The sequence below is a fragment of the Candidatus Allofontibacter sp. genome (assembly GCF_040404065.1).
Taxonomy (GTDB): domain Bacteria; phylum Pseudomonadota; class Alphaproteobacteria; order Pelagibacterales; family Pelagibacteraceae; genus Fontibacterium.
In genome coordinates, this window is the sequence record NZ_JBBAJM010000001.1 from 285314 (window position 1) to 515999 (window position 230686).

A 230686-nucleotide genomic window follows, 5' to 3' on the forward strand; every position below is an offset into this window, starting at 1 on the left:
TTAAATATTCTTCATGTTTATACTCAGCCACCAAAAAAATCGAATAGAGGCTTGAAACTTGAAAAAACGCCGGTGCATTTAGAGGCTGAGAAAAATAATTTAAAAGTTCATCACCCAAGTTCATTAAAGAATGAAGGGGAGGTAGATTTTTTTAAAAATATAAATCCAGATTTAGTAATTGTTGTTGCTTACGGACAAATCATTCCTGAAAATTTTTTAAGTTTATCTAGAAAAGGTTTTATTAATATTCACGCTTCACTATTGCCACATTGGAGAGGTGCGGCACCTATTCAAAGAGCCATTATGAATGGAGATAAATTTACAGGTATTTCAATTATGAAAATTGAAAAAGGTTTAGATTCAGGACCTGTAATGTTGTCTGAAAAAATAGAAATTAATAATGAACTAAATTATGGCCTACTAAGCGAAAAATTATCAGGTTTAGGATCTAAATTAATAGTTAAAGCCATTGATCTTATAGAAAAAGATAAGGCTAAATTTTTAGAGCAAGACCATTCAAAAGCTACACATGCAAAAAAAATTACTCGAGCAGATGAAGAAATCAACTGGAATTATAATGCAGATAAAATTATTCAACAAATTAACGCACTAAACCCATCACCAGGAGCTTGTTTTAAATTTAACAATGAGAAGATTAAAATATGGAAAGCAGTAGCGGTAAAAGAAAAAGGAGCAACCGGAACAACAATTAATGATAATTTACTAATTGCTTGTAAGGATTCTGCGCTCCAAGTTTTAGAGATTCAAAGGCCAGGAAAGAAAGTTCAAAAAGCAAAGGAATTTTTATTAGGATTTAAAATTCCAAAAGCTTCAAAATTATTTTAATGCAAAGACTAAAATGTATAGCTGAATATGATGGAACTCATTTTGTGGGTTGGCAAAGACAAATTAATGGAAAATCAGTTCAAGAAACGATCGAAGATGCGATTGAGAAATTAGCTGAACAGAAGATAACAATTTTTGGTGCAGGAAGAACAGATGTAGGTGTTCATGCCGTTCATCAAGTTTTTCATTTTGATTTTGATAAAGATATTGATGCTAAAAAAATCACTGAAGCCTTAAATTTTCATTTAAAAAATAATTCTATTAGCATTTTAAAAACAGAATTTGTTCATAATGATTTTGATTCAAGAAGAGATGCAAAATTAAGAATTTATAAATATATAATTATTAATCGCGATTCACCTTTATCTATAGAAAAGGATAGGGCATGGCAAATAAAAACTCATTTAGACGAGAAGAATATGTATGATGCTGCGCAAATTTTAGTCGGGACTCATGATTTTACAACTTTTAGAGCAGCTTCTTGTGGAGCTAAATCTCCAATTAAAACTATGGAGAAAATAAATATTTTTAGAAAAGATGATTACATTTATAGTTATTTTGAATCACAATCCTTTTTGCAACACCAAGTTCGTTCTATGATGGGATGCATTAAGCTTGTAGGAGAAAATAAATGGTCAAAGAATGATTTGATTGATGCGCTAAATTCTAAAGATAGATCTAAATGCGCAGTACCTGCACCTGCTGCTGGATTATATTTAGATAACATTATTTATTAACTTAAACTTCTAATAAGGCTTTAACGTGATATTTTGCGCTTTCTTGAATGGCCGCAAGATTGTAACCACCCTCCAAGATTGAAACAATTTTATTATCGCAGATTTGTTTTGCAATTTTCATAATTTCTTTGGTTAACATATAATAATCTTTAGATTCTAAATTAATGTTAGCCAAAGGATCATTTTTGTGCGCGTCAAAACCCGCTGATAACAATATAAATTCAGGCTTAAACTCATTTAGTTTGGTGTAGATTTTTTTATAACTATCAAAAACCTCTTCTGAATTCGTTCCTGATTTTAGAGGAATATTTAAAATATTATTATATTTTCCAGTTTCATCTTCAGAACCTGTTCCTGGATAAAATGGGAATTGATGTGATGAAATATATAAAACTTTTTTTTCATTATAAAAAATATCCTGCGTTCCATTTCCATGATGAACATCAATATCAATGATTGCCACTTTGTTTAGTCTATATTTTTCTATTAAATAAGTTGCGCCCACAGCAACGTTATTAAATATGCAAAATCCCATAGCATGTTCTTTTTCCGCATGATGACCAGGAGGCCTGACAACACAAAAAGCATTATCAAATTCTTTATTCATTACTCCATCAATTGCATTAATAATTGATGCAACAGCATCATACGCAGCTTTTTTACTCCCCTTAGAGACAATCGTGTCTCCATCAAGAAAATCTAAACCTTCTTTTGGAAATGATTGATTAATTTTTTCAAAATATTTTTCTGAATGAGTAAGTTTAATATATTTTTCATCAAAAGAGCCTACGTTTTTCCAGATTAAGTTCTTAGATTGTATTTTTTTTAAACCATTTATAATTGATGGGATTCGTTCCGGACATTCTGGATGGCCAGGACCAGTGTCATGTTGAATGGAAGATTCGGCAGTGAATATGCAGGTTGTCACTTAAAGTAATTAACAAGAATATCTAAATATATGTTTTTTAATTTTTTTAAATCAGAAACTCTTGCCATTTCATCTACTTGATGGATAGTTTTTGCAATTAAACCAAACTCAATACAAGGAGTGATTTTTTTTATAAAACGAGCATCAGAGGTACCACCCGATGTTGATAACACCGGATTTATTCTTGTGCTTTTTTTTATAACATTTTTAATCATGTAAACAGTTTTATTAGGTTTTGTTAAAAAAGATTCCCCTGAAGCATGATATTTAATCTTGTAACTTGCTTTAGTTTTTTTAGTGATGGAAGAAAAAATTTTGTTTAATTTACTTTTAAGTGAACTTGATGTGTGCAAATTATTAAATCTTATATTAAAACAAGCTTTTGCTTCAGCAGGAATGACATTATCGGCAGTGTTATCGATTGTAATTTTTGTCACCTCAAGATTTGAAGGTTCAAAGTCTTGATTACCTCTATCTAGTTTTAATTTTTTTATTTTATTTAAGATTTCAATTATAATTGTAGAAGGGTTGTTAGAAGCGTGGGGATAAGCAACATGCCCTTGAGTCCCTATAATTGTTAAATGGCCGGTCATACTTCCTCTTCTTCCAATTTTAATCATTTCACCAAGTTTATTTTCATTAGTAGGCTCTCCCACTATGCAAAAATTAATTTTTTCTTTTTTTTGTATTAATTTTTCTATAACTTTTTTTGTTCCGTTAATTGCAATGGTTTCTTCATCGCCAGTTATTAAAAGACTGATTGATCCCTTTAGTTTTTTATTTTTCTTTAGAAATTCGCTAACGGCAGCAACAAAACAAGCAATTGCACCTTTCATGTCGCTAACACCTCGTCCAATTAATTTCTGATTTTTTATAACCCCACCAAAAGGATTAACAGTCCAAGATTTTAGATCTCCAACAGGAACAACATCTGTGTGCCCTGCAAAACAAAAGTTTGGAGAACTTTTACCAATTCTTGCATATAGATTTTTAATTTTTACAGTTCCCTTTTCTTGAAACTCCATGACCTGACATTTAAAACCTAATTTTTTTAGATTTTTTGCAACAATATTAATTGCGCCATCATCTTTAGGTGTAACACTTTGACATCTGACAAGGTCCTTTGCTAAAGCAACTTCACTGATAGTCTTTAGCATATCAATCTCTTAGTAGATCGTTTATTGAGGTTTTGCTTCTTGTTTTTTCATCAACGGTTTTTACAATTACCGCGCAATATAAACTTGGTTTAGTTTTATCTTCGTTTGCAAGTGATCCTGAAACCACAACTGAATAAGGAGGAACTTTTCCATAAATAATCTTATTTGTTTTTCTATCGATAATTTTTGTTGAAGCTCCAAGGTAAACACCCATAGAAATTACAGAACCTTCTCCAACGATAACTCCTTCAGCCACTTCTGATCTTGCTCCAATAAAACAATTATCTTCAACGATAACAGGATTTGCTTGCAGAGGTTCTAACACACCACCAATACCAACTCCTCCAGAGATATGACAATTTTTTCCAATTTGTGCACATGAGCCAATAGTTGACCAGGTATCAATCATTGTACCCTCATCAACATAAGCACCTACATTTATAAACGATGGCATCAACACAACATTTTTTGCTATGTATGCAGATTTTCTAATCGCTCCATTTGGTACCGCTCTAAATCCTGCATCAATATGTTTTTTTTCATCCCAAAGAGTTGTCTTGCCATCTACTTTGTCAAACCAAGTAGTGTAGGGACCTGAAAGAATTTTATTATCTTTAATTTTAAAACTTAAAAGAATTGCTTTTTTTATCCATTGATGAGTATGCCATTCATTATTTTTTTTTTCACATACTCGAATAGTTCCTGAATCAAGTTTTTCCAAAATTTCATTAATTGCTGTAATAATTACTTTATCAGAATTTTTATTAATATTACTTCTGTCTTCCCAGGCTTTTTCAATAATATTTTCTAGACTCATGTTTATTTAATTAACAAATTACACTGCTCAAGAAAATGATCTAATTCTTTTATTTTAAAGTGTACATGGTCTTCATCATGACCTTGTTTTGCCCATTTATCTTCATTTATCATCCAAGCCGTCTTCATACCAAGCTCGTGAGCCGGCTTTAAGTTTTTTGCTATGTCTTCAAAAAAAATACTTTGCTCAGGAATAATATTGTATTTTTTAATAAGTTTTTCATAGGGTGACCTTTCTGGCTTTGGAATAAAGTCCGCATCAATAATATCAAATATTGAAAAAAGGTTTTCATCTAGCTGTAGATTAGTAACAACATTCTTTGCGTGTTTTTTTGATCCGTTTGTAAATATAATTTTTTTTCCAGGTAAGTTTTTTATTTCTTTATTTAGTTTTTCATTTTTAGTTAGAGAATTGTAATCAATATTATGTACAAATTCTAAAAAATGATGAGGGTCAATATTGTGGTGTTTAATTAGACCATTTAAAGTTGTTCCATGTTTCTGGAAGTATTCATTTTTTATTTTAACAGCCTCTTCATTATCCACTTTTAAATGTTCAGTAATGAAACTAGTCATTAGCTTATCGATTTTTGGAAATAAGTTTGTAGAGGCGGGATAGAGAGTATTATCTAGATCAAAAATCCAAAATCTTACATTTTTTATTTGATCCATTATTTTACTATAAGTGTTCCGGCTCCAAGATTTGAGAATAATTCAAAAAGAACGGCATGAGATTTTCTGCCATCAATAATAACCACACCATTCACACCAGATTCAATTGCGCTAATGCATGTTTTTATTTTAGGAATCATTCCTCCGGTAATAGTGCCGTTATCAATAAGATCTAAGGCTTGTTTAATGGACAGTTCAGAAATTAAATTACCATTTTTATCATTCACTCCAGGAACGTCGGTCATTAAAAGTAATCGTTCCGCTTTAATTTGATTAGCAATAGTTCCGGCAGCTGTATCTGCATTAACATTATAAACCTGACCTTTGTTATCCATTCCCATAGGAGCAATAACAGGAATAATTTTTTGTTTAAAAAAATTATTTAATACTTGCGTGTCAATTTTTTTTGGATCTCCAACAAATCCTAATTGTTCATCGATAGGCTTATCAATATGAATAACATTATTTTTTCTAACCGTAACGGATTCAGCCTTTGCTCCGTAATTTATAATAGCATCTCTAAGATCAGGATTAATCTCATTTAACAAAACATCTTCTACAACTTTTATGACATTTTCATCGGTTACTCTTAAGCCAGAAATAAATTTACTTTCTAAGTTTTGTGCTTCTAATTTAGTTTTAATTTGAGGACCACCACCATGAATAACAGCAACATCAACATCTAATTTTCTTAAAATAGCTGCATCTTGAGCAAAAGCTTTAGATAAACTCTGGTCAGACATAACTTGTCCGCCGTATTTTAAAATTATTTTTTTATTTTTGTATTTATCAAAATAAACTGAAGCTTCCTGAATTAATGGACCAAGTTCTGGCCAAAAAGACTTTATATCCATCTAAGCTGTTTTTACGGTAGTTTGTTTCATAATGTACCATTGTTGAGCCATAGTCAGTACATTACTAACAGTCCAATACACTACTAATCCAGAAGGGAAAGTTGCAAGCATTACTGTAAGCACCAAAGGAAAGAATGCAAATATTTTTGCTTGAATTGGATCTGGAGGAGTAGGGTTTAACTTTTGTTGAAAGTACATAGTAATCCCCATCAGTATCGGCCACACTCCTATCATTAAGAAAGAAGGAGGATCCCAAGGAATAAGACCAAATAAATTAAAGATCGTTGTTGGATCAGCTGCTGATAAATCCTTAATCCAACCAAAAAATGGTGTGTGACGCATTTCAAGTGTGACGAAAAGCATTTTATAAACAGCAAAGAAGATTGGGATCTGTATTAATATTGGCAGACAACCAGACAAAGGATTAACTTTTTCTCTTTTATAAAGAGCCATTATTTCTTGCTGTGTTTTTTTAACATCATCTTTGTATAATTCTTTTAGTCTTAACATTTCTGGCTGTAGTATTTTCATTTTAGCCATGGATTTGAACGAATAGTTTGCAAGGGGGTAAAATACAATTCTTACCATCAGAGTTAATATAATGATCGCAACTCCGAAGTTTCCAACAGCTTTAAAAATATAATCAATAATGAAGAAGAAAGGTTTAGTAATAAAGTAGAACCAGCCCCAATCGATTGTCAAATCAAAGCGATCAATTTTTTCATTATCAGCGTAACTATCAATCGTATGAACTTCTTTTGCACCAACGAAAACTTTTAAAGTATTCGAGGCACTTTTTTGAGGATTAGCGATTGTTGGATCAGATATTATAAAATTTGTTTTATATAATTTGGAAAATGAATATTCTCCTTTAAAAGACTTACCGTTTTCAGGAATAATTGCAGTCATCCAATATTTATCCGTAATACCAAACCAACCGCTATTACCGCTAAAAGTTTTTTTATTTTTTTCTACATCAGCGTAAGTTTCTTCTTTTAAATTCTTATTAACGACACCAATTAAACCTTCATGAAGTATATAGAAATTTTCTGTATGTGGTTTTTCATTTCTTGTAATTTGAGAATAATGAAAAAGTTCGATTGCTTTGCCTTTGTCATTTCTTATGGTCTCTGTGATTTTAAATAAATATTTATTATCTATTTCAATTTTCTTTAAAAAAATAACACCTTCTCTATTGTTCCACTCAAGTGTTACAGGTGAATTTGGAGTAAGTTTTTTACCCTCTTTAATTTGCCAGACACTATTATTATCAGGAACTTTTACATCTGATTTTGCGCTAGCCCATCCAGATTCTACAAAATAACCATCTTTTGATTTTTTAGGATTAAGCACAACAATTTGCTTGCTGTTTTTATCAATGCTTTCTCTATAGTTTTTTAATGTAATATCATCAATCAGAGCGCCCTTTAAAGATATAGAACCAACTAAACTATTGTTTTCAACTTCAACTCTACCATTTTCTTTTAAAGCTTCATTTCTTGAAATAATTTTAACAGGAGATTCTTTTTCAAGTGAAGGAGTCTCAGATTTTGATAATTTTTTTTCAGTTTGTTTTTGATTTTGTTCATTAATTTTTTCTGGATTTTCAAAAAATAAAGACCAACCTAATAGTATTGAAGTCGATAAAACTATCGCGATAATTAAATTTTTATTTTCCATGATTTTTACTTTTGTTTATAACAGGATCATAACCAAAACCGCCGCCCAAAAACTTAATAGGATGACATCTTAAAATTCTAAGCGTTCCTTTAAAACAACCTTTAATAAAACCAAATCTTTTTAAGCTTTCTATAAAATATTCAGAACAGGTTGGGTCGTAATGACAGGCGTTGTGGAAAAAGGGAGATAATAAAAATTTATAAAGTCTAATTATTTTAGTTAAAATAAAAGAGAAAAAGTTATCTATGTTTTTTATCATTATTTTATAGAGCTAAATTTATATTCTAGTTCTTTTACAATTTTATTAAAATCAACATCATATATTTTTGATTTTGCAAAAACAGCATACTTATATTTATTGTTAAATGAATCAATCTCAGTAATTGCTTTGCGGGCAGCCATCTTTAGTCTTCTTCTAATTCTATTTCTTTTTACCGCATTTCCGAGCTTTTTGGCCGAAACAAAGCTCATATGCACTTTATTTTGAACAGAAGGATTATCTTGATGATTGTAGTAGATGGTAAATAAATCGGAACTTACTTTTTTTGCAGATAAGATTTTTTTAAACTCGTCATTGCCTCTAAGACTTTCAAATTTTAGAGTCTTGGGCATGACTTAAGCAGATACTGTTTTTCTACCCTTAAATCTTCTGCGTGCGATAACTTTTCGACCGCCTTTAGTTGCCATACGAGATCTAAAACCGTGTCTTCTTTTTCTTACTATTTTACTTGGCTGAAAGGTTCTTTTCATTGTGATAATTAGAATTTTCGCTATTTATAGGTAAATTGTTAAAACAAGTACAGTAAAAGTTTATATTTAATAAGTTTTAAAAATGACGCAATTATCGAAGCTTAAAATTATTTTAGGAATTGTTTATCTATTAATTGTTGCATTAGTGATATTTTTATTTTTTTACTATCATCTTTATTCTTACGTGAATGCAGATTTTATAAAAAATAATAGACAAGATATTTTTAGATTTAGGGACGCGCATATTTTTTCAATTTCAATAGCATTCTTTTTATTTTGTATAATTTGGGTATTTTTATTAGGGTTTGGCTCCCCACTTGCAATCATAGCCGGTTTTGTTTTTGGAACTATTCTTGGTTCAGCACTTTTTTTAATAGGGTGCACTATTGGCGCAACACTTCTATATATTTTTGCAAATAATTTTTTTCATGAATTAGTTCTAAATTATTTTGGATCTCGTTATAAAAAATTAGCGGAACATTTTAAGCGTAATGATTTTTCTTATTTATTATTCTTAAGATTAGTTCCGGGAATTCCTTTTCAAGCCACAAGTTTAATTCCTGTTTTATTTAATATGAAAATTAAAAATTATTTTTTTGCTACTATTTTAGGCATGACGCCCGGTGCTGTTATCGTTATAAGTTTAGTTTCAGGAATAGGTTTAAAAGTGGAGGAGGGGGCTGATTTTAATATCAACTTACTTTCGGATCCAAAGATTTCAATACCATTAGTTTGTCTTGCATTAATGGTTTTAGTTTTAAATTTTATGAAAAATAAATTCTTTAAGAGCAAAAATTGAAACAGTTTTTTAAAAATAGTTTTTCCGAAATTAAGGTTATTTGTATTCCTCTATACAAAATACTTATCCCATTTATTTTTATTATTAAAATTTTAGAAGAGATAGGCTTTGTAAAACTTATTTCTAATTTTTTTGAACCTGTAGTTCAACTTATGGGTCTTCCAGCTGAACTTGGAATAGTTTGGGTTACTGCAATCATTATTAATGTTTATGCTGGAATTGTTGTTTTTATTAATGTTGTTCCAACGTTAGATTTAACCGTAGCTCAAATCACAGTTCTGACATTAATTATTTTAATTGCACATAACATATTAGTTGAAAGTTCAGTTTCTAGAGCTGCAGGAGTTTCTTTTTTTTATGCAGCATTTCTTAGAATAGGAATGGCTTTTGTTGCAGGCGTTATTCTTTCTAAAATTTATTTAAATTTTGGATTTTTACAGGAGAAGTATAGTTTAGTTTTACAACAACAAGTCGTTCACAGTGATTATTATTCTTGGATTGTAGGACAACTTAAAAATTTAGCTTATATATTTTTAATTATTTGCACTTTAGTGGTTTCTTTAAATTTTTTAAAAGCGATTGGTGTTGAAAAATTAATAAGAAAGCTTCTTGAAAAACCATTAAAGTTTATGGGCATTAGTCCAAGTGCTATTAATATTATTATTGTTGGTCTTACGATTGGCATTCAATTTGGTGGCGGATTGCTCATCAGAGAGGCGAAATCAGGAGCAATTAATAAGCAGAGTATTCTTTTATCTCTGTCTTTATTAAACTTAGTTCATGCCGTTATAGAGGATACTATTTTAATGACTATTTTAGGGGGTCATATTTCTGGCATTTTATTTTTTAGAGTGATTTTTTCTTTGGTTGTTGTCTTAGGTATACTTTTTTTATACAAAAAATTTACATTACTGTTTAACAAGCTAGTATTTGTAAAAATTTAATAAGCGCCCGTAGTTCAATTGGATAGAATGCCAGACTACGAATCTGGAGGTTGGAAGTTCGACTCTTTCCGGGCGCGCCACTTTGATTGCATTTTATTCTTTGCTTCAGATAACTAAATTTGATAGAAAATACTCAAGATGAGAGTTAGCAGAAATTCAAGATTAATAATTCCTTACCTAGAAAGATTTTATGATTCAGCTTCATATTATTCTTATCCATTAATTAGATTTATCGCAGGCGCATTATTGGTACCTCACGGGTATAGTAAACTATTTGTAAATTTAAATGGCACAGTTGATTTTTTTAAAAGTGTTCAATTAGAGCCAGCTTACCCACTTGCAATTTATATTGGCAGTTTAGAATTTTTTGGAGGAATATTTCTAGCTATAGGTTTTTTAACTAGATTTGTTGCCATTCAATTAATTGGTCTTTTAGCTGTTGCGACTTTTTACATTCATTTCAATAATGGTTTTCTATGGGTCAAGGGTGGATTTGAATATCCGTTGTTTTGGTTAGTGGTAATGATTGCAATATTTTTTAAAGGCGGAGAGAGAGTTTCAATAGATGGTTCTTTGCCTAAAGAATTTTAATTCGTGTTTAGATATTTAAACAACCTTCCATTAAATAAAGCGGTAATTGTTTTTTTAGTTCTTATTGCTGCGATAATATTATTGATCAGTCTGTACGTTTAATTCTTCTTTTACCAAAAGATTAATAGTTTTTTTTGAATTTTTAATCTGCAAAGGTAAATTTCCTATGAATTCACCATCACATTGAATGGGTGTTTTTGATTTAGAGTTTATAAAGATATCATCACTTATAATTTTAATTACTTTATCTTTCTCTTCTAAATCCTCTTTTTTTAAAATTTTAATTAAATTTTTTAAAACATTAAATCTTGATAAATTAACAAATAAATAAGTAATAATTTTTTTATCAAAAATATCAGTGTCCTTTGTTAATTGAAAAGAACCTCCATAATGTTTAGCGTTAGTTATGATTACCCAGTTTGCTAAATAGACTTTATTGTTAACAAGAACTTTTAATTCATATTTCTTAAGCCAAATTAATTTTCCAATTGAAATAATAAAAAATAATGCTTTACCAAATAATTTTTTTAAAAATAAATTAGATTGAACTGTTTGAACAATTGATGCGTCAAAGCCAATTCCAGTCATTAAAAAAAATTTTCTATTATTTGCTTCTTGAATGTGAATTTTTTTAATTTTTCCAGACTTAATGATCTGAGCTATATTACTTGAACTTTTATTAATATTTGCTTCATAAGCCCCTATATTTGCTGTTCCAAGTGGTATGATTGCGAGTGGTTTCTTGTCATCCATTCCATTTATGACTTCATTTATTGTCCCATCTCCACCTGCTGCAACGATAACATCAAATTTGTTTATATTAACTTTGCAGAGCAGAGTGGCGTGCCCAACTCTTTCTGTTGCAAATGATTCAACATGATTTTCTTTTTTTAAAATTTTAACAATTCTATTAAGTAAAAATTTATTAAATAAACTTATTTTTGAATTATATATGATGCAGATTTTTTTCATGACACTACATGAGGTTATTATTCGATTGATTATAAAAAAAATATACTAAAATTTGGAAGATTGGTGAGTGCTTACATATTCGCTATTAGGGACACCTAGAGAGAACCTCACTAGATCAAATTAACTAAAGGATGCAAAGTACATAAGCACTCGGTTTAGTTGTGTATACTAATCATGTTACAAATTGATTAAAGAATTATGAAATTTTCATTTACCTTAAATAAATTTTTTGCTTAAATTCAATCATGAAAATATCGAAAAAAAACTTTAAAAAGTTAAAAAAATTTATCAAAGGACTGAATGAAGAAGTTGTAAGCCTTGATAAAGAAGTTTCTAAGCTTAAGTCAGAATTTAAGAAATTTAAGCCTCACACCCAGAAACAAAAAGTAGCGTCAATCACAGAAGCTCAAAATCAAACCCACTAAATTTAATGATCGGCTAACCTAATCTTTTTGGTTAGCCGACAGTTAAACCTTGAGAGTGATAAAAGTACGCTCCAAGCCCAGAAGTAAATACAATATCTCCATATAATCCATGTTCAATTGAAACTTTTATTAATGAATTATGTTTAGAATAGGATTCAGCCATTATTAAGCCACCAATAAAAGTAAAAAGAATTACAATTGGATTTAAATAAATAATATGAGCAAAACTAAATAGGAATGCGTTAACAAAAATTAAAACCTTCTTATTCTTAAATAAATTTCCATATCTTTTGAAAAAAAAGGACCTGTAAACAATTTCCTGAGGAAAGGCTGATAAAATTGGATAAAGAATCATTATTAATAACCATAGAAAAGAATGGGAGCGGGGAAGGTTTAAAAATTTAGAAGAATCAAAAAAATAAGAAAATATTAAAACTAATGAAGCAACAACTAAAAATTTATACAAAATAATTTTAAGGTATTTGTCGAACCTAAAATCTTTAAAGTTAATTATAGTAATTTTTTTATATTTTAAATAACAAACACAAATTATCGCAACTGCTGTCAGGGTTGAAAACATCGCGATATTAGATTTTGTCGGAATTAAAATTATTGGAATAATTATAAAAAATATAAAGATTTCTAAAGATTTTGTTATTTTTACCATCTGATAATTCTTTTATCAGAAAATTTTATTTGGTAAGCAAAAATTTCACTAAATATTAACAATAAATTCAATTTTAACAATTTTGTAACAATAACATGTTTTGTTCTTAATTAATGATTCGAAATAAAATAAAATGCTAAAAAAAGAGTCTTTTAAAAATAGAAGTGACAAAGTTTTTAATTATAAAAGTATTTGGATTTCAGATCTTCATTTAGGTACTAGGGGTTGTCAATCGGGACTCTTATTAGAATTTATAAGACATACCCAGTCAGAAAAACTTTATTTAGTTGGTGATATCGTTGATGGTTGGGCTTTAAAAAATACTTGGTATTGGCCACAATCTCATAATGATGTTGTTCAAAAAATCTTAAAAAAAGCCCGTCATGGAACACGTGTATTTTATTTATCTGGAAATCATGATGAAATTTTAAGAAAATTTATACCTATTAATTTTGGCGGTGTTGAAATTACTAATCAGGTCATTCACGAAACTATTGATAACAAAAAGTACTTAGTTGTTCATGGAGATCAATTTGATGGAATTATTCAATGCGCTAAATGGCTTGCAATACTAGGCTCTCTTACTTACGATTTTTTAATTTATTTTAATCGTTACATAAATTTTTTCAGAAATAAATTGGGTTATGAATATTGGTCACTTTCTAAATTCTTAAAATTTAAAGTTAAGAATGCTGTTAAATTTGTTAGTGAATTTGAAAAATTAGTAGGAAACTACGCTAAGCAACATAGAGTAGACGGTATTATTTGCGGGCATATTCATCATGCGAATATGCAACACATTGATAATATTCATTATATTAATGATGGAGATTGGGTTGAAAGTTGTACGGCTTTAGTCGAGCATTTTGATGGAAGATTAGAACTTATTCATTGGGCAGAAATGAGAAAAGAATTATTTACTAAAGATCAAGAAATAGAGTTGCTTAAAATTGCATCTTAATGAAAAATTATAGAATCCTTATTGTTACTGATGCTTGGCATCCACAGGTTAATGGTGTTGTAACAACCTTAAGCTATTTGGTAGAAGAGCTTAAAAAACAAAAACATGAAGTTTTTTTAATAACACCGAATGATTTTATTACAATTCCTTGTCCAACGTATCCTGAAATAAAATTATCAATAAATGTTTATCCTAAAATTTATAAAAAGATTAAAGAGATTAATGCGCATATAGTTCATTTAGCAACAGAAGGTCCGCTAGGGTTTTTTGCAAGAAGATATTGTATGAAAAATAATATAAAATTTACTTCTTCTTTACACACAAAATTTGCTGAATACGTAAATAAAAGAACACATATCCCAGTTAGTGTTGGGTATTCATTTTTGAGATATTTTCATAAACCTGCCAATAAAATTTTAGTTACAACTAAAAATATGGAGAATGAGCTAGCTAGTAGAAATTTTAAAAATCTAGTTGTATGGAGCAGGGGTGTAAATAAGAGTATTTTTGGCAAAGCAGAAAAAGCAAATGTTTCTCTTCCTTCGCCTATTTACATTTACGTTGGTAGAGTAGCTATTGAAAAGAATATTAAGGCTTTTTTAGATATACAAATTGAAGGTTCAAAAATTGTAGTTGGAGACGGGCCTCAATTTAATGAACTCAAAAAAAAATATAAAGAAGTTTTATTTACTGGAATGTTAAAGGAAAAAGAAGTTGCCTCCTATCTTGCAGCGAGTGATGTTTTTGTATTTCCAAGTAAAACAGATACCTTTGGAATTGTTATTATTGAGGCATTAGCGGCAGGTGTTCCCGTAGCAGCCTATCCGGTGACAGGTCCATTGGATATTTTACAAAACACCAAGGCTGACTGTTTAGATTGGGATTTAAAAGAATCTATGAAAAAAGCTTTAAGGGTTAAGAAAGAGGAATGCAAACAGATTGCAAAAAAATATACATGGGAGAATTGCGCAAAAGTATTTTTAGAAACGGCTAGTTTAAATTTACAATTTTAAGAGTTTCTGCCCTTAAGTTTTTTGCTATCTGATAATTTTCTAGTTTATGAAAAATTTGGCTATCTAACAATTCGCCACACTCAGCATCAAATTTTTTATAAGATTTATTAATCAATTCCCTAGCAAACAGTATGCGTCTTAATTTGTAGTTAATAATACCCGTAAGCTGAAATAAAAAACTATTTTGACCATGACAATAGATTGGCAAAATTTTACAATTAACTTTTCTTAAAATTGATCCAATTATAGGTTTCCATTCTTTTTCTACAGCTTTTTTAAAAAGTCTTTCAGAGGTTGCAACTTCTCCAGATGGAAAAATAATAACTAACCCTCCTTTATTTATAAATTCAACAGCATTATTTTTTGACTTTATATTAATTTTTGCAGCATCTTTGCTCATATCCAGTCTTAATGGAAAAAGATGATCCCTTATGTGGTCAACTGTAGTTAACTCTTCATTAATTAATATTCGGTAATCTTTTCGTAATTTTGCAACTTCAGAGCAGATAATTAATCCATCGAGTATTCCAAATGGATGATTAGATACAATGATGCAAGAACCTTGCTTTGGAATTCGTTCTGCATCTTTTAGAGCATGTTCTATCTTTAAAATTTCTAGGCTTCTTTTCCAAAAGTTATTACTTAATTCAGGATCAGAATAATTTTTTTTATAAAGCTGCTTAAGATAAGAAAATCCAAATACTTTTTCTACAGTAGCACGTAATAATAATTTGATCATATAAAATCAAAATATTATAAACTAAATTTCTTTAAATATTCAGGTTTAATCAAATTAAAAGGAAGATAAATAAATACATCAGTTGTTTTAAATATTTTATCTACAACTGCACCATCACCAATTTTAGCGCCTAATCTTAAATAAGCTTTAATAAGTGGAGGTAATCTTTTAATGATTGAAAGATCAGACATGCCCTCAGTTGGCACTAAATTCATTTGAGTTTTTTTTGAAAAAATTGCATCAACTCTTATATTTTCTGGCATTAAAAACTTTTGATATAAATACGAAAGTTCTTCTTTAATTACTTCTGGATTTTCTTCTAAAAAACTTGCCATTCCAAAAAGAACGTCATTTTTATTATGCTGAACATATTCATTAATCTTTGACCACATTAAATGTAAAACATTTTTTTTTCTAAACTGTTGAGATACACAGGATCTACTTAATTCTAATCCGTTCTGTGGTCTATCTTGAGATTTATACAATGTATTTAAATTAAATTCTTCAGATGAATAAAAACCACATTGTTGTAAGGCTACTTTTTGTTGAAGTAATCTATAAGTACCTACAATTTTAGTTTTACTAAATTTTGAAGCCTTAAATGTAACTATAATGTGATCACTATATTTATCAAATTTATCAGCATCTCTTTTAAAAGAACTTAAATTGAAAATTTTTTGACCATTTCTTTCATTGAAAAATATTTTATATCTAAGTCTTTGAGCTTTTCTAATTTCGCTTTTGCTATTCGCTAGATAACAATCAAATACAGGCTGAAAAAAATTACTTGTTGAGACAAAAAAATCTTTAGGTAAATATTTAGTTTTTAAATTATCTATAATTGCCATTGAGGCTTCAATTAGGTGATTTGTATGTAAGTAAAATGAAATTTATGTTTCATTTTTGTTACGTAGATTAATAGAATAAGTAATGATTTAATTGGCTATAATGAAACAATGCTGAAATTATTTATCTTTATAGGTCTTGTAACAAATATTGTTAGTTACTTATATTTTTCTTATCCCTTACCAATACTATTTATAAATATAGCTTTATTATTATTAGTTTATTTATTTAAAGAAATTAAGATTGAAGAAAGTTCTGATAAAAATAATTTAATTATTAATAATGATAGTCTATTAAACACAAACCTTAAAGAATTTTTTGTAAACCATTTACAAGAAATTGTAATTATAATTAATAAATTTAATATTATTACTTTTGCAAATAGCCAGGCTCTAAATTTTTTTGGTAACAAACTGTTAGGCCAAAATATTGGATCTGTATTAAGAATTCCAGATTTGTTAGATGCCATAGATCATAATAGACAAGATAAATTAATAAAAAAAATTGATTTAGAATTAAAATTTCCTACTTATAAATATTTAAAAGCAGATGTTATTTCTGCAGAACTAGAAAACGTAATTATAATTATGAGAGATTATACAGAAGTAAAAAAGTCTCAAGATCTTAGATCCGACTTCGTCGCAAACGTAAGTCATGAATTAAAAACTCCATTAACTTCCATAAAAGGATTTTTAGAAGTAATTGAAACTTCAGCTAAGGACGATCCTCAAATGCAAAAAAAATCTATTAAGATTATGCAAACCCAAGCTAATAAAATGCAAATTTTAATCGATGATCTTTTAATGCTAAACAGAATTGAACAACAAGAACATATTAAACTTAGAGATAGAGTAAGCATTAATGAAGTTTTAAAAGAAGTTATTTCAAATTATACCACGTTAGCTAATGAAAAAAATATTAATATAAAATTTATTAACTCTAAAAAAGATTTTATAGTTAAAGGTGATAAAGAAAAACTTATTGTTTTATTTAAGAATATTTTTGATAACGCAATTAAATACTCATTGCCCAATACAGAGATTAGTTTTGAAGTGAACTCTAAAAATGGAAAAGTGCTAATTGTGATACAGGATCAAGGAATAGGAATTCCTAAAAGAGATATTCTAAGAATAACCGAAAGATTTTATAGATCAGATAATGGAAAAAAATTAAAAATTGAAGGAACCGGTATTGGCTTATCTATTGTAAAACACATCATTAATCAGCATGAAGGAGAACTAAGAATCTCTAGTATGGAAGGCAAAGGATCCGAATTTATTATTGAATTGCAGGAATTCGAAAGTTCTTAAAAAATCCTCTTAATTTCTTAATTTTTTACTCTGAGTACAACCAAAAATTTAGTTTTTGTAACAAATCTTTAATAAAACTGTAACATAATACCTCATTAGTAAGCATAAAAATGCTCCATTAAATTAATTAAACCAAGGAAAAAAAATGAAAAAAACTAAGTTTATTTTATCATTTGTTTTAGCTTTGTTAATTTCTACAAACGCTTTTACAAAAGGTATTGAGATCACAGGTGCAGGAGCTTCTTTCCCAGCGCCTATTTATACAAAATGGGCCGAACAATATAAAGTAGCTTCAGGCGATAGCTTAAACTATGCTTCTATTGGTTCGGGAGGCGGAATCAAACAGATTAAAGAAAAAACAGTTGATTTTGGAGCTACAGACAATCCGTTAAAAGGTGATGAATTGGAAAAAGATGGAATGGTTCAATTCCCAGCAATCATCGGTGGAATAGTTGCAATATTAAATGTTGATGGTTTTAAACCAGGTGAATTAAAAATTGACGGTGAAACTTTAGCAAAAATATTTGCTGGAGAAATCGAAAATTGGAACGACAAGCAAATTGCTGCTTTAAATCCAGGAAAAAAATTACCTGATCAAGCTATTACAGTTGTAACTAGATCAGACAGTTCTGGAACAACAAAAATATTTACTGATTATCTTTCAGCAGCTAGCGCTTCTTGGAAAGAAAAAATTGGTTCAGGCGGAACAGTAAATTGGACAGCAAAATCTAATACTGGCGGGAAAGGTAACGAAGGTGTTGCTGCAAACGTAACTAGAATTAAAGGTGCAATTGGTTATGTTGAATATGCTTTCGCTAAACTTAATAAAATTACATATTTAAGCATGAAAAATCATGATGGAAAATATGTACAGCCAAGCCTTGAATCTTTCGGAGCGGCAGCAACCAATGCTAATTGGGCAAGCACGCCTGGAATGGGAATTACGCTTGTTAATCAAAAAGGTGAAAAATCTTGGCCGATTACAGGTGCATCTTTTATTTTGATGTACAAAGACTCAGCAAATAAAGAAAAATCAAGCGCTGCTTTGAAATTTTTTGAATGGTCGTTCAAAAATGGTGGTAAATCTGCAGCAGAGCTAGACTATGTTGCTCTTCCAGCAAGTCTTACTGACTACATTTCTAAAAACGTTTGGAGTCAAATTAAAAGATAAATTAGTTAATTACCAATTACCCCGGCCTATTAACCGGGGTAATTTGTTGATACAGTCTTCTTTATAATATTATAAAAATGCCCAAAACTGCTAAAACCAAAGTAGTTAAAATTCAAAAGATACAGGATTTTCTTTTTCATAAATTTACTCTTTTTTTTGCTGTTCTAGTATTAATATTTTTAGCAGGAATTATTTTATCTTTAATTATAAGTGCCTGGCCTACTTTTAAAGAATTTGGTTTTAAATTTTTTATTAGCACCGATTGGGATGTAGTAAATTCTAAATTTGGAATGGTTATTTCTATTTATGGTACTTTAATATCAGCCTTAATAGCCTTAATTATTGCAGTTCCTATAAGTTTTGGGATAGCTTTATTTTTAACAGAAATTTCTCCTAATTGGTTAAAAAGACCCCTGGGTACAGCTATTGAATTATTAGCCGCAGTACCTTCCATTATTTATGGAATGTTTGGTTTATTTATTTTTGCTCCTATTTTTGGAGATTATATCCAGCCAATTTTACAATCAGTATTTGGAAAAATTCCTATTATAGGAGCTTTATTTGTTGGGGCGCCTAATGGAATAGGAATGTTGTGTGCGGGAATTATTTTAGCATTCATGATCATACCTTTTATTGCGTCAGTGATGCGAGATGTATTTGAGATAGTTCCTTCAGTATTAAAAGAGTCGGCATATGGAATTGGATGTACAAAATGGGAAGTTGTTAGCAAAATTGTATTTCCTTATGCGAGAAATGGAGTTGTAGGTGGCGTGATGTTAGGCCTAGGAAGATCATTGGGAGAAACTATGGCTGTAACTTTTGTTATAGGGAATGCAAACAGAATTAATGCTTCCTTATTTGCACCAGGATCTTCAATAGCATCAACTTTAGCAAATCAATTTGGAGAAGCAGAGCCTGGGTTACATTATTCATCTCTTTTTGCTTTAGGACTTGCACTATTTATAATTACTTTTGTTGTTTTAGCTTTAGCAAAGTTCATGTTGTTTAGTATGGAGAAAAAAGAAGGGGTTAGAACTTAAAATGAATAATTCAATATATAAAAGCAGAAAAAGAAAAAATTTTATTGGTTTATTTTTATCAAATGCAGCGATGGTTATAGGTATTAGTGCTTTAGTTTGGATTTTGATTATACTTTTTTCTAAAGGCTTCTCTTCTTTGCTTAATTTAAATACTTTTATTAACAGTACGCCTGCTGCTGGATCTGCGGGCGGAGGTTTAGCAAATGCAATTGTAGGAAGTTTAATGATTGTTTCTTTAACAACTGTAATTAGTACACCGATCGGTATTTTAGCTGGAATTTATTTATCAGAATATGGCAATAAAAATTTTATTGCATCACTCACTCGTTTTGTTTCTGACATTATGCTTTCAGCCCCCTCTATAGTGATCGGTCTATTTGTGTATGCTATCTACGTTGCTAGAGTTAAGCATTTTTCAGGATATGCAGGATCATTAGCTCTGTCATTACTTGCCGTACCAGTTATTTTAAGAACTACTGAAAATATTTTACGTTTAGTGCCTACACAATTAAGAGAAGCAGCTTATGCCTTGGGAGCGCCAAAATGGAAAGTGTCTTTAAAAGTTGTTTTACGTTCAGCAAAAGCTGGCGTTATGACTGGTGTATTGCTTGCTATTGCAAGAATTAGCGGCGAAACTGCACCATTATTATTTACCGCTCTCAATAATCAATTTTTCTCATCAGACATGAATAAACCAATAGCTAATTTACCTGTGGTTATTTATCAGTTTGCTTTAAGCCCATATAAAAATTGGATAGATTTGGCCTGGGGTGGAGCTTTATTAATTACATTAACCGTTTTAATATTAAATATTATAGCAAGGGTTTTTTTAAAGGAGAAAACAGCATGATAAAAAATGCTATTGAAGTAAAAAAATTGAATTTTTATTACGGTAAATTTAAAGCTTTAAAAGATGTCAATTTAAATATTGAAGAAAAAAAAATTACAGCTTTTATAGGACCTTCAGGCTGTGGAAAATCAACTCTTCTTAGAACATTTAATCGAATGTACGATTTATATCCAGACCAACGTGCTGAGGGAGAAATTAATCTATACGGAGAAAATATTCTTAATCCAAAACTTGATTTAAATTTGTTAAGATCAAAAGTTGGAATGATTTTTCAAAAACCAACACCGTTTCCTATGTCTATATACAACAATATAGCGTTTGGAGTGCGTTTGTATGAAAATTTAAATAAAAAATCTATGGATGAACGTGTTGAATGGGCTTTAAAAAAAGCTGCATTATGGAATGAAGTGAAAGATATTTTAAATCAAAGTGGACTTTCTTTATCGGGAGGCCAGCAACAGCGCTTATGTATAGCTCGAGGCATTGCTGTTAAACCTACAGTTTTATTGCTGGACGAGCCGACCTCTGCATTAGATCCAGTTTCAACAAACAAAGTAGAAGAGTTAATAAATGAATTGAAGAAAGACTACACCATAGCAATTGTTACGCACAATATGCAACAAGCAGCGCGTATTTCTGATTTTACAGCTTTCATGTACCTAGGTGATTTAATGGAATTTAATAAAACAAAACAAATGTTTCTTAAGCCAGACCGTAAAGAAACGGAGGATTATATCACGGGCAGATTTGGGTAATTTTATGATGAATATAATTATATATAATTTTTTTTTTACAATAAGAACCAAAGCGTATAATAACAATTTAACTTGGAGGCTTAAATAAAATATGACTGAACACATTGTAACTTCATTTGAAGGGCAATTACAAAATTTACATAACACAATAATTAAAATGGGAGCTTTAGCGGAGAGTCAGTTCTCCAGCTCCATTACTGCTTTGCAAAAAAGCGATCAAGATTTAGTAGATAAAATTATTGGAAAAGATGACAGAGTTGATGAGTTTGAAAAAAAAATTGAGGCACAAGTAATCGACCTTATAGCTTTACGCCAACCTTTGGCCATTGATTTAAGAGAAACAGTTTCTGCGATGAAAATATCATCAGAACTTGAACGAATTGGTGATCTTTCAAAAAACATTGCAAAACGATCAAGAATTTTAAAATTAACGTTAGACCCTAAAATTGCAACAGATATAAAAAATTCTGCAGAATTTGTGCAAAAAAACTTAAAGCTTACAATGGACGCTTATGCAAAAAGATCAGCAGAAAGTGCTTTAGAAGTTTGGGGAAAAGATAAAGAAATAGATGACTCAATTAATTTGTTAATGGAAGAATTATTAAAATTTATGAAGTTAAATAAGAAAAATTTAGAAGATGGAACTCACCTTTTATTTATAGCAAAAAATATTGAACGAATTGGCGATCACGCAACTAATATTGCTGAGCATATTTATTTTTTAATTAAGGGAACACAAATTAAAGGACAAAGACCTAAAGGGCAGGATTCTATAGTTTCGGGCAAATAACTTAATGTCAGCAAATATAGTAACCGTTGAAGATGAGATACCATTAATCACTCTACTTAAATATAATTTAGAGAAAGAAGGATATAAAGTTAAGAACGCCGAGACCGGACAGGAAGCATTGCAACTAATTAAAAGTACATTGCCAGATCTTGTAGTTTTAGATTGGATGTTGCCAGATTTTTCAGGAATAGAAGTTTGTAAACAAATTAAGAGAGATAAAAAATTAAAAACAATACCAGTCTTGATGTTAACTGCAAAAAGTGAAGCAGAAGATAAAATTATAGGATTTGAAAATGGTGTTGATGATTATCTAACCAAACCTTTTAATAATAAAGAATTAATTTTAAGACTTAAATCTTTATTGAAAAGATCAAAACCTTCTTTGCTAGAAGATTTAGCAATATTTAAGGATTTAAAAATTGACCGTATTACAAGAAAAGTTTTTAGAGATGACAGGGAAATTAAACTAGGGCCAACAGAATATAAGTTATTGGATTTTTTAATCAAAAGTCCACAAAGAGTATATTCACGCGAACAGCTTCTAAATAATGTTTGGGGAGAAAGTATTAATGTTGAAACCAGAACTGTCGATGTTCACATTAGAAGATTAAGAAAAGCAATAAATATTGATAAAAAGAATGATCTAATTAGAACTGTTAGATCATCAGGTTATTCTTTAGATTCTTAAGCTAAGTCTATCGGTCTTTTAAAAAAAACTAATTTACCGCTACGTTCTTTAATTTTTTTCCATTTTTTTATAGAAAAAGTTATTTTTGCAATAGCGGAAGTACTAAATTTTTTGTCTTTAAATAGGAAATAATTTTTTTTTATAAGTTTATTAACTAAATTTTTACAAGTGGGCTCGTGATTAACAAGAAGAATACTTTTATAATTATTTTTAGTTTTTTTTATTATATTAAATATCTTATCTTCATTAGATAAATATAATTTTTTAGTAAAAATTTCTTTTTTTATTTTTATTTTTTTTTTTAATAATTTAAAAGTTTCCTTAGTTCTTTTAGAAGAAGAAACGTAAGCAAAATCAAATTTTATTTTTTTTATTTTTAGAAATTTAATTATAAATTTGATATCTTTTCTTCCTTTAGAAGACAGAGGCCTTTCAAAATCGCTAATATTATGGTCATTCCAGCTAGATTTGGAATGCCTCATGACATATAAATTTAACATTATTGTAATATATTAAGTCATAGATTTTTAGATAAACTCACATGCAAAGAAAAGAAAAAAAAATAAATAAGTACATTAATCGAGAAATATCTTGGTTAAAATTTAATTTGCGAGTTCTAGCAGAGGCTTCAAATTTAAAAAATCCTACACTAGAGCGTTTAAAATTTTTATCAATAGCAGCAAATAATTTAGATGAATTTTTCATGGTCAGAGTAGCTGGGATATATAATCAAATTAAAGATAAAGTTTCTTTTTTATCACACGACGGACTTACAAGTGAAAAACAACTTGAACGTATAATTATTAAAACCAAAAAATTATTATCAACTTCCAATGAAGCTTGGTCGAATTTAAAAGTTGATTTAAGCAAAGAAGGAATATTATTTGCGTCTTATCGTGATCTTAATAAGTCAGAAAAGGCTAGATTAAATAAAATTTTTAGAGAAAATATCTTTCCAGTATTAACTCCGTTAATCATAGATCCATCACATCCGTTTCCTTTTATTCCTAATAAAGGACATTTCTTAGTAATGCTTTTAAATAAAAGAAATAAAAGTAAAAAATTTTTTGCTACTATTTTAATTCCGCAGAATATTGAGCGTTTTATTAATATTAGCAATAGAGCTGATATAAAAAAATATTTAAGCATTGAACACATCATCAGTAATTACGTAAATTATTTATTCCCAGGCTATCATCTTAATAAATATACATCTGTTAGGATCATAAGGGACAGTGATATCGAGTTTGAAGAAGAAGCGGAAGATTTAATAATGTACTTAGAAAAAGCTTTAAAGAAAAGAAGAAAAGGTCGAATTGTTAAATTAGAAATAAGATCTAATGCAGATCCATTGTTGAAAAAATTTGTTTATAAAAAATTAGAAGTAACAGAGGATGAAGTATATGAGATGGATAGTTTTGTTGGAGTACATCAGATTGATCAAATTTATAATAAAAAAGATACAAATTTAGTATTTAAGTCATTTAGTCCAAGGCAAGTTGAAAGATTAAAACAGTTCAATGATGATTATTTTGCAACCATTAAAGCTAAAGATTTTATAGTTCACCACCCTTATGAAACTTTTGATTCTGTTATTCAGTTTTTAAATCAGGCCGCAGAAGATCCTAATGTAATTGCTATAAAACAAACTCTTTACAGAACAACTTCAGATTCACCAATTGTTAAAGCATTAGTATTGGCATCAGAAAAAGGAAAATCAGTTACTGCGGTAGTCGAGGTCAAAGCTAGATTTGATGAAGAAACTAATATTAGTTTAGCCTCCACTTTAGAAAAGGCAGGAGTACAGGTTGTTTATGGCTTCATAAAGCTAAAAACGCATGCAAAAGCAAGCTTAGTTGTAAGGAAAGAGAAAAATAAACTTATCAGTTATGTGCATCTTGGCACGGGTAATTATCATCCTGTAAATGCCAAAATATATACAGACTTGTCATTTTTTAGTTCGGATAAAATTATATGCGAAGATGTAGAGAAATTTTTTAATTACATAACAACTTATGCCGAACCTAAAAAGTTAAAAAAAATAATTCTTTCTCCATTATTTCTAAGAACAAAATTATATTCATTAATAGATAAAGAAATTGAAAATAAATCAAAAGGTAAACATGCCGAAATATGGCTAAAACTTAATTCTTTAGTTGATAAAGCGATGATTGATAAATTATATCAAGCATCTAATGCCGGTGTTAAGATTTGTTTATTTGTTAGAGGTATTTGTTGTCTTAAACCTGGAATTAAAGGACTTTCAGAAAATATTATTGTAAAAAGTATTGTGGGGAGATTTTTAGAACATTCAAGAATTTATTGTTTTGCAAATGGAGAAGTGATGCCATCAAGATCTAATCTTGTTTTCTTTAGTTCCGCAGATTTAATGACAAGAAATTTAGATAGAAGAGTAGAGTTATTTATACCAATAGAAAACCCTACGGTGCACGAGCAAGTATTAGACCAAATTATGCTTGCGAATTATAAGGATGCTGAAAATAGTTGGTTTCTAACATCTAGTGAAGATTATGAAAAAATTCAAGTTACAGAAGATGATAGTTTTTCTGCACATAGTTATTTTATGAAAAATCCAAGTTTATCTGGAAGAGGAAATTCTATTAACTTAACAATGCCAGAAAAATTAAGATTAGTTAAGTAATATCAATATGATCACAAAACAAAAAGATTTTATAAATAAAGAAGCCATCATTGATCTTGGATCTAACTCTATTCGAATGCTGATCTATGATAATATTTTAAACTCGCAAATACCGGTATTTAATGAAAAAGCTGTTTGTCAATTAGGTAAAAATTTAGACCGCACTGGTAAACTTGACCCCAAAGGATCAGAATTTGCTTTAAATGTTTTAAAAAGATTTAAACAGATACTTAGTAATTTAAAGGTTAAAAAATATAAAGCGATAGGCACAGCTGCTCTTAGAGAGGCAACTGACGCAAAAGAGTTTATTGCTAAAGCTCAAAGAATTATTAAAAAGAAAATTATAATTTTATCTGGAAATCAAGAAGCAGAAAATTCAGCCCTTGGAGTAATTATAGGTTTTCAAAAAGTAAATGGAGTTGTTGCCGATTTAGGAGGAGGGAGCTTAGAACTTGCCAGAGTTGAAAAAAATATTATTCATGAAAAAATATCTTTACCATTAGGAGTTTTAAGGTTGTTTAATCAACCCAAGAGAAACAAGAATAAGGTAAGAAAAATAATAAGTTTTTATTTAAATAAAATTGAATGGTTAAGAAAAAATAAAATCAAAAACCTTTATTTATGTGGTGGAACATGGAGAACCTTCATGAATGCTCACATGATTAAAACAAATTATCCTTTGCCTATCTTACATCAATATAAACTAACAGGTTTTGAAGCTTTAAAATTTGCAAATAAATTAAATAGCGTAAAAGCAATTAAGTCTGAGAAATTATTGTCAGCAACTAAATCTAGAAGTAATTACATTCCAATAGGTGGATATATATTGTCCAACCTTATAAAAATTTGTGATCCTGCCAATGTATTTATTTCACAATCCGGAGTTAGAGAAGGTTCGTTAATTGGAAAATCTCATTTAAAAGTTTTACAGAATAATTCTTTAAATAGATCTGTGCATTTTATATCTCATAAAAAAGCAGATTATGCAGCTAATTATATAAAATTATATAATTTTATTAAAAATCTTTTCTCAAGTAATGAAAAGCATTTTTCTCATAGGCTTTTGCTACCAGCTTGTTCATTAAGTAATTTTGATTGGGGTCTTGGAGTTTATCAAAGAGCTGAATTAGTTTTTCAAGAAGTTATCAATGCACCAATTTTAAAATTATCTCATAGTGATAGAATTAAACTTGGTCTAGTTTCATTTTGGAGACATTGTTCTACAAAATATTATCCTAATGTAGAGTTTGTAAAATTATTAACTAATGAAGAAATTATGGCTTGTAGACAGATTGGAGCGGCATTGAGATTGGCTTCTTCAGTTGGAGTTATTTCTAATATATTTTTTGATAAAATTAAAATTTACAAAAGCGGTAATAAAGATTTAATTTTAAAAGTTTCTAAAAAAGATACACAGGTAATTTCTAATCAAGTTCAAAAAAGACTGAAATCTTTGGCAGAAGAAATGAAATTAAAGTCTAAGATTGTTTATTCTAATTAAGCAGACTTGATTTTCTTTTCAAGAAACTCTGGAAGTTCTTCTGTTCCTTTTGTATTCTTATCTTCCTCTTCATCATTTTTCCATCCCTTAGGTTGATAAGCATGAAGAACGTGTAATTTACAATAAACTCTTTCTTCCATAGGATTTCTTCCACAGAAATAAAAATTCGCTTCATCTGGATGTCCTATAGGCCAACGACAAGTTTTTTCATTTAAATTTTCTAAGGCAGTCGGATTTTCAGGTTCAAAATCTTTTTCAATAACAATAGCTCTAAGACCACGAGGTTTTCTTAATCTTTTTAAAGGGACGCTATTTTTGTGATGAAATTTGTTTTCACTTTTTTGAATGTAAATATTTCTAGAATGAGATCTGCCAGCAAGTCCTAAACGGTGTGATTTTCCAATAACAGCATTTCTAGAAATGCTCTCGCCTAGCATTGCAGCTATTTGGCTCGCAGTATGACCTTCGTTCCAAAGTTTTTTTAATTGTTCAGTTTTTTCTGGTGTCCATCCCATAAGACGCTTTAAATACTATATGTAGTTTAACATGAAGTAAATTATACTATATGTGGTATAAAAAAATGTAGATAAATCAGTGATTTATTTAATTTATGTAAATCTATCCACATTTATTTATATATTTTAATAAATAGTTAAAAATATGAACGCGATTAAAGATTATAAAATTAGAATTCCAGTAGTGATTAACATCAACTGGATTGGTTTTTATACGCTTTATAAAAAAGAAATTTTAAGATTTTTAAATGTATGGATACAAACTGTATTTTCACCAGTTGTAACATTAGTTCTTTTTTTAGCAGTTTTTACAGTAGCTCTAGGCCTTAACAGAAATAACGTTTTAGGTCAGGAATATGGTGTTTTTATATTGCCTGGTTTAATCTGCATGCAGATATTACAAAATTCGTTTGCAAACACATCTTCTTCTTTAATGATTGCTAAAGTCCAAGGAAACATTGTTGATATATTGTTTCCTCCACTTAGCGCTATGGAGGTGACAGCGGCAATGCTTTTAGGAGCAATCACAAGAGGTTTAATTATTGGGTTTTTTTCTGTGCTAGTAGTTATTCCGTTTGCTCATGTTCCAGTTCATAATATTTTTATAATATTTCTATTTGCTTTGCTTGGATCTTCAATGCTTGCATGTTTAGGATTTATTACAGGGTTATGGGCTCAAAAATTCGATAATATGGCAACAGTTACAAACTTTATTATTATCCCGTTATCATTTTTATCAGGAACTTTTTATTCTATACAGAATCTACATTCGATCTTTTATTATATTAGCCACGCAAATCCTTTCTTTTATGCAATTGATGGATTTAGATATGGATTTTTAGGACAGGCCGATGGATCAATTGTTATTGGATTTTTTTATTTAACAATTATCAATTTAGCTTTGTGGTTTATATGTTATATCCTTTTTAAAAAAGGTTACAGAATTAAAAGCTAATTTTCATGAGTTCAATACTAGGCACATATAAGAGAAGAGAAGTTTCTTTTGCTGAAGGAAAAGGTGTTTATCTTACTTCAACAACGGGAGAAAAATATTTAGATTTTGTCTCTGGCATTGCTGTTAATTCTTTAGGACATTGTCATCCACATTTAGTTGAGGCGATAAAAAAACAATCAGAAAAATTATGGCACGTATCAAATGCCTTTACAATTCCTGAACAAGAAAAATTAGCAAAAAGATTAACCGATAATACTTTTGCTGATTTTGTTATGTTTGTAAATTCAGGAACAGAGGCAACAGAGGCGAGTATTAAAGTTGCAAGAAAATATTTTTTTGAAACAGGTCAGCCAGAAAGAAATAGGATTATTACTTTTGAAGGAGCTTTTCACGGCAGAACCCTAGCAGCTTTATTTGCCGCAAATAACAAAGAGCATACTCTTGGATTTGGTCCTAAAGTAGATGGTTTTGATCAAGTTCCATTTGGTGATCATGAGGCTTTAAAGAAAGCAATTACAAAAAATACAGCTGCCATTATGCTTGAAACTGTTCAAGGAGAAGGCGGAGTGAGAGTTGTTCCAGACTATTGTTTAAAACCTTTAAGAAAGCTTTGTGATGATAATGGAATTCTACTTATTTTAGATGAGGTTCAGTGTGGAATTGGAAGAACTGGAAAATTTTTTGCATTTGAATGGGCAAATATTGTTCCCGATATTGTTCCTATCGCAAAAGGAATTGGTGGAGGTTTTCCAATAGGAGCATGTTTGGTAAATAAGAAAGTTGCTGTGGGTATGAAGCCTGGAACTCATGGTAGCACATTTGGAGGAAATCCTTTAGCGATGAGCGTAGGCAATGCAGTATTGGATATAATTTTAGAAAAAGGTTTTTTAGAACACGTTCAAGAAGTCGGCAGTTATTTTGAAAAAAAATTAAAAGAAGTCCAAAAGCAATATGGCAATGTGATTGAACAGGTAAGAGGGATTGGTCTTTTAAGAGGGATTAAGCTAAAAGTAGACAATGGTAAGTTTTTAGATCATTTATTTCAAAATAAAATGCTAGCAGTAAAAGCTGGTGATAGCGTTGTAAGATTATTACCTGCGCTTATAGTTGAAAAAAAAGATATTGATGAAGCAATAAGAATAATTACAAAAACTTGTTCTGAATTTTAATTATGAAACATTTTTTAGATTTAAGTCTAATTGATAAAAGAGATTTGAGACAGATTGTCGAAAATTCTAAGACTAGAAAAAAAAATAGAAGTACCAAAGGCAAAGTCCTTGTAGATAAAGACAATCCTTTAGAAGGTAAAATGCTGCTTATGGTTTTTGAAAAACCATCTACAAGAACAAGATTGTCTTTTGATTTAGCAATGAGACAGCTTGGGGGTCAAACTATTGTTATTAACTCTGAGAATTTGCACGTTGGAATTGGAGGAGAAACTATAGAAGATACGGCAAGAATTTTTTCGGCCTTTTCAGATATTGTTATGCTTAGAACTTTTGAACATAGTACTTTGTTAAAATTTTCAGAGCTTCTTACAGTTCCTATTATCAATGGATTAACTAACGACAGTCATCCTTGTCAGATTTTAAGTGATGTAATGACCTTTGAAGAAATTAAAGGTTCAATTAAAGGAAAGAAAATTGCTTGGGTTGGTGATGGTAATAACGTTACCAATTCTTTGATGGAAGCTGCCGCTCAATTTGATTTTGAATTAAAGATTGCTTGTCCGAAAGATTATATGCCATCGAAAAAAGTTATTGCTTGGGCGAAAAAGAGAAAAGCAGATATTGAAATACTACATGATGCAAAAGACGCCGCAGATAATGCAGATTGTATTATGACGGATAAATGGATTTCTATGGGTGATAAAGGAAACTTAAGTAAAAAAAGAAAAGCATTTAAAAATTTTCAAGTGAATGAAAAATTAATGAAGATTGCAAAAAAAGATGCAATTTTTATGCATGACTTACCAGCGCAAAGAGGAGAAGAGGTTAGTGCTGGTGTTATTGATGGAAAACAATCAGTAGTGTGGCAGCAAGCTGAAAATAGACTGCACTGTCAAAAAGGTATTATTGAGTGGTGTTTAAAAGGTAAATGATTGAACGAGCGATTGTTCTAGCCGCTGGCTTTGGAAAAAGAGTTCTTCCACTTACAAATACTACTCCAAAACCATTATTAAAAATTAATAATGTTAGTTTACTTGAGAATACCTTAAATTTTTTAAAAAAATTTGGCGTTAAAAGCTTTGCTATTAACACTCATCACTTGGGAGACCAGATTATCTCTTTTGCTGAGAATAATAAAAATAAATACGATATTAAAATTTTTAAAGAAAAAGATATTCTTGGCACAGGTGGTGGAATTCGTAATGCGTTAGATTTTTTTCAAGATAAGCCTTTTATCTCTATTAATAGCGATACGATTTGGTCCGATGAGTATTTATCTCCATTAAAAAATTTATATAAAAACTTTACTCAACATAACGCTTGGTCCGGTCTTTTAATGATAAAAAAGGAGAATAGTTTTGATAAAACTTTAAGAGGCGATTTTACTATAAAATCTGAGCCTTTCTTATTTAGACAACCTGGAGATACTAATAATTTAATTTTTACAGGCTGCCAGATCATTAATCCTACTTTATTAAAGAGTAAAGTGAATGAAAACTTTTCCATTCAACCCGTTTGGGATGAAGCAATTGCTGATAAAAAAATGGTTGGAGAAGTGTCACCAAATATATTTTATCACGTGACTGATTTATCTATTTACGAGAAACTAAAAAAATTAGACCTTATTCGTTAATCGGAATAGGTTTTGCTCTTTTTTGATCAAGATAAGAACTGCTTAACACACTCATATCTTCTTTAAATTTAATATGAATTGGATTTCCAGTTGGAATTTCCAATTCAACAATTGCGCTATCACTTATATTAAATATTTTTTTACAAAGAGATCTTAAACTGTTGCCATGTGCTGATACGATTAAGTGCTTTTCTTTTTTTAAAACAGGTAAAATTTTACTATCGTAATAAGGAATAACCCTCTTAAAAGTATCTTTTAATGATTCAGTATCTGGAATTAAATCTTTATTAATATTTTTATAGATTGGATAATGCACGGGATGATCAGGATTACTCCTATCCATAGCTGGCGGAGGAATATCATAACTTCTTCTCCAAAGTTTTACTTGTTGCTCACCATGTTTTTTAGCAGTTTCTTCTTTATTAAGACCTTGAAGCGCTCCGTAATGCCTCTCGTTTAACTCCCAAGCCTTAATAATTGTTTTAATGCTCTGATCTAATTTTTTATTTATTTCATCTAAAGTTAGAATCGCTCTCTTTTGAAAAGAGGTAAAAGCAAAATTAAAATTAATATTAAGATCTTTAATTAATGATCCTGCTTGTTGAGCTTCCTCTATTCCTTTTTTTGTAAGATCAGAATCATACCAACCTGTAAATCTATTTTCTAAGTTCCATTGACTTTGACCATGTCTGACTAGAATTAAATTATACATTTTTTATTTTTTAAATTGTGATACTAAAAATTCATGAGTGATTATAAATTATTTTACATTACTTGTAAGAATAAAAAAGAAGCAGAAAAAATAGCCTCCGATCTTGTTAAAAAAAATCTAGCAGCCTGCGTAAATATTTTACCTGGTATAAAATCTTATTTTAAATGGAATAAAAAAATTAACACTGCAAAGGAGATAGTCCTCATCGGCAAAACAACAGCTAAAAATATGAATAAAATCATAATTCATGTAAAAAAAATTCATTCTTATGACTGCCCATGCATTATTTTTGTGAGTTTAAAAAATGGTAACAAAGATTTTTTGCGCTGGATTAAGAGTTCTGTTCAATAGACTTGTTTAAATTTTTTTTTATTTAAATTAAGTTTGTTTTAATGATTCGAAACAGACTTAAATTCTTATTATATTTATCTCTTTTATTTATTACTTCTTGCATTACTGCACCAAGAAATACCGCAGATACTTGTCAAATGTTTACTGACAATTATTTCTGGTACAAATTTGTAAAGAATTCAGAAAAAAAATGGGGAGCCCCTGTGGAATTGCAGATGGCAATTATTCAAAGAGAATCTGATTTTGATTGGCTGGCTTTGCCTGAGTGGGATAAATTATTTAAAGTTATTCCTTATAAAAGAAAATCGACAGCTTTTGGATATTCGCAAGCGGTTGATAAAACTTGGGAACAATTTCAACGTGAAACTAATCAGCAACTCGCGCTTAGAGTAAGCTTTAATGATTCAGTTGATTTTATTGGTTGGTATATAAATAAAACTCATCAATTATTAAAAATTCCAAAGAATGATTATTTTAAACAATATATTGCTTATCATGAAGGGTGGGGCAATTTTAAAAATTACAAGAATTCACCAAAGGTTATTCCGTACGCAAGATCAGTGGAAAGAGCGGCAAAAAAATACAAAGCCCAGCTTGAGCGATGCAAACATCAGTTAACTACTAATAAGTATTTTATTTATTAGAACTTTCTTTTAGCTGTCTTTCAAGTTCGATTTCAACGGCATCAACTCTTCCAGAATCTTTTCCAATCATTAAATACATTGCTGGAATAACGTATAGCGTAAATAAAGTTGAGAAGAGTATTCCCATAAATATGACTATTCCAACAGTCATTCTACTTGCTGCTCCAGCTCCTGTTGCGATGATTAGCGGTATCACTCCAACAATAGTTGCAATAGAAGTCATCAAGATTGGTCTTAATCTTACTTTGCAAGATTCAATAATCGCTTGCTCAATAGTTTTGCCTTCAGCGCGAAGTTGATTAGCAAATTCAACAATTAAAATTCCGTTCTTGGCGGCGAGTCCTATCAAGACAATTAATGCAATCTGACTGTAAATATTTATTGAACTTCCTATAATCCATAGACCAATAATTCCTCCTAAAATTGCAAGAGGGACAGTTAACATGATTGTTAATGGGTGTTTCCAGTTTTCAAATTGCGCAGCAAGAGATAAATAAGCTGTAAATAATGCAAGTATAAATATGAAATAAATGTCCGAGCTAGTATTTTTATATTCAAAGGATTCTCCTTTGTAATCCACTCTAGCTTCAGGTGGTAATTTTTGTTTTACTAATGTTTCTAAGTAATTAAGAGCTCGTTCAATTGTATAGTCCCCAACCATTCTAGCGCTTATCGTTACAGCTCTTTCTCTGTTGTATCTATTAAGAGATGTAAAAGTTGCGGCAGTTTCAAAAGAAGCAATTGTTGATAAAGACACAAGTTTACCAGAACCCGTTCTTAGATATATTTGTTTAAGATCAGAAGGTTTTACTCTATTTTTAAGATCTGCTTGTAGCATTACAGAGTAAGTTCTTCCGTTGTATAGATATTTTGTAACCTCTTTTGATCCATACATTGTTTGTAAGGTATTACCAATTTGGTTGATATTAATTCCAAGATCAGCAGCTTTTTCTTTATTAATTTTAAGAACTAATTGAGGAATTGTTAAATCCAAATCATCGTCCACGTTTACTAAATTTTTATTATTAGCTATTTCTTTTTTTAGAATTTCTTTCCATTCAATTAACTGTTCATAAGTATTTCCTTTTAAAACGAATTGAATTGGTTTATCCGCAGCTCCACCTCTCAAACTTTGTGGCATAATAGGAAATGCTTTAACTCCCGGAAACGTATTCAGTTGTTGAAATACTTCACCTAAATTTTTACCCGTAAAAGCTTTTCTTTTACCCCAGTCCTCAAGCAGGACTACAATAAAGCCAGAATTTACTTGTCCAGCCGAAGCACCAAAACCAGGTATTCTAGCAAGAACTTCTTTGTACTCACCTTTACCAAGTTTGCTTAAAAATAAACTTTCAATTTTTTCAGTTTTTTCTTTTGTGTATTCATAACCAGCTCCATCAGGCGCTTGAACGACTACATAAAAAACTCCTCTATCTTCTGGAGGAACTAATTCTTTAGGAGTTAATTTGAATAAAATTCCAATTATAATTAAAATCGAAACTAGAAAAATTATAACTTCTTTTTTTTTGTGTAATATTAAATTTAAAGTTTCAAAGTAAAAATTTGTAAATCTGTTTAGATATAAATCAAACTTTTCAACAAGCTTTGGTTTTTCATGAGATATTTTTAAATATTTAGACGCAAGCATAGGTGATAGTGTTAATGCCACAAAAGCCGATATCGCTACTGAAAAAGAAAGCGTTAATGCAAGTTCCGTGAATAATTTTCCAACAATTCCTTGAACGAATATTAGTGGCATAAAAACTGCAATTAAAACAACCGTAGTTGAAATAATTGCAAAAGAAACCTGACTTGCTCCTTTATAAGCCGCAACTAAAGAGGTCTCTCCTTGTTCCATCCTTCGATAGATATTTTCAAGCATCACAATAGCATCATCGACTACCAGACCAATCGCAACTACGAGTGCCATTAAGGTGAATAAATTAATACTAAAATTTGCAAATCGAATTGCAAGAAATGTTGATATTAACGAAACCGGAATTGCAAGGGTTGGGATGACAACTGCAGAAAGATTTCCTAAAAATAAATAAATAATTGCAACAACTAGAATTACAGAAATAAAAAGTGTTTTATAAACTTCATCAACTGCAGCCTTGATATATTCTGATCGGTCAAAAGCAACATCAAGCTCGAGACCCTCCGGAAGATTTTTTTTAACTTCCTGAAGTCTTTTTATTACTCCTTTAGCAACGTCAATAGTATTTGCATCCGATTGCTGATAAATTCCAATACCAACTACTGGATAACCATTACCTTTAAACATTGTTTCTATATTTAAGGCCCCAATTTCAACTCTTGCTACATCTTTTAATCTTACAACCGAACCATCTTTTTGAGTTTTAAGAACTAAATTTTTAAAATCGTTAACATTTTTATAATTCCTATCTAATTTTAATACTAAATCAGTATTTTTAGAATTTAATTTACCAGCTGGAAAATCTAAATTCTCTTTAAGTAAAACAGCTTCTACCTCTTGTTCGGTTATATCCCTAGAAGCAAGTGCTATAGGATTTAACCAAACTCTTATCGATAATTGTTTTTCACCGCTAAGAATAATCTGTCCAACGCCAGGCACACTTGAAAAATAACCTGTTAAATATCTGAGCGCATAATCACTCAATTCTATGTTTGATAAATTTTTGCTTCTTAATCTAAGCCAAATAGTTATTGTATTGCTCTCCGTAGTTTTGAATATAACTGGTAAACTTAAAGGCTGACCAGATGCATTCGTGGGTAAGCTGTTTGTTACTTTTGAAACAGCATCTCTCACATCGTTAGCCGCTTCGTCAACGTTTACACCAATCTCAAATTCCATTTTAATGGTTGATCTTCCATCAACGCTTGATGATGATATCGTTCTAATTCCCTGAGTTCCTCCAACGGTATCTTCAATAAGCTGAGTGATTTGTGAATCAACAATTTCGGCAGAAGCTCCAGTGTAGTCTGTTCTTACAGTTACAACTGAAGGGTCAATGTTAGGAAGTTCTCGAACTGGAATTTTACTAAAAACAACAAGGCCAAATATAATTAATACAATGGACATCACAGTTGCAAAAACTGGACGTTTTATTGAAATATCAGTTAGTAACATTTGTATTAGTTAACAACTTTAATTAAAGATTTATCCCTTATCTTTGAAATACCTTCTTTTACAATTTGATCACCAGAATTTAACCCAGAAATAATTTCTGCTTTACCAAAATTTCTTAAACCCACTTTAACCTCTGTAAGTGCAACTGATTTGTCGTCTATAATTTTATAAACAATAGTTTTATTTCCTTGTTGAACTATAGATTCTTCCGGAACTTCTAAAGCCTCTTTTTCGTTATAAATAATAGAAATATTTATTAACATCCCCGGCACAATTTTAAGTCCCGTATTTTTAATTCGAACCTGCGTTAATATAGATCTCGTAATAGGATCAACTCTTGAGCTTACGGTTTCTAAAATTCCAGTAAATTTTTCTTGTAAGTCATCTGTGCTTACTTCTACTCTTAAATTCCTTTTTAAAATGCTTGAATAGTTTTCAGGAATTTTAACATCAACTTTAACTGAATCTATATCATCCAAAGTTGCTATAATTGATTCATCGCTACCAAAGATACCAGGCGTTATTTCTCTAACACCTAATCTTCCTGTGAAAGGTGCAACAATTTTATCGTTCTTCAATTGAGCAATAAGCTGATTTTTTTGAACTATTAAATTTTTATCAAATTCTACTGAACTAATTAAATCTACTTTTTTAATTCTAATCGCAAAAGATTGATTAGCAATTGCTGTTCCAAAAGTGTCTATAGTTTCAAAAAACTTTGCAGTTTTAACTGAATACGTAGTAACTTCTGTTGGTCTTGTAACATTAATTTGTTTTTGTATGTAGCTGTTAAGAATTAATCTTCCCGCAACAACTGCAACAACTAATAGGACAATAATTCCTGTAATAATGATAATTTTTTTTTTGGCATTCATGAAAACGTCTTCATATCACGGTTTAATTAAAAAAAGAATTTTTATATTAATTGAATTTATTGAACTATTTCGTCTTTTTGTTGACTAGCCCATTCCGTCCAGGAGCCATCATAAATTGAGAATTTTTTACCACCAATAATATTAAATGCTTTTGCAATGATACAAGCTGTTACACCTGATCCACATGAAAAAACCGCATTTGAATTTTCATTGATATTAATTTTTTTAAATTTATTTCTTATATCTTGTTCTGGTAAAAAACATTTTGTAATCGGATCAATGCACTCAGGCCAAGGTACGTTGCAACTATTTGGAATAGATCCACTTTTAATTTCTGGTCTAGGCTCAGGATCAACACCTTCAAATCTACCTTTGCTTCTAGCGTCTATTAAATCAAATTTTTTATTATGAATGTTTTGTTGAACTTGTTTAATAGTAGTAAGTAAATTATCTATAGTTGAGCATTTAAAATTACTTTTAGAGATATTTTTTTTATCTCCGTTTTCTAATTTTTTATTCTCATTTTTCCATTTAATTAAACCTCCATCCAAAATTGAAACATTGCTGTGGTTAAAATGATTAAACATCCACCACACTCTTGGAGAGCTAAAAATACCAAGACTATCATATACAATTATATGATCTGAATTTTTAATACCAGTCTCTGAGCATAGTTTTTCAAATAAATCTTTAGGCGGAATGGTGTGTGGAAATTTTCCTAAAGGATCAGAAAATTTATCGATATCAAAAAAAATAGCATTAGGAATATGCTCTTTTAAAAACTCATCTTTTCCAATTCTTTTTGTATTTGGCATATGCCAAGAGCAATCCAAAATTTTAATATTATCTGTATAAAGATTTTTATCTAGCCAGTCCGTTGTTACTAATGACATTAATATTTTCCTAATTTTTTTAGATATTTTTGATGGTATTCTTCTGCTAAATAAAATTCATCTGCTTTAGTAATTTCAGTTACGATGCTGTTGTTAAATGTAGTTTTGTTCATCTCTTGCTTTGATTTTTCTGCTTCAACTTTTTGATTATTATCTAAGTAAAATATTGCTGAACGATATTGTTCACCAATATCAGGACCTTGTCTATTTAACGTGGTTGGATTGTGAGATTTCCAGAACACATCTAATAATTGTTTGTAGCTTATAATATTTTCATCAAAATATATTCTCACAGCTTCAGCATGACCTGTTTCTTCATAACAAACTTGTTCATAAGTTGGATTTTTAATTCTACCACCTGTATATCCAACTTCTGCTTTTGTAACACCTTTTGTCAGGTCAAATTTTTTTTCAACTCCCCAAAAACATCCAGCAGCAAAAATAGCAACACTCATAAAATTTTATATTAAAGTTATTTTTATATGTTATGAAAAGATTTAGGTAAAATATATTCATGCTATTGTCTAATAGAACAGGTTCATTTTACATGTTGTTAAGCGTTGCCTGTTTTTCTGCGATGGATATTTTTGTTAAATTAACAACTAAATATTATCCAATTGGTGAAGTTGCTTTTTTTAGAGGCTTGTTTGGCCTGATCCCTATTTTTTTTTTAATACCTAAAAAAAAAATATTTATTTTTTTTAAAACTGACAAACCAAAGTTACATTTTATTAGAGCCTTTTTTGGCACTTTTGCAATGGTTTCAACATTTATTGCAGTAAAACATATGCAGCTTGCAGACGTTGTTTCTATCGCGCAAGCAGCACCAGTTTTTGTAACTATATTTTCAATAATTTTTTTAAAAGAGATCGTTGGTTACAGAAGATGGTTTGCAGTTTTAGCAGGATTAACTGGCGTTCTTTTTATTACAAAGCCAGGGACTAGTTTATTCAATATTTATTCTATCTTCCCAATATTTTACTGCATTGGGTTTAGTATTGTTGCTGTTTCAATTAAAAAATTATCAAAGACAGAACCTGATTATCTTATAGCCTTTTATTTTACTGCTCTTTTAATAGTTGTTAGTTCATTTGCATTCTTTTTTGAAGCTTGGATTTTTCCAAACACTATAGATTTAATTTATTTAATTATGATTGGAATTTGCGGGTCTATAGCAAATTTATTCATGACAACAGCATATAGAAGAGCTGATGCATCATTAATAACTCCTCTTAAATATTTAAGCGTCTTATCAGCAATTATTTTTGGCTATTATATTTTTTCTGAAATTCCTTCAGTTACAACGGTTATAGGTGCAGTTATAATTGTTATTAGTTCTTTTATAATTTTTCGACGCGAACAAGTGAAAAAAATAAAAAATACCGTTTTATGAAAAAAAAACCACCACATTATTGGGATGATGCAAAAAAATTTTTATCTAAAAAAGATAAAAAATTAGCAAAGATTATTAGTAAATATGACGGACATTTGGTTACACGAGGAGATCCTTTTTATTCTTTATGCAGATCAATTATTGGACAGCAAATTTCTGTTAAAGCGGCCGATTCAGTGTGGTTAAAGTTTGGAAAAATTGTAAAAAAAATTACTCCAAAAAATGTTTTAAAACTACAAAAAAGACAATTGGCTTCTGCTGGTTTATCGCGTCAAAAAATTTTGTATCTGAAAATTATAGCGAAAGAATTTTTTGATAAAACTTTAGATATTAAAATATTAGAGCAAATGCCAGATGAGGACGCGATTAAGCATTTGGTTAGAATTAAAGGGATAGGAGTTTGGACGGCACAAATGTTTTTAATTTTTAATCTTAATCGATCTAATATTTTTCCATTCTCAGATATTGGATTAATTAAAGCAATTTCTGTGAATTATAGAAAAGAATATCCTTTAAAAAAGGAACAGTTAGATTTTTTTAAAAATAAGTGGCATCCTTATTCTACAGTTGCAACGTGGTATATGTGGAGAAGTATAGATCCTGTGCCTGTCGAATATTAAATACCCTCAACAATCATAAGATCCCTTAAAACTGTATTTTTTGCTATCGACCAAGCTTCTTGATAATCTTTAGATCTGTAACAATTTAATGCTGTATCATAATCTTTAAATTCCCAAATAACTGTTCTTATAAATTCCTTTCCTTCGAGAGTTATATATTTTCCACCTCGCACCAAAGGCTTCCCTCCAAAACTAGTAATAGCTTTCAAAGCTTTTTCCGCATAACTACCTAATTTTATTGCATCTTCAGCAGTTTTGTATTTAGCAATCCAATACCCTTTCATGTATTTCTCCCAATTTTAGTTTGATAAATTAATATATATTTTTTTTATTATATTAATATCAACTAATCGTTATTGAATTAGATTGATCCAAGGAATAAATTGACCAAACTTGAAATCATAAACAGAGTATTAAATTGCAAAATATTGAGAACAAACAACAGTTAATAGATTATTTTTTTCAAGGTTCCAAAACTAAAGATAGTTGGAGAATAGGAACCGAACATGAAAAATTTTTATTTGATGTAAAAACTAAAAAATCTATTCCTTATGAAGGAGAGGTTAGTATTCAAAAAATTTTTTCTGAACTCATTAAAAATGATTGGGTTCCAGTTAAAGAAGGAAAAAATATTTTAGGATTGGTAAAAGACAAAAAAAATATTACCTTAGAACCTGGTTTGCAGTTTGAGCTATCAGGTGATGCAGTTCAAAATATCCACCAAACTTGCAATGAAATTAATTCATATTTAAAAGAATTAAAAATTGTTTGCGCTAAATTAGGAATAGGATTGCTGGGTAATGGATTTGCACCAATTGCAAAATTAACCGATGTTTTTAAATCTCCCAAAAAAAGATATGAGATTATGAGAAAGTATATGCCCAATGTCGGAAGCAATGGGCTTGATATGATGCATAGAACTTGCGCTACGCAAGTTAACTTAGATTATTCAAATGAGATTGATTATAAAAAGAAATCAAAATTAATAGCTGCGATTACACCAGTTGCAGTTTCATTATTTTCTAATTCTCCATTTAAAGAAAATAAATTGAATGGTTATTTGTCTTATAGAACTCATATTTGGCAAGATACCGATAAAAACAGATCAGGCATTCCTGATTTTTTTTTAGATAATAGTAATAGCTTTGAACGTTATGTAGATTTCGCACTTAAAGTACCGATGTATTTCATTATTAAAGATGATGAATATATTGATTGCACAGGAGAAAGTTTTAATGATTTTCTTTCTGGAAAATTAAAAAATTATCCAAATAAAAAACCCACACTTCAAGACTGGGAAAATCATGTGTCGACTATTTTTACTGAATTAAGATTAAAAAAATATTTAGAAATTAGATCTGCAGATTCTTGTTCATCAGCAGGAATATGTTCAATACCTGCGTTTTGGACTGGACTGCTTTATGATGAGAGTGCTTTAGAGCAGACCTTGGAATATGTAAAAGACTGGAATTATGCAGATGTTTATAATGCATATTTAGAAGTTCCTAAAAAAGGCTTTGATACTGAAATCAAAAATAAAAAAATATTCGAACATGCTAAAAAAATAATAGATTTTTCAGCTTTAGGATTAAAGAATAGAAAACAAACGAATAACAAGGGTATGGATGAAAATATCTTTTTAAAAGATATTCATAATTTTATTAAAGATAAAAAATCACCAGCTCAATCTCTTGTAGAAAAGTACAATACTAGATGGAAACACGATATACTTAAGATCTTTGATGAAGAAGCATTTTAAAATAGCTGTTCAAATGGATCCTCTGGATTCTATTAATATTAAGACAGATAGTACCTATATTTTAGCTTTAGAAGCTCAAAAAAGAGGGCATCAGTTATTTCATTATTTACCTGAAAATTTAATTTATGAAAATGGAAAGTTATTTGCGTATGGGAATATTTTTAAATTATTTCCTAATAAAAAAAGATTTTTTACTGAAGGAAAGCTTCAAAAAGTTTTTCTAGAAAAGTATGATGTAATTTTAGTTAGGCAAGACCCCCCTTTTAATATGAACTATCTTACTGCAACTTACTTGCTTGAAACTATAGATAATAAAACTCTTATTTTAAACAATCCTAGATCAATCAGAGATAATCCTGAAAAACTATCAATGTTTAATTTTTCAAAAATTATTCCACCAACTCTTATTTCTAAAAACGTTGAACAGTGTTTTAATTTTCATAAAAAATATAAAAGAACAATTATTAAACCTCTCTATGGTAACGGGGGAGAAGGTATTTCCAAATTAGAAGGAGCTAATGTTAATTTAAAAGGAAAAATATTGAAGTTAATTAATAAATATAAAAAACCTATAGTAGTACAAAAATATTTAAGTGAAATTAAAGAAGGCGATAGAAGAATTATTTTAATTGATGGGGAATATGCAGGTTCAGTTGCAAGAATTCCTAAAAAGGGAAGTGTAACTGCTAATTTTCATACTGGTGGAAAAGCAAAAAAAGTAGGCTTGATTAGACAAGATAAAAAAATATGCAATATCTTAAAGCCTTATTTAAAAAAGAATAAATTATTTTTCACAGGGATTGATGTGATAGGAAATTATTTAACAGAAATAAATGTAACTTCACCAACCGGTATTCAGGAGATTAATAGATTAAATGGAGTTAGATTAGAAAAAATTTTTTGGGACAAGGTTGAAAAAAAATTAAGATAATATTTTGCAGATTTTTAAAACAAATCCATATTCCATTGCTATTTCTTTAAGGTAATCAAATCTTCCGCTCGCACCTCCATGACCAGCAGTCATATTCATATGAAGTAATAATAAATTATTATCTGTTCTATTTTCTCTTAATTTTGCAATCCATTTAGTCATTTCCCAATAAGTAACTCTAGGATCAGAAATGCCTCCTGTAATTAACATGTGAGGATAGTTTTGTTTTTTAACATTGTCATATGGTGAGTAACTTTTGACGTATTCAAAAGTTTTCTTATCATTTTTTATATCGCCCCATTCTGGAATTTCCGTTACCGTTAGTGGCAACTCTTCATCAAGCATAGTGTTACAAATATCGACAAAAGGTACTTGAGCAATAATTCCAAGAAATAAATCTGGTCTTTCATTTGAAATATAACCCATTAATAATCCACCAGCAGAACCTCCTTGTGCTATAATTTTTTTATGTGACGTATATTTGTCGTCACATAATTTTTCTGCACAACTTATAAAATCTAGAAAAGTATTTTTTTTATTTAAAAGTTTGCCATGTTCATACCACTCATAACCCTTTTCTTTACCGCCCCTTACATGGGCTATCGCATAGATAATTCCTCTATCAACTAAGGCTAATCTATTAGTAGAAAATCCACTTGGAATAGATATTCCATATGAACCATATCCATAAAGAAGTAGATAATTCTCTGAATTCAGTTGTGTTTCTTTTTTATATAAAATTGTAATTGGAATTTTTTCACCATCATGTGCAGTTGCAAATATTTTTTTACAAACATAATCGTCTTTATTATGTCCAGAAGGTATCTCTTGAATTTTTTTTAACTCTTGTTGTTTAGATTTACAATTATAATCAAAGACACTTTTAGGCGTTGTTGGAGATGAATAGGAGTATCTAAAAATGTCAGTTTCATATTCATAACCATGTTCTAAAGATAGATGATATGCCTCTTCATTAAAATTAATTTTATGCTCTTCTTTATTATTTAAATTTAATACAATAATATTTTCACAACCTTCTGTTCGTTCAAGTCTTATCAGCCAGTTTTTTAGTAAAATAAAATCAAGGATAAGATTGTTTTTATTATAAGGAATAAAATCTTGCCATTGCTGATAGGTATTTTCTTTACTTATCATTATTTTAAAATTTTTTGCTTTATCTATATTTGTGCTAATTAAGAAAAATTGATCATGATGATCTAGATCATATTCAATTTTTTTTTCCCTTTTTTTAAATAAAATTGGTTTTGCAGTGTTTGATGCTGTATTTAAAAAAAGATATTCTGAAGTCTCGTGGTCGGCAGTTCTGATAAATAAATACTTTTTTGTTTGTGAAAGGCTAATAGAACAAAAAAAGGCAGGATCTTTTTCTTCGTAAATTAAAACGTCAGATTCGAGATTTGATCCAACTTTATGTTTTAGAACTTTTGTTGGTCTGTGATTTTCGTCAAGGGAAACGTAAAAAATATATTGATTGTCTAAAGACCAGACGATGCTTCCAGTTGTATTTTTTATTGCTGAGCTTAATTGTTTTTTAGTTTTAATATCTTCAATAAATAATGAAAAATATTCAGAACCATTAATATCTATATTATAAGCTAAATATTTATGATCATGACTATGAGATACAGAGGAAATATTGAAATATGAATACTCTTTAGATTTTTTCTCGCAATCTAATATTATTTCTTCAAAATTATTTTCAATATTTTTTCTATAGTAAATTGGATATTCGCTATTTTTATTATATTTAAAAAAATAAAGAAATGTTTCGTCTTTTTTGGGTACAGAATTATCTTCATTTTTAATTTTTGCTTTTAATTCTTCAAATATTTTTTGCTCTAAATGTTTAACATCTTGAAGCTGATCTTCTTTAAATTTATTTTCACTTTCTAGATAATTTTTGATTTTTGAATCCAGTTTTTTTGGATCTAAGATTACTTCTTTCCAATTTTTTTGTTTAATCCAAGAATAGTCATCAATAAGATCTTGGTTATGAATTTTTATTTTATGTAAAATTTTATCTATTTTAGGTTCAGTATTTGGCATTAAATATTTTTGTAAATATATTGATAAAATTTTAACTTTGTATAAGCATGTATATCAATGCTTATTAAAGATTTCATAGAAATAATTAGGTACTTTTTTGTCAAAAATAAATTAATAGGATTTATTTTGTTATTTCCTATAATTGTTATAATTATAATTTTAATATCATGAATAAAAAAAAAATAATTATTTCCTTCCTTATTATTGCTAGCCTAATTTTTTTAATTTTAGATTTTTTAAGTTATAAAGTTAATAAAATCATCAAAGATGTATTAATTAATAAAGGCAAAGATGCTTTGTGTCAGCAGGTTTTGGTTGGAGATATTGACACAAGTATATTAGGCTCATCAATCAAGATTAGTAATATTGAAATTAGAAATTTAGAAGGATTTAAAAATAAAAATATTATTCAAATTAAAAATATTAATACAGATTTTGACTTAAAAAGTGTTTTTACGAATAATATTGTTGTTAATAGCATTAATATTGATGGAGCCAGTTTATATTATGAGCTTATCTTAGATAAAAAAGACATGAAAGATAACGTAAGCGCATTTAAAGCATGTCAAAAGCCTAGTGAAAAAAAAGTTGAAGATAAAGCACCAGCGAAACCAGAGCAGACCAATAAAAAAGATAATAAAACTTTTGTTGTTAAGCAGTTAGTTCTTAGCAACACTTCATTAAAAGTATCTTCAGAATTTTTAGATATCAGTAAAGATATTAATTTAAATAAAATGTCATTTAATAATGTTGGCAATGCAGAAACTGCAAATAAGTTCAAAGATGTATTAAAAATGATCTTTGATAATGTTTTGTTAAGTATTAATAATGAAATTATTCAGGGTGATTTAAAAGATAAAATTAAAAGCAAATTAAAAAATTTAAGAACTAAAATGTCCCCTGAGTCTTATAGAAAGTTAGAGAAAAGTTTTAGATAAACTCTTTTGCTTTTTTAAGTACCTGCTCTACAGTTATTTTATTCATAGCCATACTATTGTGGCCTACAGTTTTAAAATTTTCAGGAATAATTGGAAAAATATTTTTATTATAGTTTGCGTAAGATAAAGGCGTATCCCCAAACAACCCTATGCTTGGAAGGTTAAGACCAGCACTTAAATGCATAAATCCAGTATCATTACCAATATATAATTTACTAGAATTTATTATCGGCATTATTTCTTCAATGCTTAAACTACAAAGAGATTCTATTTTATTTTCAGTTAGGTTTTTTTTTATTTCATTTGCTATTGAATTTTCAATTACATTGTTGCCGCCCGCCAAATAAAATTTAATATTTTTATTATTAATCTTTTTAATTAGTGAAATATAATTTTCTGTAGGCCATTTTTTAGTAGGACCAGAAGATCCAATTCCAATAATAATTTGATTGTTATTTTTATTGCTAACAGGCCAAGAAATTATAGTTTGACTGGTTAAGCTGTTATTATTGAGCCATTTTTTATTTTTTTCTAAAGCATTTAAGTAAATATCTACATTTTTTTTGAAAACTCCGTAGGTATATATATTTTTAATTTTTGAAATTTTTGCAATCAAAAACCAAAATAAACTAAAATGCATAATGTAGATTTTTGAGAAATTATTTTTCTTTATGAAATTAATTAATTTAAAAAAATTGTTAATTTTGGATTTGTTAATTTTTAAATTTTCGTCTTCTAAATAAATAATTTCTTTTATTGATTTTTCGTATTTTAATATTTGTTTAGCAGCAGTTCTTTTTTTGGTAATTAAAGTAATTTCTAATTCTTTATTATTTTCATGTATTTGCTGGATGTAGGGTAGAAACATGCATAAATCACCAACGCCTGGTCTTGTTTGAATAATAAGAGCTTTATTCATTAGTGGTAGTGGATAAGTATTTGTTATTATTTATTTTAAATTGTTGTCATTTTATAGATAATATCTAAAAACTTCTTAACTAAAAAATAATGGAAAAAGCAGTTTATTCAGCAGTTTTGACTCCTTTTAATAAGGATTTAACTATAGATAAAAAATTATTTATTTCGCATTGTGAATTTTTATTAAAAAATAAAATTAATTTAGCGCCACTTGGAACAACAGGGGAGGCAAATTCAATTTCTATTTCAGAAAAGATTGATCTAATAAACACAATATCTAAAAGTGACATTCCTAAAGAAAAAATAATTATAGGAACAGGCAACACCTCTTTTGTTGATGCGGCTTTGCTTACTAAAACTGCATTAGAAAATAAAATATATTCGGTATTATTGCTTCCTCCGTTTTATTATAAAAATGTGTCAGATGAGGGAGTGTATCAATATTATAAAGAAATTATAAATGAAGTTAGTTCAAAAAATTTAAAAGTTTTCTTATATAACATTCCCCAAGTTAGTGGCGTCACTATTTCCGTAGATCTCATTATCAGACTTAAGAAAGAATTTTCAGATATTATTGCAGGAATAAAAGATAGCTCAGGTAATTTTGAAAATACTAAAAAATATAAAGAAGTAAAAAATTTTATTGTTTATCCAGGAAGCGAAAAATTTCTTTATGACGGACTTCATATTGGCTGTTCTGGATGTATTAGCGCAACTACAAATGTGAATATTGAAGCTGTAAAATTAATAGATAGTTTTAATACAACAGAAGGTGCACAGACTAATCAAAGAATAAAAACAGTCAGAGATGTATTTGAAAAATATCCTGTAATTGCAGCATTAAAAGCTACAAAAATCAAAGAAGATAATAACTGGTCTAATATTAGACCACCCTTAGTTGTTTTAAGTGATCAACAAAAATCTAATTTATTAAAAGATCTTAAGGACATAAATTTTTTATAGATAATTAATTGTCTATTATTTTTCCATTTTAATGTTAGTTATAATTTAATTGAGTTTGACATAATATTTTTATTTAAAAGCAATGAAAAAAAATAAAAAGAATAAAAAAAAATCACTCAAAAAAATAAAAAGAGTTTTTAAGAAGAAACCCGTCAAAAAAATTAAAAAGGTTATTAAAAAAAAACTTATAAAAAAAATAAATCGTCCCATAGTAAAAAAAAATAAAAAAAAATTTCCAAAAAAAATAGTAAAAAAATCAAAATCTTTTAAGCAGAATAAGAATTTAAAAAAGAAATCATTAAAATTAAAAAAAAATATTAAAAAAAAAATTAATTTTTCTAAGAAAAAAAATAGCAAAATAAAAAAACTTAAAACAAAAAAAATCTTAAGAAGAAAGACGCAAATAAAAATAAAAAAAAAGACATCGAAAATAAAAGTTAAAAAAATAAAGCTAAAAACAAAAAAACTTTCAAAATACAAAGTTGGTTTTTTTGATAAAATTGAGAATTACATAAAAGGTCAGTTTGCTAATTTTTTTGGTTTAAAGCCATATTTTCAAAGAAAAATTATCGCCTGGAAAGATAGTAGCGCGAAGAAATTAATAAAAATCAATCAGTTAAAAGCCACACAAATAAAACGTGAGATCGAGTTATTAAAAAAGAAGAATTTACGTGAATTAAATGAACTTAAGAAGCAAAAGTTCCAATTTCACAAACAGCTACTAAAAGAAAAAAATATAGAGCTTCGTCATTTAGAACGGGAACAAAAAGCTCTTGAAAGACGAATTATTATTGAACAAAAAAATCTGCAAAGAAGATTAGATCTGCAGCTTAAGGATCACAAAAGACAAGAAAAAGAAAAAATATATGAATTAAGAAATAAATTAAAACTTACTGAAGACCGACTAAGAATTTATAGAGAAAAATTACAAGAAATTAAACTTAAACGAAGTGAAGCAAAATTACTTGAATTAGAGGCTCATAAAAAAACAAGAGAAGAAGCTAGAGCTATATTAGAGGCTGAAAAAAAAGAAAATGAAATTAAAAAGCAAGTAGTTGAGAGATTAGAAAAGTATTCAAGAAATATGAAATCAATAGTATTTCAGGTCAATAAAAGATACTTAACAAGAAAAAGAGCGCCTCTAGCTTTCATAGATAATATAGCGGAAAACGGAGAATGTTTTATCAAAAATCAAGACACTCCAGATAATGACTATTTATTTTTATTGTACATTAAAGGTGAAAATGCTTCCGAACGTTTAGAAAATGAAATTAATTTGGAAGATAAAACTGAAGTTTCTGAGACTAAAGTTTTTAATCCAAAGAATGTATTTGAAGCTTCAGATTATATGATTGATCGTTTAGCTTTGTTATTTGAAAATGAAAGACGCGAACTAAAAAAAGCTAGCTAATCTCATTATAGTTAATCATTAATTTATGTTTATTAAAAAAAAATTCTCGAGAATGAGCAATGAAAGCAAAGGGTTTATCTTAGGCTTTATTGGAATATTAATCTTCTCAGTTACATCTGCAGTTACAAAGTTAGCTCTAGGAATTTCAAATGATCAATTGTCGCCGCAGTTTATTACTTTTGGTAGAGCTGCACTTGCTGGTAGTTTATCGCTTATTTATTTAATTATTTTTAAAAAAAAAATACCCAAAATAAAATATTTTATTAATTTTTCTATAATAGCCTTAGGAATATCAGTTGGTTTTCCATTATTTTTAGCTTTAGGGCTTGTTCATTCAACTTCTATACATTCAGGAGTAATCTTAGCGTTCTTGCCATTAGTAACAGCAATAATTGCTTCTTTTTATTTTAAACATAAAGCATCGATTGGATTTTGGATATGCGCTGTTGTTGGTTGTTTATTAATAGTTATTTACACTATTCTTCATGCCCAAAGCATCAAAGAGGCGACAACAGTTTCTTACTCTGATCTTTTATTTTTTATTGCAGTTATATCAGCTTCTGTTGGTTATAATGTTGGAGCTAAGCTTACTAAAATAATGAGTTCAATAGATGTTATCTCGTGGGTTTTAGCATCTGCTATGCCTTTCCATTTAATGTTGGCTATTTATTATTTTCCTAAAAATGAAATTCATATTAGTGCATGGTTAGGATTTCTTTATGCTTCTTTATTTTCTCAATGGATCGGCTTTTTTGCATGGTATAAAGGATTAGAAATGGGAGGAGCAGTTCGTGTTAGTCAAATACAGCTACTGATGCCTTTTCTAACTTTTGCCTTTTCTATTATTTTATTAGGAGAAACTTTAGATTTTTTATCTGTCATCTTTTCGCTTGCAATTATATCTTTGATTTATTTTTCAAGAAAGATGACCGTCGTTAAAGAATAATTAACTTATTTTAACGGCAACACTTCCAACACCTGGAATATTTCCATAAAAAGAATCTTTTCTTTTGACAGGAACAATTTGCGTTGTTGAACCTGTAGTTACCCAGAAATCAAAACTTAACATCATATTGTTTTTTTTAATTTCATTTAATAACCAAACTAAAGAGTTAATAGGATTTCCCATCACATTTTTAGTATTGCCTGGATATTTCTTTTTGTCTTTTTTATTTACTAAAATTGTTGAAAGATTTGTGATTTTTTTTAAGTTAAATTTTTTTAATTTTCCAGGAATAAAAGAAACATTCAAACCAAAGTCTGAAATCATACGACCCAAACAATCAATTGCTTTTAATTTTTGCCTAAAACCAACAATTTCTATAGCTGGAGCCATGCCAATTATAAAATTTTTAACATTAGACTTGGTAATTTTTTTATTAAAATTAAATAATTCATTTTTTATTTTAAAAGCAACTTCAAGTTCTGCTCCTAAAAGATTTTGTTGGAAAGGAGCTTTGCCATTATTTTTATAAGTAGTTTCTTCATACAAATAAGAGAAGAAAGGGCTAGAAGTTTTTAACTTTTTCCACACCGCTTTATTAGTGGCTCCTGCTTTAAAACCAATGGGATTCCATAGTAATTCCATTTCAGCATTTCTGCAGATTTCTGTTGCTGTATTTACGTTTTTGATAATAGAGGCTGGGATCTTGCTTATAAATTTTTTCCCAAATCTAGCATTCGAAAGTTTTTCAGAGATAATTTTAATATTTTTATTCATAACAGTGATATTATTTAGAATACTATTTTTGAATTGCAATATTTACAAGTAATAAAAATTAATGAAAAGAATAGGCATTCTAACAAGTGGTGGAGACTGCGGCGGATTGAACGCCGCATTACGATCAATATTTTATAGAGCAAAATCAAAATATAATATGGACGTCTTTGGTATTAAAGATGGAACTCTTGGTTTAATAAGAAGGCCAATTGATTTTGTTGAGTTAAATTATGAAATGTTTGGCGGGTCTTTATTTAGACAAGGTGGTACTTTTTTAGGAACAACCAACAAAGGAGATCCGTTTAATTTTTCTTCAGAGAATGGAAAGCTTTCCGATCAATCAGATACTATTATTGAAGGCTATCATCTTTTAAAATTAGACGGTTTAATAGTCATTGGTGGCGATGGCAGCTTAAAGATTTTAAAAAAAATAGCCGATAAAGGAAAATTAAATATTGTAGCTATACCTAAAACTATTGACAATGATGTTGGCTCTACCGAAACTTCCATTGGATTTAGTACGGCAGTTTCAATTGCAACTCAGGCACTCGATAATTTACAACCAACAGCAGCAAGTCATCATCGTATTATGATTTTAGAAGTTATGGGAAGAGATGCGGGTCATATTGCTTTGAATGCTGGAATTGCAGGTGGAGCGGATGTTATTTTAATTCCTGAACTTTCTTATTCTATTGACGAAATTATTACAAAAATAAATCAAATGAGAAAGCATAATATAAAATATTCACTTATTGTTGTTGCAGAATCTGTAAAAACAGAAAATGGAAAAGTACACATGGTTAAATTTTCAGATGGGCAAGAACGACTAGGTGGAATTGGAAATTATATTTCTCAAGAAATAATGAACAAAACAAAATTAGAGTGCAGAGTAACTACTTTAGGACATGTGCAAAGAGGAGCTATGCCAACTCCAAATGATAGAATTTTAGCTAGCGCTTTTGGTGTTGCAGCTGTTGATTTATTAGCTAAGAAAAAATTTAATCGTATGGTTGCTTGGAAGAATAGAACAGTTGTAGATGTGCCGATAGAAGAAGGAATTGATAATTATAAAGTTGTTGATCAGAATGAGTCTTTAGTAGACACGGCTTTAGCGCTTGGAATTTATATCGGCAATATTTAAAACTTCTTTAGAACAACGGGTGCTTGTTTCCCCATTAAATAATCAGGAAGTATCGTTGAAATTTTAGGGAAATAAGTAATAACGCCAAGATAAACCACTAAAATTGTCATCCAAGGAAGTGCCCCTCTTAATACCTGTACAAGGGTTTGGCCTGTAATGGCGGAGGTGACAAATAAATTCAAACCAACTGGTGGAGTGACCATTCCAATTTCCATATTAACAACAAGCATAATTCCAAGATGAATAGGATCAATTCCAAGCTTCATTGCAATTGGAAAAAATACTGGAGTTAAAATTAAAATAATTGCAGTAGGCTCCATAAAGTCACCTGCAATAATTAAAATAATATTCACTAATAATAAGAACATTAAAGGTGAAAGACCTGCATTTAATATTTGTTCTGTCATTAATTGAGGAATTCTTTCAGTTGTTAATACATGCGCAAATAACATGGCATTAGCAACAATGAACATTAACATTGTTGTAGATTTTGATGCATCAATGAAAACTTTCGGAAGATCTTTGATGGTAATATCTTTATAAATAAAAATAGAAACTAACATCGCGTAAAAAGCTGCAACTGCTGCCGCTTCAGTTGGTGTAAATACTCCACCATAAATTCCACCCATAATAATAAACAGCAGAATAAATCCCCAAATAGCATCCTTCGCACTTACAACCAATTCTTTGAAAGTTGCTCTTTTTAAAGCAGGAAGATCAACAATTCTTGCATAAATATAAACTGAAACCATTAAAATAAATGCAAGCAAAAGACCTGGAACTATTCCAGCTAAAAACATTCGTCCAACGGACTGTTCTGTAACCGCACAATAAACAACCATCACAATTGAAGGAGGAATTAAAATTCCAAGAGTTCCAGCATTACATATAACGCCAGATGCAAATCTAAGCGGATAGCCTGCCTTAGTCATAGCAACTATCATAATACTTCCAACAGCAACAACTGTTGCAGGGGAAGACCCTGAAACTGCAGCAAAAAAAGTACATGCAAGGATGGATGCGATTGCAAGACCACCACGCATATGCCCCACACAAGCAATTGAAAAACGAATTAGTCGTTTAGCTACACCACCAGTTGACATTAAAACTCCTCCTAAAATAAAGAAAGGAATTGCAAGTAAGGTAAAGTGTTCAGAAGTTTCGAAAATTTTTAATGCCATTGAAGCAATGGAGTCTCTTCCAAAAAATAAAATAGATAAAATACTAGAAAGCCCCAATGAAATAGAAATAGGCATTCCCATAAACAAGAATACAAAAAGAATTGTGAAAAGAAATATGGATGTCATTTATTTTCCACCTTTCTTTTTTACTATTTTTTTTGTGGTATTTTTAAATTTAATACTATCAATAACTTCTTTAGCTTCATTCATTAAACCAAGACCACGCTGTTCATTCTTAATGATACGAATAAGCATTCCGGAAAATCTAATAATTAAAAGTCCAAATCCAAAAATTAGAGCCATTTTCGGCACCCATGCAGGTAACCATTCAATGTCTTGTGAGCGAATGCCAACAGAATAGATTTTTTCAACATAAATATAGCTACCGAATAAAATGATCGCGCCATAAACAATGCAAAGAGTGCAAGAAATAATATTTACAAATTTGACAGTTTTTTTTGAAAATAAATTTATAACTGTATCAATCCCAATATGACCGCCAACTCTTACCCCCCAAGCAGCTCCCAAAATAATTAACCAGCCAAAAGACATAATGCTGTATTCAAGTGCCCAGGTAATATTAGATTTTAAAACATAACGCACAAACACGTTTGCAACGTTAATCAACGTCATCGAAACTAAAAGAAAAGCGATGAAGTTTTCTTCAAATTTTAAGAAAAAATTTCTCATAATATCCCCAGCCACACTATTTTTAAAATAATGCGGCTGAAAGATAAAGATAATTGTGAACTATTTTTTGTTACTATGTGACGCTGCAGCTTTAATTAAATCAGCACCAATATCTGCTTCAAATCGTTTATATACTGGTTCCATTGCTTTTTTCCATTCAGCAAGTTCAGTATCAGTTAATTTTGCAATTTTAGCGTGCTTAGGATTTGTTGCGCTTCCTGCAACGATAGCAGCTCTAGCATCATCATTTTTTTGTTTTGCAATTTGATTGTTTAGAATAGTTGCTTCATGCATTGCTTCTGACAAACCTTTTCTAATGTCAGCTGGCAATCCATCCCACCATTTTTCATTTACAACAACCATATAATCTAAAACACCATGATTAGTTTCAAGAATTAATTTTTGAACTTCATGAAATTTTTGAGAGTATGTATTAGAAAAAGAATTTTCTTGTCCATCTACAACTCCTGATTCCAAAGCTTGGTAAACTTCAGCGAACGCCATTTTTTGTCCGCTAGCACCAACAGACTTCATAATTTCTTCATATACGTCTGATGCTTGGATTCTAAATTTTAAACCTTTTACATCTTTTGGAAGTCTAAAATCTTTGTTAGTAGAAAAATGTCTCATACCGTTTGACCAGTAATCAATACCAATAAGACCTTTTCCTTTCATTGAAGTTAAAAGAGCTTTACCTTCTTTTGAATTTTCAAAAGCTAAAGCAGCATTTCCATCTTTAAAGATGAATGGTAAATCGAATACTTGGATTTTTTTTGTGTAACGATCAAATTTTGAAAGCGATGGCGCTATGATTTGAACGTCGTTAAGCAAAAGAGCTTCCATTTCTTTTCCATCACCAAATAATTGTGAGTTAGGAAATACTTGTACTTCTACTTTTCCAGGTAATTTTTTTTCAGCGATCTCTTTAAATTTTAAAGCCGCTTGACCTTTAGGTGTATTTTCTGCCACCACATGGCTAAACTTCACAACTAATGGAGCTGCATAAGCAGAAAATCCAAAAGTAGAAGCTGCCAAGATTGTTACAGCAGTTAATAGATTAGTTACTTTTTTTAACATTATTTTTCCTTTATTTTGTTAATTTTAAAAACACAATTTAAACAGAGACTAGTTTTAATAACAAGTAAAAAAGTTATAAAAAAAGAAGAGAATCTAGTAAAAGTTTATCGTTTTAAGAATATAAAATAATTTTATGGAAGTATTTAGTATCCCATCAGAAAAAGTTAAAAACTTTTTAGAAACAAATCCCAATAGCGTTGTTCTTGATGTAAGAACAGAAGAAGAGTGGAATGGCGTTGGAAAACCTGATGCGGAATCTTTAAATTCTAAAACATTTTTTATTTCTCTTTTATTAGGACTCGATAGAAAAAAAAATGAAAATTTTACTCAAGACTTTCTTCAGAAAAAAATTTCTAAAAAAGATAATATTTTAATTATTTGTAGATCAGGAGTGAGATCGATGGCTGCAGCAAAACTATTACAACAAGAAGGTTATAAAAATTTAGTTAATATTTCAGATGGCTTTGAAGGAAATCCAGCAACAGGAGATGGCTGGAAAAAATCTAATCTTCCTTGTAAGTAATTATTTTTTATTATTATACCAATTCCCACCACCTTCGTTTTTGATGGCGCCAATTGCTTCAACTGGTCTTGAATTTACCGTATATTCAGAATGATCGTTAGCATTTAAAGTTACTCTAATTTGATTAATAGGCTGAGTAAGCTTTTCATCATCGATGTGATACCATTCAGAATATAACCTAGTTTTTTTACCATTAATATAAATGTGAGCATGACCTTCACTCATTACATTTGCTGTGCCAATTTTTTCAGGAGTAAATTTAAAATTTTTAGTAATTAATTGTAAATTATAGCCAGAAGAAACATCTTTTGTAATTTTGATATCCACAGAAGGAAAGGGACTTTTGGCCTCAATGTTCTTGTGAATATGGTCATCAACTTTTTTGTCTTGAGATACACTTGGGTTGATGAGTAAAAAAAATGATATTAAAATAGTAACTATAAATTTCATGATAAAACTTTATTATTAGAATTATAACATTACTCTGTGACAAAATGACAAAAAGATACAGCGGAAAATCATCAAAAGACAGGAGTTTTAAAAAAAAACCTAAATTTAGTAAAAAAATAAAGTCTTTAATAAAGCGAAATAAAACTAGTCTCTAAAATTTACAAATTCTAACGGCTGACCAATATCAATTTCTCTGATTGCAGCGATTGCTTCTTGGAGGTCATCTCTTTTTTTTCCATCTGCTCGCAATTCTTCTCCTTGAATTTTTACTTGGATTTTAAGTTTTAAACTTTTAACTTGAGTAATAATTTTTTTAGCACTTTCTTGATCAATTCCTTCTTTTAAATCACTAATTTGTCTAACTGTTCCGCCAGTTGCAGTTTCTGAACTTTTAACTTTTAAAACCCTCGGATCAACTTTACGTCTAATAAGGTGTGTTTGTAGCAACTCATTTACCTGTTTAAGTTTTATATTATCAGGAGCAAGAGTAGTGATGACCTTATCTTTTCTTTCAATTGAAATATTAAGGCCTTTAAAATCATAACGGGTTCCAATTTCTCGTAAACAATTTGCAAGAGCATTATCAAATTCTTGATAATTAATTCTACTAACCACATCAAATGAAGGCATTGTTTATAATAGCAGATATTTTTTAATCTTGTAAGTATCTAATAATTCTTGCTTCGTTTTTTTCAGAATAATTATCGATAGTGTCTATAATTTTAAAACCTGCTCTATTTGCGTATTTTGCATCTAATTTTCTGCTGATAGTAATACCTTCTAATTCTTTTCCATTTTTAACAACGCCAAAAAAATATTTTCCTTTTTCAAATTCTATCAGATCATTATCTTCTGAAGTTTGTATAGCTTTTGATTTTAATAAATCAATAAGCGCTTGTAATGTTTTCATTATTTTATAATTCCGATTTTTTTTTCTCTTATAATAATAAACATTCCGCTTGCTATAATAACAAGGGTGCCAATCATCATAGTTATAGAAGGCATTTCGTCAAATATAGAATAACCTAAAATCATTCCCCAAATTATTATTGTATAACGAAAAGGAGATGTCGTTGAAATGTTGGTGGTTTTGATTGCGAGCACTGAAAAAAGATATCCAAGATTTACAAAAATAGCAGAGAGAAAAATACATAAAAATATTTCTATATTAATAGGCTGATAATTGAAAAACATTCCAAAACCAAAAAAAAATGTAACACTAAAAGAAGTTACAAGAACAACTTGTAAGCTATCAAATTTATGTAAAAATTTTCTAGTAAAGGTATCCCTTTGCGCAACAAATACTGCTGCAATAAGTGGATAAATAAATGCTAAGCCGAATTTTAAATTATGAGGCTGGATGACAATCATAACGCCAATAAACCCGCAAATAACAGCAGTCCATCTTCTCCAGCCAACTTTTTCTCCTAACAGAAAAGCTCCAGAAGCAGTGATTAAGATTGGCGATAAATTCATTAAAGAATAAAGTTCGCCAAACGGTAAATACATAAGACCAAGAAAGAAAAAAATTGCTGCAATGGATTCTAACAGACCTCGAAAATGCAATGACTTAGAAGTTATAATTTTAAGAGTTATTTTTTTATTATACCACAGGTAAAGGACAAGAATTGCCGTTGAACAAACTCCTCTAAAGAAAATAATTTCACCTAATATCGTAATGTCTTTATAGGTAAGTAAAATATATTTTATAAACGCATCATTAATTGAAAGAAAAATCATACACAACACCATGTATGAAATCCCTAAAAATGCTTCATTTTTACTATTAAATAACATCTATTTTTTAAATTTATCTTTCTATGTCTTTCCAGACAACTAATTCGATAGATTTAAAGACGAATTAATATAATAATTAAAAGCTATGGGAAAAAGTCAGGACAGCAAAAGAGAAAAAAAAAAGCCAAAAAGTACCGCTCCAAAAGAATCTAGATCAAAGAAGCAGTATTAATTTTTTATAAAAAATAAGCTTTTTTTTTAAGTAAATTCATTATAGGTAGTAGAAGAACCTATATGTGAGATTTCCATGCCCCAAGAAGCCATTTATTCTTCTAAACTAAAAACTGGACATGTATTTACAGAAGAAGAAACTAATTCATTAACTTCAAATATTAGAGAGAACAACTTTGTTTTTGTTCATGATTTCTTAGATAGGTATCACCCGGCCGATTTAGCTGATTTAGTTAAGACGTTACCCGATGAAATTCAAATAAAGCTATTTAGTCATAAATCAGCAGATTTAAATCCTGAAGTTGTTTTAGGATTATCCGATAATTTACAAAAAGAAATTTTAGAACAACTTTCACCGGATGCCATTTCTAATATTGTTAAAGAATTAGAATCTGATGATGCGTTTCAAATTATTGAAAACGTACCAGAGGAATCTAGAAATCAAATATTAATTAATCTTCCTCAAAAAGATCAGAATTTTTTTAGATTAGGATTGCAATACCCAAGAGATTCAGCCGCAAGAATTATGCAGCGAGAATTTGTTGCAGTAGACGTTAATTGGACTGTTGGACAAACCATTGATTATTTAAGAGATGCAACAGATCTTCCGGAGCAATTTTTTGAAATATTCATAGTTGACCAAGATCAAAAGCCATTAGGAACCATTTCTTCATCTAGAGTATTGAGAACAGATCGAAATATTAAGATGAAAGATATTGTGAATGAAAACAAAATATTAGTTCAGGCTGATCTTGATAAAGAAAAAGTAGGTAATATTTTTAGTCAGTATAATTTAATTTCAGCAGGAGTTATTGATAAAGATCAAAAGTTAGTTGGTGTGATCACCGGAGATGACATTGTAAACGTTATTAAAGAAGAAGCAGTTGAGGATGCTCTAAGATTAGGGGGTGTAGGTTCAGAGGAAGATATTACTGACAATCCTATCACAACATCTAAGAAACGTTTTTTATGGTTATTTATTAATTTACTAACTGCAGTTCTTGCTTCTTGGGTTATTGGAATTTTTGATCTTACAATTCAAAAAGTTGTTGCACTTGCAATTCTTATGCCAATCGTTGCCTCGCAAGGAGGAAATGCTGCTACACAAACTTTAGCAGTTACTATTCAACTTATCGCTTCACAGCAGCTGACTTTTAAAAATGTAGCAAAGATTATTAACAGAGAAATTGTAACCGGTCTTTTAAATGGAATTGTGTTTGCCTTTATTACAGGACTCTTTGTTTATTTTTGGTTTGGCGACATTAGAATTTCAGCGATTATAGGCGTCGCAATGATTATTAATTTAACAGCAGCAGGCCTAGCTGGAATTGGTATTCCAGTCTTTATGCATAAAATTAAAATTGACCCCGCAGTTTCGGCTGGAGTTTTTATAACAACTGTTACAGACTGTTGTGGCTATGCTTCTTTCCTTGGTATCGCCAGAATGTTTCTTTAATTATTACTGAACCCAATTATTAAATTTTAGTTCACTTTCAGTTTCAGATTTTTTTAGGTTATTAAATAAAAGATCCAAGGATGGACTTATATCTTTTACAATTGAGTATGGAGTATTGATAATAAACAAACCGCTACCTTGCATTCCTTTATTTGTTTTATCAGTTATCATTTCAATATGAGTAAGATTTTTAAATTTAAGTTCTAAAAAATTTTTAACAAAACCTTCTGATTTTTTATTTTTTAAAACAGGATACCAAACAATATAAATACCAAGAGGAAATTTTTTATAACATGAAGAAACTAATTTTGTGACTTTGTCATATTCGTCCTTAAGTTCATAAGAAGGATCAATAAGTATAACTGCTCTTTTTTCTTTCGGAGGAATTATTTTTATTAATTTTTGGTAACAGTCTTCTTTTTCAATTGTAATTCTTAAATCATCTTTAAAATTGTTATTAAGATTTAAAAATTCATTAGAATGCAATTCAAAAAAATGAAGTCTATCATTTTGTCTTAAACTTTGTGCCGCAAGCCAGCTTGATCCTGGGTATACTTCAATTTTAGAATTAGGATTTAGAATTTTTATTAAATCGAGATAATTTTTGAGAAAAATTTCATCATTTATAAGTTTAAATATTTTTGTTATACCCAAAAGATATTCTTTATTCTTTTGCATATAAGGATCAGAAATTAAATATTTTCCAGCTCCAGCATGAGCGTCAACAAATAAAAAGTTTTTATCTTTTTTCTTTAAATAATCTAAAACGTACAGAAGTATAAAATGCTTTATAACATCAGCAGCATTTCCTGCATGAAATCCATGCCTGTAGCTCAGCATATTAAATAAGTTTTTGTAATTTTTTTATAGTCTCAGCTAATTTTTTTTTTTTATAAGGCTTTGCTTTAGTAACCCAAACAGGAAGAGGCCAAGTACTATCTTTTTTATTTCTTGCAATAACATGAATGTGCAATTGCGGAATAATATTGCCAACTTTTTCAACATTTAAATTGTAAGCATTAAAACTTTTTTTCATTATTCTGCTGCAGTAATCGATCTCTGACATAAGTTTCATTTGATCTTTTTTATTTAGATCTAATATTTGTCTAGCACCTTTTCTTTTTGGGATAAGAATGATCCATGGAAACTTAGCGTTATCCATTAATCGAATAGTGCACAGGTCTAAATCAGCAATAGAATGAGTAGTTTTCAAAAATTTTTTGTGTAATTTAATCATTTAATTAAGTTAAATAGCTATTTTACGATGGATTTAAAGAAAATTAGTAAAAAGATTAAAAGCTTTGTTAAAGCAAGGGATTGGGATCAATTTCATTCTCCTAAAAATTTATCCATGGCATTATCTGTTGAAGCTTCAGAACTTGTAGAGATTTTTCAATGGCTAAAAGAAAGTGATTTAAAAAAAGTTGATAAACAAAAAGTAGCAGATGAAATTGCTGATATTTTTTTTTATTTAGTAAGAATTTCTCAAAAAATGAATATTGATATTGAAAAAAGTTTTTACACAAAGTTAAAGAAGAATGTTATAAAATACCCTGTATCTTTATCTAAGGGAAATAGTAAAAAAAGATGATAAAAGAATTTATAAAAGTTCTAATTTTTATTTTTTTATTCACAAATCATTCGGTTGCACAATTAGCATTATCAAAAGTTAAAATTGAAATTGGTTCAAAAACTTTAATCGCAGAAATTGCAGAAACAGACGAAGAGCAAGAAGAAGGATTAATGCATCGAGATACTTTAGGAAAAGATCAGGGAATGTTATTTTTGTTCGAAGAAGGATCGACTCCATGCTTTTGGATGAAAGATACAAAAATTCCTTTATCAATTGCTTTTATTAATAAAGACAACATGATTGTTAAAATAGAAGATATGCAACCTTTAACAGAAAAAGAACATTGTTCGGGAAGTCCCGTTGTTCTTGCCTTAGAAGTTAATCAAGGCTGGTTTAAAGATAACAATATTAAAGCAGGGGATAAAGTTTTAAGTATTAAAAGAATTAATTAACAATATTGTTATTTAATACTTTAAACATTATAAGAAATTATCTTGAAAGAATTTAAAGTTAAAGTTTACCCATCAAAAATAAATTTACCAAAAGAAGAACAACTTGCTTACAGAATAGCAAAAGTTGCAAATGATAATGCGCCACTCGATGAAAAAGCTGTCGACATGGTTATTAATAGAATTATTGATAACGCCTCTGTCGCAATAGCTTCCTTTTCAAGACAAGCCGTTGTAACTGCAAGAGAAATGGCATTAGCACATCCAAGAGCAAATGGTGCTACAGTTTTTGGAATTGATTCTAAAAAAAAATTTGATTGTGAATGGGCAGCATGGGCTAATGGCACTGCAGTTAGAGAGTTAGATTTTCACGATACTTTTTTAGCAGCAGATTACAGTCATCCAGGAGATAATATTCCAGCTATTTTAGCAGTCGCTCAACAAAAAGAATTAAATGGGATGGATTTAATTCGAGGAATTTTAACGGGTTATGAAATACAGGTCAATTTAGTAAAAGGAATTTGTCTACACGAACATAAAATTGATCATATCGCTCATTTAGGACCAAGTGTTGCAGCAGGATTAGGATCTTTATTAAAATTAGATACTGAAACTATTTATCAAGCTGTTCAACAAGCCTTACACACAACCATATCAACTCGACAATCTAGAAAAGGAGATATTTCTAGCTGGAAAGCATTTGCTCCTGCACATGCTGGAAAACTTGCTATAGAAGCGGTTGATCGCTGCATGAGAGGTGAAAGAGCTCCCAACCCAATTTACGAAGGAGAAGATAGTGTTATTGCTAGAATTTTATCAGGACCCGACGCTGAATATATCGTTCCGCTTTCAGATAGAGGCGAATCCAAAAAAGTAATTTTAGAAACTTATACAAAAGAACATTCAGCAGAATACCAAGCTCAAGCTTTAATAGATTTAGCGCGTGATATGAGAACAAAGATTAAAGATTTTTCTAAAATAAAGAGTATTGAAATTCACACATCTCATCATACGCATTACGTTATTGGCACAGGCGCTAATGATCCGCAAAAGATGGATCCAAATGCAAGCAGAGAAACATTAGATCATTCTATTATGTATATTTTTGCAGTCGCTCTAGAAGATGGAAAATGGCATCACGAAGATTCTTATACTCCGCAAAGAGCAAAGAAAGAAAGCACAGTTACGCTTTGGAAAAAAATAACAACATTTGAAGACAAAGAGTGGACTAAAAAATATCACGATAAAGATCCTAAAAAGAAATGTTTTGGAGGAAGAGTAATCATTAAGATGAATGACGGTAGTAAAATTGAAGATGAATTGGGAATTGCAGATGCAAATCCTTGGGGTAAACGTCCTTTTGAAAGAAAGAATTACATAGAAAAATTTAAAACTCTAACTAAAGGTATTATTTCAGAATCTGAGTCAGCAAGATTTTTGCAAGCTGTTCAGAATTTGAGAAATCTTAAAAACAAAGAGTTAGATCAATTAAATATTGAAGTTGTTGAAAAGATTCAAAGCGTTACTCGAAAAAAATCTGCAATATTTTAAATGAAAAAAATAATTTTTGTTTTTTTTATTTTATTATCAAAACCTCTTTTAGCTTCCGAACTGGTTACTTGTTTTACTCCAGATGAAAATTGTACTGATTTAATTGTAAAACAAATTAATCAAGCAAAGACATCTGTTTATGTTCAGGCATACGGCCTTACTAGCAAACCAATAATAGAAGCTATTGCTAATGCCAAATCTCGTGGCCTCGAAATTAAAATGATTCTTGATAAAGTGAATGAAACAAAACAGGGGGATGGAGCTAGATATTTAACCGCTAAAGATATTGAGATATTAATAGATAGCAAAGTTGCTATTGCTCACAATAAAGTGATGGTTATTGATGGGAAGAATATTATTACAGGCAGTTTTAATTTTACAAAATCAGCACAAGATAGAAACGCAGAAAATGTTTTAATTATTTTAGATGATCCAATAATTGCTAAAAAATATATTGCTAATTGGGAAAAACGAGCTGCAGTATCTAGAAATATTAAAGAATAAAATTTTATAATAATTTATTAATCTTTTTTCTATTATATTTTTTTTTATTTTTAATAACTCTTTTTTTAAATTTTGGAGTGCGTAATGCTTTGGCAACAGGGTTTCTCTTCATAATGAAATTGACAATTATAACAGATTCTCTATTAAACTAATTCTAACTAGATATTATCGTGAAAATAAATAAGAAATTTGAACCCTACATCTTTACTGTGATTATGGCTTTTGGCATGAGTTTTATGATGTCTTTTGTTATTTCACTAATGAATCTGGGATTTGTAGATAATTTTTTTTCAATTTGGATTAAATCTTGGGTGCCAGCCTTTTTCATTGCTCTTATCCCGGCTTTTTTTATGGGGAAAATTGCAAGGATTGTTCTAAATCGAGTTATTGATAGGTAGTTTTTTTTCTCTCACTCTCGGTTCTAAGTTGACCGCATGCTCCAAGAATATCTTGTCCTCTAGATCTTCGAATAGTTGAAACATAACCAGCATCTTGAATAATTTTAGAAAATTTTTCCATATCGTTTCTTTCTGTTGGTAAATAATTAACTCCAGGCCAAGGATTAAATTCAATTAAATTAACCTTACATGGGAATTGAGCCATAATTTTTGTAAGTTGTTTAGCGCAAGTTTCAGAATCATTAATTCCTCTTAGCATCACATACTCTAAGGTAATTTTTTCTTTAGTAATTTTAGCATAATCTTTACACTGCTTTATTAGATCTTTAATTTTAAATTTTTTATTAATAGGCATAATTAATTCACGTATCTCATCAGTGGGCGCATGTAGTGATAAAGCAAGATACGTTCCGATTTCTTTTGCAGCTAAACTAATTTTGTCAGCAATCCCAGCCGTTGAAACAGTAATTTTTTTCTTTCCATAATTAAGACCATCTTTGTCATTTAAAATTTCAACTGCAATTTTTACATTATCGTAATTATAAAAAGGTTCCCCCATTCCCATTAATACAATGTTGGTAATTTTTTTCTGTTCTTGCCAATCATTAAGCTGCTCTTTAGCAACCATCACTTGGTTAATTATTTCAGAAAAATTTAAATTTTTAACTAATCTCTGTGTTCCGGTATGACAAAATCTACAGTTAAGAGTGCAGCCTACCTGTGAAGAAATACATAAAGTACCTCTTGTTTTTTCAGGAATAAAAACACATTCGACTTCATTGGTGTCATGCAATTGAATAAGCCACTTAATCGTTCCATCGTTTGATTTTTGTGTTTTGATAATTTTTGGTTTTTGTAATGATATTAAACTGTTTAATTGGGAACGAAGTTCGATTGGAAAATTTGATAAATTATTAATCTCTATTAATCCTTTTTTATATATTGATTGCCATAATTGTTTTGCTCGCATCGATATTTTTTTCTCTTCTATATTGAGATCTTTAGATAAGAATTGTTTTAGATCTTGATAGTTGAAATCGAAAAAATTTTTTTGTTTTTTTTCTAAAGATAAACTCATGAAATAGATTTGTTGATGAATTTTTGTAAAATATTTAACTTAAATTTCTTTTATCAACTTAGTTTCCCCAATTTTAAAGACAACAGCATCCTTTTCATCATAACCAAAATTTCTAGCATTTTCTTTAAATTTTATAGGAGGTTCAAAAGGATCTTCTAAAGACATCACAATAGTTCCCCAGTGTGTACCGATAATTTTTCTAGCTCTTAAATTTCTGCCAATTTCAAGGGCTTCCTCAGGCGAAGCATGTGAGTACTTCATAATATCCTTAGGTTGGTAAGCACCAATATTTATAAAGGCGATATCTACAGCACCATATTCTCTGCCAATTTTTTTATAAACTTCACCCATTGCAGTGTCACAACAGAACAATAATTTTCTTCCACGATATTCTATTAAAAAACTTCCCCACAATGTTTTGTTGCGATCAAATAATTGACGTTTTGACCAATGAATTGCAGGTAGTAATGTAATTTTAACTCCGTCAAAATAAACATTTTTGTTCCAATCTAATTCTGTCACGTCCTTAAATCCAAACTCTTTATAAAAACTTCCAAGTTTTAAAGGAACAACAACTTTTGCTTTTTTAAATGGAAAATTCTTTGTCGTATCGGAATCTAAGTGATCATAATGATTGTGAGTTGTTAGAACCAAATCTATTTTTGGTAGCTTTGACAGAGGGATTCCTGGATCAACGTATCTTCTAGGACCCAGTTCTACTGGACCTGCGTTAGGAGAAAAGAAAGGATCTGTAATTATAGTTTTGTCACCAATTCTAATTAAAAAAGTTGCATGTCCAATCCATGTAATCGTATCTTCGTTTGTAAGAGCATTCAGCTGAGCAATAGCTTCTTCTTTTTTTATTACATGGTCTTTAGGAATATTTACTTTTATAGCCATTCTTTCTTTAGTGAATTTAATCCATGGAAAGTCATAATCTTCACGTTCAATACTTCCCTCAGGGTTTCTAAAAGTGCCATCAGGCAAGTGATGAAAAGGTCTGATATATTCTTCCTCACGTCTTGAATCCACGGAAGTTTGACTCCTGTTTTGAACTGAAGATGAGGTACAACTTGCAAGCACAATCAAGAATAGAGATAAAGTTTTATCTTTAATCGTTCTAAAAAAATTTCTTTTATTTTTAAAAGCGTTCATTAATTTTAATTTTTTAAATTAATTTTATGTTATTTTGATGTCAATTATATTACATAAATATTTTTAATGAAACCAATTGTTCCTTTTATATCAACTCTTCCCAAGCAGCAGATTAAGCATTGGATTAAAGCTTTATCTAAAAAGATGCCAAAGGAAAAAATTGTAAATTTTTCAGAAGTTAAAAAATCTGAGTATAAAAATATTAAACTTGCAATTGTTGCAAATCCAAAACCAGAAGACGTAAATAAACTTGACAAATTAGTGTGGATTCAGAGTATTTGGGCTGGCGTTGAAAGATTAGTCACCAGATTTGATGATGATCAAATTAAGATTGTTCGATTAATAGATCCGGAGATGAGTAGAACAATGTCAGAAGCTGTACTGTCTTGGGTTTTATACTTACATCGCGATATGCCTTTTTATAAAGCTCAACAAAATAAAAGTATTTGGAAAGAAAATATTTACATTAAGCCCTCACATAAAACTGTTGGCTTTTTAGGATTAGGACAATTAGGAAAATCATCAGTTTTAAAAATATTAAATAATGGATTTAATGTTTGCGGCTGGAGTAGGACAAAAAAAAATATAAAAAAAATTAAATGTTTTGCAGGTGAACAAGGTTTAAAAAAAATGTTAAAAATGACAGATATTTTAGTCTGTTTAATTCCCTTAACTAAAAAAACCAAATATTTACTAAACTATAAAAAATTATCTTATTTAAAAAAAGGAGCTTCAATTATTAATTTTGCAAGAGGCCCGATAATAAAAACTATCGATCTGGTGAAACATTTAAATTCAGGAAACATTAAACATGCTGTGCTTGATGTTTTTGAAAAGGAACCACTACCTAAAGAACATGTTTTGTGGAAGCACCCTAGAGTTACTCTTCTTCCCCATATTTCTGCTAATACAGATTATGAGACTGCAACTTTAATCGTTGCTAACAATATTAAAAATTATCGACGATTTGGAAAAATTCCAAAATTTATAGATTCGTTAAAAGGATATTAATTATATTTTTTTAAACTTTAAATATTGTGAATAGCAGGATTATCTAGGCACTTTTCTTTTAAGATGCAGGATATAAAAATAAAAGCTTGATCAATGTAATCAGTAATTAGAAAAAGATTTAAATCTTCTTTATCAATCATTTTTTTCTCATAAAAATAATTAAAATTAACTGCGCTGTTCCAATATTTTTTACCAATCAAAACAATAGGCATCGGCGTTTGAATTCGACCAGTTTGTTTTAATGTTAATACCTCACTTAATTCATCTAAGGTGCCATATCCACCTGGAAACATAATGGTTGCTTTTGCAAGAAAGGTTAAAAAAAATTTTCTCATAAAGAAATAATGAAACTGAAAACTTAAATCTGGAGTTATATATTCGTTATTTTTTTGCTCTACAGGTAACTTAATGCCAAAACCTATACTTTTGCCCTTAGCTTCTATAGCACCGCGATTTGCAGCTTCCATTATCCCAGGACCGCCTCCCGTTGAAACTACAAAACGATTATGCTCTTTTGAAAATTCTTCTGCCCACTTTGTAAATTTAAAAGATAAAGCTCTTGCTTGTTCATAGTATTCTGAATTCTCACGATCTACATCAGTTACATTATTACTTTTGTTATCTTTCGACATTGATCTTGCACTGCCAAAAAAAGTAATAGTGTCCATTATTTTGTGCTGACCGAGAATAGATTTAACTCTCTCGTATTCTGATAGAATTCTTATGGATCTTCCTTCTGGACTTTCTAAAAAAGTTTTATCATTAAATGCCGCTTGGAGATTTCGTTCCATTTAAAACTTAAGTTTTTGGTTATTGTATTTCTTTTCTAGCAATATCCAAAAACTCAGACATCTTTAGTCTAATTTCTTTATCCTGAATATTTTTTCCTTCTAAATCTTTTTTTATTTTTCTAAAAACGTCATCATCACCAGCTTCTTCAAAGTCAGCTTTAATGACTTCATTTATATAATTTTTTTGTAGCTCTTCATTAAACCCTAGGATTTGAGAAGCCCAATTAGCTAAAAGTTTATTTCGTTTCGAGTTAATCTTAAATTGAACTTCTTGTTCGTTTATAAATTTTCTTTCAAATCTTTTTTCTCTGTCGTCAAAATTTGTCATAATATTAACTATAAGCTTAATTTAAGACTGAATAAAGAGACAACTGTTTTTGCTATATTAATTTCACGAAATCTATTAAAAGTACGACAAACCAACAGTAAATTATAATGCCAATTATTATAGCTTTATTAGTCGTTATTATCGTACTTTTAATCTTACTTTATATTAAGAAAAAATAGCTCTAAATAATTTTAGATAAAATTATCTTTTAGATTTTTCTTCTCTTTTTCCTTTATTGGCTTCCCAATAAGCTTTTCGCTCTTCGGCAGTTAACGTACCATCTTTGTTAGCATCCATTTTATTAAATAACTCTTCTTGTTTTTTTAAAAATTCAGCTTTAGTGATGGGTCCTTTAGTTTCCCAATACTTACCATCGCTTTTTGAATTTTTTTCATCAGCTTGAGCAAGCGTGAACGTTCCTAAAAATATAGTTGTTAGGATTATTTTAGTAATCGTTTTCATAAGTTACCCTTTGTTTGTTTGATGTCATCTTAAATAGTTTTAAGTCTTATTTGTGTCTTCGAATAATAGACTTGTAAAAATATTCTAATTAATCAGCTTTTTTGAGGATTGCAGTCGTCAAATTATTATATAGATTATCATAAATCTAAACATAAAACGAAAATCATAAAAATGACAACATCTAGCAAACATCCAGAAACAATAGGCTTACATGGAGGGGATTATAGAAGCGATCCAGCAACAACTTCTGTCGCAGTGCCAATTTATCAAACTACAAGTTATCAATTTAATAATACAGATCATGCAGCAAATTTATTTGCGCTAAAAGAATTTGGAAACATTTACACAAGGATCATGAACCCAACAGTGGATGTTCTTGAAAAAAGAATGGCTGCACTAGAGGGCGGAGTTGCGGCACTTGCGGTTGGTTCAGGACAAGCAGCGTCAGCATTTTGTGTACAAAACTTATGTAAAGCAGGAGACAACATAGTTGCATCTACTGACTTGTATGGAGGAACGGTAAATTTATTTAAAAATACTTTAAAAGATCAAGGTATCGAAGTTCGTTTTGCAGATCCTATTGATCCAAAAAATTTCGAAAAATTAACAGATGATAAGACTAGAGGTTATTATGGAGAGACTTGTCCAAATCCTTATCTGAGAATTTTCCCAATCAAAGAAGTTGCTGACATCGGAAAAAAATTTGGAATACCCTTAATAATGGATAACACCGCAGCACCAATTATTTGTAAGCCTTTAGAACATGGTGCGGCAATTGTTATGCATTCTTTAACTAAATTTATTGGTGGTCATGGAAATTCTATTGGCGGAGTCATAATAGACGGTGGCAATTTTAATTGGACAGAGAATAAAAAAAGACAACCATTCTATAACGAACCTGATCCTTCTTACGGCGGAGCTGTTTGGGGAGAAGTTGTTCCTCAGTTAACAGGAGCGAACATTCCATTTATTATAAGAGCACGGGTTGTTTTATTAAGAGATTTAGGTGCGCCATTATCTCCATTTAATGCTTGGCAAATTATTCAAGGATTAGAAACGCTAGCATTAAGAATGAAACAACATTGTTCAAACGCTGAAAAAGTAGTTTCTTTTTTAACCAAACACAGCAAAGTTCAAAAAGTTATTTATCCAAGTCTTTACGAAGGCGAAGTTGGAAAGCGTGCAAAAAAATACTTAAATGGTGGTTTTGGAGCGTTATGCGGTGTTGAATTAAAAGGCGGAGTTGAAGCGGGTAAAAAATTTATTAACTCTTTAAAACTTTTATACCATGTTGCAAATATTGGCGATGCAAGAAGTCTTGCTATTCATCCGGCATCCACAACGCATTCACAGCTTTCTCCAGAAGAGCAGTTAAAAGCGGGAGTGACGCCAGGATATGTAAGATTATCCGTGGGGATTGAACACCCCGATGATATTTTGGCTGATATAACGCAAGCTTTGGAAAAAGTTTAGTTTTTTTTAAATATATTTAAATTCTAAACTGCGAACCTAAATAAAGCTGTCTTGCTTTTTTATTTTCGATAATTTCATTTGGAGATCCTTCAGCTATAAGTTCGCCGCTGTTAAGGATGTAGGCTCTATCTACTATATCAAGTGTTTCTTTAACGTTGTGGTCAGTAATAAAAATGCTAATTCCCTTTTTTTTTAAATGTTTAAGCATTTCCTTAAGCTCTATTATCGCAATTGGATCTAATGCTGCAAAAGGTTCATCAAGTAACAATACTTTAGGTGAAGTTGTTAAGCACCTTGCTATCTCAACTCTTCTTGCTTCACCTCCAGATAAACTTAAGGCAGAAGCAGTTCTAAGATGTGCAATTTTAAATTCATTTAACAAATGTTCTACCAATTCATCTTCTTTATCTTTATCTTTGATTGCAACTTCAGCAACAGCCCTAATATTTTCTTCAACAGTTAATCCTCTAAAAATAGATCTTGATTGTGGGAGATAACTAATTCCTTCTTTTGCACGTATATGAATAGGCAATTCGTTAATTACTTTATTATTAAATATAACTTTTCCTTGAGTTGGATTTAAAATTCCAAGCACAATAGAAAACATTGTTGTTTTTCCAGCACCATTTGGTCCAAGCAGAGCAACAATTTCTTGAGGGTCTACTCGTACACTTACATTTTTAAGAATAACTCTTTGCTTAATTATTTTTGTTAGATTTGTAATTTCTAATGTAGATGGTTTTTTATTAAAATAAAAATCATCGGATATAAGTTTAAATACATTTTTATTTTTCTTATTGGTAGGAGATTTTGTATTATTCTCTTCTAAAATTTCTTCAGGAACGATATTCTCTCTAGGTAATACAAAAGGTTCTTTATTTTTCATTGCTTAGAGTACCTGTCACTTGTTTCCCTTTTTCATCCATTATGACTTCGGCAGTTTTCTTGAATGTATCAATTATTATCTTATCAGCGCGAACTTGACTAGTACGTCGTTTCTTTGTTTTTGGATCAATTTCATTATAATCACCAACAACATTACCAGTTACAAGTATATTATTTGCTTTAACAATATACTCTGCTTTGTTGGCAGTCACCACTCCATCCTTTTGTGTAATTTTTACATTTTGTTCGTATAAAATATCGTTAGTCGCTTTATTAAATAAACCTGTCTTACTAGTAATTTTTAAAATACCTCCATCTTTTAACAAAAAATCACTATCAACTTCTTTCAAACTAATTAAGTCCTGATTATTTTTATCGATAGTCGCCAGTTTTGCTCTTACGTTATATTGTTTGCCACCAGAGTCAGTTCCAATGTAGCTAATATTTTCAAAAACATTACTCTCAGCTCCTTCAGTGGGCTTAATATTTTTGGATACTAGTCTTAGTCTAAAAGCTTCAATTGCCGGATAAACAAAATATACTAAAAATATTATTCCAACCCCAATAGCTACAATTGTAAGCTGTCTTTTTCTAATAGCGCTGAGGTTCATTAAACTCCAAAACTAATAAGAGAATGTATGTGAATTAGTCCGTAGTTATTATTTTTTCCTTTAACAATAAGAGAAGTAATCTTTTTCTTATTCATTATGTCTAAAGCGGATCCTGCAAGCGTATCTTCAGAAATCATTTGTGGATTTTTTGTCATTACCTCTTTTGCAGTTTTTTCCAAAAAATGTTTTTTATGAATAGAACGCCTAATATCTCCATCTGTTATAATTCCCGTAACTTTTTTAGATTTATTTATAACAAGCACGCAGCCATAAGTTTTTTTTGTAATTTGAATAACAGCCTCTTTTACTGAAGCATTCTCTTTAACAAAAGGAACTTCAGAATTTTTAATCATAATATCTTTAACATTCGTGAGTTGCTTTCCCAAAGCACCAGACGGATGATATACAGCAAATTTTTCTTTGCTAAATTTATTTAATTTCATCAAAGTGATTGCAACACTATCACCCCAAGCAAGTAGCATTGAAGTAGAACTTGTTGGCACCATATCAAGACCTGCCTCTTTTACTTTTGGTAGCACAATCTTAATTGTGCTTGCATTAATTAAAGTTGAATTTTCTTTTGAGGCAACACCAATAATTGGCATTTTAAGTTTATGTGCATAATTTAAAATATTTTTTAATTCATCTGTATTACCTGAGTAGGACATAATTAAAAAACAATCTTGTTTTGGATTGCATGCGCCAAGATCTCCATGTGCAGCTTCAGAGGGGTGCAAATAAATTGATGGAATTCCAACAGAACTTAATGTTGCAGAAATTTTTCTTATAATATGTCCGGATTTTCCCATGCCAACACAAATTACTTTGCCTTTGCATTTTTGAATAAGGTCAATCGCTTTAATAAAATTACTATTATAAGATCTGGATAATTTTTTTAGTGCGTTAATTTCTTGAAAAATAACTTCTTTTGCGAATTTTATTTTTTGATTTTGAATCATTTAATGTGCAAAAATATCTTGGTTATTCCATCCAGCAAGATCTAGTGTTACTCGATGTTTTAAAAATTTAAAACAGTGCTCTGCTAATTCCATTCTGTTTTCCCTAATTAGAATTTTATCAAGTTCCTCTTTTATTTTATGTAAATATAAAACATCAGAAGCCGCATAATTTATTTGTTGTTCAGTCAAAGTTTCAGCGCCCCAATCTGAACTTTGCATTTGTTTTGACAGATCAATGTTCAAAAGTTCTTTACACAAATCTTTAAGACCATGCTTGTCTGTATAGGTTCTTCCAATTTTAGATGCAATTTTTGAACAATATACATTGTTAGTATCTGCTTTTAGATAGTAGTTTAAAACTGCAAGATCAAATCTTGCAAATTGAAAGATTTTTTTAATTTTATCGTCTTCTAAAATTTTTTTTAAATTATCTGCTTGGAAGTTTTTTCTGTTAATTTGAATTAAATGAACTTCCTCATTGCCGGAAGATATTTGCACCAGACAAAGAGGATCTCTTTTGTAATCAAGGCCCATGGTCTCAGTATCAACAGCAACAATTTTACCTAGGTTTAAATTGCTTGGTAGGTCGTTTTTGTGAATTTTGACTTTCATAATATTGTTAAATAAAAGGTATTATCGTTATATTATGATTAAACAATGGCAGAAAAAAAGACAATAACAGTCTTCGGTGGCACAGGATTTGTGGGTCGAAATCTAATATCGAAACTTGCAAAAAAGGGTTTTAAAATAATAGTTCCAACGCGAAATCCATACCTGCATGGGTATTTAAAGCCTCTTGGAGAACCAGGGCAAATCCAAGTTACAAAATTTAATTTTTCAAATTTAGACAATTTGACTAATCTCGTTAAAGATTCAGAGTATGTAGTAAATTGCATTGGAATTTTATACGAAAATAAAAATCAAACATTTAATAATCTTCATCATTTATTTCCAAAATTTTTATCAAGTATTTTAAATAAAGAAATTACAAAACGATTTATTCATGTATCTGCACTTGGGGTAAATGAAGAATCTAATTCTTTTTATATTAAATCTAAATTGAATGGAGAAAGAGTCGTAACTAAAAACTTTGAGAATTCTGTAATATTAAGACCTAGTATTATTTTTGGCGTAGATGATAATTTTTTTAATTTATTCAATAAATTAATTAATTTATTACCGGTCATTCCACTGGTGGGAGGGCAAAGTAAGTTTCAACCATGTTATGTGGGAGATGTTACCGATTCAATTATGAATATAATTGATAATTATAAAATTAGTAATGGTATTTATGAATTAGGCGGTCCTAATGTTTATTCTTTTAAAGAGTTGATAGAAGTGTTGTTGAAACAGTTAGATAAAAAAAGATTAATTGTAGAACTTCCAGAATTCATCGCAACTATGCAAGCACGTATTATGCAGTTATTTCCAAAACCATTGCTTACTATTGACCAAATTGAGATATTAAAGTCAGATAACATTAGCACAGGAAATTTCTTATCTTTTAGCCAACTTAATATTCAACCGCATAGCATTGAAATGATTTTGCCTAATTATATTTTTAATAAAGTTAGAATTTAAAAGAAATAATAATAAAATAAAAATATTCCTAGAATTATTCTATAGTATACAAATAGATTTAGATTGGTTTTTTCAATAAAGTAAAAGAAAAATCTTATAGCTAAATAAGAAGTGATAAAAGAAGTCGCAAAAGAAAAGATTGCAATAATATTAAATTCAGAATCGTTGTGTTTTAATAAATCAAGAAATCCTATAAAAGCAGCGCCAGCTACAGTGGGTATTGAAATAAAAAAAGAGAATTTTGCAGCATCAACTCTATTATAGCCTAAAAATCTAGCTCCAGACAAAGTGGACCCAGATCTGCTCGATCCAGGAATTAAACCCATTATTTGCCATAAACCGATAATAAAAGCTTCTTTGAAGGTTAGATCTTTGTATAGTCTTTTTGTCTCAGTTTTTTTATCTGCAATAAATAAAACAATTGCAAATATAATTGAAGCAGTTGCGATTATTATTAAAACTGATTTGCTTTCATAATCTATTATTTTAAATTTATGCACAAAGTACCCAGCAATGATTGCTGGTATTGCGCCCACAACAATTTTACTCGACATAGTAATATTTTTAGAAATTTCAAAGATATCTTTGCGTAAATAAATTATAATTGCTGATAAAGCTCCAAGGTGCATTACAGTATTGATAATTAATTTTTTTTGAAAATGCATGAAATGCTCAGCAATAATTAAATGGGCGTTAGATGAAATTGGAAATAAATCTGCAATGCCTTGAATAATGCTTAAAATTATAATTTTTGTATTAGTGTCCATTATAGTAAGGAGCCTTATTTTAATTGCTTAAGTTAATAAATGTTAAAATTTTAGTTAAGTATTGTTTACAATTACTAATTGAAAAATAGAAAAAAACCTTAATTTTGCTTATTAATTAATAAAATAAGTAAATTGATTCACTATTACTGTCCTAATTTAGCTTTCAAAAATATAGGTTTTATGTGAATAGTATCTAAAAAAGACTAAATTTTAGATATTAGAGCTAATGTCAGAAAAAATGTTGAAATTTGTAACTACAAAAGGACAAACGCCAGAGAAAACGGGTGCGTCTCAGAGAGTAAAAAATTTTTCTGAAATTTACAAAAATTACATTCTTCCAAAAGCAGAAGAACAATCAAGCAGATGTTCTCAGTGTGGAGTTCCTTATTGTCAAATTCACTGTCCGCTTTCAAATAATATTCCCGATTGGTTAAAATTAACGGCAGAGGGAAGATTGGAAGAAGCTTATGAAATATCTTCGGCAACAAATAATATGCCAGAGGTTTGTGGAAGAATATGTCCACAAGACAGACTTTGCGAAGGCAATTGCGTAATTGAAAGAGCGGGTCATGGTACGGTTACAATTGGTTCAATTGAAAAATTTATTACCGATACTGCATTCGAACAAGGCTGGGTAAAACCAATTAAAATTAAAAAAAATTTAGAACAAAGCGTTGGCATTATAGGAGCTGGTCCAGCAGGACTTGCTGCTGCTGAACAACTTAGAAAAATTGGATACGAAATAACCGTTTATGACAAGTATGACAGGCCTGGCGGGCTGTTAATTTATGGAATTCCAAATTTTAAACTAGAAAAAGAAATTGTTCAAAGAAGAACAAAGCTCTTAAAAGATGGCGGCATTAAATATGAATTAAATTTTGTAGTTGGAAAAGATGCCACTTTATCTGAACTTAGAAAGAAACATGATATAATATTAATTGCAACAGGAGTTTACAAAGCAAGAGAAGTAGAAATTCCAGGATCTAATCTTAAGAATATTTATCCAGCAATGGAATTTTTAACTGCATCAAATAAAAAAGGATTAGGTGATAAAGTTAAAATGTTTGATGATGGATTTTTGAATACGGAAGGTAAAGATGTTGTTGTTATAGGGGGAGGAGATACAGCAATGGATTGTGTTAGAACTTCAATTAGACAAAATGCCAAATCAGTAAAATGTTTATATAGAAGAGATAAAAAAAATATGCCAGGTTCAGCAAGAGAAGTTGCTAATGCTGAAGAAGAAGGAGTAGATTTTCAATGGCTGACTAATCCAAAAGAATTTATTGGAAAGAATGGCGAAGTAAAAGAAGTTGTTCTTGATAAAATGAGATTAGGTGAAGCGGATGCAACAGGAAGACAGAAGCCAGAAATAATTCAAGGCTCAGAAATAAAAATTAAAGCTGATATTGTTATTAAGGCTTTAGGATTTGATCCTGAGAATATACCAGATTTATTTTCAGAGCCAAAATTAGAAGTTTCTAAATGGGGAACTATTAAAACAGATCTTAAAACAATGCAGACTAATTTAGATGGAGTTTTTGCGGCCGGGGATATTGTAAGAGGAGCATCCTTGGTTGTTTGGGCTATTAAAGACGGAAGAGATGCTGCGGAAGCAATGGATTTTTATTTAAGAAATAAAGTTCATAAGTCTTCAAAGAAAAAGGTTGCCTAAATTTATGAAAATTTTAGATAAAAATTTAGAAAAATTAATTAAAGCAGGAGCTTATAATAGAGAGGATGAACATGATGCTTGTGGCGTTGGTTTTGTTGCCTCTATTGATGGAAAACCTAGAAGAGAAGTTGTTGAAAATGGAATTGAGGCTTTAAAAGCAGTTTGGCATAGAGGTGCGGTAGATAAAGATGGAAAAACAGGAGACGGAGCCGGCATTCATGTTGAATTGGCAAAAGATTTTTTTGAAGAGCAAATAAAAATCACAGGACATCATACTCACAAAAATGATCAGCTTTGTGTGGGCATGATTTTTTTACCTAGAAACGATTATGGCGCACAAGAGGCTTGTAGAACTATTGTTGAACATGAATTATTATCTAATAATTTTTATATTTTTGGCTGGAGACATGTTCCGGTAAAAGCAAAGGTTCTTGGCATTAAAGCAAATGATACAAGACCTGAAATTGAGCAAATATTATTTTCGCCAATTAAAAAAACTGAATCAGAAGAATTAGAAAGAAATATATATATTGTAAGAAAAAAAATTGAGAACAGCATTACTCAATCGCAATTAAAAGATTTTTATATTTCATCTATTAGCTCAAGATCAATAATTTATAAAGGAATGTTTTTAGCTGAAAATTTATCAGATTTTTATCCGGACTTATTAGACAAAAGATTTATTTCTAGATTTTCAATTTTTCATCAAAGATATTCAACGAATACTTTTCCAAGTTGGGAACTTGCTCAGCCGTTTAGAATTTTAGCTCACAATGGAGAGATTAATACTTTAAAGGGAAATATAAACTGGATGAAGACACATGAACAAGGACTTCAGTCGGATCTTTATCCAAATATTGAAGACTTAAAACCAATTTTAAAATCAGGAAGCTCAGATACAGCTTGTCTTGATGCTGTATTTGAATTGTTGACAAGATCTGGAAGATTATTGCCGCTTGTAAAAATGATGTTGATGCCTGAAGCATGGTCCAAAAGAAGTAAAATTATTCCGCAGGCTTATAGAGATATGTATAACTATTTAAATTCTGTGATTGAACCATGGGACGGACCAGCTGCAATTGCTGCAACAGATGGAAATTGGATTTTAGCCGCAACTGATAGAAATGGTTTAAGGCCTTTGAGATATACAATTACAAAAGATAAGATTTTATTTGCAGGATCTGAAACTGGTATGGTTCCAGTTCAAGAAGAAAATATTATTTACAGAGGCAGAGTTGGACCAGGACAAATGATCGCTGTTAATCTTGATGAAGGTGTTTATTACAATGATAAAAAAATTAAAGATTTATTATCTAAAAATCCTATTTATAAAAAATTTAGTCAGAATTTAATCGAGATTAGTAAAAAGTTTAATAACTTAGAAGAATTCAATTCTTTTGAAGGAGATAAATTAAGACAAAAACAATACGCAGCAGGAATATCTATTGAAGATTTGGAAATGATTTTACATCCAATGGTCGAAGATCAAAAAGAGGCAGTTGGTTCTATGGGGGATGATACTCCAGCAGCCGTTTTATCAGATGTTTACAGGCCATTATCCCACTTTTTTAGACAAAATTTTAGCCAAGTAACCAACCCTCCAATCGACTCTTTGAGAGAAAATAGAGTTATGTCTTTAAATACAAGAATTGGAAATTTACAAAATATTTTAGGGGAGGATCTGTTTAATAAAAAAAGTTATCTTTTAGAAAGCCCAGTATTATCTAATGCTCAATTTAAAAAATTATTCGAAGTTTTAAATGAAAAATATAAGGAAATAGATTGCACATTCGAAGCTGGAGATGATGAGGCTGACTTAAAAAAAGAATTAAAAAGAATTCAAGTCGAAGGCGAACTTGCGGTAAGAGAAGGTATTAAACATATAATTTTAACTGATGAAAATATTTCAACAACAAGAATTGGAATACCAATTATTCTTGCAACGGGAGCCGTTCAAACTCATCTAGTTAATAATGGACTTAGAAAATTTACTTCTTTGAACGTAAAGTCTGCAGAATGTTTAGATGTTCATTATTTTGCAGTTTTAATTGGAGTTGGTGCAACAACGGTTAATCCTTATTTAGCACTGGATTGTATTTATCAAAGATATCAAAAAAAGATTTTTGGAAAATTAAATTTTTCAGAATGTGTTACCAACTACATCAAAGCTGTGAATGACGGCTTGTTAAAAGTTATGTCTAAACTTGGGATTTCTGTAATTAGTTCTTACAGAGGAGGATTAAATTTTAGTGGCTTAGGATTAAGTAGATCGTTAGTAGCAGAATATTTTCCTGGAATGTACTCAAAGATTTCTGGAATTGGAGTTTTAGGTATTGAAAAAATGATCAGAACTCAACATCAAAAAGCATTTAGAGGAAACGTTATTAGTTTACCGATTGGTGGATTTTATAAATTTAGAAAAGACGGGGAGCAGCATGCTAATCAAGCAATGACGATGCATATGTTGCAAACAGCGGTCGCAACCGATTCTTATGATTTGTATAAAAAATATTCAAAAATTATAAATGATCAACATCCTATTAATCTTAGAGACCTTTTAGATTTTAATTTAACTAAAAAACCAATTTCGATTGAAGAAGTTGAATCTATTACAAATATTAGAAAAAGATTTGGAAGCGGAAGTATGTCGTTAGGAGCGCTTTCGAAAGAAGCGCATGAAACTTTGGCAATTGCTATGAACAGGATTGGTGGTGCATCATGTAGCGGAGAAGGAGGAGAGGATGCAAAAAGAGCAATACCAAGAGAGAATGGAGACAATGCAAATTCAAGAGTTAAACAAATCGCTTCAGCTAGATTTGGTGTAACAGCAGAATATTTAAACAACTGCGATGAAATAGAAATTAAAGTATCGCAAGGTGCAAAGCCAGGAGAAGGAGGGCAGTTACCTGGTTTTAAAGTTACAGCTGAAATTGCAACACTAAGACATTCAACCCCTGGAGTTACCTTAATCTCTCCACCTCCTCATCATGATATTTATTCAATTGAGGATTTGTCGCAACTTATTTACGATTTAAAACAGATTAACCCTAAAGCAAAAATTGGGGTTAAGCTAGTTTCGTCAACAGGAATAGGCACTATTGCTGCAGGAGTTGCAAAAGCAAAAGCTGATGTGATTTTAATCAGCGGACATTCTGGAGGAACGGGAGCATCTCCATTAACGAGCGTTAAGTATGTCGGACTTCCTTGGGAAATTGGTTTAACGGAAGCTAATCAAATTTTAACTTTGAACGGTTTAAGACATGAAGTGATCCTGAGAACTGATGGGGGAATTAAAACTGGAAGAGATGTAGTAATGGCTGCCATGATGGGGGCTGACGATTTTGGAATAGCTACAACTTCATTAATAGCAATGGGCTGCATAATGGTTAGACAATGTCATTCCAATACATGCCCAGTTGGAATTTGCACTCAAGACGAAGAACTTATAAAAAAATTTACAGGAACACCTGAAAAGGTTGTTAATCTATTTTCATTCGTTGCCGAGGAAGTAAGAGAAATTTTAGCAAGTCTTGGTTTTAAATCTTTAAATGAGATTGTTGGAAGAACAGATTTATTAAAACAAGTAAGCAGAGGATCTTCCAACTTGGATGATTTAGATTTAAATCCTTTATTGGTTCAAGCAGATCCAGGCGAGAACCCAAGATACAGTTTAAAAAGAGAGAGAAAAGAAGTTCCAGATAGCTTGGATAAACAAATTATAAAAGATTCTTTATCTTTAATTGAAAAAGGTCAAAAATTTCAATTAAGTTATGCTGTAAAAAATACACATAGATCTGTCGGAACGAGATTAAGTTCAATTATTACAACACAATATAAGAATAAAAAATTATCCGAAGATCATATTTTAATTAAATTAAGAGGATCTGCTGGACAATCTTTAGGAGCTTTTGGGGTTTCTGGAATTAAATTAGAAGTAACAGGGGATGCAAATGATTATGTTGGAAAAGGATTATCAGGTGCAAAAATAATTATCAAGCCTGCATCAAATAGCGAAATACAAACTTCCAAAAATACAATTATTGGTAATACAGTGTTATATGGCGCAACATCTGGATTACTACTTGCTGCAGGACAAGCAGGAGAAAGATTTGCGGTTAGAAATTCAGGTGCCACAGCTGTTGTTGAAGGTTGCGGAACAAATGGTTGTGAATATATGACAGGTGGTAATGTTGTTATCTTAGGTGAAATTGGCGATAATTTTGCAGCAGGAATGACAGGTGGAATGGCATTTGTTTATGACCCTGAAAACAATTTTGAGAACTATGTAAATCCTGCCTCTGTTATCTGGCAAAGAATTGAGACGGATTATTGGAGTAAGTTTCTTTTAGATTTAATACAATTACATGCAAAAGAAACTCAATCAGCTTATTCAAAGAAAATTATTCAGCAGTGGAGTAATGAAAAGAGTAGTTTTTATCAAGTTTGCCCTAAAGAAATGTTAGATAAGTTAAAACACCCATTATCGAATAAGGCAGTTCATGAAAAAGCGGTTTAAATCAATCAATCTAGTTTGTTTTGGTTTCGGTTTAACAGCTCAGTACTTTGTGCGAGAGCTTTTAAAAAATAAATACAAAGTCAATTTAATAACAACTTCAAGATCTAAAGTTTTAAATAAAAAATTTGAGAATGTTGTTTATAAAAATTTTTATTTTGAGGATTATAAATTTGATAAAAAAATCACAAAATATATTTTATCAGCAACTCATATTTTAATATCAGTACCACCAAAAGACAGAAGAGACCTTGTTGTTGAAAATTTTTATGACGAGATTGTTTCAAGTAAAAAAATTAAATGGTTAGCGTATCTTTCATCCACAAGTGTTTATGGAAACCATAATAGCAAGTGGGTTAGTGAGAGTAGCAAATTATTAAGTAGAAACTACACAGGAATTAATAGAATTGTAGCTGAGAATAATTGGCTTAAACTACATAGGCATCAATCAATTCCAACAAGAATATTTAGGTTGTCCGGAATTTATTCTACAGAAAGAAATATTTTTCTAAGATTAGCTAATGGTCAAGTTCGATATGTTAAAAAAAATAATCATTTTTTTTCAAGAATTCATGTTGCTGACATAGCCCAGGTTTTATTTAAATCACTAACTTATTCAAAAGCAGGAGAGATTTATAATATTGCTGATAATAAGCCATGTCCTTATGAGCAGACTGTATTTTATGCCTGTAGTTTGATGGGCATTAAAACTTTAAAACCTCTTTCGTTTAATGATTTAAAAGAAGGTGAGATGAAAGATTTTTATAAAGATTCAAAAAAAGTTAGTAATAAAAAAATTAAAGAAGATTTAAAGGTAAAATTATATTTTCCAACATACAAAGAAGGTTTAAAAAATATTTTAAAGAATATTTTTAATAGCTAGATCCAATTTTTTAAGATCTGTAGCTCTTGATAAGCTATGCCCCCCATCTTCAATAATAGTTATTTTTATATTTTTACTTATTAAAGCTTTAGTTAATAAAAGTGAGTAATTCCAAGGTACAGAATTGTCATTAATTCCATGTATAAGTTCAATTGGGAAATTGCATTTAATTTTTTTATTTAAGACTAATAGTTTTTTTCCATCAAATATAAATTTTTTTGTTATAGGATAAAAATTATTATGACTGCTTTTTAATTTATAAATTCTATTTTGTATTATTTTTTGTTTTTCAAAAGTATTGAATTTTTTCCACATCAGTTCTTCAGTAAAATCAGGAGCAGGAGCAATACCAATAAAGGCCTTAATTCTTTTATGAAAGTATTTAATTAAGTGAATACCAACCCAAGCCCCCATGCTTGAGCCAATTAAAATTATTCTATTTTTTTTGGCTATTTTTTCTATGATTGCTTTTGAATCTTCTATCCAATTTTTAATACTAAAGTCTGTAAATTTTCCCGATGATTTACCATGACCGCTATATTCAAATAATAATAAATTTATTTTATTTTTTTTACTAAATTTTTGTAAGTGTTTTGCCTTTTTACTTTTAATATTTGACATAAGTCTATGAAGAAAAATAATTATAATTGGACTTTTTTTATTAATAAATTTGTAATGAATTTTTTGATTATTCTTTGTTAAAAAAAAATTTTGCTTTGGATTCTTCATTGTTAAAAGTATAGCATATTAATTTAATGGACAAAAAAATTCGTTTATTACAAGTTATTCCGAAATTAGATATAGGTGGAGCAGAAACAGGCTGTATAGATATTGCAAAATTTATAGCTAATCAAAACTATTATTCAGCAATTTTATGTTCTGGAGGTAAGCAAATTAAAAATATAGACCAATCAAAAATAAAAATTTTTATATTTCCAGTTCATAGCAAAAACCCTTTATTAATTTTATTTAATATATTTGTAATTTTATTTATCGTTTTATTTCATAAAATTAATATCATTCATGTTCGTAGTAGAGCGCCAGCCTGGTCTTGTTACTTTGCTAGCAAATTTTCCAATGTCTGTTTAATTTCTACTTTTCACGGAACTTATAATTTTAATAATTTTTTTAAAAAATTTTATAATTCAATTATGTTAAGAGGAAATGCTGTTATTGCTGGTTCAAAATTTATTTTTGATCATATTAAAAAAAATTATAACAGTTTTAAACAGCTATTTGTTGTTCCTAGAGGAATAGATATTAGTTATTTTGACCCAAAAAATTCAAATATTGAAGAATCAGATAAAGTTAGAAATCGTTGGAATGTATCTGTTAATAATTTTTTAATTTTACTTCCCGGCAGATTAACTTCCTGGAAAGGTCAAGCATTCTTTTTAAAAACTTTGTTACTTCTTAAAGAAGAGAATTTGCTACAGAATATTAACGCGGTTATACTTGGGGATGATCAAGGAAGAATTCAGTATAAACGAAGTTTATTAAAATTTATTAATGAACATAATTTGGAAAGTCAGGTTAAAATAATTTCTAATGAATCTTTTATGCCATCCGCTTATAACGCATGTGATTTAGTTTTGTCGGCTTCGGTTGAACCAGAAGCCTTTGGTAGAGTGGCAGTAGAAGCTCAAGCAATGGAAAAACCAATTCTTGCAAGCAATATTGGAGGTTCCGTTGAGACAGTAGTTGATGGTCAAACAGGTTGGTTATTTAAATCTAATAATGAAAAAGATTTAGCAAATTTTATTGTTAATATTTCTAAAAAAGACAAAAGCTCCTTAAAAGAATTTGGATCAAAAGGGCGAAAGAACGTTAGCGGCAATTACACAGTTGATCAGATGTGTTCTAAAACACTAGAAATTTATAAATCCTTAGTTTAATAAGAGGTATGCTTAACATTACACTTCTGGATGGAAAAAAACTTCAATTTCCAGGAAAAGTTAATGGGCATGAAATAGCAAAAACTATTAGCCCTTCGCTTGCAAAAAAAGCTTTAGTTATAAAAGTAAATGATAGTTTCAAAGATTTAAGCACGGTCATTGAAAAAGATTCTACTATCCAAATTATTACCCTGGAAGATGATTACGGACTAGAAGTAATAAGACATGATACTGCGCATGTACTTGCTATGGCAGTTCAAGAATTATTCAAAGATACTCAAGTTACTATCGGTCCAGTTATCGAAAATGGTTTTTATTATGATTTTTCTAGAAAAAAACCTTTTACTGATGAGGATTTATTAAAGATCGAAGAAAAAATGAGAGAAATTATTGATCGAGACGAAACCACAACAAGAGAAGTCTGGGATAGAGAAAAAGCTATAGAGCATTTTAAAAAAAAAGGTGAATTATATAAAGCTGAAATAATAAAAAGTATTCCAACTAAAGAAGAAATTTCAATTTATTTTCATGGTCAGTGGCATGATTTATGTAGAGGTCCGCATCTTTCTTCTACAGGTAAAATAGGAAAAGCATTTAAGCTAATGAAACTAGCAGGAGCTTATTGGCGAGGAGATTCAAAAAATGAAATGCTGCAAAGAATTTATGGAACATGCTGGAGAAATAAAAAAGAGTTAGATGAATATTTACATAGAATTGAAGAGACTGAAAAAAGAGATCATCGCAAACTTGGTAAAAGTATGAATTTATTTCATTTTCAAGAAGAAAGTCCCGGAGCTGTTTTTTGGCATGAAAGTGGTTGGCAGTTATTTCAGTCGTTAATTGATTTTATGCGACAAAAACAAAATGAAGCTGGTTATCGAGAAGTTAATACGCCTGATATTTTAGATAAAACATTATGGGAAAAATCTGGTCACTGGGAAAAATTTCAAGAACATATGTACACAACAACAACTCCGGATGAGAGAGTGTTCGCAATCAAGCCTATGAATTGTCCTGGTTGTGTTCAGATTTTTAATCAAGGATTAAAAAGTTACAGAGATTTACCTCTAAAATTATCAGAGTTTGGTAAAGTGCATCGTTACGAAAGTTCAGGATCTTTGCATGGACTAATGAGAGTTAGATCTTTTACTCAAGATGATGCTCATATTTTTTGCACAGAAAATCAAATTACAGAAGAATCATTAAAAGTTACCAAATTAATCTTAGATATTTATAAGGCGTTTGGTTTTGAAAATGTAATTTTAAAATATTCTGATCGTCCGGCAAAAAGAGTTGGAGATGATAAGCTTTGGGATAAAGCAGAAGCTGCATTACTAGAAGCTGTGAAAGCATCGAAATTAGATTATTCTATTAATAAAGGTGAAGGAGCATTTTATGGTCCTAAAATTGAATTTGTTTTAAGAGATACAATCGGTCGTGATTGGCAGTGTGGAACTTTGCAAGTAGATTTAAATTTACCTGGAAGATTAGGAGCTACTTATATTGACAAAGATGGAGTTAAAAAGAGTCCTGTTATGTTGCATCGAGCATTATTTGGATCACTTGAAAGATTTATAGGTATTTTAATCGAACATTATGCAGGCAAACTTCCGTTGTGGTTATCACCAAAACAAGTTGCTATACTTCCAATTTCTCAAGAATTTGATGATTATGCAAAAAAAGTATCAGCTGAACTTGATAAAAATAAAATAAGGAATATTATCGATCTTAAGAATGAAAAAATTAACTACAAAATTAGAGAACACTCTTTATCTAAGACTCCAGTTTTAATGATTTGTGGATCTAAAGAACAAGAGAGTGAATCAATTACACTTCGAAGACTTGGACAAGAAAAACAAGATACATTACCTTTAAAAGAAGCTGTGAGTTTATTAGTTAAAGAATCTTCAGCACCAAAAATCTAGGAGTATAGTTATTAATCAAAATTTTCAAAATAACAGAAGTAATTTTAGGTCCAACAGTTCTTCAAATCGCGGACCAAAAGTAAACGATAGAATTAGAGCAACCGATGTTCAGCTAATTGGAAGTGATGGTCAAAATATTGGAATCGTTTCTTTAAATGATGCGCTAATGACTGCAAAGGAGCAGGGTTTAGATTTAATTGAAATTGCTCCAAATGCAAAACCACCTGTTTGTAAAATAACTGATTTTGGGAAATATAAATATGAATTGCAAAAAAAAGCAAGCCAAGCAAAAAAGAAACAAAAAGTAGTAACTCTTAAAGAAATTAAAATGAGACCAGGAACGGATGTTCATGATTATAATTTTAAAATGAAAGCAACTGAGAAATTTTTAGCTAAAGGAGATAAAGTAAAATTTACAATTAAATTCAAAGGAAGAGAAATGCAGCATTTACAATTGGCCAAAGATCTAGCAGGTAGAATTGTGAGCGACTTAAAAATAACTGGCAAAGTTGAACAAGCTCCAAAAATGGAAGGCAAGCAAATGACTTTCATTATTCAGCCGCTAAAATAGCAGTTTCTTCACCTTCATACTTATTGTTTTTCATCTTTAATATTAGTATAAACCGCAGGTATTTATTTTATGTATAAGATTAAAACTAAGAGCTCAGCTAAAAAAAGATTTAGAATTACAGCAACAGGTAAAGTAAAAATGCCACAAGCGGGAAAGAGACACGGCATGATTAAAAGAAGTAATTCACAAATTCGAAAACAAAGAGGAATGGCAATTATGTCAAAGTCTGACGCGAAGATTGTTAAATCCTACATGCCAAACAGTTTAAGAGGTTAACTTATGTCACGAGTTAAACGAGGGGTAGCAAGTCACGCAAAACATAAAAAAGTTTTAAAAGCTGCTAAGGGTTTTTACGGAAGAAGAAAAAACACAATTAGAACTGCTAAACAATCAGTAGAAAAATCTTTACAATATTCGTACAGAGATAGAAGAACTAAAAAAAGAAATTTTAGGTCGCTTTGGATACAAAGAATTAATGCTGGCGTTAGAGAACAAGGTTTAACATATTCTAAATTTATTAGTGGTCTTATTAAATCAAAAATTTCTATTGATAGAAAAATTTTAGCAGATTTAGCCTACCAAAATCCAGAGGCTTTTAAATCCATCGTAAAAAAGGTACAGTCTAGCCTAAACTAGAAAAACTAGTTCCATAAATACTAGTAGATCACCATGGATGAAATTTTACATTTAGAAAAAGAATTTAAATCTAAAATAGATCAATCTGAGAATCTTCATAAAATTGAACAGGTAAAATCGGAAGCTTTCGGTAAAAACGGAAAGATAGGAGAACTTTTTAAAAAAATTACAACTCTTCAAGGAGAAGATAGAAAAAATTTTGCTTCAAATCTAAATAAATTAAAAGATAATATTAACAATCTTATTAATTCTAAAATAAATCTTTTTGAACAAACAGAGATTAATAAAAAATTATCAGAAGATAGAATCGATGTTACTTTACCAGGAAGACCCATCACTTTTGGGAAAATTCATCCAGTCACGCAAGTTATCGATGAAGTAACAGCTATTTTTGGAGAGATAGGATTTTCAGTAGCAGAAGGGCCTGATGTAGAAAATGAGTATAATAATTTTACAGCATTAAATACCCCACCCCACCATCCAGCAAGAGACATGCATGATACTTTTTATTTAGGTCAAAACAAAGAAATTTTGTTACGAACACATACTTCCCCAGTTCAAATAAGAACTATGTTGTCTGGAAAACCACCATTCAAAATTATTGCACCTGGAAGAACTTATAGATGCGATAGTGATCAAACGCACACTCCTATGTTTCATCAAGTCGAAGGTTTGCATATAGATAAAAATGTAAACATGGGACATCTAAAAGGAGTTCTTGATTATTTTATTAGAAAATTTTTTGAAGTAGATAAAATTAAGATGAGATTTAGACCTAGTCACTTTCCTTTTACTGAGCCATCAGCAGAAGTTGACATTGGCTATGAATTAAAAGATGGGAAAATTGTTATTGGTGAGGGGGATAAATGGCTTGAAATATTGGGCTGTGGAATGGTTCATCCTAATGTTTTAAAAAATTGCAAAGTAAATACTTCAATGTATCAGGGTTATGCTTTTGGCATCGGAATTGATAGATTGGCCATGCTTAAGTATGGAATAAATGATCTAAGATCTTTTTTTGAAACAGATGTTAGATGGCTAGAACATTATGGATTTGATCCATTAGATATACCTGCAAATTATAGAGGCTTTAGCAGATGAAAATAACTTCTTCTTGGTTAAAGGATCATCTAAAGACAAGCGCAAATATCGAAAAGATTGTTTCAACTTTAAATAATATAGGACTCGAAGTTGAAAGCGTTGGGGCAACAGATAAAAATAATTTCTTTTTAGTAGCAAAAATTATTAAAGCAGAAAAACATCCAAACGCAGATAAATTAAAATTATGTGATGTTGATATTGGATCTGGAAAAATACTAAAAGTTGTTTGTGGAGCTTCGAATGCTAGAGATGGTTTGTTGACTGTTTATGCTAAACCAGGAGCCATTATTCCTAAAAATCAACTTAAAATTAAAGTTACTAATATTAGAGGAGTCGACTCTTATGGAATGCTTTGTTCAGAATCTGAACTAGGATTATCTGATGAGAGCCAAGGAATTATTGAATTAGATTCAAAAAAATTTAAAGTCGGAAATAGTTATTTTAAAAATAATAGTGAACCAGCAATTGATATATCTATAACACCTAATAGATCTGACTGTTTAGGAGTAAGAGGCATTGCAAGAGATTTATCAACAGCAGGCCTTGGAAAATTAATTGAACTGCAGCAAACTAAATTAAAAACTAATATTAAAAATCCATTTAAAGTTATTATTCAATCTAATTCCGGATGTTCTTCATTTACTCATTGCTACATTGAAGGAATAAAAAATTCTGAAAGTCCAAAATGGTTAAAAGATAAATTAATTGCAGTCGGAATGAATCCTATCTCAGCAGTTGTTGATATTACAAATTACATTATGCTTGATTTAAATAGACCTCTACACGCGTATGACGCTGATAAAATAGAAAGAAAAGTTATTGTGCGTTCTTCAAAAAAAGGAGAAAAATTTTTAGCCTTAGATAATAATAATTATTCACTAGAAGATGGCGCATGTCTAATTACTAATGAGAAAGAAATTCTTGGTTTAGGAGGGGTGATTGGAGGAGAAAGCTCTTCAATTTCTTTAGATACAAAAAATATTTTTTTAGAATCGGCTTTATTTGATCCTGCTAAAATATCTAAAGCTGCAAAAAAATTAGGCATCAATTCTGATGCTAAGTTTAGATTTGAAAGAGGAGTTGATCCTAACACTATGGAATATGGTTTAAAACTTGCAGCCCAAATAATTAATAAGCTATGTGGTGGAAAAATAAGTAATTTAGTTGCTTCTGGAGAAGGCAATTTTAAAAATAAGCAAATTAAATTCAATTCTAAAAAATTTGAAAAAATAATAGGAAGTAAAATTTCAACAGCTGAAATTAATAAAATTTTAAATAATTTAGGTTTTAAATTTAAAGAAAGCAAAAATGTATATTCCATAATCGTCCCAACTTGGCGCCCAGATATTAATGAAGAAGTTGATATAGTTGAGGAGTTAATAAGAATAAGAGGGTATGATAAAATTCAACTTATCAATCCAGAAGTTGATAGTTCAAAAAATATTTTAACAGGAAAACAAAAATTGCAGCGATTTGCTCAAAGATCTATAGCGAACAAAGGTTTTATGGAGACAGTTACTTATTCTTTTACAAGCTCAAAAATTGATTCTTTATTTGATTTACATAATAAAAATTTATTAATTACCAACCCAATTTCTAATGATTTGAATGCTTTAAGATCTTCAATTTTTTCAAATCTTTTAATTCATGCAAAAAATAACATTCATAGAAATTTTGAAGATCAGAAAATTTTTGAATGTGGACCAGTATTTTTTGGTTCAAAACCTGGAGAACAAATAGTAGTTATTGGAGGAATTCAAATTGGAAAAATTTATAGAAAAAATTGGTTAGAAAAAGATAAAGACGTTGACGTGTTCGAGATTAAAGACATTGTTTATAAAACACTGATAGAGCTTGGAATTGATGAACAAGAACTGTCAATTATTCAAGAATCTGAATCATATTATCACCCAGGTAGGTCAGGAAAGTTTTTTTTAAGCTCAAATAAACAATCGCCACTTGCTAATTTTGGAGAAATTAATCCTAAAATTATTAAAGAACTAGATATAAAATATGGACCAGTTTTTGGTTTTCAAATTTTTTTAAATAATATTCCAGTTATTAATAAGCAAAATACAGAAAAGAAATTTAAATATTTAGTTTCTAATTTTCAAAAGATAGAAAGAGATTTTGCCTTTATTATTGATAAAAAATTTGAAGCAGAAAAAATTATTAATGCATTGTTTAATGTGGATAAAAAATTAATTAAAAAAATTAGAATATTCGACGTATTTCAAGGAGGAAATATTGAAAAAAATAAAAAATCAGTAGCATTAAACTTGGTAATTCAGTCACAAGATAAAACATTAAATGATAAAGAAATTGATGAGTTGAGTAATAAAATAATTCAAACCATGCAAAAATCTTTTGATGCAACATTAAGATCCTAAATGTCTGCACAAGAAAATATAAGAAATTTTGCAATTATTGCCCATATTGACCACGGTAAATCTACTTTCGCGGATAGATTAATTCAAAAATGCGGAGGCCTTACAGAACGTGAGATGACAACTCAAGTTTTGGATTCAATGGATTTAGAGAAAGAAAGGGGAATTACTATAAAAGCTCAAACAGTTAGATTGAATTATAAATCAAAAAAAGATGGTAAAAATTACATATTAAATATTATTGATACGCCAGGACATGTTGATTTTAGTTATGAAGTAAATAGGTCACTTGCTTCATGTGAAGGATCATTGCTTATTGTTGATAGTACTCAAGGCGTTGAAGCTCAAACTTTAGCTAATGTTTATCAGGCTATGGATAATCATCATGAGATTATAACAGTTTTAAATAAAATAGATTTACCAGCATCAGATGTTGAGAGAGTAAAAAAACAAATAGAAGATGTTATAGGAATTGACACATCGGACGCTCTAACTGCGTCCGGAAAAACAGGAGAAGGGGTAGATGAAATATTAGAAGCAATTGTTGAAAGACTTCCTGCTCCAAAAGGAAATAAAGATTTACCTTTAAAAGCATTGCTAGTTGATAGCTGGTACGACAGTTATTTGGGAGTGGTTATATTGGTTAGAATACTAGATGGAGCAATTAAAAAAGGAATGGAAATTTTATTGATGTCGACAAACACAAGACATCCAGTTGAAAGAGTCGGCGTGTTCACTCCTAAAGCAGAAAATAAAGAATATTTAGGTCCTGGAGAAATTGGTTTTATTGTTACGGGCATCAAAGATCTTTCGGATACTAAAATTGGAGATACGATAACGGATTATACTAATCCTATAAAAGATCCGTTACCAGGATTTAAACCAAGCAAGCCGGTTGTATTTTGCGGATTATTTCCAGTTGATAGCACAGAATACAATTTATTAAGAGATAGTCTTGCAAAATTAAAATTAAACGATTCTAGTTTCGTTTATGAGCCAGAAAATTCTGCTGCTTTAGGATTGGGTTTTAGATGTGGTTTTTTAGGACTTCTTCATCTTGAAATTATTGTACAAAGATTAGACCGCGAATATAATTTAAACTTAATTACCACAACACCAGGAGTTGTTTATAAAATTAATAAAATTGATGGAACGATTATGGATCTTCAAAATCCTGCTAGTATGCCAGAACCAAATTTTATTAAATCTATTAATGAACCATGGATTAACGCAACGATAATTCTTCCAGAAGAATATCTAGGTTCAATTATGAAATTATGTGAAGAAAAAAGAGGAAAACAAAAAAGTTTAAGTTATTCAGGAAATCGTGCGGTCTTGTCTTATGAGTTGCCATTAAATGAAGTTGTTTTTGATTTTTACGACAAGATAAAATCTATTTCCAGTGGCTATGCGAGTTTTGATTATGAGCTAAGCGATTATAGAGAGGGTGATCTAATTAAATTATCCATACTAGTAAATGATGAGATGGTTGATGCGTTATCTATGATTATTCATAAAGATTTTGCTTTAAGACAAGGAAGATTAATGTGCGAAAGATTAAAAGATTTAATACCAAGGCATCAATTTCAAATACCAATTCAAGCGGCCATTGGTGGAAAAATTATAGCAAGAGAAACAATATCTGGTTATAGAAAAGATGTTATTAGTAGAATTCATGGTGGTGGAGCAAGAGATAGAAAGAAAAAACTATTAGAAAAACAAAAAAAAGGAAAAGCCCGAATGAGACAGTTTGGAAGCGTTGATATTCCCCAAGAAGCTTTTATTGAAGTTCTTAAGATAAACAAAAATGAATAATTACTAAATTAATTTTTTTTAAGCAATCCATTCTCTATATTTGATTTGATTTTCTCTAAGAATTTTAGGATAGGTTTCGTCAATATCTACCTTCCTTAGATTGATTGTTTTTCTTCCGTAAACATCTGTTAAATTTTTAATTCTTTCTTTAATTATTTTTTCATCATTTAAATCTTTAATATTATAGTTTTTTGGTCCAAGGACATGATCTAATTCTTGGGTATTTATTGAAATTTTATTTGAAATTGTTTGACTATTCATTAAAAAAGAAAAATGCCATCCACCATTAAATTCAACATAACGTTTTATTTTTCTATCAAATCTCCACCAAGGATAATTTTTTACTCTAAATTGCCTTACAGTTTGAGCTGATGTAAAAAATTTATATTTACAACTTTTTGTACCGGGCCATTTATTTTTCCATTTCAAACCCTTATATAAATGAATATTAAATTTATAATAATACATATTCTGTAAGAATACCGTTGAGTCAAAATTAATAAATTTTTTGTTATCTAAATTAGGGATCTCATCAACATCAGAAATTAATATGATGTCATTAGGTTCTAAATTTTTCAATCCTAATTTGATTTGATTTCTTTGAAAGTTTTCATATACCCAGTTATCACCATGATGTTCTGGAAAATTTTTAATAAAAAAGTATTGAATTTTTGATTCATATTTCTTGAAATTTTTAATATCAAATAATTTTTTTTTCTCAGCCCCATTAAAAAATTTATTACCTTCTACTATTATAAATTTATCAACTTGATCATATAAGGTTGCTAATCTAATCTCTAGAACTTCGTTTTCTCCACAGAAACCAAAACAATCAAAAATTTTCATTATAAAAAATAAAGTATATTATTTAGTATATTTCAAAAATGAGATAAAGAAAAAGAAAAGGAGAGATGGCCGAGTGGTTGAAGGCGCCCGCTTGGAAAGCGTGTATACTGTTAAAGGTATCAAGGGTTCGAATCCCTTTCTCTCCGCCAAAATTAAGAAATTATTATAAAAATTTAAAAAATTTCTTGATGTAAAGAAAAATTAATTTATTAAATATATCTACATGAGCCCTACTGTAAATTTTGAAATTTTGAAAGCAATGCCAGTTACTAAGGCGCCTTTTCCTTATCTCGTCGTTCCAGGATTTGTAAAGAATGAAGCAATAGCGGACATAGAATCTGATTATCCAAAAGTTAGTGTTGCAGGAAGTCTCCCTTTAACCTCATTAAGTTACGGAGAAAATTTTAAACGTTTTATGAAAGATATAAGTAGTGAAGAAATGACTGCTATTATGACCGAAAAATTTGGTATTAATTTAACTAATAGGCCCACAACTATAACTGTGCGTGCCCGTTGTCGTGCTACAGACGGTAAAATTCACACTGATAGTAAAAGTAAGTTAATTACTGTTCTGATTTATATGAATGATAAGTGGGAAAAGCCAGGCGGGCGTTTACGTCTTTTACGTTCACCAGATAATCTTAATGATGCTTTTTTAGAAGTTCCTCCAGCCCAAGGAACATTGATCGCATTTCTTAACCAGTCAAACTCTTGGCACGGTCACGAAAGTTTTGAAGGTGAGCGTAGAGTTATACAATTAAATTGGGTGCGAGATAAAGGCGTTGTTTGGTATGAGCAATTACGTCATCGCGTTAGTGCATTCTTTAAACAGCTTAAGCATTAGACTTCAGTACCTAGAGAAGTTTTTCGAGTTAAGAATTAATTCGGTAGAATTCTTTTAATAGATTTATAATTCTTTGGTCTAAACCCATAGTGGGATTAATTTTATTTGTGACATATGCAACACCTATTCCCAATAATGGGTCGGCGAAACCTAGTGAGCCACCCCAGCCATTATGACCAAAAGATTCTTTGTTCTTTCCAAATAACCATCCACCTCGAAGTATCAAACCTACATTAGACCACCTAATTGGTAGCATTAAGCTTTGGTCAATTCTTCCAATACTTTCGGTTAGACATTTTTTAATCGATGTTTTGGATAATAAAATATTTCTTTCTAATATTAAATCATTGACAAAAACATCATAAATTTTGGCAATTGATTTAGCGTTTCCATGCCCATTCATGGAAGGGACCTCAGCAATTTGCCAATCTTTTTTATTATAGAAGCTTATTTCGTGCCCAGGGTTATTAAAGGCATTAAATTCAGATGTTATTTTACTTTCAGTTTGGTCTTGATAAAGAAAAGCAATATTTGATAATTGATTTTTTGGAGTTCCAATAAAAAAATCTAACTCTAGTTTCTTTGATAGAAATTCAGAGACTAATTCACCTAAACTTTTTTTTGTTATCTTTTTTATTATTTCACCGATTAAAAATCCATGTGTCTTTGCATGATAATAAGTTTTTTCTCCAGGTTTATGATCCGGCTCTTGATTTTCTAAAATAGATATTATTTTATTCCAATCCAAAAGATCTTGCTGTGTTATTTTTTTTTTAAATCTATAGAGACCAGATTGATGAGATAGAATATGTTTTAATTTAATTTCTTTTTTATTACTTTGTTTAAAAGTAGGCCAATAATAAGAAACAGGTTTTTCTAAATCTAAAATATTTTGGTCAATTAAAATTGAGACAATAATTTCATAAATGCCTTTTGTTACTGAAAATACATTTGCGATAGTATTTTCTTCCCATTTTTTATTATCTCTATTTTGAAAACCACCCCATAAATCTATTAAGGGTTTTCCTTCCTTATATATTGCAAATGATGCCCCAATTTCTTGATTGTTTAAGAAATAATCTTCAAATATTTTTTTAACAGAGTTATATTTTTCTTCACAGTAGCCATTTACCATTTTTAAAATGATAAATTGAAAGCAAAGTTTTTTCCAAGGCTAGCTTTAAGATCCTGACAAAATCTAGCAGCTTCTGCTCCATCTATTATTCTATGATCGTACGAAAGAGATACAGGCATCATTGCCCTTGGTATAAATTGTCCATCTATAAATATTTGTTTTGTTTCTGTTTTTCCAATTCCAATAATTGCTACTTCAGGATTATTTATAATTGGGGTAAAAAAACTTCCTCCAATCCCACCTAAGCTCGATATTGTCATTGATCCTCCAAAAAATTCTTTTTTATCTATTTTGAGTTCTTTGCTTAATTTGCCAATCTTTCTAAGCTCATTACTTAAGGTTAGAAGATCTTTTTGATCAACATTTCTAATCTTTGGAACCATTAAGCCATGCGGAGTATCAACTGCAATTCCAATATGGAAATATTTTTTATAGATAATGTTTTCATTTCTCGATTCTAATGAACAATTAAAATTAGGGTATTTTCTCATCGCATTCACTAATGCTTTCATAATAAAGGCAAGAGGAGTTATTGTGATTTTTTCTTTTGTATTAAGATTTATTAAATTTTTTCTAAAACTCTCCATATCTGTAACATCAACCTCATCAAATTGAGTTACGTGAGGAATTTCATTCCAAGCCTTAACTAAATGAGGTCCTGATAATCTTTTAATCCTTGGGATTTTTTGAATATCAATTTCTCCAAATTCTTCATGTTCAAATGGAAGTTTTTCTTCTTTTATCTCTACTTTTTTTATCACCTCTTCTTTTAAGATTCTTGTGTTAAGAGCGCCCTTGATAAATTGCTTAACATCCTCTTCAACAACCCTTCCTTTTCTTGCGCTTCCATCTACTAATCGAAGGTCAACGCCTAACTCTCTAGCAAACTTTTTTATTTTTGGACTTGCACTTTTTGTATAATTATTTTCATTTTTAACAGGAGCAATACGAACTGTTTGTGTTTCTGTATTTTGACTTGAAACTGGAGTATTTAAATTTTCATTAGATTTATTATTATTTTTTGTATTTTTTTCTTCAATTTTTTCATTAGAGGATAATTCAATTTGCCCTATTATGTCTCCCTGAGAAACTCTATCTCCAACTTTAACTTTTATATTTTTTATTTTTCCAGAAAATTGTGAGGGAACTTCAACGCTTGATTTATCGCTTTCTAAAGTAACAAGGCCATCATTTTTTTTTATGTTTTGTTCTGGTTTTGCCAAAATTTCTATAATTTCTACATTTTTAAAATCACCAATATTTGGAACAATTAGATCAGCGGTTTCGGACATTTTAACTATAATTTTGTTGGGATCGGCTTATTGGGATCAATTTTATATTTTTTCATTGCATCAGTGGCTACTTTTGAGGCAATTTTCTGTTCTTTGGCTAAAGTACTCAAAGTTGAAAATACAATAAATTCTTTATTTACTTCAAAGAATTTTCTTAAATTCTTTCTAGTGTCGCTTCTTCCAAAACCGTCAGTGCCCAAAGTTACATAAGTTCCTGGCACATAATTTCTAATTCCCTCAGATAAGGTTCTAATATAGTCAGTTGCGGCTATAAAAGGCCCCGTTCTTTTCTCAAAACATTTTTCTATATAAGTTTTTTCAGGTTTTTTATCTGGATGTAGTAAATTTTTTCTTTCAACTTCTATCGCATTTCTTCTAAGCTCAGTAAAACTTGTTACGCTCCAAACATCTGAATCAATTCCATAATCAGAACTTAATATTTCGGCCGCTTTAATAACTTCGTTTAAAATTGCTCCCGATCCTAGTAATTGAACTTTAGTTTTTCCTTTATTGTTTATTTCTTTAAAGAGATACATTCCCTTTAAGATATCTTCTTTTTTAATACTTTTCGGCATCGCTGGATGTTTATAATTCTCATTTAAAGTTGTTATATAATAATAAATACTTTCTTGTTTCTCATGCATTCTCTTTAATCCATCTTCAAAAATTGCAGCTAATTCAAATGCAAATGTTGGATCGTAACTTACACAATTTGGAATCATAGAGGCCATTACTAAACTATGGCCATCTTGATGTTGCAGACCTTCACCAGCCAATGTTGTTCTTCCAGATGTTGCTCCAATTAAAAATCCTCTACATCGAGAATCTCCTGCTGCCCAAGCAAAGTCGCCAATTCTTTGAAATCCAAACATTGAATAAAAAAGATAGATTGGAATCATTTCAATATTATGATTTGAGTAAGCAGTTCCTGCCGCTAACCAAGAAGACACAGCCCCAGCTTCTGTAATTCCTTCTTCTAAAACTTGTCCTTTTTTATCTTCGCGGTAAGAACTTAATTGTTCCGAATCTACAGGTTCGTATTTTTGACCTTCGTGAGCATAAATTCCAATTTTTTGAAAGAAGCCCTCCATTCCGAATGTTCTAGCTTCATCTGGAATAATAGGAACTAATCTTGATGAATATTCTTTGTCTCTTAAAATTTTAGTAAGCATATTAACAAGAGCCATAGTCGTTGATAGTTCTCTATCTCCTGAATCCACATAAGAGGATTCAAAAATTTCTGGAGCTGGAGCTTTTAAAGCTTTTGTTTCTGTTCTTCGCGAAGGAATAAAACCACCAAGTTCTCTTCTTTTTTCTTTGAGATATTGAATTTCTTCTGATTTCTCATCAGGTTTATAGAATTCTAAATTTTCAACCTGCTTATCTGTAATGGGAATATTAAATCTATCTCTTAAATAATGCATATCATTAACATCTAATTTTTTTTGTTGGTGGGTTGTATTAATGCTTTCTCCGCTTTTTCCCATTCCATAACCTTTAATAGTTTTTGCTATAATTACTGTAGGAGATCCTTTGTGATTTTGAGCCGCATGATAAGCAGCATAGACTTTGTGAGGATCGTGACCGCCTCTATTTAGTTTCCAAATATCATCATCGGTCATATTTGAAACTAACTCTCTTAATTCTGGATACTTTCCAAAGAAATGACTTCTAACATAAGCACCGCCTTTTGCTTTAAATGCCTGGTACTCTCCATCAACGCATTCCTCCATCCTTTTCATTAAAAGTCCTGTTTTGTCTTTTTCAAGAAGTGGATCCCAGTAAGATCCCCAAACAACTTTAATAACGTTCCATCCCGCTCCTCTGAATAATCCTTCCATTTCCTGAATTATTTTTCCATTACCTCTTACGGGTCCATCTAATCTTTGAAGATTGCAATTGATTACAAATATTAAATTATCTAATTTTTCTCTAGATGCTAATCCAATCGCTCCTGTTGATTCAGGTTCGTCCATTTCTCCATCGCCTAAAAAAGCCCAAACCTTTCTATTTTGATCTTCTATCAAAGATCTATTTTGTAAATATTTCATAAATCTTGCTTGATAAATTGCAGTGATAGGACCAAGACCCATAGAGACAGTTGGAAATTGCCAGTAGTTAGGCATTAACCATGGATGCGGATATGAGGATAATCCTCCACCATCAACTTCTTGTCTAAAATTTTCTAATTGTTTTTCTGTTAACCTTCCTTCCAAAAATGATCTAGCATAAATTCCAGGAGACGCATGACCTTGAAAATATATTAAATCGCCAAGAAATTTTTCATTTTGAGCTCTCCAAAAATGATTAAAACCAACGTCATATAAAGTTGCGGCAGAAGCAAAAGTTGCTATATGACCTCCAAGCTCAGGAAGTTTTTTGTTAGCCCGAACAACCATGCAGGCTGCATTCCACCTAATTAAGGATCTGATTTTATTTTCTATTACTTGATCACCCGGAGACTTTCGTTCCATTTCCCTGGGGATTGTATTGATGTAAGGTGTTTTTTGATTATATGGTAAATTAGAACCAGAAATATACGCTTGATTAATCAATTTACCCAAAAGATAATTAGCTCTTTTTGGACCATCTCTTTCAACAATACTGTTTAACGAATCAATCCATTCAGCGGTTTCTTGTGGATCCACATCGCCAACTGAATCTTGATCAGAAAAATAATTAGTAAATTTTTTATATTCAACTTTTGTTTCAAAAGATTGTTTATGTTCTTCTTTTTTAACCTCTTCTGTAAAATTTATTTTTTTTAAAACTTTTTCAGCTTCTTGAATGATTTTTTCTGTTTCAGGTAATATAGATTTATTATCTTTAGCTACAGGTGCACTTTTAATGTCGTCATTAGTTAACGTGGCTATTAATGATCCTTTTGAGACTTTATCTCCAACTTTAACTTTTAAATTTGAGATCTTTCCATCAAAAGGGGATGGAACTTCTACGCTAGATTTATCGCTTTCCAATGTAAGTATGGGATCATTCTTTTTAATTTGATCACCTTCTTTTACTAATACTTCTATGATTTCAACGTTCTTAAAATCCCCTATATCAGGAACCTTAATTTCTAAATTCATAGAGTTTATTATATTTAAATGTTTTTTATAAAACTATAAAAAGTTTGGCTTAAATATTGGATTATCAGAGTATTGGGAAGGTCAAATTTTGGTGCCCACAGCCGGAATCGAACTGGCCACCTCTTCCTTACCATGGAAGTGCTCTACCAACTAAGCTATGTGGGCTTATTTAATTTTTTAATTTGTAATTTATAGTTGTTTTTAAGTAAAACTTTTTAGTCTGAATAATTTTTATCAAAATTATCACTAAATCAGCTGAAAACATGCTTTATATCTTCAGAATCTTGACAACGGGCTATTATACCTATTAAACACGAGTCTCACTTTGAATAATAGTATTCAAATTGAACAACATAATAACGAAAGTAAATATAAAGTAAGATGAGTAGTATAAAAGGTAAAGTAAAGTGGTTTAACGGTAGCAAAGGCTACGGTTTTATAGAGAGAGACGACAAACAAAAAGACGTATTCGTTCATATGTCAGCTGTTAAAGATGCAGGTATCGATTATTTGGATGAAGGAGATGTTCTTACATTTGATATCGAAGATGGAAAAAAAGGTCCATCAGCTGTAAATTTAAAAAAAGTTTAAAATCTAGATTTTTTTGATGGAAGAGGCTCACCCATGGGTATTCATTATGATTACAAGTCTAAACGTGGAGAAAGAGCTATGCTTAAAGAAGCGAAGAGAAAAGAACGTCTTGCTTTAAAAAAAGCTAAAAGAGCCTCAACCATACCTGCAGCAAAAGAACCAGAACAAGAAATGCACGATATTAATAAGCCTATTACTTTGGATGATTTAACAAATCCAAATAAATAGTCCGCGTTTGAACTTGATGCTTAATAATCAAAAAGATTTAAAAAAAGAACGTCTTTCAGAAGCCCTTAGAGAGAATTTAAAAAAAAGGAAAGAATTTTTAAAAAAAATTAAAGAAAGAAAAGCATGAGTGTTTTATCTGATCATTGGATAAAAAAAATGTCCTTAGAAAAAAAAATGATAAGTCCTTTTGTTCAGAAACAACAAAGGAAAAATAAAATTTCTTACGGACTTTCTTCTTATGGTTATGACGCGAGAGTTTCTAATGAGTTTAAGATATTTACAAATATAGATTCAGCATTTGTAGATCCTAAAAAATTTTCAAAAAATAGTTTTGTTACAAGAAAAACTGATGTCTGTATAATACCTCCCAATTCATTTGCTCTAGCTAGAACCGTTGAATATTTTAAAATTCCAAGAGATGTTTTGGTAATTTGTCTTGGAAAAAGCACTTATGCAAGATGCGGAATTATTGTTAATGTTACCCCCTTAGAACCAGAGTGGGAAGGACATGTAACTCTTGAGTTTTCAAATACAACTACATTGCCTGCAAAAATTTACGCTAATGAAGGAGCTTGCCAGTTTGTTTTTTTAAAAGGTGATCAAGAACCAGAAACTTCATATGCTGATAAAAAGGGAAAATATATGAAGCAAAAAGGTGTCACTCTTCCGAAAATTTAAATATGCAAAAACTATTAATTAAGGGAGGAAAGAAACTCTCTGGTGAAGTAGTTATTTCAGGTTCTAAAAATGCAAGCCTTCCCATCGTTATATCTTCCTTGTTATTTGATGATTCAGTACAGTTTGAAAATGTTCCTAAAGTTAAAGATATCTATACTTTAGTTAATTTAATCAAGGTTTTAGGAAGAGAAGTCGAATTTGATGAAAATAAAGAAATATTAAAAATATCAAAAAAAAATAAAGATAAATATTTTGCTCCATATTCGATCATGAAAACCATGAGAGCTGGCGTTTTAGTTTTAGCTCCATTATTAGCAAAATTTGGAAAAGCTAGAGTTTCTTTGCCAGGAGGATGTTCCATAGGAGCAAGACCTGTGAATTTACATTTAGAAGCATTAAAAAAACTTGGTGCAAAAATTAATGTAAAGAACGGCTATATTGATGCGAGCGCACCCAAAGGTTTGTCAGGTGCCAACATTAGATTTCCTTCAATTTCAGTAGGAGCAACAGAGAGCATTATTATAGCAGCAGTCCTTGCTAAAGGAGTAACAAAAATTAGTAATGCTGCACTTGAGCCAGAAATTATAGATTTAATAAAATTTTTAAATAAATGTGGAGCAGAAATACAATATAATTCCAAAAGAAAAATTATTATAAAAGGAGTAAAATTTTTATGTCCAATAAGACATAAAATTATTCCAGACAGAATAGAAGCTGCAACTTATGCGATTGCGGCCCTTATAACTAATGGAAAGTTATTAATTAAAAATGTTAATAACGAACATTTAGAAAATATATTTAGCGTTTTAAGAAAAATAGGGGCCAATATTAAAACTTTTAAAGATTCTTTTATTATTTTTAGAAAGCATCAATTAAAACCATTTAAAATTATTACAAAACCTTATCCTGGATTTCCAACTGATATGCAGGCACAATTTATGGCTTTGGCTACTCAGATTAAAGGATCGTCAGTAATTAATGAAGAGATATTTGAAAATAGATTTCTTCACGTTTCAGAATTAATGAGAATGGGCGCTGATATTGAAATAAAAAAACAAAAAGCCATAATAAAAGGAATTAAAAATTTAAATGGCGCTGAAGTAATGGCTACAGATCTAAGGGCATCTGTAAGTTTAGTTTTGGCAGCATTATCTGCAAAAGGCACCACAACAATTAATAGGATTTATCATTTAGATAGAGGCTATAGTAAATTAGAAAAAAAACTTAATTTATGTGGCGCTAATGTTAGAAGAATAAATGATTAACGAAAATATTTCTAAGTTAAAATTATTGGCAGAAGATATTCAGGATTTGCATGTTTTTTCAGCTTATCTGCAAGACTCCGTAATTGTTGCAAACGATATAAAATTTTTACCAAAAACTAAAAAGCTGATTTGCGTATTTAATCGATTTATGTGGGAAGATGCTGAAAAAGGAATTTTTAGAAAAAATAAAAGGATACGTAGCGCTCTTGTTTTTGATAATGTTTTAAAAGTTAAATCAAAAGGAATTAATCCAAGAAAAAAGACTAAGATACTCGAGTTTCTAGCGATCAAAACGGAGATTAAAGATAATTATTTTGATATAAGATTAATTTTTTCTGGAGATAATATTTTATTAGTTAAAGCTGAAGAAATAGATTCGTCTTTAGAAGATTTTGGAAAAACCTGGGAAACCAGTTATAAACCAAGGCATAAGATTTAGTATGAAAGTTATAAAATTTAATAAAAATAGATTTTTAAAAGATTTAGATTTTATTTCTCGAAATAGAAAATCTAATTTTTCTAACAAAGCTAATATTGTAAAAAAAATTCTTAGTGATGTTAAAACTAAAGGAGACAATGCTGTTGTTTATTATCAAAAGAAATTTGACAGAAGCTCAGTTTCTAAAAAAAATATTATTTTAACAGATAAAGAAATTAATAAAGTTATAAAAGATTTAGATTCTTCAGTAAAAAGTTCTATCAAACTTGCATTTGAAAGAGTTAAAGACTTTCATAAAAGACAATCAATCAAGAGTTATAAATATTTTGACAAATATAAAAATGAATTAGCTTATAAAGTTTCTCCATTAAATAGAGTTGGAATATATATTCCAGGAGGAACGGCTAGTTATCCAAGCTCAGTTATTATGAACGCTGTTCCAGCGATTGTTGCTGGTGTAAAAAACATTACTTTATGTATGCCTACACCAAATAATAAAATTAATGCGGGTGTTGTTTATGCAGCTAAAATATGTGGAGTAAAAAAAATTTATAAAATAGGGGGCGCCCAAGCAATAGGAGCTTTTGCTTATGGAACAAATACCGTTACGAAAGTTGATAAAATTGTAGGACCTGGCAATATTTTTGTAACTACAGCTAAAAAAGAGGTTTTCGGTGAGGTAGGTATAGATATGGTCGCGGGACCTTCAGAGATTACAGTAGTTGCAAACGAGGATAACGATTCAACATTAACAGCTATAGATTTATTATCACAAGCTGAACACGATGAGTTATCCCAGACAATATTAGTAACAACAAATTTAAAATTTGGCCTAGAGGTTAAAAATAAAGTTTACAAATTTTTAGATGTTTTGCCTAGAAAGCAAATAGCCAAAAAAGCAATTAATGATAATAGCGCGATTATAGTTTGTAAAAACTTTAAAGAAGTTGTTAGCGCTGTAAACGATATAGCACCAGAGCACCTTGAGATTAAAACTAAAAATAATTCATTTTTGGCAAAACAAATTAAAAATGCTGGATCAATTTTTTTAGGAGAAAATTCACCAGAAGCCATAGGAGATTATTTAGCAGGACCAAATCATGTTTTGCCAACAGCTGGATCAGCAAGATTTGCTTCAGGGTTATCTGTTTATGATTTTTATAAAAAAACATCAGTTATTAAAATGAGTAAACAAGGTCTTGAAAAGATAGGAAGATCAGCTATACACCTAGCAAATTACGAGGGTTTATTTGCGCACTCTCAATCAATTAGAATTAGGATTAGTTAAATATGGCAAAAGAAGAAATGTTGGAATTCAAGGGATTGGTAACTGAGTTGTTACCCAATGCCATGTTTAGAGTGAAATTAGAAAATAATCATGAAGTATTGGCTCATACAGCTGGAAAAATGAGAAAGAACAGAATTAGAGTTTTAGCTGGAGATGAAGTTATGGTTGAAGTTACCCCATATGATTTAACTAAAGGCAGGATTATTTTTAGATTTAAATAATGAATGAAACAAAACATAGTTTTGTTTTAGCCTCTGCATCACCAAGAAGAATAGAGCTTCTTAATAATATAAAAATCTTTCCAAAAATAATTTATTCTACAGAGATTAATGAAGATATAAATAGTAAAGAAAATCCTAAAAATTATTGTATTAGAGTTGCAAAAAATAAGGCTCTTAAAGCTTTAGAAAAATATCCAGAAGAATTTGTTTTATCAGCTGACACTATAGTATTTTGTAGTAATAAAATTTTTTTAAAACCAAAAGACAAAGAAGAAGCTAAAAAATTTTTAACATTCTTTTCAGGACGAAAACACAATGTTTTGACATGTGTATGTTTGGCAAAAAAGAACTTAATTAAAGTTAAAAAGGTTACAACAAAAATTACTTTTAAAAGATTAACTAAGCAGGAGATCGAAGAATATTTATTAACAAATGAGTGGAAAGATAAAGCCGGAGCTTATGCCATACAAGGCTATGCTGAAAAATTTATTAAAAGAATTAATGGTTCGTATTCAAATGTAGTTGGTTTGCCTTTGTTTGAAACTTACAATTTGCTTAATTCACAAGGTTTAATTTAATATTTTAATTGATTAATAAATTGTTTTGTGAAAAAAACATGCCCAGTGGTCTGGTAGCTCAGTTGGTAGAGCAGAGCCCTGAAAAGGCTTGTGTCGCTGGTTCAATTCCAGCTCAGACCACCATTTTTTAATTGCAATTTCATTCTCAGATTGATAATCAACCTCTAATTGAAATGATTAAAAAATATATATCTACTCACAGACACCATCCTCATGCTGAGCATGCGCTTAGCTAATAGAATTATATATTTAAAAACAAAATAATATTATAAACAAAAAACATGCAGCTGTAGCTCAGTTGGTTAGAGCGCTGGTTTGTGGAACCAGATGTCGGTGGTTCGAATCCACCCAGCTGTACCAAATTAATGAATAAAAAAACTTTTAAACCTAGCAGTGAATTACCCGCAGGTTTTGTAGATAGACAAGAAGAAGAGTTATTAGCGAGAGATCTTTTAATATCTAATATTAAAAAGATCATGGCTAAATATGGCTTTCAATATCTTGAAACACCTAGTTTTGAGTTTACCGATAGTATTGGTAAATTTTTGCCTGACAAAGATAGACCATCGGAGGGAGTTTTTTCTTTTGAGGATGACAAAAAATGGCTTTCGTTACGATATGATTTAACAGCTCCACTAGCTAGATATGCAGCTAAAAACTTTAATAATTTACCAAGACCTTTTAAAAGGTATCAACTAGGAACAGTTTGGAGAAATGAAAAGCCAGGTCCTGGAAGATTTAGAGAATTTTTGCAATTTGATGCAGACTATATAGGAACAAGCAATTTATTTGCTGACGCAGAGTTGTGTTGTTTAATTTCAGAAATTTTAAGTACCTGCGGTTTAACAAAAAAAGAATTTATAATTAAAATATCTAATCGTAAATTAACAAAAGGATTATTAGAAAAGCTAAAAATCAACGATGAAAATAAACAATCAATAGTACTAAGAGCTATTGATAAGTTGGATAGAGTTGGATTAGAGGGTGTGCAATATCTTTTAGGAAAAGGCAGAAAAGATAAATCTGGAGATTTCACAAAAGGAGCCGAGTTAGATGAATCTCAAATTAAAGACATCATTAATTTTTTAAGCATTAAAGATCTTTCGGATAATAATTTTGAAAAAATAGAAAAGATAGCTGGAGATAACCAGACTATATTAGACGGAGTGAATGAGCTCATTTTAATAAAGAAATATTTTTCATTATTAAAATTCGATAATTTTAAATTTGATCCAACTGTTGTTAGGGGACTTGAATATTATACAGGTCCTATTTTTGAGGCTAATCTTACATTCGGCGTTACAAACAACAAAGGTGAGGTAATTGAATTTGGATCAATAGGAGGCGGAGGTAGATATGATGATCTTGTAAAACGTTTTAATAATCAAGATTGCCCTTCAACTGGTATTTCAGTTGGTCTTGATCGTTTAATTTATGCAATTCTTCAAAAAAATAAAATTAAAGCAGAAAAAGAAACGCCAGTTTTGATATGTGTTTTCGATGAAAAGTATATGGATTACTATGTAAAAATTTTAAATTTGTTAAGAACAAAAAATATTAGCGCTGAAATTTATTCAGGAAGCGCCAATATAAAATCACAATTAAAATATGCCGACAAACGAGGATGCAATTACGTTATTTTATGTGGCGAAGATGAGGTAAGCAAAAATTTAGTTACAATTAAAAATTTAGAAATAGGCAAACAAATGTCAGATTCTTTAAAAGACAGGGATGACTGGAGAGAATCTTCTAGCTCTCAAAAAACAGTAGCTTTAGATCAACTTTTAAATGAGATTAAATAATGAAACAGGGTTTAGAAAAAAAGCGATTAAAAGAGGATCTTTCTAAAAAAATATTAAGCAATTTTAAGAAAAACAAATTTATTTTTACAGATTTGGATCTGTTAATTGATACTAATTTATTAACCGAGCGATCAGGAGAGCAATTTAAAAAATTTACATTAACTTACAAAGATTTATTTGGAAAAGAAATTAGCTTGCGTCCTGATTTAACCGTTTCAACAGCATTAAAATATATTCAGGAAAAAAAGAATAAAGAAGAAAAGTATTGTTACTACGGAAGCGCTTATCGATTAGACAAAGAAGGAGATTTAAAAGTTTTTGATCAAATAGGTTGTGAAATTATTAATTCAAATAGTGATAAATCAGAAAATATTTTGATTAATTCCATATTAGAACCATTAAAAAAAATCAAGAAGCTAGAAGTTATTTTAGGTGACGTTGGATTATTTAAAGTTTTAGTAGAATCCTTAGAACTTCCGTCTAGATGGAAATTAAGATTAGTAAAAAATTTTTCTAGAAAAGAATATTTTGAGGATATGTTGAAAAGATTAGAAACAAATTATGATCTTGATCAAAAAGCAATTAAATTAGATACAAAAAGACTTCAAGATTTAGAAAAACTAGATCCAAATGAAATAATTGGTGGAAGGACAGTTTCTGAAATTATTAAACGTTTTAATAAAAAGATTAAAGATCCAAGGGATAGTTATAAAGGAAAAAAGAATGTTAATATTATTAGAGATTTTTTAAACATTAATACCTCAATTCAGAAGGCAGAAAGTGCAATATTATTTTTTTTCTCAAAAAATAAATTAAACAATTTATCTATTAAAAGTTATTTAAAAAAAATTAGCAGAATAAATAAAGAAATAGGAAAAAAATATTCTATTAATTTTAAAACAAATTTTGGAAGAAATACTGATTATTATACCGGCATAGTCTTTTTAGCCTGTGTAAAAAAGAACTCTAAAATTATCGAATTAGCAAGAGGTGGAGAGTATAATGGTCTGCTTAGAACTCTTGGTTATAAGAAAAATATATCAGCTATAGGTGGAGCAATTAATTTAAATGAATTAATAAATTTGTAAAATTATGTCTAAAATAAAAATAGGATTGCCAAGCAAAGGAAGATTAAAAGATGAATCTTTAGCTTTTTTAAAAAGCAAGAATCTAGAAGTGATGAATTCTTTTGGAGAAAGAAACTATTTCTTTAATATTAAAAATAACAGTGAAATAGATGGAGTTTTTTTACACGCTAGAGAAATAATCGAAAGAATTAATGACGGCACTTTAGATATTGGTATTTCAGGGCTAGATCTACTTAAGGAGTTGCCAGACGTTTATTCACAAAATGTAAAAATTTTTAAAAAACTTAATTTTGGTTTTGCTGATTTAGTAGTAGCTATACCAAAAGATTGGTTAGATGTTCAGAATATGGCTGACTTAGAAGAGGTAAGCTTTGAATTTAGAGAAAAGTACGGACGTCGAATGCGAGTTGCTACTAAATATCCAAATTTAACTGAATCTTTCTTTTTATCGAAAGGAGTAAGTCAGTTTCGAGTTGTTCCAAGTTTAGGAGCAACAGAGTCTTATCCATTCACTGGCTCTTCTGAATTGATTACGGACATAACCTCTACAGGCTCAACTTTAAAAGCTAATAATTTAAGAATTATAAATGATGGGACTATATTAAAAAGTTCTGCCTGTATTTTTGTTTCTAAAAAAATTGCGAATAGTAAGTTTTTGAATTTTTTAAAATAGTCAAAAAAAAACCCCAGATTTTTAGTCCGGGGTTTTGAATTTTTTTAGAAAGTTTACTTAGAAAGAATGGAATTACATTCCCATTCCGCCCATACCACCCATTCCGCCCATACCACCCATTCCTCCTGGCATTCCACCACTACCAGAATTAGAGTTTTTGTCGTCGGGTTTGTCTGCGATCATTGCTTCAGTTGTAATAAGTAGTCCTGCTATTGAAGATGCATCTTGAAGAGCCGTTCGAACAACTTTAGTTGGATCAATGATACCTTTTGCAAACATATCACAATACTCACCGCTTTGAGCATCGTAGCCTTGAGAAGATTTTTTTCCTTCTAAAAGTTTTCCAACAATTACTGAACCATCTACTCCAGCATTGCTTGTGATTTGTCTGATTGGGTATTGTAAAGCTTTTCTGATTATTTCAACGCCAGCTTTTTGATCGTCACCTTTTGGTTTTAAATTATTTAGAGCTTCAGAGGCATATAGTAATGCACATCCACCACCAACAACCACACCTTCTTGTACAGCTGCTCTAGTAGCGTTAAGCGCATCTTCCACTCTGTCTTTTCGCTCTTTAACTTCAACTTCTGTAGCGCCACCAACTTTAATAATAGCAACACCACCAGCAAGTTTAGCTAATCTTTCTTGTAATTTTTCTTTGTCATAATCAGAAGTAGTTTCTTCAATTTGTTTTCTAATTTGACCACATCTTGCTTCTATTTCTGATTTTTTTCCTGCACCATCAACGATAGTTGTGTTGTCTTTATCAATTCTAATTTTCTTACATTGACCAAGATCTTTCAACTTTACGTTTTCAAGTTTAATGCCAAGATCGTCAGATATAACCTGACCACCGGTTAATATGGCAATATCTTCTAGCATTGATTTTCTTCTATCACCAAAACCAGGAGCTTTAACGGCTACGACTTTTAAACCACCTCTTAATTTATTTACAACTAAAGTTGCAAGAGCTTCGCCCTCAACATCTTCAGCAATAATTAAAAATGGTCTGCTAGATTGCACAACCGATTCCAATAGAGGAACCATAGGCTGTAAGTTAGTTAATTTTTTTTCTGTGATAAAAATTAGTGGATCTTCTAATTCCGCAATCATTTTATCTGCATTAGTAATAAAGTAAGGAGATAGATAACCTCTATCAAATTGCATACCTTCAACTACATCAAGTTCCGTTGAAAGACCTTTTGCTTCTTCAACTGTGATAACACCTTCGTTACCAACTTTTTGCATCGCTTTTGCAATCATGTCTCCAATTTCTTTTTCACCATTTGCAGAAATAGTTCCAACTTGTGCAATTTCTTCACTAGTTTTTACTTTTTTTGAACTTTCTTTAATTCTTGTTATTACAGCTTCTACTGCTAAATCAATTCCTCTTTTTAAATCCATTGGATTCATTCCAGCAGCAACATATTTACAACCTTCTCTTGCGATTGCTTGTGCTAAAACAGTTGCGGTTGTAGTTCCGTCACCAGCTTCCTCATTAGTTTTGCTAGCAACTTCTTTAACCATTTGAGCTCCCATGTTTTCAAATTTATCTTCAAGCTCAATTTCTTTTGCAACGGTTACTCCATCTTTAGTTATTCTAGGAGCGCCGAATGATTTGTCTATAACTACATTTCTTCCTTTTGGTCCTAGTGTTACTTTTACAGCATTTGCAAGTATATCAACACCTCTTAGCATTGCGTTTCTTGCGTCTGTATCAAATCTTACAATCTTACCTGCCATTTTTTTTCTCCTTTTTTTATATTTAATTTATTTTTTCTTAGACATGATGCCCATGATGTCAGACTCTTTCATGATGCTATATTCCACGCCGTCAATTTTAACTTCTGTTCCTGACCATTTTCCAAATAGAACAAGGTCTCCAACTTTAACTTCCATTGGTAAAATTTTTCCGTCTTCAGTTTTTGCTCCAGGTCCAACAGCAATAACTTTTCCTTCAGAAGGTTTTTCTTTTGCTGAGTCTGGTATAATTATTCCACCTGCTGTTTTTTCTTCTCCATCCAAGGGCTGAACAAGAACGCGATCGTGTAAAGGTCTAAAGTTCATTAATTTAATTCTCCGTAAAATTAGTTGTTAGTTAAAATATAACTTCGTACAACAATGTACCTGACGCTATATGATGACTGATCTATTAAATTTCAAGGGGTGCATAGTACAATAAAATAGCTAAAACACTATATTTTATTAGTTTTTTTTAACCTAATTTATATGGAAGATCTAAAATTATACTTTATAAAGTACAGCTCTTATGAGCTTAAACAACGACTTAGCTAAAGATCAAAATCAAAAGACTAATTATAAGCCTAATGATCTAGAGGCATTCTGGATGCCTTTTACCGCTAATCAAGATTTTAAAGCAGACCCAAGAATAATTTCAAAATCTAAAGGTATGTACTATTACACTCCAAATGGAGATAAAATTTTAGATGCAGTCGCAGGTTTGTGGTGTTGTAACGCGGGGCACAACAGAGAAGAGATTGTAAAAGCAATTCAAGAGCAAGCCGCTGAGTTAGATTTCGTTCCTTCTTTTCAAGCGGGTCATTATAAAGCTTTTGAATTAAGTAATAAGTTAACAGATATTTCACCAGAAAATTTAAACCATGTTTTTTATAGTAACTCTGGTTCAGAGGCAGTTGAAACAGCTTTAAAAATTGCTTTAGCTTATTTTAGAGCAATTGGACAACCATCAAAAAGAATTTTAATAGGTCGTGAAAGAGGTTATCATGGAACAGGTTTTGGAGGATTGTCAGTAGGAGGTATAGTTAATAACAAAAAGCAATTTGAAAGATTTTTACCAGATGTTTATCATCTTCCTCACACACATAATCTTGAACATAATTCATATTCTAAAGGACAGCCAGCATGGGGAGCTCATTTAGCTGATGATTTATTAAAACAAATTGAAAAGCATGGCGCAGCTAATATTGCAGCAGTTATTGTTGAACCAGTTGCTGGTTCAACAGGAGTTTTAATTCCACCGGTCGGTTATTTAGAAAAATTAAGAAAGATTTGTACTGATAATGATATTATCTTAATATTTGATGAAGTGATCACTGGATTTGGAAGATTAGGAAAGTCATTTGCTGCAGATTTTTTTAATATTGAACCTGACTTAATGACTATAGCAAAAGGATTGACTAGTGGCACCGTACCAATGGCCGCAACTTTTGTTTCAGATAAAATTTACAAAACTTTTATGAATGGAGATCCTAAAACTATTGAATTTTTTCATGGATATACTTATTCAGCACACCCATTAGCGTGTGCCGCTGCAATTGCAACACTTGATTTATATAAGAAAGAAAATTTATTAGTTAGAGCATCAGAAATTGCAAAATACTGGGAAGATGCTTTACATTCGTTAAAAGGTACTAGGCATATAATTGATATAAGGAATCTTGGACTAATAGGAGCCGTAGAAGTAGAACCAATTTCAGGCAAACCATCAAGAAGAGCATACAATGTTCTTTGTGAAGCTTTTAAAGATCAAAAATTATTTGTAAGAGTGACGGGAGACATTATTGCATTATCCCCTTCTTTAATTATAAAAAAACAAGAAATAGATTTAATTGTAGAAAAATTAAAAAAGACAATTAATTCTACCCAATAATATTTAAATTTATGAATAATCCTGTTTTTTTAAGAGGGTTAAATAAAATTTATTCAAGTTTTAATATATTCTTCGTTGATCTTTGGGGTGTAATTCATAATGGTGTGCAATGCTATTCTGAGGCTCTAAAAGCATTAAAAAATATAAAAAAAAATAAGAAAATTATACTTATCTCAAATGCACCAAGGCCAAATTACGATGTTCAAAAATTTCTAAAAAAAATTAATTTTAGTAAAAGTTTTTATAATTTATTAATTACATCAGGCGATGTAACTCGCTCTTATTTGAAGAATAATTATAAAAATAAGTCATTTTATCATCTTGGACCAAAAAGAGACGAAAGTTTATTTAGTAATTTAAGTTTAAAAAAAACTTCATTAAATAAAGCGGATTTTGTGATTTGCACAGGTGTTAACAATAACAAAGACAGTATTAAAAAATATTATTCAATTTTAAAAAAAATAAATAATAGAAAATTAAAAATGATTTGTGCAAATCCAGATTTAATTGTTCATAGAGGAGATAATGTTGAGTATTGTGCAGGTTCTATTGCCAAGCTATATGAAAAAATGGGTGGTAAAGTTCAGTACTTTGGAAAACCTTATAAATATTTTTATGAGTATATTTTTAAGATTTTAAAAAAAAAATATAAAAAAAAAATTAAAAAAAATAAAATACTTGCGATAGGTGATAATTTAAATACTGATATTTTAGGCGCAAACAATCTCAATGTTAAGAATTTATTTATAGCAGGTGGTATTCATAAATCTGAATGGAATAATCATAGTATTAATCTTGCTAAATTTGTGTTCAATAAAAATTTTAAGATTAATTATTTTCAGAATGAACTGACTTGGTAGATGAAAATTTATAATAATACTAATTCTGTTAATAAAAAATTTTTAAATTCTTTTTTAGCAATAGGAAATTTTGATGGTATTCATCTTGGTCATCAAGCACTTCTAAAAAAAGCTTATAATTTTTCAAGAAAGTTTAAAAAAAGATTTGGAATTTTTACTTTTGACCCGTTACCAAAAGATTTTTTTAGTAAGACTGATAATAGAATTTTAAATACTAATGATAAAGTAGATTTTATAAAAAAATTTTGTAAAGATTTTATTATTAAGCAAGATTTTAATTATAATTTTTCTAAGATTAGCCATGAAAACTTTGTTAAAAATATTCTTTTTAATAAATTAAAAGTTTCCAATATATTTGTAGGTGAGGATTTTAAGTTTGGATTTAAAAGAAAAGGCAATATTTCTTTTTTAAAACGAGTTTCACGAAAATATAATTTTAAAATATTTGTAATTAACTTTAGAAAATTTAGAAATCAGAAGATTTCTTCATCTAAAATTAGAGACCTTATTCAATCCGGAAAAATTAGTTTAGTTAATAAAATGTTAGGCAGGCCATGGCTGGTTTCTGGAATGGTTATTAAAGGAAAAAAGATTGGAAGAAGAATAGGATTTCCAACGGCAAATATTAAAATTTTTAATCAAATTAAGCCATTATTTGGGGTTTATGCTGTGAAAATAATTTTTAATAAAGGAACTTATAACGGAATTGCAAATTATGGAGTAAGACCAACTTTTGGCAAATCTGATCCAGTTTTAGAGGTTAATATTTTTGGAAAAAATCATAATTTTTATAATAAGAATGTTAAAGTTTTATTTATTGATTTTATTAGAAAAGAGAAAAAATTTGAGAATAGTCAGATGTTAATTCGTCAAATTAAGAAAGATATTAAAATTGCTAAAATTAGTTTAAAAAAAAAATATGTCAGAAATTAAAATAAATCTGCCTGCAACCTCATTTCCCATGAAGGCTAATTTGCCTGCAAAAGAGCCAGAGATAATTAAATTATGGGAGCAAATTAATCTTTACCAAGAATTAAGATCTAATAGCAAAGGTCGAGAAAAATTTATTTTGCATGATGGCCCTCCCTATGCAAATGGACATATTCATATTGGAACAGCATTAAACAAAATTTTAAAAGATATTGTTGTAAGATTTAATCAGATGACTGGGAAAGATGCACCTTATGTTCCAGGATGGGACTGCCATGGCCTACCGATAGAATGGAAAGTAGAAGAAGAGTATAAAAAAAAGGGAAAAAATAAAGATGCAGTCCCAGTTAATGAATTTAGAAAAGAATGCAGAGAGTTTGCGGAACATTGGATCGATATTCAAAAGCAAGAATTTAGCAGATTAGGTGTTAATGGGGACTGGAAGAATTACTACACTACCATGAGTAAATCTTCCGAGGCTCAAATAACAAGAGAAATTAGTAAATTTATAGTTAATGGAGGATTGTACAGAGGGTTCAAACCAGTTTTATGGTCAGTAGTTGAGTCAACAGCATTAGCTGATGCAGAAGTTGAATATTATGATCATGTCTCAAATACAATTTATGCAAAATTTTTAATTAAATCTGGACCTGAAAAATTTATTAATAGCAGTGTAGTTATTTGGACGACAACTCCTTGGACTATTCCTTGTAACAGAGCTTTAGCTTTTAATAATAAAATTAATTACTCGCTTGTAAAAATTAATAATAATGAAAAAATTATTGTAGCAGAAAAATTATTAAACAAAGTTTTATCAGATTGTGCGATTAAGCAGTATGAAGTTATAGAAAATTTTTCAGGATTAGAATTAAAAAATATTATTTGTTACCATCCATTCAAAGACATCGGATATACTTTTGATGTTCCAATGCTTGATGCAGCTTTTGTAAATTTAGAGCAAGGCACAGGAATTGTTCATTGTGCACCAAGTCATGGACCAGATGATTATTATTTGTGTTTAAATAATAATATTCAAGCCTTCGATACAATTGATGACAAGGGACATTATACAAAAAATATTATTAAATTTACGGGAATTCATATTTTTAAAGCAGATGAAATAATTATTAATGAGTTGTCTAATTTATCCAAATTGTTAGGTAGGGATAAATTAAAGCATAGCTACCCGCATTCATGGAGATCTAAAGCACCATTAGTTCATAGAGCCACACCGCAATGGTTTATTTCTATGGAAACAAATGATCTTAGAAAAAAATCTATAACGGCAATTGGTAATACAAAATTTTATCCAGCCGTAGGACAAAATAGATTAAAATCAATGATCGAAACAAGACCTGATTGGTGCGTTTCTAGACAAAGAGTTTGGGGTGTGCCTTTACCAATATTTATTTCAAAAAAAACAGGAAAACCTTTAACTGATGAAAGAATATTAGAGAATATATCAAAAATATTCGAGGACGAAGGTAGCGATTCTTGGTTTGTAAGAAATCCACAAGATTTTTTAGGAAAAGATTATAACGCTGCAGATTATGAGCAAGTCAAAGATATCGTCGAGGTTTGGTTTGATAGTGGATCTACCCATAGTTATGTCTTGGACAAAAGACCCGAACTTTCTTGGCCAGCAAATCTTTATTTAGAAGGATCAGATCAACACAGAGGATGGTTCCACTCTTCTTTGCTAGAATCTTGTGGCACCAGAGGAATGGCTCCATTTCAGAGTATTTTATGTCATGGATTTGTTGTTGATGGAAAAGGTCAAAAAATGTCTAAATCTTTGGGAAATGTAGTTGCACCAGAAGAAGTAATTAAAAATTTTGGTGCAGACATACTTAGATTGTGGGTTGTTGCGTCAGATTATTCAGAAGATTTAAAAATTGATAAAGCGATTTTAAATCAACATGCTGAGTCTTACAGAAAAATTAGAAATACTCTTAGATTTCTTTTAGGCAATCTAAATGATAAATTATTAAATGATGATTTTTCTAAAATAGAATATTTAAAATTATCATCATTAGAAAAATATGTTTTAACTCAGATTTATGATTTAGATTTACGATTTAGAGATTATATAAAATCTTACAATTTTCATAAAATATATGTTGAGTTATTAAATTTTTGTACTTTAGATTTATCAGCTTTTTATTTTGATATAAAAAAAGATATTCTTTATTGTGATAGTCGGGATAGCAAAAGAAGAAATTACTGTTTAGAAGTATTAAATGTTCTTACTAATTTTTTACTCAAATGGTTCTCGCCAATTCTAGCGTTTACAGCAGAAGAGGCTTATCAGGTAATTCAAAATAAAGATTCTAAGAGTATTCATTTGCAAGATTTTCCAATTATACCTTTGGTTTGGAGTAATTCTGAGGTTAAAGATAAGTGGAGCGGAATAAAAAAAATAAAACAAGTTGTTAACGCAGCCATAGAAGATGTTAGAAATAAAAAAATTATTGGTTCTAGTTTAGAAGCTAATGTTTTTGTTTATTTAAAAGATGAATATTTAAATCTTATTAAAGAAGAAGACTTGAGTGAGATTTTTATATGTTCAGAAGCTAAGGCGTTAAATTACAACAATCTAAATGATCTTTTTTCTTTAAAAGATATTGAAGGCGTGGCTGTTAGAATATCTAAAGCTCAAGGAAAAAAATGTCCTCGTTGTTGGAAAATTTTAGAAAATCCATGCGATAGAGATATTTGTGGATTAAAAAATTGATATGCTGAGTAAAAAAAAATTATATTTATTTATCTCTATATTTATTTTATTTGCAATAGATAGAGTTTCAAAAATCTTAATTTTAAAAAATCTTTCAAACAATTCTTCTTCAGAAATTTATATTAATTCTTTTCTTAATTTTTCTTTAGCCTGGAACAATGGAATTGGTTTTGGAATATTACAGATAGAACATTTTTTTTTTTACATGATCATCTCAATAATAATAACTATGATTAATTTTGCTCTTATTTATTGGATGTTGGCTTCATCAAATTATTTAGAGTCAATTTTCGTATCTATAATTCTAGGAGGATCTCTCGGAAATTTATTTGATAGATATTATTATAATGCAGTCCCAGATTTTATAGATCTTCACTATGAGAGTTTTCACTGGTTTACTTTTAATATTGCTGATATTTTTATAACTATTGGAATTATTGGTTTAGTAATAATTGATCTTTTTAAAATAAAAAAGAAATGAAAAAAAAATTAAGTTTATTCATATTAATAGTCTTATTAAGTTCTTGTGAGAATGTAAGAAAAGGAATGGGAGTTCAAAAAGATGTTCCCGATGAATTCTTAATTGAAAAAAGAAGCCCACTAGTAATGCCTCCTAATTTTGATTTATTGCCCCCCGATTCTGTTACTGCTCTAGACAACAAACAAGATGTAAAAAAAGATGAGAAAGATAGTTTAAAAGAAATGTTTAATAAAAATTTAGAGAGCAAGGAAAAAGAAAAGAATATTGAATCTAATAAGAAAGAAATTAGTACTGGATCTTTAGAAAAAAGTATTCTTGATAAGGTTAGATAGTTTAATGAAAATTAACTTCTTTAATACCGTCAATAAAATTAGCGCGTCTCACAAAAAAAATATTAACACATGCTTTAATATTTTTAATGATTTAATTAAAAATAAAGAAAATTTTTTTTTAGATACTTTATCGGATAATTATCAAAAAAATATTCATTTAAAAAAATTAATTTTAAAAAAAAAATTAAATAAAAATATCCTAATTATAGGAATGGGCGGTTCTGTTCTTGGCTCAAAAATGATTTCTTCTTTCTTTGGTTTAGATAAAAATTATTTTTTTTTAGATAACTTAAATAAAGAATTAATTAACGACTTAATAAAAAAAGATTTAACTAAATTTTCAATTTTTGTCATATCAAAATCTGGAACAACTTTAGAAACTTTATCAAATTGTAATATTATTTTAGATAATTTTAAAAAGAAAAAGAAAGATATATCTAAAAATTTTATAATTATTTCCGAAAGAAATAATGAATTATTTAATTTTGCAAAAAAGAATGACCTCAATTTTTTTGAGCACAATATTAATTTAAGCGGTAGGTATTCTGTTTTATCCGAGACAGGTTTATTAATGTTTAATCTTGATTATAAAAAAATTATTCATGGAATTAATTTAGTTTTAAAGAAAGATTTAAAAGATTTTTTAATTAAAAATACAGCATCCTTGCTAGCTTTAGTTAAAGGGCCTAAAATAGATACTCATGTTTCGCTTATTTATTCAAAAGAATTATTAAATTACGGTTATTGGCATCAACAGTTATTAGCAGAAAGCATTGGAAAAAACGGTAGGGATTTTACTCCTATTATATCGGAGTGCCCGAAAGATCATCATAGTATTATGCAGCTTTATTTAGACGGAAAAAAAAATAAATTTTTTACATTTATTAAAATGATCAATAATAAAAATGATAATTCTATAAAAGACTATTTTAACCAAGGATTAAAAACGGGTAATACCATAAATAAGATTATAGATGCACAATTCAATGCAACAATTAATGTTTTTAAAAAAAAATTAATTCCATTTAGAGTTATTCTTGTTGATGCAAATAAACCCACAGAAAGCCTTATTTCTTTATTGACCTACTCTATGTTAGAAACCGCCATTTTGTGCAAAGCTTTAAATGTTAATCCCTTTAATCAACCTGCTGTGCAATTGATAAAAACAGAAACTTATTCTATTTTAAGTTAAATTTAATTTTGCAAAATAAATTTTTGAGACTCCATAAATTCTTTCCTCAATAATATTTAGCTCATCATTTACAATATTATTTTCAGAGTTTGTATGAATAACTAATATATTGTTCTTATTAATAATTTTTTTTAGATCATTTATTATATCGTCAATATTTTTGACCTTAAAAGGAGGATCTAAGAATATTAAATTAGGTTTAATTTTGTTAAATAAATTATTGTTCTTAATTAACAAAACATCCTCATTAATAGCAACGGCACTCTCACTTAGGATATTCAAAACATTAAGATTTTTTTTCAAAATTATAAATGCTTCTGAACTTTTTTCAAAAAAAAAAACTTTCTCCACCTCTCTTGATAAACATTCTAACCCAAAAGAGCCAGATCCAGAAAAAAGATCTAAAACTATAGAATTTTTAAATTGAAATTGAATTTTATTAGAATGCTGCAGTATATTAAAAATACTTTCTTTTACTCTATCTCTCAAAGGTCTTGTAATTAATTTACTAGGAAAAAGTATTTTTTTTCCTTTATATTTTCCTGATATGATCCTCATATAGTTCCATTTCTTTTTCTTCTGCTTTCTCTATTTTTCCAGGTAGTAATTTTTTAAGTTTAAAGGGTCCATATTCTAAGCGAATAAGTTTGTTAACTTTAAGATTGATAGCGGAACATAAATTTCTGATTTCATTATTTTTACCTTCTTGCATCTGGAATTCTAGCCAAGAATTTGCATTCCCTTCTTTTAAAAATTTATATTCAAAAGGAGCATACCGCACATTTTTTATTTTTATTCCTTTACTAATTTTATTAAGAGCATTTTCATCAATGTATCCATAAACTCTAACTTTATATTTTCTAATAAATTTATTTTTAGGTAATTCTAGATTTCTAATAATTTCACCATCGTCCGTTAATAACAAAAGTCCTTCAGAATTAATATCTAGCCTGCCAACAGTTTTTATTTTTTTTAGATTAAAAGGCAAAAGCTCATATATAATTGGCCTGTCATCCTGTTTATTTCTGGATGTAATGTAATTTATTGGTTTATAAAATTTCCATACTTCCATTTTTTTATAAAGATTAATTTTTTGATTATTTAATATTATTTCGTCTTGATCGTTTACAAAAGTAATAGGAGATTTAATAATTTCTTTATTAACAATAATTTTATTTTTTAAAATTAATTGCTCTATTTCTCGTCTTGAGCCATATCCTTTGGACGATAAAAATTTAGCTATTCTAGTTTTTTTTTGGTAATCATTATTCATAATGAATGGTCAGATTGATATTTATACTAATTTACTTTTAAAATTATCAAAAAAAGCTCTTAAGTTGGGAGAACTTCCGGTTAGCGCAATTGTTGTTAATCCAATTACAAAGAAAGTCATATCAGCTTGCATAAATCAGACTAAAAATAAGAAAAACCCTATTTTGCATGCCGAGATTAACGCTATTACAAAAGCTTTAAAATTATCAAATTTAGAAAGATTAGATAAATTTGATCTTTATTGTTCATTAGAACCCTGCGCTATGTGCACCTCTGCTATTTCTCTTTCTAGAATTAGAAGAGTCTATTTTTGTTTGGAGGACAAAAAATCTGGAGGTTTTATTAGCGGTCCTAAATTGATTTATTCTAAAAATTTACATCATAAACCCAAATTTTATTATGGTTTTAAAGAGACAGCTTTTTTAGCTTTAATGAAAAATTTTTTTAAAAAAAAACGTAATTAATTATTGATGGCTCTCCAGCCAATATCTTTTCTAAAGTATTTATCTTTCCAGTTAATTTTTTTTAACATTTTAATACATACGTTTCTTGCTGACCTAAGGTCTTTATTTAAAGCTGTAGAATTTAAAACTCTACCTCCAGAAGAATAAATTTTATTATTTTTTTTGAATGTAGCAGCATGGAATATATATTGATTATTATTAATCTTTATATTTTCTAAATTTTTTATTTCAGATATTTGATCTTTTTTATTTGGATATCCTTTTGATGACGCAACAATTGTCATTGCTTTTTTCTTGCTCCAATTAATAGCGATTTTATTTATTTGCTTGTTCTTACAAGCTAATATTATTTTTAATAAATCTGTTTTTAATCTCATCATTAATACTTGGCACTCAGGATCTCCTAATCGAATATTATATTCAATAAGTTTAGGTTGGTTATCTTTAATAATAAGACCAGCATATAAAACACCTACAAAGGGACATCCCATTTTTTTTAGTCCTTTTAATGTAGGTTCGATAATTTGTTTTTTTATTTTTTCTTCTACCTGTTCATTAATAATATTTGAAGGAGAATAAGCACCCATTCCTCCAGTATTAGGACCTGTGTCACCTTCACCTATTCTTTTGTGATCTTGAGCGGTTCCAAAGAATTTATAACTTTTGCCATCTGACAATATAAAATAACTAGCTTCTTCACCTGATAAAAATTCTTCAACAACAAATTTTTTTGAACTTTTAAATTTACCTTTATTAATTGCTTTACATTTTTGTAGAGCTGCTTTTTTATTCTTACAAATAAAAACCCCTTTTCCCGAGGCTAGTCCATCAGCTTTTATAACTATAGGAGTATTCATATTATCAATATATTTTTTAACTCCTTTCATACTATTAAAAGATTTATAATCTGCAGTAGGTATTTTATATTTTTTACAAAGTAATTTTGTAAAAGATTTAGATTTTTCTAGTCTCGAAGCAGCTTTAGATGGACCAAAAATAAAAAAACCCTTTTTTTCTAAGTAATCTTTAATTCCATTTACCAAAGGGACTTCAGGACCAACAAATACTATTTTTGTATTATTATTTTTTAAAAAATTTGAAATATCTTTAAAATTTAAAACATCAATATTAACATTTTGAGCTATTTTGCTAGTTCCAGCATTACCCGGAAAACAAAATATTTTATTTATTTTTTTTGATTGTCTAAGTTTAAAACAAACAGAATGTTCTCTTCCACCGCTTCCTATAACAGCTATGTTCATATAATAATATAGGTATATAAATTGATAATGAAAAATATTCCAGAATTTTCTGTCTCAGAAATAACATCTTTAACAAAAAATATTTTAGAGGAGAATTTCGAAAGAATTAGAGTCAGAGGTGAGGTTTCTAAAATAAAAGAAAGTAAGGGTCATCTTTATTTTTCATTAAAAGATGAAAACTTTCTATTGAATGCTATTTGCTGGTCGAGTTCGGTGCCATTTTTACAAATTTTTCCAGAAGAAGGAATGGAAGTAGTTGCTGAAGGAAAAATTACAACCTATGCGAAAAGTAGCATTTCTAGTTACCAAATTAAAGTTGATCAGATTGAACTACAAGGCGAAGGTGCAATACTAAAATTGATTGAGCAAAGAAAAAAAAAATTACAGGCTGAAGGTTATTTTAATGAAGAGCACAAAAAGCCCATACCATTTATTCCTGATAAAATTGGAATAATTACCTCCCCAACTGGAGCTGTAATAATGGATATTATTAATAGGGTAAAGCATAGGTATCCAACTCATCTTTTAATTTATCCAATTTCTGTTCAAGGAAATAAGTCGGCGGGGGAAATTGTTGAGGGAATAAATTTTTTTAACAAAAATATTGAAGTTAATACTATAATAATTGCACGAGGAGGAGGTGGAGCCGAAGATTTACTTTCATTTAACGATGAGAGTGTAGTTAAAGCCGCATTCTCTAGTAAAATACCAATCATATCAGCAATTGGCCATGAAACTGATTTTACTCTTTTGGATTTTGTCGCTGATTATAGAGCATCAACACCAACAGCTGCTGCTGAGAAAGCCGTTCCAGAAAAAAGTAATTTAATCGAAAAGATTCGGGGATTAAAGAAACAATTAATTTCTAATTTTAGTTTATTATTACAAGAAAAAGATAAATCTATTTACCAATTAGTAAAATTTTTAGATATTAAGAATTTAAAGAATTTTATCAAAGATAAGAAAGATAAAATTAAACTTATTGATAAATCTCTTTTAAATTTATTAAAAAATAAATTTAAATATTTAGATTTAAATTTAAATGGTGTTTTTTCTAGGTTAAGTAGTTTAGACACCAATAAAATTTTAAAAAGAGGTTTTTCAATTGTAAGGGATTTAAATAGTAATATTGTTTATAAAAAAAATAAAATTAACAAAAATGATGATGTTGTAATTGAATTATCGGATGGAAAAATAAAAGCTAAAATTACTTAAAAATATTTTATGAAAGAAGCAAAATTAAAATTTAAACCAGGAAATTTTGAAATTATTTCACAAGGAGATTATGTTACATGCAAAGTATCTGGGAAAAAAATAAACCTTTCCGAGCTTAGATATTGGAATGTCGAATTGCAAGAGCCTTACTTTTCTTATGTCGAAGCAACTGAAAGATTTAAAGAGTTAAACAAAAAATAGATGTATTTTTTAATTTTATTTTTTTTACTTTTTCCTTTTCAATTAGCAAATGCTTTTGAATTGAATAACGAAATAACTCAAGGCGCACTTATCGTTGGCAAAGAGCTACCTGACAGATCTATTTATGTTAATAAAAAACAAATAAAAATATCAAAAGATGGAATTTTTGTTTTTGGTATTAATTACAATCAAACAGGAAGTGTTGTTATTGATTCAATAGATCGAGATAACAAAATTACCTCTATGACTTATAAAATAAAAAAAAGACAGTACAAGATTCAGAAAATAGAAGGCCTAGATGAAAAAATGGTCACTCCTGATTATGAATCTTTAAAAATAATTAAAAAAGAAAATGAACTAATTAAAAATGCTCAATTAGTTAACTCAGATTTTACATTTTTTTATTCAGGCTTTAGCAAACCAGTAGATGGGCCAATTTCAGGAGTTTATGGAAGTCAAAGAATATTAAATGGGAAACCTCGCTCACCTCATTTTGGGATTGATTTTTCAGTTCCTAGAGGAACAGAGATTAAATCTCCAGCAGATGGATATGTAAGTCTTGCTGAGAAAGGTTTTTATTTTACAGGAGGAAGCATTGTTTTAGATCATGGACATGGTGTGTCTACAATTTATGCTCATTTAGACGAAATATTAGTAAAAAAAAACGAATTTATTAAAAAGGGTCAGGTAATCGGAAAAGTTGGCTCAACTGGAAGAGCAACAGGACCTCATTTGCATTTTGGAGTTAATTGGTTTGATACTAAAATTGATCCGCAGCTAATTTTAAAATAGTATTTTATTTCCATCTATCGTGTAACCAAAGCCAGTGAGCTGGATCTTTTTTAATGAATTCTTCAATTTTATGATTCATGTCTTTAGTTATGTTAAAAATATCTTTCTCGTAATTGTTTGTTTTATTTATTGATAATGGCTCTTCAACAAAAAACTCAAAGTTAGTATTTTTAATTCTTTTTATAAAAACGGGAACAAGCAAAGCATCATATTTAATTGCTAGTTGAGCTGGCATCGTAGTTGTTGTTGCGGGTTTATTGAAGAAAGGAATATGAATGCTTGAAGATAGTCTTTGATCCATTAGTAAAGCTAAAGGATTATTTGCTGATATGTGTTTAATCAATTTTTTAGTTCCTTTTGAACCTTTTTCTATTTGAATAGGAGCGATATATTTTTTTCTAATAAATTCCATAACCGGATTTAAAAAAATATTATTAAGAGGCCTATAAATAGCTCCGATATTAAAGCCTAATTCTTTTAAACATCTGCCCATTAATTCAAAATTTGCAAAGTGACCTGAGAAAAAAATGATTGGGTGTTTATTATTTTTTAATTTTTCAATATTTTTTGGGTCTATGAAAGTAATTTTATTTTTTTTTTCGTCAATAACACTAAATTTATTTAGATGAACATATTCACCAAATATTCTTCCTATATTTTTCCACATATTACTTATCAATATGTTAATTTCATTTTCAGAAATGTTTGGAAATGCAATTTGAATATTTTTTTTTGCTATTGTTTTGTTTCTAAATAAAGGACCAAAATATTTACCGATAAATTCACCTAAATTAGATGACAATTTTAAGCCAATAATTTTAAAAATTAGAAAAAAAAATATTACTAAAATGAATTCTATAAAATATCTAATAATTTTCATTAAAATAGTAGTCTAATTTCTTTTTCTAATAATTCTTTATTACTGAATAAAGTATTCAATTTAGTATAATAAATATTTTGTTTATATTTATTTTCAATCCTTACATAATCTTTTTCAGTAGTAATCAAATCGCATACATTATTTTTAGCTTCATTGAATAAAGTTTTGTAATTTTCTTCTGTAAATTGAAAGTGATCCGGATAAGTAATTTGTTTTCTAATTTTTATATTATTCTCTAATAAAATATCGAAAAAACTATCTGGATTTCCAATTCCTGAAAAAGCTATAAAATTTCTATTTTTTAAAGCATCAATATTTTCAATCTTATTTTCTGCATAGATAATATGCACATTATTATTGATTTTTTTTAATGTTTCCTCGATCTTTTCATTTTTTTTGCCTTTAATAATTATAAAATTAGCTCTTCGAACTGATGAAACAGGCTCTCTAAGTGGGCCAGAGGGTATTAAATTTTTATTTCCAAGCCAATTTTTTGAATCAAAACAAAGTATATTTATATTTTTTAATATTGATAAGTCTTGAAAGCCATCATCCATAATAACAGCATCGTATCCTAATTTTATAATATTATTTATAGCTTGTGATCTATCGTCAGCAATATATACGTGTCCAAATTTGTTTAATAGTAGAGGTTCGTCACCTATATTCGCTGAATTTTGATTTGGATAATTTAGTTTATTTAAATGAACATTCTCTTTATTCTTTCGACCGTAACCTTTTGTAAGAAAACAAACTTTTTTATAACGGCTTAATATTTTGAATATTTCAATTGCAGCAGATGTTTTCCCAGTTCCTCCAATATAAATATTTCCCACGCAGATTATAGGAATATTAAATTTATGTTGAACAGCAGTTATTTTTTTTATTAAGATTATAAAATAATAAATAATTGATAGCGGATACAATAGTATAGATAAAAAAGAATTTTTTTTTTTATCCCAAAATTTTGGCTTCATAAAATACATTGATTAACTAATTATATATTTATCTAATTCTTTAATTGTTGTTAAAAAAATTTCATTACCCATTTTAGTTATCTTGTCTTTAATATTTGTATTTTTATAATTATTAAATTTTTCATCTAATTGATTCGTAAGTTCTGACTCAGATTTAATTTTAAATGCAGCATTTTCTTTATTTAGGTAATTATATATCTCAGTAAAATTGTATATATAGGGTCCGTAAAAAATTATTGAATTGTTGTAAGCTACTTCAATAGGATTTTGTCCTCCATGATTTATTAACGATCCTCCAATAAAAACATATTTAGATAATTTTAAGAATTCTTGTGCAGAGCCATAAGAATTTACAATTACGATATCCGTATCATCTTTAAAATTAGATATAGAATCTGTTATTAAAAAATTTAACTTAAGTTTTTCAGTTAATGCTTTAATTTCCAAAACTCTATTGATATGCCTCGGAATGATTATAGTTAATAAATTAGGATATTTTTTTTTTAAATTAATATGTGAATTTATACATATTTCTTCTTCACCATTGTGAGTGCTAAGAGCGATAAATATTATTTTTTTAGATAAGGTTGGATTAGAAAAATCTTTAGAATTATATTCTTCAGAACGAGTTAATTTAAGATTTCCTATAAACTGTATATTGTTAGTCTTAAAATAATTAAAATAGCTTTGACTTTCCTCGCTTTGACAAAGAACTAGATTGAAACAATTTATTATATTTTTCATATTCGTTTTAAAAAATTTCCACCTATTAAAAGACTTTTTGGATAGTCTTGCATTTAGAAGAATTATTGGAATATTACTATCTCTAGCTTTGAAGATTTGATTAGGCCAGATTTCAGATTCAGTAAAAAAAATTACATCTGGTCTCCATTTAGAGAAGAATTTATTAATTATTTGAGGAGTATCAAAAGGTGCGAATTGGTGAATAATATTTGAGACATTGTTGTATTTTTTTTGAAACACATCATTTGATCCTATAGTAGAAGTAGTAACCAGAATTTGGGTATTTTTTTTTAAATAATGATCAATAATTGGAAATATACTTTTAAGTTCACCTATGCTCGAGCAATGAAACCAAATTAAAAATTTATCTGTTTTAAATTGAGAGGATATGCACAATTTTTCCTTATATCTTGTAGGGCTTTTTTTTTTTTTTAACAATCTTAAAAATAAATATAAGTATAAAAAATAATTTATTATAAAGGTTAAAAAAATATAAATCTTTTTCATAGGGTAAGATTTAATTTAAGGTCTGTTTATCGTATAAATTTTTGTAAACTGTAGAATTTTTGACTAATTCTGAATGATTCCCCTCATCAATAATTTTTCCTTTGTTTAATATATAAATTTTATCACAATTAATTATTGAAGAAAATTTATGACTAATTATTAATGTTGTTTTATTTTTAGTAAGATTATCTAGCGCATATCTAATTTTTTCTTCAGCTTCAGAATCCAAAGAAGAAGTTGCTTCATCAAGTAAAATTATGGGTGAGTTTTTTAAAATTGCTCTAGCTATTGAAATTCTTTGTTTTTGTCCACCTGATAATTTAACTCCATTTTCACCTACGATCGTATTGTAGCCATTTTTTAAAGAATTTATAAAATCATCTATAGCAGCAAATTTGGCAGCATTCTTGATCTCATCATCAGTCGCAAGAATGTTTGCATATGCAATATTATTTTTTATTGTATCATCAAAAAGAACCGTATCTTGACTCACAATAGAAATATTTTTTCTTAAAGAAGATAATCTAATCTTATTAATTTCTTGATTATCGATAAGGATACTTCCTTCTTTTAGATTATAAAATCTCGGTATTAAGTTTAAAATAGTTGTTTTTCCGGAGCCACTAGTTCCAATAATTGCAGTTTTAGAACTTCCGGCAATGCTAATATTTATTTTATCAATAACTTTTGATCCGTCTGGGTAGGTAAAGCTAACATCTTTAAATACTATCTCTCCAGAGGAAAGATTTAGTTCAGGAAGAGTAACATCATCTGATATTTGATCTTTTTGATCAATTAAATCGTATATTCTCTTCGCAGCAGAAACACCTTCTTGTATGCCAACATTAATTCCAGCTAGGGCTCTTACTGGCTGATAAGCAAGCATTAGTGCTGCTAAAAAAGAAACAAATTGACCCATAGTTATTGCTCCCTGCATGCTTCTATAACCAGCAAAAAAAACTACTGAAGCAATAGCAAATGCAGTAATCATTTCCATTGTAGGACCGGTTCCAAGGCGCACCTGTTCTACTTTTCTCATTTTCTTAAATCTATCTTCTATAAAATTAGATATTTTAATTTGTTCATCTTTTTCTCTTTGATAAATTTTTACAAGCCAAGATCCTCTGATAATTTCAGATAAAAATTTACTTAAATTTTCAGTAGCTTCAAAACTTAGGCTAGCTTTTTTTCCCATTTTTTTTCCAAATTTTCTCGAGAAAAAAGCGGCTATAGGAATAATAACCAAAGCTAAGATGCTTAATTGCCAATCATGGTAAAACATGAGAATTATTAACGCTAGTAAAGTTAATATTTCTTTTATTGAGCTTATAACTATTCCGGATATTACGTTAAACAAAACTTGGGTATCGTTTATAAAGTTAGAAATAAATTTACCAGAATGTTTTCCAACAATATAAGAAATATCAGAGGTTAATATTCTTTTAGCCATTAAAATTTGAATATTCTCTACAACTTTCATTCCTATTTTTATTGTTACAATTCTTACAGCAAATGTTGAAAGGCCTTTTAAAACAAAAACTATAATTATCGCTAAAGGAATCATATAGAGCATGGTCTTATTTTGGTTCAAAAATATTTCTTTTATAGCAGGATCCAATAACCACGCACTTGCAGCAGTTGTTACTGCTGAAATGATCATGAAAAATAGACAAATAAAAATTAGATTTAAATATTTTTTTATCTGAGTGTGAAAAATTCTATTAATAAGCTCATTGTTATTCATTAATTATTTTCCTCCAATAATTATATTATTAATTCTTATTGTTGGAGAATTTATTCTAGATTTGAATTCAAGATCATTAGCTAATATCATTTCTTTAAACATATTCTTGATATTTCCTGCGACAGTAATTTCGCTTATTGGATAAGTTATTTCTCCATTTTCTATCAAAAAACCAGAACCTCCTTTGCTAAAATCTCCTGTAACACTATTAAAGCCTGAGCCAAATAACTCTGTTATGCAAACACCTCTTTTTATATCTTTTATCAAATCTGTTTTTGTTACTTTCCCATTCTCAAAATAACAGTTGGTTGCACCGCCGCATCTGCCATTAGTTTTTTTTCTTAGCATTTTTCCAGAATAAGTATCTAAAAGAATTTCATTAAGCTTGCCTGCATTAATTAATCTTAATTTTTTGCAATTTACTCCTTCTGAGTCAAAATTTTTTGACCCTAGTCCTTTTTTTATTAGCGGATCATCAATTACATTAATATTTTCTTGAAACAAAATTTCTCCTATATCCCCTTTAATAAAACTTACTTTTCTAGCTAAATTGTGTCCAGAAATAGACGATAGTAAATGAGATAAAAAACTCGAGGATACTCTTGGTTCAAATACGGCTGGACCTGTAAAAGAATTTATTTTTTGGGGATTTAGTCTGGAGTGCGCTCTTTTCGCTGCTAATTTTCCAATACTTTTTGGTTCTGGAAGATCGTTAAAAAATCTTTTTGATGAATATTCATAATCTCTTTCCATGCTATCATTTTCTTTTGCCAGCACATCGCATGAAATATTAAAAACGGATGATTTTCGTCCTCCTGAAAAACCATTGGAGTTTTTTAATAAAAAATTTGATTTTACTTCTGAGAAAGAAACGCCATTTGAGTTAAATATTTTTTCTTGAACTAGTGCCTCATGCTCACATTCGGATACGTAATTTTTTTTGTTTTCATAAGGAATTATTGAATCATCGAATAAGTCTAGATTATTAGAATCTTTATCTAAAAATTGATCTTGGGGAAGACCACAGTATTGATCTTCAGGAGTATTTTTTGCCATCTCGTAGCATCTAACAATTGCTTTCTTAATATTATCTTTTGTTAAATTTGATGTAGAAATAGAAGACTTTTTTTGATTAATGTATGCAGTGAGGCCAATACTAATATCTTCAGACCTTGTAAATTCTTCAATTTTATTATTTCTTTGTAACATATCTTCCGAAATTGAATGACCCACAACCACCTCAGAGTTTGTTGTGCCAATTTTTTTTAATTCATCAATGCAATACTCGCCAAGATTATTTAAAAATGAACTGTCTTTAAGCATTATAAGTTTCTAAGAAAAATATTAAAAATATTAAAAGTCCAAAAAAATTATTACTGTTAAATACTTTTTGAATCTTTTCCCTATCATTAGAGTTGGTTTTTTTAATTAATAATACTTGATAAATTAAATGTGCAGATGAAGTTATTATTAAGATAAAATAAAGAAAAGATCTATCTGTTAAAGCACCTAAAGCAATTAATAAAATTATTAAAGAAATGTAGCAAAAAAAAAGGAAGTTCTTTATGTCGTGTTTAAATTTAATTGCTGTAGATTTGATCTTTATTTTTAAATCGTCGCGTCTATCTTGTAGTGCGTAAATTGTATCGTATCCTAAAGTCCAAAATATCGCCGCCACATATAAGATGATTGTTTCAATTTTTAAGTTTTCAAAGAACACTGACCAGGCAAGTAGCACTCCCCAATTAAATGTAAAACCAAGAAATAGTTGAGGCCAAAATGTTATTCTTTTCATAAAAGGATAAGTTAAAATTAATAATCCAGATGATAAACCTAATATTCTAGAAAAATTATTAAACTGAAACAATATTACGATTGCAGGAATTAAAAGTAGCAGAATAATAATCCAAGCAGTTTTTACACTTATTTTTTTAGAAGCTATTAAACGTTTTTTGGTTCTTTGAACTTTGCTATCTATATTTTTATCTACGATGTCATTATAAACGCAACCAGCACTTCTCATTACTATAGAGCCTATAAAAAATAAAATTAAGTACTTAATAAATAAATTATCATTTACAGTAAACCATTGGGTCATTGCCAAACTCCAAGCACATGGCCAGAATAATAAAAAGATTCCAATGGGTTTATTTAATCTTAATAATTCAGCAAATTGGTACATTTTGTAAAAATTGAGTAATTTAGTTACAATAACAGTTATGTCTTTAAAAGTAAGAATTTATTTGAATAAAAAGCTAGATCTAGATTTAGATTTAATTCTAGAAAAAGAAGATAGTCATTATTTAAAAAATGTGATGCGTTTAAGAGAAGGGGATAATGTTTTTTTATTTAATTCTCAAGATGGAGAATTCGAGGGAAGAATTATTAGCTCTGATAAAAATAATACAAAAGTTAAACTAGTAGCAAAGATTAAAAATACAGGAAAACAATCAAATATATCTCTAATATTTTCTTTAATTAAAAGTTCAAAGTTGAATTATTTAATTCAAAAATGCACAGAAGTAGGCGTTAAAGAATTTATTCCAGTTATCTCTGAAAAGTCAGTCGCTAAGAATTTAAACATAAAAAGAGTTGAAAAAATTATCAAAGAAACTTGCGAACAATCTAATCAGCTATTATTGCCAGTTATTCATGAAGTTGGAAAATTAGAAAAAAAATTACAATCTTTTGATAAGAATTCTGTAATTTTTTTTGCGGACACTAACTCTTCTAATAAAAAGATAGATGAAGTTTTAAAAGAAAATAAAAATAATAAATTTTACTTATTGATAGGTCCTGAAGGTGATTTTTCATTAAAAGAAAGGGACTTGCTAAGTAAAATGAGTAATTGTTTACCTATTTCATTAGGTCAAAATATTTTAAGATCGGAAACAGCTGCAGTTGCAGGTCTTGTTTTATTAAATTCTCAGATTAATTAATTTTTAGTTCCACCAACAGTGATGCTATCAATCAAGATAGTTGGTTGACCAACGCCAACAGGTACCCATTGTCCATTTTTTCCACAAGTGCCAACACCAGCATCTAGTTCCATGTCATTTCCAACCATCTTAACTTTTGTAAGAACGTCAGGACCATTGCCAATAAGAGTTGCTCCTTTTAAAGGTCTTCCAATTTTTCCATTTTTAATTTCATAAGCTTCAGTGCATGAAAAAACAAACTTACCATTTGTGATGTCTACTTGACCCCCTCCAAATGCAACAGCATAGATACCGTTATCAACTGATTTAATTATTTCTTCGGGATGGTACTTTCCAGAAAGCATATAAGTGTTTGTCATACGTGGCATTGGTATATGTTCAAAACTTTCTCTTCTACCATTTCCAGTTGGTTGAACATTCATCAATCTTGCGTTCAATCTGTCTTGTATATAATTTTTTAATATTCCTTTTTCTATTAATACAGTTTTATTTGTCGGTGTTCCTTCATCATCGATAGTTATAGAGCCTCTTCTATTTTCAATTGTTCCATCATCAACAACGGTTACTTGTTCATCAGCTATTTTTTGTCCCATTAAATTTGAGAATGCAGAAGTTTTTTTTCTATTAAAATCTCCTTCTAAACCATGTCCAATTGCTTCATGAAGAAGAATTCCAGGCCAACCAGGTCCTAACACTACTTTCATTTCTCCAGCCGGGGCATCAACACTTTCAAGATTAACTAATGCTTGTTTTAGAGCGATATCGCAAACTTTTTTCCAATTTAAATCAGTAATATATTCATCTAATATTTTTCTTCCGCCAGTGCCATAACTTCCTGTTTCTTTTCTTCCATTTTTTTCAACCATTACCGAAACATTAAATCGAACAAGAGGTCTTTTGTCGGAATAACTTTGATTGTCAGGTCTGATAATTTCTATTTGCTGATATTCAGAAAATATAGAGCTAGAAACTTGTTTAACGTGTGGATTTTTTGATCTTAAGTATTTGTCTATGTTATTTAATAGATCTATTTTTTCAGAAAAATTTTTTGCTTCTATAGGATTAACGTCAGCATACAGATGTTTGTTAGTTTTTTTAGGTCCAGAACTTAATTTTCCAGAAAAATTTTTGCTTGCATCTAAAATTATTTTTGCAGATTGTTTTAAAGATTCTTCTGTCAGTTCATTTGAATGTGAGTAGGTAGTAATATCGTTGTTAACAGATCTTAACCCATAACCTTTGCTAGAGTCGTAGCTTGTGTTTTTAATTTTACCATCATCCAATAATAACGACTCCGAAACTGTCGATTCCAGGAATAGTTCACCGTCATCACACTTAAAAAGAGTATCGTTGACTATTGTTTCTGCTGATTTTCTTGAAATTGAATTTTCCTGTGAAAAAAACTCATTTAAATCTGGGTTCATTTTTAGATAAATTGTCGCAAATTTTTTCTATATATTTGTGATAATAATATAGTTAAATAACTATATTTACATAGTATATCTTTAATTAATGACAAAAAATTTTTTAAACAAATTTTATTTATCTTTAGCGTTAGTCGCTACGACTAATACAGCATTTGCTCGAGAGAACTGGCAGTTTGGATATGAGGAATCCGTTACTTCTGTCATGGATGATATTATTCATCTTCATGACAAAATCATACTGCCAATTATTGTTGCAATATCTGCTTTTGTGCTTTTTTTGTTAATTTATAGTTTAATTAAATTTAGATCATCTAAAAACCCAATTCCTTCAAAAACTTCTCACAATACATTAATTGAAGTTTTGTGGACTTTAATACCCTGTATAATCTTGGTTGTTATAGCCGTTCCATCTTTCAGATTGTTATACAAACAGGATATTATTCCTAAGTCAGATGTTACTTTAAAAGTTACGGGTTATCAGTGGTACTGGGGATATGAATATCCTGATGAAAAAATATCTTTTGAAGCAAACATGGTTGAGACCAAAAATTTAAAACCAAATCAGCCAAGGCTTTTAGAGGCAGATAATTATGTAGTTCTTCCAGTGAATAAAGTTGTAAAAGTTTTAATAACAGCCAACGATGTTTTGCATGCTTGGGCTATGCCTTCTTTTGGGGTAAATAGAGAAGCAGTTCCAGGAAGAATTAACGAAACTTGGTTTAAGGCACAAAAAGAGGGAATTTATTATGGTCAGTGTTTAGAATTGTGCGGAACAAAACATGCTTTTATGCCTATTGTTGTAAAAATAGTTTCGGAAAAAGAATATAATGAATGGCTTAAAGTGGCAAAAGTAAAGTTTGCAAAATATCCTGAAAATAATATTTTTGCAGAAAATAATTTTACAGAAAAAACAATAAAATAAAAAACTATGCAAGATTCTCATTACCCTGGCTTTTGGAAAAGATGGTTTCTATCTACTAACCATAAAGATATAGGAACTTTATATTTAATTTTTGCAATTGTTGCAGGAATTGTCGGCACAGTTTTTTCAATTCTTATGAGAATAGAACTGATGTACCCAGGCGACGGCATACTTGGTGGAGATTATCATCTCTACAATGTTTTAGTTACTGGTCATGGTTTAATTATGATTTTTTTTATGGTTATGCCAGCAATGATAGGAGGCTTTGGAAATTGGTTTGTACCGCTTATGATAGGTGCTCCTGACATGGCTTTTCCTAGAATGAATAATATTTCCTTTTGGTTGTTGCCAGCAGCCTTTATTTTATTAATTTCTTCAATTTTTGTTGAAGGTCCTCCTGGAGGACTTGGAACTGGAGGAGGTTGGACAATATATCCACCGCTATCTTCAAAGGCTGGACAACCTGGTCCAGCAATGGATCTTGCAATACTAAGCCTTCATTTAGCTGGAGCCTCATCAATTCTTGGAGCTATTAATTTTATAACTACAATTTTCAATATGAGAGCGCCTGGAATGACAATGCACAAAATGCCTCTTTTTGCTTGGTCAATTTTAGTTACAGCTTTTTTATTATTACTTTCTTTACCGGTTTTAGCTGGAGCAATTACAATGTTATTAACTGACAGAAATTTTGGGACTGCTTTCTTTGAGCCAAAAGGAGGCGGGGATCCAATTTTATTTCAACATTTGTTTTGGTTCTTTGGTCACCCAGAAGTTTATATTATGATCCTTCCCGGATTTGGAATGATTAGTCATATAATTTCAACTTTTTCAAAAAAACCTATCTTTGGATATCTTGGAATGGCTTACGCGATGGTATCAATTGGTGTTGTAGGATTTGTAGTCTGGGCCCACCATATGTTTACGGTAGGCTTAGGTGTAGACACTAAAGCATATTTCGTATTCGCAACGTTGATCATTGCGGTTCCTACAGGAATAAAAGTCTTTTCATGGATTGCAACAATGTGGGGAGGTTCTATTACTGTAAGGACGCCGATGCTTTGGGCTATTGGATTTATTTTTTTATTTACTGTAGGTGGTGTGACGGGAGTTGTTTTAGCAAATGCCGGAGTAGACACATCTTTACACCATACATATTATGTTGTTGCTCACTTTCATTACGTACTTTCTTTAGGCGCAGTGTTTTCAATATTTGCAGGCTTCTATTATTGGTTTGGAAAAATGTCAGGATATGAGTATTCAGAATTTTTAGGAAAATTTCATTTTTGGACAACATTTATTGGAGTTAATTTAGTATTCTTCCCTCAGCATTTTTTAGGATTAGCAGGAATGCCAAGAAGATATGCTGACTATCCAGATGCTTATGCTGGATGGAATTTTGTTTCTTCGATTGGATCTTACATTTCCGGATTTGGAGTTATTATATTTTTAATTTTAGTAGCTCATGCGTTTATTAGAAAGAAAAGAGTTCCTAATAATCAGTGGGGCGAAGGTGCAACAACATTGGAATGGACTTTAAGTTCTCCTCCACCATTCCATCAGTTTAATGAGCTACCGAAAATTAAATAATTAAAAAAGTGTATAAAGCTACATTTGCTAATTATCAAAATAATAAAAATCTTTTAGTTTTAAAAAATTTTTATAATTTAATGAAGCCAAGAGTAATGTCTTTGGTTGTTTTCACTGCATTAGTTGGTCTTTTGATTTCTAATACAAAAGTAAATTTTTTAAGTTCTTCACTAGCACTTTTTTTTGTAGCTTTAGGTGCAGGAGCCGCAGGAGCTCTTAATATGTGGTACGACTCCGAAATTGATGCCGTAATGTCCCGCACTTGTTTAAGACCAATACCACTTGGGAAAATATCAAATAACCAAGCGTTATATTTTGGAATTTCTTTATCAGTAATATCTATTTGGGGACTTTATGTTTTTTCAAATATTCTATCTGCTATAATTTTAGCTATTACTATTGGTTTTTATATTTTTATTTACACAATTTGGCTTAAACGCAGAAGCGTTCAGAATATTGTAATAGGAGGAGCAGCAGGTGCTTTTCCGCCAGTAATAGGATGGTCTATTGCTAATAATAATTTGTCAATTGAGCCAATAGTATTGTTTTTAATTATATTTTTCTGGACCCCGTCTCATTTTTGGTCTTTGTCTTTATATAAATCCGAAGATTACAAAAAAGCGAAAATACCAATGCTACCAGTGGTTTCAGGAGTAAATTTTACAAAAAAAAATATTTTTGCATATGCGCTTATATTATTCCCTATAACTATACTTCCATTTTATTTTAAATTTGCTGGTTTTGTTTATTTAATACCAACTGTTTTCTTAGGATTATTTTATATTTTTTTAACATTCAAGTTGTTAAACGCTAATAATAAGAAAACTATAGGAATGCTATCTAAAAAAATATTTGGTTTTTCCATTTTATATCTATTCTTATTATTTGCTTTATTGCTGACAGAAAGTTTTATTAAATTTGTTAAATGAATAAAAAATATATTACTGTAATTATATTATTATTATTAGTTGTTTTTTTTTTTATTTTTACAATAATAAATGTAGGAAATGGTATCCTAGTTAGACCTCTATGAATTTTCAGGTAAATAAAAGAATAAAACCTTTTTATTTAGTTATTATCTTCTTTGTTATGCTTGGACTATCCTTTGCCTCCGTTCCACTTTATGAGTTATTCTGTAAGGCTACCGGCTTTGGAGGAACCACAAAAGTTTCTAAGCAAATTCCAAATGTTATTGTCAATCACGTTATTTTAACCAGATTTGATACTAACGTTGCAAAAGGATTATTTTGGGATTTTAAAACAGAAAAAACTAAAGAAAATATTAAACCGGGACAAGTTTCTATTGTGAAATTTAAAGTTAAAAATTTGGGAAATGAAACCTCAACAGCAGTAGCAACTTTTAACGTCATGCCAGATTCTGCTGGTCAGTATTTTAATAAAATTAGTTGTTTTTGTTTTGAACAACAAACTTTAAAACCAAAAGAAACAAAGGAGTTCGAAATGGCTTATTTTATTGATCCAAAGATAGTTGATGACTTGTCTGCTAAGGAAATTAAGGATATTACTTTATCTTATACTTTTTTTGATGTAGCTAACTTTAAAAAGGATAAAAACTAATGTCAGATGACCATAAAAAAGGGCACGACTACCACTTGGTTGATCCAAGTGTTTGGCCAATAACTTCTTCTTTTGCCGCTTTAGTTTTAGCCTTTGGTGCAGTTTATTATATGCACTCAAAATCTATTTGGCTTCTATTAATTGGATTAGGTTTGACTCTTTATTCAATGTTTATGTGGTTTAGAGATGTTGTTATTGAGGGTGAATATAAAGGTGATCATACACCAGTTGTTCAGATCGGTTTAAGATATGGAATGACATTATTTATAATGTCTGAAGTAATGTTCTTTGTTGCTTGGTTTTGGGCCTTCTTTGATGCAAGTTTATTTCCTTCACAGGTACTAGGATCGGTCTGGCCACCTAAAGGCATTAATGCTCTTGATCCTTGGCACATACCATTAGTTAATACATTAATTTTACTTTTATCTGGAACAACAGTTACTTGGGCGCATCATGCTCTTTTGGAAAATGACAGAAAAGGATTGTTAAGCGGTTTATTATTAACAGTTATATTAGGTTCTATTTTCACTTGTTTTCAAGCCTACGAATATATCCATGCAGATTTTAAATTAAGCACAGGGATTTATGGATCAACTTTTTACATGGCAACCGGCTTTCATGGCTTTCACGTTATTGTGGGAACAATCTTTTTAACAGTTTGCTATTTTAGAGCTAAAGCGGGACATTATAAGCCTGATCATCATTTTGGATTTGAAGCAGCTGCTTGGTATTGGCATTTCGTCGATGTGGTTTGGCTATTCTTATTTGCTTCAATATATATCTGGGGAAGTTAATAGATATTTTTTTTGAAAATAAAGTCATTAGACATTTTTTTTATATTTTTTGTTTTGGTTCTTTTTTCGTTAGGAACTTGGCAAATTATTAGACTTAATTACAAGAATAATTTATTAAAAAACTTAGAAAATAATTTAAGGAAAAATTCTATTAATTTTAATTTAGAAATTAATAAAGAATACACTAAAGTTATATTAAAAAAGAAATCATTAAAACCAGAAGTATTTTTATACCATCTAAATAAAGGAGAAATCAATTTTAAAGTTATAGTTGCTTACGAAGTTAACAATTCACTTGTAGTTTTAGTTGATAAAGGCTGGGTTAAAAAAGATAAAATTAATTTAATAAAAAAAAGTTTTTTTTACGAAGATGTTATTGAGGGGTATACACAAAAAATAAGAGAAAAAGGTATGTTTACACCAGACAATAATATCAAAGAAGATTTTATATACTTTGTTGACGTTGATCTTTTAAAGAGGATCTTAAATAAGAATATTTATCCATTATTAATTGTTCAAACTTCAAAAACAAATAAAGATATGGTTGCTAATAATTACGAAATTCAATTATCAAATAATCATTTGCAATATGCTATAACGTGGTATGGCTTAGGATTAGTAACTGTAATTTTTTTTTTATTTTATAGGAAAAAAGTTTAATGAAATATATTAGCACAAGAAATAACAAAAAAACTTATAGTTTTATAGATACTTTTTTAAACGGCCTTGCTCATGATGGAGGTCTTTATATTCCAAAAAATATACCACACCTTTCAAAATCGACTTTGCAAAAATTTTCTAAATTAAATTATAATGATTTAGCTTATGAGATTATTAAGATTTATACCGGTGACACTTTTTCAAAAACTGAATTAAAAAAAATTATTAAAAAATCTTATAAAAATTTCGACGGTAAAAATGTAATAAAATTTTCAAGGGTTAAAAATTTTAATTTGATAGAATTGTATCATGGACCGACGCTAGCCTTTAAAGATATTGCCATGCAGGTCATAGGCAATATGTACGAAGTTATTCTTAATAAAAATAAGAATAGAGTTAATTTAGTGACAGCAACCTCAGGGGATACGGGCGCCGCAGCAATCGATGCTGTCAAAAATAAAAAAAACATAAGAATTTTTGTTCTACATCCAAAAGGAAAAGTTTCTGTAACGCAAAGAAAACTAATGACGACAGTTAATGCCAAAAATGTTTTCAATATTGCAGTGCAAGGCTCATTTGATGACTGTCAAACATTAGTTAAATCAATGTTTAATGATTTGAACTTTAGAAGAACAATTAATATGTCAGGTGTTAACTCAATAAACTGGGCCAGAATTGTTGTTCAGATAGTTTATTATTTCTATTCCCATTTTCGTTTATCTGATAAAAAGAAAAAGAGTGTTTTTTCAGTTCCCACAGGAAACTTCGGGGATATTTATGCCGGGTATATAGCTTACAAAATGGGATTGCCCATATCTAAATTAATTATTGCAACGAACGAAAACGATCTTTTACATAAATTTCTTAAAAATGGAGTTTATAAACCATCAAAAGTTAAATTTAGTATTTCACCAAGTATGGATATACAAGTTGCGAGCAACTTTGAGAGACTTATCTCCTCTTATTATAAGAATAATTCTAAAAAAATATCAGCGTTTATGAATCAATTAAATAAAGCTGGCTTTTATAAAATAGAAAAAAAAATTTTAGAAAGAATAAAGAATATTTTTTATTCTAAATCCGTTAACGCTAAAGACACTACGGATCTTATTATGTCAGTTTATAATAATAATCATAAAATATTGGATCCTCATTCTTCAGTAGGCTTAAAAGCTTTAGAAGATTATTATTCCAATAATAATACCAAATCTGAAAATTTGTTTTGTTTAGAAACGGCTCACCCAGGTAAATTTAAAGAGACTATTTATAAAATTTTAAAAAGAAAACCTATAGTTCCTATAGGAATAAATCGAAGTCTTAAAAAAAAAGAATTCTACAAAGTGCTACCTAATAACTTAAATAAAATAAAAGATTATATTAAAACTAATCGTTTGCGATAGCAGCGTTTCTTGCAAGCAAGTCTACTCTATTGTTATATTTGTTAATGGAGTGTGCTTTCACCCAATGCCAATCAACTTCTTTTTCATTAATTATAGCATCTAATTTAATCCAGAGATCCTTATTTTTTACATCTTTCTTATTCGCGTTTTTCCAATTGTTTAATTTCCAATTATGAATCCATTTTTCAATCCCATCTTTTACATATTTAGAGTCGGTATAGATTTTTATTTTTTTATTTTGTATAATATTTTCCAAAGCATTTATAGCGGCTGTTAATTCCATTCTATTGTTGGTAGAATCTTTTTCCGATCCAAATATTTCCTCTTCTTTTTCATTCTGAATAATTACGGCGGCCCAACCACCTTTTCCTGGGTTACCTAAACAAGATCCGTCTGTATAAATAATTACTTCATTCATTAAATAAAATATTCGTTAAAACTTTTAATAGTTGAATGAAACTCTAATTTTTTAAAATATTCAAAAGGATCTTTAATTTTAACGTCCGCTTTATTATCGGTATTATAAAAGTCATATAGTCTAGTTAGAAAAAATCTCATCGCAGCGCCCATAGATAGGATAGGTAAGTATTTTTTTTCATCCACACTTAGTTTTCTTATTGAAGAATAGCCATCTATAAGATTTTTGGCCTTGGTCATATTAAATGTAGAGTTATTATCAAAGCAAATTGAGTTTAAGCAGATCGCTATTTCATATGCAAAAAAATCATTACAAGCAAAATAAAAATCTATAATTCCTGAAACTTTATTATTTGTAAAAAATATATTATCAGTAAAAAGATCGGCATGGATAATTCCAGTAGGTAAATTTTTGGGCCATTTTTCTTTTAGAAATTCCAAATAATTTTTAGTTTTTTCTATTATAGATTTTTCTAATTCTATCTTTTTTTGAATTGTTTTTTCTAGAATCTCACCCCAGTTTTCAATCGATAAATTATTCTTTCTTTTAATATCAAATTTTTTTGTTATTTCATGTAACTGTGCTGTTATTTTTCCTATTTCAAAACAGTCTTCGCTAGTGACCTTGTTTTTTGATTTTCCATCTAAAAAAGTTACTAATGCAGCATTTTTATTTTTAATTTTATTAATTTTTTGGTTATTTTTATTTGAAATTGGCTTGGGACAAGGAAAATTATATTCTGATAAACTAGATAATAATTCTATAAAGAAAGGTAGATCATTTTCATCTACTCTTTTTTCGTAGATAGTTAGGATATAATCTTGTTGAGATGTTTTAATAAGATAATTTGTGTTTTCTACACCTTCAATAATTCCTTGGTAACTCTTCAAGTCATCAATGTTATATTGTTCCAAAAACTCCTTAACTTCTTGATGTTCTAATTTAGTATAAACAGCCATTATTTAATAAGCATTGTAGGAAGTTTGAAAGAAACTTTTTCAACCGAAGTAACTACTTCTTCAAGTTTAATGTCAGTAATATTTTTAATTTCTTTAATTAAATTCTCAACTAATATTTCAGGAGCTGAGGCGCCAGAAGTGATGCCTATATTTCTACAGTTTCTAATTTTATCAACGGGTAGTTCTTGTTCAGAGTGTATTAGAATACTTTCTTTGCAACCGAATTTTTTTGCAACTTCTACTAACCTCTGTGAGTTGGAGGAACTCCTGCTGCCAACTACTAAAAATAAATCACATTTTTTTGCAATTTGTTTAACAGCTTCTTGTCGATTTGTTGTTGCATAACAAATATCACTTTTGATTGGATCTTTTATAGATGGATATTTTTTTTTTAATAGGTAAATAATTTCTAAAGTGTCATCTACTGAAAGAGTGGTTTGGGTAATATATGCGAATTTATTATTTTTAATTTTTGGAAAGTAACTTTCTATATCTTCTTTGCTCTCAATCAATGTAATATAATTATCATCTATTTGTCCCATAGTACCGATTACCTCAGGATGATTTTTGTGACCAATAAAAATAATATTAAATTCATTTTTTGCTAGAATTTCAGCCTCTCTATGGACTTTTGTTACTAGAGGACATGTCGCATCAATATAAATAATGTTATTTAACTTTGCTTCGTTAACAACTTTTTTGGGTACACCGTGAGCTGAAAATATAACAGGTCTAGATTTATCTTTGATTTCAGAAAGCTCTTCAATAAAGATTGCCCCTTGCGACTTTAAATTTTCAACTACAAACTGATTGTGAACTATTTCATGCCGTACATAAACTGGAGCACCAAACTTATTAATAGTTTTTTTTACAATTTCGACAGCTCTATCTACCCCAGCGCAAAATCCTCTAGGACTTGCTAAAAATACATTTACAGTTTTTTTTATATTTGTTTCCATTAAAATTTTAAATATTGAATTTAGTATTATATGAGGAAGTTTTATAGAGACCAAACCAATAAATATAAAAAATATCTATAAATCCACTGTTAATTAAACTTAATTTTTTGTTCATTGAAATAATCCAAGATACAATTTATGCTATACCGATATGCAAGAAAAGATTATTAAAAATCCAAAAAAAATTAATCTAGAAACAGGAAAAGATTATTATTGGTGTGCTTGCGGACTTTCTAAAGATGGCGTTTTTTGTGATGGATCTCATAAGAGCACAAATATACAGCCAATGAAATTTATAGTTGAAGAAAATAAATCTTACTTTTTATGTACTTGCAAAAAAACTAATAAGAAACCTTTTTGCGATGGTTCTCACTCTAGAGCTTAAGATAATTTAGCTTCTTTTAATTGGTCGAAAGTTTTTCCCAGATTTTTTTGATTAATTGTTTTTATTGTTTCACTATTTTCCTGACCTGAGATTATTTTTTTAACTGCTTCAATGGCAATCTTATTCGATATACTCTGCATATCTTTAATTGCTTTAATCTTCATTTGCTCTAATTTTTGTTCAAGTGATCTTTTTTTATTATCTATTAATTGTTCGAATTTTTTTTCAGATTCTTTAATGAAAATTTCAGTTTCTTTTTTTTCATTATTTATAATTTGATTACTTTCAGCATGAGCTTCTTCTATTTTATTCTTATATTTTTCTAATAGCTGTTCACTTTCTAACTTTAAATTTTTAGCATTGTCTATTTCAGACTTAATCTCATTTATTTTATTATCTAATAAATTACTAATTACTTGAGGGATTTTTTTATAAATAATTATTAGGCAAAAAATTATAAAAGATATTGCTACCCAGAATGTTGCGTCAAACATGCTGAGATTCCTTTTCTTTATTAGATATTTCTAAAATTACTGCATTTAGATTGCTAATATTAGGAGTCGTTCCAGTTATTTTTTCTATTAATTCTTTAGAAAAATCTCCAGCTATATTTTGAATATTATCTAATGCTTGCTTTTTAAAAGCATCTATTTCTTGCTCTGCTTTTCTCGTTTCGGAATTTAATATATCTTCAAATTCTTTTTTCTTCAAAGATACTTTTTCGTTAAAATCACTCTTTAAATTTGCTGAAATCTTTTTTGACTCATTTTTGGCTTCGACAATAATTAGATTGTATTCATTTTCTAATTTTTGAATTTGATTTTTGTGTATTTCAGCTTCTTTTAATAGCGACTTAATATAATCTGCTCTAGCATCTATTAATGAAAATATTTTTGGACTAAAAAATTTCTGAACTAAAAAATACAGTATTATAAAAATTCCAGTTAACCATAAGATTTGAGACAGCCAAAATTTAGGATTTAGTTGAGGCATTCCTTCACTAGCTGCTGCTATTTTATTAAAAAATAACAGATAAGTTATAATAGCTATACTTTTATTCTTCATTTTTTGAGAATTATTAAATTAACTTTAATAATTAAAATGCAAAAAGTATTAAAAGAGCAATAACTAGAGCGAATAATCCTATAGCTTCCGTAAGTGCAAATCCTAATAATAAAGTTGGGAATTGCTTTTGAGCTGCCGAAGGATTTCTTATAGCTGCCGACAAATAGCTTCCAAATATTGTTCCCATTCCAACTCCAACTCCAGCCAAAGCTATCGCCGCCAATCCAGCTCCTATCATTTTTGCTGCTTCTAGTTCCATTTTTTTCTCCTTTTTTTTGTTAGTTGTTAATTTTTTTATTAGTGATGCATATTTAAAGCATCATTTAAATAAATACACGATAAAACTGCAAAAACATACGCTTGTAAGAAGGCAACTAATATTTCTAAAGCTGTTAAAGCAACAGAAAAGCTTAAAGGTAGCCATCCTCCAACAATACCTAAGCTTACAACAAAACCACCAAAAACTTTCAGCATTGTGTGTCCAGCAAGCATATTTGCAAATAATCGAACTGATAAACTTATCGGTCTACTTAAAAAAGAAATAATTTCAATTGCAACTATAATGGGAAATAAAAAAATAGGCACTCCAGAAGGAGCAAAGATTTTTAGAAATCCGATACCGTTTTTTGCAAATCCAACTATTGTAACCCCAATAAAAATTACAACTGCAAGAAAAAATGTAATAATAATCTGACTCGTTACAGTAAAAGCATATGGCAATAAGCCAATCATGTTTAAAGTTAAAATAAATAAAAATATAGTTAGAATGAAAGGAAAATACGGTTTTGCTTTTGGTCCTGCAGTATCACTGATCATTTTAGTTATAAAATTAAAAACTATTTCATTGAGTAACTGAATTTTATCAGGAACAATATTAACTTTTCTTGTTCCTATCATAAAAAAAGTAATAATTAATATTGAACTAATCAACATAAATAGACTTGAATTTGTAAAGGATACGTCCACTCCACTAATGGAGAGAGAGGGTCCTATTCTATGGACCTCAAACTGATGCATTGGATTAGTTGCCATAAACTTAGCCTTTATTAATCATTTTTGCAGATCTCACAACATTAAATATTCCTGCGGCAACACCAACTATAAATAGAATTATTATAAAAATTGGCTTAGTTCCTAACCATTTGTCTAGGTAGTAACCAATAAAGGTTGCGACAAAAATTGCAGCAACAAGCTCTATACCAATCCTAAATGCCATTCCTATTATATTATTATTGTTTTGGGGTAGGCTAGATTTATATTTATTTTTAGTGAGTTCTATTTTTTTCTTTAGGTCGTCAAATTCTGACATTAATTATTTATGCTACTAATTCTTCTGCTTTTTCAAGATCTACAGCAACTAATTGGCTCACACCTCTCTCAGCCATTGTAACGCCATACAGTCTATTCATTCGCGACATTGTCAAAGCATGGTGGGTAATAACTATAAATTTTGTTTCAGTAATTTTTGTAAGTTCCTCTATAAGTGAGCAAAATCTTGTGACGTTTGCATCATCCAATGGAGCGTCTACCTCGTCTAAAATACAAATGGGTGCAGGATTAATTAAGAATACGGCAAATATTAAAGCCATAGCCGTAAGCGCTTGTTCACCACCCGATAATAAAGTTATTGATTGTAATTTTTTTCCAGGAGGACTCACTAAAAGTTCCAATCCAGCTTCTAAAGGATCGTCAGATTCTACAAGTTCAAGTCTAGCATTTCCACCGCCAAATAATTTTGTATATACGTCATTAAATTTTCTTCCGACTTTATCGTAAGCATCAATAAGTTTTTCTCTGCCTTTTTGATTTAGTTGATTAATACTAGATTTTAATTTTAATATTCCAGCAAGAAGATCTTTTCTATCTTCCATCATTTTAGTAATTTGGTTTTCTAGATTTTTAGTTTCATCGTCAGCTCTTAGGTTAACCGCTCCCATATTATCTCTTTCATCTTTAAGCTGTTTAAGTTTAGTTTCAATTTTATCTAAATTTGTTTTTTCGATAGATGCCTTATCTTCTTCGTTTAAAAGATCATCAATTGAGCATTTAAAATCTTCTCTAACTTTATTTTCTAATTCAATAACTTTTGATTTATGATTGTCTATAAGAGTTTCAAAACGAGCTTTTTTCTCTCTTCCAATAAGAACTTTTTCATTAATATCTGACAATAATTTATTTATTTCAGAAATTTTATTTTCTGCCGCTTCAATTTCAGAATTAATTTTATTTTTAGCTTCGTCAGTGTTTTTAATATTTTCTTGATAAAAACCTTTTTGTTCTCCGATCTCGGAGGGTCTGATTTGAATTTTTACAATTTCTTTCTCTAAGTTTTTTAATCTTGAGTTAAGATTTTCAGATTTAGTTCTAGAATTTTGTTCAAGATTACGCCAGTTATCAATTTCAGTATCAATACTTTTAATTCTCTCTTTTCGTTTAATAGAATCATTTTTAATTGTTTCGTATTTACTTAAGAATATTGCATACTTTTCTTGTAGCTCTTTAAGTAAAATTGTTTTTACGGTGAATTGTGAACGCATGTCCTCTTTATTAAAAGACGAAGCTCTTTCCAGATTTCTTTTTATTAAATTATCAAAATCATAAGTAATTTTTGACGTTTCAGAAAAACTAGTAAGAAGATTTTTTAAATTTTCTTTAACTTTATATGGTTCTATATTTTCAAAATTATTAATAGTGTCATTTAATATTTTTGATTGATTATTGATAAAATTTTTAACAGAACTTAAATAATTATTAATTTCACTTTTATTTTCTAATCCACCAATATTAGCAAATATTTTTTCAGAAATATTTTCTAGTTCTTTTTGTTCATAATTTAACTGTTCTGAGATTTTTTTAAAATCAGTGTTGCTTTGATTTTCTATTTCATAATAAGTTTTTTCGAATTCTAATATCTCACTTTTTTCTTCCGTTAATCTTTTAATGTTAGAACCTGCATTGTTAATATTAATATTTTCACTTTGTTGATCATCATTAGTATTTTTTAGATCAATTCTGAGCTTTTCAGCCTCTTCTTTGGTTCTTTGTTCTTGTTTAAATAATTCTTCATACTCAAGATTTAATCTCTGTAATTTACTTGTAATCTCGGCAAAATCATTTCTTAGAGGCTTAATTCTTTTGTTCTCAGAATCTAATAATTCACTGCTATAATTCTTTTCAATAGTGACAGCGCTAATATCATCATCAATTTCATTTAAAGCATCCTGACTTTCTTTTAGCTCTTTATTAATTTCTTGAATTTTTAAGTAAGATAGTAAGGCTTCGTGTTTTTTAATATCATTTGATATTGTTTTATATCTAGAAGCTTCTTCTGCTTGTTTTAGCAAATTCTTAAGTTGAGTTTCGATTTGCTTCATTATATCATCAGCTTTTTTAAGATTATTTTCTGCAGCTGTTAATCTTAGTTCGGCCTCATGTCTTCTTGCATGTAGACCGCCAATACCTGCGGCTTCTTCTAGAATTGCTCTTCTGTCAGTTGGTTTTACCGTAATTAACGAACCAACTTTTCCTTGGCTGACCATTGAAGGCGAGTGTGCCCCAGTTGAAAGATCTGCAAATAATATTTGAACATCTCTTGCTCGGACTTCTTTACCGTTAATGTAGTAGCTTGATCCTTTATCTTTTTCTATTCTTCTTTTTACTTCAATTTCGGGAGTATCCCTGTATTGGGGTACGTTTTCATTATTTTCCAAAAAAATATTTACTTCAGCAATATTTTTTGAAGGACGATCAGAGGTTCCTGAAAATATAACATCTTCCATTCCGCTACCTCTTAGACTTTTTGCTGAAGTTTCCCCCATGCACCATCTTAAAGATTCTACAATATTAGATTTTCCGCAACCGTTAGGACCTACAATTCCGGTAAGACCGTCTTCTATTAACAAATGAGTTCGGTCCGCAAAAGATTTAAAACCAACTATTTCTAGTTTTTTAAATTTCATTTCAGTATTTTAAGTATTTCTTTTGATAGGTCTTCAAAAGAGGCGTTTCCTTCATATTTTTTTTCATTAATAATAATAGTCGGCGTAGAATTGATGGAATATTTTTTTTGCCCCTCTAATCTGTCGTTTAGTATTTTATCTTCCAGTTTTTTATCCTTTAAACAGTTCGATAGTTTTTCATTAGATAAGTTAAACTTATTACCTATTAAAAATAAGTTATTATTAATTTGCTGTATTTTATCGCCAGCAGACCAAATGCTTTGATTTTTATAAATTTCATCAATTAATAAGATACTTGATTCTTTTGTTCCGCATCTAACAATTTTTGATGCATTTAATGCAGCAATATCAAGGGGAAAGTCTACAAAAGTAAATTTTATTAAATCCTTGCTTGCATATTCTTTTATTAATTTTGTGTACACCATTTTATGGAAATTTGCACAGTGGGGACATGTGTATGAGCTATAAATTTTAATTTTAACTTTAGCATTTTCATTACCAATAAATATTTCATCAGTATTTTGCGCATAAGAATAAGAATTTGTAAAAATTAAAAAAAATACAATTAAAATTTTTTTTAAATTATTTTTTAATAAAGTCATAAGTCTTTATTTATTCAAGTTTAGAAAAATTTCTTTAATCTTTTCGTTTTTGATTTCATTAATTTTTTTAATAATTTTTTCATCTAATAATATTTTTTTTTTTTTTATTTCTATAGAGTGGTTCTTGGATAAGATTTGAATTTTATTAATTGCATTAAAACCAAGATAACTGTTAACCCTTTCAATAATTTGATCTCTGGAATATTCAATTTCCATCATTACACTCTTGTTAACATTTATTGTAAGAATGTTTTCGTTATTAATTTTTTTTATTTTTAGAGGCGCAACATCTTTAAACATTTTTTCGCCAATAATATTTTTCCAATTTTTAATTATCTCAAAATGTAAGAAGCCTTCTTTTTTTAGTATTTTTTTGGCATTTTCTGGTAATAAACTTTGTAAAGGACGCAAACCCTGAGAGAACAATTTATTTGTAAATTTATTAGCGACCATGAAAAATCTTTTATCAAATAAAATTCTTGCTTGGTACGATAATCATCAAAGAGATTTGCCATGGCGAAGATATCGCGGGTTTAAGGATAGAATTTATAAAGTCATAGTTAGTGAATTTATGCTTCAGCAGACTCAAGTAAAAACAGTGATTCCTTTTTTTAACAGATTTATAAAAACTTTTCCTAATCTGAATAAATTATCAAAATCAAAATTGTCAAAGGTTTATAAGATGTGGCAGGGTCTAGGATATTATTCTAGAGCTAGAAATTTACTAATTACAGCTAAAATTATTCGATCGAAATATAAAGGAATAGTTCCGAATAATTTCGAGACCTTGAAAAGTTTTCCTGGAATAGGTGACTATACCGCTTCAGCAATTATGGCTATCGCATTTGATAAAGACTTTGTTGGAATAGACGGAAATGTTGAAAGATTTATCGCAAGATTATTTGGTTATAAAAAAAATAAAAAAAATTTTAAAGAAAATATTTTTTTAAAATTACAGGAAATTAGACCTAAAAAAAATTTTTCTAATTTTGCTCAAGCATTAATGGAGATGGGCGCTTTAATTTGCACTCCTAAAAATCCTAAATGTGATATCTGTCCTCTAAGCAGTAATTGCATTGCATTTAAAAAAAATAATTTTGATTATAAAATTTTAAAGAAAAATAAAATTAATATAAAAAAATATTATTTATTATTTTCTTTTAATAAAAACAAAATTTTATTTTTTAAAGATAAAAATAAATTATTAAAAGATTTTGTAAATTTACCTCTTATTGAATATAATAAAAAATTATTTGATAAGTCTTTTCAAGAAAAAAACTTTTCTTTTTCTGGTCAAGTAAGAATTTTTAATAAAAGTTACGTGCACAATATCTCAAATATTAAAATGCTAATTAAAATTGCTATCTTTAAAAAGATAAATAAAATAAATAATAATAAATTTTACTGGATAAGTTCTAATAAAATAGATAATTCACTGTTATCAAGTTTTTCTAAAAAATTTATATTCTTGATAAAAAATAAAATAATTTCTTATGTTTAAAAAAATTATTATTCTAGGAGGTGGAATTGCCGGTTTAACTTTGGCTAATTTTTTAAAAAAAAATAACTTTAATAATTTTATAGTATATGAAAAACTTGAGAACAATTTATCAAAATCTACTGGAATACAGCTATCTCCCAATGCAGTAAGAATTTTAGATTTTTTAGATTCAAAGTTTTATTTTGATAATAGTTTTCACAGAATGAATTATTTAAATATTCATTCTCAGCGTTATAAAAATTTTTTACCTGAATTTGAAAGCAAAATTAGTTTACAGAATATAATAAACGACAAAACCCCCTATCTAACTTGCGATAGAAATGTTTTATTAAAATTTTTAGAGAAATCTTTGTCTCCGAAAGATATTTTTTATAATAAGAAAGTTACTCAAATAATTAAAGATCATAATATTATCAGGGTCAAATTTAGCAATGGATCAGAGGATTATTGTGATTTGTTAATTTCTGCAGATGGAATATTTTCCAACTCCAGAACTGATAATAATATTATTAAAAATACAAACTTTTATGCATTTAGAGGCGTAATTAAAAACTTTTACTCTCAATATCCCACGGCAAATGATGCTATTAATTTATGGTTGGCCAATAACAAGCATTTAGTTACTTATTTTATAAACAATCAAAATGATTTGAGTTTTACTGGAGTTAATAAGTCTTTTGATAAAAAAAATATTGATGAGGAAAATGCGAATTATTCTAATATATTTCCAACAACTGAATTTAGGAATCTATTTTTTTCAGAGAATAAAGTTTTAAGAGAAATATTAGATAATGTTCAGGAAGTTTATCGTTGGCCAATATTTTCTTTAAAAAAGAGAGTTTTTTATAGAGATAATCAGATTTTTATCGGAGATTCTTCTCATGGGATGGTGCCTTTTCAAGCGCAAGGTGCAGCATTAGCTATAGAAGATGCTTATGTTTTATATGAGCAAATTATTAAGAATGTGACTAATAATTTAGGGGTATTTTATTTCAATAAACGTAATAGCAGGATTAGAAAGATAATTTTAAGATCACATTTGAATGTTTTTATATTTCACGGAAGTAATTTTTTAATTATCTTTCTTAGAGCTATATTTTTTAAGATTTTAGAAAAGAGTTTTTTATTAAAAAAATATATGTTTGGATGGATCTTTAACTATAATCCGAGAAGTTCTAGTTATTTTTTCTAATTTTTTCTCTTAGATGATCTAGTGGATATAATTTATTTTCCATTTTGATGTGCCAAAATGACCAACCATTACAGCTTTCTGTTCCTTGAGCTTTAGCGCCAACACTATGTATAGATCCAGAAATATCTTTGTATAAAATACTACCATCAGCCATAACATGAGCTTGGATTTTATTCTTTGCATCAAAAAGTTTTAATCCTGGCTCTATTATTCCGCTTTCAATTAAATAACCAAAAGGTATTCGTTTTTCATTTCTTTTATTTTCTATCGTTTTTAAGAAATCTTCATCAACTTTTTTTACTTTTTTTATTCTTGCTTCGGCAGTTTGGAAGTATTGTTTATTACTTTCTATCCCGCAATAATTTCTTCCAAGTTTTCTAGCAACAGCTCCAGTAGTGCCAGTACCAAAGAATGGATCTAATATAAAATCACCTTTTTTAGTTGATGATAAAATAATTCTATAAAGTAGGCTTTCAGGTTTTTGAGTTGAGTGCACTTTGTTACCTTCTTCATTTTTAATTCTCTCTCCTCCAGTACAAAGTGCAAGATCCCAATTCGATCTCATCTGTTTATCATCGTTAAAGCATTTTAATGATTTATAATTAAAAGTGTATTTAGAGTTTTTGTTTTTAGCAGCCCAGATTAATGTTTCATGCGCATTAGTAAATCTTGTGCCCTTGAAATTAGGCATAGGATTTTTTTTATTCCATATAATATCATTTAGAATCCAAAAATTCTTATCCTGTACTATTTTTCCTAATCTAAAAATATTGTGATAGGTACCTATCATCCATATCGTTCCATTGGGTTTTAGAACCCTTCTGCATTCGTTAATCCAAGAAATTGAAAACTCATCATATTGTTTTAAAGTGTCAAACTTATCCCAATCATCATCAACTGCTTTTACCTTTGAATGATCTGGTCTTTCTAGGTTGCTTTGTAATTGCAGATTGTAAGGCGGATCAGCAAAAATACAGTCAAAAGTTTCGTTAGGTATTTTTTTTAATTCTTTTAATGAATCTCCAAGAATGATGATGTCTCTATTTATTGTCATACAACTGTGGAGAGAAAATAATATTAGAAGACTCCCTCAGTCAACCTGTGTCTGTATATTGATTGTGCTCTATTTTTTAATTTATCAATAGGTTGTGTATAGGTGCGAAAGTTTTTCTATGATGCTCGGTAATTCCGAATATTTTAATCGCTTCTAAGTGTTTTTTAGTCCCGTAACCACAGTTATTTTCCCAATTATAATTTGGAAATTCTAAAGATAATTTTTCCATAAATAAATCTCTAGAAACCTTAGCTATAATGGATGCCGCGGCTATAGAAACGCATTTTTGATCACCCTTAATAATTGTTTTCATGTTTTTGTCCTTTTTAGGCGCAAAATTCCCATCAACAAGAATTATATGATCTTTAATATTCATTTTTTCTAGAGCTCTATTCATTGCAAGCAAAGAAGATTGCAAAATATTTAATTTTTCAATTTCTCTTACAGAAGATATTCCAATACTATATTCGCACTTCTTAATAAGCTCTTGAAATATTTCTAACCTTTTAGATTTGCTAAGTTTTTTTGAATCATTAATCCCAGAAGGAAAGTTTTTTTCATCTAATTTAATTGCCGCTGCAAAAACAGGTCCAGCTAAACATCCTCTTCCTACTTCATCTACTCCAATTATATTTTTACCAAATTTAAAATCATTTAATATGTTCATTAGTTTTTAAAAATCTCATTTTTGAATTTTTTTAAGTCTTCCCATGCTAATTTTTTATAATCAGGTGATTTTAGCAAGTGATCAGGAGTAAAAGTTGAAAATGTATTAAATTTATATTTATCAATAATAATCTCACCCCATTTTCCATGTAAATCTAATATTTTTTTATTAGAATTATTAAAAAGATTATAAACTACCTCACCTAATAATAAGATATATTTTGGTTTAATAATCTTTATATGTTTAAATAAAATATTTTTATAAAAATTAGATTTGTTTTTTATATTAATTTCCTTATCAAAATAAATATTAGATAAATAATATTCTTCTTTATCTAGTGATATTGCAGATAACATTTTAGTTAGAAGCTCTCCTTTAGCTTCAGAAAAAATTTCCTGATTCTTTATGTCATTTTCATCCGGGTAATCTCCCAAGATCATAATTGAAGAATTGGGATTTCCTTTAAAGAAGAATTGGTTATTTTTTTTTAAGACAAATTGATTGTTAATATCTTTGAATAATTCAATAATTAGCTGTTCTTTGTTAAGAGAGTTTTGTTTTGATTTAGTTAGATCGTTAGCAAAGAGGTTTATAAAATTTAAAGTTGAATAGTATTCTAGGAGGTTTATAGTTTTGTTGCTTAGATTTTTTTTAGTCATTTTTTATGAATAAAGCAGTTTTTTATATAGCGCTTTTATTATCTTTTATAACAAATTATTCAAATTTGAATGCTAACATACTAGACGGTAAAAAAAATTTAATTAAGAACTCTAATTATTTTTCTAATTATTTGTCTGGAAGCGTTTATCTTCAAAAAAATAATTCACAAAAAGCATATAACTTCCTGCAAAATATTGAGGATTTGGGATTTTATCATTCAGAATTTAATTTTAAATATGTTGAGACCTTAGTTAATAGTGGAAAATTGGATGAAGCTTATATTTTTATTAAAAAATTAGATAAATCTTACCAATCATTATATCCTTTTAATCTGGTTTTGTTTGTTCATGATTTTAAAAATAAAAAGTATTCGCATCTGAAAGATTATGTTCCGTTAGTAAGAAAAGATTTATCCGATCCGTTGTTATCAGAGCTTTATCAGGATCTTGATTTATGGCGAGAGTTCTCTAATAATAATGTCGGTAAATTTAGAGAAAAAATTAAGAAATCAAACTCTGATTTTAAGAATATTGAGTTAACTCAAAAAATTTTAATTAGTTTGTATTTAGACGACCAGCAGAATATTGAATCATATTTTAGAGAAATATCCAGTACAAAAGAATTAGCGAGATATAACTATTTTTACCTAGATTATTTTTTAGAAAAAAATAATAAAGAAAGAGTTAGTGAAATTATAAATAAAAATTTAGAAGTTGATTCTGAGAGTTTATTATTTAAACAGCTTTATATAGATTTTCATAATAATCAATTTCAAAAAATTAATCAGTTCTATAAAAGAAAAGATATAAATCATGGATTGGCAGAATTATTTTATTTATTTGCTAATTTTTATCAAAACTATGAGCAGGTTCAGATATCTAATTTTTATTTAAATATTAGTGAATATTTAAACCCTGACTTTTTGTCTAATAAAGTTTTAAAAATAGAAAACTTAATTATACTAGAGGATCTTTATCAGGCAGAGAAAGAAATTAAAATTATTGAAAAGTTAGGAAAAGAGTATTTTTGGTATGCAAATTTAACAAAATTGAAATTCTTTCCAAATTATAAATCAGAAAAACAAATTAATTTACTTGAGGATTATTTAAAGAACCAAAAATTATTTACTTCAGATAAATATTTTGAATTAGCAAATTTTTTAAGAAGTAATAGCGACTATTCTAAATCAATTCCGTTATATGAAAAATCTATTTTATCTAAGAAAGATAAGAAGGACACTGATTGGATTTATTATTATAATTTAGCTATCAGCCAAGAAAGATCAAAATCCTGGAATGAAGCGGAGAAAAATTTTTTAGAAGCGCTAAAAATTGCTCCAAAACAACCCGAGGTATTAAATTACTTGGCATACAGTTGGCTGGAAAGAGAAATAAATTTAGACAAAGCTAAAGAGATGTTAATTGAAGCTGTTAACTTAAGTAAGGGGCGTGGTTATATTTTAGACTCTCTGGGATGGGCGTATTTTTTATTAAATGATTTTGATAAATCCGAAGAAACTTTAAAAATTGCTTATGAAAAAGATCCAACGGAGGCCGTAATTTATGATCATTACGGTGATGTTCTCTGGGTAAATGGAAAAGAAATTCAGGCTAGATATGTTTGGCAAAATGCTGTTAAGCTTAAATACATTGAGAAAGATTTAAAGGAATCTATAAATAAAAAAATAATTTTTGGATTAGATGAAGGTTATAAACGCAAGTCTTAAAGCTTACGCTAAAGTTAATTTATATTTAAAAGTAATTAAGAAATTAAAAAATAAATATCATGAAATTGAAACATTATTTTGTTTCTGTGATATTTATGATCATATTTATGTATCTTCCAATGCAAAAAAAAATAAAACCACTTTTTCTGGAAGATTTTCTAAGGGCATAAATAATAATAATAATACAATATTAAAATTATTATCTATTATAAAAAAATATCCTAAGTTTTCTGATTATAAATTTAAAATAAAAATTATAAAAAATATACCTCACGGTTCAGGATTTGGAGGTGGCTCCAGTGATGTTGCTACATTGCTGACCTTTTTTAATAAAAGCCTTAAATTAAATTTAAAAAAAAATATCATTTCATCGATATGTAAAAAAATAGGCTCCGATGTAGAGCCGTCTCTAAATACAAATGTTAAGCTTCTTTATGGTGCTAATAATACAATCTTAGAATTTAAAAAAAAACCTAAATTTAATCTATTATTAATTTATCCAAACTATTCTAATTCTACAAAGCAAATTTATTTATTAAATAAGAATTTTTCTAATAAAAAAAATTTAGATATTAATTTCTTAAAAAATAATATTTTAAATCTAAATAATTTATTAAAGTTTATTAATTTTAAAGGTAATGATTTAGAACAAAGTGCATTTAAAAAAAAAAATAAGTCATTAAAAGTACTAACTTTTATTAAAAGATTAAAAGGTTGCAGAGTGGCAAGAATGACAGGTAGTGGGTCTGCCTGTTATGCAATTTTTGAAAACAACATGCAGTTAACTTCAGCTATATTTGCTTTGAAAAGACGTTATAAAAGTTATTGGATAAGGAAAGCAAAAATAATATAACCTTATTTCTAAAATAAAAATTGGGGCTTAGCCAAGCGGTAAGGCAGCGGGTTTTGATCCCGCCATCCCAGGTTCGAATCCTGGAGCCCCAGCCAAGCTAATAATAATTACTGTGATCAGAGAAGAAAAAAAATTAGATAATAAAAAAATATTTTTACTTGAAGAAGATGTTTTGGGACCAGGTAAATACGCTAGACCCAGTTTCAGATTAAGAGAAAATCTTATATGTAATCAAAAGTATTCAAAGATTTATTGCAAAGGACAGAAAATAATTGGCAGCATTAGATATTTTAATTGTAAGATTGAAAATAACGAAGGTTTAATGTTGGGACCATTGATTGTTGATCAAAAATTCAAAGGGAGGGGGATAGGAAAAGAACTAGTCAACCAAAGCATCAAATTAGTTAATGATAAAAAAATTAGCTTTATTATTTTAATTGGAGAACTTGAATACTACAGTCAATTTGGTTTTGAGATAAATTATAATATATATTTTTCACTAAATGTTCGAAAAGAAAAAATTTTATTAAAAACGCTATCAGATATGAGTAATAATTTATCTGGCAAGATTGAGTTGTATTAATTTTTTAATGAAAAAAACATTTTTATTTTCAAAAGAAAATAAAAAATTAATTTCTATTTTAAATCCAATTAGTTCAAAAACTCATACGCAGTTTGTTGGTGGTTGCGTTAGAAAAGCTTTGGAAGGTAACTTAACCACAGATATTGATTTGGCAACTATCTACAAACCTCAAGAAGTAAGAAAAATTTTATTAAAAAATAATTATAGAGTTTTAGATTTAGGAATTAAATATGGGTCTATTACGACTTTTTCTAAGAATTATAGATACGAGATTACATCTTTAAGAGAGGATATAAACCCTGACGGTAGACATACCAAAATTAAATATACAAGTAATTGGTTAAATGATTCTTTAAGAAGAGATTTTACAATTAATGCAATTTATTGTGACAACTTCGGAAATATTTTTGATCCATTAAATGGGATTAAGGATTTGAAAAGTAAAAAGGTTAAGTTTATTGGAGATGCCAATTTAAGGATTAAAGAAGACCAACTAAGAATTTTGAGATTTATAAGATTTTCATTGGAATATGATACTAAAATTAAAGATAAAAAAGTTTTAAGCATTCTAAATAAGAATATTAAATTTTTAAGATTAATTTCCCCAGAAAGATTATTTATAGAGCTAAAAAAAATTTTAGAGCTTAAGAACTTAGAGGGCATCAATAGAAAAGATTATTTTAAGAAGATTATTAGCAAGGTTTACCAGTTAAGATTTTTTGAAAGATTAAGCAAAATAAAACTTTTTAAACTCAAATTAAATTATCTTCAGTTACTATCCATTTTGCTGGTTGGACATGATAAACGGCATCTTTATTTTTCTAAGCAGTTTAGATTATCTAATAAAGAGAAGAATTACCTTAATTTTATTTCTATGCAATTTAAGTTGTTAAAAAATATACCCTACGACGATAAGATAATTAAACAGCAAATATATTTTTATAAAAAAGAATTAACTCTAGATTTTTTAAATTTCTTTTTTTCTGTAACAAAAAAAATTAGTTATAAAAATTTAAAAAAATATAAATTATTTATCAAAAAATTTATAGTTTCTGTTTTTCCTATATCAGGAGATTTTTTAATTCGTAGAGGATTTAAGCAAGGAAAAGATCTTGGTAAAAAATTAGAGTCTTTAAAGAATTCTTGGATTAACAATGATTTTAAATTAAATTTAGATAAAATCTAATTTTTACATTAGAAATATTTAACTTCAATAATTTCGTAATTTTTCTCACCAGCAGGTGTATTTACAACAATAAAATCACCAGTATGTTTTGAAACAAGTTCTAATGCGATTGGTGATTTATAAAATAACAAACCTTCTTTTGCATTAGCTTCATCTTTTCCAACAATTTTATATTTTTTTTTCTCATTATTTTCCATATCTACCAAAATAACTGTTGATCCAAATATTACTTTGTTGTCATTTTTTATTTTTGTAACATCCACAACATTAGCAGTTGCTATTGTTGTTTCGATTTCTTGAATTCTTCTTTCATTGTGTCCTTGCTCTTCTTTTGCTGCATGATATTCAGCATTTTCTTTTAAATCTCCATGAGCTCGTGCCTCTGAAATAGCACTAACAATTTTAGGCCTAGTAATAGAAATTCTTTCTTGTAATTCGGCTTTAATTTTTTCCAGACCTTGTGGAGTAATTGGTTCTTTTTCCATTTAGTTTTTTACCATTTTGCAAGTGGAGGAAGCGACATAAAAATTGCTTCAATGTTTCCATTAGTGTTTAAGCCAAATTTAGTACCTCGATCATACAATAAGTTAAACTCCACATATCGTCCTCTTTTAATTAATTGCTTCTCCTTATCTTTGTCATTCCATTTTAAAAACATTTTTTTTTTTATTATGTCTGAAGAAACTTTTAAGAAAGTTAAACCAACATTTTTTGTATAATTAAAATCTTTATTCCAGTTATTTGAATTAAGATAATCAAAAAATATCCCACCGTCGCCCCTAGGTTCCTTTCTATGAGGTAAATAAAAATAATTATCGCAATTTTTTTTATGATTCGAATAATATTTTTTATTATGTAAGTCACACATTTGTTTAATTTTTGAATGAAAATATTTTTTTTGTTTTACGTCTTTAATGCAGGGTGTCATATCCATGCCACCACCAAACCACGATTTAGAAGTTACTATAAATCTTGTATTAAAATGAAATGCTGGAACTTTGGGATTTTTCATATGAGCAACAATAGATATTCCAGAGGCCCAAAAATTAGAATTCTTTAGAGCACCAGGGATTTTTTTTTTAAATTCATTACTCAATTTTCCAGATACTGTTGATATATTTACCCCAACCTTTTCAAAAACAGAACCATTATTCATCAGAGAGAATATGCCACCACCTTTAGATTGTCCGCCCGCTTTCCATTTTGTTCTTTTAAATAAATTTTTTTTTTTAGATTTTTTATATTCAATATCTTCATATTCTTTACAAATAAAATCTCTTAAATCTTTAAACCAATTTCTAGCAATAATTTTTTTTTCTTTTAAACTGATATTCATAATCAAATATTATAATAATTATTTTGCCTGAGAGCCTCAGATAATACAATAGAAATAGAAGTTACAATATTTAAAGATCTTGTGTTTTTAGAGATTGGTATTTTTAGTCTTTCCCCAGCCGTTTTATGAACGGAATCTGGAAGACCAGCACTTTCTCTTCCAAATAATAGCGTGTCACCTTTTTTAAAATTAAAATTATAATAATTTTTTTTAGCTTTAGTTGTTAAGAGAATTATTCTTTTATTTTTTTTACTTTTAATAAAATTTTCGAATGAGTCATGTCGTATAATTTTACATTTTGTATAATAATCCATGTAAATATTTTTGAGTCTTTTTTCATCAAATTGAAACCCACAAGGCTCAATAATTTCTAAGGTTGTATTTAAACATGCGCACAATCTTATGGTTGCAGCGGTATTTTGAGGAATATCGGGCTGAAATAATGCAATACTAATCATATTAAAAACTTATTATTTATGCGTCATTCTGGCTATGGAAAAGAAAATAGTTTAGAAATAGTTAAACTAAATAATTATGTCAGAAAATAATAATAATTCAGATAAAAAAAATAGAAGAGATTTTTTAACAGTAGCCACAGCAACCGTTGGAGCCGTTGGAGTTGGCGCTGTAGTTTGGCCGGTTGTAAGCCAAATGAATCCAGATTCTTCAGTTAAGGCTTTGGCATCTATTGAAGTAGATTTATCAAAAATTAAAGAAGGGCAGGAGATAACTGTTTTATGGAGAGGCAAGCCTGTCTTTATTAAAAAAAGAACCAAAGAAGAGATTGCAACAGCAGAAAAGGTTGATCTTAAAGAATTAAAAGATCCTCAGGCTGATAGCAAAAGAGTTAAGAAGCCAGAGTGGTTAGTTTTAGTTGGAGTTTGCACACACTTAGGATGTGTTCCAATTTCAGGTAAAGGTGATTTTGGTGGCTGGTTTTGCCCATGTCATGGATCTCATTATGATAGCTCAGGAAGAATTAGAAAAGGTCCAGCACCAGCAAATTTAGAAGTCCCAACTTATGAATTTGTTGGAGATAATAAAATTAAACTGGGATAAAATTTATTATGAGCAATAAAGGTTTTAATTCTGATAATAACGAAATTAAACCCGTTCATACAAATAAAGTAGGAGGATCTCCTTTTAAAGGTGTTGTTGGCTGGATAGATAATCGCCTGCCAATTATTAGAATGTTCAAGTATGAGTATTTAGATTTTCAAGTTCCAAAAAATTTAAGTTACTTCTGGAGTCTTGGAGGAATTTTAATGATTTGTTTAATTTTTTTAATTGTCACAGGTTTAGTTCTTGGAATGCACTACAAGCCTTCAGCTGAAGATGCCTTTGTATCTGTTGAAAAAATAATGAGAGATGTAAATTATGGTTGGCTAATTAGGTATGCTCATATGAATTTTGCTTCCTTCTTCTTCATTGCTGTTTACATGCATATTTTTAGAGGGTTATATTATGGATCATATAAAGAGCCTCGACAATTAATGTGGCTTATTGGGATAATAATTTTCTTTCTGATGATGGCCACAGCTTTTCTTGGTTATACTTTGCCTTGGGGACAAATGAGTTATTGGGGAGCAACGGTGATTACAAATTTATTTTCGGCCGTACCTTTAGTTGGAAAGTTTATTGTAACTTGGTTGTGGGGTGATTATGCAGTAGGTGATGCAGCGTTAAATCGTTTTTATGTACTACATTGGCTCTTAGCCTTTGGCATCCTTGGAGTGGTAATTTTTCACGTCATTGCATTACATATTGTTGGCTCAAATAATCCATCAGGCATTGAACCAATCGATACAAGAGACACAGTAAGCTTTGCTCCGTTTACTACAAGCAAAGATCTTTTTGCAATGCTAGTTTTTTTATTAATTTTTGTTTTAGTAATGATGTTTGCGCCTAATTATTTAGGCCATCCTGACAATTACATTCCTGCAAATCCTTTAATAACTCCAGCTCATATTGTTCCTGAGTGGTATTTTTTACCGTTCTACGCAATCCTTCGAAGTATTCCTGACAAACTTTTAGGAGTTATTGCAATGGTAAGTAGCATTGCAGTTCTAGGTCTATTACCTTGGCTAGATCTAAGTAAAGTTAGATCTTCAGTTTTTAGGCCAATATGGAAACAATTTATTTTCTTATTTGTTTTGGATTTTTTTTTACTTATGTATTGTGGAGGAATGCCAGCAGAAGGCATTTATGTTTTATTAAGTAGAATAGGTACAGTTTATTGGTTCTTATTTTTTTTAGTTATAGCCCCGGTGGTTTCTTTAACAGAAATCAGTTTACCTATGCCTAATAGCATCCATGAATATGAGGATTGGAAGAAACAGGGAAAAATTAAAACATTTAAAATTTTTTAGTTCAAAATGAAATCTTCATTAAAATTGTTTCTATTTTTTATATTAATTATTTCTTACTCTTTAACTGTTTTTTCTTCTGAGAAAGAAGTGAAGCTTTTAAAGCCACATTGGTCATTTGATGGTATTTTTGGAAAATTCGATAGAGCATCTTTACAAAGAGGCTACCAAGTCTACGCAGAAGTTTGCGCTTCGTGTCATTCAATGAAACTTTTAAGCTATAGAAATTTGGCTGAAGAAGGGGGGCCTGAATTTACAGAAGAAGAAGTAAAAGCTTTGGCGTCTAAAATAGAAGTGTTAGACGGTCCAAATGATAGTGGAGATATGTTCAAAAGAGCTGGAAAGCCATCAGATAAATTTTCAATGCCGTTTGCAAATGAAAAAGCGGCTCGATCAGCAAATGGAGGTGCATACCCGCCAGATATGTCGGTTCTTATAAAAGCAAGAGCAGGTGGAGCAGATTATGTTTATTCTGTTCTGCTTGGGTATGACAAAACTCCAAAAGACATCAAACTTGAGGATGGCGTTTATTATAATAAATATATGCCAGGTAATAAAATTAAGATGCCAAAACCATTAAACAAAGATTCTGTAAAATACTCTGATGATACCGAAGCCACAGAAGAACAAATGGCAAAAGATGTTGTTACATTCTTAACTTGGGCAGCAGAACCTCATTTAGAAGCTAGAAATAGAATAGGATTTAAAACAACAATATATTTATTAATTTTGACAGTGCTTGTTTACTTAGTTAAACAAAAGGTGTGGTTACGTATTAAACCTAAAGTGTAACACATCTCCATCAGCAACTTCATATTCTTTTCCTTCAACTCTCAATTTTCCGTTATCACGAGCTCCAGACTCACCATTATACTGAATGTAGTCCACATAAGGGATAACTTCTGCTCTAATAAACCCCTTCTTAAAATCTGAATGAATTACTTCAGCGGCATCAGGAGCTTTGCATTTTTTTTCAATAGTCCATGCATGCGTTTCTTTAGGGCCTACAGTAAAATATGTGCTGAGGTTTAATATTTTGTATCCTGCTTTTATTATTTGATCTAAACCAGATTCCTGTATTCCTATTTCTTTCATAAATTGAGTTGCTTCAGAATCTTGTAATTCAGTAATTTGCTGTTCAATTTCTGCAGACACAATAACTACTGTGTCGTCTTTAAAAGTTTCTTTTACATTTTTAGAGTAAGAATTTCCTGTGCTTACGCTATTCTCGTCAACATTGCATACTAGAATTCTTGGTTTAGTAGATAATATGCCTAAATTTTTAATTAATTTTTTATAAAATTTCTTCTCTAAGTTTTCAGGTCTTATCCCTTTTTTTAAATTTTCATAAACATCTTCTAAGATTTCAAAAGTATCTTTATTTAATTCGTTATTTTTATTCTTCTTTTGTGAAAGTCTTTTTTCTACAGACTCAAGGTCTGATATCATCATCTCTGTTTCTACAGTTTCAAGATCTCTTATAGGGTCTACAGTTTTATTAACATTTTGAATTTCACTTGAATCAAAACATCTTAACATATGAATAACAGCATCTACTTCTCTTATGTTTGCTAGGAATTTATTTCCAAGTCCCTCACCCTTGGATGCTCCAGCTACAAGGCCAGCTATATCTACAAATGTTATATAAGTAGGAATAATTTTTTCAGATTTTGCAATTTTAGAAAGTTTGTATAATCTTTCATCAGGTACGGTTACTACGCCAACATTAGGTTCAATCGTGCAGAATGGAAAATTAGCAGCTTGCGCATTTTTAGATTTTGTTAGCGCATTAAATAATGTTGATTTACCGACATTAGGCAATCCTACAATTCCACATTTAAAACTCATACAGAACTACTGATTGCTCTTAATAGTAAACTCGTCTAGTTTTTTTTCTATAAGAAAGTTTATATTTTTAAAGATTTTCTTAATAACCTGATCAATTATTGTTTTTTCTTCTTCAGTGAAATCATTAAGAACATGTTTATCAACTAACTCTTTATCACCAGGATGGCCAATACCAATTCTAATTCTATTATAATCGGGCCCTATAGAGTCATCTATAGATTTGATTCCATTATGACCACCACTAGAACCACCTATTTTTGCTTTGATCTTTCCAATTTCAATATCCATGTCATCATGAAAAACAAAAATATTATTAGTCTTAATTCGATGATAGTCAGTTATTTCTCGAATACACATTCCTGAATTATTCATAAAGGTTAGAGGTTTTACTACTATTACTTTCTGATCTTGAACTTGACCGTTAGTTAATAGACCTTTGAATTTTGGTTTTTGTTTTGAAAGGCCAAAATTTTTATTTAAACAATCAATAAGTTTAAAACCTACATTATGTCTATTATTTGCATGTTTTGGATCTGGATTTCCTAACCCCGCAAATAATAACATTTAAATGTTATTTCTTTTTATCTGCAGGAGCAGCGGCAGGTTTTTTGCCGGCATCAGGAGATTTCGCAGCATCGCCACCAGCTTTCTTAGCGTCAGCAGCTGCTTTAGCATCGCCAGCGGCAGGAGCGGCTCCTTCAGCAGGAGCAGCAGCATCACCAGCGGCCGCAGCTTCTGTTCCAGCAGCAGCTGGTTCAGGCTCTTTAACAACTGTAGGAGCGGCTATAGTCGCTATAGTAAAATCTCGATCACTAATTATAGGTTTTGCACCCTCAGGTAATTTTACAGCGGATATGTGAATACTTTCATTCATTTCTCTATTAGTCAGATCAACGATGATTTCAGACGGTATATTTTCTGCAGCGCATCTTAATTCTATTTTTCTTCTTACAATGTTCAAAACACCGCCCATTTTTAATCCCGGGCAGTTTTCATTATTAATAAATTTTACAGGAATATTTACTGTTACTTTTGTTCCAGCTTTAATCTTTTGGAAGTCAATATGGATTGGTTCATTATTTAGTGGATGAAAATTAATGTCTTTCGGTAATACTTTGTATTTTGAACCGTTAATGTCTATTTCTATAACTGAACTCATAAAGTTCGATGCTTCTAGTAATTTTTTAACAGATATTTTTTTAACTGATAAAGGTAAGTTTTTTTCTTTATCACCATATAAAATTCCAGGAAGAAAACCTTCCAATCTTAACTTCTTAAGATCTCCTTTAGTATTAATTTTTCTTTCTGAGGCTTCGAGCTTTAAATTTTCCATATAACTAAGACCGCCTGTTTTATATTAACTTCAAAAAAAAAACAAGTTATAGTTATTTTATTTGAATAAGCTTGAAACTGAAGTTGATTGAGATATTCGCTTTATAGCTTCCGCAATTAATGGAGCAATACTAACAACCTCTATTTTGGAATTTCCCTTAATTTTTTTTGTATTATCAATAGTATTAGTGATGACAATCTTTTTCATCTTAGATCTTTTAATCCTATCAATAGCCGATCCGGTAAGAACTCCGTGAACAACGTAGCAATAAACTTCTTTTGCACCTTTTTCTATTAGCGCATCAGCGGCATTGCAGATTGTTCCACCACTATCAATTAAATCATCAATAATAATACAAGATTTATTTTTAACTTCTCCAATAACATTCATAACTTCTGATTGTCCTGGACCCTCTCTTCTTTTATCAATAATAGCTAAGCCAGCATCCAATCGCTTACCAAGTGCTCTTGCTCTTTCCACGCCTCCAACGTCTGGAGCAACACAAACTATATTTTTAGTGCTTATATTTTTTAGTATGTGTTTTACAAAAACAGGTGCAGCAAATAAATTATCAACTGGAATATCAAAGAAACCCTGAATCTGATTTGCATGAAGATCCATAGTTAAAACTCTATTAGCTCCAGCGTTAGTAATTAAGTTTGAAACTAATTTTGCACTAATAGGTGATCTTGGCACAACTTTTCTATCTTGTCTTGCGTAACCAAAATACGGAATTACAGCTGTTATATTTTTAGCAGAAGATCTTCTTAAGGAGTCGATGCATATTAACAACTCCATAATATTGTCGTTAGCAGGATAAGAAGTTGATTGTATTAAAAATACATCATTGCCTCTCATATTTTCTTTTATCTCAACATAGACTTCTGAATCCGCAAATCGCGTGATCATTCTTTCAGCGGGTTTAGTTTTTAAATATTTGCAGATTTCAGTGCTTAAGGAAATATTGCTGGTTCCAGATAAAATTTTCATGAGATGTTTTTATATAATTTTATAATTAGTTAATCAATTAATATCTGTAAATCACAGAAATACATCTTCCGTAATCTACTTCATTATTATGCACAGATCTTCTGTAGCTAAAAAAGTTTTTATAATTACTATAAGTGTCTTTATTAATATGCTCAATATTTCTATTGAGGACTCCTAACTTTAGAAATTTATTATTAACAAACATGCGAAGATTAAAATGAATTTTATTATTAAGAATTTTAAAATATTTTTTATAATTAGAATTTTTATTTTTAATTTCATTTACAAAATCTTTTTTAACCTCGTAACTTTTTTGTGATATGCAAGGGCCAACAGCTACGATCAAATCTGACAGTTTTGACCCTTTCTTTTTAAAAGCTTTAATTAGATTATCAATGATACCGGTATTAGCTCCTTTCCAACCTGAGTGAATAGCAGCTATAGTTTTATTTTTTTTATCAGCAACTAATATTGGAACGCAATCGGCGGTTAATATTCCAAAAGCAAATTTTGAGACAGTCGTTATAATTCCATCTGCTTTATATCTTTTTTTAATTAATAGATTATCAAAATCAATAACTTTATTACTATGATATTGTTTTAGCAGAACTAGATTGTTTAATTTGCAGCCAGTTTTTTTTGCTACAATTTTAATATTATTTTTAACAAGTATTTTTTGATCACTAGAGCCCAATCCGCAGTTTAAACTTTTATAAATTCCTTTAGAGACGCCATTTTTTCTTGAAAAAAAGAAACTTTTAATGCCAGGTATTTTATTTATTTTTTTTGAACAAAACATAACTAAATAAAACCAAGATTAAATTTACAATCTTTTTTTGCAAATGACAAAACATGAAAAGCATTGCCCATCTCTTTCGGATTGAGTAATTTATTTATACTTAAAATTAAATTTTTATTATTTAAAAGTCCGTTGTTTTTTATTACTTGATTTGCTCTTTCCATAATTCCCATTCTTTGCAAAAAGAAACTTTGCCTTACACTCCCAATATTTTTAATATTATTTTTATTAAAAATATTTTTTAAAATATTAAAATTAACGTCTGATGTAATATCGCAATTAGTGTAGTTTCTAAGCAAGTTGACAATTTTATGATTTTTTATTGCTCTAATTGTATCTTTTCCAATTGCGCTTGAGTAGCCATAGTCAAACATCAAAAAGATTCCTTTATTACTTTTCATAATCTTTGATATTGCGTTAACATAAAGATCAATATTTGTCGGGTATTCTATAACTTTACTTTTGTTAAGATTGTAAAAATTAGAGTACTTCTTAAGAGCTTTATTGTTAGTTTTTTTTGGATAGTAACTAATTTTTGAGTTTTTTTTATTTGAAAAAGAAACGCATTGCTCATACCAGTTTCCTTCTTTTTTTAAAAACTGCTTTATAGGAAAAGCATCAAAAAATTCATTTGCAATAATTACTGTTGGATATTTATTAATTTTATTAAGATTATTTATCCAGAAAATATTCTGAAGATTTCTTAAATTATTTTTTTGATCTTTTATTAATTTTTCACTTTTTTCGTGTAAATAAATTGTTATATCTGCATCAAAAGTTTTTATTTTTTTAATAGCATTAATAATTTGTTTAATCATATCCCCATTCCCAGGACCTAATTCTAGTATATTAATTTTTTTTGGTTTTTTTAGGTAAATCCAATAAGATACAAACCATACGGATAACATTTCAGAGAAAATACTTGATATAATTGGTGAGGTTATAAAATCTCCCTCACGGCCAAATATTTCTTTTTTTTGATAATAACCAAGATTTTTTTTGTATAATGCTAAATCAATAAAATCATCTAGTGGAATAAATTTCTTTTTATTAAAAGATTTTTCTATGTAATTCATTTTTAATTACTTTAAACGCAATGATTCCAAAAATTAAGAAGCATAAACTTATACAAGTGCCCAAAGATAAGTTAAAAATGACATAACCTATATGCTTGTCAGGCTCTCTAAATACTTCAGATGCGATTCTGAATATAGAATAAAAAATTAAAAAATAACAAGATAGCTCTCCGTTAAATAGTTTTTTTTTATATTTTAAGATTAAATTAAGTAATAAAAATAATAACAAACCTTCTAGAAAAGCCTCGTAAAGTTGAGACGGATGTCTTGGCTCCATATCTATTTTAGGAAAAACTACTCCATATTCAGAAAATGTTTTTTTCCCATATAGCTCTCCATTTATAAAGTTAGCAATTCTACCTAGAAATATTCCAAAAGGGGCAACGCAAGTGATAATGTCTGTTAAAACTAGTATTTTAATTTTACTTTTTTTTGCAAAAAAAATTGTTGCTATATAAACACCAATAGCTCCGCCGTGAAATGACATTCCTCCTTGCCATAAAAATAATACTTCGATGGGGTTATGCAAATAATAGTTAAAATTATAAAAAAGAATATAACCAGTTCTGCCACCTAAAATAATTCCTAAAATTACGTAAATTAAAAAATTATCAAAGTTCTTAATGTTAATATTTTCTTTATTCCAATAACTTTTTATTAGATGTTTTGCGTAATAAAATCCAAAAAATATACCAATAATATATGCTAAAGAGTACCAGCGCACTTCTAAGAAACCAAAATTAACAATAATGGGGTTTAGATTATGAATAAACATTTAATTAATATTAAAATTATTTATAACTATATCATTAGTAAAAATATATGAACAATTATAAAAAAGTTATTAATGATTTTGTAAATCTACTCCAAACAGGAGTACTTACTGCAAAAGATATTAAGCAAGAAGCGATTAATATTTTTAAATTTAAAATAGAAAATATTAAAAATCGTTTTAACATTTCGTCCACAGAAGAACTTGATGCATTAAAGATAAAGATTGATAAATTAAACTTAGAAATTAAAGAATTAAAAAATTTAATTAGGAAAAGATATAGATACTCGTAAACCCTTGCCTTTGGGGTTGTCTATTAATTTTACTGTTCCGCCATGAGAATTAACAATATCCTCAACAATCGAAAGTCCTAGTCCAACGTTACTCTCATTTATAGAACTTGATTTGTCTACTCTATAAAATGGTCTAAAAACATTTTCCTTATGTTCATCGGCTATTCCGGGTCCATCATCATCAATATTAATTTGAATACTTTTTTTCATATTTTTACATGTAATTAAAATATTTTTAGAATATTTTTGAGAGTTATTGATGATATTGGCAATGCATCTTCTAATAAGATTTTTTCTCCCAGAAAAAATGACTTGTTTCGGACTTTTTATTTTAATATTTTTTTTAAAACTTTTACTTATTAAAGATTGAATTAGTTTTATTATGTCAAATTTTTCAACAGGTTGAGAATATTGGTTTCTTGCAAAATCAAGATATTCATTAATCATCTTCTCCATTTCAGCGACTTCTTCTTTTAATGAATTTAATTTTTTATCTTTATTAAGCAGTTCAATTTGTAGCTTTAATCTTGTAAGAGGAGTTTTTAAGTCGTGACTAATACCGGACAGCATAGCTGTTCTTTGGCTAATATATTTTAAAATTCTTCTTTTCATTTTCTCGAATTCGAAAGAAGCCTGTCTGATTTCGAGAGCTCCAGATACTTTAAAATCACTATCGAATTGACCTTTTCCAAATCTTTCCGCAGCTTGAGACAACTGAATAATAGGCCTTACCTGATTGCGTAAAAATATTATTGAAATAATAAGAAATATTAGTGATGGTATAGTAATCCAAAGGGCAAAAATTCTTCCTGAGGTAGATCTTATTTTTGATTTAGGTATTAAAAATTCAATAATTTCATTTTCATTTAGAACCAAAACTTGAACAAAATCGCTATCAAATCTCACATTATGCCAGTAAGGCTTTTTTAATTTATCGGAGAATTCCTCTAAAACAATTTTGTCATATAAACTGTACCATTTTACAGTATTTTTCGAAGGTAATTTTTCTAATTCTTTTTTGAAGCTTATGGATATTCCGCTTTTTTCTTTATAGATTTTAATTAATTCGTTAATCTTTTTTTTGTTTTTAAACTCTGGGTAAACGACCAGAAATGTATTTATTTCTCCAATAGCTGATCTAACAAGTCCCTTATTCGTTTTGAACCAGATACTATCAAAAAAAACTATGCCAACAACAATTTGAATTAAAATTATTGGTGCTATTACAATGAGTAATGATCTAACAAGTAAAGTTCTAGGGAATATTCTTCTTAACATTTCAGTCTAGCCACAAAACATATCCTGTCCCACGTACTGTTTGAAGATACTTGGGATTTTTGGGATCTGGTTCAATTTTTTGTCTTAGTCTTGTTACCAGTACATCAATACTTCTCTCTTGTGTTAAATGTGTAATTTTTGATATTTCTTCTCGTGAAAATATTTTTCCAGCAGAACTAATCATATTTTCTAGCAAAGTTTTCTCACTAGCATTAATTTTTGTTATTTTTTTATCTTTTTGAATTTCCATTTTTTTAAGGTTAATATTTGCTTTTCCAATTTTAATAGGTGTTATTATGCTATTATTCTTTTTTATTCTTTTAATTATATTTTTGATTCTTAGTAGTAATTCTTTTGGTTCAAATGGTTTTGGTAAATAATCTTCCGCTCCAACTTCTAGACCTTTAATTCTGTCTTCACTTTCACCTTTTGCCGTGAGAAGAATAATTGGAAGATCAATCGTTTCTCTTATTTCTTTTGTGAGTTGCAATCCATCCTTTCCAGGCATCATAATATCGATAATTGCTAAATCGAATTTAACAATTTTTAGTTTTCCCTCAGCATCAGCAGCATCTATTGCGGTTGACACAAAAAAATTATTAATTTTTAAATATTGCTTTAATAACTCACGAATTTTATCGTCATCATCAACAATCAGTATATGTATTTTTGGATTATCCATTAATTATTTTTTTCATAATTGATTTAAAGTTGTAAACTTCATCAGAGGTTGAATTCTTTAAGGCATTCATAACTCTTTTCTTTTGTTTATTAAATATTTCACCACATAATTTTATTCCTTTATCGGTCAACACTAGCTCTCTTTGTCTTCCATCTTTTGTTCCTTTTTTTTGTAGAATAATGTTTTTCTTAATTAAATCTTGCAAAACTCTACTTAAACTTTGTTTTGTAATTTTTAATTTTCTCAAAATATCTGCAATACTGATATTGGGATTGCCTTCTATAATGCATAGCAATCTATGATGAGCTCTGCCAAAAGAATTTTTTTTTAGAACTTCATGTGGATCAGAATAGGAATCTATGTATGCTTGAAAAATAAGTTCTATAATTTCTTTTAAACTTTTTTCTCTTAAATATAAAAGATCTTTCATTTTAAAATTATATTCTACGTCAGTTTTATTGACATATCTACTTTACTTATTTACCAATACAATTTTAATTATTTATCAGTTAGCATTTTAATGGAACCAATTCCTTTCGACAAAAGATCTGGCAAAATTTGGTATAATGGAAAATTAGTTGAGTGGAAGGACGCCAACGTTCATATTTTGAATCATGGGCTGCATTATGCAAGCTGCGTTTTTGAAGGCGAAAGAGTTTATGGGGGTGAAATTTTTAAACTAAGAGAACATACCGACAGACTCGTTCATTCTGCAAAAAGAATGGGAATGACAATTCCTTATTCCGCAGATGAAATAGATAAAGCCAGTAAAGAAATTGTTTCTGTGCAAAATGTTACAAATGGTTATGTGAGACCCGTTGTTTGGAGGGGAAGTGAAATGATGGCCATTTCTGCACAAAAAAATAAAATTCATATGGCTATAGCAACATGGGAATGGGGATCGTATTTTGATCCGCAAATTAAGATCAAAGGAATAAAATTAGATATATCAAAGTGGGTAAAGCCTTCTCCTAACTCAATTCCTTGGGATACTAAAGCTTCAGGTCTATATATGATCTCAACATTGTCAAAACACGAAGCTGAGAAAAATGGTTATCATGATTCACTAATGATGGACTACCAAGGTAATATTGCTGAAGCTACAGGTGCAAATATTTTTTTTATTAATAGTTCAAAAAATGAAATTCACACTCCAATACCAGATTCATTTTTAGATGGAATAACTAGAAGAACCATCATTGATATCGCAAAAAAAATACAGGTTAAAGTTGTTGAAAGAAAAATTAAACCAAATGAAATGGAAGGGTTTGATTCTTGTTTTTTAACTGGAACTGCTGCAGAAGTGACGCCGGTTTCTCAGATTGGAGAATTTAAATTTAAGGTAGTAGAGCTTATTAGTAAACTTGATGATTATTATTTAAAGCTTGTTAATAGAAAAATTTAATCAATAAAGTCTATACCTTTTCGTAAATAGGCGTATCCAGTATACAGCGTAAGTATTGCTGACATCCAAAGCAGATATATCCCCAATTGAATACCGTAACCAAACAAAAGTTTATTACCACTTTCTCCTGCTAGTAAAACTGATATTGCAATCATTTGTATTACAGTTTTTCCTTTAGATAAATTTGTAACAGGAATATAAATTTGCGCTTTAGCTAGAAACTCTCTTAAACCTGATATTAAAATTTCTCTAGTAATTATAATAATAGCTGCAATTACAGAAAAATGTTTGATAGTTTGATTCATTATTAAAAGTGCAAGAGCTGTTGCAACCAAGACTTTGTCGGCTATTGGATCCAGTAATTCACCAAATTTTGATTGCTGCTTATATAGTCGTGCAAAAAAACCATCCAGATAATCAGTGAAGGCTGCCACAACAAATATAAAGCATGACAACCAATCACTCCATTCCCCAGGAAAATAAAAAATAACAACTAGTACTGGAGCGATAAGAATTCTGCCAATTGTTAAAATATTAGGAATTTTCATTTTTTGACATTAAGTTACTTTTGTTAAAAAAATTGTAAACTTTATTTGCCACTAAATCACTTATACCATGCACTTTTTTTATGTCTTCAATGCTAGCACTCTCCATTAATCTTGCAGAACCAAAGTGATTTAATAGTAATTTCTTTCTTTTTTTCCCAACTCCTTCAATCTTATCAAGAGCAGATTGGGTGAAGCTGTTTTTTCTATTAATTCTATGTGAAAAAATAGCAAATCTGTGAGCTTCATCGCGTAATCTTTGTAAAAAAAATAATAATACATTGTCATTAATTTTAATCTTTTTATTATTATAGTGAAAAGTCTCATCTCCCTGATTTCTTCTTTTACCTTTAGCAATTGCAATCATATTTAGATTAAAATGACCAAGTTCATCTAGAATTTTTCTTGCTACGTTATAATGACCTTTGCCACCATCAATTACAATCAAATCTGGTAACTCATTTTCGCGATTTGGTTTTATTTTTGAAAATCTTCTAGAGATAACTTCTTTAAGCATTCCATAATCATCCCCAGGGTTAATATCAGTTTTTGATATATTAAATTTTCTATATTTTCTCTTAACAAATCCATTTTTTGAAAAAACAACAAATGAACCAACGGCGTTGAGTCCTTGAATATGACTGTTGTCATAAATTTCAATTAGATTTGGATTAAAGCCTAAATTAAATTCTTTATTAATTAAGGATAAAAAATGATCATTATTTTCATTTTCTAATAATTTTTTCTCCAAGGCTAGCTGAGCATTTTTAATAGCTAATTTTATTGCAAGATTTTCTGTATTATTTTTTGCAGTCTTAATATTAATTTTTTTGTTATATTTTTTTTCTAAAGCAGTTTTGATTAGTTCTAAATCTTTAATTTTTTTGCTTAAAACAATTTCTTCTGGAGGGATTTTATTCTCATAAAATTGGGTTAAAAAAGAATAAATAATTTCGTCTAAATTATCATCTTTATCGTGTTTTGGAAAAAAGGCTTGGTTACCCCAATTTTGTTTTGATCTATAAAAAAATACTTCGATACAAGTGATATTATTTTTTTGAAAGGCAACAATAAGATCTGCATTATTAAAATTATTTTTATTAATTTGTTGAGATGATTGAATTTGAGTTAATGCTTTTATTCTATCTCTAATAATTGCTGCTTTTTCATAATTAAATTTTTTACTTTCAATTTCCATTTCTTTTGAAAGTTTTTTTTGTATAAGTGCAGATTTTCCGTTTAAAAAATTAACGCTATCCTCAACAAGTTTATTATAATCTTTTTGGTTAATCTCATTTGTGCATGGCGCGGAGCATCTTTTGATTTGATAAAGAATGCATGGTCTCTTTCTGTTGTTAAATATTGAATCATCGCACACTCTGATTAAAAAAACTTTTTGCAAAGTTTTTATTGTCCAGCTTGCTGAACCCGCGGACGCGAATGGACCAAAAAAAATATCATTCTTATTTTGTTTGCCTCTAAATTTTGTAATTTGAGGAAACGAATGTGATTTTGTTAGCTGAATATAAGGAAAGGATTTGTCATCTTTTAATAAAATATTATAACGAGGCTGGTTTTTTTTTATAAGATTAGCTTCAAGCAATAATGCTTCAGCTTCATTTTGAGTTGCAGTAAATTCTAAGTTTTTTGTACTTGAGATCATTCTTTCAGTTCTAATAGGCAAATGCGAAGAGGTGATATAGCTGTTTAATCTATTAGGTAGATTTTTTGCTTTTCCTACGTAAATTATAGTGTTTTTGTCGTCTAGCATTTTATAAACGCCGGGACCGTTAGAGAGAAATTGAATTTTACTTCTTATAATCTCTTTTCCTTGTTCAAGATTTTTCATGCTCACTTCTTGTTTTGAAGAATTCTATGCCAACAGATTCGGTATTTTTAATTATATCTAATTTTTCAATCTTAATTTTGATGTCTAAAATATTTTTATTTTTAAAGATTTCATTCATAAAATCATTTGCAAAAGATTCCAGAAAACTATATTTTTTTTTTAAAAGAAGATCTATTCTTTGAATTACTTCTTCATAGTTAATTACTGAGCTCAAGTTCCCGTCAATAACTTTTCTTTGACCACTAAGAATTTCAACATTAAATCTTAATTTTTGAGGCTTTAATTTCTCAAAAGAATGATAGCCAATAATGGCTTTGCAAACATAATTTTTAATAAAAATTATTTCTTTAGATTTGGATTTTTTTTTATTTTCAAATAGTTTTATGATATTTGTCTTATTTTTCATTTATTCGTTGACTCCGACAATATCTGGAGTTTTCCAATTAAGGCTTTGACCGCTATCTACTGCAATAACTTGCCCAGTAATTGTTTCACTGCTTGCTAAGAGATACGCGGTTTTACATATGTCTTCAATTTTGACATTCTTTCCAAGCAAGGTATTTTTTGACTGCTTGTTAAAATGCTTTTGGGTCTGTCTTTTATTTTTAAGGACGGGGCCTGGAGCAATAGCATTAACTCTAATTTTTGGAGCTAATTTCATGGCAGAAGTCTTTGTCAGGATGTGCAGTGCTGTTTTACTAATAGTGTAAGAAAAAAAATAAGGTGTCAGCTTAAATATTCTTTGATCAAGAATATTAATGATTGATTTGTTATTAGATAAATTTTTAATCTTTGAGAATTCTTTAATAAGAAGAGCGGGCGCAAGCAAATTAATTTTTATGTGATTATCCCAGCTTTTTTCATTAAAATTTAAAATATCATCATTGTTAAAAATAGAGGCGTTATTAATTATACAATCAATACTTCCTAATTTTTTTTTGGTCTCAATTATTATTTTTTTTATTTTTTTTGTATTTAAAAGGTTAGCCTGAATACAAGCGCATTTTACTCCATGCTCTTCTATTTCATTTTTAAGAGCAATAGCCTGCTTCTTTGATTTGTTAAAGTGTATAGCGATATTCCAGCCCATGTTCGCAAAATATAAACATAGCTCTCTACCAATTCTTTGAGACGATCCTGTGATTAAAATGCTTTTATTCATCTTACTTTTTTCTTTTTGCAATCATTCCAGCTTTACCTTGGGTTGATCTTCCAATTAATTCTTTTTGAACATTATTGTTATAAACTTTAATTTTACTACTCATATTAATTTCTAACTCTCTTTCTTGAAGTTTTCTTATTTCATCTCTTATTTTCGCTGCTTGTTCAAATTCTAGATTATCAGCTGCTTTTTTCATTTCTTTATCTAACATTTTTAGATGTTTTTTAAGGTTTCCACCAACAGGAATATCATTACTGAAAGTGACATAATCTTTTTCAAAAACACCTTCAAGAATATCATTAATTTTTGATTTTATGGATTGGGCAGTAATTTTATTTTTTTTATTATATTCAATTTGCTTATCTCTACGCCTGTTAGTTTCCCCAATGGCTTTTTTGATACTTTGAGTTTCTTTATCAGCATACAAAATAACTCTTCCATCAACATTTCTTGCAGCCCGACCAATTGTTTGTATTAAAGATCTCTCTGATCTTAAAAACCCTTCTTTATCAGCGTCTAAAATTGCAACAAGAGAACATTCGGGTATATCCAATCCTTCTCTTAGTAGATTAATTCCGACCAAAACATCAAATACTCCAAGTCTCAAATCTCTGATAATTTCTATTCTTTCTAGCGTATCAATGTCAGAATGCATGTAACGAACCTTAACTCCATTCTCATCAAGGTACTCAGTTAGATCCTCAGCCATTTTTTTAGTAAGTGTGGTAGCAAGTACTCTTTGATTATTTTTTGCAACATTAAGACATTCATTTAATAAATCATCAACTTGATTTTTAGCCGGTCTAATAAAAATTTGCGGATCTATAAGTCCCGTAGGTCTTATAATTTGTTCTGCAAAAACTCCTTTGCTTTGTTTTAATTCCCATTCGCTTGGAGTTGCTGAAACAAATATTGTTTGTGGCCTCATCATATCCCATTCTTCAAATTTTAATGGTCTATTATCCATGCAAGAAGGAAGTCTAAAACCATAATCAGATAAAGTTTTTTTTCTAGTATGATCGCCTTTGTACATTCCATTTAGTTGAGGAATAGTAACATGACTTTCATCGACAAATACCAAGCAGTTATCAGGTAGATATTCAAACAAAGTTGGTGGTGGTTCACCAGGATTTCTACCAGATAAAAATCTTGAATAATTTTCTATTCCAGCACAACTTCCGGTCGCTTCAATCATTTCAAGATCGTATCTAGTTCTTTCCTCTAAACGCTGTGCTTCTAAAAGTTTCTTTTCGCTTCTAAATTTTTCTAAAGTGACAACAAGTTCTTTTTTAATTTCTTTAATTGCCTTTTCTATTGTTGGCCTAGGAGTAATGTAATGACTATTTCCATATAATTTTATTAAATTAATTTCTTGTTTGTCAGCACCAGTTAATGGATCAAAAGATTTTATTTGGATTATTTTATTATTCTCAATTGTAATTCTCCAAGCTTCATCTTCATAATGAGAAGGAAAAACCTCTATATTTTCTCCACGAACTCTAAAAGTTCCCCTATAGAAATTCTGATCATTTCTTTTGTACTGTAGCTCAACAAGTCCTTTAATTATTTTATCTCTTTCATAACTTTCATTTTTTTTAAAAATTAAAGTCATTTTGCTATAAGAATCTACCGATCCTAGTCCGTAAATGCATGATACGCTTGAAACAATAATCACATCATCTCTTTCTAAAAGAGATCTGGTTGCTGAATGTCTCATCCTATCTATTTGCTCATTAATGGAAGCTTCTTTTTCTATATAAGTATCAGATCTTGGAACGTATGCTTCGGGAGTGTAGTAGTCATAATAAGAGACAAAATATTCAACCGCATTATTAGGAAAAAAGTTTTTCATTTCACCATATAATTGCGCAGCTAAAGTTTTATTTGGGGCAAGAATCAAGGCCGGTCGATTTAGTTCTTCAATGATTTTGGCCATTGTAAAAGTTTTTCCAGAACCTGTTACACCAAGCAAAACTTGATTTTTTTTGTTGTTTAATATTTCTGTTTTTAAAAAAGAAATAGCCTTTGGTTGATCACCAGCAGGAGTGTATTCAGTTATTAGTTGAAATTTTTTTCCACCCTCTAATTTTTTTGAAGAAAGTTCTTTCGTATTTGATTTTTCTAATATATTAGTACCCGAAAGATTTTGCATATTCCAAAATATAATTAATTTAGATGTCTATACTATCAACTTCTTTATCGAGAATAAAAGAATCTCCTACAATTGCAATTACTCAGAAAGCTAGACTGTTAAAAGAAAGTGGAAAGGAAGTAATAGCATTAGCATCAGGAGAACCGGATTTTGATACACCAAATAATATAAAAGAAGCCGCAATTAAAGCCATTAAAGAAGGTCAGACAAAATATACAGCTGTTGATGGAACCCCAGAGTTAAAAAAAGCCATAGTCAATAAATTCAAAAGAGAAAATAATTTAAGTTTTGATGTAGATAATATTACAGTTGGAACAGGTGGTAAGCAGGTAATTTATAATTGCATTCTTGCAACAATTAATTCCGGTGATGAAGTTATAATTCCAGCACCTTATTGGGTTTCATATCCTGACATGGTTCTATTAGCTGGAGGAACGCCAAAATTTGTAGAATGTGATGAGCAAAGCAATTTTAAAATTTCTGCTGATCAGCTTGATAAATTAATAACGAATAAAACAAAATGGTTTATTTTAAATTCCCCAGGCAATCCAACTGGGATGTGCTATTCCAGATCAGAATTAACTGAATTAGTTAAGGTTTTAAAAAAACATAAACATGTAAATATTTTAACAGATGATATTTACGAGCACATTCTTTACCAAGACAAAGGTGCAAACGATTCAAGATTTGTAAATATTTTAGAAATAGACGATTCTTTAAAAGACAGAACTTTAGTTGTAAATGGTGTAAGTAAAGCTTATGCAATGACAGGATGGAGAATTGGTTATGCTGCCGGTCCAAAAGAATTGATCAAAGCAATACAAAAAATTCAATCTCAATCTACAACCAATCCATCTTCTGTTAGCCAGGCAGCCGCAGTCGAGGCTTTGAATGGTGATCAAAGCTTTATTAATCCTAGAGCTTTAGAATTTAAAAAAAGAAGAGATTTTGTCGTTAATGCTTTAAATAATATTAAAGGATTAACCTGCGTTAATCCTGAAGGTGCATTCTATGTTTTTCCAAATTGTAAAAAATTAATGAATAAAAAAACATCTAGTGGAAAGATTATTAAAAATGACACGGATTTTGCAACTTACCTATTAGAAGAAACAGGAGTTGCTATTGTTCAGGGTTCAGCTTTTGGGTTAGAAGGTTATTTTAGAATTTCTTATGCAACTTCTATGCAGGTTTTAGAGAAAGCTGTAATAAAAATTAAAAGTTTTTGTGAAAGTTTAAAATAGTCTTAGTGATTAGATAGATATTTTTCGGCCTCAAGAGCAGCCATACATCCCATTCCGGCAGCGGTAACGGCTTGTCTGTAGATCTTATCTTTAACATCTCCTGCAGCAAATACTCCTGGTATATTAGTTTTTGTAGAATCAGGCTGAGTTATTAAGTAACCACTGCTATCCATATTAATTTGTCCTTTAAACAAAGCTGTTGCTGGATCATGTCCGATAGCAACAAAAAGCCCATGTGTTTGAAGCTCTGTGATTGCATTCGTTTTGATATTTTTCAATTTAACAGCAGTTACTCCTTTAGGATTCTCTGTTCCAATTATTTCCGAGACAACACTATCCCAAATCACATTAATTTTAGGATTAGAAAATAATTTTTTTTGTAATAATTTCTCTGCCTTTAATTCACTTTTTCTGTGAACTAGCGTTATTTTTTTTGCAAAATTTGTAAGGAATAAAGATTCCTCAACTGCTGAATTTCCACCACCCACTACAACAACATCTCTATTTTTATAGAAGAAGCCATCACAAGTTGCGCATGCAGAAACACCAAATCCTTTATATTTTTCTTCTGTATCTAAGTTTAGCCATCTGGCTTGAGCTCCTGTGGAAATAATAATGCTTTCAGCAAAGTAATGAGTTCCAGAATCTCCAATAAGTTCAAAAGGTTTTTTATTAAAATTAACTTTGGAAATATGATCTTCAATAAATTTTGTTCCAACTTTCAAAGCCTGTTCCTTCATTTGTTCCATTAGCCAAGGACCTTGTATTACATCTGAAAATCCAGGAAAATTTTCAACATCTGTAGTAATTGTTAACTGCCCGCCAGGTTGTGATCCTGCGATTAAAACTGGCTCAAGCATTGCTCTTGCGGCATATATCGCAGCGGTATATCCAGCAGGACCTGACCCAACGATTATTACTTTATTTACCTTATCGACATTCATTGTAGATTTTAATTAATAATACTTATAATTAATTATCATTTTAAACAATGAGATATTTTAAAGCATTATTATTGACAGATGGTAACCATGGTATGGTAAGCCAAGTACAAGGTTTAGCAAAAGCTTTGCAATTAGATTTTAATCATTGTTTTGTAAATTTAAAAAAACCGTGGAATTTTTTTCCTATAAATCTGGTTCCTGTTAATAAGTCTGTTATTGACGGTAAAATTCCAGATCAAATAGAGAATCAAGTACTAATTTCATGCGGAAAGAATGGTATTATTCCTTCTTTATTTTTAAAAAGAAATAATAAAAATCTATTTAATATTCACATTCAAAATCCCGGTGTGAATTTTTCAAATTTTGATTTAGTCGTTGCTCCGGAGCATGATAAAATAAATGGAAATAATGTATTAAATACATTTGGAGCTCTTCATTATATAGAAAAGAAAGAAATAGATAACAGCGCTAATTTTTTTTCAAAGTATAATTTATCCGAAAATAACAAGCTCGTTACTTTAGTTCTGGGTGGACCTAATAGATATTATGATTTTAATGAAATTGATCTTGGTAATATTTTTATATCTATAAAAAATAATTTTTTAAATAAAGATTTTAAATTAATTATTATTTCATCAAGAAGAACCCCTGATAATATTATTAATTTTGCTAAAAAGTTTTTTTTAAATTCGGTAACTATTATTGATTTTGTTAGCAAAGAAGCTTACTTGTCTGCTCTCAAGTTATCCAAAATAATCATTGTAACTTGCGATTCTATTTCAATGATTTCTGAGTGTGCAATCACACAAAAGCCAATATTTGTGGCTAAAATGAAAGCCAAATTAGGAAACGGCAAATTCGAATACTTTTTAAATAGTTTTAAAGAAAAAGGAATTATTAGATTTTTAGGTGAAAATATAGATTATTGGAGTTATCCTGTCTTAGATGAGGCAAATCGAATTGCGAAAATAATAAAAGAAAGGTTAAATTAACATTAATGAGTTTTTTAAAATCTTTTCAGGTCAATTCAGTTCATTCGAGCAATCCTTTTGATCATTGGGAATTAACAGAACCATTAACTAATGAACAAATAAAAGAAATTTGCGGAGCAAAAGTTCCCGATGTTAAAATTGATTTTGATGGTACTAGAGCTATAGACGGGGGTGCCGGAACATACAGATCTGGTGATCCTACCGGGGGCAAAGCAGGAAAGATAAGAGAATTTGTTACCAAGGATAATTATAAAGACTATCCACATTTAAAAAAATTTATTGATGAATTGTGCAAGATGGAGACTGCCAAATTTGTTGGTTCAAAAATTAAAAAAGATTTGAGCAAAGCATACGTTCGAGTCGAAATTATTGCTGATAGAGTTGGTTTTTGGCTTAAGCCTCATTGTGATATTAAAGAAAAATTAATGTCCTGCCTATTGTTTGCAAATCCAGATAATTATGAATCAGAAGAACTAGGTACTGATTTTTATGATAAAGATTTAAAATTAGTAAAAACTGTTCCATATAAAAATAATTATGGATATGCTTTCACAAGTGGACCCGATACTTGGCACGGATTAGAAAAAAAAACTATTAAAAGAGATAGAAGATGTCTCCAGGTAAATTATGTAACTTTCGAGACTGATTGGAAAGTTAATTAATTTATATCTTGTAAAGCAAGAACTTCAAATTTAGAATTTTTTAAAGATTTAATAGCCTCAGTTATCGCATTTGCTCCCGCTATAGTCGTGTAGTAAGGAGTTCCACTAGTAAGAGCCGCTCTTCTAAGAGAAAAAGAATCTTTTATAGATTGTTTTCCCTGAGATGTATTTATAACTAATGATATTTTTTTTTCGTTTAGAGAATCTTCTATATGAGGTTTTCCTTCTAATACTTTATTTATTTTTTTACAATCAACTCCCGATGAATTTAAAAAATCAGAAGTTCCAGATGTTCCAAGAATATTAAATCCTAAATTTTTAAGATCTTGTGCAATTTTGAGAATATGTTTTCTATCATCTTTTTTCACAGATAAAAAAGCAATTCCAGATTTTGGAATCTTATTTCCAGTTGCAAATTGACTTTTTGCAAAGGCAAGCCCAAATGATTTATCAATTCCCATAACCTCTCCAGTGGATTTCATTTCAGGTCCTAATAATGTGTCTACATTTGGAAATTTATTAAAAGGAAATACAGCTTCTTTAACTGAATACAATTTATGATTTTTTTTGTTTAAATTTAGATCTTTTAATTTTAAGCCAGACATTACTTTTGTTGCAATTTTTGCAACAGCAACTCCAATTGTTTTAGCCACAAATGGTACGGTTCTACTAGCTCTTGGATTTACCTCTAAAACATAAACTTGCTCACCTTTTACAGCAAATTGAATATTAAGTAGGCCTAAAACCTTTAAACCAAAAGCAATTTTCTTTGTCTGATTTGATATTTCATCAATGATGTTTTGTTTAAGTGAATAAGGCGGAATGCAACACGCAGAATCTCCAGAATGAATTCCAGCTTCTTCAATGTGCTCCATGATGCCTGCAATAAAAACATCTTTACCATCACAAATGGCATCAACATCAACTTCAATCGCATCATTAATAAATTTATCTATTAATACTGGTTCTTTTCCTGAAACTTTTACGGCTTCTTTTATGTATTTTTTGAGATGATCTTCGTCATACACAATTTCCATAGCTCTACCACCTAATACATAAGAAGGTCTAATTACAACTGGGAAATTTATTTCTTTCGCAATTTGAATTGCCTCAGACTCAGATCTTGCAAGACCACTCTCTGCTTGCAGAAGAGATTCTTTAATTACAAAATTTTTAAATTTTTCTCTATCTTCAGCAAGATCAATGGATTCAAGTTGTGTTCCTAATATTGGAATTTTATTTCCATCAATAAATTTTGCAAGTTTTAAAGGAGTTTGTCCTCCAAATTGAACTATGACACCAGCAAGAGAGCCGTTGCTTTTCTCTTTATTAATAATTTCGATTACATGTTCTTCAGTTAAAGGCTCAAAATATAATCTATCACTAGTATCATAATCAGTGGATACAGTTTCAGGATTGCAATTAATCATGATGGTTTCATAATTAATTTCTTTTAATGCGTAACTTGCCTGGCAACAGCAATAATCAAACTCCACCCCTTGTCCTATTCTATTCGGGCCGCTACCTAAAATAACAACTTTCTTTTTGTTTGTCGGTTCAGATTCGCACGCACTTGAGTCACTACTTCCATAAGTAGAATACATATAAGGAGTTTTAGACTCAAATTCTCCTGCGCATGTATCAATCTTTTTATATATAGGATGAATCTTAAATTTATTTCTAGCAGCTCTAACTTCTTTGCTCTTTAAATCTAAAATTTTTGCAATTTTTTTATCTGAAAATCCTATCGATTTAATATATTGAAGTTTTTGCTTATTATTTAAAACATCTTCAGTCTTAATTTGATTTTCTACAATTACTAATTCCTGGATTTGCTCTAAGAACCACTTATCAATTTTCGTCATCTCATATATTTCATCTAGCTTTAAATCCCTTCTAAAAGCTTCAGCTACATAAAGTATTTTGTTCGGAGTTCTTTCTATGAGTTTCTTTTTTAAGTCTTGAATATTTATTTCCTCATTCATGTCAAAACCATCAAACCCAATTTCTAACGAACCTAATGCTTTTTGAACGGACTCCTTAAAGTTTCCTCCAATAGACATTACTTCACCAACAGACTTCATGGCAGTTCCTAAAATTGCTTCGGTATTTTTAAATTTTTCAAATGCAAATCTTGGAATTTTAGTTACTACATAATCAATGGTTGGTTCGAAAGATGCAGGAGTTGTGCCCGTAATTTCATTTTTTAATTCATCTAAAGTGTAACCAACTGCAAGTTTGGCAGCCACTTTTGCTATTGGAAAACCAGTTGCTTTTGAAGCTAAGGCAGAAGATCTGGAAACTCTAGGATTCATTTCAATGATAATCATTCTTCCATTTTTTGGATTAATTGCGAATTGAACGTTAGAACCTCCAGTTTCAACTCCAATTTTTCTAATGCATTTAAAAGAGGCATCTCTCATAATTTGATATTCTTTATCAGTTAGAGTTAATGCCGGAGCGACCGTAATAGAATCTCCAGTATGAATTCCCATTGGATCCACATTTTCAATTGAACAGATAATTATGCAGTTATCATTCTTGTCTCTAACGACTTCCATTTCAAACTCTTTCCATCCTAATAAAGATTCTTCAATTAGAACTTCTTTTGTCGGAGAAAGATCAAGACCGTTTGCTATAATTTTAAAAAATTCTTCTTCTGTATGAGCAATTCCACCTCCAGAACCTCCAAGAGTAAATGAAGGTCTAATAATTGCAGGAAGGCCAATTAATTTTAAACTTTTTTTTGCATCCTCCATTGATCTGCAAATTATCGATTTTGCACATTCAAGACCGATGTCGGTCATATTTTTTTTAAATTTTTCTCTATCTTCAGCATTTTCTATGGCTTCAGAATTTGCACCTATTAATTCAATATTATATTTTTTTAATATACCTTCTTTCTTTAAGGCCATCGCAGCATTAAGTGCTGTTTGGCCACCCATAGTTGGTAATATTGCATCTGGTTTTTCTTTCTTTATGATTTCTTCTATAATTTCAGTGGTGATAGGCTCAATATAAGTTTTATCCGCAACGTCTGGGTCAGTCATAATAGTTGCTGGATTTGAATTGATTAAAATAATTCTATAACCATCAGCTCTTAGAGCTTTGCACGCTTGTGTTCCTGAATAATCAAATTCACACGCTTGCCCGATTATAATTGGCCCCGCACCAATAACTAAAATTGATTTTATGTCTTTTCTTTTAGGCATTAATTTTATTTTTTTCTATTAGGTTAATAAAATCTTTAAAAAGATAATTGCTATCATGTGGTCCAGGAGAAGATTCCGGATGATACTGCACAGAAAATACAGGTTTCGTTTTCGATTTTATGCCTTCAACGGAAGTATCAAAAAGAGAAATATGAGTAACCTCGACATCATTAGGAATGCTATCTTTGGTAACTTCAAAGCCATGATTTTGACTTGTGATTTCCACTTTATTATTTATTAAATTTTTAACTGGATGATTTGCGCCTCTATGCCCCTGGTGCATTCTTTTTGTTTTCGCACCTAAACTCAAAGCTAACAATTGATGCCCCAAACATATTCCAAACACAGGGGTATTTGAGGATATTATTTCTTGAATTATTTTAACCGCGTATTTTCCAGTAACATCAGGATCCCCAGGTCCATTAGATAAAAAAACACCATCTGGTTTTAAATTTAATATTTCTTTTGAAGAAGTTATTGATGGAACCACAGTTACTTTGCATCCTAATTCAGAAAAATTTCTTAAGATGTTTGTCTTAATCCCATAATCAATCGCAACAATATTGTATTTATTATTTTTTTGAATTTCATATCCTTTAGCATTCCATAATTTGTTACCAATCCACTGATATGAAGTTTTGCATGTAACTTCTCTTGTAAGATCTATATTTTCTAAACTTGGTAATTTTTTTGTAGTTTCTAATAATTGTTTAGAATTATATTTGCCATCTTTTTCAAAAGCGATTGTTGCTTTTTTTGCACCAAATTTTCTTATTTTCAAAGTAAGTTTTCTAGTATCAACGCCGTAGATTGCCGTGATTTTATTTTTTTTTAACCACTGATCTAAATTTTCTAGAGCTCTATAATTAGAGGAATGAGATACTTCAGCACTAAATATTGCACCCTTAACCCAAGTTTTATTACCCTCTAGATCTTCATTATTTGCTCCAACATTGCCAATGTGAGGGAAAGTAAAATTGATAATCTGACCAGAGTAAGAAGGGTCAGTTAGTATTTCTTGGTAACCAGTTATTGAAGTATTAAAACATATTTCACCAGAAGAAACTCCGTGAGAACCAATTCCAAATCCATGGAACTCTTCTCCATCTTCCAGAATTAAAATAGCATTAGTATTGATAGAATCTTTTATTTTGTATTTATTTTCTAAATTAGTTTCTTTAGACAAATACAACCCATGAGTTAACAGCTTTTAAGTTATTTAAAAGTTGGCGAACACTATGAAAAAGTTAATCACCAGTCAAGTTGCTAATATTTTCTTTTTAGCAGTTGGATTATAGAGTAATTTAAAAGTTATGAATTTATTAGATAGAGTAAATGCTAAATTAAAAGAATCAGCCCTTAGGCAAGATAAAGATAAAGTTCTTACATTAAGACTTATTGTCGCCGCATTAAAAGATAAAGAGATTGAAAAGAGAGGGACAGAAGATTCGTCGATTAAAGAGGAGGATGTTATTGCCGTTCTTAATAAAATGTTAAAGCAAAGAAGGGAATCGTTTGATATTTACAAAAAAGCTTCAAGAACTGATTTGTCCGATAAAGAGCAAAAGGAAATAGAAATTATCCAAGATTTTCTTCCTAAGCAATTGGATGATAACGAAACTAAAAAAGTTTGCGAAACCGCTGTTAAAGATTCTGGCGCAACTTCAATTAAAGACATGGGTAAAGCAATGGCAATTCTTAAATCTAAATATTCAGGTAGTATAGATTTTTCTAGAGCAGGAGCGTTACTAAAAGAAATATTAAGTAAATGAAGTTTCCAAAAGAGTATTTAGAAGAAATTAAACAAAGGGTAAAAGTATCCGATGTTGTAGGTGTTTCGGTTCAATTAAAGAGAAGAGGTAGAGAATTTGTTGGTCTTTCTCCGTTTACAAAGGAAAAAACACCTTCGTTTACCATTAATGATGAAAAAGGTTTTTATCATTGCTTTAGTTCCGGAGAGCATGGAAACATTTTTGATTTTTTAGTTAAAATAGAAAAATTAAATTTCGGCGATGCAGTTAGAAAATTGGCAGCAAAAGCGGGAATGCCAGTGTTTAAATTCACCAAAGAAAGCGTTGAAGTTGAGAATAAAAGAAAAAAATACGATGAAGTATTAACGCTTGCTTTACAACAATATCAGAAGAATCTTTCTGAGAATGAAACTATTAAAAAATATACTTTTAATCGAGGCCTGACAGCAGAAATAATATCTACATTTAAAATAGGATATTCAGGAGAATATGGTTTGAATACTTCTTTGTTTGGAAATTTTAATCAAAAAGAACTTATTGATAGTGGAATTTTTTTTCTTGATGAAAAAAATAAAAAACTTATAGATCGATTCAGGAATAGATTAATGTTTCCAATTTTTGATTATAGTAATAAGATTATTGGATTTGGGGGTAGGGCTTTAAGTCAGAACTATTTAGCAAAATATATTAATTCTCCAGAGACTGATTTTTTTAAAAAAGGTTTTAATTTATATAATTTAAACAATGCAAAAAATGAAAATAAGCAGAGCAGCATAATATTTGCTGTTGAAGGATATATGGACGCCATTAGTCTTTATCAGAGTGGTTTTAAAAATGTAGTTGCAACACTCGGTACCGCCATGACGGATTCACATTTAGGTTTGTTGTGGCGCTATTTTAACGATCCAGTCGTTTGTTTTGATGGCGATAGAAGCGGACAGAATGCTGCACAAAAAATTTCTGAGAAGTTAATTGTTCATATGAAACCAAATTACTCTTTATCATTTTTAATTTTACCAAATGGTTTTGACCCAGACTCTTTTGTGAGAAAAAATGGAAAGAATAATTTTGAAGCCTTGCTGGATCAAAAAATTGATATAGGCAATTTCATTTTCGAAAATAATTTGAAAGATTTAAAGTCTCAACAACCAGAGGAACGAGCTGGTTTTGAGAAAAAGTTAATGGAGTTATGCTCTTCAATTCAAGACGTTACTGTAAAAAAATATTATATTAGTTTTTTTAAGAATAGAATTTTTGAACAATTTTCGAATAGAAAAGTTACAAATCATAAACCTCTAAACAAAACTAAAGAACTTACTAGAAAAATTACAAGATATTCATCTTTTGAACTTAAAGAATTTTCTCTTATGTATTTATTTTTAAATAATCCTCAGATCTTAAAAGAAAGAATTGAAAAGTTATCTTTAATTAATTTTAATAATAAAAATTTAGAAGAATTAAAGAAAGCTTTAATAAAAATATTTAATAACATTGAGACTTTTAACGAATTTAATTTAGCAAAACATTTGGAACAGAATAATTTTGGTCAAATTATTAAAGATATTGAAGAATTTTCCTCAGTAAAAGAAATTTCAGAGAATTTAAGCGAAGAAAAGTTTGATGGTTTTTTAATAGATTTGATAGAGCAGGTGAATAATTTGAAGCTTGAAAGTAAATTAAAAGATGCCGAAGAATCGTTATCTAAAAATATGAACGAAGCTCAATATAATGAACTTTTATCATTAAAAGATCAGATTGGTGCATCAAAAAAAGTCTAGTAATTTTACGTCGTAGTAAATATATATACCTCTTCAATAAACAGATAATTAAAGTGAAAGCAGAAAAGCTTATTTCTAAATCATTTGAGAAACTACTCGAGCGCGGCAAAGCCCGAGGTTTTATTACCCATGAAGAATTAAAAAAATCTTTAGGAAAAAGAAATAGTACTCCAGAAAGTTTAGAAAAAGCAGTTTTAAATATTTTTGATAATTTAATAACGCTTGTAAAACAAAAATCTGATTTCAAAGTTAAAACTAAAGAAGAGGCCCCAAAAGCAGAAAAGACTTCTGAAAGAAGTGATGACCCAATTAGAATGTATCTTAGAGAGATGGGTGGCGTTGAGCTTCTATCTAGAGAAGGTGAAATTGCGATCGCAAAAAGAATTGAGTCAGGCAAATATGTAATGGTTTCTGCTTTAGCAGAAAGCCCATTAATGGCTAAAAAAATATTTGAATGGAAAGATAAATTAAACGCAAATGAAATGCTTGTTCGAGATATTATTGATCTTGATAGTAATTATTTAGAGGATGAGAATTTTACTAAAGCTTTAGCTACCAAAACTGCAGAAAAAGAAGAGAAAGCAGTTAAGGAACCTAAGTCAAAAAAAGATAAAGTAGAAGATCCAGACAATAAGACAGTAGAGGCAATCGAAGAAGACAATGATGAATATAATATCTCTTTAGCTGCATTAGAGATTGAGCTTAAGCCAAAAATTTTAAAGACTTTTGAAAAACTTGCTAAAAGTTATAAAAAATTAATTGCATATCAAAAAGAAAAATTAGAAACGGTTCTTGCAAGATCAAAATTTAGTCCAAGCAAAGAAAAGAATTATAAGACAATTAAAGAAGAAATTAGCCAAGATATTTTGCAACTGCAATTAAATCCTGTAACCCAAGAAGAACTAGTTCAACTTAATTACGTTGAAAATAAGAAATTAATTAATTTTGACGGAGAGCTTTTAAGACTTTCATCTAAACATGGAATTCCTAGAGAAGAATTTATTAAATTTTATGTTGGCAATGAAATTAATCCTAATTTTGAAAGTTTCTTAGGCGAAAATAAAAAATGGCACAATTTTTTTACTAAAGAGAAAAAAGAATATGAGAATATTAAAAGTAAATTAATTCAAATTAGCAAAGACATAGGTTTACCTGTTTCAGATTTCAAAATTTTAGTTAATAAAATTAAAAAAGGTGAAAGAGAATCTCGAATTGCTAAAAAAGAGATGATTGAAGCCAATCTGAGATTAGTTATATCGATAGCTAAAAAATATACCAACAGAGGATTGCAGTTCTTAGATTTAATTCAAGAAGGAAACATCGGCCTTATGAAAGCCGTTGATAAATTTGAATATAGAAGGGGTTATAAATTTTCTACCTATGCAACTTGGTGGATTAGACAAGCCATCACAAGATCTATTGCCGACCAAGCGAGAACTATCAGAATTCCAGTGCACATGATTGAAACTATTAACAAAATTGTAAGAACTTCTAGACAGATGTTGAGTGAATTTGGAAGAGAACCAACACCAGAAGAACTTTCAAAAAAATTAGCTATGCCTTTAGATAAGGTTAGAAAAGTATTGAAAATTGCTAAAGAACCCGTGTCTTTAGAAACACCAGTAGGAGATGAGGAGGACAGTAATTTGGGAGATTTTATCGAAGATAAAAATGCATTAATCCCAGTAGATGCTGCCATTCAAAGCGGACTTAGAAATACAACAACAAAAATTTTAGCTACATTAACTCCTAGAGAAGAGAGAGTTTTAAGAATGCGTTTTGGTATTGGAATGAATACCGATCACACGTTAGAAGAAGTTGGACAGCAATTTTCGGTAACTCGTGAAAGAATAAGACAAATAGAAGCTAAAGCTTTAAGAAAGCTAAAACATCCTAGTCGATCTAGACAATTAAAAAGCTTTTTTGATAGTTAGAATTTAGTTAATAAACTATATTTTTAGTATTATAACTTTTAAAAAGGGCCTGTAGCTCAGCTGGTTAGAGCCCCCCGCTCATAACGGGGTTGTCCGGGGTTCAAATCCCTGCGGGCCCACCAAATTAATTTATCTTTTGTTTATTAGCAGGATCTAAAAAGCCAAGAGGGTGTCCGTAACCAATAACGTGAACACCTTCTTCTTTTTGTTGTTGCTGAATTTTTTTGTGAAACTCTTTCATTTTTGTCCAGTGAATTCTAGGACGGTAATGATGCTCAGCGTGATAACCATTATTAAACCAAACAAGATTATATAACCAACTATAAGAACTTACACCCCATGCAATGGGTTTGTTAGGATTGCCATTAAAATGTTCGTAATAGCCATTTAGGTAAGACAGACAATGTCCAATATAATAAAAAGGCACCAAACAAAGTGTTGCTTTCCAGTTTATGAATAAACCTGCAATTACAAAAAGTACTGAAGTAAAGATTTCAAAAACACCAAAGTTAGCAGAGCCAACATTTTTCTTTGCTATTTCTTTATAAATTTCTGGAATGTTATCTCTGAAATATCCTTTTAAACAGTAAGACCAAACATTTTCAGGTTTTGCATCTTTTCCATGTTTGTATATAGAAATCCAATCATGAGTATTTCCATCTTTATCCGGAAGGTCGCTGTTGCCCAAGTGATGTTTATTATGAGTTATTTCATAAAATGTTTGAGAGAAAACCATTGTTAGCGACAAAATTAAACTAAAAATTTTATTTAAGATTTCTGATTTAAAATAGGTGTTGTGAATAAAATTATGAGATATTCCATTAATATTCCAAGAAATGCTAATCGCATAAATTGATGCTAGTAAAATAAATAGCGGCAAAGACAAATTGTCAAAAAAGACAATAAGACCCACAAGATAAAAAAGATGAAAAATTCCAAGTATTACTGGAATAGAATCCCAATAAGTATAAGCAAAAATCCATTTAGGCTTTTCTGATTCACTAAAATTAAATTTTTGAATGTTTTCTGGAGTGTTGTTTGTAGTTTCGTTCATTGTTTTAGTTTATCATTTTTACTCAATAAATAAATACCGAATAACAAAAATAAAGTTCCCACATAATGTTGTGGAGTGATAGGTTCATCAAAAATTAGCCAACTAGCGACAAGTACTGCGACAAAAGATACGCTGGTTAGAGGAAAAGCGATGCTAATCTTGGTATTTTTAAGAACTAAAATCCAGCAAAAAAAACCAGCTATATCAAACCCAATGGATGACCAAAACCAAAGAGAATGAGACATTTCTGTGAGCCAAATAGTCCCCAAAGTTTTTTGATCAAGAGACAAAGAAGTGAGTTTCATGCATATTTGCCCCAGCGTTGTAAAAATTGGAATGCCAGCCCATAATAAAGCAGTTTTAATCATGAGAGCGCACCTTTACTTCTAGTATTGGCCTAATCCATTTAAGAATTTTATAAACCCAAGAAGTCTGATGTTTAAAATAAATATAATTAGGAAGTAATTTACTACCTAAACTAAGTTTAGTCTCGTAAGCAGCCTGTCCCGTTTGATAAATTTTAATATTATGATTAATGCAATATTTAATCTGCTCTATCCAGCTTATAAAATATAAATTATATTTTCTTCCTACCTTATCTTTTGTACAAAGAAATTTATCAATTAAAGTATTTTGGTCACTTAACGAAAGATTAAAACCAATAATTTTTCCTTCTGCAGAATATATAGAAAAGATAGCTTTATTATTCATATATTTTAAAATTCCTTTAAAAAAATCTTCAGTCAATTCCCCAAATTGCAAGTCGCTTCTATTTTTAGTTTCATAATAAAAATTCATAATATTTTTTAAATCTTCCAAATTTTTAGCTATATCAATTGTAATTAAATTTTTTTTTAATTTACGTCGTAAATTTTTTCTATTATTGTAGCTTAAGGTACTAAGGTAATCATCAAAATTTTTAAATTTGATTTCATTAATAGCAGTCGGCAAGCCATTCATTGAAGTAAAGTTTAAAGATTGCATAATATCGTGCCATAAGTAATTTTCAATTTTTGGTACATCTTTTATACCAAGTAAGAGAATTTTTTTTTGACTGGCGTATTTTTCAAAAGCATCTAAGATTATTTTTAGAAATTTTTTTTTATCCTCGTCTGAAATGCCAGGATAAAAACCTAAATAATTAATTTCAGTTTCCACAGAACCAATGCATGCAAGCTTAAGGCTTAAGAAATTTGGAAATATTTTTTTTATAGCTAATAATATTTTTTTGAATACACCTTGGACTGTGCTATCCAAGCTATAGTCAGTAGTGAAAGCGCTAGTGGCCGCTAGTATTTTCTCTTGTTCGATGACAGCAATATAAAAGAAATTAAATCCTTTGATATTGGCTTTTTCAGTCGCAAGCAAATAATCGTAATCTTCAATTGTTTTTTTAAAACAATTGTTCCAATCTATTTTGTTAAAATCCTCTATTGAATTTTTAATTACAACTACTGGCACTAATTTAATATTTATTAAAAAAATCAATTGTCATTTGTGCAACTTTACCACGTTCTTTATCTATGTGAATCATATGATAACTATCTTCTAATAAGTGAATTTCTTTAGGAGCTTTAATTTTTTTAAATATGAATTCAGAATTTCGGTAATGGCTTAAATCGTCATTTCTTGCATGTAAAAGCAATGTTGGAGCTTTAATTCTTTCATATTTTTTCTCCATTTCAGCATTTAAGGCGTACATTTCTCTTAACATTAAATATGGAAATTTTTCATAAGTGTCTTTTAGAACATCAGATCTTAAGATTATTTTACGTAAACGATCATCCTTGATTCCATATGGAAATTTTTCTTTAAAACTCATGTATCTTAAAGGAGGCAATTGTCCAAAGTAGGGAAGAATAAAAGACAAAAAAGAATATCTGGGAACATTCCAACCGTCATATCTTATTGCAGCAGAATAAATAGCAGCGCCATCAACCATTTTTCCATGATCCGCAGCAAGATTTAAACCAAGCATACCGCCAACGCAAATTCCAGCCACATAAACTTTTTTAAATTTTTTACGTAGAGCTAAAAATGTTTTATCAACTGTTGCATACCAATCTTCCCATGTTGTTTTTAATAACTCTTCTTTGCCTTTTGCGTGACCTTCAAGTAGCGGACATACAACGGTAAATCCATTTTTATGCAATGATTTTCCTAAAAATTTCATTTCCAGAGGAACGCCTGTCAGACCATGAACCAGCAAGACTACTTTATTATTTTTTCCTTTATAATAAAAACCTTTTTTAGTTATTATATTTTCCAAATCGTTCATTTAATTAATTTGTTGTTACACTTCCTATAATTGCAACTCCCAAAGTTATAAATATTGTTCCTGTCCATTGAATGAAAGTGATATGTTCTTTTAATAAAAATCTAGCAGCAATTACTGTTCCGCAATAAGCTAAGCTAGTCATGGGAAAAACTATATTTAAGGGAGCCTGTTGCAAAACAAAAATCCATGCAATAACTTCAATCGCCCATAAAAAAAAACCAAACCATATAATTGGTTCTAAAAATATTTTTAATAAAAAATTATCTTTAATTTTTGAATTGCTTCCCATTTTGAAACATATTTCTCTTCCTATTTCGCAAGTGATTACAACTAGTACAAGAAGTAGCAAAAATAAGGTCATTTTTTTTAGAGATTAATCTCTTTAAAAAAATTTAACAATCTAATATTAGTGACCGCGTTGATATTATTAGTTAGTGAATTATCATTATTTATATTGTTTTGATCAATCATAATTTCTATACGTTTAATAAATCGAGTGTACAAATTTCCAGTATAATGAGGCGCTGAATAGTCGCCAGTGACGTCAGCTCCAATAATATTATATTTTTTTTTTAATAATTTTATGGTTTCGATTATATAGTCTAATTTAACTTGTCCCTGATCCCAATTAGTCACAGCATCATTAAATGTTAAGACATCTTTATCTATAGATATATATATTTTTGAAGTTTTTATCTGTTTGTTCATTGTCAACAATAAATCAGCAGGAGTAATATTTATTATATTTTTCCAATATATTTTTCGACCTTTTTGCTCATAGTTTTCTCCTCCTTTGTAATTGCCGAATACAAAAGATGGTTGGTGATTGTATGGGTAAAGAATAATTTTTCCCTCTCTCAAGGCTTTGAGATTAGCGCCTTTAAATTCAGGGAAATTTAAATCTTTACTATTTGCTCCGATAGTAATGACTTTATCAATTTTTCCTTCAGATAAGGATTTGGTGACCCATGACCCACAATGAATTCCATTAGAGAATTTTACCCAATCAGGATGATTATCAAAATGAATAACCGTTATTAATTCTTTTTGTTTTTCTAAAATAATTCTTAAAAGTAGATTTGTAATATGATGAAAATCACCAGAGCCAAAAAATGTTAATATGGGTTCACTACTTTCTTGTTCCCAATTTTTTTTTAAGAATTCGTAAAATCTATTTAATAGATCATTTTTTGCCCACAGCCTCAGATTAGAACCAAACGAGGTTGCATCAATTGAATTTGCTAAATATTTTTGTGATAAAGAGATGAAATCTTTTTGCTGTTTTAACGATTCATCAAGGTGGATAATATTAAGTTTCAAGAAACTTTATCTTTTTTTTGCTCTTCTAAGTAATTCATCTAATAAACGAATACCAAGATCAATCTCTTCATAGGTAATATCTAATGATGGAGCAAATGTGATTACATTTTTATAATATCCACCCACATCTAGAACAAGACCGTATTTTTTCCCATTCACTTGAATATTTCCTTTCATACCTTCATCAGAAATCCAATCCATCGTAGCTTTATCTGGCGTATAGCTATCTTCTTTACAAATCTCAGCTCGAAGAGCAAGACCGAGCCCATCCACCTCTCCAATAATTTTGTGCTTCTTTTTTAAAGTCTTTAAGCCATCTAAAAAATATTTACCTTTTTCAGTTACAGAGGTTTCATAATCTTCTTCTTCTAACATTTTCATAGTTTCAAGAGCAACAGCAGTGCCCATTGGATTGCTTGAGAATGTCGAGTGAGTAGACCCCGGAGGAAATATTGTGCTGTTAATCATTTCTTCCTTAGCCCAAATTCCAGAAAGAGGATTTAACCCGTTGGTAATAGCTTTTCCAAAAACCAATACATCCGGCTTTACCCCAAAATGTTCAATTGCCCACATTTTTCCAGTTCTAAATACTCCCATCTGAATTTCATCTACCACCATTAATATTCCATGATCGTCTAATACTTTCTTTAGTTCTTTAAAAAAGTTTTTTGGAGGGATGACGTAACCCCCTGTTCCAAGAATCGGCTCAACGTAAAAAGCAGCGTATTCGCATTGTCTAGTTTTTGGATCCCAAATACCATTGTACTCACTTTCAAAAAGTCTTGCGAATTTTTGAACACAATAAGAACCATACTCTTCTTTACTCATTCCTTTAAGCCCATAGCATTTTGAATATTTATTGCTGCAAGGACTAATGGGTTTTGAGAAATTTCTGCACGCACAACTTCTGAAATAATAAGGAAATTCAATAAATTGAGCGCGGTCACTAAAATGACCGTAACGTCTTCTATATCTGTAACTTGATGTAATTGAAGTCGCACCAAGAGTTCTACCGTGGTAGCCACCCTCGAAAGCAAACATTAAACTTTTCCCTTTGCTGAAATTGCGTACAAGTTTTAAGGAATCTTCTACAGCTTGAGAACCGCCCACATTAAAATGTACGCGACCTTTAGTCCCCCATTTTTTTTCCGCATCTTTTGCAATCATAGTTGCAAGTTCTACTTTTTCTCGATGAAGATATTGGGAAGCTACTTGCGGTAAAGTATCTAATTGATGATGTGCCGCATGACTTAATCTTGTATTTTTGTAACCAAAGTTTACCGCGGAGTACCACATCTGCAAATCTAAAAACGGCGTTTCTTTTTCATCATAAAGGTAAGATCCTTCGCAGTTAGAAAAAAATTTTGGATGCTTTGTATAGTGAACGGTATCACCAAAAGAACAGTAACGTTCTTCTAATTGTCGAAGTTCTTTTTCTGTTTTGATCTTTTTTAAGGGAGCTGCTCTTTTCGCAGATTTAATATTTTTTAACACTAAACTTAACTATTTAAATTTTTAAAAAAGATTTTTTCGTTTTCTAATTTTCTACTTACTATAATTTTTTTATCTCTCATTAAATCAATAATAATATTTTGTACGTCAGAAAAATCATAAAAAGGATAATTAGGTAAATTGTTTTTAATGCAGTGTGCAAGCAAACTTGACTTTGCAATAACCAAATCTACATGTTGTGAAACGCAAAAATCAGAGTGTCCATCACCTATATAAATAATTTTTTTATTACCCTTTTCTTGCTGAGCAACAGAGCATTTGCAAACCATGGAGCCGCTATCACACAATGATGATTTTTTTGGAAAATCTAACTCGTATTTTCCTTCTTTTTTAAAAATTAATTTATTAGATGAAAATTTTATAAAATCTAACTGATAATGTTTTAAGATATTTTTTATTATATAATCCACGCCGTCACTTGCGATGCTAACCTCGATGCCTACGTTTTTACAGAATTTAACAAACTTTATAAAATTTTTATCAATTTGAATGTGAGACAACCAATTATCAAGATCTGCCTTTTCAACATTAACTAAGGACATTTGCTTGCGCATACATTCGCCAGTTCCTATTTTTCCCTTAAGCCAATCAGCCTCTATATCCTGCCAAATAGGGTCCGCATAACGTTCCAATAGTTGATCGAACGTATCGTTCTTTGAAATAGTGCCGTCAAAGTCACAAATAACTTTGAATGGAATGTCAAATTTGCTCTTAATCATTAAAGTACATATTTAAACTAATTTATGCTTTTTGTATAAAAAAAATTTTAAAATATCAAAAAACCCTATAAAAGTTATGTTTTAAGTAAGTCTTAATTAGACTTATTAAATGCTTCTAATGAAGAAATTAACCCGGCAAAGCCTTTAGTGGCTATTATTGAGGCAAATTCTTCTTTTTGAGTCCTAGCCAAGCTTAATCCTTCAACTACCAAGTCTCTTGCTAAAAGTTTATTGTCTTTTAAGAAGATTCTCCAATCGACATTAATTTCATGAGCATCTTTTTTTGAAAAGATTTTAGTTTGTACAATAATATTATTTTCATTAATTTGTTTTGAAGCAGTTATTTTTAACTCCTGATCTGAGAAATCACTTAATTTTGAGGACATATTTTTAATAAAGTACTCTTTAAATAGTTTTTCAAAATTCACTTTTTCTTGTGCAGACACTTTATCTTTATAATCTCCAAGAGTGTAAACTGCTAGCGCATCTAAATCTAAATATCTTAGTGAAAGATCATTTAGTTTTTTTAATTTATCATTTTTATTTAAAGCTTTATCATTAAATATAATTTTTGCTTCGTTTGTTAATTTAAGAACAAAAGCTTCAGCATTACTTTCATTCGCCATAGAAATAGAACTGGTGTAACAAAGCATCAGTGCATAAAAAATAATTTTTTTTACAAAAGTCATAATAATTTCCTATCTAATTTTTTTCCATTCACCTTCCTCAGATCCATACTGAGAAGGAGAGCCTTTTATATTTCTTATTAAGTTTTCTCTTCTTTGTAAGTATAAACTTTTGTATGAAGCATATAGATCTAAAGAATTTTTTTCAAGATTTTCTGAACTTTTTATATTCTGTGATCTGTAGTTAATGATCTCTACACTTTTATCTGTCCAATAGACTGTGTCTCCAAGATTTTCACCTAATACTGTTTTATCTTTAACAGTTACCCAATAAAAATAATCGCCATAAACTCCAAGCACTTTTCCTATACCATCTCTAGGAGATGAAGGTCCTAGAAAAGGAATAACAGCATAACAACCGTGGCCAATCCCCCATACAGCCATTGTTTGTCCAAAGTCCTCTCTATTTGATCTTTCAATTCCAAGTGCAGTAGCAGGATCAAAAATACCCAAAATTCCAACTGTGGTATTTATTAAAAATCTTGAAGTTGTTGTAGCTGCATCGCTAAATTTTCCCTGTAAAATTTGATTGGGAACAGTAAGAGTAGCGTCTATGTTAAGAAGCGCATTATTAATTCCGCTTCTGATCTCAACGGGGAGCACCGTATAGGCCTCCGCTATAGGTTTAAAAAAATATTTATCAACCGTCATGTTAAACGAAAAAATAGATCTATTAATACTTTCGTTACAGTCTGGAATATCCTGAGCAGCAAGAGCGGCTTTTGAATTTAGAAACGTTAAAAAAACTATGACTATAAATGTTTTTTTCATTTTTATGCGCTTAGCTATATATGTATTCTAGAACATAATATAATTAATAATTTTAATAAATACTCAATTTTTCTGATATTTTTTGCTTATGAAAAAAATTAATTTTTTGCCATCTTCTAATTTTAAAATTTATGCCGGAAAAAGATCAGTTAAATCAATAGTGATTCACTACACAGGAATGATATCTTTACAATCAGCAATTGAGAGACTTTTGTCAAAAAAACATGAGGTTAGCAGTCATTATGTAATAGGCAGAAATGGAAAAATTCTACAATTAGTAAAAGATAATAATGTAGCTTGGCATGCTGGAGTTTCTAATTGGTTTAGTTTTAAAAACTTAAACAAAACCTCAATTGGAATTGAGCTTGAAAACAAAGGTCATGATTATGGGTATCAAAATTTTACGTCTAAACAAATCTTTGCGCTTATTAAAATTTTAAAAACTTTAAAAAAAAAATTCAAATTAAAAAATACAAATATTATTGGTCATTCAGATATTGCCCCTGATAGAAAAATTGATCCAGGAGAAAAATTTCCATGGAAAGAGCTTAGCATGCATAATTTGTCCATCTGGCATTCATTAGATGAAAAATTTATTAGTCATTTTAGACTTAAAAAAATTAAAAATTTTAGTAAAAAGAAAATATTAATAATGGCTAAAAAACTAGGTTATATAAGAGTTTTTCTAGGTTCCAGTATGGATAAAAACTTTATCAAGGCATTTCAAAGAAGATTTAGGCAGAAATTAGTGAATGGTATTTTTGATCAAGAATGCTATTTAATTTTAAATAATTTGCAAAGATTCATTTAATAGTTGAATTTTAAATTCTATTCAGTTAAAATTTAAATGTCAGTTAGTTGAATGGTAGCTTTGATTTTTTTCAAAGAGGAAAGTCTGGGCTCCACAAGATAACAGTGCCAGCTAATAGCTGGCGAGGGTGACCTCAGGGATAGTGCCACAGAAAATAAACCGCCTTATCAAGGCAAGGGTGAAAAGGTGTGGTAAGAGCACACCGGGTTTTTGGTAACAAAAACCGCATGGAAAACCCCACTGGGAGCAAGACCAAATAGAAGCAACATGGTTTAAATTTATTTAAACCTAGCCTAGTCTTGGGTGAGTTGTTTGGGTTGGTTGCTTGAGCCTGTTGGCGACAATAGGCCTAGATAAATTATCATTTTCAATGACAGAACCCAGCTTACAGACTAACTGACAAATAATTTTCTCTAAAATTTTTTTAATTTTCTGATAAAATATTTATGTTTTTAAAAGAACAAAATAAGAACATTAATAGTAGGATTATCAACACTAATTTAGTGTTTATCCATTGACTTACTATTATATACCATGCTATCCCATGATAACCCATAAATGAAAAATATTAATTACTTTATGAATAAATTTAATGGGAATTTTTTATTTAAAAAAATAAATGTTTATATCAACTTACGAAAACAAGTTAGACAAGAAAGGCAGAGTATCAGTGCCAGCTAGCTATAGATCTCATTTATCATCTTTAGGTTATAGCGGCGTTGTTTGTTATCCTTCGTTTACAAATGCGTCGATTGAATTTTGTCCTCAAAGCAGAATTGAAAAATTGAGTGACAGCATAGATCACCTTAGTCCATTCGAAGAAAACAGAGACGTGTTTGCAACTTCAATACTTGCAGATAGTTTTCAATTAAATTTTGACTCTGATGGAAGAGTTGTGCTTCCAAAAAAACTTTTAGATCACTCAGGAATTAAAGAAACAGTAGTTTTTGTTGGACAAGGAAAAACATTTCAAATGTGGGAACCTTCAAAGTTCTCAAAATTTAGAGACGAGGCAAGAAAAAAAGCTAAGACATTAAGATCAGATTTAAAATGGTCTTAATGAATATTAATTAATAAAAAAAGGAGAAACAAATGACAATAAAAATAAATGTACCTGAGTTAAGAGAATTAAAACCTAGAATAGTTGTTCTAGGAGTTGGTGGAGCAGGAGGCAACGCGATTAACAATATGATTGATTATGGAATTCAAGGAGTTGAGTTTGTAGCGGCAAATACTGACGCTCAAGCTTTGAAGCATAATAAAGCTGGATGCAAAATTCAACTTGGAACAAATTTAACGAGAGGACTTGGGGCCGGAGCAAAATCTGATATTGGACAAGCAGCAGCTGAAGAAACTTTGAACGAATTAATAAATCTTTTACAAGGTGCGAATATGGTTTTTATTACTGCAGGTATGGGTGGTGGAACAGGAACAGGAGCAGCTCCAGTAATTGCACGTGCAGCTAAAGATCTAAATTTATTAACTGTGGCTGTAGTAACAAAACCTTTTATTTTTGAAGGACCAGGTAGATTAAGAGTTGCTGAGAGAGGTTTAGAGGAATTAAAAAAATATGTTGATACTAGCATTATAATTCCCAACCAAAATTTATTTAAAGTTGCCAATGAGAAAACTACTTTTCCACAAGCATTTAAAATGGCTGATAATGTTTTGATGCAAGGTGTTAGAGGAGTAACTGATTTAATTGTTAACCCAGGTCTAATTAATTTAGATTTTGCTGATATCGAAACAGTAATGAAGGGTATGGGCAAAGCAATGATGGGAACTGGAGAGGCAGAAGGAGATAAGAGAGCAATCATGGCTGCTGAAGCAGCTTTATCTAATCCACTTATTGATGATTATTCATTAAAAGGAGCAAAAGGTCTTCTTATTAATATATCTGGTGGAAATGATATTACTTTATTTGAAGTAGATGAAGCGGCTAATAAAATTAGAGCTGAGGTTGATCCTTCCGCTGAAATTTTAGTCGGCTCAACTTTCGAAGAGTCTTTAGGTGGAAAAATGAGAGTGTCAATTGTTGCGACTGGTCTAGGTGGAGAAGCTGCCGTTAATAACAAGCCAGTAGTAAGTATGATGAGACATATTAACAATAGAAACAATGGATACAGCACTATTTATAATAGACCGCAGTCATCTTTTGTTTCAAATCATGTTACTCAAAGCGCTCCGCAAGCAATGACAAATGGAGCAACAGCTCTTGATATGTTTCAAGAAACTGCGCACGTTCCTGAAATAAATAATCAGGTATTAAATCATATTAATGTTCAAGAAGAGGCTCTAAGCTCTAATATAGCTCAGGAGCAAAAAGTTTCTTCGCAAGATTTAAGTGCATTAAATGAAAAAGAAAATACTCAAATAGTTGAGGAAGTCACATCTTTTCCAAAACTATTCTCTGAAGATGAAAATTTAAAAGATATTTCTAATAATAAAGAAACTTCTTCTCAGTTCTTTAGAGATTTAGGGCACGATCTTACAGACGATGAAAAATCAGATTTAGAAATACCTGCTTTTTTAAGACGTCAAACTAATTAGAGATTAATTAAAGATTAAACGTTTTCCTATGTCACTGGAATTTAAACATGTTCCAGTGATGTCGGAAGATGTTGATAGAGCTTTAACGCCCTACAAGCCTGGCATTTATATTGACTGCACATTTGGTGGTGGTGGGATTACTAGAAAAATATTATCTAAAAAAAATACAAAAGTTATTTCTATCGACCGAGATAACTTTGTTGAATCTTTTTCTAAGCAAATAAAAAAAGATCATAAAGATAGATTTGAATTTGTAATTGATAAATTCAGTAATTTAGAAAAAATTTTAAAAGAAAGACATTTAGAAAAAGTTCCAGTTGCAATTATTTTTGATTTAGGACTTTCTTCTTTCCAAATAGATAATCCGGACAGAGGCTTTTCTTATCGACATGATGGGTTATTAAAAATGACTATGGGAAAAAATAATATTAGCGCTCATGATATTGTAAATAAACTTGATCAAAAAGATTTAAGAAATATTTTTAGTTTATTTGGTGAAGAGAAGGATTCAGGATTAATTGCAAAGTTAATTGTACAAAAAAGAGAAGATAAAGAAATCAGTACCACGCTTGAGTTAGCAGAAATCGTTTTAAGAGCAAAAAGATATAAAAGTAGCAAATACACTAATATTGATTCTTGTGCGAAAATATTTCAAGCAATTAGAATGATTGTAAACCAAGAATTATCAGAGCTATATCTGGGTTTAATCGCAGCAATCAAAAATTTATCTATAGATGGAAAAATAATAGTTATTACTTTTCACTCTTTAGAAGACAAATTAGTTAAGAAAGTTTTTGATTTATTTTCGAATAAAATAAAAGGAACATCTCGTTATCTTCCAGAAAATAAGCAAAATGAAGATTTTAATATATTAACCGTTAAAGATAGAAAGCCAATCAATGCTTCTGTTGAAGAAATAAAAAATAATAATAGAGCAAGATCAGCAAAATTGAGATCTGCAATTAAAACACAAGACCGTTCATTTGAGTTTAAAAGAACATATTTAAATCTTGAAAAATACTTTCAATTAGAGGAGGCGATTCATGCGTAAAAATATATTCATTATTGTATCCGTTATCGTCTTTGGAACGATATCTGTTTCTTATATTAAAAATAAAACACGAGATCTCGAAAAAGAAATATTAAAACTAAAGCAAGAACAGGTAGAATTAAATGAAAAATTAAAAAACGAAAAATTAGAGAGCAATTATCTCTCTGGTCCTGAAAGAGTCAAAAAACTAGCTAAATTGCACTTACCGCAAGATTACATAGAAATGGATAAGACTAATTTTAGGTATTTAAATGAAAAATAAATTAAAAAATAACAATTCTCAAAAAAGTTTTTATTTTCAAAACTTTATCAATGATGAAAATAAAAACAACACTGGCAATAGTTATTCTTTATTTAACTCTAGAGCAAATATTATATTTAAAATTTTCTTTTTTGTATTTTTGGTAATTTTATTAAAACTATTATATTTGGGAATCAATAAAAGTAATGAAATTAGTTTTGATGATCTTATTACGTATAAAGATTATAATCAGAGAAGAGATATTATTGATAGATCTAGTCTGTTAATTGCGAAAAATATTGATGTTTATGATCTTGTTTTAAAAGTAGATAAGACGAATAATTTACCTCAACTTTTAGTTAAATTAAAATCTCAGTTTCCAAAACTAAATATAAATGAGATTCAAAAAGAGAGTGTTGAGAAAAAAAGATTAGTTCTGAAAAAAAAGTTAGATTTTGTTGAATATAAAAAAGCCATTATGATGGGTGAACCCGCAGTAGAATTAAGTAAAAGACAGGTAAGAATTTATCCTCAAAGAAGTTTATTCAGTCATATTCTTGGTCAGACCGATGACGACAACAAAGGAATATCGGGTATTGAAAATCAATTTAATAATCAAATTGTTAATGCAAAATTTTCTGACAGTTCATTTCAAATTACACTTGATACATTAATACAATCTCAAATTAGGGAATCTTTAGAGAACGCTATAACTGATTATTCAGCAAAAGGTGCGGCAGCACTTCTTATGAATGTAAATTCCGGTGAAATATTGTCCTTAGTTTCTTTGCCTGATTTTGACATTAATCATAGAACATTAATTAGTGATGAGAAATATTTAAACAAAATAACACTTGGTGTTTATGAACTAGGATCGTCCTTTAAGAGTTTAACAATAGCAAATGCTTTAGAGCTAAAGCTTATTGATGAAAATACTTTATTTAAAAATTTAGAGAAAGAAGTTTATAACTGTGGAACCGTACATCCTATTCATGAGCACGAGAAGAATTTAAAAAGAGATTTAACTACAACAGAAATTTTAGCTAAATCATCTAATATAGGAACTATTAAAATAGTAGAAAAAATTGGTATTGAAAATCATAAGAATTTTTTAACTAAAATGGGTATATTTGAAAAATCATCAATTGAAATACCAGAAAAAGGAAAATCTCTACAAATGAAGTGGGACAATTGTACTTTAGCAACAGCTTCATATGGGCATGGAATTAGTACCACGCCTATCCAGTTAGCATCCGCATATGCAACGTTAGTTAATGGTGGGTATAAAATTTATCCAACTTTAGTAAAACAAAATCAGACAATCAAAAGAGAAAGAATTATTAGCGAAGAAACAAGTAAGAAGATGGTTAAAATGTTAAGAAAAGTAGTAGATAAAGATGATCCTGTTCAAGGAACAGCCAGAAAAGCAGATATTAGCGGTTACTCAGTAATAGGAAAAACAGGAACTGCAGTTAAGTTGTCTAAGACATCCAATGGTTATTCCGGTGACGTTCTAACTGTATTTGTGTCAGCTTTTCCTGTGGAAAAACCAGAGTATTTGTTATTAGTTATGATAGATGAGCCTAAAGCCAGACCTAGTATGGGCTTTTTTAAATCTGATGCTGGATGGAATGCTGTTCCTACAGCAGGAAAAATTATAAAAAGAGTAGGCCCTATTTTGGCTACAAAAAATTATAATATAGCACTTAATGTTAAGTAAAAATCTTAAAATTATACAATATAAAAAAAGAGATTTTTGTTTAAATTCAAAAGAAGTAAAAAAGAATAATATTTTTTTTGCAGTCAAGGGTTCTAAGCAATCAGGAAATGTATACTCTTTAGAAGCGTTAGCAAAGGGGGCCTTCAAGATTGTTACTAGTAAGAATATAAAAAACAAAAATTATTTAGTTGTAAAAAATGTAAAAAATTTTTTAATAGAAGCTTGTGTAGCTAAATATAAAGAAAAACCAAATAATATTATTGCAGTTACGGGCACAAATGGAAAATCATCAGTTGCTAACTTTTATTTTCAAATATTAAGAAATCTTAAAATATCATCCGCTGCAATAGGCACACTTGGAATATTTTATAAAAATAAATTTAAGAAAACATATCTTACAACTCCAGATATCATTACAATTCATAAAGAATTAAATTTTTTAAAGAAAAATAAGATAGAAAATGTTTGCTTAGAGGCTTCTAGTCATGGACTTCATCAGAAGAGATTAGATAATATTAATTTTAAAGCAGCAATTTTTACAAACTTTACTCAAGATCATTTAGATTATCACAAAAGTTTAAAAAATTATTTAAATGCTAAACTTTACTTATTTAATTCTTTATTAAAGAAAAATTCTTTTGCTATAATTGACACTGACATTCGAGAATATTCTTTATTAAAAAAAATATGTAAAAAAAGAAATATAAAGATTTTATCATTTGGATCCAAGGGAAATACAATTAAGTTAATCTCCCATTCTTTTGTGGGGCATCAACAGTTAATAAAGATTAATTTTTTAAATAAAATATACGATATTAAAGTTAATCTTATAGGAGATTTTCAAATTAATAATTTATTTGCAGCAATGATTGGATCTTATTTATCTATTAAAAATTCAAATAAAATTGTTAAATCTTTATCAAAAATAAACTCTGCAAATGGAAGAATGCAGTATGTTGGTAGTAAAAAAAAATCAGCTGTTGTCGTTGATTACGCTCATACACCCGATGCTTTAAAAAAGAGTATTATGACATTAGCTAAACAGTTTAATAAAAAAGTTGATGTTGTGTTTGGATGTGGAGGTAATCGAGATAAGGGCAAAAGATATAAAATGGGAAAAATAGCAAATCTGTTTGCTTCTAAAATATATTTAACAAATGATAATCCTAGATTTGAAAAGCCAACTTCTATTATTAAACAGATTAAAAACGGATGTCCAAGATCAAAAGTCATATTAGATAGAAAAATAGCCATAAAAACAGCTATAAAGAATCTTAAAACTGAAAGTATTTTACTAATTGCGGGTAAGGGGCATGAAAATTATCAAATTATCAATAATCAAAAAATATATTTTTCTGATCAAAAAATATCTAAAATATTTTTAAAATAAAATGACTAAAAAACTTTATTCTGGAGAGGAAATAAACGCAGTTTTTAATACACATCTAGATAATAAATTATTTTTTAATAAAGTCTCAATAGACAGTAGGGAAATTTCAAACAAAGATATTTTTTTTGCAATTAAAGGAGAAAAAGATGATGGTCATAAATACGTTAAAAATGTTCTAAAAAATAAAAATAATTTAGCAATTGTTAGCAAAGGAATTAATAATAAAAAATTAATAAAAATTAAGAATACTTTAGAAGGTTTAAGAGATCTTGCAGCTTACGCAAGGCAAAGAACAGATGCTAAAATTATTGCTATTACAGGAAGCTGCGGAAAAACTTCATTAAAAAATTTATTGAATATTTCATTAGAGAAATTTGGAAAAACTCATTGCTCTCCAAAGTCTTACAATAATCATTTCGGCGTTCCTTATTCTTTGGCAAATCTAAGTTCCGATAACAAATATGGGATCTTTGAAATTGGCATGAGTGCAAAAGGAGAAATTGGTAATCTTGTTAGTTTGATAAAACCACATATTGCAATTATTACTAATATTGGTCCTGCACATTTAGAAAATTTTAATAATATTATGGGCATCTGTAAAGCAAAATCAGAAATTATGAATGGTATCTATCAAAAAGGAGTCATTATTTTAAACAAGGATGATAAGTTTTTTAATACTTTAGTGAAAATAGCAAATAAAAAAAAAATTAAAGTCTTAACTTTTGGTTTTTTAAAATCGGATGTTCAAATTAAAAAAAAATCTAAAAAAGTTTTTTTTAAAATTCATAATAAAATATTTAATTTTAAAATTAGAAATTTTAATAAATCTTACTTATATAATATCGCAGCAACATTATGTGTTCATTATTATTTAAATAACAATATAAGTTTTTTAAAAAATATTTTTAATAATTTTAAAATTCCAGAAGGCAGAGGAAATGAAAAATATATTAAAATAAAAAATAAAAAAATTCTTTTAATTAACGATAGTTATAATTCTAATCCATCCTCTCTTAATGAGGCTATTCATAATTTCTCATTGAGAAAGAAAAAAAATAATCAAAGAAAAGTTTTGGTTATGGGAGATATGTTGGAGCTTGGAATAAAATCAAAGTATTATCATGAACAGGCAGCAAAAATTTTAAATAAAACTAATATAGATAAGGTTCATTGTGTAGGCTCAATGATGAGATATGCTCATCAAAGGCTAAATCTTATGAAAAGAGGTTTATTGTTTAGAAATATTAGATCTTTTAAAGAAAACATTTTTAATCTTTTGGAGAATAATGATATTTTATTAGTCAAATCATCAAATCGAATTGGTTTGTTTAATTTTTTTAATAAATTTTAATAATGCTTTATTTTTTTTTTAAATCTTTTACTTCAGATGTTAGTGTTTTTAACGTTTTTAAGTACATTACTTTTAGAACGGGAATTTCAGTTATTACTTCATTAATATTTATCCTTTTACTAGGAGAAAATTTAATTTCTAAACTTAAGTTATTTCAGAAACATGGCCAGCCTATACGTGATGATGGTCCCTTGTCTCATATTATAAAAAAAACTGGAACTCCCACTATGGGCGGTCTTATAATTATTTTAAGTATTTTATTCTCAACGCTATTATGGGCAGATCTTACAAATAAATATGTTTTGATATTAATTTTTTGTTTATTAAGTTTTGGTACTATAGGTTTTTTTGATGACTATTTGAAAGTTGTTAAGAATAATTCAAAAGGAATTAGCGCTAAATTAAAATTATTTTTACAAGTTTTGAGTGGTATTATCGTTATATACTTAATAATTTTAAGTTCTGAATCGGAATTTAATTATAAGATTTATTTTCCATTATTTAAAAAATTCGTTTTGGATATAGGAATATTTTATTTTATATTTGGTCTAGCGGTTATTGTTGGTTCATCTAATGCTGTTAATTTAACAGATGGACTTGATGGGCTTGCAATTGTTCCAGTTATTCTTGTTGCCGTAACTTTTACTTTAATATCCTATCTTTCTGGCAATATAATCTTTTCAAAATATCTTCAGTTAGTTCATATAAAAAATGCAGGAGAGATCTGTATCTTTTTAGGCGCCATGATAGGAGCAGGGTTAGGATTTTTATGGTTTAATTCTCCTCCAGCTAAAGTTTTTATGGGTGACACGGGATCGCTTTCTTTAGGGGCTGCACTTGGAGCCATTGGAATTATTACTAAACATGAAATAGTTTTGGCAGTGGTTAGCGGATTATTCGTACTAGAATCTTTGTCAGTGATTATACAAGTTGCATCTTTTAAGTTAACAGGAAAAAGAGTTTTCCAAATGGCACCATTGCATCATCACTTTGAGAAAAAAGGTTGGAGTGAGTCTACGGTGGTGATCCGTTTTTGGATTATAGCGATTGTTTTTGCTTTAATAGGGTTAGCATCTCTTAAATTAAGATAATGCTTTCATTAGAACAGTGTAGCCAAAAAAAATTTTTAGTTTTTGGTCTTGGAATTAGCGGCAATGCAACTTTATCTCAGTTAAAAAAAAATAAAGCGATAGTAGAATGCTGGGATGACAGTCCTCAATTAAGAAGAAAAATTCAAAAACAATATAAGGTCAATAAAAATTGGTTTGAAAGTGATTATGATTTCGTAGTCATATCCCCAGGGGTTAATATTTATTTACATTCAAAAAAATCATTCTTTTTAAAGAATAAGAGCAAAATTATCACTGATTTAGATTTATTTCTTAGTTCTATCAAAGGTCAAAAAGTTGTCATGGTTACGGGTACAAATGGCAAGTCTACTATGTGTAAGTTAATTTATGATTTATTTAAAGATTCAAAGAAAAAAGTTTATATTGGGGGTAATTACGGAACCCCAGTTTTAAATTTACCTTATAAAAATAAAGCAGCAATCTTTGTGCTCGAGTTATCTTCTTATCAACTTGATTATTCTTCACGCTTATATAGTGACGTTTCTATTTTATTGAATGTTAGCCCGGACCATATTGAAAGACATAAGAATTTTAATAATTATATTTTGACCAAACTCAAAATTTTTAAAGGACTTTCAAAAAAGGGAGCAGGATTTTTAGATTTGAGTACGGATATTCAATCTAAGATATTAAATTTTTTTAAATCTCAAAAATATAGCAAGAACAATATTCAATTGATTAAAAAAAATATTAATTCAAAATCAAAAACAAATTCAATTAGTCCAAATTTAAGAGGAGCTCATTATAAAAATTTTTTATATATTGCTTTCAAGATTTCAAAGTTATTTAAAATTTCTAAAAAAAGTTATCTAAAAACAATCAAAAATTTTAAAGGACTTCCGCATAGACAAGAAATTGTCAAAGTAAAAAAAAATATAACCTTTATAAACGATTCTAAAGCAACAAATTTTTCGTCGACTTTAGTTGCATTGAAGAATTATAAAAATATTCATTGGATTCTTGGTGGACTTCCTAAAGCAAAAGATAAAATTAATATTTCTAGATTTAAAAGCGATATTTTAAAAACATATATTGTTGGCAAAAGTACAAAATTTTTTTTAAAAAAAATTAAAAATACATTAAAATATAGTATTAATTTTTCTATTAAGAAAGCTTTGCTTTCAGCATTGAATGAAGCAAAAAAATATCCAACTTCAAAACAAGTTATACTATTGAGTCCAGCAGCAGCTTCATTTGATCAGTATAAGAATTTTGAACATAGAGGGACAGATTTTATAAATTTGGTAAAAAGATATTCATGATTAATCTTGGCAGGACTAATACTGATAGATTTGCCCTATGGTGGAGAAATATTGATAAATTGCTTTTAATTTCAATTCTTTCATTAATATTCTTAGGAATATTTTTTGCTTACGCCTCTACTTCTAATATTGCTTCTGAAAAGATTTATAAAACAGATTATCTTTTGATTGTTAAACAAATCTTTTTTGCATCTATAAGCGTTCTAATTTTAGTTTCATTATCTTTATTAGATCCAAAGCAAATAGAAAAATATTGCATTTTAGGCTTTGTTATTGCTGCCTTTTTATTATTGTCGGTTTTAATTTTTGGAGTTGAGGTTAAAGGATCTAAAAGATGGATAAATCTAATTTTTTTTAGATTCCAGCCTGTAGAAATCTATAAACCCTTCTTTGTTTTATTATGTTCTTTAATTATCTCTAATTTGCAAATAGGAGATCTTAAATTAAGAATCTTCTACAGCTTTTGTGTACTATTCTTTTCTTTGTTGTTATTATTAAACCAACCTGATGTTGGTCAAAGTTTGTTAATTTCGTCGGTGTGGTTAATTCTAATATTTGTTTCTGGAATTAGTGTTGTCGCTCTTATCTCTATAGGATCAATTATTTTTTTTGGCATAGCCTCTGCAATTCTTTTGTTTAGTGAAAGATTTTCTTACATTTTTAAAAGATTAAAAACTTTCGTAGATCCTAGCAAAGGGGACAATCTTCAAACACAAAAAGCTTTAGATGCAATTAAACAGGGCGGATTTACAGGAAGAGGAATAGGAGAGGGAATATTAAAGGAGAAAGTTCCAGAAGCTCATACAGATTTTGTTTTGGCGGTTATTGGTGAGGAGTTTGGAATTTTAATGATATTAGTAATATTCTTAATAATAACTTTTATTTTTCTAAGAATTTTTTCACAACTTAATAATGAGAATAATCTTTTTAGAAAATTAGTATTAATAGGACTGTCTTCTCTAGTGTATTTGCAATCTATTATAAATTTGGGAGTTACTCTAAATATTTTGCCAAACAAAGGTATGACCTTTCCATTTATAAGTTACGGTGGATCATCAATGATTGGCTGTGGAATAATATTTGGAATATTACTTTGTTTTACTAAAAGAAAATTATCTTAATGAAAAAGATTTTAATTTGCACAGGAGGAACTGGAGGTCATATATTTCCAGCATTGTCGCTTGCTGAGCATTTAAAAAATAATTTTCAGGTGTATCTTATTACAGATTACAGAGCCAAAAGGTTCATAAATAATATTAACTTAAACAATGTACATTTTATTAATGTAAAAACTCCAACAGGTAAAAATAGTTTAGCATTAGTTTATTCAATATTTTTAATATTTTTTTCATTTATATATTCAATTTTTTTTATCTTAATTAAAAGACCAGATTTAATTATTGGCTCAGGAGGATATGCCTCATTTCCAATACTTTTAGCAGCAAGATTGCTTAATAAAAAATTTATTATTTACGAGACAAATTCTTTAGTGGGAAGAGTTAATAAATTTTTTTTAGAAAGCGCCACGAAAATATTCACTGGATATCCATTAAATAATTTAAATATTAATAATAAAAAAAATATTTTTGTTGGACAGTTAATTAGAAAACAAATTTATACCGCTAAAAATAGCGAAAAATTTATTAAGAGTAGTGATTTAAATTTTACGTTATTAGTGGTTGGAGGAAGTCAAGGAGCTGAAATTTTTAACAGAATATTACCACAATCATTAAATAGATTGTTTAATTTAAATCTTAAAATAAAAATTTTTCACCAAGTCGGAAACAAAGATCAAGAGCGTATGTTAGATCATTCTTATAAAAGCAATTCTAATGTTAAAATTTTTAATTTTGAACCTAATATTGAAAATTATATGATTCAATCAGACTTAGTTATTACTAGAGCTGGATCTTCGACGTTATCAGAGTTAGCTTTTTTACAAATACCATTTATAGCAGTCCCATTTAAAGACTCTTTGGATAATCATCAGTTTTATAATGCGGATTACTTCTTTAAGATGAATGCTTGCTGGTTAATTGAGCAGCAAGATCTAAATAGTGAAAAGTTATTTGATTTACTCAAAGAATTAATTCTTCACAAAGAAAAGTTACTTGAAAAAAAGAGCAAATTAAAAGAATTAAGCAGAACAAACGTTAACGAAATCTTTGAAAAAGAAATAAATAATATTTTACTATGACCTTTAAAATTGCTGCAAATGATCAGGTTCATTTTATTGGAATAGGTGGAATCGGTATGAGTGGGATTGCTGAAATTATGCATAATATCGGATTTAAGGTTCAAGGTAGCGACCCATCAAAAAATAATAAAAATATAAAAAGATTGCAAAAACTTGGATTAAAAATTTTTTTTAATCATTCAAAAAAAAATATAGGAAATTCTAAATTAGTCGTTTTCTCATCTGCAATTAGTAAAGACAATCAGGAATTAAAAGAGGCAAGAAGGAAGAAAATACCAGTAATTCAGAGAGTGGAGATGTTATCAGAGATTGTTAAATTAAAAAAAAATATAGTTATCAGTGGAGCTCACGGAAAAACAACCATCACGTCATTGATTTCAACGCTTTTATTCAAAGCCAAATTAGATCCAATGATTATTAATGGAGGCATATTAAACTCTATTAATTCAAATGCATTATTTGGAAAAGGGGATTGGGCTGTTGTTGAAGCAGACGAGTCTGATGGAAGTTTTTTGAAAATACCTATTACTTATTCGGTGGTAAGTAATATTGATAAGGAGCATTTAGATTATTATAAAAATTTTAATAATCTATATAAAAGTTTCGACACTTTTATAAATAAGACTCCTTTAATTGGTAAATCATTTGTTTGTACGGATGATAAGTTTTTAAAAAGAATTTTAGGTAATAAAAATAAATCTAATATTATTACTTATGGCTTTAATAAAGAAGCGGACCTTCGACCTCATAATGTAAAAAATTCAGGGAGAAGGATGTGTTTTGACGTATCTATAAAACTCAATAATAAGATCGAAAATATTAAAAATATAGAATTAAATTTATTAGGCATGCACAATGTTCTTAATGCCACTGCTGCAATTGGAGTGGCTAAAAGTTTGGGCATTAACAATAATATTATTAAAAAAACTCTAAAGAATTTTTCAGGAGTGCAAAGAAGGTTAACTAAAATAGTTAGTTTTCGAGGCAGTGAAATTTATGATGATTATGCTCATCACCCAACCGAAATTAATGCAGTGTTGAATGCTATTAAATCAGGTTTTAAAGGAAAAAAAATTGTAACCGTATTTCAACCACACAGGTATTCAAGAGTTGCTTCATTAAAGAAAGAATTTAGTAACTCATTTAAAAATAGTGATTTGGTTGTTTTATGTCCTATTTATGCAGCAAGTGAAAAACCAATAAAAAATATTAATCATTATGAATTGGCAAAACTTATAAAAAAGAATTCAAAAAAAGAAGTTTTATGCATAGAAAATAAGGATGATTTAGAAAAATTTATAAAACGTAATATTTATGGAAATGAAGTTATAGTTTGTATGGGGGCAGGTAGTATTAGTGCTTGGATTAGAGAAATCGCTGTTAATTTAAAAGATGAATATTAATTTTTATTCGCAATTAAAGAAAAATTTACAAGGAGAGTTGAGAGAAAATTTTGACTTATCTAAATCTAATTGGCTTGGGATTGGTGGTGAGGCTAAATTTTTTTTTAAACCAAAAGATCTAAAAGATTTACAAATTTTTTTAAGGAATAATAATCGACATTTTCCTATTATTGTTATTGGCTCGGGTTCAAATTTGTTAATCAGAGATAAAGGATTTAGTGGAATTGTAATTAAATTTGGAAAAGATTTTGATTATATAAAAGTTAATAATGAAATTATAAATTGTGGACCTTCAACACAAAAATCACTTTTAGCTGAGCATGCGGCAAATAATAATTTAACAGGCTTTGAATTTTTATACTGCATTCCAGGAACAGTAGCTGGAGGCGTTGTTATGAATTCTGGCTGCTATGGAGCCGATATGTCAAAAATAGTAACAAGCATTTCAGTTATTGATATGAATGGAGAGATCAAGATTATTAATAATAAAGATATTAATTTTGCTTATCGTAATAGTTCAATTACAAAAAACCAGATCATTACTAATGTTGAAATGAAAGGAGTGCGTTTAGATAAAAAAGAAGTATTAGAAAATATGGAAAATCTGCGAAATAAAAAAGATACTGAACAGCCCCAAAAAATAAAAACTGGAGGAAGCACGTTTAAGAATCCCAAAGACTCAAACAAAAAAGCTTGGCAATTAATAAAAGAGTCGGGCTGTGCTGATTTAAGGTTTGGCGATATTAAATTGTCTAATTTACATTGTAATTTTTTAGAAAATCTGGGTAAAGCAAGTTCAGAAGATGTAGAAAATTTAATTCACGATATAAAAGAAGAAGTTTTTAAAAAAACAAATATAAACTTAGAACTTGAATTAGAGGTTATAGGAGAAAAGTGAATAAAGAAAAAATAACAGTATTGATGGGCGGAATGTCCGCTGAAAGAGAAGTAAGTCTTGATAGTGGTAAGGCCTGCACAAAAGCTCTTAACGAACTCGGTTTTGATGTAACAAGCTTAGATGCAAAAGATGATTTTATTGAAAAGTTAATTAAGAATAGGCCAGATAAAGTTTTCAATGCTCTTCATGGAAAATTCGGAGAAGATGGTTCTATTCAGGGTTTGTTAGAACATTTAAAAATACCCTATACCCATTCTGGAATTTTATCCTCAGCTATTGCTATGGATAAATTAACATCCAAAAAAATATTTAAAGATGCAAAAATTAATACACCAGAATATTTGGTAGTAAAAAATTTAGAAGATTTTAAAAATTCAAAAATTGGGTACCCCTGTGTTATTAAACCTAATGACGAAGGATCAAGTGTAGGAGTGTATATTTTTAATGAATTAAAAAAATCGAATGAAGACACCATTATATCTTTGTTAAAAAAATATAATTTTTTAATTTTAGAAAAATATATTCCAGGAAGAGAAATACAGGTTGCAGTGATGGGATCAAAAGCTTTAGGGGCAATAGAGATTATTCCAACCAGATCTTTTTATGATTATGAGGCAAAATATTCATCTAGCGCCAAGACAAAACATATCATTCCTGTTTCAATGAATGAATTAGATTATAAAAAAATTTTAGATATGGCTTTAGAAGCTCATAATATTTTAGGCTGCAGAGGCGTCACTAGATCTGATTTTAGATATAATGAATCTGATAAAGTGAATAATATTTATATTCTTGAGGTTAACACTCAACCAGGCATGACTAATTTATCTTTAGTTCCAGAGATTGCTAATTATCATGGCATATCTTTTAATGAATTGGTTAAATGGATAATTAACGATGCCTCTATTAATAGATGACAAAAAAAAAGAGATATATTCTTCTCGCTTTATTAATTTTTCTTACAACATTTAATCCGGAGTTACCTTTACTAAAGCTTGGTTTTTTTATTATTAAAAAAGTTAACGTTTCTGGTTCAAAAAACACAGATATTGAAAAAACAAAAAAACAATTTAATTTTTTAGTTAATACTAGCATTCTAAGTATAGATAATAATAAAATGAACGAGATTATTTCACATAATGAATGGATTCATTTTATTAATATTAATAAAAAATTTCCTTCAGTAGTTAATATTAATATAGTTGAACATGAACTATTTTTAATTTGGAAAAAAGGAAATAATAATTTAATTATTACTAAGCAATTTACGTTAATAGAAAAATTTAATTTAACTAATTTTTCAAATCAAATACAAGCAAAAGGTAATTTAGACATTCAGGATCTCAAGAGTCTTTATAACGCATTAAACAACAATAATTTTGATTTATCTAATATTATTAGTTTTGATTTTATCAATTCTGAAAGATGGGATTTATTTTTGAAGGGTAATAAAAAAATTATGTTGGGTAGGTATGATTATAATCAGCAAATAAGCAATCTAAATAAGATATTGGTTCAGTTAAAAGATGAAAAATTTACTTATATTGATTTAAGACTTAAGAACAAAATATTTGTAAAATAAAGAATGATTCAAAAAGATGAGCTGATTGCATCTATAGATATAGGTTCTTCAAAAATTAAATGTCTAATTGCAAAAATTCAAAACAACAGAATTGAAATCGTTGGTAAATCAAGCGTTACATCAAAAGGAATTTCAAAAGGATTAGTTGCAAATTTTCATGAGGCTAATTTAGCTGTGCGTGAATGTTTAGAAATTGCTGAAAAACAAGCAGGAGTTTCTCTGAATAAAATTATCGTAAATGCAGAGTTCGAAAATATTTTTAGTAGTATATTAACAGAATACAAAAGTATTCATGGCGAGCCGATAGAGCATGAAAAAGATATTCAGGGCTTAATACATATCGCGGTAGATGAAATCTCAAAAAATAATAAAGACAAAGGGATTCTGCATGTGTTTTCTACAAATTATAAGATTGATAAAAAAGTTAATGTTGAAAATCCAGTTGGTTTTAAAGCAAATACTTTTTCAACAGATATTCATGCAATTTTAGCTGACCATTCTTCAATTGATAATCTTAAAAACATTATTAACTCGTGTGAATTATCAATAGAGAATTATATTTGCGGACCATATGCTTTAGGTTTGTCTTTTTTAACTGCGGAAGATTTAAAAGAAGATATTATTTGTATTGATTTTGGAAAAGATAAAACAAGTTTTTCTATATTTGAAAATTACTCTCTTTCTTATGTGGGCGTCATTCCTTTTGGATCCAATCATATATCCAAAGATTTAGCTAAAGTTTTGGATATTAAATTAGTAGTTGCTGATAGAATTAAAATTGAAAGTGGAGATTGCTTATTAAATGATACTATTAACGGTAAGATTGAATATTTACCAGTACATTTGTTTCCAGATGATGATTTTAGAAAAATTTCTAAAACAATGGTTAATACTATTATTAATTCTAGAGCTGAAGAGATTTTACAGTTAATTTACAAAAAAATTAAATCTTATAGTTTGATAGATATAAAAAGTAAAAAAATTTATCTTTCAGGCAGAGGATCAAATTTATTAGGATTTTTATCTATAGTAAGAAAATATTTTTCTCAAAGAACAGAATTAGTTTTGCAAAAAAAACATCAAGATCCAAATTTGATTAATAATCTTTCTCAGGATTTTTTAGTTTGCTATGGAATAATTAAAAATTATTTTTATGGATTTCCATCTGAAGCGTTACCAATTAAATTTAAAAATACAGGCTTTTTTTCAAGACTTTTATCTATTTTTCAAAAGTAGAAATCGTAACAAAAGGTGATTAGCTATTATTCTAAATCTTACTAAATATATATTTTATCAAAAATATGTATCAAAAGACTTTAAAGTCAAAAATCAATTTTAAAGGCATAAGTCTTCATAGCGGCTTAGTTTCTAATCTTGTTATTAAACCAGCAGCATCCAATTCAGGAATAAATTTTATTAGAGTTGATTATAAGGGCAAAGAAAAAACAATACCTGCTTATATCGACAATTCTTTACCAGCAAAACTTTGCACAACTATTTCAAACAAGCATGTCTCAATATCAACTATTGAGCATCTTATGTCTGCTTTGTCAGGTATGGGCATTGACAATGCAACTGTTGAAATTGACTCTCAGGAATTACCTATATTAGACGGAAGCTCAAAGGAATTTGCAATCGCTATACAAGAGGCAGGAACTACAATCCAGGGTGTTGAAAAAAAATATATTAAAATATTAAAAAAAATTATTGTTAAAGATAAAGATAAATTTATTTCAATTGAACCAACTAATAAAAATCAATTAGAAATTGATTATGAAATTAATTTTCATGACCGAGTCATAAAAAAACAGAGTAAAAAGATAGATTTAGAGAAAGATGGATTTATGCAAGTGTATGACTCAAGAACGTTTTGTTTGCAAAAAGATCTTGAAAATATATTTAAGATGGGTCTTGCTAAAGGAGGATCGTTAGAGAATGCAATTGTTGTCTCAGAAGATAAAGTTTTAAATCAGGATGGTCTTAGATACAAAGATGAATTTGTAAGACATAAGATTTTAGATTGCATAGGAGATTTGTACTTAGCGGGTTGCTCAATTATTGGTAAGGTTAATTGTTACCAAGGGGGACACGATATGACGCGTAAGTTATTAGAGGCTTTAATAAAAAATAAAAATGCATGGAGTTTAACTACACAAAATCTAAAAAAATTTTCCACAGTTAGTTCTTATTTACCAAATCAACTTGTAGTGAATCTGTAGTTTTAGTGGTAAAACATAATTAAAATAAATAATAAAAATTTTAATTTTAATGTTTAGACTAAAAAAAGAATTCAGTATTTTATTAATATTTTTATTTATTTTTAGCTGCTCCTCATCAGATAAGGCTCTGGTTGATCCCCCAAAACCAAAAGTTGAACTTTCAAAATTATATAATTTTGCAATGGAGGATTTTAAAAATAATAGACCTGAACCAGCCATTGATAAATTTAAAACAGTTGAAAAAGATTATTCCTACACAGAATGGGCTCCCAAATCTGTTCTAATGATAGCTTACATTTATTATGAAACTGGTCGATGCCCAGACGCGTATTATGCTATTGATCGTTATATTAAATATTATCCTAATAATCCCGAAAGAATTTACGCGGAGTACCTAAAAGGGATGTGTTATTTCGAAGAAGTAAGTGAATTTTCTAAAGATCAAGAAAAAACTTTGCAAGCAGTTAAGCAGTTTAATTTTATAATTAAAACATATCCAAAAACTGAATATGCAGAAGATGCTAAATTTAAATTAGATTTATTAAATGATTTATTAGCTGGAAAAGAAATGTATGTAGCAAGATATTATATGAATCAAAAGAAATGGGCCGCAGCTTTAAATAGATTAAAAACGATTGTAGATAAGTATCAAACAACAATTTATATTGAAGAAGCCCTTTATAGGATTATAGAAATCTATCATAAATTAGGACTGGAAGAAGATGCAAATAAAGCAGCATCAATCCTTGGTTATAATTTTAATTCAAGTGAATGGTATAAAAAAAGTTATTTATTAGTATCTACAAACCAAACTGTTTTGCCTAAAAAAGATAGATCTCTTTTAGATAGTTTTAAAAAAGTATTTAATTAAAAAAGTTTAATGAGCGGACTGTCTTTACAAGAGTACAAAGAAAAAATTGCTCTAATCAAAAAATTAAATAAGGCCTATTACCATAATGATAGTCCACTAATTTCAGATGCTGAATACGACGAGATTAAGAGAAGCATCTTAGAATTTGAGAAAAAAAATCCAGATCTTGTAGATAAAGATTCTCCTTCAAAGAAAATAGGTTTTGCACCTTCAGAAAAATTTTCTAAAGTTAAACATCTTGTACCAATGTTATCTCTGGATAATGCTTTTGAAAGAGAAGATGTGGAAGACTTTTTAAAAAAAATTAAAAATTATCTAAATTTTAAAGAAGATTCTAAAATAGAATTAACGGCAGAACCTAAAATTGATGGGATTTCGGCATCTTTAATTTATAAAAATAATAAAATTATTCGAGGACTTTCAAGAGGAGACGGTGAATTTGGAGAGGACATAACAGAAAATTTATTAACCATTAAGGATATTCCAACAGTATTAAAAGATGAAATTATAGAAGAAGAATTTGAAATTAGAGGAGAAGTTTACATTGGTAAAAAAGATTTTGAAAAATTGAAAGACGATTTTGCAAATCCAAGAAATGCCGCTGGAGGTTCGTTGAGACAAAAGGATTCAAATAAAACAGCTTTAATCCCATTAAAGTTTTTTGCACATAGCATCGGAAATATTGATGAAAAAAGATTTAAAACACATATGAACTTTTTAAGTTTTTGTAAGAAAATCGGTTTTAAAACAAATCCATTAACAAAGATTCTAAGTTCAGTTGATGAAATAATGAAAAGTTACAATCATATTGAAGAGATAAGGTCTTCATTGAATTATGATATTGATGGCATTGTCTACAAAGTAAATGACTTAAGTCTGCAAAAAAGACTTGGTAGCCTATCTTCTTCTCCTAGATGGGCGATTGCTCATAAGTTTTCTTCAGAAAAGGCCACAACTGTTATTAGGAAAATAGAAATCCAAGTTGGAAGAACAGGAGCGCTAACACCAGTTGCAAAATTAGATCCTGTTAATGTAGGAGGAGTTTTGGTTTCTAATGCTACATTACATAATGAAGATGAAATTATTAGAAAAGATATTAGGTTAAATGACACGGTTATTATTCAAAGGGCAGGCGATGTTATTCCTCAAGTTGTCGAAGTTATAAAATCTAAAAGAGATAAGAGTAGTAAAAAATTTATATTTCCGGACAAGTGTCTTTGTGGGAGACCTGCTGTGAAAGATTACAATGAAACCTCAAAAAAATTAGATTCCATTAAAAGATGTTCAGACACAGGTTTCAATTGTGAATTTATGGCAAGAGAAAAGCTTAAGCATTTTGTTTCAAAAGAAGCTCTTGATATCGAAGGTTTTGGAAAAAAAATAATAGAAGATTTTTGGTCTTTAAATTTCATTCGTTTACCGCAAGACATCTTTAGTCTTGATTATAAAAAAGTAGAAAAGTTAGAGGGCTGGGGCGAACTGTCAGTTAGTAATTTAAAAGTCGCAATTGAAAAAAGCAAAATAATTAGTCTTGCAAAATTTATATATAGCCTTGGTATAAGACATATCGGCCAAGAAAATGCTAAAAATTTAGCACGTTATTTTGTTTCAATAAAAAATTTTTTAAAATTGTGTGAGGCTAATCTTTTTATAAATGAGATTAGTAATTTAGATGAGATTGATGGTATTGGCGAAACGCAAGTTGAGTCTTTAAAAATATTTTTTAAAGATAAAAAAAATAATAAAATTGTTCACGAATTGAGTAAGATTTTAAATATTGAAGATTTTGTAGAGAAAAAAATTGATAGCTTTTTTTCTGGAAAAAATATTATGTTTACAGGTGGATTTTCTGCAATGAGCAGATCTGAGGCTAAATCATTATCAGAAACTTTAGGCGCAAAGATCTTAAGTTCTGTTACTAAGAAATTAGATTACTTAATTATAGGCTCATCTAAACCAACTAAAAATAAAGTTGATAAAGCAAAGGAACTGGGCGTTAAAATTATTGAAGAAAATGAATGGATGAAGCTATCTAAAAACAGCTGAACAAGCGTTCCTTAACATTGTTAATTCAGCATTATTCATAAAAGGTTTTAAAATATAATAAACTTTTTCATGATAGTTATTAATCCAATTTATCTCTTTTTTATTTAAAATTTTTTTATTAAAGCAATCTTTGTCAATAGGAACTATTGTTAAATCTAAAAATTTTAAATTATTATTGTTCATTTTTTCGCAATAAACTAAATTCTCAATTCTTATTCCAAATTTATTTTCTTTGTAAAATCCAGGCTCATTAGAAAGTATCATTCCTGGCAAAATCTTTTGATTATTTAAAGGCGAAAATCCTTGAGGTCCTTCGTGAACATTTAAAAAATAACCAACGCCATGACCAGTGCCATGAGAATAGTTATGACCCATTTTTAGTAAAGGAGCTCTAGCAACTTTATCTATATCTTTTCCAATAGTAGATTTTTTTATTTCATATGAAGACACCGCGATATGTCCTTTAAGAACAGTTGAATAGATTCGTTTTTGTATATTGGAAATTTTCCCAATAGCTATTGTTCTGGTAACATCTGTAGTTCCGTATAAATACTGACTACCAGAATCTAAAAGGTAAAAGTTGTTTCCCTTTATTACCTTGTTAGTTTTTTTATTGGCTCTGTAGTGAACAATGGCACCATTTTGAGCAAATGCTGAAATAGTATTAAAGCTTGGATATAAATAATCTTTGCTAAATTTTTTAAACTGCTCAAGTTTATTTTGAGCAGAAATTTCGGTAATTTTTTCTTTTTTGTAATTATTTTTTAACCAGAAAATAAATTTTGTTAAAGCAATACCATCAAATAAATGAGCAATTTTAGTATTGCTAATTTCTGTTTTGTTTTTTGTCGCTTTTAGTAAGTCGATAGGGTCATTGGTTTTTATAATCTCATTGGAAGAATTAATGTTTTTTTCATAGTCATAACTGCATGTCTTTTTATCTATTAAGATTTTTGATTTTTTAATCTGTTTTAAATAATCGAGAAAAAGATCTTCTTTTATAAATGTTATATTTTTTTTAATAAATTCCTTAATTTGAGGAGTGATCTTATTTAAGTTGGTAAAAAATATTATTTTTCCATTTCTTTCAATGATTAGTTTACCGTTTGTCAGTGGACTAGATATAGAGTCGCGTCCTCTAATATTTATTAACCAAGAAATATTCTCTACTGCAGTACAAAGTAAATAATCAATCTTATTTGATATAAGTAATTTTTTTAGTCTAATAATTTTATCTAAATAGTGTTCTCCATGAAATTTTTCTTCCAAAAGATAGAATTTTTTATCTTTAATTTTAGATTTATTTATCCATATTTTATCAATTAAATTATATTTAATCCCAATAAGTGAGATTTTATTATTTCCAATAATATTATTTAATGTGTTTGAGGTAAAAAGTTTTGGGTCAAATCCTAAAGAGATTTTTTTACTCAAGTTCTTAAAAACTTCTTGGGGTTTTATTTTTGATATTTCGCAAATTTTAAAACTTTTATTAACCTCAGCTTTTGCCTGCAAGGTATATCGACCATCTACAAATAAATAAGATTTTTTTTTTAAAATTATAGCAAGACCAGATGAGCCACTGAATCCAGATATAAATTTTAATCGATCTTTATTCTCAGGAACATGTTCTCCAAAATATTCATCATTTTTGGGAATTAAATAACCGTCACAGTTATTTTGTTTTAAAACTTTTCTTAATTGATTAATTTTCTTCATTAAATTTTTTTATAAATTTATCAATTATTTTTTTCTCTCCATATTTTTTAAAACTAATTATGAGTTTATCATCCTCAATATGAATAACTTTTCCATTGCCAAAATCTTCGTGAGTGACACTTTCGCCAACTTTAAAAATAGTATTGTTGTTACTATAAGTTATTTTATTAAAATTATTTTTAATTTTTTTTGCTTGCTGTAATCTATTCCATCCCGGACTTCTTGAAGGTTGGTCAAAATCAATCTCTTGATTAAAATCAAAATCTTCTTTTTTATATTCAGTAAAATGATTTTTCATATTTAATTTATCTTTTGGAAGTTCTTCGATAAATCGAGAGGGAAGTGTTGGCATCCAATCTATATCGCGATCTCTTTTTCCTCCATAAATTCTTCTGTTGTTCACAAAAGAGATAAATAACCTTTTCTTTGCTCTAGTGATTGCAACGTAAGCAAGTCTTCTCTCTTCTTCAATTGCCTGATGACCTTTTTCATCAATTGATTTTTGATGAGGAAATAGACCTTCTTCCCAGCCTGGCAAGAAGACAACATCAAACTCGAGTCCTTTAGCAGCATGCATAGTCATTAAGTTTACTTTCTCTCCATTCCAATCTTCATCTGTTGAGGTTTGTAATGAAATATTTTCAAGAAAGTCTTGAAGACTGGCGTAGTTTTTGATTGATAATATTAACTCTTTTAAGTTTTCAAGTTTACTATCTGCTTCAGGTGTTTTTTCATTCATTAGCATTTGAGAATATCCAGATTCATCTAGAATTCTTTCTGTAAGCTCATAATGAGTTAGTTCTTTTGTTAATTTTCTCCATAATTGAATATCACTAATAATTTTTTTTAAGCTTAAAACTGTTTTTCCCTTAGAGTTTTCTTGCTCACAATAAACAAGAGATGCCTGTTCTAAATTAATATCTTTTTCTTTAGCAATTTTATGGATTTCTTTTAAAGTTGCATCGCCAATAGCACGTTTAGGAGTATTAATTATTCTTTCAAAAGCCAGATCATCATTCTCTTGATAAACAATTCTAAGGTAACAGATTGCATCTTTAATTTCTGCGCGGTCATAAAATTTTAATCCCCCAATAACTCTGTAAGGTAGATTAATTTTTATAAAACGATCCTCGAATTCTCTTGTTTGAAACGAAGCTCTTACAAGTATAGATATTTGATTAAGTGAATATTCTTTAGATAAATTTTTTTCAATTTCGTCAGCTACTCTCACTGCCTCGTCATAACCATTATTATAGCAATTAACCTCAATCAAATCCCCATTGGAGTTTTCAGACCATAATTTTTTACCAAGTCGATCTTCATTGTTTGATATTAAAGATGAGGCTGTATCTAAAATATTTTGTGTGGATCGATAATTTTGTTCCAGTTTTATAACTTTCGTATGTGCATGAATTTTGTCAAAATTTAAAATGTTTTTTACTTCAGCACCGCGCCAACTGTAAATAGATTGGTCATCATCTCCTACGCAGCAGAGATTGTTATTTTTTTTAGATAAAAGATCTAACCATATATTTTGAATAAAATTTGTATCTTGGTATTCATCTACAAGAATATATTTAAAATTATTATGATAGAGTTCTAAAATTTCTGGCATAGTTTTAAATATTGTAACGCAATGCAAAATAAGATCTCCAAAATCAACGCAGTTCATGATCTTCAATCTTTGTTGGTAGATTTTATATATTTTTAGAGCTGTATCTTTAATGTAGTTTTCATTACTAATTTTTACTTCACTAGGAGTAAGACCTTTATTTTTCCAGTCATCTATAAAAGCAGCAACTAATTTAGGAGGAATTTTTTTTATATCGATATTTTCAGATTCAATTATATTTTTAATTAGTCTTAATTGATCAAGAGTGTCTAAAATAGTAAAATTTGATTTTAAACCAACAGCCTCAGCATGACGTCTTAAAATTTTATTGCTAATAGAGTGAAAAGTACCAAGCCAAGGCAGAGAAGAAGATTGAGCACTTAGAAGTTTTAATATTCTTTCTCGCATTTCATTTGCGGCCTTATTTGTAAATGTTACGCAAAGAATTTGTGTTGCCCAACATTTTTTTGTTTCAATAAGATGAACAACTCTAGTGGTTAAAACTTTAGTTTTTCCAGAGCCTGCACCAGCAAGAATTAGAAGAGGTCCATCACTATGAGTAACAGCTTCTTTTTGTTGATTATTAAGGTTTAATAAGTAATTTTGGTTCGTGGAATTCATAAAATCAAATAGATCAAGTAGTTAACATAATATAACAAAAATTAAATGATTCTTAGGAAATTACAGTCTTTAGAGTTTTTGAGGTCTTTAAAGTCCTTAAAGTCTTTTTATAATCACAAAATATACAGTGGTATAATGGTTGCAATAGCAGCTATAGTATTTTTAATTTTTTTGTCCCCCTATTTTATAGATTTAGAAAAATATAGATCTGAGATTGAAAGTCATATTCAAGAAAAATTTTTTATTAAAATAAAGATTAATGAAAAAATTTCTTATAAGCCCTTTTTAAGGCCTCATATTGAACTGTTTTCGGTGGATATTTTTGATGGCAATAAAAAAGAAGATGTCTATTTAGGAAATATATATAAAATTAATTTACGCATAAACATTTTTAATATTATTTTTAGAAAATTTAATATTAATGATATTGAAATTCGAGATGGTATTATTGAAGTTGACGGTAATTATTTTGATAATTTTTTTAAACATAATGATGCCATTAAAGATTTAAAAGTTATTAAAATTGATAATCTAGATTTTAAATATTCTTCAAGCAAAAACTCAGTTGAAATTAGTGACATTAACAGCGAAATAATTTTTGATCAAGGAAATATAAAAAAATTTGATTTAACAGGTAATTTATTCAATCTACCTATAGCAGCTAATTTTCAGGGCTCTAAAGATAAAGATAAAAGTATTGGAAAATTATTGGTTGAATCCCCAGATCTAAAATTTTATTTAGACGCTAATTTAAATAATATTAATTTTTTAAAAAATGAATTTATTGGAAATGGAAGAATTAGATTTGCAAATACTTTAAGTACCATTGGTTTGAATAATTTAACCTTGCAGTTTAATTTTGATTTAAAAGATGAGTTTGCAGAATTAAATAATATTCTAGTTAATTCTTTTCTTTATAAAGGAACCGGAAATGCAAAAATTTCTATAAAACCTAAACTTGCATTCGAAGGTGAATTTAATTTTATAGATACTAATTTTAAAAAATTATCTAACGGTGATTTAAAAGATAATTTAGTTCATCATAAATTATTTAATATTCATGATGATTTTTATGGAGTTTTTAAATTAAATTTTAAGAACATGGTAACTAACCATAATCTTTTCTCTGATGCTAATGCATTAGTTATTGTAGAAGGTGGCGATGTGAACGTTAAGGAGCTAAACTTAATTTCAAAATCTAATGATCAATTAAAAATAAACGGTCGTTTTATTACTCAAAATAGAGAAACTATATTCTTTTTTAATTCTCAGATTAACCTTAAAAATGTTAGAAGTTTTTATAAAAATACAAACGGCGCCAGGGAAAAAATAGCTCTTTTACCAAACGATACTCTTTACGCAAAAATGAGCGCTGATTTAAACATGAAAAAAGGAAGAATAGTTATTAATGAGATTGTTGGAGATAATAATAAAAAGTTTAGCAGAGTAAGTCTTAATACTATCCAAGAAGAGTTTAATTTACGTTTAAATAAAGATATTTTGAATATTTTAGACCCTAGAATCTATAGTTTCTTATTTTAATTTGGGTGAACCATTTTTTTTGGGTCCATTAATTGATTATATTCTTTTTCGTTAACTAGCCCACTTTTTAAAGCTTCTTGTTTTAAAGACGTTCCATTTTTATGAGCTCTCTTTGCAATCATAGAAGCATTGTCATAACCAATTTTAGGAGCAAGAGCGGTAACTAACATTAAAGAGTTATTTAATAATTCAGAAATTCTTTTTGTATCTGCTTTAATTCCTCTTAGACAATATTTCACGAAACAATCAATAGATTCGGATAGCAATTCAATAGACTGAATAATGCTATGACCAATTACAGGTTTAAAAACATTTAATTCAAAATGACCGTTAGAAGCAGCAATGGTAATTGTTGTATGATTACCCATCACTCTTGTGCACACCATAGTAACAGCTTCACACTGAGTTGGATTTACTTTACCCGGCATAATAGATGAACCGGGCTCATTCTCTGGAAGAATAAGTTCTGCATAACCAGCTCTAGGTCCAGAACCAAGAAATCTTATATCGTTTGCAATTTTCATTAGAGCAACAGCAAGAGTATTAAGTGTTCCAGATAGATTTACTATTGGCTCATGACTCGCAAGTGCTTCAAATTTATTAGGAGCAGTTTTAAATGGCAACTTAGTAATTTTTTTAATTTCAAATGCAATTTTTTTATCAAAACCTTTTTTGCTATTAATGCCAGTGCCAACAGCAGTACCTCCTTGAGCAAGAAAGTAAACTTCCTTTAAAGCAATCTCTATACGTTTGATGCAGTTTTTTATTTGAGTTTGATAGCCTGAAAATTCTTGTCCCAATGTTAAAGGAGTTGCGTCTTGAAGATGAGTCCTTCCAATTTTGACAATATTTTTAAACTTATTAACTTTTACTGCTAATTCTTTTTCTAATAATTTTAGAGAAGGCAGAAGTTTTTTATTTACCTCAATAGCAGTAGCCACATGAATAGCACTTGGGTAAGTGTCGTTTGTAGATTGAGATTTATTAACGTGATCATTTGGATGAACGGGTTTTTTTGAACCCATTTTCCCACCCAAAATTTCTATAGCACGATTGGAAATAACTTCATTCACATTCATATTCGTTTGCGTTCCGGAGCCTGTTTGCCAAACTTTTAGAGGAAAATGGTCGTTAAACTTTCCCTTAATTACTTCATCAGCAGCTCTGATAATTGCTTGGAAAACTTTTTTTTCTAAAGATTTGAATCTAAAATTAACAATAGCAGCGGCTTTTTTAATGACAGCAATTGCTCTTATTATTTCTAATGGGACTAATATTTCTCCAATTTTAAAGTACTTTAATGAACGTTCTGTTTGGGCACCCCAATACTTATCAGCTGGAACTTTGACTTTGCCAAAACTGTCTGATTCAATTCTTGATGCCATATGAGTATTATCTTATATCACTAATGATAATTTTTAATAGTTGCTAATCAATCAGACTTTATGAACGTTTTAATTATAGGCGCTACTTTTGGTATTGGCTATGAGCTTAGCAAAAAATACTTAGATCATTGCGATCATTTAATTTTATTAGGAAGAACACAAGAAAAATTACAAGATTTAAAATTAGAATTTAATTCAAGAAGGACAAAAGTTTCTACATTCTCTTTAGATGTTACTGAAAAAGAAAATTGTAAAAGAATTATTAGTGAAATTATTCAAGAATATAAAAAAATTGATCTTGTGGTTTATTGCTCTGGTTATTATGAGCCTCATGAAACTTTTGATATTAGATTAGAATTATTTGAAAAAACTTTTGCTGTTAATTTTTTTGGTATGATTAATTGTTTTTCAATTTTATTACCTCATTTCAAATCACAACAATCAGGACATCTTGCAGCAATAAGTTCAGTAGCTGGATTTGGGGGACTTCCAAACTCCTCTTCTTATGGACCTTCCAAAGCTGCAATGATTAATTATTTTGAGTCTATTAAAATTGATTGCGATAAAAATAATATTTCCTTAAGTATTATTAATCCTGGCTTTGTTAAATCTAGATTAACAGAGAAGAATGCATTTGATATGCCATTTATTATGGAAGCAGACAAAGCCGCTGAAATAATTTTTGAAGGTTTATTAGCTGAAAAATATGAGATTACTTTTCCAATTCAGATGAAAATTATATTTAAATTTTTGCAAATTTTACCAAGACCCATTTATTTTTTTCTAGTTAGAATATTAACTAAAAATATTTAAATGTTTTTCGAAAAACACGTTTTTTGTTGTATTAATAAAAGATCTGATTCAAATCCTAAAGGGTGTTGTAGTCTTAAGAATTCAGAAAATTTACAGACACAATTAAAAATTAAAATAAAAGATTTAAAGTTAAATAAAAAAATTAGAATTAATAAATCAGGCTGTCTAGATCGATGTGATCTTGGACCTGTGATGGTTATTTATCCAGAAGGAGTTTGGTACACATTTAAAAACTCAGAAGACATTGATGAGATTTTTAACACTCATTTATTAAATAATAAGATTGTAGAAAGATTAAAAATATAAAATTTTTACTTTAAAGCTGTCACGATATCTTTTTTTAAATCTGCAACTGTTTCTAAACCAATAGAAAGTCTTATTAAATTGTCCGTAATACCAAGTGCCAATCTTTCATTTTCACTTAAAACGCGGTGAGTAGTAGTAGTTGGATGAGTTACGATAGACTTTGTGTCTCCCAGGTTATTAGAGATATCAAATATTTTTAGTTTATTGATAAATTTAAAAGCATTTTTTTTATTTCCTTTAACTTTAAAACTTAAAATTGTTCCACCTAGCGATTGTTGTTTTCTAGCAAGAGAGTATTGAGAAAAATTTTTTAAGAAAGGATAAAAAACTTTTTCAATTTTAGAATGTTTGTGCAAAAACTGAGCAATTTCTAAAGCAGCATTAGACTGCGCCTCCACTCTTAGTTTAATAGTTTCTAAACCTTTTAATAAAACCCAAGCGTTAAATGGGCTGATAGAAGGGCCAGTGTGTCTTAGGAATGGTTTTAAAATACTTTCTTTAAACTTAGTTGAAGACAAGATTGCTCCACCCAAAACTCTTCCCTGGCCATCAATATGTTTTGTGCCTGAATAAACAATAATGTCAGCACCTAACAAAACAGGTTTTTGTAGAACAGGACTTGCAAAAATATTATCAATGATAGTTTTAATTTTATTTTTTTTTGCAATATTGCAAACTGCTTTAATGTCTATGAGTTCTAAAAGTGGATTAGAAGGTGTTTCAAAAAAGAATATCTTTGTATTTTTTTTAATAGCTTTTCTCCATTCATTTATATTTTTTCCATCAACGAATGTTACTTGAATTCCATAACGAGGTAGAATATTTTTTAAAATTTCCTTGCAAGAGCCGAATAAAGCAGAAGAAGATACAACATGGTCCCCCGCTTTTAACTGACACATTAATGAAAAAAAGACAGCAGCCATGCCGCTCGCTGTTGCAAAGCAATCTTCAGAACCATCTAACAAAGCTAATCTTTTTTCAAATATTTCAACAGTAGGATTTGAATAACGAGTGTACTGAAAACCTTTTTTTGTTCCTTTAAAAATTGCTTCCGCTTGTTCAGCGCTGTCGTAAACAAATCCTGAAGTTAGGAATAAAGCCTCCGAAGTCTCATTAAATTGACTTCTATTTAATCCCCCTCGGATTAAATTAGTGTTAGTTCCTAACTTATTTATTTTCATTTTTCAGTTCTTAATTCTTTCGCCGCCTGCACCATAGTCTCTAGTGCAGCAATTGTTTCAGGCCAGCCTCTTGTTTTAAGACCACAATCTGGATTAACCCAGATTCTTTTCTTATCAATTAATTTAGAAGCTTTTTGAATAAGTTCTTTCATTTCATTTTTATTAGGAACTCTAGGCGAGTGAATATCATAAACCCCAGGTCCTACTTCATTTGGATATTTGAACTTCTCAAATGTTTTTAATAACTCCATTCTAGATCTAGATGTTTCTATTGAGATAACATCGGCATCTAAAGCTGCAATTGCATCAATAATATCCTCAAATTCAGCGTAACACATATGAGTGTGTATTTGAGTTTCGTCTTTTACAACAGCCGCAGAAATTTGGAACGCTTTAACAGCCCAATCCAAATATTCTTTCCAGTTATTTTTCTTTATTGGCAAACCTTCTCTTAAAGCAGGTTCGTCAATTTGAATCATCTTAATGCC

The 230686-nt window shown here is 29.2% G+C and carries 235 protein-coding genes, 7 tRNA genes and 1 other RNA gene (2 of these 243 cut by a window edge); 132 read left to right on the forward strand and 111 right to left on the reverse strand.

What is annotated here, in order from left to right:
• On the forward strand, positions 1-846 hold the 3' portion of the coding sequence (gene fmt / locus AC8IG9_RS01525) for a methionyl-tRNA formyltransferase (protein WP_507425062.1). It extends 75 nt beyond the left edge of the window; only the last 846 of its 921 coding nucleotides appear in the window; its start codon lies beyond the left edge, outside the window; the stop codon is at positions 844-846.
• Positions 846-1583 carry a tRNA pseudouridine(38-40) synthase TruA gene (gene truA / locus AC8IG9_RS01530; protein ID WP_507425063.1) on the forward strand — a complete coding sequence of 246 codons (738 nt, stop codon included), beginning with the start codon at positions 846-848 and terminating at the stop codon, positions 1581-1583. The genes fmt and truA overlap by 1 nt, the downstream gene beginning before the upstream one ends.
• Before the next feature lies 1 nt (position 1584).
• On the opposite strand, the gene AC8IG9_RS01535 is transcribed toward truA, so the two are convergent.
• The 9 genes from AC8IG9_RS01535 to rpmH are packed head-to-tail and all read right to left on the reverse strand — an operon-like array spanning position 1585 to position 8440.
• Positions 1585-2511, reverse strand: coding sequence for a histone deacetylase family protein (locus AC8IG9_RS01535; RefSeq protein ID WP_507425064.1), 927 nt, complete (start codon positions 2509-2511; stop codon positions 1585-1587).
• The gene (gene dapE, locus AC8IG9_RS01540) at positions 2508-3668 is read right to left on the reverse strand and encodes a succinyl-diaminopimelate desuccinylase (RefSeq protein WP_507425065.1); all 1161 of its coding nucleotides are present in this window, start codon (positions 3666-3668) and stop codon (positions 2508-2510) included. The genes AC8IG9_RS01535 and dapE overlap by 4 nt, the downstream gene beginning before the upstream one ends.
• A 1-nt stretch (position 3669) precedes the next feature.
• Positions 3670-4485: a 2,3,4,5-tetrahydropyridine-2,6-dicarboxylate N-succinyltransferase gene (gene dapD, locus AC8IG9_RS01545; protein WP_507425066.1), complete on the reverse strand. Its 816-nt coding sequence runs from the start codon at positions 4483-4485 to the stop codon at positions 3670-3672.
• Positions 4486-4487: 2 nt separating this feature from the next.
• A complete protein-coding gene (locus AC8IG9_RS01550; RefSeq protein ID WP_507425067.1) occupies positions 4488-5156 on the reverse strand; it encodes a pyrimidine 5'-nucleotidase in 669 nt (222 codons plus the stop codon).
• On the reverse strand, positions 5156-6010 hold the full coding sequence (argB, locus tag AC8IG9_RS01555; protein ID WP_507425068.1) for an acetylglutamate kinase: 855 nt from the start codon (positions 6008-6010) through the stop codon (positions 5156-5158). Before argB ends, AC8IG9_RS01550 begins: the two co-directional genes overlap by 1 nt.
• Entirely contained in the window at positions 6011-7690 is a 1680-nt protein-coding gene (yidC, locus tag AC8IG9_RS01560) for a membrane protein insertase YidC (RefSeq protein ID WP_507425069.1), read from the reverse strand. It abuts the gene before it with no gap.
• The gene (gene yidD / locus AC8IG9_RS01565; RefSeq protein ID WP_507425070.1) at positions 7680-7949 is read right to left on the reverse strand and encodes a membrane protein insertion efficiency factor YidD; all 270 of its coding nucleotides are present in this window, start codon (positions 7947-7949) and stop codon (positions 7680-7682) included. The genes yidC and yidD overlap by 11 nt, the downstream gene beginning before the upstream one ends.
• Positions 7949-8302, reverse strand: a complete 354-nt coding sequence (gene rnpA / locus AC8IG9_RS01570; protein ID WP_507425071.1) for a ribonuclease P protein component — start codon at positions 8300-8302, stop codon at positions 7949-7951. The genes yidD and rnpA overlap by 1 nt, the downstream gene beginning before the upstream one ends.
• Positions 8303-8305: 3 nt before the next feature.
• Positions 8306-8440 (reverse strand): 50S ribosomal protein L34, encoded by a 135-nt coding sequence (rpmH, locus tag AC8IG9_RS01575; RefSeq protein WP_029016128.1) that lies wholly within the window; start codon positions 8438-8440, stop codon positions 8306-8308.
• 82 nt (positions 8441-8522) lie between these two features.
• Between rpmH and AC8IG9_RS01580 the strand changes: the two genes are divergently transcribed.
• From AC8IG9_RS01580 to AC8IG9_RS01595, 4 genes are all read left to right on the forward strand, one after another.
• Entirely contained in the window at positions 8523-9239 is a 717-nt protein-coding gene (locus AC8IG9_RS01580) for a TVP38/TMEM64 family protein (protein ID WP_507425072.1), read from the forward strand.
• Positions 9236-10183, forward strand: coding sequence for a nucleoside recognition domain-containing protein (locus tag AC8IG9_RS01585; protein ID WP_507425073.1), 948 nt, complete (start codon positions 9236-9238; stop codon positions 10181-10183). Before AC8IG9_RS01580 ends, AC8IG9_RS01585 begins: the two co-directional genes overlap by 4 nt.
• A 3-nt stretch (positions 10184-10186) precedes the next feature.
• Positions 10187-10263 (forward strand) — tRNA-Arg (locus AC8IG9_RS01590).
• Between the two features lie 58 nt (positions 10264-10321).
• On the forward strand, positions 10322-10774 hold the full coding sequence (locus AC8IG9_RS01595; RefSeq protein ID WP_507425074.1) for a DoxX family protein: 453 nt from the start codon (positions 10322-10324) through the stop codon (positions 10772-10774).
• A 78-nt stretch (positions 10775-10852) separates the two neighbouring features.
• On the opposite strand, the gene AC8IG9_RS01600 is transcribed toward AC8IG9_RS01595, so the two are convergent.
• Positions 10853-11746: a diacylglycerol/lipid kinase family protein gene (locus tag AC8IG9_RS01600; RefSeq protein ID WP_507425075.1), complete on the reverse strand. Its 894-nt coding sequence runs from the start codon at positions 11744-11746 to the stop codon at positions 10853-10855.
• 245 nt (positions 11747-11991) lie between these two features.
• Here AC8IG9_RS01600 and AC8IG9_RS01605 point away from each other — a divergent pair, with 245 nt between their 5' ends.
• Positions 11992-12171 (forward strand): hypothetical protein, encoded by a 180-nt coding sequence (locus AC8IG9_RS01605; RefSeq protein WP_507425076.1) that lies wholly within the window; start codon positions 11992-11994, stop codon positions 12169-12171.
• A 31-nt stretch (positions 12172-12202) separates the two neighbouring features.
• Here AC8IG9_RS01605 and AC8IG9_RS01610 read toward each other — a convergent pair whose 3' ends face one another.
• Positions 12203-12838, reverse strand: a complete 636-nt coding sequence (locus AC8IG9_RS01610) for a CPBP family intramembrane glutamic endopeptidase (RefSeq protein ID WP_507425077.1) — start codon at positions 12836-12838, stop codon at positions 12203-12205.
• Positions 12839-12971: 133 nt separating this feature from the next.
• Here AC8IG9_RS01610 and AC8IG9_RS01615 point away from each other — a divergent pair, with 133 nt between their 5' ends.
• Positions 12972-13799 (forward strand): UDP-2,3-diacylglucosamine diphosphatase, encoded by an 828-nt coding sequence (locus tag AC8IG9_RS01615; RefSeq protein ID WP_507425078.1) that lies wholly within the window; start codon positions 12972-12974, stop codon positions 13797-13799.
• Positions 13799-14812 carry a glycosyltransferase family 4 protein gene (locus AC8IG9_RS01620; RefSeq protein WP_507425079.1) on the forward strand — a complete coding sequence of 338 codons (1014 nt, stop codon included), beginning with the start codon at positions 13799-13801 and terminating at the stop codon, positions 14810-14812. The genes AC8IG9_RS01615 and AC8IG9_RS01620 overlap by 1 nt, the downstream gene beginning before the upstream one ends.
• Here the strand turns inward: AC8IG9_RS01620 and AC8IG9_RS01625 are convergent.
• The gene (locus tag AC8IG9_RS01625; protein WP_507425080.1) at positions 14790-15551 is read right to left on the reverse strand and encodes a 1-acyl-sn-glycerol-3-phosphate acyltransferase; all 762 of its coding nucleotides are present in this window, start codon (positions 15549-15551) and stop codon (positions 14790-14792) included. The two genes, AC8IG9_RS01620 and AC8IG9_RS01625, sit on opposite strands and share 23 nt — an antisense overlap.
• A gap of 14 nt (positions 15552-15565) precedes the next feature.
• Positions 15566-16399 (reverse strand): GNAT family N-acetyltransferase, encoded by an 834-nt coding sequence (locus tag AC8IG9_RS01630; protein ID WP_507425081.1) that lies wholly within the window; start codon positions 16397-16399, stop codon positions 15566-15568.
• Positions 16400-16507: 108 nt separating this feature from the next.
• Here AC8IG9_RS01630 and AC8IG9_RS01635 point away from each other — a divergent pair, with 108 nt between their 5' ends.
• The 7 genes from AC8IG9_RS01635 (at position 16508) to phoB (ending at position 23001) form a co-directional block, all read left to right on the forward strand.
• Complete coding sequence (locus AC8IG9_RS01635) at positions 16508-17707, forward strand: sensor histidine kinase (protein WP_507425082.1); 1200 nt, start codon at positions 16508-16510, stop codon at positions 17705-17707.
• Positions 17708-17852: 145 nt separating this feature from the next.
• Positions 17853-18878: a phosphate ABC transporter substrate-binding protein PstS gene (gene pstS, locus AC8IG9_RS01640; protein WP_507425083.1), complete on the forward strand. Its 1026-nt coding sequence runs from the start codon at positions 17853-17855 to the stop codon at positions 18876-18878.
• 77 nt (positions 18879-18955) lie between these two features.
• Positions 18956-19918 carry a phosphate ABC transporter permease subunit PstC gene (gene pstC / locus AC8IG9_RS01645; protein ID WP_507425084.1) on the forward strand — a complete coding sequence of 321 codons (963 nt, stop codon included), beginning with the start codon at positions 18956-18958 and terminating at the stop codon, positions 19916-19918.
• Position 19919: 1 nt separating this feature from the next.
• Positions 19920-20768 (forward strand): phosphate ABC transporter permease PstA, encoded by an 849-nt coding sequence (gene pstA, locus AC8IG9_RS01650; RefSeq protein WP_507425085.1) that lies wholly within the window; start codon positions 19920-19922, stop codon positions 20766-20768.
• Positions 20765-21523 (forward strand): phosphate ABC transporter ATP-binding protein PstB, encoded by a 759-nt coding sequence (gene pstB / locus AC8IG9_RS01655; protein ID WP_507425086.1) that lies wholly within the window; start codon positions 20765-20767, stop codon positions 21521-21523. The genes pstA and pstB overlap by 4 nt, the downstream gene beginning before the upstream one ends.
• A gap of 91 nt (positions 21524-21614) precedes the next feature.
• Positions 21615-22313: a phosphate signaling complex protein PhoU gene (gene phoU / locus AC8IG9_RS01660; protein ID WP_507425087.1), complete on the forward strand. Its 699-nt coding sequence runs from the start codon at positions 21615-21617 to the stop codon at positions 22311-22313.
• A 4-nt stretch (positions 22314-22317) separates the two neighbouring features.
• Positions 22318-23001, forward strand: a complete 684-nt coding sequence (gene phoB / locus AC8IG9_RS01665; protein ID WP_507425088.1) for a phosphate regulon transcriptional regulator PhoB — start codon at positions 22318-22320, stop codon at positions 22999-23001.
• Here the strand turns inward: phoB and AC8IG9_RS01670 are convergent.
• A complete protein-coding gene (locus AC8IG9_RS01670; protein WP_507425089.1) occupies positions 22998-23501 on the reverse strand; it encodes a SixA phosphatase family protein in 504 nt (167 codons plus the stop codon). The two genes, phoB and AC8IG9_RS01670, sit on opposite strands and share 4 nt — an antisense overlap.
• A 41-nt stretch (positions 23502-23542) precedes the next feature.
• Between AC8IG9_RS01670 and AC8IG9_RS01675 the strand changes: the two genes are divergently transcribed.
• A complete protein-coding gene (locus tag AC8IG9_RS01675) occupies positions 23543-25663 on the forward strand; it encodes an RNA degradosome polyphosphate kinase (protein WP_507425090.1) in 2121 nt (706 codons plus the stop codon).
• 7 nt (positions 25664-25670) lie between these two features.
• Entirely contained in the window at positions 25671-27164 is a 1494-nt protein-coding gene (locus AC8IG9_RS01680; protein WP_507425091.1) for a Ppx/GppA phosphatase family protein, read from the forward strand.
• On the opposite strand, the gene AC8IG9_RS01685 is transcribed toward AC8IG9_RS01680, so the two are convergent.
• On the reverse strand, positions 27161-27679 hold the full coding sequence (locus AC8IG9_RS01685; protein WP_507425092.1) for a GcrA family cell cycle regulator: 519 nt from the start codon (positions 27677-27679) through the stop codon (positions 27161-27163). The genes AC8IG9_RS01680 and AC8IG9_RS01685 overlap by 4 nt on opposite strands.
• 145 nt (positions 27680-27824) lie before the next feature.
• On the opposite strand from AC8IG9_RS01685, the gene AC8IG9_RS01690 reads away from it, so the two are divergent.
• From AC8IG9_RS01690 to AC8IG9_RS01705, 4 genes are read left to right on the forward strand one after another with little or no spacing between them, the layout of a single operon-like run.
• A complete protein-coding gene (locus tag AC8IG9_RS01690; protein WP_507425093.1) occupies positions 27825-28634 on the forward strand; it encodes an ABC transporter permease in 810 nt (269 codons plus the stop codon).
• A gap of 5 nt (positions 28635-28639) precedes the next feature.
• Positions 28640-29803, forward strand: a complete 1164-nt coding sequence (locus tag AC8IG9_RS01695) for an aspartate aminotransferase family protein (protein ID WP_507425094.1) — start codon at positions 28640-28642, stop codon at positions 29801-29803.
• Positions 29804-29805: 2 nt separating this feature from the next.
• Complete coding sequence (gene argF / locus AC8IG9_RS01700; protein ID WP_507425095.1) at positions 29806-30735, forward strand: ornithine carbamoyltransferase; 930 nt, start codon at positions 29806-29808, stop codon at positions 30733-30735.
• On the forward strand, positions 30732-31436 hold the full coding sequence (locus AC8IG9_RS01705; protein ID WP_507425096.1) for a nucleotidyltransferase family protein: 705 nt from the start codon (positions 30732-30734) through the stop codon (positions 31434-31436). Before argF ends, AC8IG9_RS01705 begins: the two co-directional genes overlap by 4 nt.
• On the opposite strand, the gene gpmA is transcribed toward AC8IG9_RS01705, so the two are convergent.
• Positions 31426-32148 (reverse strand): 2,3-diphosphoglycerate-dependent phosphoglycerate mutase, encoded by a 723-nt coding sequence (gene gpmA, locus AC8IG9_RS01710; protein ID WP_507425097.1) that lies wholly within the window; start codon positions 32146-32148, stop codon positions 31426-31428. The two genes, AC8IG9_RS01705 and gpmA, sit on opposite strands and share 11 nt — an antisense overlap.
• Positions 32149-32181: 33 nt before the next feature.
• On the opposite strand from gpmA, the gene cutA reads away from it, so the two are divergent.
• Together cutA and AC8IG9_RS01720 are read left to right on the forward strand one after the other, a co-directional pair.
• Positions 32182-32499, forward strand: a complete 318-nt coding sequence (cutA, locus tag AC8IG9_RS01715; protein ID WP_507425098.1) for a divalent-cation tolerance protein CutA — start codon at positions 32182-32184, stop codon at positions 32497-32499.
• Positions 32500-32540: 41 nt separating this feature from the next.
• Positions 32541-33143, forward strand: a complete 603-nt coding sequence (locus AC8IG9_RS01720) for a transglycosylase SLT domain-containing protein (protein WP_507425099.1) — start codon at positions 32541-32543, stop codon at positions 33141-33143.
• Here the strand turns inward: AC8IG9_RS01720 and AC8IG9_RS01725 are convergent.
• From AC8IG9_RS01725 to msrA, 4 genes are read right to left on the reverse strand one after another with little or no spacing between them, the layout of a single operon-like run.
• A complete protein-coding gene (locus tag AC8IG9_RS01725) occupies positions 33133-36255 on the reverse strand; it encodes an efflux RND transporter permease subunit (protein WP_507425100.1) in 3123 nt (1040 codons plus the stop codon). The two genes, AC8IG9_RS01720 and AC8IG9_RS01725, sit on opposite strands and share 11 nt — an antisense overlap.
• A gap of 5 nt (positions 36256-36260) precedes the next feature.
• A complete protein-coding gene (locus AC8IG9_RS01730; RefSeq protein ID WP_507425101.1) occupies positions 36261-37130 on the reverse strand; it encodes an efflux RND transporter periplasmic adaptor subunit in 870 nt (289 codons plus the stop codon).
• 56 nt (positions 37131-37186) lie between these two features.
• Positions 37187-38023 carry a rhodanese-like domain-containing protein gene (locus AC8IG9_RS01735; protein WP_507425102.1) on the reverse strand — a complete coding sequence of 279 codons (837 nt, stop codon included), beginning with the start codon at positions 38021-38023 and terminating at the stop codon, positions 37187-37189.
• Positions 38023-38478 (reverse strand): peptide-methionine (S)-S-oxide reductase MsrA, encoded by a 456-nt coding sequence (msrA, locus tag AC8IG9_RS01740; protein WP_507425103.1) that lies wholly within the window; start codon positions 38476-38478, stop codon positions 38023-38025. Before msrA ends, AC8IG9_RS01735 begins: the two co-directional genes overlap by 1 nt.
• Positions 38479-38537: 59 nt before the next feature.
• Here msrA and AC8IG9_RS01745 point away from each other — a divergent pair, with 59 nt between their 5' ends.
• Together AC8IG9_RS01745 and AC8IG9_RS01750 are read left to right on the forward strand one after the other, a co-directional pair.
• Entirely contained in the window at positions 38538-39416 is an 879-nt protein-coding gene (locus tag AC8IG9_RS01745; RefSeq protein WP_507425104.1) for a DMT family transporter, read from the forward strand.
• A complete protein-coding gene (locus tag AC8IG9_RS01750) occupies positions 39413-40036 on the forward strand; it encodes a DNA-3-methyladenine glycosylase family protein (protein WP_507425105.1) in 624 nt (207 codons plus the stop codon). The genes AC8IG9_RS01745 and AC8IG9_RS01750 overlap by 4 nt, the downstream gene beginning before the upstream one ends.
• Here AC8IG9_RS01750 and AC8IG9_RS01755 read toward each other — a convergent pair.
• A complete protein-coding gene (locus AC8IG9_RS01755) occupies positions 40033-40320 on the reverse strand; it encodes a DUF1330 domain-containing protein (RefSeq protein WP_507425106.1) in 288 nt (95 codons plus the stop codon). The genes AC8IG9_RS01750 and AC8IG9_RS01755 overlap by 4 nt on opposite strands.
• Before the next feature lie 134 nt (positions 40321-40454).
• Between AC8IG9_RS01755 and AC8IG9_RS01760 the strand changes: the two genes are divergently transcribed.
• Positions 40455-41795, forward strand: coding sequence for a glutamate--cysteine ligase (locus AC8IG9_RS01760; protein ID WP_507425107.1), 1341 nt, complete (start codon positions 40455-40457; stop codon positions 41793-41795).
• Complete coding sequence (gene gshB / locus AC8IG9_RS01765) at positions 41779-42726, forward strand: glutathione synthase (RefSeq protein WP_507425108.1); 948 nt, start codon at positions 41779-41781, stop codon at positions 42724-42726. Before AC8IG9_RS01760 ends, gshB begins: the two co-directional genes overlap by 17 nt.
• On the opposite strand, the gene AC8IG9_RS01770 is transcribed toward gshB, so the two are convergent.
• Positions 42718-44793 carry a S9 family peptidase gene (locus AC8IG9_RS01770; RefSeq protein ID WP_507425109.1) on the reverse strand — a complete coding sequence of 692 codons (2076 nt, stop codon included), beginning with the start codon at positions 44791-44793 and terminating at the stop codon, positions 42718-42720. The two genes, gshB and AC8IG9_RS01770, sit on opposite strands and share 9 nt — an antisense overlap.
• 167 nt (positions 44794-44960) lie before the next feature.
• Between AC8IG9_RS01770 and AC8IG9_RS01775 the strand changes: the two genes are divergently transcribed.
• Positions 44961-45731, forward strand: a complete 771-nt coding sequence (locus AC8IG9_RS01775) for a hypothetical protein (RefSeq protein ID WP_507425110.1) — start codon at positions 44961-44963, stop codon at positions 45729-45731.
• On the opposite strand, the gene AC8IG9_RS01780 is transcribed toward AC8IG9_RS01775, so the two are convergent.
• Positions 45724-46650 carry a glycosyltransferase family 9 protein gene (locus AC8IG9_RS01780; RefSeq protein ID WP_507425111.1) on the reverse strand — a complete coding sequence of 309 codons (927 nt, stop codon included), beginning with the start codon at positions 46648-46650 and terminating at the stop codon, positions 45724-45726. The genes AC8IG9_RS01775 and AC8IG9_RS01780 overlap by 8 nt on opposite strands.
• A gap of 89 nt (positions 46651-46739) precedes the next feature.
• Between AC8IG9_RS01780 and AC8IG9_RS01785 the strand changes: the two genes are divergently transcribed.
• The 3 genes from AC8IG9_RS01785 to AC8IG9_RS01795 all read left to right on the forward strand — a co-directional run bounded on the left by AC8IG9_RS01785 (position 46740) and on the right by AC8IG9_RS01795 (position 49969).
• The gene (locus tag AC8IG9_RS01785; protein ID WP_507425112.1) at positions 46740-47612 is read left to right on the forward strand and encodes a dihydrodipicolinate synthase family protein; all 873 of its coding nucleotides are present in this window, start codon (positions 46740-46742) and stop codon (positions 47610-47612) included.
• Between the two features lie 82 nt (positions 47613-47694).
• The gene (locus tag AC8IG9_RS01790; protein ID WP_507425113.1) at positions 47695-49023 is read left to right on the forward strand and encodes a hypothetical protein; all 1329 of its coding nucleotides are present in this window, start codon (positions 47695-47697) and stop codon (positions 49021-49023) included.
• A gap of 25 nt (positions 49024-49048) precedes the next feature.
• Entirely contained in the window at positions 49049-49969 is a 921-nt protein-coding gene (locus tag AC8IG9_RS01795) for a DMT family transporter (RefSeq protein WP_507425114.1), read from the forward strand.
• Here AC8IG9_RS01795 and AC8IG9_RS01800 read toward each other — a convergent pair whose 3' ends face one another.
• Positions 49970-50743: a 2-keto-4-pentenoate hydratase gene (locus tag AC8IG9_RS01800; protein ID WP_507425115.1), complete on the reverse strand. Its 774-nt coding sequence runs from the start codon at positions 50741-50743 to the stop codon at positions 49970-49972.
• Between the two features lie 61 nt (positions 50744-50804).
• Here AC8IG9_RS01800 and AC8IG9_RS01805 point away from each other — a divergent pair, with 61 nt between their 5' ends.
• Complete coding sequence (locus AC8IG9_RS01805) at positions 50805-51884, forward strand: ATP-dependent 6-phosphofructokinase (protein WP_507425116.1); 1080 nt, start codon at positions 50805-50807, stop codon at positions 51882-51884.
• Here the strand turns inward: AC8IG9_RS01805 and AC8IG9_RS01810 are convergent.
• From AC8IG9_RS01810 to AC8IG9_RS01820, 3 genes are read right to left on the reverse strand one after another with little or no spacing between them, the layout of a single operon-like run.
• Positions 51881-53191, reverse strand: a complete 1311-nt coding sequence (locus AC8IG9_RS01810; RefSeq protein WP_507425117.1) for a TRAP transporter large permease — start codon at positions 53189-53191, stop codon at positions 51881-51883. The genes AC8IG9_RS01805 and AC8IG9_RS01810 overlap by 4 nt on opposite strands.
• Positions 53192-53755: a TRAP transporter small permease gene (locus tag AC8IG9_RS01815; RefSeq protein ID WP_507425118.1), complete on the reverse strand. Its 564-nt coding sequence runs from the start codon at positions 53753-53755 to the stop codon at positions 53192-53194.
• Positions 53756-53815: 60 nt separating this feature from the next.
• Positions 53816-54832: a TRAP transporter substrate-binding protein gene (locus tag AC8IG9_RS01820; RefSeq protein ID WP_507425119.1), complete on the reverse strand. Its 1017-nt coding sequence runs from the start codon at positions 54830-54832 to the stop codon at positions 53816-53818.
• A gap of 133 nt (positions 54833-54965) precedes the next feature.
• Between AC8IG9_RS01820 and AC8IG9_RS01825 the strand changes: the two genes are divergently transcribed.
• Positions 54966-55355 carry a rhodanese-like domain-containing protein gene (locus AC8IG9_RS01825; protein WP_507425120.1) on the forward strand — a complete coding sequence of 130 codons (390 nt, stop codon included), beginning with the start codon at positions 54966-54968 and terminating at the stop codon, positions 55353-55355.
• Here the strand turns inward: AC8IG9_RS01825 and AC8IG9_RS01830 are convergent, their stop codons facing one another.
• The 4 genes from AC8IG9_RS01830 to AC8IG9_RS01845 all read right to left on the reverse strand — a co-directional run bounded on the left by AC8IG9_RS01830 (position 55356) and on the right by AC8IG9_RS01845 (position 57602).
• Positions 55356-55805 (reverse strand): hypothetical protein, encoded by a 450-nt coding sequence (locus AC8IG9_RS01830; RefSeq protein WP_507425121.1) that lies wholly within the window; start codon positions 55803-55805, stop codon positions 55356-55358. It abuts the gene before it with no gap.
• 144 nt (positions 55806-55949) lie between these two features.
• On the reverse strand, positions 55950-56435 hold the full coding sequence (locus tag AC8IG9_RS01835) for a YajQ family cyclic di-GMP-binding protein (RefSeq protein WP_017971773.1): 486 nt from the start codon (positions 56433-56435) through the stop codon (positions 55950-55952).
• A 22-nt stretch (positions 56436-56457) separates the two neighbouring features.
• Positions 56458-56715 carry a hypothetical protein gene (locus AC8IG9_RS01840; protein ID WP_507425122.1) on the reverse strand — a complete coding sequence of 86 codons (258 nt, stop codon included), beginning with the start codon at positions 56713-56715 and terminating at the stop codon, positions 56458-56460.
• Positions 56715-57602, reverse strand: a complete 888-nt coding sequence (locus AC8IG9_RS01845) for a DMT family transporter (RefSeq protein WP_507425123.1) — start codon at positions 57600-57602, stop codon at positions 56715-56717. Before AC8IG9_RS01845 ends, AC8IG9_RS01840 begins: the two co-directional genes overlap by 1 nt.
• Positions 57603-57849: 247 nt before the next feature.
• Here AC8IG9_RS01845 and mgtE point away from each other — a divergent pair, with 247 nt between their 5' ends.
• A complete protein-coding gene (gene mgtE, locus AC8IG9_RS01850; RefSeq protein WP_507425124.1) occupies positions 57850-59229 on the forward strand; it encodes a magnesium transporter in 1380 nt (459 codons plus the stop codon).
• Between the two features lie 3 nt (positions 59230-59232).
• On the opposite strand, the gene AC8IG9_RS01855 is transcribed toward mgtE, so the two are convergent.
• Positions 59233-60069 carry a 23S rRNA (adenine(2030)-N(6))-methyltransferase RlmJ gene (locus tag AC8IG9_RS01855; RefSeq protein ID WP_507425125.1) on the reverse strand — a complete coding sequence of 279 codons (837 nt, stop codon included), beginning with the start codon at positions 60067-60069 and terminating at the stop codon, positions 59233-59235.
• Between the two features lies 1 nt (position 60070).
• Positions 60071-60466 (reverse strand): HIT domain-containing protein, encoded by a 396-nt coding sequence (locus AC8IG9_RS01860; protein ID WP_507425126.1) that lies wholly within the window; start codon positions 60464-60466, stop codon positions 60071-60073.
• Positions 60467-60493: 27 nt separating this feature from the next.
• On the opposite strand from AC8IG9_RS01860, the gene AC8IG9_RS01865 reads away from it, so the two are divergent.
• The 5 genes from AC8IG9_RS01865 (at position 60494) to AC8IG9_RS01885 (ending at position 63704) form a co-directional block, all read left to right on the forward strand.
• A complete protein-coding gene (locus AC8IG9_RS01865) occupies positions 60494-60820 on the forward strand; it encodes a nucleotide pyrophosphohydrolase (RefSeq protein ID WP_507425127.1) in 327 nt (108 codons plus the stop codon).
• Positions 60817-61254 carry a DUF192 domain-containing protein gene (locus tag AC8IG9_RS01870; RefSeq protein WP_507425128.1) on the forward strand — a complete coding sequence of 146 codons (438 nt, stop codon included), beginning with the start codon at positions 60817-60819 and terminating at the stop codon, positions 61252-61254. Before AC8IG9_RS01865 ends, AC8IG9_RS01870 begins: the two co-directional genes overlap by 4 nt.
• A 42-nt stretch (positions 61255-61296) precedes the next feature.
• On the forward strand, positions 61297-62802 hold the full coding sequence (locus tag AC8IG9_RS01875; protein ID WP_507425129.1) for an MmgE/PrpD family protein: 1506 nt from the start codon (positions 61297-61299) through the stop codon (positions 62800-62802).
• The gene (locus AC8IG9_RS01880; protein ID WP_507425130.1) at positions 62803-63306 is read left to right on the forward strand and encodes a phospholipase D family nuclease; all 504 of its coding nucleotides are present in this window, start codon (positions 62803-62805) and stop codon (positions 63304-63306) included.
• A gap of 170 nt (positions 63307-63476) precedes the next feature.
• Positions 63477-63704: a DUF2798 domain-containing protein gene (locus tag AC8IG9_RS01885; RefSeq protein ID WP_507425131.1), complete on the forward strand. Its 228-nt coding sequence runs from the start codon at positions 63477-63479 to the stop codon at positions 63702-63704.
• Here AC8IG9_RS01885 and rlmN read toward each other — a convergent pair.
• Complete coding sequence (rlmN, locus tag AC8IG9_RS01890; protein ID WP_507425132.1) at positions 63691-64782, reverse strand: dual-specificity RNA methyltransferase RlmN; 1092 nt, start codon at positions 64780-64782, stop codon at positions 63691-63693. The genes AC8IG9_RS01885 and rlmN overlap by 14 nt on opposite strands.
• Before the next feature lie 39 nt (positions 64783-64821).
• On the reverse strand, positions 64822-65937 hold the full coding sequence (locus AC8IG9_RS01895) for an MBL fold metallo-hydrolase (protein WP_507425133.1): 1116 nt from the start codon (positions 65935-65937) through the stop codon (positions 64822-64824).
• A 66-nt stretch (positions 65938-66003) separates the two neighbouring features.
• Here AC8IG9_RS01895 and AC8IG9_RS01900 point away from each other — a divergent pair, with 66 nt between their 5' ends.
• The gene (locus tag AC8IG9_RS01900) at positions 66004-66948 is read left to right on the forward strand and encodes a 2-hydroxyacid dehydrogenase (protein ID WP_507425134.1); all 945 of its coding nucleotides are present in this window, start codon (positions 66004-66006) and stop codon (positions 66946-66948) included.
• 17 nt (positions 66949-66965) lie between these two features.
• Here the strand turns inward: AC8IG9_RS01900 and AC8IG9_RS01905 are convergent, their stop codons facing one another.
• From AC8IG9_RS01905 to AC8IG9_RS01915, 3 genes are all read right to left on the reverse strand, one after another.
• Positions 66966-67739, reverse strand: a complete 774-nt coding sequence (locus tag AC8IG9_RS01905) for an LOG family protein (RefSeq protein ID WP_507425135.1) — start codon at positions 67737-67739, stop codon at positions 66966-66968.
• 19 nt (positions 67740-67758) lie between these two features.
• Positions 67759-68067: a DUF1476 domain-containing protein gene (locus tag AC8IG9_RS01910; protein ID WP_507425136.1), complete on the reverse strand. Its 309-nt coding sequence runs from the start codon at positions 68065-68067 to the stop codon at positions 67759-67761.
• Between the two features lie 201 nt (positions 68068-68268).
• Positions 68269-68529, reverse strand: coding sequence for a hypothetical protein (locus AC8IG9_RS01915; protein WP_507425137.1), 261 nt, complete (start codon positions 68527-68529; stop codon positions 68269-68271).
• Positions 68530-68700: 171 nt separating this feature from the next.
• On the opposite strand from AC8IG9_RS01915, the gene AC8IG9_RS01920 reads away from it, so the two are divergent.
• Positions 68701-70002 (forward strand): O-acetylhomoserine aminocarboxypropyltransferase/cysteine synthase family protein, encoded by a 1302-nt coding sequence (locus AC8IG9_RS01920; RefSeq protein ID WP_507425138.1) that lies wholly within the window; start codon positions 68701-68703, stop codon positions 70000-70002.
• Positions 70003-70018: 16 nt separating this feature from the next.
• Here the strand turns inward: AC8IG9_RS01920 and lptB are convergent, their stop codons facing one another.
• Genes lptB through AC8IG9_RS01940 form a run of 4 tightly spaced genes read right to left on the reverse strand, consistent with a single transcriptional unit; the run spans position 70019 to position 73069 of the window.
• On the reverse strand, positions 70019-70888 hold the full coding sequence (gene lptB, locus AC8IG9_RS01925) for an LPS export ABC transporter ATP-binding protein (RefSeq protein ID WP_507425139.1): 870 nt from the start codon (positions 70886-70888) through the stop codon (positions 70019-70021).
• Positions 70878-71498 carry an LPS export ABC transporter periplasmic protein LptC gene (gene lptC / locus AC8IG9_RS01930; protein WP_507425140.1) on the reverse strand — a complete coding sequence of 207 codons (621 nt, stop codon included), beginning with the start codon at positions 71496-71498 and terminating at the stop codon, positions 70878-70880. The genes lptB and lptC overlap by 11 nt, the downstream gene beginning before the upstream one ends.
• Positions 71498-72457 (reverse strand): KpsF/GutQ family sugar-phosphate isomerase, encoded by a 960-nt coding sequence (locus AC8IG9_RS01935; protein WP_507425141.1) that lies wholly within the window; start codon positions 72455-72457, stop codon positions 71498-71500. Before AC8IG9_RS01935 ends, lptC begins: the two co-directional genes overlap by 1 nt.
• A complete protein-coding gene (locus tag AC8IG9_RS01940) occupies positions 72458-73069 on the reverse strand; it encodes a ribonuclease D (RefSeq protein WP_507425142.1) in 612 nt (203 codons plus the stop codon). It lies immediately after the preceding gene.
• Positions 73070-73114: 45 nt separating this feature from the next.
• On the opposite strand from AC8IG9_RS01940, the gene AC8IG9_RS01945 reads away from it, so the two are divergent.
• Positions 73115-74038 (forward strand): complex I NDUFA9 subunit family protein, encoded by a 924-nt coding sequence (locus AC8IG9_RS01945; RefSeq protein ID WP_507425143.1) that lies wholly within the window; start codon positions 73115-73117, stop codon positions 74036-74038.
• On the opposite strand, the gene AC8IG9_RS01950 is transcribed toward AC8IG9_RS01945, so the two are convergent.
• Positions 74035-74805 carry an undecaprenyl-diphosphate phosphatase gene (locus AC8IG9_RS01950; RefSeq protein WP_507425144.1) on the reverse strand — a complete coding sequence of 257 codons (771 nt, stop codon included), beginning with the start codon at positions 74803-74805 and terminating at the stop codon, positions 74035-74037. The genes AC8IG9_RS01945 and AC8IG9_RS01950 overlap by 4 nt on opposite strands.
• A gap of 226 nt (positions 74806-75031) precedes the next feature.
• Between AC8IG9_RS01950 and AC8IG9_RS01955 the strand changes: the two genes are divergently transcribed.
• From AC8IG9_RS01955 to AC8IG9_RS01965, 3 genes are read left to right on the forward strand one after another with little or no spacing between them, the layout of a single operon-like run.
• Positions 75032-76480, forward strand: a complete 1449-nt coding sequence (locus tag AC8IG9_RS01955) for an NAD(P)-dependent oxidoreductase (RefSeq protein WP_507425145.1) — start codon at positions 75032-75034, stop codon at positions 76478-76480.
• A gap of 4 nt (positions 76481-76484) precedes the next feature.
• Positions 76485-80996 (forward strand): glutamate synthase large subunit, encoded by a 4512-nt coding sequence (gene gltB / locus AC8IG9_RS01960; RefSeq protein WP_507425146.1) that lies wholly within the window; start codon positions 76485-76487, stop codon positions 80994-80996.
• Complete coding sequence (locus tag AC8IG9_RS01965) at positions 80980-81876, forward strand: Rossmann-fold NAD(P)-binding domain-containing protein (protein ID WP_507425147.1); 897 nt, start codon at positions 80980-80982, stop codon at positions 81874-81876. Before gltB ends, AC8IG9_RS01965 begins: the two co-directional genes overlap by 17 nt.
• Here the strand turns inward: AC8IG9_RS01965 and AC8IG9_RS01970 are convergent.
• Positions 81853-82605 carry an alpha/beta hydrolase gene (locus tag AC8IG9_RS01970; RefSeq protein ID WP_507425148.1) on the reverse strand — a complete coding sequence of 251 codons (753 nt, stop codon included), beginning with the start codon at positions 82603-82605 and terminating at the stop codon, positions 81853-81855. The genes AC8IG9_RS01965 and AC8IG9_RS01970 overlap by 24 nt on opposite strands.
• Positions 82606-82631: 26 nt before the next feature.
• On the opposite strand from AC8IG9_RS01970, the gene AC8IG9_RS01975 reads away from it, so the two are divergent.
• The 8 genes from AC8IG9_RS01975 to lepA all read left to right on the forward strand — a co-directional run bounded on the left by AC8IG9_RS01975 (position 82632) and on the right by lepA (position 92206).
• Positions 82632-83771 carry a glycosyltransferase gene (locus AC8IG9_RS01975; RefSeq protein ID WP_507425149.1) on the forward strand — a complete coding sequence of 380 codons (1140 nt, stop codon included), beginning with the start codon at positions 82632-82634 and terminating at the stop codon, positions 83769-83771.
• Between the two features lie 8 nt (positions 83772-83779).
• A complete protein-coding gene (gene thrS / locus AC8IG9_RS01980) occupies positions 83780-85696 on the forward strand; it encodes a threonine--tRNA ligase (protein ID WP_507425150.1) in 1917 nt (638 codons plus the stop codon).
• A 10-nt stretch (positions 85697-85706) separates the two neighbouring features.
• Positions 85707-86267 (forward strand): translation initiation factor IF-3, encoded by a 561-nt coding sequence (infC, locus tag AC8IG9_RS01985; protein ID WP_049798033.1) that lies wholly within the window; start codon positions 85707-85709, stop codon positions 86265-86267.
• A 69-nt stretch (positions 86268-86336) separates the two neighbouring features.
• A complete protein-coding gene (rpmI, locus tag AC8IG9_RS01990) occupies positions 86337-86543 on the forward strand; it encodes a 50S ribosomal protein L35 (RefSeq protein WP_507425151.1) in 207 nt (68 codons plus the stop codon).
• A gap of 3 nt (positions 86544-86546) precedes the next feature.
• Positions 86547-86903, forward strand: a complete 357-nt coding sequence (gene rplT, locus AC8IG9_RS01995; protein WP_507425152.1) for a 50S ribosomal protein L20 — start codon at positions 86547-86549, stop codon at positions 86901-86903.
• Positions 86904-86936: 33 nt separating this feature from the next.
• Positions 86937-88004, forward strand: coding sequence for a phenylalanine--tRNA ligase subunit alpha (gene pheS / locus AC8IG9_RS02000; protein ID WP_507425153.1), 1068 nt, complete (start codon positions 86937-86939; stop codon positions 88002-88004).
• Positions 88001-90394, forward strand: coding sequence for a phenylalanine--tRNA ligase subunit beta (gene pheT, locus AC8IG9_RS02005; protein ID WP_507425154.1), 2394 nt, complete (start codon positions 88001-88003; stop codon positions 90392-90394). The genes pheS and pheT overlap by 4 nt, the downstream gene beginning before the upstream one ends.
• On the forward strand, positions 90395-92206 hold the full coding sequence (gene lepA / locus AC8IG9_RS02010) for a translation elongation factor 4 (protein WP_507425155.1): 1812 nt from the start codon (positions 90395-90397) through the stop codon (positions 92204-92206). It begins immediately after the preceding gene.
• Positions 92207-92224: 18 nt separating this feature from the next.
• Here the strand turns inward: lepA and AC8IG9_RS02015 are convergent, their stop codons facing one another.
• Complete coding sequence (locus AC8IG9_RS02015) at positions 92225-93052, reverse strand: hypothetical protein (protein WP_507425156.1); 828 nt, start codon at positions 93050-93052, stop codon at positions 92225-92227.
• 59 nt (positions 93053-93111) lie between these two features.
• Here AC8IG9_RS02015 and AC8IG9_RS02020 point away from each other — a divergent pair.
• Positions 93112-93201: transfer RNA gene (locus tag AC8IG9_RS02020), tRNA-Ser, on the forward strand.
• A 74-nt stretch (positions 93202-93275) separates the two neighbouring features.
• Entirely contained in the window at positions 93276-93896 is a 621-nt protein-coding gene (locus tag AC8IG9_RS02025) for a 2OG-Fe(II) oxygenase (protein ID WP_507425157.1), read from the forward strand.
• 28 nt (positions 93897-93924) lie between these two features.
• Here the strand turns inward: AC8IG9_RS02025 and AC8IG9_RS02030 are convergent, their stop codons facing one another.
• The 4 genes from AC8IG9_RS02030 to AC8IG9_RS02045 all read right to left on the reverse strand — a co-directional run bounded on the left by AC8IG9_RS02030 (position 93925) and on the right by AC8IG9_RS02045 (position 99574).
• On the reverse strand, positions 93925-95031 hold the full coding sequence (locus tag AC8IG9_RS02030; protein WP_507425158.1) for a serine hydrolase domain-containing protein: 1107 nt from the start codon (positions 95029-95031) through the stop codon (positions 93925-93927).
• Positions 95032-95033: 2 nt separating this feature from the next.
• Positions 95034-96323, reverse strand: coding sequence for a 2-oxo acid dehydrogenase subunit E2 (locus AC8IG9_RS02035; protein WP_507425159.1), 1290 nt, complete (start codon positions 96321-96323; stop codon positions 95034-95036).
• Between the two features lie 5 nt (positions 96324-96328).
• Entirely contained in the window at positions 96329-99409 is a 3081-nt protein-coding gene (aceE, locus tag AC8IG9_RS02040) for a pyruvate dehydrogenase (acetyl-transferring), homodimeric type (RefSeq protein ID WP_507425160.1), read from the reverse strand.
• Positions 99410-99498: 89 nt separating this feature from the next.
• A tRNA-Thr gene (locus AC8IG9_RS02045) sits at positions 99499-99574 on the reverse strand.
• Between the two features lie 216 nt (positions 99575-99790).
• Between AC8IG9_RS02045 and AC8IG9_RS02050 the strand changes: the two genes are divergently transcribed.
• The 13 genes from AC8IG9_RS02050 to hisG all read left to right on the forward strand — a co-directional run bounded on the left by AC8IG9_RS02050 (position 99791) and on the right by hisG (position 108260).
• The gene (locus tag AC8IG9_RS02050; RefSeq protein ID WP_017943717.1) at positions 99791-100000 is read left to right on the forward strand and encodes a cold-shock protein; all 210 of its coding nucleotides are present in this window, start codon (positions 99791-99793) and stop codon (positions 99998-100000) included.
• A gap of 33 nt (positions 100001-100033) precedes the next feature.
• Positions 100034-100228 carry a hypothetical protein gene (locus tag AC8IG9_RS02055; protein ID WP_507425161.1) on the forward strand — a complete coding sequence of 65 codons (195 nt, stop codon included), beginning with the start codon at positions 100034-100036 and terminating at the stop codon, positions 100226-100228.
• 123 nt (positions 100229-100351) lie between these two features.
• Complete coding sequence (dcd, locus tag AC8IG9_RS02060; protein ID WP_507425162.1) at positions 100352-100906, forward strand: dCTP deaminase; 555 nt, start codon at positions 100352-100354, stop codon at positions 100904-100906.
• A gap of 2 nt (positions 100907-100908) precedes the next feature.
• The gene (gene murA, locus AC8IG9_RS02065) at positions 100909-102171 is read left to right on the forward strand and encodes a UDP-N-acetylglucosamine 1-carboxyvinyltransferase (RefSeq protein WP_507425163.1); all 1263 of its coding nucleotides are present in this window, start codon (positions 100909-100911) and stop codon (positions 102169-102171) included.
• A complete protein-coding gene (locus AC8IG9_RS02070) occupies positions 102164-102610 on the forward strand; it encodes a DUF2948 family protein (RefSeq protein WP_507425164.1) in 447 nt (148 codons plus the stop codon). The genes murA and AC8IG9_RS02070 overlap by 8 nt, the downstream gene beginning before the upstream one ends.
• A gap of 1 nt (position 102611) precedes the next feature.
• Positions 102612-103898 (forward strand): histidinol dehydrogenase, encoded by a 1287-nt coding sequence (hisD, locus tag AC8IG9_RS02075; protein WP_507425165.1) that lies wholly within the window; start codon positions 102612-102614, stop codon positions 103896-103898.
• A gap of 2 nt (positions 103899-103900) precedes the next feature.
• Positions 103901-104119, forward strand: coding sequence for a translation initiation factor IF-1 (gene infA / locus AC8IG9_RS02080; RefSeq protein ID WP_017943710.1), 219 nt, complete (start codon positions 103901-103903; stop codon positions 104117-104119).
• The gene (locus AC8IG9_RS02085; RefSeq protein WP_507425166.1) at positions 104119-104697 is read left to right on the forward strand and encodes a Maf family protein; all 579 of its coding nucleotides are present in this window, start codon (positions 104119-104121) and stop codon (positions 104695-104697) included. Before infA ends, AC8IG9_RS02085 begins: the two co-directional genes overlap by 1 nt.
• A 47-nt stretch (positions 104698-104744) precedes the next feature.
• A tRNA-Phe gene (locus AC8IG9_RS02090) sits at positions 104745-104820 on the forward strand.
• Between the two features lie 160 nt (positions 104821-104980).
• Positions 104981-105057, forward strand: a tRNA-His gene (locus AC8IG9_RS02095).
• Between the two features lie 5 nt (positions 105058-105062).
• The gene (gene hisS, locus AC8IG9_RS02100) at positions 105063-106499 is read left to right on the forward strand and encodes a histidine--tRNA ligase (RefSeq protein WP_507425167.1); all 1437 of its coding nucleotides are present in this window, start codon (positions 105063-105065) and stop codon (positions 106497-106499) included.
• Entirely contained in the window at positions 106499-107587 is a 1089-nt protein-coding gene (locus AC8IG9_RS02105) for an ATP phosphoribosyltransferase regulatory subunit (protein ID WP_507425168.1), read from the forward strand. Before hisS ends, AC8IG9_RS02105 begins: the two co-directional genes overlap by 1 nt.
• Before the next feature lie 4 nt (positions 107588-107591).
• The gene (gene hisG, locus AC8IG9_RS02110; RefSeq protein WP_507425169.1) at positions 107592-108260 is read left to right on the forward strand and encodes an ATP phosphoribosyltransferase; all 669 of its coding nucleotides are present in this window, start codon (positions 107592-107594) and stop codon (positions 108258-108260) included.
• 72 nt (positions 108261-108332) lie between these two features.
• On the opposite strand, the gene groL is transcribed toward hisG, so the two are convergent.
• Positions 108333-110003 carry a chaperonin GroEL gene (gene groL / locus AC8IG9_RS02115; RefSeq protein WP_507425170.1) on the reverse strand — a complete coding sequence of 557 codons (1671 nt, stop codon included), beginning with the start codon at positions 110001-110003 and terminating at the stop codon, positions 108333-108335.
• A 27-nt stretch (positions 110004-110030) separates the two neighbouring features.
• Complete coding sequence (gene groES / locus AC8IG9_RS02120; protein WP_507425171.1) at positions 110031-110327, reverse strand: co-chaperone GroES; 297 nt, start codon at positions 110325-110327, stop codon at positions 110031-110033.
• Between the two features lie 202 nt (positions 110328-110529).
• Between groES and aptA the strand changes: the two genes are divergently transcribed.
• From aptA to AC8IG9_RS02155, 7 genes are read left to right on the forward strand one after another with little or no spacing between them, the layout of a single operon-like run.
• The gene (aptA, locus tag AC8IG9_RS02125) at positions 110530-111891 is read left to right on the forward strand and encodes an omega-aminotransferase AptA (RefSeq protein WP_507425172.1); all 1362 of its coding nucleotides are present in this window, start codon (positions 110530-110532) and stop codon (positions 111889-111891) included.
• 11 nt (positions 111892-111902) lie between these two features.
• Positions 111903-112751 carry a TIGR01459 family HAD-type hydrolase gene (locus tag AC8IG9_RS02130; RefSeq protein WP_507425173.1) on the forward strand — a complete coding sequence of 283 codons (849 nt, stop codon included), beginning with the start codon at positions 111903-111905 and terminating at the stop codon, positions 112749-112751.
• Positions 112752-113684: a bifunctional riboflavin kinase/FAD synthetase gene (locus tag AC8IG9_RS02135; protein ID WP_507425174.1), complete on the forward strand. Its 933-nt coding sequence runs from the start codon at positions 112752-112754 to the stop codon at positions 113682-113684.
• Positions 113671-116415: an isoleucine--tRNA ligase gene (gene ileS, locus AC8IG9_RS02140; RefSeq protein WP_507425175.1), complete on the forward strand. Its 2745-nt coding sequence runs from the start codon at positions 113671-113673 to the stop codon at positions 116413-116415. Before AC8IG9_RS02135 ends, ileS begins: the two co-directional genes overlap by 14 nt.
• A gap of 1 nt (position 116416) precedes the next feature.
• Entirely contained in the window at positions 116417-116896 is a 480-nt protein-coding gene (gene lspA, locus AC8IG9_RS02145; RefSeq protein WP_507425176.1) for a signal peptidase II, read from the forward strand.
• Complete coding sequence (locus tag AC8IG9_RS02150; protein WP_507425177.1) at positions 116893-117228, forward strand: DUF3035 domain-containing protein; 336 nt, start codon at positions 116893-116895, stop codon at positions 117226-117228. The genes lspA and AC8IG9_RS02150 overlap by 4 nt, the downstream gene beginning before the upstream one ends.
• A gap of 4 nt (positions 117229-117232) precedes the next feature.
• Positions 117233-118420, forward strand: coding sequence for a phosphoglucose isomerase-related protein (locus AC8IG9_RS02155; protein WP_507425178.1), 1188 nt, complete (start codon positions 117233-117235; stop codon positions 118418-118420).
• On the opposite strand, the gene rsmD is transcribed toward AC8IG9_RS02155, so the two are convergent.
• Both rsmD and AC8IG9_RS02165 read right to left on the reverse strand, forming a co-directional pair.
• Positions 118412-118978 (reverse strand): 16S rRNA (guanine(966)-N(2))-methyltransferase RsmD, encoded by a 567-nt coding sequence (rsmD, locus tag AC8IG9_RS02160; RefSeq protein ID WP_507425179.1) that lies wholly within the window; start codon positions 118976-118978, stop codon positions 118412-118414. The genes AC8IG9_RS02155 and rsmD overlap by 9 nt on opposite strands.
• Positions 118953-119693: a pseudouridine synthase gene (locus tag AC8IG9_RS02165; RefSeq protein WP_507425180.1), complete on the reverse strand. Its 741-nt coding sequence runs from the start codon at positions 119691-119693 to the stop codon at positions 118953-118955. The genes rsmD and AC8IG9_RS02165 overlap by 26 nt, the downstream gene beginning before the upstream one ends.
• A 1-nt stretch (position 119694) precedes the next feature.
• On the opposite strand from AC8IG9_RS02165, the gene AC8IG9_RS02170 reads away from it, so the two are divergent.
• Positions 119695-120156 carry a nucleoside deaminase gene (locus tag AC8IG9_RS02170; RefSeq protein ID WP_507425181.1) on the forward strand — a complete coding sequence of 154 codons (462 nt, stop codon included), beginning with the start codon at positions 119695-119697 and terminating at the stop codon, positions 120154-120156.
• Here AC8IG9_RS02170 and purD read toward each other — a convergent pair.
• Positions 120153-121418 carry a phosphoribosylamine--glycine ligase gene (gene purD, locus AC8IG9_RS02175; RefSeq protein ID WP_507425182.1) on the reverse strand — a complete coding sequence of 422 codons (1266 nt, stop codon included), beginning with the start codon at positions 121416-121418 and terminating at the stop codon, positions 120153-120155. The two genes, AC8IG9_RS02170 and purD, sit on opposite strands and share 4 nt — an antisense overlap.
• A gap of 27 nt (positions 121419-121445) precedes the next feature.
• On the opposite strand from purD, the gene xseA reads away from it, so the two are divergent.
• From xseA to AC8IG9_RS02190, 3 genes are read left to right on the forward strand one after another with little or no spacing between them, the layout of a single operon-like run.
• Positions 121446-122633, forward strand: coding sequence for an exodeoxyribonuclease VII large subunit (xseA, locus tag AC8IG9_RS02180; RefSeq protein WP_507425183.1), 1188 nt, complete (start codon positions 121446-121448; stop codon positions 122631-122633).
• A gap of 9 nt (positions 122634-122642) precedes the next feature.
• Positions 122643-122834: a DUF2093 domain-containing protein gene (locus tag AC8IG9_RS02185; protein WP_507425184.1), complete on the forward strand. Its 192-nt coding sequence runs from the start codon at positions 122643-122645 to the stop codon at positions 122832-122834.
• Positions 122835-123626, forward strand: a complete 792-nt coding sequence (locus AC8IG9_RS02190; RefSeq protein ID WP_507425185.1) for a M23 family metallopeptidase — start codon at positions 122835-122837, stop codon at positions 123624-123626. It abuts the gene before it with no gap.
• Between the two features lie 4 nt (positions 123627-123630).
• Here the strand turns inward: AC8IG9_RS02190 and AC8IG9_RS02195 are convergent, their stop codons facing one another.
• Genes AC8IG9_RS02195 through ubiA form a run of 6 tightly spaced genes read right to left on the reverse strand, consistent with a single transcriptional unit; the run spans position 123631 to position 130660 of the window.
• Positions 123631-124506, reverse strand: a complete 876-nt coding sequence (locus AC8IG9_RS02195; RefSeq protein ID WP_507425186.1) for a lysophospholipid acyltransferase family protein — start codon at positions 124504-124506, stop codon at positions 123631-123633.
• A complete protein-coding gene (lpxK, locus tag AC8IG9_RS02200) occupies positions 124506-125483 on the reverse strand; it encodes a tetraacyldisaccharide 4'-kinase (RefSeq protein ID WP_507425187.1) in 978 nt (325 codons plus the stop codon). Before lpxK ends, AC8IG9_RS02195 begins: the two co-directional genes overlap by 1 nt.
• A 12-nt stretch (positions 125484-125495) precedes the next feature.
• Positions 125496-126734 carry a 3-deoxy-D-manno-octulosonic acid transferase gene (locus AC8IG9_RS02205; RefSeq protein WP_507425188.1) on the reverse strand — a complete coding sequence of 413 codons (1239 nt, stop codon included), beginning with the start codon at positions 126732-126734 and terminating at the stop codon, positions 125496-125498.
• A 10-nt stretch (positions 126735-126744) separates the two neighbouring features.
• Positions 126745-128478 (reverse strand): ABC transporter ATP-binding protein, encoded by a 1734-nt coding sequence (locus AC8IG9_RS02210; RefSeq protein WP_507425189.1) that lies wholly within the window; start codon positions 128476-128478, stop codon positions 126745-126747.
• Between the two features lie 3 nt (positions 128479-128481).
• Complete coding sequence (locus tag AC8IG9_RS02215; RefSeq protein ID WP_507425190.1) at positions 128482-129801, reverse strand: TldD/PmbA family protein; 1320 nt, start codon at positions 129799-129801, stop codon at positions 128482-128484.
• A complete protein-coding gene (gene ubiA, locus AC8IG9_RS02220; RefSeq protein ID WP_507425191.1) occupies positions 129794-130660 on the reverse strand; it encodes a 4-hydroxybenzoate octaprenyltransferase in 867 nt (288 codons plus the stop codon). Before ubiA ends, AC8IG9_RS02215 begins: the two co-directional genes overlap by 8 nt.
• A 37-nt stretch (positions 130661-130697) precedes the next feature.
• Here ubiA and AC8IG9_RS02225 point away from each other — a divergent pair, with 37 nt between their 5' ends.
• Complete coding sequence (locus tag AC8IG9_RS02225) at positions 130698-131417, forward strand: RsmE family RNA methyltransferase (RefSeq protein WP_507425192.1); 720 nt, start codon at positions 130698-130700, stop codon at positions 131415-131417.
• On the opposite strand, the gene tldD is transcribed toward AC8IG9_RS02225, so the two are convergent.
• Positions 131414-132841 carry a metalloprotease TldD gene (gene tldD / locus AC8IG9_RS02230; RefSeq protein WP_507425193.1) on the reverse strand — a complete coding sequence of 476 codons (1428 nt, stop codon included), beginning with the start codon at positions 132839-132841 and terminating at the stop codon, positions 131414-131416. The two genes, AC8IG9_RS02225 and tldD, sit on opposite strands and share 4 nt — an antisense overlap.
• An 88-nt stretch (positions 132842-132929) precedes the next feature.
• Between tldD and coxB the strand changes: the two genes are divergently transcribed.
• From coxB to thrC, 7 genes are all read left to right on the forward strand, one after another.
• Entirely contained in the window at positions 132930-133766 is an 837-nt protein-coding gene (coxB, locus tag AC8IG9_RS02235; RefSeq protein WP_507425194.1) for a cytochrome c oxidase subunit II, read from the forward strand.
• 6 nt (positions 133767-133772) lie between these two features.
• Entirely contained in the window at positions 133773-135356 is a 1584-nt protein-coding gene (gene ctaD, locus AC8IG9_RS02240) for a cytochrome c oxidase subunit I (RefSeq protein WP_507425195.1), read from the forward strand.
• A gap of 8 nt (positions 135357-135364) precedes the next feature.
• Positions 135365-136285, forward strand: a complete 921-nt coding sequence (locus AC8IG9_RS02245; RefSeq protein ID WP_507425196.1) for a heme o synthase — start codon at positions 135365-135367, stop codon at positions 136283-136285.
• A 100-nt stretch (positions 136286-136385) separates the two neighbouring features.
• Entirely contained in the window at positions 136386-136934 is a 549-nt protein-coding gene (locus tag AC8IG9_RS02250) for a cytochrome c oxidase assembly protein (RefSeq protein WP_507425197.1), read from the forward strand.
• Complete coding sequence (locus AC8IG9_RS02255) at positions 136934-137728, forward strand: cytochrome c oxidase subunit 3 (RefSeq protein ID WP_507425198.1); 795 nt, start codon at positions 136934-136936, stop codon at positions 137726-137728. The genes AC8IG9_RS02250 and AC8IG9_RS02255 overlap by 1 nt, the downstream gene beginning before the upstream one ends.
• Before the next feature lie 12 nt (positions 137729-137740).
• A complete protein-coding gene (locus AC8IG9_RS02260; protein WP_507425199.1) occupies positions 137741-138388 on the forward strand; it encodes an SURF1 family protein in 648 nt (215 codons plus the stop codon).
• Positions 138388-139788 (forward strand): threonine synthase, encoded by a 1401-nt coding sequence (gene thrC / locus AC8IG9_RS02265; protein WP_507425200.1) that lies wholly within the window; start codon positions 138388-138390, stop codon positions 139786-139788. The genes AC8IG9_RS02260 and thrC overlap by 1 nt, the downstream gene beginning before the upstream one ends.
• On the opposite strand, the gene rnhA is transcribed toward thrC, so the two are convergent.
• Genes rnhA through ispH form a run of 3 tightly spaced genes read right to left on the reverse strand, consistent with a single transcriptional unit; the run spans position 139772 to position 142124 of the window.
• Positions 139772-140206, reverse strand: coding sequence for a ribonuclease HI (gene rnhA / locus AC8IG9_RS02270; protein ID WP_507425201.1), 435 nt, complete (start codon positions 140204-140206; stop codon positions 139772-139774). The two genes, thrC and rnhA, sit on opposite strands and share 17 nt — an antisense overlap.
• On the reverse strand, positions 140206-141165 hold the full coding sequence (locus AC8IG9_RS02275; RefSeq protein WP_507425202.1) for a homoserine kinase: 960 nt from the start codon (positions 141163-141165) through the stop codon (positions 140206-140208). The genes rnhA and AC8IG9_RS02275 overlap by 1 nt, the downstream gene beginning before the upstream one ends.
• Positions 141165-142124 carry a 4-hydroxy-3-methylbut-2-enyl diphosphate reductase gene (gene ispH, locus AC8IG9_RS02280; RefSeq protein ID WP_507425203.1) on the reverse strand — a complete coding sequence of 320 codons (960 nt, stop codon included), beginning with the start codon at positions 142122-142124 and terminating at the stop codon, positions 141165-141167. Before ispH ends, AC8IG9_RS02275 begins: the two co-directional genes overlap by 1 nt.
• 151 nt (positions 142125-142275) lie before the next feature.
• Between ispH and AC8IG9_RS02285 the strand changes: the two genes are divergently transcribed.
• Positions 142276-142509 carry a CDGSH iron-sulfur domain-containing protein gene (locus AC8IG9_RS02285; RefSeq protein ID WP_507425204.1) on the forward strand — a complete coding sequence of 78 codons (234 nt, stop codon included), beginning with the start codon at positions 142276-142278 and terminating at the stop codon, positions 142507-142509.
• Here the strand turns inward: AC8IG9_RS02285 and AC8IG9_RS02290 are convergent.
• From AC8IG9_RS02290 to AC8IG9_RS02325, 8 genes are read right to left on the reverse strand one after another with little or no spacing between them, the layout of a single operon-like run.
• The gene (locus AC8IG9_RS02290) at positions 142506-143003 is read right to left on the reverse strand and encodes a F0F1 ATP synthase subunit B family protein (RefSeq protein ID WP_507425205.1); all 498 of its coding nucleotides are present in this window, start codon (positions 143001-143003) and stop codon (positions 142506-142508) included. The two genes, AC8IG9_RS02285 and AC8IG9_RS02290, sit on opposite strands and share 4 nt — an antisense overlap.
• Positions 142996-143574, reverse strand: a complete 579-nt coding sequence (locus tag AC8IG9_RS02295; protein WP_507425206.1) for a F0F1 ATP synthase subunit B — start codon at positions 143572-143574, stop codon at positions 142996-142998. Before AC8IG9_RS02295 ends, AC8IG9_RS02290 begins: the two co-directional genes overlap by 8 nt.
• 31 nt (positions 143575-143605) lie before the next feature.
• Positions 143606-143833 carry a F0F1 ATP synthase subunit C gene (locus AC8IG9_RS02300; protein ID WP_017971632.1) on the reverse strand — a complete coding sequence of 76 codons (228 nt, stop codon included), beginning with the start codon at positions 143831-143833 and terminating at the stop codon, positions 143606-143608.
• Positions 143834-143871: 38 nt separating this feature from the next.
• Positions 143872-144606: a F0F1 ATP synthase subunit A gene (locus tag AC8IG9_RS02305; protein ID WP_507425207.1), complete on the reverse strand. Its 735-nt coding sequence runs from the start codon at positions 144604-144606 to the stop codon at positions 143872-143874.
• Between the two features lie 4 nt (positions 144607-144610).
• Positions 144611-144883 carry an AtpZ/AtpI family protein gene (locus AC8IG9_RS02310; RefSeq protein ID WP_507425208.1) on the reverse strand — a complete coding sequence of 91 codons (273 nt, stop codon included), beginning with the start codon at positions 144881-144883 and terminating at the stop codon, positions 144611-144613.
• 7 nt (positions 144884-144890) lie between these two features.
• Complete coding sequence (locus AC8IG9_RS02315) at positions 144891-147533, reverse strand: chromosome segregation SMC family protein (RefSeq protein ID WP_507425209.1); 2643 nt, start codon at positions 147531-147533, stop codon at positions 144891-144893.
• The gene (locus AC8IG9_RS02320; RefSeq protein ID WP_507425210.1) at positions 147530-148135 is read right to left on the reverse strand and encodes a thioredoxin domain-containing protein; all 606 of its coding nucleotides are present in this window, start codon (positions 148133-148135) and stop codon (positions 147530-147532) included. Before AC8IG9_RS02320 ends, AC8IG9_RS02315 begins: the two co-directional genes overlap by 4 nt.
• A gap of 6 nt (positions 148136-148141) precedes the next feature.
• Complete coding sequence (locus AC8IG9_RS02325; protein ID WP_507425211.1) at positions 148142-148588, reverse strand: DciA family protein; 447 nt, start codon at positions 148586-148588, stop codon at positions 148142-148144.
• Between AC8IG9_RS02325 and AC8IG9_RS02330 the strand changes: the two genes are divergently transcribed.
• Together AC8IG9_RS02330 and AC8IG9_RS02335 are read left to right on the forward strand one after the other, a co-directional pair.
• Positions 148587-149636, forward strand: coding sequence for an A/G-specific adenine glycosylase (locus AC8IG9_RS02330; protein ID WP_507425212.1), 1050 nt, complete (start codon positions 148587-148589; stop codon positions 149634-149636). The genes AC8IG9_RS02325 and AC8IG9_RS02330 overlap by 2 nt on opposite strands.
• The gene (locus tag AC8IG9_RS02335; protein WP_507425213.1) at positions 149629-150828 is read left to right on the forward strand and encodes an FAD-dependent monooxygenase; all 1200 of its coding nucleotides are present in this window, start codon (positions 149629-149631) and stop codon (positions 150826-150828) included. Before AC8IG9_RS02330 ends, AC8IG9_RS02335 begins: the two co-directional genes overlap by 8 nt.
• Here AC8IG9_RS02335 and AC8IG9_RS02340 read toward each other — a convergent pair.
• From AC8IG9_RS02340 to AC8IG9_RS02350, 3 genes are all read right to left on the reverse strand, one after another.
• The gene (locus AC8IG9_RS02340; protein WP_507425214.1) at positions 150812-151882 is read right to left on the reverse strand and encodes a site-specific DNA-methyltransferase; all 1071 of its coding nucleotides are present in this window, start codon (positions 151880-151882) and stop codon (positions 150812-150814) included. The two genes, AC8IG9_RS02335 and AC8IG9_RS02340, sit on opposite strands and share 17 nt — an antisense overlap.
• A 76-nt stretch (positions 151883-151958) precedes the next feature.
• Positions 151959-152549 carry a ribonuclease HII gene (gene rnhB, locus AC8IG9_RS02345; RefSeq protein WP_507425215.1) on the reverse strand — a complete coding sequence of 197 codons (591 nt, stop codon included), beginning with the start codon at positions 152547-152549 and terminating at the stop codon, positions 151959-151961.
• On the reverse strand, positions 152549-153208 hold the full coding sequence (locus tag AC8IG9_RS02350) for a uracil-DNA glycosylase (protein ID WP_507425216.1): 660 nt from the start codon (positions 153206-153208) through the stop codon (positions 152549-152551). Before AC8IG9_RS02350 ends, rnhB begins: the two co-directional genes overlap by 1 nt.
• Positions 153209-153213: 5 nt before the next feature.
• On the opposite strand from AC8IG9_RS02350, the gene AC8IG9_RS02355 reads away from it, so the two are divergent.
• From AC8IG9_RS02355 to AC8IG9_RS02375, 5 genes are all read left to right on the forward strand, one after another.
• Complete coding sequence (locus AC8IG9_RS02355) at positions 153214-154935, forward strand: tetratricopeptide repeat protein (RefSeq protein WP_507425217.1); 1722 nt, start codon at positions 153214-153216, stop codon at positions 154933-154935.
• Positions 154910-155788 carry a GHMP family kinase ATP-binding protein gene (locus AC8IG9_RS02360; protein ID WP_507425218.1) on the forward strand — a complete coding sequence of 293 codons (879 nt, stop codon included), beginning with the start codon at positions 154910-154912 and terminating at the stop codon, positions 155786-155788. Before AC8IG9_RS02355 ends, AC8IG9_RS02360 begins: the two co-directional genes overlap by 26 nt.
• Positions 155789-155809: 21 nt before the next feature.
• Positions 155810-155883: transfer RNA gene (locus tag AC8IG9_RS02365), tRNA-Gln, on the forward strand.
• A 17-nt stretch (positions 155884-155900) separates the two neighbouring features.
• The gene (locus AC8IG9_RS02370; RefSeq protein ID WP_507425219.1) at positions 155901-156371 is read left to right on the forward strand and encodes a GNAT family N-acetyltransferase; all 471 of its coding nucleotides are present in this window, start codon (positions 155901-155903) and stop codon (positions 156369-156371) included.
• A gap of 7 nt (positions 156372-156378) precedes the next feature.
• The gene (locus tag AC8IG9_RS02375; protein ID WP_507425220.1) at positions 156379-157557 is read left to right on the forward strand and encodes a tRNA nucleotidyltransferase/poly(A) polymerase family protein; all 1179 of its coding nucleotides are present in this window, start codon (positions 156379-156381) and stop codon (positions 157555-157557) included.
• A gap of 8 nt (positions 157558-157565) precedes the next feature.
• On the opposite strand, the gene greA is transcribed toward AC8IG9_RS02375, so the two are convergent.
• Genes greA through AC8IG9_RS02390 form a run of 3 tightly spaced genes read right to left on the reverse strand, consistent with a single transcriptional unit; the run spans position 157566 to position 159351 of the window.
• A complete protein-coding gene (greA, locus tag AC8IG9_RS02380) occupies positions 157566-158042 on the reverse strand; it encodes a transcription elongation factor GreA (protein WP_507425221.1) in 477 nt (158 codons plus the stop codon).
• Positions 158043-158050: 8 nt separating this feature from the next.
• The gene (gene hemF, locus AC8IG9_RS02385; RefSeq protein WP_507425222.1) at positions 158051-158893 is read right to left on the reverse strand and encodes an oxygen-dependent coproporphyrinogen oxidase; all 843 of its coding nucleotides are present in this window, start codon (positions 158891-158893) and stop codon (positions 158051-158053) included.
• Between the two features lie 2 nt (positions 158894-158895).
• Complete coding sequence (locus AC8IG9_RS02390; RefSeq protein WP_507425223.1) at positions 158896-159351, reverse strand: tRNA (cytidine(34)-2'-O)-methyltransferase; 456 nt, start codon at positions 159349-159351, stop codon at positions 158896-158898.
• Positions 159352-159427: 76 nt separating this feature from the next.
• On the opposite strand from AC8IG9_RS02390, the gene petA reads away from it, so the two are divergent.
• From petA to AC8IG9_RS02405, 3 genes are read left to right on the forward strand one after another with little or no spacing between them, the layout of a single operon-like run.
• A complete protein-coding gene (gene petA, locus AC8IG9_RS02395; protein WP_507425224.1) occupies positions 159428-159952 on the forward strand; it encodes a ubiquinol-cytochrome c reductase iron-sulfur subunit in 525 nt (174 codons plus the stop codon).
• 8 nt (positions 159953-159960) lie between these two features.
• On the forward strand, positions 159961-161262 hold the full coding sequence (locus tag AC8IG9_RS02400) for a cytochrome b (protein WP_507425225.1): 1302 nt from the start codon (positions 159961-159963) through the stop codon (positions 161260-161262).
• A gap of 6 nt (positions 161263-161268) precedes the next feature.
• Positions 161269-162051, forward strand: coding sequence for a cytochrome c1 (locus AC8IG9_RS02405; RefSeq protein WP_507425226.1), 783 nt, complete (start codon positions 161269-161271; stop codon positions 162049-162051).
• Here the strand turns inward: AC8IG9_RS02405 and ychF are convergent.
• Genes ychF through lgt form a run of 7 tightly spaced genes read right to left on the reverse strand, consistent with a single transcriptional unit; the run spans position 162028 to position 168080 of the window.
• Positions 162028-163107 (reverse strand): redox-regulated ATPase YchF, encoded by a 1080-nt coding sequence (ychF, locus tag AC8IG9_RS02410; protein ID WP_507425227.1) that lies wholly within the window; start codon positions 163105-163107, stop codon positions 162028-162030. The two genes, AC8IG9_RS02405 and ychF, sit on opposite strands and share 24 nt — an antisense overlap.
• Before the next feature lie 6 nt (positions 163108-163113).
• Complete coding sequence (gene pth / locus AC8IG9_RS02415) at positions 163114-163671, reverse strand: aminoacyl-tRNA hydrolase (RefSeq protein ID WP_507425228.1); 558 nt, start codon at positions 163669-163671, stop codon at positions 163114-163116.
• Between the two features lie 7 nt (positions 163672-163678).
• Positions 163679-164440, reverse strand: a complete 762-nt coding sequence (locus tag AC8IG9_RS02420; protein ID WP_507425229.1) for a 50S ribosomal protein L25/general stress protein Ctc — start codon at positions 164438-164440, stop codon at positions 163679-163681.
• A 57-nt stretch (positions 164441-164497) separates the two neighbouring features.
• The gene (locus AC8IG9_RS02425; protein ID WP_507425230.1) at positions 164498-165430 is read right to left on the reverse strand and encodes a ribose-phosphate pyrophosphokinase; all 933 of its coding nucleotides are present in this window, start codon (positions 165428-165430) and stop codon (positions 164498-164500) included.
• Between the two features lie 37 nt (positions 165431-165467).
• Positions 165468-166229: a peptidoglycan editing factor PgeF gene (gene pgeF, locus AC8IG9_RS02430; protein WP_507425231.1), complete on the reverse strand. Its 762-nt coding sequence runs from the start codon at positions 166227-166229 to the stop codon at positions 165468-165470.
• A gap of 2 nt (positions 166230-166231) precedes the next feature.
• Complete coding sequence (locus tag AC8IG9_RS02435) at positions 166232-167305, reverse strand: SAM-dependent methyltransferase (RefSeq protein WP_507425232.1); 1074 nt, start codon at positions 167303-167305, stop codon at positions 166232-166234.
• A complete protein-coding gene (gene lgt / locus AC8IG9_RS02440; RefSeq protein WP_507425233.1) occupies positions 167280-168080 on the reverse strand; it encodes a prolipoprotein diacylglyceryl transferase in 801 nt (266 codons plus the stop codon). Before lgt ends, AC8IG9_RS02435 begins: the two co-directional genes overlap by 26 nt.
• Positions 168081-168127: 47 nt before the next feature.
• On the opposite strand from lgt, the gene AC8IG9_RS02445 reads away from it, so the two are divergent.
• Positions 168128-168370: a hypothetical protein gene (locus AC8IG9_RS02445; protein ID WP_507425234.1), complete on the forward strand. Its 243-nt coding sequence runs from the start codon at positions 168128-168130 to the stop codon at positions 168368-168370.
• On the opposite strand, the gene AC8IG9_RS02450 is transcribed toward AC8IG9_RS02445, so the two are convergent.
• Genes AC8IG9_RS02450 through AC8IG9_RS02460 form a run of 3 tightly spaced genes read right to left on the reverse strand, consistent with a single transcriptional unit; the run spans position 168341 to position 170760 of the window.
• The gene (locus AC8IG9_RS02450; protein WP_507425235.1) at positions 168341-169648 is read right to left on the reverse strand and encodes a sensor histidine kinase; all 1308 of its coding nucleotides are present in this window, start codon (positions 169646-169648) and stop codon (positions 168341-168343) included. The two genes, AC8IG9_RS02445 and AC8IG9_RS02450, sit on opposite strands and share 30 nt — an antisense overlap.
• 1 nt (position 169649) lies before the next feature.
• Positions 169650-170330: a response regulator gene (locus AC8IG9_RS02455; RefSeq protein ID WP_507425236.1), complete on the reverse strand. Its 681-nt coding sequence runs from the start codon at positions 170328-170330 to the stop codon at positions 169650-169652.
• The gene (locus tag AC8IG9_RS02460) at positions 170323-170760 is read right to left on the reverse strand and encodes a MarR family winged helix-turn-helix transcriptional regulator (RefSeq protein ID WP_507425237.1); all 438 of its coding nucleotides are present in this window, start codon (positions 170758-170760) and stop codon (positions 170323-170325) included. The genes AC8IG9_RS02455 and AC8IG9_RS02460 overlap by 8 nt, the downstream gene beginning before the upstream one ends.
• A 90-nt stretch (positions 170761-170850) precedes the next feature.
• On the opposite strand from AC8IG9_RS02460, the gene AC8IG9_RS02465 reads away from it, so the two are divergent.
• Positions 170851-171735 (forward strand): branched-chain amino acid aminotransferase, encoded by an 885-nt coding sequence (locus AC8IG9_RS02465; RefSeq protein ID WP_507425238.1) that lies wholly within the window; start codon positions 170851-170853, stop codon positions 171733-171735.
• On the opposite strand, the gene pgsA is transcribed toward AC8IG9_RS02465, so the two are convergent.
• From pgsA to uvrB, 5 genes are read right to left on the reverse strand one after another with little or no spacing between them, the layout of a single operon-like run.
• Positions 171732-172283, reverse strand: coding sequence for a CDP-diacylglycerol--glycerol-3-phosphate 3-phosphatidyltransferase (pgsA, locus tag AC8IG9_RS02470; protein ID WP_507425239.1), 552 nt, complete (start codon positions 172281-172283; stop codon positions 171732-171734). The genes AC8IG9_RS02465 and pgsA overlap by 4 nt on opposite strands.
• Positions 172270-174129 (reverse strand): excinuclease ABC subunit UvrC, encoded by a 1860-nt coding sequence (gene uvrC, locus AC8IG9_RS02475; RefSeq protein ID WP_507425240.1) that lies wholly within the window; start codon positions 174127-174129, stop codon positions 172270-172272. The genes pgsA and uvrC overlap by 14 nt, the downstream gene beginning before the upstream one ends.
• Positions 174116-174535 (reverse strand): dihydroneopterin aldolase, encoded by a 420-nt coding sequence (locus AC8IG9_RS02480; RefSeq protein WP_507425241.1) that lies wholly within the window; start codon positions 174533-174535, stop codon positions 174116-174118. Before AC8IG9_RS02480 ends, uvrC begins: the two co-directional genes overlap by 14 nt.
• A complete protein-coding gene (locus tag AC8IG9_RS02485; protein ID WP_507425242.1) occupies positions 174536-175291 on the reverse strand; it encodes an SDR family oxidoreductase in 756 nt (251 codons plus the stop codon).
• Position 175292: 1 nt separating this feature from the next.
• The gene (gene uvrB, locus AC8IG9_RS02490; RefSeq protein WP_507425243.1) at positions 175293-177443 is read right to left on the reverse strand and encodes an excinuclease ABC subunit UvrB; all 2151 of its coding nucleotides are present in this window, start codon (positions 177441-177443) and stop codon (positions 175293-175295) included.
• A 23-nt stretch (positions 177444-177466) separates the two neighbouring features.
• On the opposite strand from uvrB, the gene AC8IG9_RS02495 reads away from it, so the two are divergent.
• Positions 177467-178684 carry a pyridoxal phosphate-dependent aminotransferase gene (locus AC8IG9_RS02495; protein ID WP_507425244.1) on the forward strand — a complete coding sequence of 406 codons (1218 nt, stop codon included), beginning with the start codon at positions 177467-177469 and terminating at the stop codon, positions 178682-178684.
• A 2-nt stretch (positions 178685-178686) separates the two neighbouring features.
• On the opposite strand, the gene trxB is transcribed toward AC8IG9_RS02495, so the two are convergent.
• Positions 178687-179628 (reverse strand): thioredoxin-disulfide reductase, encoded by a 942-nt coding sequence (trxB, locus tag AC8IG9_RS02500; protein WP_507425245.1) that lies wholly within the window; start codon positions 179626-179628, stop codon positions 178687-178689.
• Positions 179629-179675: 47 nt separating this feature from the next.
• On the opposite strand from trxB, the gene AC8IG9_RS02505 reads away from it, so the two are divergent.
• Both AC8IG9_RS02505 and AC8IG9_RS02510 read left to right on the forward strand, forming a co-directional pair.
• Positions 179676-180620, forward strand: coding sequence for a mitochondrial fission ELM1 family protein (locus AC8IG9_RS02505; protein ID WP_507425246.1), 945 nt, complete (start codon positions 179676-179678; stop codon positions 180618-180620).
• Positions 180621-180625: 5 nt separating this feature from the next.
• Positions 180626-181282 carry a hypothetical protein gene (locus AC8IG9_RS02510; RefSeq protein WP_507425247.1) on the forward strand — a complete coding sequence of 219 codons (657 nt, stop codon included), beginning with the start codon at positions 180626-180628 and terminating at the stop codon, positions 181280-181282.
• Here the strand turns inward: AC8IG9_RS02510 and carB are convergent.
• Both carB and carA read right to left on the reverse strand, forming a co-directional pair.
• The gene (gene carB / locus AC8IG9_RS02515; protein WP_507425248.1) at positions 181279-184494 is read right to left on the reverse strand and encodes a carbamoyl-phosphate synthase large subunit; all 3216 of its coding nucleotides are present in this window, start codon (positions 184492-184494) and stop codon (positions 181279-181281) included. The two genes, AC8IG9_RS02510 and carB, sit on opposite strands and share 4 nt — an antisense overlap.
• Positions 184487-185680 carry a glutamine-hydrolyzing carbamoyl-phosphate synthase small subunit gene (gene carA / locus AC8IG9_RS02520; protein WP_507425249.1) on the reverse strand — a complete coding sequence of 398 codons (1194 nt, stop codon included), beginning with the start codon at positions 185678-185680 and terminating at the stop codon, positions 184487-184489. The genes carB and carA overlap by 8 nt, the downstream gene beginning before the upstream one ends.
• Before the next feature lie 127 nt (positions 185681-185807).
• Between carA and AC8IG9_RS02525 the strand changes: the two genes are divergently transcribed.
• The 4 genes from AC8IG9_RS02525 to AC8IG9_RS02540 all read left to right on the forward strand — a co-directional run bounded on the left by AC8IG9_RS02525 (position 185808) and on the right by AC8IG9_RS02540 (position 190079).
• Positions 185808-186266 carry a GatB/YqeY domain-containing protein gene (locus tag AC8IG9_RS02525; protein ID WP_507425250.1) on the forward strand — a complete coding sequence of 153 codons (459 nt, stop codon included), beginning with the start codon at positions 185808-185810 and terminating at the stop codon, positions 186264-186266.
• Positions 186263-188023: a DNA primase gene (gene dnaG, locus AC8IG9_RS02530; RefSeq protein ID WP_507425251.1), complete on the forward strand. Its 1761-nt coding sequence runs from the start codon at positions 186263-186265 to the stop codon at positions 188021-188023. The genes AC8IG9_RS02525 and dnaG overlap by 4 nt, the downstream gene beginning before the upstream one ends.
• A 53-nt stretch (positions 188024-188076) precedes the next feature.
• Complete coding sequence (gene rpoD / locus AC8IG9_RS02535) at positions 188077-189957, forward strand: RNA polymerase sigma factor RpoD (protein ID WP_507425252.1); 1881 nt, start codon at positions 188077-188079, stop codon at positions 189955-189957.
• Between the two features lie 45 nt (positions 189958-190002).
• Positions 190003-190079 (forward strand) — tRNA-Ile (locus AC8IG9_RS02540).
• A gap of 2 nt (positions 190080-190081) precedes the next feature.
• On the opposite strand, the gene AC8IG9_RS02545 is transcribed toward AC8IG9_RS02540, so the two are convergent.
• From AC8IG9_RS02545 to AC8IG9_RS02590, 10 genes are all read right to left on the reverse strand, one after another.
• The gene (locus AC8IG9_RS02545) at positions 190082-191011 is read right to left on the reverse strand and encodes a fatty acid desaturase family protein (RefSeq protein ID WP_507425253.1); all 930 of its coding nucleotides are present in this window, start codon (positions 191009-191011) and stop codon (positions 190082-190084) included.
• Entirely contained in the window at positions 191008-191316 is a 309-nt protein-coding gene (locus AC8IG9_RS02550; RefSeq protein ID WP_507425254.1) for an EamA family transporter, read from the reverse strand. The genes AC8IG9_RS02545 and AC8IG9_RS02550 overlap by 4 nt, the downstream gene beginning before the upstream one ends.
• Before the next feature lie 55 nt (positions 191317-191371).
• Entirely contained in the window at positions 191372-192472 is a 1101-nt protein-coding gene (locus AC8IG9_RS02555; RefSeq protein ID WP_507425255.1) for a GNAT family N-acetyltransferase, read from the reverse strand.
• Between the two features lie 4 nt (positions 192473-192476).
• Positions 192477-193289, reverse strand: coding sequence for an alpha/beta hydrolase (locus tag AC8IG9_RS02560; protein WP_507425256.1), 813 nt, complete (start codon positions 193287-193289; stop codon positions 192477-192479).
• A gap of 4 nt (positions 193290-193293) precedes the next feature.
• Positions 193294-193650: a DMT family transporter gene (locus tag AC8IG9_RS02565; protein ID WP_507425257.1), complete on the reverse strand. Its 357-nt coding sequence runs from the start codon at positions 193648-193650 to the stop codon at positions 193294-193296.
• Positions 193651-193655: 5 nt separating this feature from the next.
• The gene (locus AC8IG9_RS02570) at positions 193656-194609 is read right to left on the reverse strand and encodes an arginase (RefSeq protein ID WP_507425258.1); all 954 of its coding nucleotides are present in this window, start codon (positions 194607-194609) and stop codon (positions 193656-193658) included.
• A 6-nt stretch (positions 194610-194615) separates the two neighbouring features.
• Positions 194616-196103 (reverse strand): aspartate aminotransferase family protein, encoded by a 1488-nt coding sequence (locus tag AC8IG9_RS02575; RefSeq protein ID WP_507425259.1) that lies wholly within the window; start codon positions 196101-196103, stop codon positions 194616-194618.
• Between the two features lie 5 nt (positions 196104-196108).
• On the reverse strand, positions 196109-196840 hold the full coding sequence (locus AC8IG9_RS02580; protein WP_507425260.1) for an MtnX-like HAD-IB family phosphatase: 732 nt from the start codon (positions 196838-196840) through the stop codon (positions 196109-196111).
• Between the two features lie 92 nt (positions 196841-196932).
• Positions 196933-197529: an MlaC/ttg2D family ABC transporter substrate-binding protein gene (locus AC8IG9_RS02585; RefSeq protein ID WP_507425261.1), complete on the reverse strand. Its 597-nt coding sequence runs from the start codon at positions 197527-197529 to the stop codon at positions 196933-196935.
• Positions 197530-197538: 9 nt separating this feature from the next.
• Positions 197539-198297, reverse strand: a complete 759-nt coding sequence (locus tag AC8IG9_RS02590; protein WP_507425262.1) for an MlaA family lipoprotein — start codon at positions 198295-198297, stop codon at positions 197539-197541.
• Between the two features lie 88 nt (positions 198298-198385).
• On the opposite strand from AC8IG9_RS02590, the gene AC8IG9_RS02595 reads away from it, so the two are divergent.
• The 21 genes from AC8IG9_RS02595 to ligA all read left to right on the forward strand — a co-directional run bounded on the left by AC8IG9_RS02595 (position 198386) and on the right by ligA (position 221019).
• A complete protein-coding gene (locus AC8IG9_RS02595; RefSeq protein ID WP_507425263.1) occupies positions 198386-199108 on the forward strand; it encodes an N-acetylmuramoyl-L-alanine amidase in 723 nt (240 codons plus the stop codon).
• A 39-nt stretch (positions 199109-199147) separates the two neighbouring features.
• An RNA gene (gene rnpB, locus AC8IG9_RS02600) (RNase P RNA component class A) lies at positions 199148-199512 on the forward strand.
• A 215-nt stretch (positions 199513-199727) separates the two neighbouring features.
• A complete protein-coding gene (mraZ, locus tag AC8IG9_RS02605; protein WP_507425264.1) occupies positions 199728-200168 on the forward strand; it encodes a division/cell wall cluster transcriptional repressor MraZ in 441 nt (146 codons plus the stop codon).
• A gap of 32 nt (positions 200169-200200) precedes the next feature.
• On the forward strand, positions 200201-201658 hold the full coding sequence (ftsZ, locus tag AC8IG9_RS02610) for a cell division protein FtsZ (protein ID WP_507425265.1): 1458 nt from the start codon (positions 200201-200203) through the stop codon (positions 201656-201658).
• A 28-nt stretch (positions 201659-201686) separates the two neighbouring features.
• Positions 201687-202709, forward strand: a complete 1023-nt coding sequence (gene rsmH, locus AC8IG9_RS02615; protein WP_507425266.1) for a 16S rRNA (cytosine(1402)-N(4))-methyltransferase RsmH — start codon at positions 201687-201689, stop codon at positions 202707-202709.
• Positions 202702-202971, forward strand: coding sequence for a cell division protein FtsL (locus AC8IG9_RS02620; protein ID WP_507425267.1), 270 nt, complete (start codon positions 202702-202704; stop codon positions 202969-202971). Before rsmH ends, AC8IG9_RS02620 begins: the two co-directional genes overlap by 8 nt.
• Complete coding sequence (locus tag AC8IG9_RS02625) at positions 202961-204670, forward strand: peptidoglycan D,D-transpeptidase FtsI family protein (protein WP_507425268.1); 1710 nt, start codon at positions 202961-202963, stop codon at positions 204668-204670. Before AC8IG9_RS02620 ends, AC8IG9_RS02625 begins: the two co-directional genes overlap by 11 nt.
• Entirely contained in the window at positions 204660-206060 is a 1401-nt protein-coding gene (locus AC8IG9_RS02630; RefSeq protein ID WP_507425269.1) for a UDP-N-acetylmuramoyl-L-alanyl-D-glutamate--2,6-diaminopimelate ligase, read from the forward strand. The genes AC8IG9_RS02625 and AC8IG9_RS02630 overlap by 11 nt, the downstream gene beginning before the upstream one ends.
• Position 206061: 1 nt before the next feature.
• Positions 206062-207411: a UDP-N-acetylmuramoyl-tripeptide--D-alanyl-D-alanine ligase gene (locus AC8IG9_RS02635; protein WP_507425270.1), complete on the forward strand. Its 1350-nt coding sequence runs from the start codon at positions 206062-206064 to the stop codon at positions 207409-207411.
• A gap of 2 nt (positions 207412-207413) precedes the next feature.
• The gene (gene mraY / locus AC8IG9_RS02640; protein WP_507425271.1) at positions 207414-208502 is read left to right on the forward strand and encodes a phospho-N-acetylmuramoyl-pentapeptide-transferase; all 1089 of its coding nucleotides are present in this window, start codon (positions 207414-207416) and stop codon (positions 208500-208502) included.
• Positions 208502-209803: a UDP-N-acetylmuramoyl-L-alanine--D-glutamate ligase gene (gene murD, locus AC8IG9_RS02645; protein ID WP_507425272.1), complete on the forward strand. Its 1302-nt coding sequence runs from the start codon at positions 208502-208504 to the stop codon at positions 209801-209803. Before mraY ends, murD begins: the two co-directional genes overlap by 1 nt.
• Entirely contained in the window at positions 209800-210924 is a 1125-nt protein-coding gene (locus AC8IG9_RS02650; RefSeq protein WP_507425273.1) for an FtsW/RodA/SpoVE family cell cycle protein, read from the forward strand. Before murD ends, AC8IG9_RS02650 begins: the two co-directional genes overlap by 4 nt.
• The gene (locus tag AC8IG9_RS02655; protein ID WP_507425274.1) at positions 210924-212000 is read left to right on the forward strand and encodes a UDP-N-acetylglucosamine--N-acetylmuramyl-(pentapeptide) pyrophosphoryl-undecaprenol N-acetylglucosamine transferase; all 1077 of its coding nucleotides are present in this window, start codon (positions 210924-210926) and stop codon (positions 211998-212000) included. Before AC8IG9_RS02650 ends, AC8IG9_RS02655 begins: the two co-directional genes overlap by 1 nt.
• On the forward strand, positions 211997-213403 hold the full coding sequence (murC, locus tag AC8IG9_RS02660; RefSeq protein ID WP_507425275.1) for a UDP-N-acetylmuramate--L-alanine ligase: 1407 nt from the start codon (positions 211997-211999) through the stop codon (positions 213401-213403). Before AC8IG9_RS02655 ends, murC begins: the two co-directional genes overlap by 4 nt.
• A complete protein-coding gene (murB, locus tag AC8IG9_RS02665) occupies positions 213393-214301 on the forward strand; it encodes a UDP-N-acetylmuramate dehydrogenase (protein ID WP_507425276.1) in 909 nt (302 codons plus the stop codon). The genes murC and murB overlap by 11 nt, the downstream gene beginning before the upstream one ends.
• On the forward strand, positions 214298-215218 hold the full coding sequence (locus tag AC8IG9_RS02670) for a D-alanine--D-alanine ligase (protein WP_507425277.1): 921 nt from the start codon (positions 214298-214300) through the stop codon (positions 215216-215218). The genes murB and AC8IG9_RS02670 overlap by 4 nt, the downstream gene beginning before the upstream one ends.
• On the forward strand, positions 215215-215883 hold the full coding sequence (locus AC8IG9_RS02675; RefSeq protein ID WP_507425278.1) for a cell division protein FtsQ/DivIB: 669 nt from the start codon (positions 215215-215217) through the stop codon (positions 215881-215883). Before AC8IG9_RS02670 ends, AC8IG9_RS02675 begins: the two co-directional genes overlap by 4 nt.
• Positions 215884-215886: 3 nt before the next feature.
• A complete protein-coding gene (gene ftsA, locus AC8IG9_RS02680; RefSeq protein ID WP_507425279.1) occupies positions 215887-217119 on the forward strand; it encodes a cell division protein FtsA in 1233 nt (410 codons plus the stop codon).
• 65 nt (positions 217120-217184) lie between these two features.
• Positions 217185-218102 (forward strand): UDP-3-O-acyl-N-acetylglucosamine deacetylase, encoded by a 918-nt coding sequence (gene lpxC / locus AC8IG9_RS02685; RefSeq protein ID WP_507425280.1) that lies wholly within the window; start codon positions 217185-217187, stop codon positions 218100-218102.
• A 49-nt stretch (positions 218103-218151) separates the two neighbouring features.
• Positions 218152-218973: an outer membrane protein assembly factor BamD gene (locus tag AC8IG9_RS02690; protein WP_507425281.1), complete on the forward strand. Its 822-nt coding sequence runs from the start codon at positions 218152-218154 to the stop codon at positions 218971-218973.
• Between the two features lie 9 nt (positions 218974-218982).
• Complete coding sequence (gene ligA / locus AC8IG9_RS02695; RefSeq protein WP_507425282.1) at positions 218983-221019, forward strand: NAD-dependent DNA ligase LigA; 2037 nt, start codon at positions 218983-218985, stop codon at positions 221017-221019.
• Here ligA and AC8IG9_RS02700 read toward each other — a convergent pair.
• Together AC8IG9_RS02700 and AC8IG9_RS02705 are read right to left on the reverse strand one after the other, a co-directional pair.
• Complete coding sequence (locus AC8IG9_RS02700; protein WP_507425283.1) at positions 221002-222738, reverse strand: M24 family metallopeptidase; 1737 nt, start codon at positions 222736-222738, stop codon at positions 221002-221004. The two genes, ligA and AC8IG9_RS02700, sit on opposite strands and share 18 nt — an antisense overlap.
• Entirely contained in the window at positions 222725-224971 is a 2247-nt protein-coding gene (locus AC8IG9_RS02705) for an ATP-dependent helicase (protein ID WP_507425284.1), read from the reverse strand. Before AC8IG9_RS02705 ends, AC8IG9_RS02700 begins: the two co-directional genes overlap by 14 nt.
• 135 nt (positions 224972-225106) lie before the next feature.
• On the opposite strand from AC8IG9_RS02705, the gene AC8IG9_RS02710 reads away from it, so the two are divergent.
• Complete coding sequence (locus AC8IG9_RS02710) at positions 225107-226513, forward strand: AsmA family protein (RefSeq protein ID WP_507425285.1); 1407 nt, start codon at positions 225107-225109, stop codon at positions 226511-226513.
• Here the strand turns inward: AC8IG9_RS02710 and fumC are convergent.
• Positions 226510-227898, reverse strand: coding sequence for a class II fumarate hydratase (gene fumC / locus AC8IG9_RS02715; RefSeq protein ID WP_507425286.1), 1389 nt, complete (start codon positions 227896-227898; stop codon positions 226510-226512). The two genes, AC8IG9_RS02710 and fumC, sit on opposite strands and share 4 nt — an antisense overlap.
• A gap of 60 nt (positions 227899-227958) precedes the next feature.
• Here fumC and AC8IG9_RS02720 point away from each other — a divergent pair, with 60 nt between their 5' ends.
• A complete protein-coding gene (locus AC8IG9_RS02720; RefSeq protein ID WP_507425287.1) occupies positions 227959-228711 on the forward strand; it encodes an SDR family NAD(P)-dependent oxidoreductase in 753 nt (250 codons plus the stop codon).
• Positions 228712-229017: a (2Fe-2S) ferredoxin domain-containing protein gene (locus AC8IG9_RS02725; protein WP_507425288.1), complete on the forward strand. Its 306-nt coding sequence runs from the start codon at positions 228712-228714 to the stop codon at positions 229015-229017. It abuts the gene before it with no gap.
• Positions 229018-229022: 5 nt separating this feature from the next.
• Here the strand turns inward: AC8IG9_RS02725 and metZ are convergent, their stop codons facing one another.
• A complete protein-coding gene (metZ, locus tag AC8IG9_RS02730) occupies positions 229023-230198 on the reverse strand; it encodes an O-succinylhomoserine sulfhydrylase (protein ID WP_507425289.1) in 1176 nt (391 codons plus the stop codon).
• Positions 230195-230686, reverse strand: partial view of a 5-methyltetrahydropteroyltriglutamate--homocysteine S-methyltransferase gene (gene metE, locus AC8IG9_RS02735; protein ID WP_507425290.1) — the end only. Its footprint extends 1788 nt past the window's final position; 492 of the gene's 2280 nt are visible here — the last part of the coding sequence; its start codon lies beyond the right edge, outside the window; it ends in the stop codon at positions 230195-230197. Before metE ends, metZ begins: the two co-directional genes overlap by 4 nt.

Coding starts and splice junctions, on each gene's coding strand:
- gltB (WP_507425146.1), top strand. CDS start 76,485: ATGAAAATTTTAGATAAAAATTTAGAAAAATTAATTAAAGCAGGAGCT.
- AC8IG9_RS01955 (WP_507425145.1), top strand. CDS start 75,032: ATGTCAGAAAAAATGTTGAAATTTGTAACTACAAAAGGACAAACGCCA.
- AC8IG9_RS01805 (WP_507425116.1), top strand. CDS start 50,805: ATGAAAAGAATAGGCATTCTAACAAGTGGTGGAGACTGCGGCGGATTG.
- AC8IG9_RS02450 (WP_507425235.1), bottom strand. CDS start 169,648: ATGTTAAGAAGAATATTCCCTAGAACTTTACTTGTTAGATCATTACTC.
- AC8IG9_RS02215 (WP_507425190.1), bottom strand. CDS start 129,801: ATGCTTAAAGACAGTTCATTTTTAAATAATCTTGGCGAGTATTGCATT.
- mraY (WP_507425271.1), top strand. CDS start 207,414: ATGCTTTATTTTTTTTTTAAATCTTTTACTTCAGATGTTAGTGTTTTT.
- AC8IG9_RS01615 (WP_507425078.1), top strand. CDS start 12,972: ATGCTAAAAAAAGAGTCTTTTAAAAATAGAAGTGACAAAGTTTTTAAT.
- AC8IG9_RS02035 (WP_507425159.1), bottom strand. CDS start 96,323: ATGTCCGAAACCGCTGATCTAATTGTTCCAAATATTGGTGATTTTAAA.
- dnaG (WP_507425251.1), top strand. CDS start 186,263: ATGAAGTTTCCAAAAGAGTATTTAGAAGAAATTAAACAAAGGGTAAAA.
- AC8IG9_RS02495 (WP_507425244.1), top strand. CDS start 177,467: ATGTCTATACTATCAACTTCTTTATCGAGAATAAAAGAATCTCCTACA.
- ubiA (WP_507425191.1), bottom strand. CDS start 130,660: ATGTACCAATTTGCTGAATTATTAAGATTAAATAAACCCATTGGAATC.
- AC8IG9_RS01610 (WP_507425077.1), bottom strand. CDS start 12,838: ATGGTAAAAATAACAAAATCTTTAGAAATCTTTATATTTTTTATAATT.
- pstB (WP_507425086.1), top strand. CDS start 20,765: ATGATAAAAAATGCTATTGAAGTAAAAAAATTGAATTTTTATTACGGT.
- AC8IG9_RS01770 (WP_507425109.1), bottom strand. CDS start 44,793: ATGCCAAATACTGAACCTAAAATAGATAAAATTTTACATAAAATAAAA.
- tldD (WP_507425193.1), bottom strand. CDS start 132,841: ATGAACCCAGATTTAAATGAGTTTTTTTCACAGGAAAATTCAATTTCA.
- lpxC (WP_507425280.1), top strand. CDS start 217,185: ATGTATCAAAAGACTTTAAAGTCAAAAATCAATTTTAAAGGCATAAGT.
- AC8IG9_RS01830 (WP_507425121.1), bottom strand. CDS start 55,805: ATGAAATTTATAGTTACTATTTTAATATCATTTTTTTTACTCATCAAC.
- rnhA (WP_507425201.1), bottom strand. CDS start 140,206: ATGAATGAAGTAATTATTTATACAGACGGATCTTGTTTAGGTAACCCA.
- pheS (WP_507425153.1), top strand. CDS start 86,937: ATGGATGAAATTTTACATTTAGAAAAAGAATTTAAATCTAAAATAGAT.
- AC8IG9_RS02155 (WP_507425178.1), top strand. CDS start 117,233: ATGAAAATTAACTTCTTTAATACCGTCAATAAAATTAGCGCGTCTCAC.
- cutA (WP_507425098.1), top strand. CDS start 32,182: ATGAGTGATTATAAATTATTTTACATTACTTGTAAGAATAAAAAAGAA.
- AC8IG9_RS01860 (WP_507425126.1), bottom strand. CDS start 60,466: ATGATTAAATTACACAAAAAATTTTTGAAAACTACTCATTCTATTGCT.
- AC8IG9_RS02030 (WP_507425158.1), bottom strand. CDS start 95,031: ATGGTAAATGGCTACTGTGAAGAAAAATATAACTCTGTTAAAAAAATA.
- AC8IG9_RS01795 (WP_507425114.1), top strand. CDS start 49,049: ATGTTTATTAAAAAAAAATTCTCGAGAATGAGCAATGAAAGCAAAGGG.
- AC8IG9_RS02705 (WP_507425284.1), bottom strand. CDS start 224,971: ATGAATTCCACGAACCAAAATTACTTATTAAACCTTAATAATCAACAA.
- AC8IG9_RS02335 (WP_507425213.1), top strand. CDS start 149,629: ATGTTTAAAAAAATTATTATTCTAGGAGGTGGAATTGCCGGTTTAACT.
- AC8IG9_RS02350 (WP_507425216.1), bottom strand. CDS start 153,208: ATGACTAAAAAAAATCTAAGCAACAAAACTATAAACCTCCTAGAATAC.
- lspA (WP_507425176.1), top strand. CDS start 116,417: ATGCTGAGTAAAAAAAAATTATATTTATTTATCTCTATATTTATTTTA.
- AC8IG9_RS02285 (WP_507425204.1), top strand. CDS start 142,276: ATGCAAGAAAAGATTATTAAAAATCCAAAAAAAATTAATCTAGAAACA.
- AC8IG9_RS02480 (WP_507425241.1), bottom strand. CDS start 174,535: ATGAAAAATAAGACAAATATCATAAAACTATTTGAAAATAAAAAAAAA.
- AC8IG9_RS02190 (WP_507425185.1), top strand. CDS start 122,835: ATGTATTTTTTAATTTTATTTTTTTTACTTTTTCCTTTTCAATTAGCA.
- AC8IG9_RS02545 (WP_507425253.1), bottom strand. CDS start 191,011: ATGAACGAAACTACAAACAACACTCCAGAAAACATTCAAAAATTTAAT.
- mgtE (WP_507425124.1), top strand. CDS start 57,850: ATGCCCCAAGAAGCCATTTATTCTTCTAAACTAAAAACTGGACATGTA.
- AC8IG9_RS01880 (WP_507425130.1), top strand. CDS start 62,803: ATGAAAAAAATAATTTTTGTTTTTTTTATTTTATTATCAAAACCTCTT.
- AC8IG9_RS02210 (WP_507425189.1), bottom strand. CDS start 128,478: ATGAATAACAATGAGCTTATTAATAGAATTTTTCACACTCAGATAAAA.
- AC8IG9_RS01735 (WP_507425102.1), bottom strand. CDS start 38,023: ATGTCATTAGTAACAACGGACTGGCTAGATAAAAATCTTTATACAGAT.
- murD (WP_507425272.1), top strand. CDS start 208,502: ATGCTTTCATTAGAACAGTGTAGCCAAAAAAAATTTTTAGTTTTTGGT.
- AC8IG9_RS02105 (WP_507425168.1), top strand. CDS start 106,499: ATGAAACAGGGTTTAGAAAAAAAGCGATTAAAAGAGGATCTTTCTAAA.
- rpmI (WP_507425151.1), top strand. CDS start 86,337: ATGTATAAGATTAAAACTAAGAGCTCAGCTAAAAAAAGATTTAGAATT.
- ctaD (WP_507425195.1), top strand. CDS start 133,773: ATGCAAGATTCTCATTACCCTGGCTTTTGGAAAAGATGGTTTCTATCT.
- hisS (WP_507425167.1), top strand. CDS start 105,063: ATGAATAAAAAAACTTTTAAACCTAGCAGTGAATTACCCGCAGGTTTT.
- AC8IG9_RS01855 (WP_507425125.1), bottom strand. CDS start 60,069: ATGCTGAGCTACAGGCATGGATTTCATGCAGGAAATGCTGCTGATGTT.
- AC8IG9_RS02625 (WP_507425268.1), top strand. CDS start 202,961: ATGAAAAATAAATTAAAAAATAACAATTCTCAAAAAAGTTTTTATTTT.
- AC8IG9_RS02330 (WP_507425212.1), top strand. CDS start 148,587: ATGAAAAATCTTTTATCAAATAAAATTCTTGCTTGGTACGATAATCAT.
- AC8IG9_RS02505 (WP_507425246.1), top strand. CDS start 179,676: ATGAGATATTTTAAAGCATTATTATTGACAGATGGTAACCATGGTATG.
- groL (WP_507425170.1), bottom strand. CDS start 110,003: ATGGCAGGTAAGATTGTAAGATTTGATACAGACGCAAGAAACGCAATG.
- AC8IG9_RS01815 (WP_507425118.1), bottom strand. CDS start 53,755: ATGAGAAATTTTTTCTTAAAATTTGAAGAAAACTTCATCGCTTTTCTT.
- AC8IG9_RS01950 (WP_507425144.1), bottom strand. CDS start 74,805: ATGGACACTAATACAAAAATTATAATTTTAAGCATTATTCAAGGCATT.
- AC8IG9_RS01825 (WP_507425120.1), top strand. CDS start 54,966: ATGGAAGTATTTAGTATCCCATCAGAAAAAGTTAAAAACTTTTTAGAA.
- rlmN (WP_507425132.1), bottom strand. CDS start 64,782: ATGAGTTTATCTTTAGAAAAAAAACAAAAAAATTTTTTCGATTTCAAC.
- murB (WP_507425276.1), top strand. CDS start 213,393: ATGAATATTAATTTTTATTCGCAATTAAAGAAAAATTTACAAGGAGAG.
- infA (WP_017943710.1), top strand. CDS start 103,901: ATGGCAAAAGAAGAAATGTTGGAATTCAAGGGATTGGTAACTGAGTTG.
- AC8IG9_RS01970 (WP_507425148.1), bottom strand. CDS start 82,605: ATGAAGAATCCAAAGCAAAATTTTTTTTTAACAAAGAATAATCAAAAA.
- AC8IG9_RS02310 (WP_507425208.1), bottom strand. CDS start 144,883: ATGTCAGAATTTGACGACCTAAAGAAAAAAATAGAACTCACTAAAAAT.
- AC8IG9_RS02055 (WP_507425161.1), top strand. CDS start 100,034: ATGGGTATTCATTATGATTACAAGTCTAAACGTGGAGAAAGAGCTATG.
- groES (WP_507425171.1), bottom strand. CDS start 110,327: ATGAACTTTAGACCTTTACACGATCGCGTTCTTGTTCAGCCCTTGGAT.
- AC8IG9_RS01750 (WP_507425105.1), top strand. CDS start 39,413: ATGAAAAAAAAACCACCACATTATTGGGATGATGCAAAAAAATTTTTA.
- AC8IG9_RS02620 (WP_507425267.1), top strand. CDS start 202,702: ATGCGTAAAAATATATTCATTATTGTATCCGTTATCGTCTTTGGAACG.
- rnhB (WP_507425215.1), bottom strand. CDS start 152,549: ATGAACATATTAAATGATTTTAAATTTGGTAAAAATATAATTGGAGTA.
- AC8IG9_RS02375 (WP_507425220.1), top strand. CDS start 156,379: ATGAAAAAAACATTTTTATTTTCAAAAGAAAATAAAAAATTAATTTCT.
- AC8IG9_RS01820 (WP_507425119.1), bottom strand. CDS start 54,832: ATGTTAAAAAAAGTAACTAATCTATTAACTGCTGTAACAATCTTGGCA.
- AC8IG9_RS02185 (WP_507425184.1), top strand. CDS start 122,643: ATGAAAGAAGCAAAATTAAAATTTAAACCAGGAAATTTTGAAATTATT.
- coxB (WP_507425194.1), top strand. CDS start 132,930: ATGACAAAAAATTTTTTAAACAAATTTTATTTATCTTTAGCGTTAGTC.
- AC8IG9_RS02400 (WP_507425225.1), top strand. CDS start 159,961: ATGAGCAATAAAGGTTTTAATTCTGATAATAACGAAATTAAACCCGTT.
- AC8IG9_RS02675 (WP_507425278.1), top strand. CDS start 215,215: ATGACAAAAAAAAAGAGATATATTCTTCTCGCTTTATTAATTTTTCTT.
- ligA (WP_507425282.1), top strand. CDS start 218,983: ATGAGCGGACTGTCTTTACAAGAGTACAAAGAAAAAATTGCTCTAATC.
- dcd (WP_507425162.1), top strand. CDS start 100,352: ATGAGTGTTTTATCTGATCATTGGATAAAAAAAATGTCCTTAGAAAAA.
- pstA (WP_507425085.1), top strand. CDS start 19,920: ATGAATAATTCAATATATAAAAGCAGAAAAAGAAAAAATTTTATTGGT.
- AC8IG9_RS01680 (WP_507425091.1), top strand. CDS start 25,671: ATGATCACAAAACAAAAAGATTTTATAAATAAAGAAGCCATCATTGAT.
- AC8IG9_RS01900 (WP_507425134.1), top strand. CDS start 66,004: ATGAAACCAATTGTTCCTTTTATATCAACTCTTCCCAAGCAGCAGATT.
- AC8IG9_RS01625 (WP_507425080.1), bottom strand. CDS start 15,551: ATGATCAAATTATTATTACGTGCTACTGTAGAAAAAGTATTTGGATTT.
- AC8IG9_RS02550 (WP_507425254.1), bottom strand. CDS start 191,316: ATGAAACTCACTTCTTTGTCTCTTGATCAAAAAACTTTGGGGACTATT.
- AC8IG9_RS02170 (WP_507425181.1), top strand. CDS start 119,695: ATGAATGGTCAGATTGATATTTATACTAATTTACTTTTAAAATTATCA.
- rpmH (WP_029016128.1), bottom strand. CDS start 8,440: ATGAAAAGAACCTTTCAGCCAAGTAAAATAGTAAGAAAAAGAAGACAC.
- AC8IG9_RS01905 (WP_507425135.1), bottom strand. CDS start 67,739: ATGGAACGAAATCTCCAAGCGGCATTTAATGATAAAACTTTTTTAGAA.
- pheT (WP_507425154.1), top strand. CDS start 88,001: ATGAAAATAACTTCTTCTTGGTTAAAGGATCATCTAAAGACAAGCGCA.
- uvrC (WP_507425240.1), bottom strand. CDS start 174,129: ATGAAAAATCTTGAACAAGGAAAAGAGATTATAAGAAGTAAAATTCAA.
- AC8IG9_RS02250 (WP_507425197.1), top strand. CDS start 136,386: ATGAATTTTCAGGTAAATAAAAGAATAAAACCTTTTTATTTAGTTATT.
- rnpA (WP_507425071.1), bottom strand. CDS start 8,302: ATGCCCAAGACTCTAAAATTTGAAAGTCTTAGAGGCAATGACGAGTTT.
- ftsZ (WP_507425265.1), top strand. CDS start 200,201: ATGACAATAAAAATAAATGTACCTGAGTTAAGAGAATTAAAACCTAGA.
- AC8IG9_RS01810 (WP_507425117.1), bottom strand. CDS start 53,191: ATGACATCCATATTTCTTTTCACAATTCTTTTTGTATTCTTGTTTATG.
- AC8IG9_RS02025 (WP_507425157.1), top strand. CDS start 93,276: ATGAGCCCTACTGTAAATTTTGAAATTTTGAAAGCAATGCCAGTTACT.
- AC8IG9_RS02150 (WP_507425177.1), top strand. CDS start 116,893: ATGAAAAAAAAATTAAGTTTATTCATATTAATAGTCTTATTAAGTTCT.
- AC8IG9_RS01720 (WP_507425099.1), top strand. CDS start 32,541: ATGATTCGAAACAGACTTAAATTCTTATTATATTTATCTCTTTTATTT.
- hisG (WP_507425169.1), top strand. CDS start 107,592: ATGTCTAAAATAAAAATAGGATTGCCAAGCAAAGGAAGATTAAAAGAT.
- AC8IG9_RS02595 (WP_507425263.1), top strand. CDS start 198,386: ATGAAAAAAATTAATTTTTTGCCATCTTCTAATTTTAAAATTTATGCC.
- uvrB (WP_507425243.1), bottom strand. CDS start 177,443: ATGCAAAATCTTTCGGGTACTAATATATTAGAAAAATCAAATACGAAA.
- AC8IG9_RS01705 (WP_507425096.1), top strand. CDS start 30,732: ATGATTGAACGAGCGATTGTTCTAGCCGCTGGCTTTGGAAAAAGAGTT.
- AC8IG9_RS01690 (WP_507425093.1), top strand. CDS start 27,825: ATGAACGCGATTAAAGATTATAAAATTAGAATTCCAGTAGTGATTAAC.
- AC8IG9_RS02720 (WP_507425287.1), top strand. CDS start 227,959: ATGAACGTTTTAATTATAGGCGCTACTTTTGGTATTGGCTATGAGCTT.
- truA (WP_507425063.1), top strand. CDS start 846: ATGCAAAGACTAAAATGTATAGCTGAATATGATGGAACTCATTTTGTG.
- AC8IG9_RS01910 (WP_507425136.1), bottom strand. CDS start 68,067: ATGACAAATTTTGACGACAGAGAAAAAAGATTTGAAAGAAAATTTATA.
- AC8IG9_RS02205 (WP_507425188.1), bottom strand. CDS start 126,734: ATGAAAAAGATTTATATTTTTTTAACCTTTATAATAAATTATTTTTTA.
- AC8IG9_RS02135 (WP_507425174.1), top strand. CDS start 112,752: ATGAAAATTTATAATAATACTAATTCTGTTAATAAAAAATTTTTAAAT.
- lptC (WP_507425140.1), bottom strand. CDS start 71,498: ATGAACCTCAGCGCTATTAGAAAAAGACAGCTTACAATTGTAGCTATT.
- metZ (WP_507425289.1), bottom strand. CDS start 230,198: ATGAAAATAAATAAGTTAGGAACTAACACTAATTTAATCCGAGGGGGA.
- AC8IG9_RS01945 (WP_507425143.1), top strand. CDS start 73,115: ATGGCAGAAAAAAAGACAATAACAGTCTTCGGTGGCACAGGATTTGTG.
- AC8IG9_RS02635 (WP_507425270.1), top strand. CDS start 206,062: ATGACTAAAAAACTTTATTCTGGAGAGGAAATAAACGCAGTTTTTAAT.
- carB (WP_507425248.1), bottom strand. CDS start 184,494: ATGCCTAAAAGAAAAGACATAAAATCAATTTTAGTTATTGGTGCGGGG.
- mraZ (WP_507425264.1), top strand. CDS start 199,728: ATGTTTATATCAACTTACGAAAACAAGTTAGACAAGAAAGGCAGAGTA.
- AC8IG9_RS02425 (WP_507425230.1), bottom strand. CDS start 165,430: ATGAAAATTTTATCTGGAACCAGCAATATTTCCTTAAGCACTGAAATC.
- gpmA (WP_507425097.1), bottom strand. CDS start 32,148: ATGTATAATTTAATTCTAGTCAGACATGGTCAAAGTCAATGGAACTTA.
- AC8IG9_RS02445 (WP_507425234.1), top strand. CDS start 168,128: ATGAACAATTATAAAAAAGTTATTAATGATTTTGTAAATCTACTCCAA.
- AC8IG9_RS01865 (WP_507425127.1), top strand. CDS start 60,494: ATGGATTTAAAGAAAATTAGTAAAAAGATTAAAAGCTTTGTTAAAGCA.
- pth (WP_507425228.1), bottom strand. CDS start 163,671: ATGTTATTATTTGCGGGGTTAGGAAATCCAGATCCAAAACATGCAAAT.
- AC8IG9_RS02195 (WP_507425186.1), bottom strand. CDS start 124,506: ATGAAAATTATTAGATATTTTATAGAATTCATTTTAGTAATATTTTTT.
- AC8IG9_RS02710 (WP_507425285.1), top strand. CDS start 225,107: ATGGTTGCAATAGCAGCTATAGTATTTTTAATTTTTTTGTCCCCCTAT.
- AC8IG9_RS02015 (WP_507425156.1), bottom strand. CDS start 93,052: ATGAAAATTTTTGATTGTTTTGGTTTCTGTGGAGAAAACGAAGTTCTA.
- AC8IG9_RS01600 (WP_507425075.1), bottom strand. CDS start 11,746: ATGAAAAAAATCTGCATCATATATAATTCAAAAATAAGTTTATTTAAT.
- argF (WP_507425095.1), top strand. CDS start 29,806: ATGAAACATTTTTTAGATTTAAGTCTAATTGATAAAAGAGATTTGAGA.
- AC8IG9_RS02725 (WP_507425288.1), top strand. CDS start 228,712: ATGTTTTTCGAAAAACACGTTTTTTGTTGTATTAATAAAAGATCTGAT.
- petA (WP_507425224.1), top strand. CDS start 159,428: ATGTCAGAAAATAATAATAATTCAGATAAAAAAAATAGAAGAGATTTT.
- purD (WP_507425182.1), bottom strand. CDS start 121,418: ATGAACATAGCTGTTATAGGAAGCGGTGGAAGAGAACATTCTGTTTGT.
- AC8IG9_RS02700 (WP_507425283.1), bottom strand. CDS start 222,738: ATGAAGAAAATTAATCAATTAAGAAAAGTTTTAAAACAAAATAACTGT.
- thrS (WP_507425150.1), top strand. CDS start 83,780: ATGCTTAACATTACACTTCTGGATGGAAAAAAACTTCAATTTCCAGGA.
- AC8IG9_RS01620 (WP_507425079.1), top strand. CDS start 13,799: ATGAAAAATTATAGAATCCTTATTGTTACTGATGCTTGGCATCCACAG.
- dapD (WP_507425066.1), bottom strand. CDS start 4,485: ATGAGTCTAGAAAATATTATTGAAAAAGCCTGGGAAGACAGAAGTAAT.
- AC8IG9_RS01920 (WP_507425138.1), top strand. CDS start 68,701: ATGACAACATCTAGCAAACATCCAGAAACAATAGGCTTACATGGAGGG.
- AC8IG9_RS01785 (WP_507425112.1), top strand. CDS start 46,740: ATGGAAAAAGCAGTTTATTCAGCAGTTTTGACTCCTTTTAATAAGGAT.
- lepA (WP_507425155.1), top strand. CDS start 90,395: ATGTCTGCACAAGAAAATATAAGAAATTTTGCAATTATTGCCCATATT.
- AC8IG9_RS02355 (WP_507425217.1), top strand. CDS start 153,214: ATGAATAAAGCAGTTTTTTATATAGCGCTTTTATTATCTTTTATAACA.
- AC8IG9_RS01675 (WP_507425090.1), top strand. CDS start 23,543: ATGCAAAGAAAAGAAAAAAAAATAAATAAGTACATTAATCGAGAAATA.
- AC8IG9_RS01965 (WP_507425147.1), top strand. CDS start 80,980: ATGAAAAAGCGGTTTAAATCAATCAATCTAGTTTGTTTTGGTTTCGGT.
- AC8IG9_RS01595 (WP_507425074.1), top strand. CDS start 10,322: ATGAGAGTTAGCAGAAATTCAAGATTAATAATTCCTTACCTAGAAAGA.
- AC8IG9_RS02510 (WP_507425247.1), top strand. CDS start 180,626: ATGAGTTTTTTAAAATCTTTTCAGGTCAATTCAGTTCATTCGAGCAAT.
- xseA (WP_507425183.1), top strand. CDS start 121,446: ATGAAAAATATTCCAGAATTTTCTGTCTCAGAAATAACATCTTTAACA.
- rsmH (WP_507425266.1), top strand. CDS start 201,687: ATGTCACTGGAATTTAAACATGTTCCAGTGATGTCGGAAGATGTTGAT.
- msrA (WP_507425103.1), bottom strand. CDS start 38,478: ATGAGTGTTGCTATTTTTGCTGCTGGATGTTTTTGGGGAGTTGAAAAA.
- AC8IG9_RS02525 (WP_507425250.1), top strand. CDS start 185,808: ATGAATTTATTAGATAGAGTAAATGCTAAATTAAAAGAATCAGCCCTT.
- rplT (WP_507425152.1), top strand. CDS start 86,547: ATGTCACGAGTTAAACGAGGGGTAGCAAGTCACGCAAAACATAAAAAA.
- dapE (WP_507425065.1), bottom strand. CDS start 3,668: ATGCTAAAGACTATCAGTGAAGTTGCTTTAGCAAAGGACCTTGTCAGA.
- AC8IG9_RS02580 (WP_507425260.1), bottom strand. CDS start 196,840: ATGATTAAGAGCAAATTTGACATTCCATTCAAAGTTATTTGTGACTTT.
- ychF (WP_507425227.1), bottom strand. CDS start 163,107: ATGAGTTTTAAATGTGGAATTGTAGGATTGCCTAATGTCGGTAAATCA.
- AC8IG9_RS02130 (WP_507425173.1), top strand. CDS start 111,903: ATGAATAATCCTGTTTTTTTAAGAGGGTTAAATAAAATTTATTCAAGT.
- phoB (WP_507425088.1), top strand. CDS start 22,318: ATGTCAGCAAATATAGTAACCGTTGAAGATGAGATACCATTAATCACT.
- hisD (WP_507425165.1), top strand. CDS start 102,612: ATGAAAGTTATAAAATTTAATAAAAATAGATTTTTAAAAGATTTAGAT.
- greA (WP_507425221.1), bottom strand. CDS start 158,042: ATGGAAAAAGAACCAATTACTCCACAAGGTCTGGAAAAAATTAAAGCC.
- AC8IG9_RS02070 (WP_507425164.1), top strand. CDS start 102,164: ATGATTAACGAAAATATTTCTAAGTTAAAATTATTGGCAGAAGATATT.
- AC8IG9_RS01685 (WP_507425092.1), bottom strand. CDS start 27,679: ATGGGATGGACACCAGAAAAAACTGAACAATTAAAAAAACTTTGGAAC.
- AC8IG9_RS01605 (WP_507425076.1), top strand. CDS start 11,992: ATGAAAATATCGAAAAAAAACTTTAAAAAGTTAAAAAAATTTATCAAA.
- pgeF (WP_507425231.1), bottom strand. CDS start 166,229: ATGTTTTGTTCAAAAAAAATAAATAAAATACCTGGCATTAAAAGTTTC.
- murC (WP_507425275.1), top strand. CDS start 211,997: ATGACCTTTAAAATTGCTGCAAATGATCAGGTTCATTTTATTGGAATA.
- AC8IG9_RS02225 (WP_507425192.1), top strand. CDS start 130,698: ATGTCTTTAAAAGTAAGAATTTATTTGAATAAAAAGCTAGATCTAGAT.
- murA (WP_507425163.1), top strand. CDS start 100,909: ATGCAAAAACTATTAATTAAGGGAGGAAAGAAACTCTCTGGTGAAGTA.
- AC8IG9_RS01870 (WP_507425128.1), top strand. CDS start 60,817: ATGATAAAAGAATTTATAAAAGTTCTAATTTTTATTTTTTTATTCACA.
- AC8IG9_RS01755 (WP_507425106.1), bottom strand. CDS start 40,320: ATGAAAGGGTATTGGATTGCTAAATACAAAACTGCTGAAGATGCAATA.
- AC8IG9_RS01780 (WP_507425111.1), bottom strand. CDS start 46,650: ATGAATAAAGCTCTTATTATTCAAACAAGACCAGGCGTTGGTGATTTA.
- gshB (WP_507425108.1), top strand. CDS start 41,779: ATGAAGAAGCATTTTAAAATAGCTGTTCAAATGGATCCTCTGGATTCT.
- AC8IG9_RS01915 (WP_507425137.1), bottom strand. CDS start 68,529: ATGAAAACGATTACTAAAATAATCCTAACAACTATATTTTTAGGAACG.
- AC8IG9_RS02165 (WP_507425180.1), bottom strand. CDS start 119,693: ATGAATAATGATTACCAAAAAAAAACTAGAATAGCTAAATTTTTATCG.
- AC8IG9_RS02290 (WP_507425205.1), bottom strand. CDS start 143,003: ATGTTTGACGCAACATTCTGGGTAGCAATATCTTTTATAATTTTTTGC.
- AC8IG9_RS01845 (WP_507425123.1), bottom strand. CDS start 57,602: ATGTTATTTAATAGTAAAAATGAAGCATTTTTAGGGATTTCATACATG.
- AC8IG9_RS01635 (WP_507425082.1), top strand. CDS start 16,508: ATGCTGAAATTATTTATCTTTATAGGTCTTGTAACAAATATTGTTAGT.
- lptB (WP_507425139.1), bottom strand. CDS start 70,888: ATGAAAAATAAAGAACCTTTTGTATTACCTAGAGAGAATATCGTTCCT.
- AC8IG9_RS02585 (WP_507425261.1), bottom strand. CDS start 197,529: ATGACTTTTGTAAAAAAAATTATTTTTTATGCACTGATGCTTTGTTAC.
- AC8IG9_RS02340 (WP_507425214.1), bottom strand. CDS start 151,882: ATGACAATAAATAGAGACATCATCATTCTTGGAGATTCATTAAAAGAA.
- AC8IG9_RS02455 (WP_507425236.1), bottom strand. CDS start 170,330: ATGGATAATCCAAAAATACATATACTGATTGTTGATGATGACGATAAA.
- AC8IG9_RS02560 (WP_507425256.1), bottom strand. CDS start 193,289: ATGAACGATTTGGAAAATATAATAACTAAAAAAGGTTTTTATTATAAA.
- AC8IG9_RS01800 (WP_507425115.1), bottom strand. CDS start 50,743: ATGAATAAAAATATTAAAATTATCTCTGAAAAACTTTCGAATGCTAGA.
- AC8IG9_RS02565 (WP_507425257.1), bottom strand. CDS start 193,650: ATGACCTTATTTTTGCTACTTCTTGTACTAGTTGTAATCACTTGCGAA.
- AC8IG9_RS02315 (WP_507425209.1), bottom strand. CDS start 147,533: ATGAAATTTAAAAAACTAGAAATAGTTGGTTTTAAATCTTTTGCGGAC.
- pstS (WP_507425083.1), top strand. CDS start 17,853: ATGAAAAAAACTAAGTTTATTTTATCATTTGTTTTAGCTTTGTTAATT.
- AC8IG9_RS02255 (WP_507425198.1), top strand. CDS start 136,934: ATGTCAGATGACCATAAAAAAGGGCACGACTACCACTTGGTTGATCCA.
- AC8IG9_RS01580 (WP_507425072.1), top strand. CDS start 8,523: ATGACGCAATTATCGAAGCTTAAAATTATTTTAGGAATTGTTTATCTA.
- AC8IG9_RS01670 (WP_507425089.1), bottom strand. CDS start 23,501: ATGTTAAATTTATATGTCATGAGGCATTCCAAATCTAGCTGGAATGAC.
- AC8IG9_RS01730 (WP_507425101.1), bottom strand. CDS start 37,130: ATGAATGCCAAAAAAAAAATTATCATTATTACAGGAATTATTGTCCTA.
- pgsA (WP_507425239.1), bottom strand. CDS start 172,283: ATGAAAATTCCTAATATTTTAACAATTGGCAGAATTCTTATCGCTCCA.
- AC8IG9_RS02590 (WP_507425262.1), bottom strand. CDS start 198,297: ATGAAAAAAACATTTATAGTCATAGTTTTTTTAACGTTTCTAAATTCA.
- AC8IG9_RS01725 (WP_507425100.1), bottom strand. CDS start 36,255: ATGTTACTAACTGATATTTCAATAAAACGTCCAGTTTTTGCAACTGTG.
- trxB (WP_507425245.1), bottom strand. CDS start 179,628: ATGAATGTCGATAAGGTAAATAAAGTAATAATCGTTGGGTCAGGTCCT.
- AC8IG9_RS02630 (WP_507425269.1), top strand. CDS start 204,660: ATGTTAAGTAAAAATCTTAAAATTATACAATATAAAAAAAGAGATTTT.
- aceE (WP_507425160.1), bottom strand. CDS start 99,409: ATGAATTTAGAAATTAAGGTTCCTGATATAGGGGATTTTAAGAACGTT.
- ftsA (WP_507425279.1), top strand. CDS start 215,887: ATGATTCAAAAAGATGAGCTGATTGCATCTATAGATATAGGTTCTTCA.
- AC8IG9_RS01975 (WP_507425149.1), top strand. CDS start 82,632: ATGGACAAAAAAATTCGTTTATTACAAGTTATTCCGAAATTAGATATA.
- AC8IG9_RS02465 (WP_507425238.1), top strand. CDS start 170,851: ATGGAACCAATTCCTTTCGACAAAAGATCTGGCAAAATTTGGTATAAT.
- yidC (WP_507425069.1), bottom strand. CDS start 7,690: ATGGAAAATAAAAATTTAATTATCGCGATAGTTTTATCGACTTCAATA.
- AC8IG9_RS02460 (WP_507425237.1), bottom strand. CDS start 170,760: ATGAAAGATCTTTTATATTTAAGAGAAAAAAGTTTAAAAGAAATTATA.
- AC8IG9_RS01630 (WP_507425081.1), bottom strand. CDS start 16,399: ATGGCAATTATAGATAATTTAAAAACTAAATATTTACCTAAAGATTTT.
- AC8IG9_RS01895 (WP_507425133.1), bottom strand. CDS start 65,937: ATGAACGCTTTTAAAAATAAAAGAAATTTTTTTAGAACGATTAAAGAT.
- argB (WP_507425068.1), bottom strand. CDS start 6,010: ATGGATATAAAGTCTTTTTGGCCAGAACTTGGTCCATTAATTCAGGAA.
- AC8IG9_RS02485 (WP_507425242.1), bottom strand. CDS start 175,291: ATGAATAAAAGCATTTTAATCACAGGATCGTCTCAAAGAATTGGTAGA.
- lpxK (WP_507425187.1), bottom strand. CDS start 125,483: ATGAAGCCAAAATTTTGGGATAAAAAAAAAAATTCTTTTTTATCTATA.
- ispH (WP_507425203.1), bottom strand. CDS start 142,124: ATGGAAACAAATATAAAAAAAACTGTAAATGTATTTTTAGCAAGTCCT.
- AC8IG9_RS01840 (WP_507425122.1), bottom strand. CDS start 56,715: ATGAAAACATTACAAGCGCTTATTGATTTATTAAAATCAAAAGCTATA.
- AC8IG9_RS02320 (WP_507425210.1), bottom strand. CDS start 148,135: ATGACTTTATTAAAAAATAATTTAAAAAAAATTTTAATTGTATTTTTT.
- AC8IG9_RS02305 (WP_507425207.1), bottom strand. CDS start 144,606: ATGGCAACTAATCCAATGCATCAGTTTGAGGTCCATAGAATAGGACCC.
- AC8IG9_RS01550 (WP_507425067.1), bottom strand. CDS start 5,156: ATGGATCAAATAAAAAATGTAAGATTTTGGATTTTTGATCTAGATAAT.
- AC8IG9_RS01940 (WP_507425142.1), bottom strand. CDS start 73,069: ATGAAAGTCAAAATTCACAAAAACGACCTACCAAGCAATTTAAACCTA.
- AC8IG9_RS01695 (WP_507425094.1), top strand. CDS start 28,640: ATGAGTTCAATACTAGGCACATATAAGAGAAGAGAAGTTTCTTTTGCT.
- AC8IG9_RS02390 (WP_507425223.1), bottom strand. CDS start 159,351: ATGATTAGTATTGCATTATTTCAGCCCGATATTCCTCAAAATACCGCT.
- AC8IG9_RS02360 (WP_507425218.1), top strand. CDS start 154,910: ATGAAGGTTATAAACGCAAGTCTTAAAGCTTACGCTAAAGTTAATTTA.
- AC8IG9_RS02420 (WP_507425229.1), bottom strand. CDS start 164,440: ATGGAAAATTTAAAGCTCGAAGCCTCAGAAAGAAAAATTAATACTAAA.
- AC8IG9_RS02300 (WP_017971632.1), bottom strand. CDS start 143,833: ATGGAACTAGAAGCAGCAAAAATGATAGGAGCTGGATTGGCGGCGATA.
- AC8IG9_RS01935 (WP_507425141.1), bottom strand. CDS start 72,457: ATGATTCAAAATCAAAAAATAAAATTCGCAAAAGAAGTTATTTTTCAA.
- AC8IG9_RS02295 (WP_507425206.1), bottom strand. CDS start 143,574: ATGAAGAATAAAAGTATAGCTATTATAACTTATCTGTTATTTTTTAAT.
- AC8IG9_RS02650 (WP_507425273.1), top strand. CDS start 209,800: ATGATTAATCTTGGCAGGACTAATACTGATAGATTTGCCCTATGGTGG.
- AC8IG9_RS02085 (WP_507425166.1), top strand. CDS start 104,119: ATGAATGAAACAAAACATAGTTTTGTTTTAGCCTCTGCATCACCAAGA.
- AC8IG9_RS02325 (WP_507425211.1), bottom strand. CDS start 148,588: ATGGTCGCTAATAAATTTACAAATAAATTGTTCTCTCAGGGTTTGCGT.
- pstC (WP_507425084.1), top strand. CDS start 18,956: ATGCCCAAAACTGCTAAAACCAAAGTAGTTAAAATTCAAAAGATACAG.
- AC8IG9_RS02275 (WP_507425202.1), bottom strand. CDS start 141,165: ATGGCTGTTTATACTAAATTAGAACATCAAGAAGTTAAGGAGTTTTTG.
- AC8IG9_RS02655 (WP_507425274.1), top strand. CDS start 210,924: ATGAAAAAGATTTTAATTTGCACAGGAGGAACTGGAGGTCATATATTT.
- phoU (WP_507425087.1), top strand. CDS start 21,615: ATGACTGAACACATTGTAACTTCATTTGAAGGGCAATTACAAAATTTA.
- fumC (WP_507425286.1), bottom strand. CDS start 227,898: ATGGCATCAAGAATTGAATCAGACAGTTTTGGCAAAGTCAAAGTTCCA.
- AC8IG9_RS01745 (WP_507425104.1), top strand. CDS start 38,538: ATGCTATTGTCTAATAGAACAGGTTCATTTTACATGTTGTTAAGCGTT.
- yidD (WP_507425070.1), bottom strand. CDS start 7,949: ATGATAAAAAACATAGATAACTTTTTCTCTTTTATTTTAACTAAAATA.
- aptA (WP_507425172.1), top strand. CDS start 110,530: ATGAGCTTAAACAACGACTTAGCTAAAGATCAAAATCAAAAGACTAAT.
- ileS (WP_507425175.1), top strand. CDS start 113,671: ATGTCAGAAATTAAAATAAATCTGCCTGCAACCTCATTTCCCATGAAG.
- rsmD (WP_507425179.1), bottom strand. CDS start 118,978: ATGAGGATCATATCAGGAAAATATAAAGGAAAAAAAATACTTTTTCCT.
- AC8IG9_RS01775 (WP_507425110.1), top strand. CDS start 44,961: ATGAATAAAAAAAAAATAATTATTTCCTTCCTTATTATTGCTAGCCTA.
- thrC (WP_507425200.1), top strand. CDS start 138,388: ATGAAATATATTAGCACAAGAAATAACAAAAAAACTTATAGTTTTATA.
- lgt (WP_507425233.1), bottom strand. CDS start 168,080: ATGTTTATTCATAATCTAAACCCCATTATTGTTAATTTTGGTTTCTTA.
- hemF (WP_507425222.1), bottom strand. CDS start 158,893: ATGAATATCAGTTTAAAAGAAAAAAAAATTATTGCTAGAAATTGGTTT.
- AC8IG9_RS02405 (WP_507425226.1), top strand. CDS start 161,269: ATGAAATCTTCATTAAAATTGTTTCTATTTTTTATATTAATTATTTCT.
- AC8IG9_RS01835 (WP_017971773.1), bottom strand. CDS start 56,435: ATGCCTTCATTTGATGTGGTTAGTAGAATTAATTATCAAGAATTTGAT.
- AC8IG9_RS02435 (WP_507425232.1), bottom strand. CDS start 167,305: ATGAATTACATAGAAAAATCTTTTAATAAAAAGAAATTTATTCCACTA.
- AC8IG9_RS02690 (WP_507425281.1), top strand. CDS start 218,152: ATGTTTAGACTAAAAAAAGAATTCAGTATTTTATTAATATTTTTATTT.
- AC8IG9_RS02050 (WP_017943717.1), top strand. CDS start 99,791: ATGAGTAGTATAAAAGGTAAAGTAAAGTGGTTTAACGGTAGCAAAGGC.
- AC8IG9_RS01790 (WP_507425113.1), top strand. CDS start 47,695: ATGAAAAAAAATAAAAAGAATAAAAAAAAATCACTCAAAAAAATAAAA.